General features: G+C 71.4%; 224 protein-coding genes, 1 tRNA gene and 1 pseudogene (2 of these 226 running past the window's edge). 80 read left to right on the plus strand and 146 right to left on the minus strand.

Translation table 11 applies throughout. The annotated features are described in order from the left end of the window. Both PHZ_RS23160 and PHZ_RS13960 read left to right on the plus strand, forming a co-directional pair. A protein-coding gene (locus tag PHZ_RS23160; protein ID WP_012523068.1) for a LysR family transcriptional regulator crosses the window boundary here: on the plus strand, window positions 1-597 show its 3' portion. It extends 396 nt beyond the left edge of the window; 597 of the gene's 993 nt are visible here — the last part of the coding sequence; its start codon lies beyond the left edge, outside the window; the stop codon is at window positions 595-597. After that, window positions 560-925 (plus strand): EthD domain-containing protein, encoded by a 366-nt coding sequence (locus tag PHZ_RS13960; RefSeq protein WP_012523069.1) that lies wholly within the window; start codon window positions 560-562, stop codon window positions 923-925. Before PHZ_RS23160 ends, PHZ_RS13960 begins: the two co-directional genes overlap by 38 nt. A 44-nt stretch (window positions 926-969) precedes the next feature. Here the strand turns inward: PHZ_RS13960 and PHZ_RS13965 are convergent, their stop codons facing one another. The 9 genes from PHZ_RS13965 to PHZ_RS14005 all read right to left on the minus strand — a co-directional run bounded on the left by PHZ_RS13965 (window position 970) and on the right by PHZ_RS14005 (window position 11,295). Beyond that, on the minus strand, window positions 970-1,452 hold the full coding sequence (locus PHZ_RS13965) for a PaaI family thioesterase (RefSeq protein ID WP_012523070.1): 483 nt from the start codon (window positions 1,450-1,452) through the stop codon (window positions 970-972). A 46-nt stretch (window positions 1,453-1,498) separates the two neighbouring features. Then, complete coding sequence (locus tag PHZ_RS13970) at window positions 1,499-2,644, minus strand: acyl-CoA dehydrogenase family protein (protein ID WP_012523071.1); 1,146 nt, start codon at window positions 2,642-2,644, stop codon at window positions 1,499-1,501. Beyond that, entirely contained in the window at window positions 2,644-3,849 is a 1,206-nt protein-coding gene (locus PHZ_RS13975; RefSeq protein WP_012523072.1) for an acetyl-CoA acetyltransferase, read from the minus strand. Before PHZ_RS13975 ends, PHZ_RS13970 begins: the two co-directional genes overlap by 1 nt. An 11-nt stretch (window positions 3,850-3,860) precedes the next feature. Further along, on the minus strand, window positions 3,861-5,333 hold the full coding sequence (locus PHZ_RS13980; RefSeq protein WP_041373555.1) for a hydroxymethylglutaryl-CoA synthase family protein: 1,473 nt from the start codon (window positions 5,331-5,333) through the stop codon (window positions 3,861-3,863). A gap of 2 nt (window positions 5,334-5,335) precedes the next feature. After that, the gene (locus PHZ_RS13985) at window positions 5,336-6,202 is read right to left on the minus strand and encodes a MaoC/PaaZ C-terminal domain-containing protein (protein ID WP_012523074.1); all 867 of its coding nucleotides are present in this window, start codon (window positions 6,200-6,202) and stop codon (window positions 5,336-5,338) included. A gap of 151 nt (window positions 6,203-6,353) precedes the next feature. Then, the gene (locus PHZ_RS13990) at window positions 6,354-7,598 is read right to left on the minus strand and encodes a CaiB/BaiF CoA transferase family protein (protein ID WP_012523075.1); all 1,245 of its coding nucleotides are present in this window, start codon (window positions 7,596-7,598) and stop codon (window positions 6,354-6,356) included. Window positions 7,599-7,649: 51 nt separating this feature from the next. Next, a complete protein-coding gene (locus tag PHZ_RS13995; protein ID WP_012523076.1) occupies window positions 7,650-8,426 on the minus strand; it encodes an enoyl-CoA hydratase/isomerase family protein in 777 nt (258 codons plus the stop codon). A gap of 54 nt (window positions 8,427-8,480) precedes the next feature. Next, entirely contained in the window at window positions 8,481-9,740 is a 1,260-nt protein-coding gene (locus tag PHZ_RS14000; protein ID WP_012523077.1) for an FAS1-like dehydratase domain-containing protein, read from the minus strand. A 43-nt stretch (window positions 9,741-9,783) separates the two neighbouring features. Next, window positions 9,784-11,295, minus strand: coding sequence for a class I adenylate-forming enzyme family protein (locus tag PHZ_RS14005; protein WP_012523078.1), 1,512 nt, complete (start codon window positions 11,293-11,295; stop codon window positions 9,784-9,786). Window positions 11,296-11,401: 106 nt separating this feature from the next. Between PHZ_RS14005 and PHZ_RS14010 the strand changes: the two genes are divergently transcribed. Together PHZ_RS14010 and PHZ_RS14015 are read left to right on the plus strand one after the other, a co-directional pair. Further along, window positions 11,402-12,211, plus strand: coding sequence for a thioesterase family protein (locus tag PHZ_RS14010; RefSeq protein ID WP_148216874.1), 810 nt, complete (start codon window positions 11,402-11,404; stop codon window positions 12,209-12,211). After that, the gene (locus PHZ_RS14015; RefSeq protein WP_012523080.1) at window positions 12,208-12,987 is read left to right on the plus strand and encodes a thioesterase family protein; all 780 of its coding nucleotides are present in this window, start codon (window positions 12,208-12,210) and stop codon (window positions 12,985-12,987) included. The genes PHZ_RS14010 and PHZ_RS14015 overlap by 4 nt, the downstream gene beginning before the upstream one ends. Window positions 12,988-13,001: 14 nt before the next feature. On the opposite strand, the gene PHZ_RS14020 is transcribed toward PHZ_RS14015, so the two are convergent. The 11 genes from PHZ_RS14020 to PHZ_RS14070 form a co-directional block, all read right to left on the minus strand. Continuing rightward, window positions 13,002-14,168, minus strand: coding sequence for a CaiB/BaiF CoA transferase family protein (locus PHZ_RS14020; protein ID WP_049758260.1), 1,167 nt, complete (start codon window positions 14,166-14,168; stop codon window positions 13,002-13,004). A gap of 20 nt (window positions 14,169-14,188) precedes the next feature. Further along, on the minus strand, window positions 14,189-14,968 hold the full coding sequence (locus PHZ_RS14025) for an enoyl-CoA hydratase-related protein (protein ID WP_012523082.1): 780 nt from the start codon (window positions 14,966-14,968) through the stop codon (window positions 14,189-14,191). A 34-nt stretch (window positions 14,969-15,002) separates the two neighbouring features. After that, window positions 15,003-17,327: a 5-amino-6-(D-ribitylamino)uracil--L-tyrosine 4-hydroxyphenyl transferase CofH gene (gene cofH, locus PHZ_RS14030; RefSeq protein WP_012523083.1), complete on the minus strand. Its 2,325-nt coding sequence runs from the start codon at window positions 17,325-17,327 to the stop codon at window positions 15,003-15,005. Continuing rightward, on the minus strand, window positions 17,324-17,980 hold the full coding sequence (cofC, locus tag PHZ_RS14035) for a 2-phospho-L-lactate guanylyltransferase (protein WP_012523084.1): 657 nt from the start codon (window positions 17,978-17,980) through the stop codon (window positions 17,324-17,326). Before cofC ends, cofH begins: the two co-directional genes overlap by 4 nt. Further along, on the minus strand, window positions 17,973-18,923 hold the full coding sequence (gene cofD / locus PHZ_RS14040; protein WP_012523085.1) for a 2-phospho-L-lactate transferase: 951 nt from the start codon (window positions 18,921-18,923) through the stop codon (window positions 17,973-17,975). The genes cofC and cofD overlap by 8 nt, the downstream gene beginning before the upstream one ends. Then, a complete protein-coding gene (gene npdG / locus PHZ_RS14045) occupies window positions 18,920-19,591 on the minus strand; it encodes an NADPH-dependent F420 reductase (protein WP_012523086.1) in 672 nt (223 codons plus the stop codon). Before npdG ends, cofD begins: the two co-directional genes overlap by 4 nt. Further along, window positions 19,588-20,721 (minus strand): acyl-CoA dehydrogenase family protein, encoded by a 1,134-nt coding sequence (locus PHZ_RS14050; protein ID WP_012523087.1) that lies wholly within the window; start codon window positions 20,719-20,721, stop codon window positions 19,588-19,590. Before PHZ_RS14050 ends, npdG begins: the two co-directional genes overlap by 4 nt. A gap of 4 nt (window positions 20,722-20,725) precedes the next feature. After that, window positions 20,726-21,901 (minus strand): acyl-CoA dehydrogenase family protein, encoded by a 1,176-nt coding sequence (locus PHZ_RS14055; RefSeq protein WP_012523088.1) that lies wholly within the window; start codon window positions 21,899-21,901, stop codon window positions 20,726-20,728. Window positions 21,902-21,930: 29 nt separating this feature from the next. After that, entirely contained in the window at window positions 21,931-23,166 is a 1,236-nt protein-coding gene (locus tag PHZ_RS14060) for a CaiB/BaiF CoA transferase family protein (protein WP_012523089.1), read from the minus strand. A 3-nt stretch (window positions 23,167-23,169) separates the two neighbouring features. Next, on the minus strand, window positions 23,170-24,207 hold the full coding sequence (locus PHZ_RS14065; RefSeq protein WP_012523090.1) for an LLM class F420-dependent oxidoreductase: 1,038 nt from the start codon (window positions 24,205-24,207) through the stop codon (window positions 23,170-23,172). A gap of 94 nt (window positions 24,208-24,301) precedes the next feature. Beyond that, entirely contained in the window at window positions 24,302-25,120 is an 819-nt protein-coding gene (locus tag PHZ_RS14070; RefSeq protein WP_012523091.1) for an enoyl-CoA hydratase-related protein, read from the minus strand. 85 nt (window positions 25,121-25,205) lie between these two features. Between PHZ_RS14070 and PHZ_RS14075 the strand changes: the two genes are divergently transcribed. Continuing rightward, a complete protein-coding gene (locus PHZ_RS14075; RefSeq protein WP_012523092.1) occupies window positions 25,206-26,237 on the plus strand; it encodes an LLM class F420-dependent oxidoreductase in 1,032 nt (343 codons plus the stop codon). A gap of 40 nt (window positions 26,238-26,277) precedes the next feature. Here PHZ_RS14075 and PHZ_RS14080 read toward each other — a convergent pair whose 3' ends face one another. From PHZ_RS14080 to PHZ_RS14130, 11 genes are all read right to left on the minus strand, one after another. Continuing rightward, window positions 26,278-28,464 (minus strand): TonB-dependent receptor, encoded by a 2,187-nt coding sequence (locus tag PHZ_RS14080; protein WP_012523093.1) that lies wholly within the window; start codon window positions 28,462-28,464, stop codon window positions 26,278-26,280. A 78-nt stretch (window positions 28,465-28,542) separates the two neighbouring features. Further along, complete coding sequence (gene cofE / locus PHZ_RS14085) at window positions 28,543-29,289, minus strand: coenzyme F420-0:L-glutamate ligase (RefSeq protein ID WP_201765248.1); 747 nt, start codon at window positions 29,287-29,289, stop codon at window positions 28,543-28,545. A 43-nt stretch (window positions 29,290-29,332) separates the two neighbouring features. Further along, window positions 29,333-30,358, minus strand: coding sequence for an aldo/keto reductase (locus PHZ_RS14090; protein ID WP_201765250.1), 1,026 nt, complete (start codon window positions 30,356-30,358; stop codon window positions 29,333-29,335). Window positions 30,359-30,398: 40 nt separating this feature from the next. Beyond that, complete coding sequence (locus PHZ_RS14095) at window positions 30,399-31,169, minus strand: enoyl-CoA hydratase/isomerase family protein (RefSeq protein ID WP_012523096.1); 771 nt, start codon at window positions 31,167-31,169, stop codon at window positions 30,399-30,401. Beyond that, on the minus strand, window positions 31,166-31,972 hold the full coding sequence (locus tag PHZ_RS14100; protein WP_012523097.1) for an enoyl-CoA hydratase/isomerase family protein: 807 nt from the start codon (window positions 31,970-31,972) through the stop codon (window positions 31,166-31,168). The genes PHZ_RS14095 and PHZ_RS14100 overlap by 4 nt, the downstream gene beginning before the upstream one ends. Window positions 31,973-31,990: 18 nt before the next feature. Then, window positions 31,991-35,287 (minus strand): acetyl-CoA carboxylase family protein, encoded by a 3,297-nt coding sequence (locus PHZ_RS14105; protein WP_012523098.1) that lies wholly within the window; start codon window positions 35,285-35,287, stop codon window positions 31,991-31,993. Window positions 35,288-35,397: 110 nt separating this feature from the next. Next, the gene (locus PHZ_RS14110; protein WP_012523099.1) at window positions 35,398-37,644 is read right to left on the minus strand and encodes a TonB-dependent receptor; all 2,247 of its coding nucleotides are present in this window, start codon (window positions 37,642-37,644) and stop codon (window positions 35,398-35,400) included. Between the two features lie 76 nt (window positions 37,645-37,720). Further along, on the minus strand, window positions 37,721-38,152 hold the full coding sequence (locus PHZ_RS14115; RefSeq protein ID WP_012523100.1) for an acyl-CoA thioesterase: 432 nt from the start codon (window positions 38,150-38,152) through the stop codon (window positions 37,721-37,723). Window positions 38,153-38,154: 2 nt separating this feature from the next. After that, window positions 38,155-38,988 (minus strand): enoyl-CoA hydratase-related protein, encoded by an 834-nt coding sequence (locus PHZ_RS14120; RefSeq protein ID WP_012523101.1) that lies wholly within the window; start codon window positions 38,986-38,988, stop codon window positions 38,155-38,157. 13 nt (window positions 38,989-39,001) lie between these two features. Further along, window positions 39,002-39,784 (minus strand): SDR family NAD(P)-dependent oxidoreductase, encoded by a 783-nt coding sequence (locus tag PHZ_RS14125; RefSeq protein WP_012523102.1) that lies wholly within the window; start codon window positions 39,782-39,784, stop codon window positions 39,002-39,004. Then, entirely contained in the window at window positions 39,777-41,048 is a 1,272-nt protein-coding gene (locus PHZ_RS14130) for an MFS transporter (protein WP_049758263.1), read from the minus strand. Before PHZ_RS14130 ends, PHZ_RS14125 begins: the two co-directional genes overlap by 8 nt. Before the next feature lie 275 nt (window positions 41,049-41,323). On the opposite strand from PHZ_RS14130, the gene PHZ_RS14135 reads away from it, so the two are divergent. After that, window positions 41,324-43,207 (plus strand): feruloyl-CoA synthase, encoded by a 1,884-nt coding sequence (locus PHZ_RS14135; protein ID WP_012523104.1) that lies wholly within the window; start codon window positions 41,324-41,326, stop codon window positions 43,205-43,207. A 10-nt stretch (window positions 43,208-43,217) separates the two neighbouring features. Here PHZ_RS14135 and PHZ_RS14140 read toward each other — a convergent pair whose 3' ends face one another. Beyond that, window positions 43,218-44,450: an acyl-CoA dehydrogenase family protein gene (locus PHZ_RS14140; RefSeq protein ID WP_012523105.1), complete on the minus strand. Its 1,233-nt coding sequence runs from the start codon at window positions 44,448-44,450 to the stop codon at window positions 43,218-43,220. 97 nt (window positions 44,451-44,547) lie between these two features. On the opposite strand from PHZ_RS14140, the gene PHZ_RS14145 reads away from it, so the two are divergent. Together PHZ_RS14145 and PHZ_RS14150 are read left to right on the plus strand one after the other, a co-directional pair. Then, window positions 44,548-44,775 carry an acetyl-CoA carboxylase biotin carboxyl carrier protein subunit gene (locus PHZ_RS14145; protein WP_012523106.1) on the plus strand — a complete coding sequence of 76 codons (228 nt, stop codon included), beginning with the start codon at window positions 44,548-44,550 and terminating at the stop codon, window positions 44,773-44,775. Between the two features lie 17 nt (window positions 44,776-44,792). After that, window positions 44,793-46,352 carry an acyl-CoA carboxylase subunit beta gene (locus tag PHZ_RS14150; protein WP_012523107.1) on the plus strand — a complete coding sequence of 520 codons (1,560 nt, stop codon included), beginning with the start codon at window positions 44,793-44,795 and terminating at the stop codon, window positions 46,350-46,352. A gap of 13 nt (window positions 46,353-46,365) precedes the next feature. Here the strand turns inward: PHZ_RS14150 and PHZ_RS14155 are convergent, their stop codons facing one another. Beyond that, on the minus strand, window positions 46,366-47,373 hold the full coding sequence (locus tag PHZ_RS14155; protein WP_041374242.1) for an NAD(P)H-dependent flavin oxidoreductase: 1,008 nt from the start codon (window positions 47,371-47,373) through the stop codon (window positions 46,366-46,368). A gap of 180 nt (window positions 47,374-47,553) precedes the next feature. Between PHZ_RS14155 and PHZ_RS14160 the strand changes: the two genes are divergently transcribed. Next, window positions 47,554-48,270, plus strand: coding sequence for a FadR/GntR family transcriptional regulator (locus PHZ_RS14160; RefSeq protein ID WP_049758264.1), 717 nt, complete (start codon window positions 47,554-47,556; stop codon window positions 48,268-48,270). A 40-nt stretch (window positions 48,271-48,310) separates the two neighbouring features. Here PHZ_RS14160 and PHZ_RS14165 read toward each other — a convergent pair whose 3' ends face one another. Both PHZ_RS14165 and PHZ_RS14170 read right to left on the minus strand, forming a co-directional pair. Then, a complete protein-coding gene (locus PHZ_RS14165) occupies window positions 48,311-49,699 on the minus strand; it encodes an MFS transporter (protein WP_012523110.1) in 1,389 nt (462 codons plus the stop codon). A 58-nt stretch (window positions 49,700-49,757) separates the two neighbouring features. Further along, entirely contained in the window at window positions 49,758-50,537 is a 780-nt protein-coding gene (locus PHZ_RS14170; RefSeq protein WP_012523111.1) for an enoyl-CoA hydratase/isomerase family protein, read from the minus strand. Between the two features lie 99 nt (window positions 50,538-50,636). On the opposite strand from PHZ_RS14170, the gene PHZ_RS14175 reads away from it, so the two are divergent. Continuing rightward, the gene (locus tag PHZ_RS14175; RefSeq protein WP_148216875.1) at window positions 50,637-52,247 is read left to right on the plus strand and encodes a DHA2 family efflux MFS transporter permease subunit; all 1,611 of its coding nucleotides are present in this window, start codon (window positions 50,637-50,639) and stop codon (window positions 52,245-52,247) included. A gap of 42 nt (window positions 52,248-52,289) precedes the next feature. Here the strand turns inward: PHZ_RS14175 and PHZ_RS14180 are convergent, their stop codons facing one another. From PHZ_RS14180 to PHZ_RS14190, 3 genes are all read right to left on the minus strand, one after another. Further along, window positions 52,290-52,979, minus strand: coding sequence for a hypothetical protein (locus PHZ_RS14180; RefSeq protein WP_012523113.1), 690 nt, complete (start codon window positions 52,977-52,979; stop codon window positions 52,290-52,292). 170 nt (window positions 52,980-53,149) lie between these two features. Then, complete coding sequence (locus PHZ_RS14185; RefSeq protein ID WP_041373557.1) at window positions 53,150-54,991, minus strand: acyclic terpene utilization AtuA family protein; 1,842 nt, start codon at window positions 54,989-54,991, stop codon at window positions 53,150-53,152. A gap of 112 nt (window positions 54,992-55,103) precedes the next feature. Continuing rightward, window positions 55,104-55,179: transfer RNA gene (locus tag PHZ_RS14190), tRNA-Ile, on the minus strand. A gap of 99 nt (window positions 55,180-55,278) precedes the next feature. Between PHZ_RS14190 and PHZ_RS14195 the strand changes: the two genes are divergently transcribed. Beyond that, window positions 55,279-56,025 (plus strand): SIMPL domain-containing protein, encoded by a 747-nt coding sequence (locus tag PHZ_RS14195; RefSeq protein ID WP_041373558.1) that lies wholly within the window; start codon window positions 55,279-55,281, stop codon window positions 56,023-56,025. On the opposite strand, the gene PHZ_RS14200 is transcribed toward PHZ_RS14195, so the two are convergent. Both PHZ_RS14200 and panD read right to left on the minus strand, forming a co-directional pair. Further along, on the minus strand, window positions 56,015-56,515 hold the full coding sequence (locus tag PHZ_RS14200) for a hypothetical protein (RefSeq protein WP_049758266.1): 501 nt from the start codon (window positions 56,513-56,515) through the stop codon (window positions 56,015-56,017). The two genes, PHZ_RS14195 and PHZ_RS14200, sit on opposite strands and share 11 nt — an antisense overlap. Then, the gene (gene panD / locus PHZ_RS14205; RefSeq protein WP_012523116.1) at window positions 56,487-56,843 is read right to left on the minus strand and encodes an aspartate 1-decarboxylase; all 357 of its coding nucleotides are present in this window, start codon (window positions 56,841-56,843) and stop codon (window positions 56,487-56,489) included. Before panD ends, PHZ_RS14200 begins: the two co-directional genes overlap by 29 nt. A gap of 311 nt (window positions 56,844-57,154) precedes the next feature. Between panD and PHZ_RS14210 the strand changes: the two genes are divergently transcribed. Next, a complete protein-coding gene (locus tag PHZ_RS14210) occupies window positions 57,155-57,703 on the plus strand; it encodes a YbhB/YbcL family Raf kinase inhibitor-like protein (protein WP_012523117.1) in 549 nt (182 codons plus the stop codon). Window positions 57,704-57,774: 71 nt separating this feature from the next. After that, entirely contained in the window at window positions 57,775-59,022 is a 1,248-nt protein-coding gene (locus tag PHZ_RS14215) for a serine hydrolase domain-containing protein (protein WP_012523118.1), read from the plus strand. A gap of 23 nt (window positions 59,023-59,045) precedes the next feature. On the opposite strand, the gene PHZ_RS14220 is transcribed toward PHZ_RS14215, so the two are convergent. Further along, window positions 59,046-59,396, minus strand: coding sequence for a hypothetical protein (locus tag PHZ_RS14220; protein WP_041373559.1), 351 nt, complete (start codon window positions 59,394-59,396; stop codon window positions 59,046-59,048). Window positions 59,397-59,514: 118 nt separating this feature from the next. On the opposite strand from PHZ_RS14220, the gene PHZ_RS14225 reads away from it, so the two are divergent. Further along, window positions 59,515-59,736, plus strand: a complete 222-nt coding sequence (locus tag PHZ_RS14225; protein WP_041373560.1) for a flagellar basal body rod C-terminal domain-containing protein — start codon at window positions 59,515-59,517, stop codon at window positions 59,734-59,736. 94 nt (window positions 59,737-59,830) lie between these two features. Further along, window positions 59,831-60,295 (plus strand): cytochrome c, encoded by a 465-nt coding sequence (locus PHZ_RS14230; protein ID WP_148216876.1) that lies wholly within the window; start codon window positions 59,831-59,833, stop codon window positions 60,293-60,295. A gap of 57 nt (window positions 60,296-60,352) precedes the next feature. On the opposite strand, the gene PHZ_RS14235 is transcribed toward PHZ_RS14230, so the two are convergent. Together PHZ_RS14235 and PHZ_RS14240 are read right to left on the minus strand one after the other, a co-directional pair. After that, the gene (locus tag PHZ_RS14235) at window positions 60,353-60,802 is read right to left on the minus strand and encodes a DUF6152 family protein (protein WP_049758268.1); all 450 of its coding nucleotides are present in this window, start codon (window positions 60,800-60,802) and stop codon (window positions 60,353-60,355) included. A gap of 59 nt (window positions 60,803-60,861) precedes the next feature. Beyond that, complete coding sequence (locus PHZ_RS14240; protein ID WP_012523119.1) at window positions 60,862-61,734, minus strand: hypothetical protein; 873 nt, start codon at window positions 61,732-61,734, stop codon at window positions 60,862-60,864. A 134-nt stretch (window positions 61,735-61,868) separates the two neighbouring features. On the opposite strand from PHZ_RS14240, the gene PHZ_RS14245 reads away from it, so the two are divergent. Beyond that, window positions 61,869-62,489 carry a TIGR02466 family protein gene (locus PHZ_RS14245; RefSeq protein WP_012523120.1) on the plus strand — a complete coding sequence of 207 codons (621 nt, stop codon included), beginning with the start codon at window positions 61,869-61,871 and terminating at the stop codon, window positions 62,487-62,489. Here the strand turns inward: PHZ_RS14245 and PHZ_RS14250 are convergent. The 7 genes from PHZ_RS14250 to carA form a co-directional block, all read right to left on the minus strand. Next, window positions 62,486-64,138 (minus strand): M28 family metallopeptidase, encoded by a 1,653-nt coding sequence (locus PHZ_RS14250; protein ID WP_012523121.1) that lies wholly within the window; start codon window positions 64,136-64,138, stop codon window positions 62,486-62,488. The two genes, PHZ_RS14245 and PHZ_RS14250, sit on opposite strands and share 4 nt — an antisense overlap. Before the next feature lie 62 nt (window positions 64,139-64,200). Further along, complete coding sequence (gene rpoD / locus PHZ_RS14255) at window positions 64,201-66,117, minus strand: RNA polymerase sigma factor RpoD (protein ID WP_012523122.1); 1,917 nt, start codon at window positions 66,115-66,117, stop codon at window positions 64,201-64,203. Window positions 66,118-66,549: 432 nt separating this feature from the next. Further along, window positions 66,550-68,463 carry a DNA primase gene (gene dnaG / locus PHZ_RS14260; protein WP_012523123.1) on the minus strand — a complete coding sequence of 638 codons (1,914 nt, stop codon included), beginning with the start codon at window positions 68,461-68,463 and terminating at the stop codon, window positions 66,550-66,552. A 93-nt stretch (window positions 68,464-68,556) separates the two neighbouring features. Further along, window positions 68,557-69,420, minus strand: a complete 864-nt coding sequence (gene sigJ / locus PHZ_RS14265) for an RNA polymerase sigma factor SigJ (protein WP_012523124.1) — start codon at window positions 69,418-69,420, stop codon at window positions 68,557-68,559. A gap of 11 nt (window positions 69,421-69,431) precedes the next feature. Beyond that, on the minus strand, window positions 69,432-69,980 hold the full coding sequence (locus PHZ_RS14270; protein ID WP_012523125.1) for a hypothetical protein: 549 nt from the start codon (window positions 69,978-69,980) through the stop codon (window positions 69,432-69,434). Window positions 69,981-70,002: 22 nt separating this feature from the next. After that, window positions 70,003-70,398 carry a hypothetical protein gene (locus tag PHZ_RS14275; protein WP_012523126.1) on the minus strand — a complete coding sequence of 132 codons (396 nt, stop codon included), beginning with the start codon at window positions 70,396-70,398 and terminating at the stop codon, window positions 70,003-70,005. Window positions 70,399-70,506: 108 nt separating this feature from the next. Further along, window positions 70,507-71,676 (minus strand): glutamine-hydrolyzing carbamoyl-phosphate synthase small subunit, encoded by a 1,170-nt coding sequence (gene carA, locus PHZ_RS14280; protein ID WP_012523127.1) that lies wholly within the window; start codon window positions 71,674-71,676, stop codon window positions 70,507-70,509. Window positions 71,677-71,748: 72 nt separating this feature from the next. Here carA and PHZ_RS14285 point away from each other — a divergent pair, with 72 nt between their 5' ends. From PHZ_RS14285 to PHZ_RS14295, 3 genes are all read left to right on the plus strand, one after another. Then, a complete protein-coding gene (locus PHZ_RS14285; RefSeq protein ID WP_012523128.1) occupies window positions 71,749-72,180 on the plus strand; it encodes a DUF1330 domain-containing protein in 432 nt (143 codons plus the stop codon). A 63-nt stretch (window positions 72,181-72,243) separates the two neighbouring features. Beyond that, complete coding sequence (locus PHZ_RS14290) at window positions 72,244-72,486, plus strand: DUF1272 domain-containing protein (protein WP_041374251.1); 243 nt, start codon at window positions 72,244-72,246, stop codon at window positions 72,484-72,486. A 53-nt stretch (window positions 72,487-72,539) separates the two neighbouring features. Beyond that, window positions 72,540-73,235, plus strand: coding sequence for an HAD family hydrolase (locus PHZ_RS14295; RefSeq protein WP_012523130.1), 696 nt, complete (start codon window positions 72,540-72,542; stop codon window positions 73,233-73,235). Between the two features lie 17 nt (window positions 73,236-73,252). On the opposite strand, the gene PHZ_RS14300 is transcribed toward PHZ_RS14295, so the two are convergent. The 5 genes from PHZ_RS14300 to PHZ_RS14320 form a co-directional block, all read right to left on the minus strand. Beyond that, window positions 73,253-73,981, minus strand: coding sequence for an anti-sigma factor (locus PHZ_RS14300; protein ID WP_012523131.1), 729 nt, complete (start codon window positions 73,979-73,981; stop codon window positions 73,253-73,255). Continuing rightward, window positions 73,978-74,529: a sigma-70 family RNA polymerase sigma factor gene (locus PHZ_RS14305; RefSeq protein WP_236611839.1), complete on the minus strand. Its 552-nt coding sequence runs from the start codon at window positions 74,527-74,529 to the stop codon at window positions 73,978-73,980. The genes PHZ_RS14300 and PHZ_RS14305 overlap by 4 nt, the downstream gene beginning before the upstream one ends. Window positions 74,530-74,585: 56 nt before the next feature. Beyond that, complete coding sequence (locus PHZ_RS14310) at window positions 74,586-75,002, minus strand: cupin domain-containing protein (RefSeq protein ID WP_041373562.1); 417 nt, start codon at window positions 75,000-75,002, stop codon at window positions 74,586-74,588. 68 nt (window positions 75,003-75,070) lie between these two features. Beyond that, entirely contained in the window at window positions 75,071-78,118 is a 3,048-nt protein-coding gene (locus tag PHZ_RS14315; protein WP_012523134.1) for a TonB-dependent receptor domain-containing protein, read from the minus strand. Between the two features lie 217 nt (window positions 78,119-78,335). Further along, a complete protein-coding gene (locus PHZ_RS14320; RefSeq protein ID WP_041373563.1) occupies window positions 78,336-78,566 on the minus strand; it encodes a hypothetical protein in 231 nt (76 codons plus the stop codon). A 251-nt stretch (window positions 78,567-78,817) separates the two neighbouring features. On the opposite strand from PHZ_RS14320, the gene carB reads away from it, so the two are divergent. Beyond that, on the plus strand, window positions 78,818-82,108 hold the full coding sequence (gene carB / locus PHZ_RS14325; RefSeq protein ID WP_012523135.1) for a carbamoyl-phosphate synthase large subunit: 3,291 nt from the start codon (window positions 78,818-78,820) through the stop codon (window positions 82,106-82,108). A 202-nt stretch (window positions 82,109-82,310) separates the two neighbouring features. Then, on the plus strand, window positions 82,311-82,484 hold the full coding sequence (locus PHZ_RS23165) for a hypothetical protein (RefSeq protein WP_183281839.1): 174 nt from the start codon (window positions 82,311-82,313) through the stop codon (window positions 82,482-82,484). Between the two features lie 12 nt (window positions 82,485-82,496). On the opposite strand, the gene PHZ_RS14330 is transcribed toward PHZ_RS23165, so the two are convergent. After that, a complete protein-coding gene (locus PHZ_RS14330) occupies window positions 82,497-83,015 on the minus strand; it encodes a GNAT family N-acetyltransferase (RefSeq protein WP_012523136.1) in 519 nt (172 codons plus the stop codon). Between the two features lie 65 nt (window positions 83,016-83,080). Here PHZ_RS14330 and PHZ_RS14335 point away from each other — a divergent pair, with 65 nt between their 5' ends. Next, entirely contained in the window at window positions 83,081-83,854 is a 774-nt protein-coding gene (locus tag PHZ_RS14335; RefSeq protein WP_012523137.1) for a glucose 1-dehydrogenase, read from the plus strand. 9 nt (window positions 83,855-83,863) lie between these two features. Further along, a complete protein-coding gene (locus tag PHZ_RS14340) occupies window positions 83,864-84,364 on the plus strand; it encodes an AAA family ATPase (RefSeq protein ID WP_012523138.1) in 501 nt (166 codons plus the stop codon). Between the two features lie 18 nt (window positions 84,365-84,382). Here PHZ_RS14340 and PHZ_RS14345 read toward each other — a convergent pair whose 3' ends face one another. Further along, window positions 84,383-85,015, minus strand: a complete 633-nt coding sequence (locus PHZ_RS14345; RefSeq protein WP_012523139.1) for a glutathione S-transferase family protein — start codon at window positions 85,013-85,015, stop codon at window positions 84,383-84,385. A gap of 194 nt (window positions 85,016-85,209) precedes the next feature. Here PHZ_RS14345 and greA point away from each other — a divergent pair, with 194 nt between their 5' ends. From greA to pseG, 3 genes are read left to right on the plus strand one after another with little or no spacing between them, the layout of a single operon-like run. After that, the gene (gene greA / locus PHZ_RS14350; protein WP_012523140.1) at window positions 85,210-85,683 is read left to right on the plus strand and encodes a transcription elongation factor GreA; all 474 of its coding nucleotides are present in this window, start codon (window positions 85,210-85,212) and stop codon (window positions 85,681-85,683) included. 11 nt (window positions 85,684-85,694) lie between these two features. Next, window positions 85,695-86,675, plus strand: coding sequence for a mitochondrial fission ELM1 family protein (locus PHZ_RS14355; protein WP_012523141.1), 981 nt, complete (start codon window positions 85,695-85,697; stop codon window positions 86,673-86,675). A gap of 44 nt (window positions 86,676-86,719) precedes the next feature. Continuing rightward, complete coding sequence (pseG, locus tag PHZ_RS14360) at window positions 86,720-87,766, plus strand: UDP-2,4-diacetamido-2,4,6-trideoxy-beta-L-altropyranose hydrolase (RefSeq protein ID WP_012523142.1); 1,047 nt, start codon at window positions 86,720-86,722, stop codon at window positions 87,764-87,766. Here the strand turns inward: pseG and PHZ_RS14365 are convergent. Continuing rightward, window positions 87,763-88,953, minus strand: a complete 1,191-nt coding sequence (locus tag PHZ_RS14365) for a glycosyltransferase family 61 protein (protein WP_041373564.1) — start codon at window positions 88,951-88,953, stop codon at window positions 87,763-87,765. The genes pseG and PHZ_RS14365 overlap by 4 nt on opposite strands. 90 nt (window positions 88,954-89,043) lie before the next feature. On the opposite strand from PHZ_RS14365, the gene PHZ_RS14370 reads away from it, so the two are divergent. Next, on the plus strand, window positions 89,044-90,681 hold the full coding sequence (locus PHZ_RS14370) for a tetratricopeptide repeat protein (protein ID WP_012523144.1): 1,638 nt from the start codon (window positions 89,044-89,046) through the stop codon (window positions 90,679-90,681). A gap of 5 nt (window positions 90,682-90,686) precedes the next feature. Here PHZ_RS14370 and PHZ_RS14375 read toward each other — a convergent pair whose 3' ends face one another. Further along, entirely contained in the window at window positions 90,687-92,357 is a 1,671-nt protein-coding gene (locus PHZ_RS14375) for an O-linked N-acetylglucosamine transferase, SPINDLY family protein (protein ID WP_041373565.1), read from the minus strand. Window positions 92,358-92,359: 2 nt separating this feature from the next. After that, window positions 92,360-93,301 (minus strand): phytanoyl-CoA dioxygenase family protein, encoded by a 942-nt coding sequence (locus tag PHZ_RS14380; protein WP_236611840.1) that lies wholly within the window; start codon window positions 93,299-93,301, stop codon window positions 92,360-92,362. Between the two features lie 135 nt (window positions 93,302-93,436). Here PHZ_RS14380 and PHZ_RS14385 point away from each other — a divergent pair, with 135 nt between their 5' ends. Next, the gene (locus PHZ_RS14385) at window positions 93,437-94,147 is read left to right on the plus strand and encodes a cytidylyltransferase domain-containing protein (protein WP_041374254.1); all 711 of its coding nucleotides are present in this window, start codon (window positions 93,437-93,439) and stop codon (window positions 94,145-94,147) included. Here PHZ_RS14385 and pseH read toward each other — a convergent pair. The 3 genes from pseH to PHZ_RS23170 form a co-directional block, all read right to left on the minus strand. Continuing rightward, window positions 94,144-94,719 (minus strand): UDP-4-amino-4,6-dideoxy-N-acetyl-beta-L-altrosamine N-acetyltransferase, encoded by a 576-nt coding sequence (gene pseH, locus PHZ_RS14390; protein ID WP_012523147.1) that lies wholly within the window; start codon window positions 94,717-94,719, stop codon window positions 94,144-94,146. The genes PHZ_RS14385 and pseH overlap by 4 nt on opposite strands. Then, the gene (gene pseI / locus PHZ_RS14395; RefSeq protein ID WP_012523148.1) at window positions 94,716-95,774 is read right to left on the minus strand and encodes a pseudaminic acid synthase; all 1,059 of its coding nucleotides are present in this window, start codon (window positions 95,772-95,774) and stop codon (window positions 94,716-94,718) included. Before pseI ends, pseH begins: the two co-directional genes overlap by 4 nt. A gap of 68 nt (window positions 95,775-95,842) precedes the next feature. Continuing rightward, window positions 95,843-95,989 (minus strand): hypothetical protein, encoded by a 147-nt coding sequence (locus PHZ_RS23170; RefSeq protein WP_012523149.1) that lies wholly within the window; start codon window positions 95,987-95,989, stop codon window positions 95,843-95,845. A gap of 49 nt (window positions 95,990-96,038) precedes the next feature. On the opposite strand from PHZ_RS23170, the gene trxB reads away from it, so the two are divergent. From trxB to PHZ_RS14410, 3 genes are all read left to right on the plus strand, one after another. Next, window positions 96,039-97,058 carry a thioredoxin-disulfide reductase gene (gene trxB / locus PHZ_RS14400; RefSeq protein WP_012523150.1) on the plus strand — a complete coding sequence of 340 codons (1,020 nt, stop codon included), beginning with the start codon at window positions 96,039-96,041 and terminating at the stop codon, window positions 97,056-97,058. A gap of 66 nt (window positions 97,059-97,124) precedes the next feature. Next, complete coding sequence (locus PHZ_RS14405; protein ID WP_148216877.1) at window positions 97,125-97,343, plus strand: hypothetical protein; 219 nt, start codon at window positions 97,125-97,127, stop codon at window positions 97,341-97,343. Between the two features lie 10 nt (window positions 97,344-97,353). Further along, the gene (locus tag PHZ_RS14410) at window positions 97,354-97,839 is read left to right on the plus strand and encodes a GNAT family N-acetyltransferase (RefSeq protein ID WP_012523151.1); all 486 of its coding nucleotides are present in this window, start codon (window positions 97,354-97,356) and stop codon (window positions 97,837-97,839) included. Here the strand turns inward: PHZ_RS14410 and PHZ_RS22240 are convergent. Next, a complete protein-coding gene (locus PHZ_RS22240) occupies window positions 97,815-98,987 on the minus strand; it encodes a cell wall hydrolase (protein ID WP_012523152.1) in 1,173 nt (390 codons plus the stop codon). The two genes, PHZ_RS14410 and PHZ_RS22240, sit on opposite strands and share 25 nt — an antisense overlap. Before the next feature lie 173 nt (window positions 98,988-99,160). On the opposite strand from PHZ_RS22240, the gene PHZ_RS14420 reads away from it, so the two are divergent. The 10 genes from PHZ_RS14420 (at window position 99,161) to PHZ_RS14465 (ending at window position 107,396) form a co-directional block, all read left to right on the plus strand. Then, window positions 99,161-101,149 carry an ATP-binding protein gene (locus PHZ_RS14420; protein ID WP_012523153.1) on the plus strand — a complete coding sequence of 663 codons (1,989 nt, stop codon included), beginning with the start codon at window positions 99,161-99,163 and terminating at the stop codon, window positions 101,147-101,149. Window positions 101,150-101,357: 208 nt separating this feature from the next. Further along, complete coding sequence (nadA, locus tag PHZ_RS14425) at window positions 101,358-102,443, plus strand: quinolinate synthase NadA (protein ID WP_012523154.1); 1,086 nt, start codon at window positions 101,358-101,360, stop codon at window positions 102,441-102,443. A 72-nt stretch (window positions 102,444-102,515) separates the two neighbouring features. Beyond that, complete coding sequence (locus PHZ_RS14430; RefSeq protein WP_012523155.1) at window positions 102,516-104,036, plus strand: L-aspartate oxidase; 1,521 nt, start codon at window positions 102,516-102,518, stop codon at window positions 104,034-104,036. Beyond that, a complete protein-coding gene (gene nadC / locus PHZ_RS14435) occupies window positions 104,033-104,881 on the plus strand; it encodes a carboxylating nicotinate-nucleotide diphosphorylase (RefSeq protein WP_012523156.1) in 849 nt (282 codons plus the stop codon). The genes PHZ_RS14430 and nadC overlap by 4 nt, the downstream gene beginning before the upstream one ends. 58 nt (window positions 104,882-104,939) lie before the next feature. Further along, window positions 104,940-105,323, plus strand: coding sequence for a DUF1622 domain-containing protein (locus tag PHZ_RS14440; RefSeq protein ID WP_012523157.1), 384 nt, complete (start codon window positions 104,940-104,942; stop codon window positions 105,321-105,323). Between the two features lie 102 nt (window positions 105,324-105,425). Then, complete coding sequence (locus PHZ_RS14445; RefSeq protein ID WP_041373567.1) at window positions 105,426-105,710, plus strand: hypothetical protein; 285 nt, start codon at window positions 105,426-105,428, stop codon at window positions 105,708-105,710. 2 nt (window positions 105,711-105,712) lie between these two features. Further along, window positions 105,713-106,192: a DUF421 domain-containing protein gene (locus PHZ_RS14450; protein ID WP_012523158.1), complete on the plus strand. Its 480-nt coding sequence runs from the start codon at window positions 105,713-105,715 to the stop codon at window positions 106,190-106,192. A gap of 68 nt (window positions 106,193-106,260) precedes the next feature. After that, complete coding sequence (locus PHZ_RS14455; RefSeq protein ID WP_012523159.1) at window positions 106,261-106,473, plus strand: hypothetical protein; 213 nt, start codon at window positions 106,261-106,263, stop codon at window positions 106,471-106,473. Window positions 106,474-106,475: 2 nt separating this feature from the next. Continuing rightward, window positions 106,476-106,706 carry a hypothetical protein gene (locus PHZ_RS14460; RefSeq protein WP_041373568.1) on the plus strand — a complete coding sequence of 77 codons (231 nt, stop codon included), beginning with the start codon at window positions 106,476-106,478 and terminating at the stop codon, window positions 106,704-106,706. 159 nt (window positions 106,707-106,865) lie between these two features. Next, a complete protein-coding gene (locus tag PHZ_RS14465; RefSeq protein WP_049758271.1) occupies window positions 106,866-107,396 on the plus strand; it encodes a Rid family hydrolase in 531 nt (176 codons plus the stop codon). A gap of 17 nt (window positions 107,397-107,413) precedes the next feature. On the opposite strand, the gene PHZ_RS14470 is transcribed toward PHZ_RS14465, so the two are convergent. Then, the gene (locus PHZ_RS14470) at window positions 107,414-108,100 is read right to left on the minus strand and encodes a DJ-1/PfpI family protein (RefSeq protein WP_012523161.1); all 687 of its coding nucleotides are present in this window, start codon (window positions 108,098-108,100) and stop codon (window positions 107,414-107,416) included. An 80-nt stretch (window positions 108,101-108,180) separates the two neighbouring features. On the opposite strand from PHZ_RS14470, the gene PHZ_RS14475 reads away from it, so the two are divergent. Next, entirely contained in the window at window positions 108,181-109,122 is a 942-nt protein-coding gene (locus PHZ_RS14475; protein ID WP_012523162.1) for a GlxA family transcriptional regulator, read from the plus strand. Window positions 109,123-109,161: 39 nt separating this feature from the next. Here PHZ_RS14475 and PHZ_RS23175 read toward each other — a convergent pair whose 3' ends face one another. Beyond that, window positions 109,162-110,076: a cell wall hydrolase gene (locus PHZ_RS23175; protein ID WP_049758272.1), complete on the minus strand. Its 915-nt coding sequence runs from the start codon at window positions 110,074-110,076 to the stop codon at window positions 109,162-109,164. Between the two features lie 540 nt (window positions 110,077-110,616). Here PHZ_RS23175 and PHZ_RS14485 point away from each other — a divergent pair. The 3 genes from PHZ_RS14485 to PHZ_RS14495 all read left to right on the plus strand — a co-directional run bounded on the left by PHZ_RS14485 (window position 110,617) and on the right by PHZ_RS14495 (window position 112,393). Further along, a complete protein-coding gene (locus PHZ_RS14485) occupies window positions 110,617-110,805 on the plus strand; it encodes a hypothetical protein (RefSeq protein WP_041373569.1) in 189 nt (62 codons plus the stop codon). An 81-nt stretch (window positions 110,806-110,886) separates the two neighbouring features. Beyond that, the gene (locus PHZ_RS14490) at window positions 110,887-111,792 is read left to right on the plus strand and encodes an alpha/beta fold hydrolase (protein ID WP_012523164.1); all 906 of its coding nucleotides are present in this window, start codon (window positions 110,887-110,889) and stop codon (window positions 111,790-111,792) included. A 46-nt stretch (window positions 111,793-111,838) separates the two neighbouring features. After that, window positions 111,839-112,393: a cytochrome b gene (locus PHZ_RS14495; RefSeq protein WP_012523165.1), complete on the plus strand. Its 555-nt coding sequence runs from the start codon at window positions 111,839-111,841 to the stop codon at window positions 112,391-112,393. Window positions 112,394-112,423: 30 nt separating this feature from the next. On the opposite strand, the gene PHZ_RS21800 is transcribed toward PHZ_RS14495, so the two are convergent. Beyond that, window positions 112,424-113,059, minus strand: a complete 636-nt coding sequence (locus tag PHZ_RS21800) for a beta/gamma crystallin-related protein (RefSeq protein ID WP_012523166.1) — start codon at window positions 113,057-113,059, stop codon at window positions 112,424-112,426. A 198-nt stretch (window positions 113,060-113,257) separates the two neighbouring features. On the opposite strand from PHZ_RS21800, the gene PHZ_RS14505 reads away from it, so the two are divergent. Continuing rightward, window positions 113,258-113,956 carry a pirin family protein gene (locus PHZ_RS14505; protein ID WP_012523167.1) on the plus strand — a complete coding sequence of 233 codons (699 nt, stop codon included), beginning with the start codon at window positions 113,258-113,260 and terminating at the stop codon, window positions 113,954-113,956. An 87-nt stretch (window positions 113,957-114,043) separates the two neighbouring features. Here PHZ_RS14505 and PHZ_RS23180 read toward each other — a convergent pair whose 3' ends face one another. The 7 genes from PHZ_RS23180 to PHZ_RS14540 form a co-directional block, all read right to left on the minus strand. Beyond that, window positions 114,044-114,364, minus strand: coding sequence for a UrcA family protein (locus tag PHZ_RS23180; RefSeq protein WP_049758275.1), 321 nt, complete (start codon window positions 114,362-114,364; stop codon window positions 114,044-114,046). 163 nt (window positions 114,365-114,527) lie between these two features. Then, window positions 114,528-114,737, minus strand: a complete 210-nt coding sequence (locus PHZ_RS14515; protein WP_041373570.1) for a hypothetical protein — start codon at window positions 114,735-114,737, stop codon at window positions 114,528-114,530. A 144-nt stretch (window positions 114,738-114,881) separates the two neighbouring features. Then, on the minus strand, window positions 114,882-115,130 hold the full coding sequence (locus PHZ_RS14520) for a DUF3297 family protein (RefSeq protein WP_012523168.1): 249 nt from the start codon (window positions 115,128-115,130) through the stop codon (window positions 114,882-114,884). A gap of 53 nt (window positions 115,131-115,183) precedes the next feature. After that, on the minus strand, window positions 115,184-115,585 hold the full coding sequence (locus tag PHZ_RS14525; RefSeq protein WP_012523169.1) for a response regulator: 402 nt from the start codon (window positions 115,583-115,585) through the stop codon (window positions 115,184-115,186). A gap of 120 nt (window positions 115,586-115,705) precedes the next feature. Continuing rightward, window positions 115,706-116,281 carry a hypothetical protein gene (locus PHZ_RS14530; protein WP_012523170.1) on the minus strand — a complete coding sequence of 192 codons (576 nt, stop codon included), beginning with the start codon at window positions 116,279-116,281 and terminating at the stop codon, window positions 115,706-115,708. Window positions 116,282-116,326: 45 nt separating this feature from the next. Next, on the minus strand, window positions 116,327-116,911 hold the full coding sequence (locus PHZ_RS14535; protein ID WP_012523171.1) for a hypothetical protein: 585 nt from the start codon (window positions 116,909-116,911) through the stop codon (window positions 116,327-116,329). After that, the gene (locus tag PHZ_RS14540; RefSeq protein WP_012523172.1) at window positions 116,908-117,597 is read right to left on the minus strand and encodes a HupE/UreJ family protein; all 690 of its coding nucleotides are present in this window, start codon (window positions 117,595-117,597) and stop codon (window positions 116,908-116,910) included. The genes PHZ_RS14535 and PHZ_RS14540 overlap by 4 nt, the downstream gene beginning before the upstream one ends. A 91-nt stretch (window positions 117,598-117,688) precedes the next feature. Here PHZ_RS14540 and PHZ_RS14545 point away from each other — a divergent pair, with 91 nt between their 5' ends. Both PHZ_RS14545 and PHZ_RS14550 read left to right on the plus strand, forming a co-directional pair. Beyond that, window positions 117,689-119,470: a DUF885 domain-containing protein gene (locus PHZ_RS14545; protein ID WP_012523173.1), complete on the plus strand. Its 1,782-nt coding sequence runs from the start codon at window positions 117,689-117,691 to the stop codon at window positions 119,468-119,470. Window positions 119,471-119,529: 59 nt separating this feature from the next. After that, the gene (locus tag PHZ_RS14550) at window positions 119,530-121,749 is read left to right on the plus strand and encodes a S9 family peptidase (RefSeq protein WP_012523174.1); all 2,220 of its coding nucleotides are present in this window, start codon (window positions 119,530-119,532) and stop codon (window positions 121,747-121,749) included. Between the two features lie 10 nt (window positions 121,750-121,759). Here the strand turns inward: PHZ_RS14550 and PHZ_RS14555 are convergent, their stop codons facing one another. Next, window positions 121,760-122,539, minus strand: coding sequence for a class I SAM-dependent methyltransferase (locus tag PHZ_RS14555; protein ID WP_012523175.1), 780 nt, complete (start codon window positions 122,537-122,539; stop codon window positions 121,760-121,762). 154 nt (window positions 122,540-122,693) lie between these two features. Between PHZ_RS14555 and PHZ_RS14560 the strand changes: the two genes are divergently transcribed. Then, on the plus strand, window positions 122,694-123,239 hold the full coding sequence (locus tag PHZ_RS14560) for an RcnB family protein (protein ID WP_012523176.1): 546 nt from the start codon (window positions 122,694-122,696) through the stop codon (window positions 123,237-123,239). Between the two features lie 39 nt (window positions 123,240-123,278). Here PHZ_RS14560 and PHZ_RS14565 read toward each other — a convergent pair whose 3' ends face one another. Genes PHZ_RS14565 through PHZ_RS14575 form a run of 3 tightly spaced genes read right to left on the minus strand, consistent with a single transcriptional unit; the run spans window position 123,279 to window position 124,802 of the window. Beyond that, window positions 123,279-123,938 (minus strand): glutathione S-transferase family protein, encoded by a 660-nt coding sequence (locus PHZ_RS14565; RefSeq protein WP_041373572.1) that lies wholly within the window; start codon window positions 123,936-123,938, stop codon window positions 123,279-123,281. After that, complete coding sequence (locus tag PHZ_RS14570; RefSeq protein WP_201765254.1) at window positions 123,935-124,468, minus strand: SRPBCC family protein; 534 nt, start codon at window positions 124,466-124,468, stop codon at window positions 123,935-123,937. The genes PHZ_RS14565 and PHZ_RS14570 overlap by 4 nt, the downstream gene beginning before the upstream one ends. Further along, the gene (locus PHZ_RS14575) at window positions 124,452-124,802 is read right to left on the minus strand and encodes an ArsR/SmtB family transcription factor (RefSeq protein WP_012523179.1); all 351 of its coding nucleotides are present in this window, start codon (window positions 124,800-124,802) and stop codon (window positions 124,452-124,454) included. The genes PHZ_RS14570 and PHZ_RS14575 overlap by 17 nt, the downstream gene beginning before the upstream one ends. Before the next feature lie 93 nt (window positions 124,803-124,895). On the opposite strand from PHZ_RS14575, the gene PHZ_RS21810 reads away from it, so the two are divergent. Further along, window positions 124,896-125,633: a LytTR family DNA-binding domain-containing protein gene (locus PHZ_RS21810; protein ID WP_148216880.1), complete on the plus strand. Its 738-nt coding sequence runs from the start codon at window positions 124,896-124,898 to the stop codon at window positions 125,631-125,633. 107 nt (window positions 125,634-125,740) lie between these two features. After that, a complete protein-coding gene (locus PHZ_RS14585) occupies window positions 125,741-126,211 on the plus strand; it encodes an SgcJ/EcaC family oxidoreductase (RefSeq protein ID WP_041373573.1) in 471 nt (156 codons plus the stop codon). Window positions 126,212-126,237: 26 nt separating this feature from the next. Here PHZ_RS14585 and PHZ_RS14590 read toward each other — a convergent pair whose 3' ends face one another. The 3 genes from PHZ_RS14590 to PHZ_RS14600 all read right to left on the minus strand — a co-directional run bounded on the left by PHZ_RS14590 (window position 126,238) and on the right by PHZ_RS14600 (window position 126,910). Further along, window positions 126,238-126,450: a hypothetical protein gene (locus tag PHZ_RS14590; RefSeq protein WP_041373574.1), complete on the minus strand. Its 213-nt coding sequence runs from the start codon at window positions 126,448-126,450 to the stop codon at window positions 126,238-126,240. Then, on the minus strand, window positions 126,447-126,632 hold the full coding sequence (locus PHZ_RS14595) for a hypothetical protein (protein WP_041373575.1): 186 nt from the start codon (window positions 126,630-126,632) through the stop codon (window positions 126,447-126,449). Before PHZ_RS14595 ends, PHZ_RS14590 begins: the two co-directional genes overlap by 4 nt. Window positions 126,633-126,700: 68 nt before the next feature. After that, window positions 126,701-126,910, minus strand: a complete 210-nt coding sequence (locus PHZ_RS14600) for a cold-shock protein (RefSeq protein WP_012523181.1) — start codon at window positions 126,908-126,910, stop codon at window positions 126,701-126,703. Between the two features lie 249 nt (window positions 126,911-127,159). Between PHZ_RS14600 and PHZ_RS14605 the strand changes: the two genes are divergently transcribed. Together PHZ_RS14605 and PHZ_RS14610 are read left to right on the plus strand one after the other, a co-directional pair. Beyond that, on the plus strand, window positions 127,160-127,345 hold the full coding sequence (locus PHZ_RS14605; RefSeq protein ID WP_330218137.1) for a hypothetical protein: 186 nt from the start codon (window positions 127,160-127,162) through the stop codon (window positions 127,343-127,345). A gap of 17 nt (window positions 127,346-127,362) precedes the next feature. Next, window positions 127,363-127,605, plus strand: coding sequence for a hypothetical protein (locus PHZ_RS14610; RefSeq protein ID WP_041373576.1), 243 nt, complete (start codon window positions 127,363-127,365; stop codon window positions 127,603-127,605). Between the two features lie 3 nt (window positions 127,606-127,608). Here the strand turns inward: PHZ_RS14610 and PHZ_RS14615 are convergent, their stop codons facing one another. From PHZ_RS14615 to PHZ_RS14645, 7 genes are all read right to left on the minus strand, one after another. Continuing rightward, window positions 127,609-128,817 (minus strand): cation:proton antiporter domain-containing protein, encoded by a 1,209-nt coding sequence (locus tag PHZ_RS14615; RefSeq protein ID WP_012523182.1) that lies wholly within the window; start codon window positions 128,815-128,817, stop codon window positions 127,609-127,611. An 83-nt stretch (window positions 128,818-128,900) separates the two neighbouring features. Further along, window positions 128,901-130,253 carry an MFS transporter gene (locus PHZ_RS14620; protein WP_012523183.1) on the minus strand — a complete coding sequence of 451 codons (1,353 nt, stop codon included), beginning with the start codon at window positions 130,251-130,253 and terminating at the stop codon, window positions 128,901-128,903. A 53-nt stretch (window positions 130,254-130,306) separates the two neighbouring features. Next, window positions 130,307-131,536 carry an MFS transporter gene (locus tag PHZ_RS14625; RefSeq protein WP_012523184.1) on the minus strand — a complete coding sequence of 410 codons (1,230 nt, stop codon included), beginning with the start codon at window positions 131,534-131,536 and terminating at the stop codon, window positions 130,307-130,309. Between the two features lie 54 nt (window positions 131,537-131,590). Then, window positions 131,591-131,986, minus strand: a complete 396-nt coding sequence (locus tag PHZ_RS14630) for a cupin domain-containing protein (protein ID WP_012523185.1) — start codon at window positions 131,984-131,986, stop codon at window positions 131,591-131,593. Between the two features lie 21 nt (window positions 131,987-132,007). Next, a complete protein-coding gene (locus PHZ_RS14635; RefSeq protein WP_148216881.1) occupies window positions 132,008-132,715 on the minus strand; it encodes a LamG-like jellyroll fold domain-containing protein in 708 nt (235 codons plus the stop codon). After that, window positions 132,712-133,206 carry a nuclear transport factor 2 family protein gene (locus PHZ_RS14640; protein WP_012523187.1) on the minus strand — a complete coding sequence of 165 codons (495 nt, stop codon included), beginning with the start codon at window positions 133,204-133,206 and terminating at the stop codon, window positions 132,712-132,714. The genes PHZ_RS14635 and PHZ_RS14640 overlap by 4 nt, the downstream gene beginning before the upstream one ends. Before the next feature lie 52 nt (window positions 133,207-133,258). Next, a complete protein-coding gene (locus tag PHZ_RS14645; RefSeq protein ID WP_012523188.1) occupies window positions 133,259-133,678 on the minus strand; it encodes a DUF983 domain-containing protein in 420 nt (139 codons plus the stop codon). Window positions 133,679-133,924: 246 nt separating this feature from the next. Between PHZ_RS14645 and PHZ_RS21815 the strand changes: the two genes are divergently transcribed. Continuing rightward, window positions 133,925-134,707: a hypothetical protein gene (locus tag PHZ_RS21815; protein WP_012523189.1), complete on the plus strand. Its 783-nt coding sequence runs from the start codon at window positions 133,925-133,927 to the stop codon at window positions 134,705-134,707. Window positions 134,708-134,719: 12 nt separating this feature from the next. Here the strand turns inward: PHZ_RS21815 and PHZ_RS14655 are convergent, their stop codons facing one another. The 5 genes from PHZ_RS14655 to PHZ_RS23185 form a co-directional block, all read right to left on the minus strand. Further along, window positions 134,720-135,097 carry a VOC family protein gene (locus tag PHZ_RS14655; RefSeq protein ID WP_012523190.1) on the minus strand — a complete coding sequence of 126 codons (378 nt, stop codon included), beginning with the start codon at window positions 135,095-135,097 and terminating at the stop codon, window positions 134,720-134,722. 90 nt (window positions 135,098-135,187) lie between these two features. Continuing rightward, window positions 135,188-136,648, minus strand: a complete 1,461-nt coding sequence (locus PHZ_RS14660; protein ID WP_012523191.1) for an amidohydrolase — start codon at window positions 136,646-136,648, stop codon at window positions 135,188-135,190. Between the two features lie 78 nt (window positions 136,649-136,726). After that, window positions 136,727-137,263 (minus strand): peptidoglycan-associated lipoprotein Pal, encoded by a 537-nt coding sequence (pal, locus tag PHZ_RS14665; RefSeq protein ID WP_012523192.1) that lies wholly within the window; start codon window positions 137,261-137,263, stop codon window positions 136,727-136,729. Beyond that, complete coding sequence (locus PHZ_RS14670; protein ID WP_012523193.1) at window positions 137,260-138,357, minus strand: 2OG-Fe(II) oxygenase family protein; 1,098 nt, start codon at window positions 138,355-138,357, stop codon at window positions 137,260-137,262. Before PHZ_RS14670 ends, pal begins: the two co-directional genes overlap by 4 nt. Further along, on the minus strand, window positions 138,354-138,491 hold the full coding sequence (locus PHZ_RS23185; protein ID WP_183281866.1) for a hypothetical protein: 138 nt from the start codon (window positions 138,489-138,491) through the stop codon (window positions 138,354-138,356). The genes PHZ_RS14670 and PHZ_RS23185 overlap by 4 nt, the downstream gene beginning before the upstream one ends. A gap of 232 nt (window positions 138,492-138,723) precedes the next feature. On the opposite strand from PHZ_RS23185, the gene PHZ_RS14675 reads away from it, so the two are divergent. Next, window positions 138,724-140,181, plus strand: a complete 1,458-nt coding sequence (locus PHZ_RS14675) for a DUF4118 domain-containing protein (protein WP_012523194.1) — start codon at window positions 138,724-138,726, stop codon at window positions 140,179-140,181. Further along, on the plus strand, window positions 140,178-140,891 hold the full coding sequence (locus PHZ_RS14680; RefSeq protein WP_012523195.1) for a response regulator transcription factor: 714 nt from the start codon (window positions 140,178-140,180) through the stop codon (window positions 140,889-140,891). Before PHZ_RS14675 ends, PHZ_RS14680 begins: the two co-directional genes overlap by 4 nt. On the opposite strand, the gene metH is transcribed toward PHZ_RS14680, so the two are convergent. The 11 genes from metH to PHZ_RS23190 form a co-directional block, all read right to left on the minus strand. Then, window positions 140,872-143,532 (minus strand): methionine synthase, encoded by a 2,661-nt coding sequence (metH, locus tag PHZ_RS14685; RefSeq protein ID WP_086004016.1) that lies wholly within the window; start codon window positions 143,530-143,532, stop codon window positions 140,872-140,874. The genes PHZ_RS14680 and metH overlap by 20 nt on opposite strands. Window positions 143,533-143,535: 3 nt before the next feature. After that, window positions 143,536-144,597 carry a homocysteine S-methyltransferase family protein gene (locus PHZ_RS14690; RefSeq protein ID WP_012523197.1) on the minus strand — a complete coding sequence of 354 codons (1,062 nt, stop codon included), beginning with the start codon at window positions 144,595-144,597 and terminating at the stop codon, window positions 143,536-143,538. After that, window positions 144,594-145,526 (minus strand): methylenetetrahydrofolate reductase [NAD(P)H], encoded by a 933-nt coding sequence (gene metF, locus PHZ_RS14695; protein ID WP_012523198.1) that lies wholly within the window; start codon window positions 145,524-145,526, stop codon window positions 144,594-144,596. The genes PHZ_RS14690 and metF overlap by 4 nt, the downstream gene beginning before the upstream one ends. After that, window positions 145,523-146,494, minus strand: a complete 972-nt coding sequence (locus tag PHZ_RS14700) for an ArsR/SmtB family transcription factor (RefSeq protein WP_012523199.1) — start codon at window positions 146,492-146,494, stop codon at window positions 145,523-145,525. The genes metF and PHZ_RS14700 overlap by 4 nt, the downstream gene beginning before the upstream one ends. 33 nt (window positions 146,495-146,527) lie before the next feature. Further along, window positions 146,528-147,472: a 2-hydroxyacid dehydrogenase gene (locus PHZ_RS14705; RefSeq protein ID WP_041373578.1), complete on the minus strand. Its 945-nt coding sequence runs from the start codon at window positions 147,470-147,472 to the stop codon at window positions 146,528-146,530. A gap of 55 nt (window positions 147,473-147,527) precedes the next feature. Then, window positions 147,528-148,139, minus strand: a complete 612-nt coding sequence (locus PHZ_RS14710) for a type 1 glutamine amidotransferase domain-containing protein (protein ID WP_012523201.1) — start codon at window positions 148,137-148,139, stop codon at window positions 147,528-147,530. A gap of 72 nt (window positions 148,140-148,211) precedes the next feature. Continuing rightward, window positions 148,212-149,561 (minus strand): calcium-binding protein, encoded by a 1,350-nt coding sequence (locus PHZ_RS21820; protein ID WP_012523202.1) that lies wholly within the window; start codon window positions 149,559-149,561, stop codon window positions 148,212-148,214. Between the two features lie 73 nt (window positions 149,562-149,634). Beyond that, window positions 149,635-151,053, minus strand: a complete 1,419-nt coding sequence (locus PHZ_RS21825) for a calcium-binding protein (RefSeq protein ID WP_012523203.1) — start codon at window positions 151,051-151,053, stop codon at window positions 149,635-149,637. 64 nt (window positions 151,054-151,117) lie between these two features. Continuing rightward, entirely contained in the window at window positions 151,118-152,779 is a 1,662-nt protein-coding gene (gene ettA, locus PHZ_RS14725; RefSeq protein WP_012523204.1) for an energy-dependent translational throttle protein EttA, read from the minus strand. Between the two features lie 87 nt (window positions 152,780-152,866). After that, on the minus strand, window positions 152,867-153,106 hold the full coding sequence (locus PHZ_RS14730; protein ID WP_041373579.1) for a hypothetical protein: 240 nt from the start codon (window positions 153,104-153,106) through the stop codon (window positions 152,867-152,869). A gap of 10 nt (window positions 153,107-153,116) precedes the next feature. Continuing rightward, window positions 153,117-153,260, minus strand: coding sequence for a hypothetical protein (locus tag PHZ_RS23190; protein WP_187149085.1), 144 nt, complete (start codon window positions 153,258-153,260; stop codon window positions 153,117-153,119). 296 nt (window positions 153,261-153,556) lie between these two features. On the opposite strand from PHZ_RS23190, the gene PHZ_RS14740 reads away from it, so the two are divergent. Next, window positions 153,557-155,944, plus strand: coding sequence for a PAS domain S-box protein (locus PHZ_RS14740; RefSeq protein WP_012523206.1), 2,388 nt, complete (start codon window positions 153,557-153,559; stop codon window positions 155,942-155,944). Between the two features lie 24 nt (window positions 155,945-155,968). On the opposite strand, the gene PHZ_RS14745 is transcribed toward PHZ_RS14740, so the two are convergent. Further along, window positions 155,969-156,337, minus strand: a complete 369-nt coding sequence (locus PHZ_RS14745; RefSeq protein ID WP_183281875.1) for a CC_3452 family protein — start codon at window positions 156,335-156,337, stop codon at window positions 155,969-155,971. A gap of 95 nt (window positions 156,338-156,432) precedes the next feature. On the opposite strand from PHZ_RS14745, the gene PHZ_RS14750 reads away from it, so the two are divergent. The 4 genes from PHZ_RS14750 to PHZ_RS14765 all read left to right on the plus strand — a co-directional run bounded on the left by PHZ_RS14750 (window position 156,433) and on the right by PHZ_RS14765 (window position 158,470). Further along, on the plus strand, window positions 156,433-157,026 hold the full coding sequence (locus PHZ_RS14750; RefSeq protein WP_012523207.1) for a TetR/AcrR family transcriptional regulator: 594 nt from the start codon (window positions 156,433-156,435) through the stop codon (window positions 157,024-157,026). A 63-nt stretch (window positions 157,027-157,089) separates the two neighbouring features. Beyond that, window positions 157,090-157,272: a CsbD family protein gene (locus tag PHZ_RS14755; RefSeq protein WP_012523208.1), complete on the plus strand. Its 183-nt coding sequence runs from the start codon at window positions 157,090-157,092 to the stop codon at window positions 157,270-157,272. 55 nt (window positions 157,273-157,327) lie between these two features. Beyond that, window positions 157,328-157,762 carry a group III truncated hemoglobin gene (locus PHZ_RS14760; protein ID WP_012523209.1) on the plus strand — a complete coding sequence of 145 codons (435 nt, stop codon included), beginning with the start codon at window positions 157,328-157,330 and terminating at the stop codon, window positions 157,760-157,762. A gap of 84 nt (window positions 157,763-157,846) precedes the next feature. Then, the gene (locus PHZ_RS14765) at window positions 157,847-158,470 is read left to right on the plus strand and encodes a DJ-1/PfpI family protein (RefSeq protein WP_012523210.1); all 624 of its coding nucleotides are present in this window, start codon (window positions 157,847-157,849) and stop codon (window positions 158,468-158,470) included. Here the strand turns inward: PHZ_RS14765 and PHZ_RS14770 are convergent. Together PHZ_RS14770 and PHZ_RS14775 are read right to left on the minus strand one after the other, a co-directional pair. Beyond that, window positions 158,467-159,486, minus strand: a complete 1,020-nt coding sequence (locus tag PHZ_RS14770; protein WP_201765255.1) for a Gfo/Idh/MocA family protein — start codon at window positions 159,484-159,486, stop codon at window positions 158,467-158,469. The genes PHZ_RS14765 and PHZ_RS14770 overlap by 4 nt on opposite strands. 17 nt (window positions 159,487-159,503) lie before the next feature. Further along, window positions 159,504-160,487, minus strand: coding sequence for an MDR/zinc-dependent alcohol dehydrogenase-like family protein (locus tag PHZ_RS14775; protein ID WP_041373581.1), 984 nt, complete (start codon window positions 160,485-160,487; stop codon window positions 159,504-159,506). A gap of 180 nt (window positions 160,488-160,667) precedes the next feature. On the opposite strand from PHZ_RS14775, the gene PHZ_RS14780 reads away from it, so the two are divergent. After that, window positions 160,668-161,234 (plus strand): DUF882 domain-containing protein, encoded by a 567-nt coding sequence (locus PHZ_RS14780; protein WP_012523213.1) that lies wholly within the window; start codon window positions 160,668-160,670, stop codon window positions 161,232-161,234. Between the two features lie 4 nt (window positions 161,235-161,238). Here PHZ_RS14780 and PHZ_RS23195 read toward each other — a convergent pair whose 3' ends face one another. The 4 genes from PHZ_RS23195 to epmA form a co-directional block, all read right to left on the minus strand. Further along, entirely contained in the window at window positions 161,239-161,544 is a 306-nt protein-coding gene (locus PHZ_RS23195; protein WP_183281879.1) for a hypothetical protein, read from the minus strand. A gap of 2 nt (window positions 161,545-161,546) precedes the next feature. Then, window positions 161,547-163,004: a L,D-transpeptidase family protein gene (locus PHZ_RS14790; protein ID WP_407946671.1), complete on the minus strand. Its 1,458-nt coding sequence runs from the start codon at window positions 163,002-163,004 to the stop codon at window positions 161,547-161,549. 84 nt (window positions 163,005-163,088) lie between these two features. Next, window positions 163,089-164,114, minus strand: coding sequence for a lysine-2,3-aminomutase-like protein (locus PHZ_RS14795; RefSeq protein WP_012523216.1), 1,026 nt, complete (start codon window positions 164,112-164,114; stop codon window positions 163,089-163,091). 68 nt (window positions 164,115-164,182) lie between these two features. Further along, window positions 164,183-165,187 (minus strand): EF-P lysine aminoacylase EpmA, encoded by a 1,005-nt coding sequence (gene epmA / locus PHZ_RS14800; RefSeq protein WP_012523217.1) that lies wholly within the window; start codon window positions 165,185-165,187, stop codon window positions 164,183-164,185. 124 nt (window positions 165,188-165,311) lie between these two features. On the opposite strand from epmA, the gene efp reads away from it, so the two are divergent. The 5 genes from efp to PHZ_RS14825 all read left to right on the plus strand — a co-directional run bounded on the left by efp (window position 165,312) and on the right by PHZ_RS14825 (window position 170,354). Then, window positions 165,312-165,878, plus strand: a complete 567-nt coding sequence (efp, locus tag PHZ_RS14805; RefSeq protein WP_012523218.1) for an elongation factor P — start codon at window positions 165,312-165,314, stop codon at window positions 165,876-165,878. 163 nt (window positions 165,879-166,041) lie between these two features. Then, a complete protein-coding gene (locus tag PHZ_RS14810; RefSeq protein ID WP_012523219.1) occupies window positions 166,042-166,809 on the plus strand; it encodes a sulfite exporter TauE/SafE family protein in 768 nt (255 codons plus the stop codon). A 52-nt stretch (window positions 166,810-166,861) separates the two neighbouring features. Continuing rightward, window positions 166,862-168,460, plus strand: coding sequence for an amidase (locus tag PHZ_RS14815; RefSeq protein WP_049758278.1), 1,599 nt, complete (start codon window positions 166,862-166,864; stop codon window positions 168,458-168,460). A 123-nt stretch (window positions 168,461-168,583) separates the two neighbouring features. Then, on the plus strand, window positions 168,584-169,003 hold the full coding sequence (locus tag PHZ_RS14820; RefSeq protein WP_012523221.1) for a CBS domain-containing protein: 420 nt from the start codon (window positions 168,584-168,586) through the stop codon (window positions 169,001-169,003). 130 nt (window positions 169,004-169,133) lie between these two features. Then, entirely contained in the window at window positions 169,134-170,354 is a 1,221-nt protein-coding gene (locus PHZ_RS14825) for a glycosyltransferase (RefSeq protein ID WP_012523222.1), read from the plus strand. Here PHZ_RS14825 and minE read toward each other — a convergent pair. The 7 genes from minE to PHZ_RS14860 form a co-directional block, all read right to left on the minus strand. Next, window positions 170,351-170,614, minus strand: a complete 264-nt coding sequence (gene minE, locus PHZ_RS14830; protein ID WP_041373582.1) for a cell division topological specificity factor MinE — start codon at window positions 170,612-170,614, stop codon at window positions 170,351-170,353. The two genes, PHZ_RS14825 and minE, sit on opposite strands and share 4 nt — an antisense overlap. Further along, on the minus strand, window positions 170,611-171,435 hold the full coding sequence (gene minD / locus PHZ_RS14835) for a septum site-determining protein MinD (RefSeq protein WP_012523223.1): 825 nt from the start codon (window positions 171,433-171,435) through the stop codon (window positions 170,611-170,613). The genes minE and minD overlap by 4 nt, the downstream gene beginning before the upstream one ends. 48 nt (window positions 171,436-171,483) lie before the next feature. Further along, the gene (gene minC / locus PHZ_RS14840) at window positions 171,484-172,170 is read right to left on the minus strand and encodes a septum site-determining protein MinC (RefSeq protein WP_041373583.1); all 687 of its coding nucleotides are present in this window, start codon (window positions 172,168-172,170) and stop codon (window positions 171,484-171,486) included. Further along, window positions 172,167-172,370 carry a hypothetical protein gene (locus tag PHZ_RS14845; RefSeq protein ID WP_041373584.1) on the minus strand — a complete coding sequence of 68 codons (204 nt, stop codon included), beginning with the start codon at window positions 172,368-172,370 and terminating at the stop codon, window positions 172,167-172,169. The genes minC and PHZ_RS14845 overlap by 4 nt, the downstream gene beginning before the upstream one ends. Window positions 172,371-172,535: 165 nt before the next feature. Next, complete coding sequence (locus PHZ_RS14850) at window positions 172,536-173,762, minus strand: acyl-CoA dehydrogenase family protein (protein WP_012523225.1); 1,227 nt, start codon at window positions 173,760-173,762, stop codon at window positions 172,536-172,538. Between the two features lie 14 nt (window positions 173,763-173,776). After that, complete coding sequence (locus PHZ_RS14855; RefSeq protein WP_012523226.1) at window positions 173,777-174,889, minus strand: acyl-CoA dehydrogenase family protein; 1,113 nt, start codon at window positions 174,887-174,889, stop codon at window positions 173,777-173,779. A 91-nt stretch (window positions 174,890-174,980) separates the two neighbouring features. After that, window positions 174,981-175,181, minus strand: coding sequence for a hypothetical protein (locus PHZ_RS14860; protein WP_041373585.1), 201 nt, complete (start codon window positions 175,179-175,181; stop codon window positions 174,981-174,983). Between the two features lie 229 nt (window positions 175,182-175,410). Here PHZ_RS14860 and pepN point away from each other — a divergent pair, with 229 nt between their 5' ends. Beyond that, window positions 175,411-178,035 carry an aminopeptidase N gene (pepN, locus tag PHZ_RS14865; protein WP_012523227.1) on the plus strand — a complete coding sequence of 875 codons (2,625 nt, stop codon included), beginning with the start codon at window positions 175,411-175,413 and terminating at the stop codon, window positions 178,033-178,035. A 185-nt stretch (window positions 178,036-178,220) separates the two neighbouring features. Further along, window positions 178,221-180,029 carry a sensor histidine kinase gene (locus PHZ_RS14870; protein ID WP_330218138.1) on the plus strand — a complete coding sequence of 603 codons (1,809 nt, stop codon included), beginning with the start codon at window positions 178,221-178,223 and terminating at the stop codon, window positions 180,027-180,029. Here the strand turns inward: PHZ_RS14870 and PHZ_RS14875 are convergent. The 17 genes from PHZ_RS14875 to PHZ_RS14955 form a co-directional block, all read right to left on the minus strand. Further along, window positions 179,964-180,494, minus strand: coding sequence for a periplasmic heavy metal sensor (locus PHZ_RS14875; RefSeq protein ID WP_012523229.1), 531 nt, complete (start codon window positions 180,492-180,494; stop codon window positions 179,964-179,966). The two genes, PHZ_RS14870 and PHZ_RS14875, sit on opposite strands and share 66 nt — an antisense overlap. Continuing rightward, complete coding sequence (locus PHZ_RS14880) at window positions 180,491-180,889, minus strand: hypothetical protein (protein ID WP_012523230.1); 399 nt, start codon at window positions 180,887-180,889, stop codon at window positions 180,491-180,493. Before PHZ_RS14880 ends, PHZ_RS14875 begins: the two co-directional genes overlap by 4 nt. 4 nt (window positions 180,890-180,893) lie before the next feature. After that, window positions 180,894-181,466 carry an RNA polymerase sigma factor gene (locus tag PHZ_RS14885; RefSeq protein ID WP_269079171.1) on the minus strand — a complete coding sequence of 191 codons (573 nt, stop codon included), beginning with the start codon at window positions 181,464-181,466 and terminating at the stop codon, window positions 180,894-180,896. Beyond that, window positions 181,463-181,924 (minus strand): EF-hand domain-containing protein, encoded by a 462-nt coding sequence (locus tag PHZ_RS14890; RefSeq protein ID WP_012523232.1) that lies wholly within the window; start codon window positions 181,922-181,924, stop codon window positions 181,463-181,465. Before PHZ_RS14890 ends, PHZ_RS14885 begins: the two co-directional genes overlap by 4 nt. A 69-nt stretch (window positions 181,925-181,993) precedes the next feature. Continuing rightward, entirely contained in the window at window positions 181,994-184,882 is a 2,889-nt protein-coding gene (locus PHZ_RS14895; RefSeq protein WP_012523233.1) for a bifunctional [glutamine synthetase] adenylyltransferase/[glutamine synthetase]-adenylyl-L-tyrosine phosphorylase, read from the minus strand. 9 nt (window positions 184,883-184,891) lie between these two features. Further along, entirely contained in the window at window positions 184,892-186,292 is a 1,401-nt protein-coding gene (locus tag PHZ_RS14900) for a sensor histidine kinase (protein WP_012523234.1), read from the minus strand. 15 nt (window positions 186,293-186,307) lie between these two features. After that, window positions 186,308-186,979, minus strand: coding sequence for a response regulator transcription factor (locus tag PHZ_RS14905; protein WP_012523235.1), 672 nt, complete (start codon window positions 186,977-186,979; stop codon window positions 186,308-186,310). Window positions 186,980-187,011: 32 nt separating this feature from the next. Continuing rightward, the gene (locus tag PHZ_RS14910) at window positions 187,012-188,571 is read right to left on the minus strand and encodes a Do family serine endopeptidase (RefSeq protein WP_012523236.1); all 1,560 of its coding nucleotides are present in this window, start codon (window positions 188,569-188,571) and stop codon (window positions 187,012-187,014) included. 143 nt (window positions 188,572-188,714) lie between these two features. Further along, the gene (locus PHZ_RS14915) at window positions 188,715-189,167 is read right to left on the minus strand and encodes a cytochrome c-type biogenesis protein (protein WP_012523237.1); all 453 of its coding nucleotides are present in this window, start codon (window positions 189,165-189,167) and stop codon (window positions 188,715-188,717) included. After that, window positions 189,164-191,137 (minus strand): heme lyase CcmF/NrfE family subunit, encoded by a 1,974-nt coding sequence (locus PHZ_RS14920; RefSeq protein ID WP_041374276.1) that lies wholly within the window; start codon window positions 191,135-191,137, stop codon window positions 189,164-189,166. The genes PHZ_RS14915 and PHZ_RS14920 overlap by 4 nt, the downstream gene beginning before the upstream one ends. Further along, window positions 191,137-191,622 carry a cytochrome c maturation protein CcmE gene (ccmE, locus tag PHZ_RS14925; protein WP_012523239.1) on the minus strand — a complete coding sequence of 162 codons (486 nt, stop codon included), beginning with the start codon at window positions 191,620-191,622 and terminating at the stop codon, window positions 191,137-191,139. The genes PHZ_RS14920 and ccmE overlap by 1 nt, the downstream gene beginning before the upstream one ends. Next, window positions 191,619-192,698 carry a c-type cytochrome biogenesis protein CcmI gene (ccmI, locus tag PHZ_RS14930; RefSeq protein WP_041373586.1) on the minus strand — a complete coding sequence of 360 codons (1,080 nt, stop codon included), beginning with the start codon at window positions 192,696-192,698 and terminating at the stop codon, window positions 191,619-191,621. The genes ccmE and ccmI overlap by 4 nt, the downstream gene beginning before the upstream one ends. A gap of 60 nt (window positions 192,699-192,758) precedes the next feature. Next, window positions 192,759-194,132: a hypothetical protein gene (locus PHZ_RS14935; protein WP_012523241.1), complete on the minus strand. Its 1,374-nt coding sequence runs from the start codon at window positions 194,130-194,132 to the stop codon at window positions 192,759-192,761. 113 nt (window positions 194,133-194,245) lie between these two features. Then, window positions 194,246-195,589 (minus strand): ATP-binding protein, encoded by a 1,344-nt coding sequence (locus PHZ_RS14940; RefSeq protein ID WP_012523242.1) that lies wholly within the window; start codon window positions 195,587-195,589, stop codon window positions 194,246-194,248. Window positions 195,590-195,656: 67 nt separating this feature from the next. Next, entirely contained in the window at window positions 195,657-196,349 is a 693-nt protein-coding gene (locus PHZ_RS14945; RefSeq protein ID WP_012523243.1) for a response regulator transcription factor, read from the minus strand. A gap of 36 nt (window positions 196,350-196,385) precedes the next feature. Continuing rightward, window positions 196,386-196,715: a PepSY domain-containing protein gene (locus tag PHZ_RS14950; RefSeq protein ID WP_012523244.1), complete on the minus strand. Its 330-nt coding sequence runs from the start codon at window positions 196,713-196,715 to the stop codon at window positions 196,386-196,388. 63 nt (window positions 196,716-196,778) lie between these two features. Then, entirely contained in the window at window positions 196,779-197,735 is a 957-nt protein-coding gene (locus PHZ_RS14955) for a DnaJ C-terminal domain-containing protein (RefSeq protein WP_012523245.1), read from the minus strand. A gap of 152 nt (window positions 197,736-197,887) precedes the next feature. Here PHZ_RS14955 and PHZ_RS21830 point away from each other — a divergent pair, with 152 nt between their 5' ends. Further along, window positions 197,888-198,316: a DUF805 domain-containing protein gene (locus PHZ_RS21830; RefSeq protein ID WP_012523246.1), complete on the plus strand. Its 429-nt coding sequence runs from the start codon at window positions 197,888-197,890 to the stop codon at window positions 198,314-198,316. Here PHZ_RS21830 and PHZ_RS14965 read toward each other — a convergent pair whose 3' ends face one another. Continuing rightward, entirely contained in the window at window positions 198,317-198,781 is a 465-nt protein-coding gene (locus tag PHZ_RS14965) for a YcgN family cysteine cluster protein (RefSeq protein WP_012523247.1), read from the minus strand. It lies immediately after the preceding gene. An 81-nt stretch (window positions 198,782-198,862) separates the two neighbouring features. On the opposite strand from PHZ_RS14965, the gene PHZ_RS14970 reads away from it, so the two are divergent. The 4 genes from PHZ_RS14970 (at window position 198,863) to PHZ_RS14985 (ending at window position 203,651) form a co-directional block, all read left to right on the plus strand. Beyond that, complete coding sequence (locus PHZ_RS14970) at window positions 198,863-200,677, plus strand: ABC-F family ATP-binding cassette domain-containing protein (protein WP_012523248.1); 1,815 nt, start codon at window positions 198,863-198,865, stop codon at window positions 200,675-200,677. Window positions 200,678-201,160: 483 nt separating this feature from the next. Beyond that, window positions 201,161-202,153 carry an ABC transporter substrate-binding protein gene (locus tag PHZ_RS14975; protein WP_012523249.1) on the plus strand — a complete coding sequence of 331 codons (993 nt, stop codon included), beginning with the start codon at window positions 201,161-201,163 and terminating at the stop codon, window positions 202,151-202,153. Next, window positions 202,150-202,887 carry an ABC transporter ATP-binding protein gene (locus tag PHZ_RS14980; protein WP_012523250.1) on the plus strand — a complete coding sequence of 246 codons (738 nt, stop codon included), beginning with the start codon at window positions 202,150-202,152 and terminating at the stop codon, window positions 202,885-202,887. The genes PHZ_RS14975 and PHZ_RS14980 overlap by 4 nt, the downstream gene beginning before the upstream one ends. Then, window positions 202,884-203,651, plus strand: a complete 768-nt coding sequence (locus PHZ_RS14985; RefSeq protein ID WP_012523251.1) for an ABC transporter permease — start codon at window positions 202,884-202,886, stop codon at window positions 203,649-203,651. The genes PHZ_RS14980 and PHZ_RS14985 overlap by 4 nt, the downstream gene beginning before the upstream one ends. Here PHZ_RS14985 and PHZ_RS14990 read toward each other — a convergent pair whose 3' ends face one another. From PHZ_RS14990 to PHZ_RS15000, 3 genes are all read right to left on the minus strand, one after another. Next, window positions 203,652-204,314, minus strand: a complete 663-nt coding sequence (locus PHZ_RS14990) for an energy transducer TonB (RefSeq protein ID WP_012523252.1) — start codon at window positions 204,312-204,314, stop codon at window positions 203,652-203,654. 61 nt (window positions 204,315-204,375) lie between these two features. Beyond that, window positions 204,376-205,749 (minus strand): hypothetical protein, encoded by a 1,374-nt coding sequence (locus PHZ_RS14995; RefSeq protein ID WP_012523253.1) that lies wholly within the window; start codon window positions 205,747-205,749, stop codon window positions 204,376-204,378. A gap of 188 nt (window positions 205,750-205,937) precedes the next feature. Next, complete coding sequence (locus tag PHZ_RS15000) at window positions 205,938-207,566, minus strand: peptide chain release factor 3 (protein ID WP_012523254.1); 1,629 nt, start codon at window positions 207,564-207,566, stop codon at window positions 205,938-205,940. A 272-nt stretch (window positions 207,567-207,838) separates the two neighbouring features. Between PHZ_RS15000 and PHZ_RS15005 the strand changes: the two genes are divergently transcribed. Together PHZ_RS15005 and PHZ_RS15010 are read left to right on the plus strand one after the other, a co-directional pair. Then, entirely contained in the window at window positions 207,839-208,021 is a 183-nt protein-coding gene (locus PHZ_RS15005; RefSeq protein WP_041373589.1) for a YdcH family protein, read from the plus strand. A 68-nt stretch (window positions 208,022-208,089) separates the two neighbouring features. Beyond that, entirely contained in the window at window positions 208,090-209,073 is a 984-nt protein-coding gene (locus tag PHZ_RS15010) for a TerC family protein (RefSeq protein ID WP_012523255.1), read from the plus strand. On the opposite strand, the gene PHZ_RS15015 is transcribed toward PHZ_RS15010, so the two are convergent. Then, window positions 209,021-210,025, minus strand: a complete 1,005-nt coding sequence (locus PHZ_RS15015) for an ATP-dependent DNA ligase (protein WP_049758279.1) — start codon at window positions 210,023-210,025, stop codon at window positions 209,021-209,023. The genes PHZ_RS15010 and PHZ_RS15015 overlap by 53 nt on opposite strands. A 67-nt stretch (window positions 210,026-210,092) precedes the next feature. After that, window positions 210,093-210,425 carry a DUF1491 family protein gene (locus PHZ_RS15020; RefSeq protein ID WP_012523257.1) on the minus strand — a complete coding sequence of 111 codons (333 nt, stop codon included), beginning with the start codon at window positions 210,423-210,425 and terminating at the stop codon, window positions 210,093-210,095. A gap of 137 nt (window positions 210,426-210,562) precedes the next feature. Between PHZ_RS15020 and PHZ_RS15025 the strand changes: the two genes are divergently transcribed. Continuing rightward, window positions 210,563-211,405, plus strand: a complete 843-nt coding sequence (locus PHZ_RS15025) for a hypothetical protein (protein ID WP_236611842.1) — start codon at window positions 210,563-210,565, stop codon at window positions 211,403-211,405. A gap of 2 nt (window positions 211,406-211,407) precedes the next feature. Here PHZ_RS15025 and PHZ_RS15030 read toward each other — a convergent pair whose 3' ends face one another. Beyond that, window positions 211,408-213,069: a sensor histidine kinase gene (locus tag PHZ_RS15030; RefSeq protein ID WP_012523259.1), complete on the minus strand. Its 1,662-nt coding sequence runs from the start codon at window positions 213,067-213,069 to the stop codon at window positions 211,408-211,410. Window positions 213,070-213,234: 165 nt separating this feature from the next. On the opposite strand from PHZ_RS15030, the gene PHZ_RS15035 reads away from it, so the two are divergent. Together PHZ_RS15035 and PHZ_RS15040 are read left to right on the plus strand one after the other, a co-directional pair. Next, window positions 213,235-214,008 carry a sensor histidine kinase gene (locus PHZ_RS15035; RefSeq protein WP_012523260.1) on the plus strand — a complete coding sequence of 258 codons (774 nt, stop codon included), beginning with the start codon at window positions 213,235-213,237 and terminating at the stop codon, window positions 214,006-214,008. A gap of 66 nt (window positions 214,009-214,074) precedes the next feature. Continuing rightward, window positions 214,075-214,497: a SufE family protein gene (locus tag PHZ_RS15040; protein WP_012523261.1), complete on the plus strand. Its 423-nt coding sequence runs from the start codon at window positions 214,075-214,077 to the stop codon at window positions 214,495-214,497. A gap of 6 nt (window positions 214,498-214,503) precedes the next feature. Here the strand turns inward: PHZ_RS15040 and mopJ are convergent, their stop codons facing one another. The 3 genes and pseudogenes from mopJ to PHZ_RS15055 form a co-directional block, all read right to left on the minus strand. Next, window positions 214,504-214,992, minus strand: a complete 489-nt coding sequence (gene mopJ, locus PHZ_RS15045) for a motility/cell cycle regulatory protein MopJ (protein WP_041373590.1) — start codon at window positions 214,990-214,992, stop codon at window positions 214,504-214,506. A gap of 195 nt (window positions 214,993-215,187) precedes the next feature. Next, on the minus strand, window positions 215,188-215,607 hold the full coding sequence (locus tag PHZ_RS15050; protein ID WP_041373591.1) for a MucR family transcriptional regulator: 420 nt from the start codon (window positions 215,605-215,607) through the stop codon (window positions 215,188-215,190). 286 nt (window positions 215,608-215,893) lie between these two features. Further along, a pseudogene (locus PHZ_RS15055) lies at window positions 215,894-216,779 on the minus strand (crotonase/enoyl-CoA hydratase family protein). A 132-nt stretch (window positions 216,780-216,911) separates the two neighbouring features. Here PHZ_RS15055 and PHZ_RS15060 point away from each other — a divergent pair. After that, window positions 216,912-218,450, plus strand: a complete 1,539-nt coding sequence (locus PHZ_RS15060) for an acyl-CoA synthetase (RefSeq protein WP_012523265.1) — start codon at window positions 216,912-216,914, stop codon at window positions 218,448-218,450. A 5-nt stretch (window positions 218,451-218,455) separates the two neighbouring features. Here PHZ_RS15060 and PHZ_RS15065 read toward each other — a convergent pair whose 3' ends face one another. Next, on the minus strand, window positions 218,456-220,116 hold the 3' portion of the coding sequence (locus tag PHZ_RS15065; RefSeq protein ID WP_012523266.1) for an ATP-binding protein. 106 nt of this gene lie beyond the right edge of the window; only the last 1,661 of its 1,767 coding nucleotides appear in the window; its start codon lies off the right edge, out of view; it ends in the stop codon at window positions 218,456-218,458.

Below are 220,116 nucleotides of genomic sequence, written 5' to 3' on the forward strand. Positions count from 1 at the left end.
GACCTGCTGCGGAGGCTGGCGCAAGCCGAGCTGGACGCGGTCATCGCCTTCGATACATCGGCGGCCGATCACCCCAGGATCCGGCCGGCCGCCCTGATCTGCCAGAGGCTCGCGGGCGTGCTCGCGCCGCAGGAGCACCCCATAGCCTCCGGCGCCTCGGCCCGCCTGAGCGACCTGGCGGGATGCGTCGTGGTCACATCCCCGGGCCGCTCGGATCCCGTCGCGCTCCGCGCCACCTGGGACGCCCTCTCCCGCCACGGGGCGCAGCTGTTCCCCGCGCCCGAGGCGAACCGGGCCACGATCGAGAACCTCGCCCGCGCGCGTCGCTGGTCTTGCCTGCGATGGACGACGAACGAGGAGCCCCGCCAGACCTTCGGCGACATGGTTTTCCTGCCGCTCGAGGGGACGCCGCTGCGCCTGCAGCTGGCGGTCCTGACCGTCGAGGGCAAGCGCGGCAACCCCCTGGTCGGCCAGCTCTGCCGCCTCGCGCAGGAGCTCCGCGGGGCGGCTGACCCTAGCGAACAACAAGCCCGCGGGCCCGCCCCCATCCAGAGGACCCATGATCAAGCTCACCTTCTGCCTCCACCGCCGTCCTGAACTCAGCCGCGAGGCGTTCCAGGACTATTGGCGAAACACCCACGCGCCCCTGGTGCGCAGCGTCGCCGAAACGCTCCGCATTCGCCGATATGTGCAGGTCCACAGTCTCGCCGATGAGGTCGGCATGGGCATGGCCGCCAGCCGGGGCTCCCCGGGACCGTACGACGGCGTCGCCGAACTCTGGTTCGACAGCATCGAGTCGATCCTCGAGAACGGGCGGCGCCCGGAAGCGCGCGAGGCCGCCGCGCTCCTGCTCGAGGACGAGCGCCGGTTCATCGATCTCGCCCGCTCGCCGATCTGGCTCGGCGAGGAGCACGTCGTGATCTGACCGCGCCCGGCCGGCTGACCCGCCCAGGACGCCCGAGCGGCCGCTCAGGCGCCGCTTGTGGTCGCCTCGGCCTGCCCGCCGGCGCCCAGCGTGCCCAGGCGCTGCAGCGGGATGACGAGCTGTTGCGCCACGGCCTTCGCCACCAGGCCGTTGTCGTCCAGGCGTCGAAGCTCGCATTCGGTCGAGATGATGCTACGGTTGGCGTGCGCCACGCGCGCCTCGATCACCAGGGGCTGGCCGCGAGCCTGCCCCAGCATCTGCACCTGCAGGTTCACGGTGGTGAAGGCGCGGCCCTCCGGGATCACCGTGTAGGCGCTGTAGGCGAGCATCTGGTCGGCCAGGGCGGCGATATAGCCGCCGAACATCCGGCCGTCCGCGAACAGGACCTCCGGCGTCGGACGCCAGACCTTGCGGACCCAGTTCTCTCCCCAGGCGTCGACGCCCCCGAGGCGGAGCGTCTCGTGCACCGGCTGGGGCCTCGCCTCGCCGCGCACGATCGAGTCGAGCGTGTCGGTCCCTCGGCTCATCGCACTCCCCTCCTCGGACCCGGATGGACCATGACGTCGCGCAGGCTCATGCGGCCCGCCGCAGCATCTCGCGCGCGATGACCAGCTGCTGGATCTGGGTGGTGCCCTCGTAGATCCGGAACAGGCGAACGTCGCGGTAGAACCGCTCGACGGGCGTGTCGCGCATGTATCCGGCGCCGCCGTGGATCTGCACAGCCCGGTCGGCGATGCGCCCGACCATCTCGGCGGCGAACATCTTGCAGCACGAGGCCTCGAGCGAGATCCGCTGCCCCGCGTCGTATCGGCGGGCGGCGTCGCGCAGCATGCTCTCCGCCGCGTAGAGTTCGGCCTGGCTGTCCGCGAGCATGGCCTGGACGAGCTGGAAGCCGGCGATCGCCTGGCCGAACTGCTGACGTTCACGTGCATAGGCGAGCGCTTCGTGGAGGATGCGCCGGGCCTGACCGACGCACGCGGCCGTCACATTGAGCCGGCCGCGGTCGAGCACCTTCATGGCGGTGGCGAAGCCCCGCCCCTCGACGCCGCCCAGGACGTTGGCGGCGGGCACGCGCACGTCCTGGAGATAGACGTCCGCCGACCACGCGCCCGCCTGCCCCATCTTCCGGTCCTTCGGACCGATCGTCACGCCGGGGGTGTCGGCGGGGACCAGGAAGGCCGTGACGTGCGCGTTCTTCGGCAGACGGTCCGAATGGGTCCGGGCCATGACCGTGATGAGGTCCGCCGTGGGCGCGTTGGTGATGTAGCGCTTGGAGCCGTTGAGGACATAGTGGTCGCCGTCGCGCACCGCCCGGGTCACGAGGCCGGCGCTGTCGGAGCCCGAGCCCGGCTCGGTCAGCGCGAAGCTCGCGACGGCGCCGGCGGCCAGCCTCGGCAGCCATTCGCGCTTCTGCGCTTCGGTCCCGTCCATAACGATGCCTTGCGAGCCCACCCCGAGGTTCATGCTCACCGCGGAGCGGAACGCTGCCGACGCCCAGGCGAGTTCGGCGACGACCTCGACCTCTTCCGCGACCGAGAGGCCGAGGCCGCCGTATTCCTCCGGGATCGTCAGCCCGTAGAGGCCCATCTCCCGGAAGTCGGCGAGCACGCGCTCGGGAACCTCGTCACGCTCGGCGACCTCGGCCTCCAGCGGAACGAGCTTCTCGCGGACGTAGCGCCAAACCGTCTCGCGGAACTGTCCCAGGGTGTCCGCGTCCATCAGGCGCCTTCCAGGCCCACGATGGCCACCGCGCTGACGTTCTGGCTCGGCATGCCGCCGAGGTTGTGGGAAAGCGCCAGCGAGGGCGGGTCCTTGCGCTGGCGTTCGCCGGCGCGGCCAAGCAGCTGCAGATAGTTCTCGTAGATCATCCGAAGACCCGAGGCGCCGATGGGGTGGCCGAAGCACTTCAGGCCGCCGTCGATCTGGCAGGGAATCTGGCCGTCGGCGTCGAACACCCCGTCCAGCACGTCCTTCCAGGCCTCGCCCTCCGCGGAGAGCCCCAGGTCCTCCATCGTCACCAGCTCGGTGACCGAGAAGCAGTCGTGCACCTCCGTCAGGGACAGCTGCTTGCGCGGGTCGGTGACGCCGGCTTCGGCATAGGCCTTCTGGGCCGCGATCCGCGTGGTGTGGAAGTAGCTGCCGTCCCAGCCGCCGCCCTGCAGCTCCCAGCCGTTGGAGGTGGAAATCTGCAGCGCCTTGACGGTCACGAGGTCGGTCTTGCCGAGCGCCCGGGCGATCTCGGGCGTCGTCACGATGGCGCAGGCCGCGCCGTCCGACACGCCGCAGCAGTCGAAGAGGCCCAGCGGCGCGGCGATCATCGGCGCGTTGAGCGCCTGCTCCTCGGTGATCGGCTTGCGCAGGTGCGCCTTGGGGTTCCTGGCGCCGTTCGCGTGGCTCTTCACCGAGACGTGGGCCATGGCCCGCTTCAGGTCGTCGTAGCCGACGCCGTGCTTGGCCCGGTAGGCGCCGGCCAGCTGGGCGAAGAAGCCCGGCGCAGAGCCCGTCACATTGACCATGTCGTAGGTCGTGCCCCGGGTGCGCACGGGCAGGCCGCCGTATCCGGTGTCCTTCAGCTTCTCGACGCCAACAGCCAGCGCGATGTCGCAGGCCCCCGAGGCCACGGCGTAGACCGCGCCACGGAAGCCGTCGGTGCCCGAGGCGCAGTAGTTCTCGACCTTGGTCACCCCGATGTTCGGCAACCTCAGCGCCATCGCCAGCGGGATGCCGCTGGGGCCGATGTTCTGGGCGTCGAAGCCCACGGACAGCCACGCCGCGTCGATCTGGGAAACGTCGATGCCCGCATCGGCGATGGCCTCGTCGAAGGCCTCCACCATCAGGGTCTCGGCGTCGTCGTTCCAGCGCTCACCGAAGCGGGCGCAGCCCATACCCAGGATCGCAACCCGGTCCTTGATGCCGCTCGCCATGACCTTCGCTCCTATTCCGCCGCCAGCTGCGCGGGGTTGCCCGCCAGGTAGTCCGGGACCGCTTTCCAGAAGTACTTCGTGAAGCCCCGCCGATCGTCGACGGCCTTGATCCGGAACATCATGCGCATCGACGCGCCGACCTCCACGTCGTCGGGATCGACGTCGGCGAACTCGACCGTCATCCGGCCGCCCTCCTCGAACTCGATGGCGCCGTACCAGCACGGCGGATCGGGCGAATAGGTCAGGCTGTCGGCCGTGTGGGTGACGATCCGCGCCCGCCGGTCGGCGAAGGGATAGTCCTCCTGCGTGTTCTGGGCCCGGTCGTTCTGCGCCACGCTGATCGGGCTCTTCGGGAATTGGATGGTCCCGGTCTTGGTGCAGCGGCCCCCCACCAGCGCCATGACCGCCTTGCGGCTGCGGTTCAGGGCTGTCAGGGCGGTCTTCTGGTCGAACTCGGCGCGCATGCCACGCTCCACGTTCAGGTGCCCGTTCAGCGTGAGGTACTTCACGTAGTTGGCTTCAGGCTTCTTCCGCGCCAGCCAGCCCGAGACGCCCAGGCCGCGGACCGCCGGCTGGCCGGTCGCCCGGAACACCAGCACGTCGCAGCCCTGGCCGAAGCCGGCCACCACCAGTATCTCGCCGGCCCTGGCGGTCTCGAGCGCATGGGCGAGTAGGATCAGCGGCTGGGCCGTGCCGACCTCGCCCAGCTCGCCGGTCAGCGGATCGACCACGTTCTCCGGGACGATGCCCGAGGCCTTGGCCACCGTGTCGTTCACGCCCTTCATCGGCGCGCCCATGATGAAGTGGTCGACCTCGCCCGCCGTCACCCCGGCCTTGGCCAACGCGCCCTTCACGGCCCTGGGCGCGATCTTGGCGTAGCCTTCGTCGCGGACCCAGCGGGCTTCCCAGTTGTAGTCGAACGCCTTGTCCGCGCCGCGGAAGTGATCGACGAAGTCGATGGAGACGCTGTGGCCGCCCAGGAATTCCGCGGCCACGGCGTCCTCGCCCACCAGCAGCGCCACGGCGGCGTCCCCGGTCGTCAGCTCCAGCTCCGAGGCGGGTTGCGCCCGACGCTTCTCGGACGCGACACACAGCGCTTCGCCCGCCCCGCCCCGCGCGGCGTAGAGCGCGTCCAGCAGCGCCGAGGTGGCGGCCCGCTGGCTGCCCCCGACGTCCATCGCCGCGACCTCGTCGGCGAGGTTCAGGGCCTCCTTGACGATCCCGGCGTTCTGACGGTCGGCGTTCGGATGGCTCGTGGAGGCCAGAACCACGCGGCCGACCCGGCCGCGATCCAGTCCGGCCAGGGCGTCGCGCGCTGCTTCCACGGCCATGGTGATGGCGTCCTCGTCCCAGTTGGCCATCGCGCGCTCGCCCTTGGCCAAGCCCTTGAGGCCGGGCGCGAACCAGGCGTGCGCGGCGGCGATCGCCTGCTTCTGAAGTCGAAGGCGCGGGACATAGGCGCCCGCTGCGATGATCCCGACCATGTCTATGCTCCGAACTCCGCGTATCCGTTCCGCTGCACCACCACGTCGCGGCCGGCGGCGCGCACCTGGAAGGCGGCGCACCCCTCCGGCGCCCGCCAGACGTCGATCTCGAACCGGTCCCCAGGATAGGCCGGGCTGGAGAAGCGTACATCCAGCCTGCGCAGCCGGGCCGGGTCGTCGTCGCAAAGGCTGCGCACGAGGGCGCGGCCCACGATCCCGAAGGCGCCGAGACCATGCAGGATCGGACGGTCGAAGCCGCCCGCCGCGGCTACCTTAGGATCCACGTGCAGGGGGTTGTCGTCGCCCGAGAGCCGATAGATCAGCGCCTGATCCGGCCGCGTGGCGGCGGTGAGGGTCATGTCCGGCGCCCGCTCCGGCGTCGGGTGCGGCCGCGGCGCCCCGTCGGCGCGCCCTCCGAACCCGCCGTCCGCCCGCAGGAAGCTGGACTGGCGCACGGTGGCCAGGAGCTCGCCGGTCAGGTCCCGGTAGACCCGGCGGCTCGAATAGAGGACCGCGCCCTTGTCGCGGCCCTTGTCGTAGATCTCGTCGATGGTGGTGACGCCGCGCAGCCGGCCCTCCACCGGCAAAGGGGCGTGGATCTCGACGGACTGCTCTCCGTGGAGCAGCCGCTCCCAGGTCAGGCCGTACTGGGGATCCTTGGCCCAGAAGCCGGGGTAGGCGAGGACGACGGCCATGGTCGGCAGCGTCTTCAGCCCGTTCTCGTAGACGTACTGCAGTTCACCCGGGTCGGTTGGCCGTTCGGCGCCCACGCCGACGCCGAGCGCATAGAGGATGCAGTCCCGCGGCCGGAGATCCTGGACGGTCTCGATCGGCTCCATCGTCATCAGGCGCTGGTAGTCGAGAGGCATGCTCAGATCGGCCCCCAACAAGAGCGCTTCCGGCGACCGCTCGAGCGGCTGGAAGCTCGGCGCGGCGTCCTCGACACCTTGTCTTTCAGCACCTGCATGCGGCTGGGACTCTCCAATATCGCTGGCCACGGACGCCCGAGGGCGCATGCCTTCAGCCGGTCTCGCCGGCCCCACGGGCCGGCGCCGCCCCGAGGACGCCCTTGCCGCGGAGCGCCTCGACTTCCGACGGTCCCAGCCCGAGCAGCTCGCCCAGCACCTCGTCCGCGTCCTGCCCGAGCAGCGGCGGCGACTGGGGCTCGCACAGCGGCGTGCCCGTCATCCTGATGGGATTGCGCACGACCGGCAGTTCGCCGCCCAGCGCGTGGCGGATCGACAGGACCGAGTCGCGCGCGCGCACCTGGGGGTCCTCAGCCGCTTCGGTGAGCGTCAGCACCGCGCCGGCCATCAGGCCCGCCTCGTTCAGCACCTTCAGCCAGTGCGCCCGCGGGCGCGTGCGGAACATCGCCTCCACGTCGGCCAGCAGGGCTTCCTGGTTATCCGTTCGGAGCCACCGGTCGGCGAAGCGCGGGTCGGCCGCCAGATCCGGCCGCTCGGTCGCGCGGCAGAAACGGGCCCAGTCGGAGTCCGCGCCTATGGTCATCTGAAACCAGCCGTCTGCGGTCTCGAAGGCCCCGCCCGGGATGTAGCCGCGGGTCCGTACGCCGCGCGGCGGCTCTTCGCCCGACAGCAGGGTCGCCACCATCTTGTAGCCGACGAGAGCCAGCCCGGAGTCGAGCAGCGCGAGGTCGATGTGCTGGCCGCCGGCGTTGGCGCTGGAGCGGGCGTAGAGCGCCGCCACCACCGCCAGGGCCCCGTGCATGCCGGCGGAGAAGTCCATGATCGAGACGGGGCTGGCCTGCGGCGGATCCCCCGGTCGGCCCGTCATGCTCATGTAGCCGGTCAGCCCCTGGACGATGTTGTCCATGCCCGGCCGCTCCCGATAGGGGCCGGTCTGCCCGTACCCCGTGACGGACAGGTAGATGACGTCCGGCCGGACGGCGCGGATGGCCTCGTAGTCGAGTCCGCGGCGCGCCAGGTCCCCGACCTTGTAGTTCTCGATGAACACGTCGCAGCTGGCCGCCAGCCGGCGGACGAGCTCGGCGCCGCCCTCTGCGGCCAGGTCGACGGCGATCGACTTCTTGTTGCGGTTCACGGCGACGAACACCGAGCGGTCGGAGGTCTCGCGGCCTTCCGCGTCGCGGACCACGCCAAGCCCCATCTGCCGCATCGGATCGCCGTCCAGCGCCTCGACCTTGATCACCTCGGCGCCGAGGTCGGCCAGCAGCTGGCCCGCCCAGGGCGCGGCGAAGACGCGACCGAGCTCCAGCACACGTACGTTCGACAACGGCGCGGGCATCCTGCCTATCCTCCCTGCCGGGCCACGGGCGGCGCCGACCGATCCACGCCGTCAGGCGCCTTCCGCGGCGGCCTTCTTCTTGGCTTCCTTGGCCGCGCGGAACATGGTCACGAAGGCCTCGGTCTCTCGCGCGAGGACGACGTTAGCGTCATGCTCGCCGGAGTTCTCCCGCAGCAGCTCGCGGGTGAGCTGCATCTGCAGGGCCGGTGCCGCGGCGAGCTTCTCGCCCAGAGCGACGGCCTCCGCCACGACGTCGTCGTCCCCCGCCACTCGGGTGATCAGGCCGATGTCGAGGGCCTCCTGCGCGCTGAGCTTGGCCGAGGAGAGGCAGATGTCCACGGCGTGGCCGTAGCCGACCAGCCGCGGAAGCAGCGCCGTGCAGCCCAGCTCGGGCATCAGCCCCAGCGACAGGAACGGGAACGAGTAGGTCGAGGACGCCCCTCCGATGCGGATGTCGAAGGGCAGGATCTGGGTCACGCCCAGGCCGATCGCGGCGCCGCGGATCGCCCCGATCGTCGGCTTGGACCGGGCCAGGAGATGCAGCCAGCTCGCGTCCTGCGCCATGGACAGCGTCGCCACGTTGGGCCGGCGGCCGGTCTGCGGATCCGGCGGCTCGGGCTCGGCCTTGAAGTCGGTGCCAGCGCAGAACACCGGTCCGTCGTGGGTGATCACGATCGCGCCCACGTCCGCCGAGGCGTTGGCCCGCTCGATGGCGGCGACGGCCTCCCGGTACATCGGCGGGTTCCACGCGTTGCGGCGCTCCTGGCGATCGTAGGTGATCACCGCGACACGGCCGCGCTCCTCGTAGCGCAGAGTCTCGTAGCTCATGGCTGCTCCCGAGCGTAGCGGGCCGGCCCAAGGGCCCGCCCGGCGTTCGTCAGACTAGGACTGCGCGTGGCGCGAGACCTCGTGGGCGAACATGCGGTCGATGTCCTCCTCGGCAGGCCGCGGCAGTTCCACCGCCTTGTCGCGCGTCGGCAGCAGGACGACGGCCTTGCCGGGGGTCACCGTGGTGCCCCACTGGTTCTCCACCCACACCTCGAGGTGCACCTCGTTGCGGCCCTCGACCTGGCGCTTCTCCTGCACCCGGCCTTTGATCCAGTAGGTGTCGCCCGTGTAGACGAAGCGCCGGTGCTGGCACGACAGCTTCCAGAGCCAGCCGTCGTCACCCATCCAGTTGGTGATGATGTTGGTGAGGAAAGTCTCGCGCAGGCCGCCGTAGTCATAGGACACCGGAATGCCGAGCTCGTTGGCCCACTCCTTCTCCCAGTGCAGGCGCTGGACGGTGTCCGGCACGCCCATGGGATTGGGCGTGTACATGCCCGGGACCTTCTTGCGGATCTTGTAGGACAGGCGGAACGCGCCGGGCGGCGTCAACTGCATGCCCCAGCCGATGTGCCAGATGATCAGGTCGCTGGTGCGCATCGGGCCGCGGACGATGGTGGGGAGCTCCTCCCCCTCCTTGACGTCCTCGAAGTAGAGCGTGTTGGCGCCGCGGATGGTCTCGGCCTCGTAGGCGGCGTCGATCTCGGCGAGTTGCTCGGCCGTGTAGGGCTGCGGAAGCTCGTATTCCTTCTTCCGCTCCTTGGAGGCGTGACGCTCGGCGCGCATCCAGGTGCCGCGCTGGATCGCGTGCAGTTCGTCGTCCTGGTTGCGGTAGATGTAGCCCTGGATCTCGGAGACCGTGCGCCCCGAGAAGCTGCTGCGCTCGTTCACCTGCACGCCGATCAGCGCCGACCGCTGCTTCAGCCGGTCGGCCAGCCGCAGCGGACGCCACCACTCGAACTCCATGACGGCTTGGTACGAGCCCAGCCCCACCAGCGGGTCGCCCTTCAGCAGCTGCTTCTGCTCCGCCGTCAGGGGGGCGGAGTCCGGCTCGCCCATAGTGTAGAGGAAGTTGGGCGGCGCGATCAGCCCGCCCCAGCGGGTCTTCTTGCCGTATTCCGGGTCGCACCACAGCGGGTTGTCGTCGCCGTAGCCGAAGGCGAAGTGGCGCGTACCGTCCCAGGTCACCTCGTAGTTATGCGGCGGCGTGGGCTTGTTGTACTGGATGCCGACCCGCTGGCGCAGCTTGGCGATCCCCTCGTCCGTGAGCACGCCGTAGTTGGATGGCGGCTTGTCCTTCAGTGCGGCGTCCGTCATGGCTTTTTCCTCGCTTCCATTGCATCCCGATCTCTGAGGCCGCTCAGGCGGCCAGCGGACCGGTGAAGAGCTTCCTGAGTTCGGGTTGGCTGACCTTGAGCGAAGGCGTGCGCGGCATCTCCTGGAGCGCCTTCAGCTGCGCCGGGACCTGGTACGGCAGCAAGCGCTCGCGCAGGAAGGCGCGCAGCTCCTCCTCGGCGGGCGCGGACGCCCCCGATTTCACGATGTAGGCCGCGACAGGCACCTGGCCGAGACGCGGGTCCGGGACGTCGACGACGGCCGCCTCACGGATCGACGGATGCTGCTCCAGGGCCCGCACGACGTCGTCGGGGAACACCTTGAAGCCGCCCCGGATGATGGCGTTGTCGAAGCGCCCCTTGATCCAGAGGAAGTTGTCCGGGTCTAGCACGGCCAGGTCCGTGGTGCGGAACCAGTCGCCATCGCCCAGGTGGTCCGCCTTGAGCTCCAGCAGGCCTTCCGTGCCGAACGGCAGGATCTCGCCGGTCTCGGGATCGACGATGCGGGCATGGCAGCCCGGATTCATCCGCCCGACCGAACCGCGCTTGTCCTTGTGGTGGGCCTTGAAGTCGGCGAGCGTCCAGCCGGCCACGCCGCCGGCGAACTCGGTGGCGCCGTAGTTCTGCAGCACCGGGATGCCGTAGCGTTCGAAGAAGGCGTCGCCCAGGTCCGGGTCGAGGGGCGCGGTGCCGGCCCGGAAGGCCACAAGACTGCTGAGATCCTCCTTCGGCACGTCGGCGTCCAGGATCATCCGCAAGGCGGACGGCGGAGCGCCGGCGACCTTCGGCCGGTGGCGGCGCACGGCATCGACCCAGCTTTCCACGGTGAAGCGGCCGAGCAGGCAGGACTTGCGGCCCGCGGCCACGCAGTTGAACAGGCCGAATACCCCGCTGATGTGCGCGAACGGCGCATTCAGGATCTGCACCCCGCCGCGCAGCTTCGGCGGATCGTCGGGCCGGCGGTTGTCGTAGACCCCGGCGTCGATCACCGCCTGCTCCAGGGTCCTGGCCTTCAGCGGCACCCGCTTGGGCGCGCCGGTCGTCCCGCTGGTGAGCATCTCGACGGCGATTCCGGGGGCGTCCCGGCGCAGATCCGAGCCAGCGACCGTCTCGAGTCCGGGGACCAGCCGCACGGGATCGGATCGGTCGCCGGTCAGCTCGAGCCCCAGGCATCCGATCTCACGGGCGGCCGCCAGGATGGCGGGCCGGGCCCAGTCCTCGGCGCAGCCCAGGATGGCGGGGGGCCGCAGCGCCAGGATGTCGGCGCTCAGCCGCTCGTCCGGCAGCATCGGGGTGAGCGTGACCACGCAGCGATCGGTGATCACCAGCCCGATGATTCCCGCGGCGATCGAAGAGGTGTTCCGCAGCAGCCCGCCGACCCGCACGCCCGCGCCGAGCCCGGCCTCGTTCAGCATGGCGTCGAGGCGGTCGATCACCTGCTCCAGGTCCGACCATGTCCACCAGCTCCCGCCGTGTTCGATCGCCTCTGCGTCCGGCTGCAACTGCAGCACGCCGCGGACCAGCTGGGCCAGATTCATTACGGGGACTCTCCGGAGAGTTTGCTATGACCTGTTTCACTTATATAACGAATTGAGCCGCAATCAACTGGTCATCGGACCGGACCAGCGGATCGAGGAGACGGGCATGCGTGAGTACTTGTACGGTCGGACCGGAGAGCGGTTCTCGCCCGAGGCCGCGGCGATGAGCCCGTGGGACCGGCGGCTTCAGGGCGGGGTGGCCCTCGGCGCGCTGCTGACGCATCTGGTCGAGGAGACGCCCGCGCCGTCCCCGATGCTGCTCACGCGGCTGACCATCGACATCATCCGCCCGGTGCCGTTCCAACCGCTGGTCGGGCGGGCGGAGATCATTCGCGACGGCCGGAACATGCAGAATATCGAGGCCCGCCTCGAGCACGAGGGCGCGCTGGTCGCCGCCGCCTCGGCCGTCCGCGTTCGGCTGGCCGAGACGCCCGCCAGTCCGATGACCGGTGACTATCCGCCGCCGGAAGACGCGCCCGACCGCCCCCTGGTTCGCAGCGACAGGCGGCGTGGCGGGCTCGAGACCCGCATCCTCTCCGGAGGCCTTCTCGAGAGCGGCCCGGGACAGGCCTGGGGCCGGCCCGCCATGGACCTGTTTCCCGGGACGCCGGTCTCGCTGACCGCGGGGGCCGCCATGGTGGCCGACATCGGTAGCGCCGTCTCGTCGGAGGTGGATTCCCGCCGCTGGAGCTTCGCCAATGTCGATCTGGTGCTCCACTTCACCCGCGCGCCCGAGTCGGAGTGGGTGCTGATCGACGCGCGGACGCTGAGCGCCGGCAACGGCGTGGGCCTGGTGGATTCAATCCTGGCCGACCGGCGCGGGCCTTTCGCGCGCGCTCACCAGACGCTGTTCATCGCGCCCCAGCCTGCGGCCCCCACCCGTCCGGCCGCCGCGGTCACGGAGGTCGTGCGTTGAGCCGGGCGGCCTTCTACGTCCAACGGGAGGGGCGCTTCGAACCGCTTGTGCCGGCGACGGGCTCCTGGAACCGCAGTCATCAGAACGGCGTCGCCGTCGGCGGGCTTCTGGCGCGCGCCATCGAGGCGACTCCCGTCCCCGCGCCGATGGTCACGGCGCGGCTGACCGTCGACATCATGCGGCCCGTGCCGTTCCAGCCGGTGGAGGCGCGCGCCCGTGTGCTTCGGGAGACCGCGCGCATGCAGGTGCTGGAGTCCGAGATCGTCGTCGACGACGTGGTGCTGGCCCGCGCCCGCGCGCTGCGCCTGCGCGAGGAGCCGACGCCCCCGGCGGTCGAGCCGCCCCTGCCGCTGCCGTTCCCCGAGGACCTGCCCCCGGTCCCGGTCACCAGCGTGCTCGGACGCGGCCATCCGATGGAGACGCAGGTGGTCAGCGGCGATCCGCGGCAGCCCGGCCCCGGGGCCTACTGGACCCGGTTCAACGCCGACCTTGTGGCGGGCGAGGCGCTCGGCGGCTGCGCCCGGGCGGTCATGGCGGCGGACATCGCGAGCGCGCCGTCCTCGGTCCTGGACCGCAAGGCCTGGAGCTTCGCGAACGTCGACCTGTCCGTCCACTTCACGCGGGCGCCCGAGGGGGAATGGGTGCTGATCGCCTGTGAGACGGTCACCGACGGCAACGGCGTGGCCCTGGTCAACTCGGTCGTCAGCGACCGGACGGGACCCTTCGGCCGCGCGCACCAGACCCTGTTCATCGCCCCGCTCCCCCCGAAGGGCTGAGCCGGCGCGCGCCTTCAGGCGCCCAGCCATTCCCGGAGGACCTCGTCGGTATGCTCGCCGAGGTCGGGCGGCGCCTTGGCCGGCCCGATGGGGGTCTCGGAGAACCGCATCGGCGTGGCGACGTGGCGTATGCCCTGGCCGTCGGGCCGGATCATGTCGCAGACGACGCCGCGCGCCTTGGCATGGTCGCACTCCAGCGCCTCCCCGACTGAATAGAGCGGGGCGCAGACGATGTTGGCCGCCTGCAGGCGGGCGACCCATGCGGCCGTGGATTCGGCGGCGAACAGCCGGTTCAGTTCGGCGTCGAGCTCGGCCTCGTTCGCGGCGCGCAGGGCGTTCGTCTCGAACCGCGGATCACGGCTGAGGTCGGGGCGGCCCAGGACGTCGCAGAGCTTGCGGAAATCGGCCTCCCGAAAGGCGGACAGCGTCATCCGGCCGTCGCGGGTCTCCACCAGCCGGGCGGGCGCGGCGCCCTTGACCCGGTTGCCCGCGCGGGACGGGGATGCGCCCGTCACCAAGTACTCCTGGGTCCGCACCGTCAGCGCCGAGACGCCGACGTCGAACAGGGCGATGTCGATGTGCTGTCCAGGTCCCCCGTTGACGCGCCGATGCCACAGGGCCGCCAGGATGGCGGCGAGCGCGGCTTGGCCGGTGGCGTGGTCGACCAGCGGCGCGGCGTTGCGCTGCGGCTCGCCGTCCGGCTCGCCGCACAGCGACATCATCCCGGTCATCGCCTGGAACACGCTGTCGTACCCCGGCTGTCGCGCCATCGGGCCGGTCTGGCCGTAGCCGGTGATCGAACAGTAGACGAGGCCGGGGTTGAGCTGGCGCAGGCTCTCGTAGTCGAGCCCGTAGCGGGCCAGGTCGCCCACCTTGTAGTTCTCGACGAACACGTCGCAGCGGGCGGCCAGCCGGCGGACTAGGTCCTGCCCTTCAGCGGTTCGCAGGTCGAGCGTCACCGACCGCTTGCCGCGATTGGCCGAGATGAAGTCGGTGGTCTGCCCCTCCACCGGGACGCCGTCCCGCAGCAGCTTGTTGCGGCCGATCACCCGCATCTCGTCGCCGCCTTCGGGGTTCTCGACCTTCACGACGTCGGCGCCCAACTCCGCCAGCATCTGGGTGCAGAGCGGCCCGGCGATCACCCGCGTCAGGTCCAGGACCCGGACGCCTTCCAGCGGCATGCCCACGGAACGCTCCTCCCTCACTCTCCCCTCCAGACCGGCGCACGCCGTTCCAGGAAGGCGCGCATGCCCTCCTTCGCATCCGCGCCGCTCATGAGGCGCGTCAGCGCCGCGCGGGCCTCCGGCCAGAGGTCCGTCTCCGGCGCCTCGGTCGCCCGCCGCGCCAGGGCCAGGCTCTCCTGCACCGCGAGCGGCGCGCAGGCGGCCACGGCCTGCGCCAGGTCGACGGCCTGCTCGAGGACCTCGGCGTCTGGGGCGACGCGGTTGACGAGGCCGAGTCGTCCCGCCTCGGCGGCGTCCATCGTCCGGCCCGTGAGCACCAGCTCCATGCCGATCGCCCGCGGCAGCGCCCGCACGGCGCGGAATACGCCACCGCCTGCGGCCAGGAGGCCTCGCCGCGCCTCTGGCAAGCCGAACGTCGTGTTCTCGCCCGCCACGATCATTTCGCAGGCCAGGGCCATCTCGAAGCCGCCGCCCAGGGCCGGGCCGGCGACCGCCGCGATCCAGGGCTTCCTGCGCGGCTGCCGCGTGAAGCTCGGGCGCGGGTCTCCGTCCGGGCGCAGGAGGTCCCCCGCCGCCATGGCCGCGAGGTCCGCGCCGGCGCAGAACATCCCGGGCGTGGACGACGCCAGGACGCCGGCGTTCAGCCCGGGGTCCTCGTCGACCTGGCGCACCGCCTCGAGCAGCCGCTCCGAAATCGCCCGGTTGATAGCGTTGCGCTTCGCAGGACGGTTCAGCAACGCCACGAGGACGGGGCCGCGTCGTTCCAGGAGCAACTCGTCGGACTGCTCAGCGGACATCTGCACCTCCCGTCCGGCGCATCGCCGCGCCCCTTCAGGCCGCCGCTGGGGCGCAGACGGCCGCGTCGGCATAGAGCGTCGTCCGCCGGATCGGGCAGCGGCCGGCGGCGAGGATGGCGGCCTCGAGGTCGCCGACGCCCAGTTCCTGGCCGTGGGCGGCGCCGGCGGCCCGGCTGATCGACTCGTTCATCAGGACCCCGCCGAGATCGTTGACGCCGGCCGCCAGCAGCGCAGAAGCGCCGTCCAGCCCGAGCTTCACCCACGACGCCTGCACGTTGCGGATCTGGCCGTGCAGCGCGATCCGGCCGACCGCATGCATCAGGACGCTCTCGCGCCAGGTCGGCCCCCGCCGCGCCTCGCCGCGCAGGTAGACCGGTGCCTCCATGTGCACGAACGGCAGGGGCACGAACTCCGTGATCCCGCCGGTGCGCGCCTGCAGGTCACGCAGGGCGAGGAGATGGCTGGCCCAGTGTTCGGGCGTCTCGACGTGGCCGAACATGATGGTCGAGGTGGTCGGCAGGCCGATCCGGTGGGCGGTCTCCACGACCTCGAGCCACTGGGCGGTCGTCAGCTTGTCCGGACAGATCCTGCGCCGGACGTCGTCGTGCAGGATTTCGGCGGCGGTGCCCGGTAGGGACCCCAGGCCCTCGTCCTTCAGCATCCGCAGGAAGTCGCCGACCGGAATCTCGAGGGTCTCGGCCCCGTGCGCGATCTCCAGGGGCGAGAAGGCGTGGACGTGCATTCCGGGACAGGCCTCCTTCACCGCCCGCACGACGTCGAGGTAGGTCCGGCCCGTGAAGCGCGGATGAATGCCGCCCTGCAGGCACACTTCGGTCGCCCCGCGGTCCCATGCCTCCTGCGCGCGGCGCGCCAGTTCCGGGAGCTCCAGCACATAGGGCCGATCGCGATGCCCGGCCTTCGACGAGGCCTTGGAGAACGCGCAGAACGAGCAGCTGTAGGCGCAGATGTTGGTGTAGTTGATGTTGCGGTTGACCACGTAGCTCACCGCATCGCCGCAGGTCTCCCGGCGCAGGTCGTCGGCCGCCGCCGCGATGTCGGCGGCCTCGGCTCCACGCGCGGCGAACAGGCCGACGAGGTCCGCCTCGGCCGGCGCCCGTCCGCCGCGGACCGCCTGCAGGCAGCGCTCGAGGACGCGGTCCCGCACCAGGGGCGGCGCCGGCACGCCCGTTCCGAGGGGGTCGGCGGGGCCGCCGGGCGCCTTCCCCGTTACGCCCGGGCTCCACGCGCCGTCGCGCGTGAGGCCCACGGAGTCCGACAGCCGCAGGACGGCCCGGCGAACCCCCGGCTCCATCCAGCGCTCCGCCTCGCGCACGAAGCGCGGATAGGCCGTGAGCCGCTCCGTCAGCCGGCGGCCGGCCTCGGCGCAGGTCGCCTCCAGCGCGGCGATCTGGGGCCAGGGCGCCTCGGGGTTCACGTGGTCTATGGTGACGGGAGAGATTCCGCCGAAGTCGTCGAGGCCCGCCTGGATCAGCGCCGCGGCGGCGCCGGGACTGAGGTTCGGAGGGGCCTGAACGCTGACGGTCTCGGGCAGGATCAGCCGGGCGGCGGCGAGCGTCCACAGCAGCTCCTCGGCCGGCGACTCGGGCGCCGAGGCCATGCGGGTGCCGGGCTTGGCCCGGAAGTTCTGCACGATGATTTCCTGCAGATGCCCGTGGCGGTCGTGAAGCGCCTGAAGCTCAAACAGGGCGTCGAGCCGCTCCTCGCGCGTTTCGCCGATCCCGATCAGCAGCCCGCTCGTGAACGGAACCTGCGCCTCGCCTGCGGCCGAGATCGACGCAAGACGCACGGCAGGATGTTTGTCCGGAGAGCCGAAGTGGGGGCCGCCGCGCCGGCACAGGCGCTCGGATGCGCTCTCCAGCATGAGCCCCATGGATGCCGACACCGGGCGCAGGCGGGCGTAGTCCTCCGCCGAGAGGACGCCGGCGTTGATGTGGGGCAGCAGCCCGGTCTCCTCGAGCACCCGCCCCGCCGCGAAGGCGAGGTATTCCACGGTGGAGGCGAAGCCCAGGCGATCGAGCGCCTTGCGGGCGGCCGGATACCTGAGCTCAGGCTTGTCGCCCAGGGTGAAGAGCGCCTCCTTGCAGCCCGCCCGGGCGCCGGCGCGCGCGATCTCCAGCACCTCGTCGAGGTCCAGGTAGGCCGAAGGCGCCGCCCGGGGCGCCTTGGCGAAGGTGCAGTAGTGGCAGACGTCCCGGCAGAGCTGGGTCAGCGGGACGAACACCTTGCGCGAATAGGTCAGCGTCCTGCCGAAGGCGGCGTCCCGCCGGGCCCCGCTCTCCGCTGTCAGCGCCTCGATCGGCGACCGCATCAGCCGCCGCCGCAGGTCCGCTTGCTTCATTGGGCTCTCCAGCGGCTCTTGAGATCGCTCAGGACTTCGGCCGTCCGCCGGCCGCAGGGCCCGCGCGCCACCTCCACCGCGTCCTCGGGCCGATCGAGGTCGAGGGCCAGCGACCCGGCCTCCACCAGCGCGCAGGACAGCCCCCGCGCGCGGGCCTGCCGCCGGTGGCGCGCGCAGCTCTGCGCGCCGAACTGGGGCGTGAAGGGGACCCCTGCGCGGACGGCCAGCAGGCCCGTCCCCCCGTCACGGGAAGCGAGCGCGAGCACCAGGTCGTGCGTTCGCAGCAGCAGCAGCGCGGCGTCGACGTCCTGCGCCCGCAATGTCGGCAGATCGCCCGGAAGAAGCACGATGTCCGCGTAGGGCGCCTCCTCGGCCGCCGCCGCCAGACCGCAGCGGAACGCAGCGTTGAGGCCGGCAGGCCGCGGCTCGCGGATCACCCGCGCGCCGGCGGCCGCCGCCAGCCGCTCCAACCTCTCGGTGGGCGTGACCACCCAGACGCGGCGGACGGCCCCGGCCCCGGCCCCGGCAAGCGCGTCGAGCATGTCGAGCAGCATGGCCTCGACGAGCGCCGCGCGCTCGGCGTCGCTGAAGACCGCCGCCAACCGCGACTTGGCCCCCAGGCCGCCCCGGACCGCGAGGATCGCCTCAGCCACGACGCAGCTCCTCGGCGAAGGCGAGCGTGGCCCGGGCGAGCTCGATACGATCGACGTCGCTCCGCATCACCGAGGGGGCGAGCCGCGCGCGCATCCCCACCGCCTCGACCGCCTTCGTGTCGGCCGCGTCGGAGCGATCCAGGACCAGGCCGTCGATCAGGCCAGCGTAGTGGGCGGCCACGCCGGCGTTCCCGTCCGGCGCGCCGAGCTCGGCCATGAGCTTTGCCGCCGGCCCCTTGATGGCTTGGCCGCCAACGATCGGCGAGACCGCCACCTTCGGGACAGGACATCCGGAGAGCGCCGCCCGAACGCCGTCGACGGCGAGGATGGGGTCGACGCTCAGATAAGGGTTTGAAGGACAGAACACGATGGCGGCCAGGTCGTCCCGCGCGAGCGCGCCGGCCAGGCCGGGGGACATCCGCGCGCCCGGCGTCCCCTCGAACCGGATGGCCGCCACCCGCGGCGCGCAGCGCTCACGGACGAAGTAGTGCTGGAAGCTCAGGTCTCCCCGGTCGGTGGCCAGCCGGGTCCGCACCGGGTCGTCGGACATAGGCGTCACCCGGTGCAGGACGCCGAGCGCGCCGGCCAGGGCGGCTGTCGCTTCCGAGAGGCTCTCGCCCGCGGCGAGCCGGCGGGTCCGTTCGACATGGGTGGCGAGATCATGGTCCCCCATGTTGAACCAGTCCTCCCCACCGAGGCGGCTGAGGGCGGACATGAAGCCCCAGGTCTCTCCCGCCAGGCCCCAGCCCCGCTCGCGGTCCGCCAGGTCCGCGAGCGTGTAGACGACGGTGTCGAGGTCCGGCGCGATGTGCAGGCCCAGGTGCACGAAGTCGTCGGCCGTGTTCACCGCGATCGTCAGTTCGTCCGGCCCGAGCAGCCGGGAGAGGCCGAAGGCCAGCTTCGCCCCTCCCACGCCGCCGCACAGGGCCAGGACGTGGCTCATCCCGCCTCGCCGCCTCCAAGACCGGTGAAGCGGACCCCGGCGTGGCCGCCGTAGTGCTTGTTGAGGAAGATCAGCACCGACGTGAGCGCCTCGGCGGCGGCGGAATTCGCCAACGCCCCGGCATGGAACGCGCGCAGGCCCGCCGCCTCGGCGAGCGCCACCGCTTGGGCCCGGGCGTCCTTCTCGTCGCCGAAGACGAGGACGTCGCAGTCCAGGTTTCCGTCGCCGCGGAGCAGGTCGGCGGGCACATTGTGGAAGGCCGAGACGACGCGGACGCCCTCCCCGGCCAGCCGCGCCGCGATGGCGGCGGCGCAGCCTTCCGGCGGCAGCTGCACGCGGGCCATGCGGGGCGGAACGAGGGGCACCGTCGTGTCGACGAGCACCTTGCCGGCTAGTTCGGGGCCGACCTCCTCGATGACGGCGGCCTGGGCGGCGAAGGGCACGGTCAGGACCACGACCGCGCCGCGGGCCGCGGCGGTCCGGTTGTCTGCGCCCTCGATGACGCCGCCTGCGCCCCGGCGGCGCACCTCCTCGCCGAGCTCGGCCGCCGCCTGGCGGGCCTTCTCCGCGTCGCGCGAGCCGATGAACACGTGGCGGCCGGCGAGCGCCCACCGCCGCGCGAGCGCGTACCCGAGGTTCCCGGCGCCGCCGAGGATGGCCACCGTCATGCGAGGACCTCTTCAGCCCGGGCCTTGTCCTGGGGCGGCCGGTCCGGCTCGGCCCGCGGCGCGGTAAGCGACATCGCCCGCGCCCGGTGGAGCGACGGCGGTCCGCCGAAGGCGAAGTCGAACATCGCCCGCTTCACCCAGATCTGGAGGTCGTACTCCCAGGTGTAGCCGATGCCGCCGTGCAGCTCGACCGCGGTGCGCCCGGCCTCCATGAAGCGGTCGCCCAGGTGGGCCTTGGCCATGGCGGCGGCCTGGGCCCGCTCGTCGGGGGCCTGCTCGAAGGCCACGGCCGCATACCAGTAGAGACCCTGGCAGGGGGCGATCTCGGCGGCGAGGTTGGCGAGTTGGTGCTTCACGCCCTGGAAGCGGGCGATCGCCTGACCGAACTGTTCCCGCGTCTTGGCGTATTCGGCGGTCATGTGGAGCACCCGCATCGCGCCGCCGAAGGCGTCGGCCGCCAGCAGCACACACAGCGCATCCCGCAGCAGAGCGCAGTCGCCCGCCGGCAGGCGCTCGGCCCGCGCGTCGCGGAACGTCACGTTCCAGAGCCGGCGGGTGCGGTCGGCGACGTCGAGCGGCTCGCAGGCGAGGCCGCCTGCCTCGGACGCGACCAGCGCCAGACCGCCGTCGGACAGCCCGACGACGAGGACGTCGGCGACGGCCGCGTAGGGCACGTTCGCCTTGGCGCCGGACAGGCGGCCGTGGCCGTCGAGGCCCAGGCTCCACTCCTTGGGCCGCCAGCGCTCGCCCGCCTCCGCCAGGGCGACCGTGCCGATTTTCTCGCCCGTAGCCAGGCGGGGCAGCCACGCCTGCTTCTGGGGCTCGGTTCCGAACCGCTGGATGGCGAGAGCGGCCACGACGTGACCCAGGAACGGCCCCGGCGCGGCCTCATACCCCAGCGCCTCGGCCACCAGCGCGACGTCGATCCAGTCCAGGCCGAGCCCGCCGAACTCCTCGGCGATCCCGACGCCGCCGACGCCGAGGGCCACCAGCCCGTCCCAGAACGGGCGGTCCAGCCCGTCCTCGCTCTCGAATGCGCGCCGGCGCACGCCGGCCTCGGCCTGCTCGGCGGCGAAGCGCCGGACGGCGTCCTGCAGCGCCGCCTGCTCGTCGGAAAGGTGGAAGTTCATGCCCTCAGCTCCCCGGGTCTCGAGGAAGGCCCAGGCCCCGCTCGGCGATGATGTTGCGTTGGATGTTCGAGGTCCCACCGGCGATGGTCACCGACATCGAGCGCATGATCCAGAACATCGCATCCATGTCGTCCCGGGTTACGCCGGGGCCCGGCATCAGCAGGCCCGCGTCGCCCGCCGCCTCCTGGAAGAGGCGCGCGATCTTGAGGCCGACGTCCGTGCCGACCAGCTTGTTGCAGAGCCCGGCGAGCCCGGGATCCTGCCCCACCGTGTCCATCGACATCTGCCGCAGCACCGAATAGCGGTGGGCCATGGCGTAGCCCTCCACGCGGGCCAGCTCGTCCCGGAACACCGGATCCTCGATCAGCGGGCGGCCGTTCCGGCGGGCGGTTCGGGCCTGGTCCTTCACGCGGCGCAGCAGATCGTCCATCGCCTCCGGCGCGTTGACGCTGGCGCGCTCGAACGAGAGCGTCGTGCGGGCGACCGACCAGCCCTCGCCCCTCTTGCCCACGATCCAGTCGGCGGGCGTCCGCACCTCGTCGAAGAACACCTCGTTGAAGTGCGCCTCGCCGTTCATCTGCTTCAGCGGCCGGATGGTGATCCCCGGCGCCTTCATGTCGAGCAGCAGGTAGGAGATGCCCGCGTGTTTCGGCGCGTCGGGCTCGGTGCGCACCAAGATGAACATGTAGTCCGCGGCCCGGGCGTCGGAGGTCCAGATCTTCTGGCCCGCGATCACCCATGCGTCCCCGTCGAGCACGGCCCGGGTCCTGAGCGAGGCCAGATCGGAGCCGGAGCCCGGCTCGCTGTAGCCTTGGCACCACACGAGATCGCCCGCGAGCGTCGGGGCGATGAAGCGCCGCTTCTGCCACTCCTCCCCGCGGGCGAGCAGCGTCGGCGCGAGCATCTTCTGGCCAATGCCGGCGAGTTCGCCGGGCGCGCCCCGCCTGGCGAACTCCTCGCGGACGATCCGGTCCTTGAGGGGATCGGGCGCCTGGCCCGAGCCGCCGTACTCCCGCGGGAACCGCCGGTAGAGGAGCCCGCGCTCGGTCGCGAGCCGCCGGAACGCCTTCGCATCGGCGGCCTCATCTCCCGAGGGCTGGCGCGGCGGCCAGGCCTCGGCGAGGAACTGCAGGACCTCCTCCCGGAAGGCGTCGTACTCTTCGCCGAGGGTCAAATCCATGCTCTGCTCTCCGTCGATGCGGCGCTCGGTCAGACCGCGCCCTTGCTCCGCAGTTGTTCGATCTCACCCGCATCCATGCCCAGCACCTCGCCGAGGACCTCCTCGGTATGCTGGCCAAGCCGCGGGGGCGTGGCGAAGGGGCGGACCGGCGTCTTCGACAGCCGGATCGGGCTCGCGATCAGCGGGGTTTCGCCGGCCGTGGGATGGGGGGTCTTCACCACGATGCCGCGATGCCGCACCTGCGGGTCCTCGAAGGCGTCCGCGATGGTGTTGATCGGCGCGCACATGACCCCGGCCGCCTGGAACAGCTCGATCCACCGCCGCCGCGGCCGGGTGGCCAGCACTTCCTCCATCTCGCGGGTGAGCGCAGCGACGTTCTGCACGCGCGCCTGCCGGGTCGCGAACCTGGCGTCCGCGGCCATCTCCGGCCGGCCGAGCGCGCGGGCGAGGTTGGCGAACTGGGTCTCGGAACCCGCCGACAAGATGATCTGGCCGTCGGCCACGGCGTAGAGCCCCGCCGGCTGGTTGCCCGGCGTGCTGGCCCCGTTGCGCTGGGGCACCTCTCCCGAGACCAGATAGGTCTGCGCCCGGTGCGACAGCGCGGCCATCTGGCAGTCCAGGAGGGAGATGTCGATGTGCTGGCCGCCGCCGCCATTCATGTCTCGATGCCGGAGGGCGGCGAAGATCGCCACCGTGGCGTACATGCCGGCGGTGAAGTCAGAGATCGCCACGCCCACCTTCTGCGGCGGCACGTCGGGATCGCCCGTTATGCTCATCAGCCCCGACATGGCCTGGAAGAGGCTGTCCAGACCCGGCTGGTGGGCATAGGGGCCCGTCTGCCCGAAACCGGTCACCGAGCAGTAGACGAGGTTGGGATTCAGCGCCGCGAGTGACTCGTAGTCGAGCCCGTGGCGCTTCAGGTCGCCGACCTTGTAGTTCTCGACCAGGACGTCGCTGGCCGCCGCGAGGCCCCGGATCAGCTCGCGTCCTTCCGGGCTGGCCAGATTGACGGTGATCGACTTCTTGTTGCGGTTGACCGCCAAGTGATAGGGCGAGTCATCGTCGCGCCCTTCCCTGTCCTTCAGGAACGGCGGACCGTAGCCGCGCATGTCGTCGCCGACCCCGGGCCGCTCCACCTTGATCACTTCCGCGCCCAGGTCGCCGAGGATCTGGGTCGCCCAGGGCGCAGCGACCATCCGGCTGAGGTCCAGCACCCGAACGCCGCTGAGCGGCAGCTTGTCCTGGGGGGTCTGCGAAGGCTCCACGCGCTACTCCCGTGCGATCTTGGCGATCAGCTCGATCGCTTCGTCGGTCATCTTGCGGAAGGTGATCCCGGTCAGGCCCGAGTCACGCCAGGCCGCCCACCGCTCGCGTATGCGCTCCGGCGGGCCGACCAGCGATTCCTCGTCCAGGTAGTCGTCGGGGACGGCGGCGGCGGCTTCCTCCTTGCGCCCGGCCAGGAACAGCTCCTGGATCCGCTCGGCGGCCTCGCCGTAGCCGCGGTTGACCATCGTCTCCTTGTGGAAGTTCTTCTCCTTGGCCCCCATGCCGCCGACGAACAGGGCGACGTGGGCCTTCAGCGGCTGCAGCGCCGCCTTCACATCGTCGGCGATGACCACGTTGGCGATCGCGCCGCGGATCTCGAACCTGTCGAGGGTCATGCCGTCGGTGCGGCGCGCGAAACCCTCCTCCAGCAGGGGCCGGTATCGCTTCAGGTCGCCCGGCACGAAGTGCATCGCCAGCCAGCCGTCGGCGACCTCGGCGGTCATGCGCACGTTGAGCGGGGTATCGGTGCCGAGGTAGACGGGGATGTCGCCGCTGTGGAGGATGCCCTTCAGCGGCTTGCCCAGACCGATGCCCCCCTCTCCTTGGTAGGGCAGGCTGATCTCCTTGCCCTCGTGGGACACCGGGCCTTCGCGGCGGAAGATCTTCTTCAGGATGGCGGCCGTGTCGCGCAGGCGGGGATTGGGCTTGCCCCAGGGGCGGCCGTACCAGCCCTCGACAATCTGCGGTCCGGACGCGCCGATGCCCACGATCATCCGGCCGCCGCCGGCCAGGGCGTCGATCGTCTGGGCGCACATCGCCAGGTTGGCGGGCGTGCGCGCGTCCAGCTGGGCGATCCCGGTGCCCAGCTTGATCCGCTTGGTGTGGGCCGCCAGGTACGCCAGCGGCGTCATCGCGTCGGCCCCGTAGGTCTCCGCTGTCCAGACCGAGTGGAAGCCCAGCCGCTCGGCCAGCTGAACCCGCTCCACGGGCGGCGTATAGTTGGGCTTGTCCCCATATCCGATCGCTAGGCCGAGCTTCATCCCTGTCCGCGACCACGAGATCAGTCGCGCCTCCAATTCTTTTTATTAGCTAACTACGTATACCCATTCCGCGAGACCGTACAAGGCGCGGCCCTCAGGAAGGCGGGCCACGCGTCGCGGCCTGGGCCGCTTCCAAGAGGCGACGCTCCTCGATCTCGTAGCTGCACAGGGTCATGGTGGTCGCTTCCAGATCCAACACCTCCTCGAGGGCGCCATCCTCGGCCGCGGCCAGGTTGCGCTTCATGAAGCCGTAGGCGTGCGTCGGACCCGTGGCGATGCTCAGGGTCAGGGCCTGCACGTGCGTCAGCAGCTCCTCGTCCGGAACCACACGGTGCACCAGGCCGAACGCCAGCGCCTCCGCCGCGGTGCGCCGCTCCGAGAGCAGGTACAGCTCCCGAACCTTCGCGGCCCCGAGTATCCGCGACCAGAACCAGCTGCCGCCGAAGTCCCCCGACAGGCCGGCCTTGCCGAAGGCGCTCGTGATCACGGCTGACTGAGCGGCGATCCGCAGGTCGCAGGCTCCGGCCAGCGACAGTCCGGCCCCTGCACAGGCGCCGTTGATCATCGCGACGGTGGGCTTTGGCATGTCGTGCAGCAGGCGCGCCGCCTCCGTCAGCCGCCGCAACCTGGCGATCTTGGCCTCGATGGTCTGCGGCCGCTTCCGCTGCTCCGGCGGCAACAGGGCGTCCGCGGCGATCTCCGCGTCCTTGTTCTTCAGGTCGCCTCCGGAGCAGAAGCCGCGGCCGGCGCCCGTCAGCACGACGCAAGCGACCTTGGGGTCGGCGGCGGCCCGCTGCACGGCCTCGAGCAGTTGCTCCATCAGTTCGCCGTTCATGGCGTTCAGCCGCTCGGGACGGTTCAGCGTGATGGTCATCACCCCGTCCTGCACGGCCTCCAGAACGCTTCGGCTCATCGGTCCCTCCCACGCCAATGCGGCGTCTTCAACCGCGCCGCGCCGTATCGTATAACTCATCATACTAATTAAAAGGGGAACAGGGATGAAACTGGCGCTGGGACTGGGGCCGCAGGATGCGCGCTTCAACGTGCCGATCGAGCTGATCCAGAAGGCCGAGGCCCTGGGGTTCGACTCGGTCTGGACGGCGGAGACCTACGGGGCCGACGCGATGACGCCACTGGCGTTCATCGCGGCGCATACGCGCAAGATCCGGCTCGGCACCGGGATCGCCCAGCTGGACGCGCGCACGCCCGCCAACCTGGCGATGTGCGCCCAGACGATCGACGCCCTGGCCGGCGGCGGCCGGATGATCGTGGGCATCGGCGTGTCGGGGCCGCAGATCGTGGAGGGCTGGTACGGCCGCCCCTGGGGCAAGCCCAATCCCCGCCTGCGCGACACGGTCGCCATCCTGAAGAAGATCTTCCGCCGCGAAAGCCCGGTGTCCCACGAGGGCAAGGAGATCAGCCTGCCCTACCAAGGCGAGGGGGCCATCGGTCTGGGCAAGCCGCTGAAGGGCATCCTCCACAGCGGCGACATCCCCGTCTACCTCGGCACTGACACCCCGCTCAACGTGCGCATGACCGGGGAAGTCGCCGACGGCTGGCTGGGCTTTCACCTCGTGCCGTCGATGGTGAAGCCGTATCGTGCGCTCCTCGAGGAGGGGCTCGCCCGACGGAGCGACGGCCGGCGCATCGAGGACTTCGACATCCAGGGCGCCGTAGGGGTCAAGGTGAACCCGGACGTGAAGGCGGCGCTGCAGGAGCCCAAGCCGCACATCGCGCTCTACGCCGGGGGCATGGGCGCCAAGGACAAGAACTTCCACAAGGAAGCCATGGTGAAGCGCGGCTACGGGGAGGCCGCCGAGCGGATCCAGGAGCTGTTCCTGGCCGGCCGCAAGGAGGAAGCCGCCGCCGCGGTTCCCGACGATTACGTGGACGAGGAGTGGCTGGTGGGGCCGCCGGAACGCATCCGGGAGCGCTTCAAGCTGTGGCGGGATTCCGGCATCACCACGCTCACCATCCGCCGCAGCCCGGCCGAGGTGCTGGAGCTGATCGCCGACGCGGCGTTCGCCTGAACGGCCGGGGGGGCGCGGCCCCGCCGCGCCCCCTTCCTGCTCAACGGAACATGTACTCGATGCTGACGCCGTATCGCCGCGGTGGGGCCAGGATGCCGATGTTCCCGCCACCCGACAGCGAATTGGTCCGCAGCCGCTTCGTGTTGGTCAGGTTTTCACCCCAGAGGGTGAAGCGCCAGCGCTCGCCCGGGTCGGTCCAGGCGACCTGCGCGTTGAGGTTCTCGTAGCTCGGCTCTTTGTAGCTGTTGCCGTTGTCGCTGTAGTACTCGTCGCTCCAGTACAGCAGCCCCGAAAGGGCGAGCTCGCCGCCCCAGAGCGGCGTCGTGTAGAGGGTCGAGAGGTTGAAGGTCCAGTCGGGCGCCTTCGGCAGGTGGTTGCCCGAGGCGTCGCCTAGAACCTGCAGGTAGCCCGGCGTCGTCACCGTCACGCCGTTGACCACCGTGGGCGGACGCAGCTGGAATATCTGCGCCCCTGGGAAGTCCTTGAACCGGGCGTGATTGTAGGCGACCGCCGCGTTGACGCTCCAGTTCGGACGCGGCGCCCAGGCGAGCTCCACCTCGCTCCCGTAGATCTCGGCCGTGGCGGCGTTCTGAAGCGTTAGGCCGCCCGAGACGTTGCGCGCCGAGACCTGCAGGTCCTTGTAGTCATAGTAGAACGCGACCGCGTTCAGCCGCACCCCGCGAGCCGGCTCTGTCTTCAGGCCCACCTCGTAGGAATCGAGCACCTCGGGCTTCACCGGGGTGAGCGGAAGCGCCGCCGCAGAGGCGTTGTAGAGGCCGCTCTTGAACCCTTGCGAATAGGTGAAGTAGCCCCGGACCCGGTCGCTGAAGGCGTACTTGACCGACAGCCGGGGGGAGAGCTTGTCGAACTCGGAGCTGACCGGGGGCCCGTTCGGCGGAGGCGGCGGCGGCGTTTGGCCGGGGGCCAGCACCCGGCGGTCGTTCCACTGCCGGAAGTCGCGCGTCTCGGTGCTGTAGCGCAGCCCCGCGGTGAGAGACAGCCGCTCGGTCAGGTCGTAGGAGCCTTCGGCGAACACCGCATAGGACGTCGCGTCGCTGTCGGACTGCAGAATCTGCGTCGCCGCCGTGGGACCGCCGCGCACCAGGAAGTAGGTGTCGCCGAACCCGTAGCGGGCCTGCCCCTGGAAATAGAACAGGCCGGCGATCCACTGGAACGGCCCCTCGCCGTTGGAGGACGCCCGCAGTTCGGCCGTATAGCTGCGGTCGTCGACGCTGAAGGCGGAATAGGAACTGTCCACGACCGTTCCGTCCGAGTCGCCGGAGCTTCCGAGCTCGGTCTTCTGCCACGACCCCAGGAACGTAAGGTCGAATCCGGAGAAGGTCGAGACCGAGTTCGCCCAGGCGCTCGTCTGGTGCATGCCGAAGTAGCTGTCGACCGACAGGGCGGAGTTGTAGCCGGTGGGGATCAGCACATTGGGATCGACCAGCTTGGCGGCCGTGATCCCGTCGATCGGGTGCGTCTTCAGCGCGGTGTCGTCGTGGCTGTTGATGTAGGCGGCGCCGACGATCACCTTGGTGTTCTCGATCGGCCGCCAGAGCAGCTTGCTGCGCACGCCGAACGAGCTGGTGCGCGCCACGGAGTCCCCGCTCACCAGATCCTTTACGTAGCCGTCGTCGGCGTTGGCGTGGATGGCGATGTTGGCGGCGAGGTTCTCGGAGAGGCCTCCGTTCAGGTAGATGTCCCCCTTGCGCTCGTTGAAGCGGCCGTAGCTGGCCGCCAGGCGCATCTCCGGGTTCGGAGAAGGATCATAGGTGACGATGTTGATGGCCCCGCCCACGGCGTTGCGGCCGAACAGCGTCCCTTGCGGCCCCCGGAGCACCTCGACCCGCTGGATGTTGTTGAAGTCGAAGAAGCCGGCGTGCTGCGACGACTGGTACACGCCATCGATGTAGAGCGGCACGGTCGCCTCGTCGCCGGGCCCGACCGCCCGCGTGCCGACGCCGCGTACCTGCGGGCGCGAGACGAAGCTGCCCTGGGTGAACACGAGTCCCGGGGTGATGTACATGAGCTCCCGGCTTTCGGTCACCCCCGCCTTGGCCATCGCCTCGGCGCTGAGGGCGGTCACCGCGACGGGGACCTCCTGCAGACTCTCCTCCCGCTTCTGGGCAGTGACGATGACTTCCTCGATCTCCTGCGCCATGGCGGCGCCGGCCGACAGCGCCAGCGACGTAGCCGACGCGCAGGCGAACAATCTCCACTTCAGCATGCCTTCCTCCCTATCCCTGCTCTTTTCTGGTTGAGGCGGAATCTGGCAGCCAAGCTTTAATTGTCAAACTATTTGTACTTATTTGAACAGGTCGTCAGCAATGGGACGGAGCAGGTCCGGCAGCCCCGCCGCGTCGCTCGCGGTCCACGACGCCCCGCGGACGAGCGCGGCCGGCACTCCCTCGTCGCCCTCGCCCAGGACCAGCGAGGCCGCGGCCGCGATCTCGTCGGCGACGCCGGTCACCGTGGCCTGAAGCACCCGCCCGAAGAGATCGCGTTCGCCGCAGCGGTCGCGCGTCGGCGCCAGCCCCGCGACGCCGATCGCCTGGCCGGTAGTGCCGAGACGCCAGGCGCGCCCGAGGCTGTCGCTCACGATGACGGCGGGGGCGGCGCGGCCGTATCGCGCCTGCAATTCGCCCCGCAGCCGCCGCGCGCTTGCATCGGGGTCGAGGGGCCACAGGAGCACGGTCTCCGGCTCCTCGGTCGGCGCCACGTTCGAGGCGTCGACACCGGCGTTGGCCAGCACGACGCCCGTCCGATGGCGAGTGATGACCAGTCCCGGGCGCGTGCGCACGATCTCGACGGACTCCGATAGGATCACCTCGCACAGAGGCGCGGGCTTACCGGTGGCCGCGGACAGTTCGATCGCGCGCGCGGACGGCGTCACCTCCGCCAGGCGCACGAAGCGCCCCTCGACCTTGGACACGGCCTTCTGCGCCACGACGAGCACGTCGCCGGACTCGGGTCTCAGTCCCTCGCGATCGAGTCCGGCCGCCAGCAGGGCGGCGAGGTCGTCGCCGGGCGCGAGAAGCGGCAGTCCCCGCACCGGACGGATGCAGACACCCCGGTCCGGCGCCTGCCCTTGGCTTTCAGTCCCTGGCATAGGGTTCCGGAACCCGGCCGACGACGTGATAGGCGGGGTCCTCGTACACGCGCGGCAGGAAGGTCTGGGGATAGCGCGACTCCGGGCGGGAGAGGTGCTCCAGTTCGGCCATCTCCGCCTCGGAGAGCGTGAAGTCCGCCGCCCTGAGATTGTCGGCCAACTGTTCCGGGCGCGTTGCGCCCAGGAGGACCGTGGACACTGCGGGGCGCTGGCCCACCCAGGCGAGCGCCACGGTCGCGGGCGGAACGCCTCGGGCCCGGGCGATGCGGTGCTGGGCCTCCAGGATGGGGCTCCACCTGGCGCGCGCTTCGGCCGTAGCGCCGACGGAGAACGAGGTTCGCGTGGCCAACCGACCGCCGCCGCCGGACGGATCCGCATCGGTGTACTTGCCGCTCAGGAACCCCGCCGCCAGTGGGCTCCAGACCATCAGACCGACGTCGCTGGCGAGCGCGCAGGGAACCACCTCCGCCTCCACGTCGCGGCCGACCAGGGAATAGTACATCTGGGCGACGACGAACCTGGACCAGCCCTCGCGCTTCTGGATTTCGATGGCCCTGGCGGCGAGCCACGCCGGCCAGTTCGAGAAGCCGATGTAGCGGGCCTTGCCGGCGCGGATCACCTGGTCCAGCGCGGCCAGGGTCTCCTCCAGCGGGGTCAGAAAGTCGGGCCGGTGGCAGATGTAGACATCCACCCAGTCGGTCCCCAGGCGCCGCAGGCTGCCGTCGATGCTGCGGTGGATGTGATGGGCCGAGAGCCGGCAGTCCAGCAGCCCGTCCCCCACCTTGGCGCCGACCTTTGTGGCGATCAGCGCCTCTTCGCGGCACCCGCGAAGCGCCTCCCCCAGGAGGGTCTCGGACTGCCCTTCGTTGTACACGTCGGCGGTGTCGAACAGGTTGATCCCGGCATCCAGGGCCGCGCCCACCATCGCCTGGGCGCCTTGGGCGTCCACCTTGCCGAGGCCGTAGCGTGAGGGGCCGCCGAAGGTCATCGCCCCGAACGCCAGGCGAGACACGACAAGCCCGCTCCCTCCGAGAAGCGCGTACCGCATGGCCCTAGCTGAACCTCGGCGGGCGCTTCTCCAGGAAGGCCGCGACGCCTTCGCGGGACTCGTGGCCGGTCACGGCGATCGCCATGGCGGCGGCCTCGTACTCGAGCACGCTCTCGAGCGCCGCCGCAGCGACATAGAAGCCCCGCCGCAGGCTGGCCATGGCCGCGGGCGGCCCAGCCGCCAGCTGCTGCGCCAGTTCCAGCGCCCGTTCCTGGACCTGCCCCGCGGTCGCGAGTTCGTCGACGAGGCCCAGGCGCTCGGCATCGGGTCCATCCAGCGTCTGCGCCAGCAGCATGATACGGCGCGCGCGCGCCGGACCGATCCTCTGGCCGAGCGTGTAGTGCAGCCCCAAGTCCGGCACCATGCCGATGCGGGTGAAGGGGAAGACGAACCGCGTATTCGCGTCCGCGACGATCACGTCGCACATGCACGCCATGCCGACGCCGGCCCCCGCCGCGAAACCTTCGACCGCCGCGACCACCGGCTTGTCGCCCTGGAGCACGCGCCGCAGCAGCGCCTGCGCCTGGCGCACGCTGCCGAGGAACTCGATAGGCTCGCGCGTCCCGAAGCCCTTCACGTTACCGCCAGAGGCGAAGTTGCCGCCGGCTCCGGTGAACACAACGGCGCCGACGGTCTCGTCGTCCAGCGCCTGGTCGAAGAGCTGCCGCAGGAGCTTGGTGCGACCTGGACTGGCCGCGTTGCGGGTTTCCGGCGTGTTGAGCGTGATCCGCGCCACGCGCGGCGCCGGGCGGTCGAGGAGGACGTCCGCGCTCATCGCTTCGCCAGGACGGTGCTGGGGAGGAAGCCCATCTCGCGGGTGGTCCGGGCCGAGATTCCCATGGTGATCGCCTCGGACAGCAGCACCCGGTCCAGGCTGCTGTCCTCGGCCGCGTTCAGGTTGCGCTTGGCGTTGCCGTAGGCCCAGCGCGGCCCGCCGGCGATGCGCTTGGCGATCTCGAGCGTCCGCTCGCGCAGCTCGGCGTCCGGATAGACGCGGTTGACCATGCCCCAGGCCAGCGCCGTCTGGGCGTCGATGCGCTCGGAGAGGAAGTAGAGCTCCCTCGCCTTGGCCGTGCCAAGGATCTTGGTCCAGAAATAGGTCCCGCCGAAATCTCCCGACAGACCCGCGCGGGTGAAGGCGCTCGTGAAGAACGCCGTCTCCGCGGCAAGACGCATGTCGCACGCGCCGGCCAGGCTGAAGCCCGCGCCCGCACAGGGGCCGTTGACCATGGCGATGGTCGGCTTGGCCATGTCGTGCAGCAGCCGCGCCGCCTCCTCCCGCGCCTTGAGCACGCTTTCCATGTTCACGGGCATGTTGTGGGCGGCGCGCTCGGCGTCGGACAGGCCGGCCTGGGCGTCCAGCTCGGCCTGCCGGCTCTTCAGGTCGCCGCCGGCGCAGAAACCGCGTCCCGCGCCGGTGAGCACGACGCAGCCCACCTGGGGGTCACGCGCCAGTTCGGCGACCACCTCGGGCAGCCGGTCCATCAGCTCCGAGGTCATGGCGTTGAGGTGTTCCGGCCGGTTGAGGGTGACGATCGCGACCCCCTCTTCGCGGCTGACGAGCACGGTGTCGGACATTCGATGGCCCTCTGCAGATCACCAGGTGTGAATGAAGGGATGGGCGCCTGGCGGCTCGCCTGTGTGCTGGGCGCACTGTAGGGCGTGGACGATCCACTTGCGGGAGTCGGCGGGATCGATCACGTCGTCGAAGTCGTACGAGGACGCCTTCTGGAGCGCCTTGCCCTCCTGATACATCTCCTCGACGCGCTGGTCGTAGACCGCCTTGCGCTCGGCAGGGTCCTCGATCGCCTCGAGCTCCTTGCGGTAGGCCAGCCGCACCGCGCCCTCCAGGCCCATGGCGCCGTACTCCCCGGTGGGCCAGGCGACGGTGAAGATCGGTGCCTTGAAGGCCCCGCCCATCATGGCGATCATCCCAAGCCCGTAGAACTTGCGCACGATGATGGTGCAGCTCGGGACCCTGAGGTTCGCGCCGGCGACCAGCAGGTTGCACGCCCGCCGGATCAGCGCCGTCTTCTCGGCCTCGGGTCCCACCATGATCCCGGGGGTGTCGCAGAGGTGAACGACCGGCAGGCCGAAGTTGTCGCAGAGTTGCAGGAAACGCGCGCCCTTGTCGCCCGCTTCCGCATCGATCGCCCCCGCCAGGTGCATGGGGTTGTTGGCGACGATCCCCACCGCCTTGCCCTCAATGCGGGCGAGCGCCGTCACCACGCCGTGACCCCAGCCGCCGCGCAGCTCGAACATCGAGCCTTCGTCGACGAGGGTCTCGATGACCGGTCGGATGTCGTAGGCCCGTCGCCGGTCCTCCGGCACCAGGTGGCGCAGCCGCCGCTGATCGGCGCAGGGCCCGGGCGCGACGTCGCCCTGGAAATAGCTCAGGTAGCGCTTGGCCGCGGCGGCCGCCTCGACCTCGTCCTCCACGAGTACGTCCACCGCGCCCCGTGCGTAGTGCATCGTGGCCGGGCCGATCTCGTCGGCGCTGAAGACCCCGAGCCCGCCGCCCTCGACCATCGCCGGCCCGCCCATGCCGATGTTGGCGTTTCGGGTGGCGATGATCACGTGGCAGCAGCCGAGGAAGGCGGTGTTGCCGGCGAAGCAGTAGCCGGCGGTCACCCCCACCAGCGGGACCTTCCCGCTGAGACGGGCGAAATAGTGGAACGACAGGCCCTCGCCCGTGCGCTCGGTGTCGCCGGGCCGCCCGCCGCCGCCCTCGGCGAAGAAGATCACCGGCGTGCGGAGCCGCTCGGCCAGCTCGAACAGCCGCTGGTCCTTGCGGTGGCCCTCCCGGCCCTGGGTCCCGGCCAGTACGGTGGCGTCATAGGCCAGCACCAGGCACCGCGCGTTCGCTCCGAAGAGGCTGCCGTTGACGGTCCCGAAGCCCGCCACCAGCCCATCGGCCGGCGTGGTGCGGATCAGCTCGTCCAGCGAGCGCCGCCCGCGCTGGGCCGCCACCACCAGGGGCCCGTATTCGACGAAGGTGTCCGGATCGCACACCGCCGCGACGTTCTCCCGCGCCGTCCTCTGGTTGCGCCGCCGGCGCTTCGCCACGGCGTCCGGCCGGGCCTCGTCGCGGGTGAGCGCGTGCCGCTCCAGCACGGCGGCGAGATCGGCGCGAACGTGGTCCGGGTCCGGTTCCGCCTGCGCCGCCGCCGCCTCGACCTGCACCTCGCCCGCCTCGATCCAGAGCAGCGGGTGACCTTCGAACACCGTCTCGGCCGGAGTGACGTTCAGGCCGCTGATGACGCCGCTGCACGGCGCGCGCACCACGTGCTCCATCTTCATGGCCTCGATCACGGCCACCTGCCCGCCGGCGGGAACCTCGTCGCCGACCTTCACCGAGAGGGCCACGATGGTGCCCTGCAGCGGCGCGCTCACGGGCATTCCGGCGGGCGCGGCGGCCCCGAGGTCGGCTGCGGTCTCGGGCGCGGACTCGCTCTCCGCCGCCTGGGCGAAGAACAGTCCTCCCACATGCGCCTCGGCCGCGGCCGCGAGCTCGCGCACATGGTCGTCGATGAAGGTCGTGTAGATATCGTTCGCCGCGACCTCGGGCCGGCTGATAAGGGCGTGGAGGAACTCCAGGTTGGTGGGCACCCCGCCAATGCGGAACTCGCGCAGCGCCCGCCGGCCGCGCCGCAGGGCGGCGGCGAAGTCTGGCTCGGGCGAGTGGACGATCACCTTCGCCAGCAGCGAGTCGAAGTTTGGGCTGGTGCGGTAGCCCGCATAGCCGAACGTATCGGTCCGCATCCCGGGTCCGGAGGGCGGATCAAACGCGGTGAGCTGTCCGCCCGAGGGCAGAACGGCGCCATCCGGCGTCATGCGCTCCATGTTCACCCGCAGCTGGATGGCGTGACCGCGCGGGGGAGCGATCCGGTCCTGCGTCAGGCCGAGCGAGGCCAGCGATGCGCCCCCGGCGACGCGGAGCTGCGCCTGCACGAGATCGACCCCGGTGACTTCTTCGGTCACGGTGTGCTCGACCTGGATCCGTGGATTGGCCTCGATGAAGGCGAAGTCCAGCCCGCCCTTCGCCGGCGAGTCCCAAACCAGGAACTCGAACGTGCCCAGGCCACGATAGCCGACCGCGGTCGCCAGCCGCACCGACGCGTCCAGCAACGCCTCCCGGAGCGCCTCCGGGAGGTCGGGACTGGGCGCGATCTCCACGATCTTCTGATGGCGGCGCTGCAGGGTGCATTCCCGCTCCCACAGATGGGTCACCCCGCCCTGGCCGTCGCCGATGATCTGCACCTCCAGGTGCCGCGCCCGCGGCAGGAAACGCTCCACGTAGAGGTCGCCCTGCCCGAAGGCCGCCTTGGCCTCGGAACTGCACCGCTCGAAGGCCTTCGGAAGCTCCTTCGGCGTCCGGACCACGCGGATTCCCCGGCCGCCGCCGCCGGCCACCGCTTTCAGGATCACGGCCGCGCCCGGCTCGAGCGAGGCCAGGAACGCCTCCGCCTGTTCCAGCGTGCTTGGCTCGAAGAGCCCTTGCGGAGTGGGAACGCCGCAGTCGCGCGCCAGCGAACGGGCCCGCGCCTTGTCGCCGAACTCCGTCAGCATCTCGGGGGTGGGGCCGACGAAGGTTATGTCCTGCTCGGCGCATCGCGCCGCGAACTGGGCGTTCTCGGCGAGGAAGCCGTAGCCGGGATGGATGGCGTCGCAACCCGCCGTCCGGGCGGCGGCGAGCACTTGCTCGATGTCGAGGTACGCCTTGGCGCCCACCCCCGACAGCACGTGCAGGTCGTCGGCCTTGGCCGTGTGGAGCGAGCCGCGGTCGTCCTCGGAACAGATCGCGACGGTTGCCATGCCCAGTTCATCCGCGGCGCGGGCGATCCGGATCGCGATCTCGCCGCGGTTCGCAATGAGCAGTCGCTGTATGGCCATCGGAGGTTTCCCGGGCGAGTAAGGTCAGTGCGCGCCGCGGCTCGCCGGGCGCGCAGACAGCGTTGCGGGGGCGACGCCGTCGTGGCGCCGCCACCGTGTTCGCGCCTTGCTCAGGGCATCTGGTAGGCGAGCCGCACCCCGATCGTCCGCGGCCGCACGTCGATGGCGTAGGTCGCCGCCGCGCCCTGGTAGCGATTCATGGGGTGATCCGAGTCGAATAGGTTGCGCGCGAAGAGCGTCACCTTGACCCGCTCGTCCATCGTGGCCCAGGAGGCATGGGCGTTGACCGTCGTGTAGTCGCCGTCGTTGTCCAGCTGGCCGATGAAGTCCCAGATGAAGTTGTCGCTCCAGTAGGCCAGGGCGCCGAGTTCGACCTTGCCCCCGAAGGCGTCGAACTCGTAGTTCGCCGCCAGATTCGCCGTCCAGTCAGGCGATCTCGCAAGCGGCTTGCCCGAGGCGTCGCAGGTGGCCGACCGGTTGCCGCCGATCAGGACGCCGGTCCCCGGCTGGCAGGGGTTGGTCAGGCTGGCGTCCGTGCTGGTGGCCGGGAAGTACACCAGGGCGGCCGGGAAATCGTCGTACCGGGCGTGCTGGTAGGCGAGCCCCCCGCGAAGCGTCAGGCCGTCGACCGGGATCCAGTCGAATTGGACTTCCCCGCCGTAGTTGCTCGCCTCGGCCGCGTTGAAGACGTCGGTGGTCGCCGCCCCCGTCGGCGAGCGGGCGCTCACCTGCAGGTTCTTGTAGGTCATGTGGAAGGCGGTGATGTTCAGGCGCAATCGGCTGGTCGGGTCGGTCTTCAGACCCACTTCCCAGTTGTCCACCGTCTCGGGCTTGAGAGCCAGGAAGGGCGGGCCGCTCGAGGCGTTGAAGAAGCCGCTCTTGAACCCTTGCGAGAAGGTGACGAAGCCGCGAATGCGAGGCGCGAAGTCGTACTGCACGGACGCGCGGAACGAGACGTCCTCGTAGTCCTTCTTGGCGTAGGACGGCGTGGTGGGAACCGGGAACACGACGTCGCCGATCGTATAGTTGTAGTCGAGCGCGGTCGTCGGCAGGGAGGCGAACGGCGTCGTGCTGCGCCGGTAGTCCTTGGTGCGCTTCTCGTGGCTGTAGCGGATGCCGCCGGTCACCGAGAGCGCATCGTTCACATGGTAGGTGGCCTCGCCGAACACCGCATACGCGTCGACCCCCAGCTCGCTGATCAGGGCAAGGGTCGCGCCGGTGGGTGAGGCGCGGGAGAGGAAGACGTCCCCGGCGTCGGTCAGCACATAGCCCGGCCGGTTGCGGTAGTAGTTGGCCCCGACCAGCCAATCCACCTTGCGAACCCCCGTGGAGGCCAGGCGCACCTCGGTGGTTTGGGACTCATCCAGGTACGGGATCTTGGCGTACTGGTAGTCGAGGATCGTCGCGTCGCTGTCGGTGCGCTGGATCGACCGCGTCCGCAGCCACGACTGAAGGGCCGTCAGCTGGAAGCCGTCGAAATCCCAGTTGAGGTTCGCGAAGGCGCCCACCTGCTGGTAGTTGAAATAGGTGTCGCCGATGCCGGTCTTGCCAGGCGGCGCGATCGGAACATTGGGATTGACGCGACGCGCGACGGTGTTGCCGCCGAGCGGATAGCCCGAGAACGCCGTGTCGTCGTGCGAGCGCAGGAAATTCACGCCGACGGTGAGGTCCATCCGATCGGTGGGAGTCCACAGCAGCTTGGCGCGGGCGCCGGTGGACCCGGCGTCCCCCTTGTCCTCGCCCGTGACGATGTTCTCGATGTAGCCGTCGCGCTGATCGTGATGGAAGGCGATGTTGCCGGCCAGCTTCTCGCCGAGCGGCCCGGAGACGTAGGCGTTCAGGTGGATCTCGTTGTCCGATCCATAGCTGGCGTCCGCCTTGAACCGCGGCTCGCGGCTGGGCTGCAGGGTGATGATGTTGATCGCCCCGCCCAGCGCGTTCCGGCCGAACAGCGTGCCTTGCGGCCCCTTGAGGACCTCGACGCGCTCGATGTTGTTGAATTCGAAGAACCCGGCGTGGGTCGTCGATTGGTAGACCCCGTCGATGTAGATCGGCACCGAGGGCTCGTCGCCGGGGCCGATGCCGCGCGTACCGACGCCGCGGATGTTCGGCGAGCCGGTCGCCGTCTGGTTGCTGAAGTTGAGGCCCGGGGTGACGAGCGTCAGGTCGCGGGTGCCGGTGGCGCCCGCCTGCTGCAGCATTTCGGCCGTGGCGGCGCTGACCGTGATCGGCACCTCCTGCAGGTTCTGCTCCCGCTTCTGGGCGGTGACGATGACCTCCTCGACCTCCTGGGCGGCCGCGGAAACGGCCGTCGCGGACACCAAGGCGCTGACCAGGCACGCAGTCTTGAACCGCATTTTTCTCCTCCCTTTTAAGTTTGGCCGTTCCGGCTCTGAGGAGGATTGACGCGGGAAAACGTCGCTATTGTCAATATCAGTTAGCTATTTTTACCATCAGCTCCTCAAGGCCGCTCCGGTAGGTTTCCGGCACCGGCGCCGACGCGCCGGAGACGGTGTAGACGACGACTGTGTCGCAAAGAGAGATGCAGCGCCCGCCCTGGAAGAGCGCTTGGCCGAACTCGTAGGAGGAGCGTCCAACCCGGACGACGCCGCTGCAGAGCTGTAGCACCTCGGGGTAACGCGCCTCGGCGAGGTAGTGCAGATTGACCCTCAGGACCACGCCGTGCCCCGCTTCGCGCCGCACGCCCGCGAGGGCCGCGCGGTGCAGGGTCATCACCCCTTCCTCGTAGTACTCCGCCTGGGCCACGTTGTTCAGGTGACGGAGGGGATCGACGTCGCGGTAGCGCGGGCGGACCTCCCCGACGATCGGATAGGCCACCGGGTCGCGGCGGGGGTCGGCGGTCATGCCTAGCGCCCCACGAACACCGGCTTGCGCCGTTCGCGGAAGTGGGCGACGCCCTCCTTGAAGTCCTCGGACTCGAGGCTCGCCACGACTTCCTCGTAAGCCGTCGTCAGGGCCTCGGCGAACGTCTCGCTGCGCGCCTTCCACAGCTGGCGCTTGATGACCCGCGTGGACCGCGGCGAGACGTTCTCGGCGATGTCGCGCGCATAGTCGACCGCATGGGCCAGCAGGTCCGCAGGCTCGAGGACCACGCTCACCAGTCCGATACGCAGCGCCTCGTGCGCGGAAAGGCGTCGGCCGGACAGCAGGATGTCAGCCGCCGCCCCCTGTCCGACGATGGCCGGCAGCGTGAAGGCGAGCCCGGCTTCCGCCGTCAGGCCTCGCCGCGGGAAGCCGGCAGTGAACAGCGCGTCCGTGCTCGCGAACCTGACGTCGCAGGACGCCGCCAGCGAAAGGCCGACGCCGGCGCAGGCGCCGTTCACCGCTGCGATCACAGGCTTCGGCAAGGCGCTCGGAATGATGTACCGCGAGCGGTGCTCCGGCGGCGAATCGGCGAGGGCGTCGAAGACGGGATGGGGCGATCCGGGGGGCAGCCGCTCGAACGAGCCGCCCGCCGTGGCGGCGAGGTCATCCAGGCGCTCCATGTCCGCCCCGGCGCAGAAGCCCCGGCCGCTGCCGGTGAGCACGACGACCTTGACGGCGTCGTCCAGCCCGACCTGCACCATGGTCCGATCGAACAGGTCGCCCATGGCCGGGCCGATCGCATTGAGGCGCTCGGGCCGGTTGAGCGTGACGACGGCCACGCCTTCCGAGATCTCGCACTGAACGAAGTCGTTCACGGGGGCTCCCTTCTCAGTTGGCGGCGGTCAGCGTAGCGCCGCCGTCGACCACCAGGGTCTGGCCGGTGACATGCCGTCCGGCTGCGCTGACCAGGAACAGGATGACCGAGGCGATGTCCTCGGGCTCGGCGATCCGACGGAGCGGGGTCCGCCGCAAGGTCGCCTCAAGCGCCTTGGGATCGGCCATCGCCGCACGGACCATGTCGGTTCGGGTGACGCCGGGCGCGACGCTGTTGACGCGGATTCCGGCCGGCCCCCATTCATGCGCCAGCTGCCGGGCCAGATGGTTCACGCCCGCCTTGGCCACCGCGTAGGCGCCGGAGCGCGGAGACGCCACGATGCTGCCGATCGAGGAGAGCAGCACCATGGCGCCGGACCCCTGCTTGGCGATCTCGGGCGCGAGGAGCTGGCTGAGCCGCCAGGCGGCCTTGAGGTTGACGTCGAAGACCTTGTCCCAGGCCTCCTCCGGAAGGTCCTGGAGCGACGAGAAGCTGGGATTGACGCCGGCGTTCGAGATCAGCACGTCGACCCGGCCGAACGCGGCGGTGGCGGCCTCGGCCAGGCGCTGGCGGTCCGCTTCGAGCGCTGTGTGGCAGGGCGCGGCGATCGCCTCCACTCCCTCGTCGCAAAGCGCGGCCCGAACCTGCTCGCACGCCTCGGCCTTCCGGGACGAGACAACGATGCGTGCGCCGGCGCGGCCCAGCAGGCGGGCAGTCGCCAGGCCGATGCCGCGCGTCGAGCCGGTGACCACCGCCACCTGCCCGTCGAGCCTCAAGAGCGCCATCGGATCAGCCATCGGCCTTGCTCGCCTCCTCGCCCCGCAGCCGCTCGACGGCCAGGCGCATCGGCGCGCGCCCCAGCTGCGCGGAAATCAGCGCCAGCGGCGCCAGCAGGGCCAGGGCGGTGGCGATGGACCAGCCCAATTTCGCGGGGTCGCCGAACACGAAGTCGGTGAAGAAGGCGATCAGCGACGGCCCTCCGGCGTTGCCGATGATCGCGAGGGAGAGAAGGTAGATGGCCGCCATGCGCCCCCGCAGCGCCGACGGCGTCACGGCCTGGACCGCCGCCGCCCCGTAGCCGATGTACGAGAACGCCATCATCTTCAGCAGGAACACGCAGACCAGGAACACGCGCGGATCGTCTACGAGGAAGGCGCCGATCCCGACGGGCGTCGCCAGCAGCACGCTGGCGGAGAAGACCTGCAGGTGAGCATCGCTGTGACCGCGCGCGATGAGCCGGTCGACCAGCCAGCCGGCGCCTATGGTGCCGATGCCGGCGCTGAGGACGTTCACAAGGCCGAGCGCCGGCCCGACCTCGGCGGGTCCCCAGCCGAAGGCGCGCTCCATGTACGCCGGGAGCCATGCCAGGGCGCCATAGATCAGCATCGAAAACAGCGCGAAGCTGCCAGCGTAGCCGAGCAGCACGGCCCGTCGCTCGCGCAGGAACGGCAGCAGGCGCGTCGGGACTTCCTCCCGCTGATGAAGGCGCTGCGGCTCGCGGAACGTGAACACGAGCGTCGCCAGGATGAGGCCTGGCAGGCCGATGGCGACGAACACCATCTGCCAGGGGCGAAGGTCGCCGAAGAACGGGAAACTCAGATCGGGACGCTGGGTGAAATAGGCGACGGCCAGGCCGCCCACCGCCATCGAGGCGCCGGTGCCGAGCACCGCTCCGGCCGTGTAGATCGACAGGGCCGTCGCCATCTGATGCTTCGGGAACTTGTCGGCGATGATCGAATGCGCGCAGGGGCCCAGGGTCGCCTCTCCGACGCCCAAGGCCATGCGGGCCAGCAGGAGCTGGGGGAAGCTCTGAGCCATGCCGCAGGCGATCGTCGCGATCGACCAGAAGGTCACGCCCAGATACAGGATGATCCGCCGGGGGAACCGGTCCACGAGCCAGCCGATAGGCAGGCCGCAGAGAGCGTAGAACAGGGCGAAGGCGAGCCCGAGCAACATGCTCATCTGGAAGTCGCTGATGGCCAGGTCGGCCTTCACCGGATCGACCACCAGGGCAAGGACGCCCCGGTCCAGCGTGTTCAGCAGGTACAGCAGCACCAGCACAGCCAGCGCCAGCCACGCGCCTAGCGGAGCTCCAGTCCGTATCGCCCTAGCCGCTGCCGCCGTCACGACCGCTCCCGTCTCCGCGTGCGACCTGACAGCCGCATCGGGACCTTCACTCCTCAATCTTACTTAGTCAACGTGGTTATATGTTTGACCTGGACGATTGACACGTCTGCGCGAGGGAGTCGAAATAAGAGTTAACTAGGTTAGCGCATGTGCAATACAGTGCGCTGCGCAACGGCGGGAACACGCCGGCGCCGTCGGGAGGAAGCACCATGAGTCCGCATAAGCCCAAGGTGCGCGCGCTGCCGATCAGACCGGCGGCGGTGCAGGTCGAACATCGCATCGACGGGTCCGTGGTGCTCGAGCAGACCACGCCGCCGGCCCCGGCTGCGCGATCGATACCGCATCTCTTCGCCGAGCGTGTCGTCCAGTGCGGAAACAGCACGTTCGTGGCCAAGCGCGAGCGGCTGGCCGGAGGCGGATGGGGCGAGTGGCGCCGACTGTCCTACGGAGAAGCGGCGCGGCAGGTGCGGGCGCTCGCCCAGGCGCTGCTCGACCAAGGCCTGGGGCCCGGCCGCTCGGTCATGATCCTGTCAGGGCCATCGCCCGAGCACGCCGTGCTCGCCCTGGCGTCCCAGTGGGTGAGCGCCCCCGTCACCGCCGTCGCCACCGCCTATTCCCTGCTCGCCGACGACTTCGCCAAGCTCCGTCACGTGTTCAATCTCTGCCGCCCCGCCATGATCCTCGTCGAGGGTCCGGAGTACGCGCGGGCGTTGCAGGCGCTGCCGCTGGCGGGGGTCACCGTCGTGTCCCTACAGCCGATCCCGGGCGTCCCGACGGCAGCGTTCTCCGATCTCGTCGCGACCCAGCCGACGGCCGCGGTCGAGGACGCGCTCGCCAGGGTCACGGCCGAAACGGTCGCGCGATACGTCTTCACCTCCGGGTCGACAGGCGCGCCGAAGGCGGTGATCCACACGCAAGGCACGCTCTGCGCCCAGATCGCCGCGCGCAACGCGCTGCTGGTGGATTCCTCCGCGGAGGCCGGTTCCACCCGGCTCAGCTGGATGCCCTGGAACCACATCGGCGGGATCATCCACCTCAACTACGCGATCGAGGATGGCGGCTCGTACTACATCGACGAGGGACGTCCGCTGCCCGGCCAGTTCGCCGAGACCCTGCGCAACCTCCGCGAGGTGATCCCGGCCGAATTCAACTCGGTGCCGATCCTCTATGGTCAGCTAGCGGACGCCCTCGAGGAGGACGCCGATCTGCGCACGCGGTTCTTCAAGACCGTGCGCTACTTCTGCTACAGCAGCGCGGCTCTGTCCGAGGACATCTTCGAACGGATCCAGGCGATGGCGATGGAGACCCTGGGGGAGAGGGTCGCGTTCTGCACGAAGTACGGCACGACCGAGGTGCAGGCCGTCACCCATTCCGCCCGGCCCATGGAGCGCCCGGGCGAGATCGGCGTCCCCTACCCCGGCGCGAAGATCAAGCTCGTGCCGTACGGCGACAAGCTTGAGATGCGGGTGAAGGGCGACATGGTGAGCCCCGGCTATCTCGGAGGCGAGGAGATCAACCGCGAGGCCTTCGACGAGGAGAGCTACTATCGCACGGGCGACGCCGCGGCGTTCGCCGATACGGCCGATCCGGGCGCCGGGCTCGTCTTCGACGGGCGCGTGACCGAGAACTTCAAGCTCTCGACGGGCACCTGGGTGTCGGTCGGGGCGCTCCGGGTGGCGCTGATCGAGGCGCTCGCGCCACTTGTGCAGGACGCGGTGATCGCCGGCCACGACCGCGACTACATCGCGGTCCTGGCCTGGCCGAAGCTCGATCAGGCGGCGCGGCTGGCGGGCCTGCCGCCCGGCGCGCCGCTGTCCGACACGCTGGCGACCGAGCCGGTGCGGCGGTTCGTGGCCGAGCGCCTGGCGGCGCACAACGCCCGCTCCCACGGCTCGTCGCTGAAGGTCGCGCGCCTCATGCTGCTCGAGGAGCCGCCGGTCGGGGACGAGCAGGCCGAGAAGGGCTACATCAACCAACGGGGCGTGCTGAGCCGCCGCGCAGGACTCGTCGCCGACCTCTACGCGGACCCGCCGGGCCCCAAGGTGATCGTCGTCGGGGCCGAGCAGCCCGCGGCGGCGGCCGCCGTCGGCTGAGCGGCGGTGCTCAGTCCCGGCGTCCCGTGGGGATGTCCCGGAACGGCAGATCCCTGTCGACGCGGATGTCGCCGGGCAGCCCCAGCACGCGTTCGGCGATGATGTTGCGCAGAATCTCGTCCGTCCCGCCGGCGATCCGCCGGGACGGCGACATCATCAGCGCCTGCTGGAAGGCGGCGCCCAGCGGGGCGATCTCCGGGTCGGCGATGATGCCGAACTGATCCAGCGTTTCGACAGCCTCCATCGCGATGTCCTGCGCCTGCGACGCCGCCACGAGCTTGGCGATCGAGGCCTCCGGCCCCGGCTGCTCCCCGCGCGAGATGGCGGTGATCGAACGCAGGCGGGTCAGCCGCAGACCCTCCGACTTGACGTACCAGTCGGCGATCCGCTCCCGCACCGCGCCGTGCGCGATCGCCGGAGCATCCCCGGCCGGCGTCCGCCGCCCGAGGCCGACCAGCTCCTGCCAGTCCGGACCGCGGCTCGAACCGGTCGTGAGCCGCTCGTTCATCAGCGTGACCAGCGAAACGCGCCAGCCGTCGTTCACCTCTCCGATGCGCTGGGCGTCGGGGACCCGCACGTCGGTGAAGAACACCTCGTTGAACTCCGACATGCCGGAAATCTGATGGATCCGCCGCATCTCGAGCCCGGGCGAATTGCGCATGTCGATCCAGAACATCGTCATGCCCTTGTGCTTCGGAACCGCCGGGTCCGTCCTCACGAGGAGAATGCCGTAGTCGGCGATATGCGCATTGGACGTCCAGATCTTTTGGCCGCTCACGACCCAGTCGTCGCCGTCGCGCTCGGCCCGGGTCCTGACCCCCGCGAGGTCGGACCCGCCGCCGGGTTCCGAGAAGAGCTGGCACCAGATCTTCTCGCCGCGAATGGTCGGCCGCACCAGGCGCTCTTTCGTCTCGGCGTCCGAGTACGCGAGGAGGGTCGGCACGCACATGCCGACGCCGATCGTGAAGATGCCGTAGTAGAGGCCAAGAGCGTCCTCCTCCTCGCCGAAGATGACCTCTTCCATCAGGCCGCCGCCGCCGCCGCCCCAGGCCTTCGGCCGCAGGATGCCGGCGTAGCCGGCATCGGCCTTCTTCGCCTGCCAGGCCTTGGCCTCGGCCACCAGGTCCTCGCCGGCGTTGCGGCGCAGCCGGCTCTCCCGCGTGCCGGCCGGGGCGTTCTCCCTCAGCCAGCTCCGGACCTTCGCGCGATAGGCCGCCTCCTCTGGCGTGTCGTCGAAGTCCATCGCACCCTCCCAGGCGTTCCCATGGATATCAAAATAGTTATACTGGTTAGATATAAATGCGCCACAATGGAATGGCGCGCGAGGAGGACCGCTGAACATGCCTACCGTCCGGGACGTACGTTCCCCCACCGCCGGAACCGTGTGGACCCTCGAGGCCGCGCCAGGGGATCAGCTCGAGGCGGACGATCCCATCGCCATTCTCGAAGCCATGAAAATGGAGATTCCCGTCCACGCCCCGGCGGGCGGACGGTTGGTTGAACTGCTGGTCGCGGCCGGCGAGGCGGTGAGCGAGGACCAGGTCATCGCGCGCATGGAACTCGGCTGAAGAACGGGAAGGACGGCATGGATTGGTCCCCTGAAGTCGAGGCCCTGCGTCGTCGCCGCGCCGCCGCGGCCCGGATGGGCGGCGAGGCCGCCGTCGAGAAGCACCACAACGCCGGCCGCCTTACGGTGCGCGAGCGGATCGCCCTGCTGCTGGACGCAGACAGCTTCGAGGAGCTCGGAGGCCTGACGGGATCGGTGATCAGCGAACCGGACGGCGAAGGGGAAGCTTTCACCGCGGCCAACATCGTCCTCGGGCTCGGGCGCGTCGACGGCCGTCGGGTCGTCGTGGTCGGAGACGATTTCACGATCCGCGGCGGATCCAGCGAGGCGAGCAGCCAGCCCAAGCAGCGGCACGCCGAACAGTTGCCGCACGAGTTCCGGCTGCCGCTGATCCGCCTGGTCGACGGATCCGGCGGCGGCGGCTCCGTCCGGGAGCTGGAGCGCCTGCAACGCACCTATGTGCCCCTGGGCCGCTACCGCCTGCCCACCGTCTACCTGATGGCCAAGAATCTGGCGGAGGTGCCGGTGGTCGGCCTCTGCCTCGGCTCCGTTGCGGGCCTGGGCGCCATGCGCGTGGCGGCGAGCCACTACTCGATGATGATCCGGGACACGAGCCACCTCTTCGTGGCCGGTCCGCCGCTCGTCGGCGCCACGGGCGAGAAGCGCACGAAGGAGGAGCTGGGCGGAGCCAGCGTGCACGGAACCAGCGGCGCGGTCGACGACGTGGTGGATAGCGAAGCGGAGGCCTTTTCCCGCACCCGCCGGTTCCTCTCCTACCTGCCGAGCTCGATCTGGGAGCTTCCCGAGCGCGTCGAGCCGACCGACGACCCGGAGCGGCGCGAGGAGAGCCTCCTGTCGATCGTCCCGCGGGAGCGGCGGCGGCCCTATCTGATGCGCAAGATCATCGAGGCGGTGGTGGACCGCGGGTCGTTCTTCGAGATCTCGCGCGCATACGGCAAGTCCATCGTCACCGGTCTGGCCCGCCTGGACGGCTGGCCTGTGGCCGTGATGGCCGGCGATCCGTACACCCTGGCCGGCGCCTGGACCGCTCAGGCGGCGCAGAAGATCACCCGCTTCATCGACATGGCCAACACCTTCCACCTGCCGGTCGTGCACTTGGTCGATTGCCCCGGCTTCGAGATCGGCCTGCGCGGCGAAACGGCCAACACCTTGCGGCACGGGGCGCGGGCCTTCTTCGCCATCAACCAGTTCACAGGCCCCTGGTGCAGCGTGATCGTCCGCAACGCCTTCGGGCTCGGCGGAGCCGCGCACCAGCCCATCAACGCGCCCACGCAGCGGTTCGCCTGGCCCTCCGGCCGGTGGGGCTCGCTTCCCACCGAAGGCGGCATCGAGGCCGCCTATCGGGCGGAGATCGAGGCCGCCGAGGATCCGGAGGCCGCCCGCGCCGAGATCTACCGCCGGCTGGAGTCCCTCCAGTCCCCGATGAGGACGGCCGAGGCCTACGACATCGAGGATGTCGTCGACCCGCGGGAGACGCGCCCGCTCCTTTGCCGCTTCGCCAACATGGCCGCGCCTCTGCGCAAGCCGGGCCCGGTCAGCCTGACGATGCGGCCCTGAAGGCCCCCTCCGCTCAGGCGCGCGGGGCGCTCAGCGCCTCGTCGGCCAGGCGGGCGGCCTCCGCCATGTCGGGGGTCTCGCAGGCCGCGACGTATTCGCGCCGCAGCCGCAGCACCAGTTCGGAGACGGTCGGGATGTCCTCGATGAGGTCGATGCCCTGCCCTGCGCTCCACAGGGTCTTCCACGGCCTGACCCCTTCAGGAAGATGGTCGTGCCTCATGCCGCGCCCCTCCGGGATCGGCAGGTTTTCGGGATCGAGCCCGTTCCGCCGGATGGATTCCACCAGCCAGTTGGCCGGCACCCCGGCGATCGCGCCCGTGTAGATCAGGTCCTGGGAACGCTCGCTGACCAGCATCTGCTTGTAGGCGTCCGGCGCGTCGGATTCGCGCGTGGCGATGAAGCGGGTGCCCATGTAGGCGAGGTCCGCGCCCAGGATTTCGGCGGCGCGGATGGCGGCCCCTGTCGAGACCGCGCCCGCCATCACGATCACGCCGTCGAAGATCGCCCGCACCTGGGGGATCAGGGCCAGATGGCTGATCGTGCCGGAATGGCCGCCGCCGCCCGCTCCGATGCAGGTCAGTCCGTCGGCGCCGGCCGCGATGGCCTTCTCGGCGAACCGCAGGCTCGTGATGTCGTGGAAAACTCGGCCGCCCCAATCGTGCACGTGCTTGACCAGTTCGGTCGGGTCGCCGCTGGCGCTGATGATGATCTCGACCCCGTGGCGACGACACACCGCGAGGCAGGCCTTCAGCTCGTCCACCGGCAGTCGAACCGAGAGGTTGACCGCGATGGGGCCAATCCTGCGCTGAGGTTCAGCGGCGCGATACGCATCCAGGTCGGCTCGGATCTGCGCCAGCCACTGGTCGAACCGCTCCAGGTCCGCTGCGTTCTGCCGCGGCAGCCCCCCGACCACACCCGCCTTGCAGGCTTCGCGCACCAGCGCGGGGCCGGTCACCAGGAACATCGGCGCGCAGATGACCGGCAGCGTGAGGCGTGAACGGATCGATGAATCGAGCGCCACGGAACCCTCCATTTATATAACTGATTTATCCATATCGTCCTCAGGCCGCCTCGACAACACGTCGGATCACTTGTCTGACTCAGCTGCCTCAATCTAAGGTAAGGCCGAACCTGGGGGTCAAGAACGCAAGTGTCTGAAAGTCTTCTCGGCGGTCACGTCCGCATCCCAAAGACCGCGGAGGTGCTCGCCAGCCGGATACGGAAGCGGATCATCAACGGGGAACTCAAGGCCGGGGACAAGCTCCCCCCCGAGGCGAACCTCATCACCGAGTTCGAGGTCTCCCGACCCACCATCCGGGAGGCGATCCGCATCCTTGAGTCGGAGGGGTTGATCAGCGTCTCCCGCGGCGCCCGCGGCGGCGCCCGGGTCAACGCCGCCTCCACCGAGCTGGTCACCCGCGCCGCCGGTCTCGCCCTGCAAGCGCGGAACGCGACCTTGAAGGACATCTACGAGGCGCGCGCGCTCATCGAACCGCCCGCCGCGCGCCTGGCAGCCGAGCGGAGAAGCAAGCAGGCGTCCGCAGCCCTCCGCGCCCACATCGCCGTCGAGTGGGCCGCCGGGGAGGACGACGTGCTCCGGGCGAAGGCCGTCGCCGAGTTCCACCGCATCCTCCTGGAGGAATGCGGCAACGTCGCCTTGGGCATGGTCGGCACCGCCCTGCAAGCCGTAGTTGAGCAACACATGGAACTGGCCTACCGGCGTGACCGCAGCCGGCAGAGGCAGAACACCTTGAAGCTCATCCAAGTGGGTCTGCGTTCACATGAGAAGCTGGCGGACCTGATCGAGCAGGGCGATGGCCCCGGCGCCGAGGCCCACTGGGTCGACCACATGGCCAAGGCGGGCTCGTTCTGGGTCGGCGCCGTCGGAAAGGCCACAGTCCTAGACGTTCTCGAGTAGGACCGGCGGGCGCCGCGGCGCCCCCGCACCCCCTTCTGGGTCAATGCCTCCCGGACGTTGCGGGCGCCGCATCGCTGCTCCAGACGATCTCCGCCTCCTGGCGCGCCTCCACCTTGAGCACCGCCTCCCGCAGGGGGCGGAGCGAATAGCGCAGCAGCGCCAGAGCGAGCGGAATGGCCGAGCAAAGAACGATCGCCATGGAGTAGCCCACCATGGCGTCGTCGCGGAACACGAAGTCGGTCAGGCTCGCCACGAGGACGGGCCCAGTGGATCCGCCCACCACCGTCAGGCAGAAGAGGAACACGGCCGTCATCTGACCGCGCAGATGACCCGGCACGATCAGCTGAACTGCGGCGGAAAGAAAGACGATGGTCGGCAGCGCCACCACTTGGATGACGCCGTAGCAGGCCATGAACAGCAGCGGATCGGGAATGAAGAAGGTCACGACCGCGATGGGCGCCGTGCCCATCAGAAGCCAGGTGTAGAAGCGCACGTAGGCGTCCTTGCCGCCCCGCGTATAGAGCCAGTCGACGATGGCCCCCTTGAAGACGAGCGTAAGCGCGGCGGCGAGGCTGACGGCTCCGAGGATTGGTCCGTACTGGGCGGGCCCCCATTCGAACCGTCGCGCGATGTAGGTTGGCGCCCATGAGGCCAGGGCGAACGAACAGACCGCCATGAGCGAGAAGCCGAGGAGCATCGGCGCCAGCACCCTTTTCTCCGCATTGAGGAAGCTCAGGATGTTGTGCGCCTTCTCGCCGTCGGCGAGCTTTGGGATAGCGGTCCTCGGCGGTTCGCTGAAGGTGAACACCAGCAGACTCAGCAGCATCACCGGCACGCCGACCATCAGGAACACCATGCGCCAGGGCTCCATCGCCCCCAGGCCTGGGACCTGCAGCTCCATTCCGGCCGCCAGCCCCATGGCAAGACCGCCGAGCGTCAGCGCGCTGGCGGTGCCGACCTTGGCGGCGGTGTTGTAGACCGCGCTGGCGGTGCCGAAGAGGTTTCTCGGGAACTTGTCCGCCATGAGCGAGTAGGCGGCGGGCGAGAGGGAAGCCTCGCCGATGCCGATGAACATGCGGGCGAGGAACAGGCCCACGAAGGAGCCCGCCAGGCCCGAGGCCGCGGTGGCGAGACCGAAGACCGCGACACCGATGAAGACGACCCATCGGCGCGGAAACCGGTCGGCGACCCAGCCGAGGGGCAGGCCGCAGATCGAATAGACGATAGCGAACGCCGGGCCGAGGATGATCCCCATCTCGAAGTCGCTAAGGCCGAGGCTCTGCTTGATCTCCGGCACCATGATCGTGATCACGTACCGGTCGATGAACGAGAACGTGTAGAGGCCGAACAGAACCGCCAGCATCCACCAGGCCTCTGGGGACGCCTTTGTCTCGCCGCTCTTCCCCTGCGCCGCCGTACCTGCCGTCATCTGCCGTTTCCTCACCGGCTCGCTGCGATGCGAGCGCTTATGTTCTTGAGCTCTGAATTCAGTTTGCCGGGCCGGAGCCCGAGCCCAGCCTGCGAGTCGTGGCGCCAAGCCTCGCCTCCCGATCGGCGATCGGCAGCTTGACCGTAGCCTCGAAGGTCAGCCCGGCCTCCAGCCCCTCGTTCTGGGCCTTGTCGTAGAGCACCTTGTAGGCGGCGATGGAGCCGGCGCTGTTCTCCGTCACGGCGCTCACCAGGTCGTCGATCCGGCGATCGAGCGCCTCGGCCGGCACGGCGTCCAGGATGAGCCCCAGTTCCACCGCCTGGGCCGCAGACACGCGCCGGGCGGTGAAGGACATCTCCTTCGCGCGCATCAGGCCGATGCGGCGCGGAAGGCGCTGGCTGAGGCCCCATCCGGCCCGGAAGCCCAGCTTCGCGTGGGTGTCGGCGAAGACCGCGTCCTGCGCGGCGACGATGAAATCGCACCCCAGCGCCACTTCCAGCCCGCCGGTGAAGCAGTGTCCCGTCACCCGCGCGATCGTCACCTGCGGCATGGTCTCCAATTGCCGGATCAGGTCCCGCGCCTGTTCCGAGAAGAGGCGGGCGACCTCCGGCGTGTAATCCGGCGACGAGACGGCCTTGAGGTCCACACCGGCCGAGAACGATCGCCCCTCGGCCGCCAGGACGAGCACGCCGGCGTCCGACTGGGCGACGGAGCTGACGCAGCGCTGCGCCTCCGCGATCAACGTCGGCGAGAGCGCATTGAGCTCGGCCGGCCGGAGGAAGGTCAGGGTCGCACGGGCGCCGTCTCGCTGAAGTCTGACTTGGGTCAACTCCGGCATGGGTCGCTCCTCCAGTCGACGGCCAATGGCGCCGTCACCAAGAAATAGTTCGATCAGTTAGATAATGGAAGGCATGATCGCAGCCTGACTGTGAACCGCATGAACGCCACCACCCCGACCCCGCCCGACGTTCCGCATGGGGACGTGACGGTCGCCCGGCCGCCGCGAAAGCCAGACGGCGCGGTCGACTACCTTCGGCTCTACATCGGCTTCGGGGCCATGGTTCTTGGCCAGTTCATGGCGCTGCTGGACGTGCAGATCGTCGCCGCGTCGCTGCCCCACATCCAGACTGGCATTGACGCCTCCGCCGACCAGATCAGCTGGATTCAGACGACCTACCTCGTGGCCGAGGTGATCGGCATTCCGCTGTCGGGTTACCTTTCCCGACTGTACGGCACCCAGAAGCTGTATCTTCTCGCCTGCGCCGCCTTCATCGCCATGAGCGTCCTCGCCGGCTTGTCCACCAGCCTCGAGGTGATGCTCTTCGCACGCGCGCTTCAGGGTTTCGCTGGCGGCCTCCTGATCCCGACCGTCTATGCCATCGCCTTCACGGCGTTCCCGGAGAAGGATCGAGGAACGGCCAACATCCTGATGGGCATGATGCTCAGCCTGTCGCCGACGCTGGGTCCGACGCTGGGCGGCTACGTGACCGAGTGGCTGTCCTGGCGGTGGGTCTTCCTGATCAACGTCTTCCCCGGGGCGCTCGTGCTGGTCTGCGTGGCCCGATACGGTTCGTTCGACAGCGGCGACAGCCGCCTCGCGAAGGGATTCGACTGGTCCGGCCTCGTGCTGATGGCCGCCTTCCTCGTGAGCATCCAGTACGTGGTGGAGGAAGGCCCCAAGGACGGCTGGTTCGAGGACGACCTGATCCTGTGGCTCACGGTCCTCGCCGGCCTCACGGGGGCGGCCTTCCTCTGGCGGCAGCTCAGTTGCGTCCAGCCGATCCTGGAACTGAGGGCCTTCCGCGATCGCAACTTCGCCATCGGCGTCGTCCTCACGGCCGTCTCGGGCGCGGGATTGTTCGGCTCGACGTTCCTGCTGCCGCTCTTCCTGGCGCGCGTTCAGGACTTCTCCCCCGTCCAGATCGGGCTGACGATGGTCGTGTCGGGCGCCACCATGTTCCTGGCGGGTCCCTTGCTGCGCGCGTTCGTCCTCACGCGAGTGGATCCCCGTTTCGCGATCGTCGCCGGCTTCGGCCTGTCCGCCATGGGCCTCTGGCTCGGACGGAATGTGACGGAGGATTGGGGATTCAACGAATTCGCGCTGCTGCAGTTCTGGCGCAGCCTGGGCGTGATCATGGCCATCGTGGGCGTCCAGGGCGTGACGCTCGCCACCCTTTCCCCACGGCTCGTGAAGAGCGGGTCCAGCCTGGTCAACCTCTCCCGGATGATCGGCGGCTCCATCGGCCTGGCGATGCTTTCCTCGACCCTGGCGTACCAGACGGCGCTGCACGCGAGCGACCTCGCGGCGGCCATTCCGGTAGGGTCCGCTCGCGCGGAAACGGCCCTCGCCGTCCTGACCGGGCGCCTTGAAGCGGCCGGCAGCCACGCGCCGGCCGAGGGAGCGCTTGCGCTCCTCGGCGCCGCGCTCGGCCGCGAAGCGACGATCCTGGCCTTCGGTGACGCCTTCGCTCTGCTCGCGCTGGTGACCGCCGCGGCGGCCTGCCTGGGCCTGCTGGTCACCGCCAAGTCGAGGAACACCGGCCTGTAGCCGACGGTGGGGAGCCCATCCCACCCTTCATTCAGGGCCGTCTCAAAGCACTGTGTCGGCCGCGGCGCACATCACCGCGGAGCCGTCGGCGGCGCAGGCCTGCAGCCGGGCGCGGAGGCCCTCAGCAGCGAACGCGAGGGTCAACGGTTCGTCCTCGTAGGCTGGCTGCAGCAAGCGGAACGAGAAGCGCCTGACCTGTGAGGCTGGCTGTTCCCGGTGCAGAAGTTCCAGGAGCAGGAGCGCCACGAGACGTGTGGGCGCCCATCGGCGCACCTCCGGCGCCCCGGCCCAGTCACGGTCGAAGTATCTGGGGTCGACGTCGTAGGTAACGGCCGCAAAGCGCATCACCTCGTCGCTGGTGATCACGCGCGCGCAACTCGCCGCCGCAGACAGGCCTCCGGCGGGCTTGCCCGACCGGGGCGCGCCCCAGCGCTCCGTTTCTGTCGCGACCTGCGCTTCCCCGACGCGCCACACGTGCCGCATCTTCACCTCGCCCGCGGAATCCGAACAGCGCTCGGTCTGCTTGGTGAGGGCCGCAAAGAGCTCGATCGGTCGCTGGAGGCTCACCTCGCCGCCGATCAACACGCTCCCGGCAGGCCTGGAATCCCCGAGGCAGTAGAGCCAGTGCCAAAGCGGCGGCAGTGTCAGCATGGGGACGGTGCGGGGACGCCGAAGTATCTCCGCCAGCCGCTGTACGGGCGCCGGCGCCACGATGTCCGCCTGCTCGATCATCCGGCCCGTGGCTCCGCCTCACCAGCGCTTGCGTCTGGCGCGGACAAGGCCGCCAAGCAAGCGGTGCAATTTATCTATATCTTATATACTTATTTCAACCGGAAAGCCTCAGTGTTGAGGGCGAATGCGACGAGCGCGGGGATGAGCGGCGGAGGCCGCTGATCGGACCGTCAGCGGACGAGCGCCGCTGGCAGGTCGATCTCCATGTCGAGCAGCTGCTGCGCCTTGCCCTTGGCCAGGGCGTCGAGCCGCAGACTGGAGAACTGCCCTCCGCCCAGCGCCTGGATGCAGTGGAAGTTCAGGGCGTGGAGTCCCGGGACTTCGTAGCGGATGACCTGCGGGCTCGGCGCGCCTTCGAACTCGTGGGCGAAATAGGCCTTCACGGCGGACGGGCTCAGCGCGCGCCGGATCCAGGGCAGCAGCTCGGGCCTGCGGGCGATGATCGCCACGTTGAAGGCGTCGCCCTTGTCGCCCGATCGGCCCCAGGCCACGTCGGCGAGCGGCCGTCTGACCAGGTCGCCGGCCGGCGCCGGGTCGGGCGGCGCCACCGGCCGCTCGACGGCCTCCGCCGAGAACGGCGGGTTGGGCGCGCGGACGTCCACCTCGAACGTCGCATCGCCCAGCGAGACCTTGGCCCGGACCTCCTCCCGCGGCAGCAGGAAGGAGAAGACCCGCGCCACCGGGCTGATGGTCGGCGCGCCGCCGAACCAGCCGGTCGAGCCGACGCTCATCGAGGTGGTGGGCGAGGCGAACTCCCGCATCATCAGCCCCAGGGCCTCGGCGCTTTCGTGTTCGACCCCGACGCGGGCCACGACCTCGCGCACGCCGCGGGCCTCGGGGCGGGCGTTGGCGCCGTAGGTCGCTTCCGCGCCCAGCACCTCGATCCGGCGGGCCCGCAGCGGCGGGTGGTTGCGGTCCCGGAGCATCTCGCCGACGCGCTCGATGACGGCCTCGGCCTGGCGCTGCGCCTTGCGGGCGGCGTCCCGGCCGACCACCGGCATGGCGCCGATGAAGCGATAGCCGTCGCCCCAGGTCAGGCAGACCTTGTACTGCCCGCTGGGCGGATATCCGCGCGCGCCGGAGACCTTCACCCGCTGCTCGCCCACAGCCTCCACCTTCACGTGGGCGAAGTCGCACACGGCGTCGGGCAGGGCATAGCCCTGCGGGTCCCCCACCTCGTAGAGGATCTGCTCGGCCACGGCGGCGGGCGAGACCAGGCCGCCGGTGCCGGCCGGCTTCGTGACGACGAAGGTCCCGTCCGCCGTGCATTCGATCACCGGATAGCCGATGTGCGCCCAGTCCTCGACCTCTTCCCAGTCGGTGAACAGGCCCCCGGTCGCCTGGGCGCCGCATTCGATCACGTGGCCGGCCAGGGAGCCCGCCGCCAGCAGGTCGTAGTCGTCCTCGCCCCAGCCGAACTCGTGCATCAGGGCGCCCAGGGTGAGCGCGCTGTCCACCACACGGCCCGTGATGACCATGTCGGCCCCGGCGGCTAGCGCTTCGGCGATCGGCTTGCCCCCGAGGTAGGCGTTGGCGCTGAAAACCGAGGCCGGGTCGGGGAACGGCGCCCCCGTGTACATCTCGGTGTACATCTCGGTGTACATCTCGGTGTGCATCTCGGCCGGGCCGCGAGAGCTCAGCTCGCCGAGCCGATCCATCAGGTCGTCACCCTCGACGATGGCGATCTTGAAGGAGAGGCCGGCCGCCGCCGCCAGCTCCTGCATGCGCTCGCGGCAGGCGCGGGGGTTCAGGCCTCCCGCGTTGGTGATGATCTTCACCCCCGAGGCCTTGAGTTCCTGGAGATTGTCCTTCCAGACCCACTCGGTGAAGTCGCGGGCGAACCCCTGGTCGGGCCTTGCCGCCTTCAGCTGGCCCAAGGCCGACATGGTGGCCTCGGCCAGATAGTCGAGGATCATGTAGTCCAGCGGGCCGCCCCGCAGCAGCTGGGGCGCGGCGACCGACGAATCCCCCAGGAAGCCGCCGGCCCCGCCGATCCTCACCACCTTCGCCATCGCAATCCTCCGCCGTGTTTCCGGCAGGGTAGAGGACCTCCCGCAGAGGCGCCCAAGTCTCGAGAGTCCATATGCGCCGGCCGCGCCGCAGGCCGTCCTCCGGGTAGGTCGCTGGTGGGCCCGGCAGGACTCGAACCTGCAACCAGACCGTTATGAGCGGCCGGCTCTAACCATTGAGCTACAGGCCCCAGCAGCGGTTCCGCGCGTTACCACGGGCTGCACGGGGCTTAAAGCTTGCGTTCAGGTCCAGCTTGCGAGTTTCAAGCCCAGCTTCGAAGGAGACCTCGATGAAGACCCTGATGCGCGCCTCGGCCCTGGCCCTCGTCCTGGCGGCCGGAGCCGCGGCGCCCGCCGCGTTCGCCCAGGCCCCGCCCCCCGCCGCCGACACCATGTTCCGGGCCACCACCCTGAACCTTTCGGCCTACGGCGAGACCAAGGTGGAGCCCGACAAGGCGACGATCACCCTGGGCGTCATGACCCAGGCGCAGACCGCCGCCGAGGCCATGCGGCTGAACGCCCAGAAGATGGACGGCGTGGTCGCCGCCCTGCGCCGGGGCGGCATCGAGGCCAAGGACATCCAGACCAGCGCGCTCAATCTCAACGCGCAGTACCGCTACGAGGAGAACCGCGAGCCGATCCTGGTGGGCTACCAGGCCTCGAACCTCGTCACCGTCACCGTGCGCGACCTGAAGCGGCTGGGGCAGGCGGTGGACGCCACGGTGAACGCCGGCGCCAACCAGGTGCACGGGATCAGCTTCGGCCTCGAGGATCGCACGGCGGCCGAGAATGCGGCCCGCGAGGAGGCGGTCCGCAAGCTGGCGGACAAGGCCGGGCTCTACGCCAAGGCCACGGGGCACCGGATCTCGCGGCTGGTCTCGCTGAGCGAGGGCGCGGCCTCGTACCCGGTCCCGCCGCCGATGCCGATGATAGAATTTGCGGCCGCCCGCGTCTCGAAGGACGCCGGCACCTCGGTTTCGCCCGGCGAGCTGACGGTGCGGGTGGACGTGACCGGCCTCTACGAGCTCACTCGCTAGCCGGGGCAAGCCCCGCGCGGCGGAAGGCGCCTTCCAGCCGGTCGGCCATCATCCGGCCTGGGAAGGCGCGGTCGCCCTCCATGACGGCGGCGTAGACCAGGTCCTTGCCGGGCACGGCCGCCGCCGCCCAGCCGACGCCGCGCGAGCGGTCCGGCAGGGTGTCGCAGCTGAGGTAGCGGGGCTGGCCGTCGCGGGCCACGGCGTCCAAGAGGTCGCCGACGCTCATCGCCCCAGGACCCTCGCAGTCCGGGTATTCCTTCGCGCAGGCCGTGGCGGTGTTGTAGCGGTACAGCGTCCGGCCGCCGCCCTTGGGCCCGATCAGCACGCAGGTGTTGGGATCGCCGATCGAGCGCGAGATCTCGGCGTCGAGACGGTCCTTGGCGACGCCAGGAGGCGCGTCCGGCGCGCAGCCGGCGAGGCCGCCCGCCAGGCCTGCGGCCAGGCCCGCGGCGATGAGGCGCTTAGGCCGCCTTCTTGATCTCGTTCCCATCGTCCAGCAGCACCACCGTCGGAGCATAGTTGCGGGCCTCTTCGGCCGGCAGCATGCCATAGGTGACGACGATCACCTTGTCGCCCTTCTGAACGAGCCGGGCGGCGGCGCCGTTCACGCCGATGACCTTGGAGCCGCGGGGCGCCTCGATGGCGTAGGTGGTGAAGCGGGCGCCGGTGGTGATGTTCAGCACGTCGACCTGCTCGTGCGGCAGGATGCCGGACGCGTCCAGCAGGTCGCGGTCGATGGCGATGGAGCCCTCGTAGTCCAGGTCGGCCTGGGTGACCGTGGCCCGGTGCAGCTTCGCCTTCATCAGAGTGACCAGCATGGCGGAGACGTCCTCGTGATACGCTTCAGGCGCGGGGGGCGACACGCACAAAAGGCCAGGGCCCGCTTGGAGGCGATGCGCATATACGCATGAAGCCTTCGCCATTCAATGCCGCAATGCAGCGAGGCTCACGCACGGTCAGGGGAGCGCGCGAGCCCTTGCGCGGCAAGGAGTCGCAAGTTTCCGCAGGGTCTGGGCCCGGCTCGTGCGGGTGCGATGCAGCACGCCGGATGGCTGGGGGCGAGGCCGCCGCGCGCAACCCATCCCCCGCCGCCCCGGTTCTATTCCTGCCCCCCAGCAGGAGACCGGCCATGAGCGAGCCCGAACGTCATTCCGGCGAGTCCATCACCATCATGCGCGTGGACCCGATCTACGACACCGGGGTCCTGGTGACTTGCCCGGTGCAGGAGGCGGACGGGCGCCTGCCCGACCGCCACTCGGCCTACCACGACAACATCTCCCCGCCCCTGCAGTGGTCGAACGTCCCGGACGTGAAGGCCTGGGCGCTCGTGGTCGAGGATCCGGACGCCCCGCGCGAGGAGCCGTTCGTGCACTGGATGCTGTGGAACGTCCGCGGCGACATCCACTCGATCCCCGAGGGCCTCGGCAACAATCCGCAGCTCGTCTCGCCCCAGGGCGCGATCCAGGGGAAGAACGACATGGGCGGCTACGGCTGGTTCGGGCCGCGCCCGCCGGCGGGCCACGGCGTGCACCGCTACTACTTCCAGGTCTTCGCCCTGAACGACTGGATCGAGATGGGGCCCGACACGCCGCTCAACGAGCTGCTCAACGCGCTGAAGGCGCGCACCCTCGCCAAGGGCGAGATGATGGCCACCTACGAGGCGCCCACCGAGCAGTAGCCCGCCCGCCTTGACGGACCCGGCGTCAGTCGGGCGCTATGGCGCCTGAACGGCGATCAGGGAGGTCCGGCATGGACGGCGCGCAGGTATCGGGCGGTCTCGACCGCGAAGCTCTGGCGCAGGTTCCGGGAGCCCTGCAGGGCTTCGTGGACCAGGGCGCGCTGTCGGGGATCGTCTCCCTGGTGTGGCGCCGCGGCGAGGTCGAGCAGGTCAACGCCCTGGGCTGGCGCGACGTCGCGGCCAAGGCGCCGATGCAGCGGGACACGCTGTTCCGCATCGCCTCGATGACCAAGCCGGTCACCTCGCTGGCGGCCCTCATGCTGATCGAGGAGGGCAAGCTCAAGCTGGACGATCCGGTCACCCGCTGGATCCCCGAGCTGTCCGACATGCAGGTCTTGACGGACCCCACCGGCCCGGTGGACGACACCTCGCCGGCGCCGCGGGACATCACGGTCGAGGACCTGATGACCCACCGCTCGGGCCTGGCCTACGCCTTCACCTCCCAGGGGCCGATCGCCCAGGCGCACGAGGACGTCCTCGGCCCGCCGCTAGGCCACCAGGTCACGCCCGACGAGTGGCTGGAGCGGCTGGGAACCCTGCCCCTCACCTACGCGCCGGGCCGGCGCTTCCACTACAGCCACGCGACCGAGGTGCTGGGTTTCCTCGTGGGCCGGGTCGAGGGCAAGCGGCTGGGCGAGGTGCTGAAGCAGCGCATCTTCGATCCCCTCGGCATGTCCGACACCGACTTCTGGGCCCCGGCCGAGAAGGCGGACCGGATGGCCAGGCTCTACCAGGCGCCGCCCGAGGGCGGTCCGCTGAAGGACGTCTCCTGGCCCGAGCCGCCCCGGCGCCTGCCGTTCGAAGCGGGCGGCGGCGGCCTGATCTCCACCGCCGACGACTACCTGAAGTTCGCCCGCCTGATGCTGGGCCGCGGCGAGGTGGACGGGGTGCGGCTGGTGCGGCCCGAGACCGTCGACCTGATGACCGCCAACCGGCTGACGGAGGAGCAGCGCACGCACGACTTCCTCGGCATGCCGTTCTGGATGAGCCAGGGCTTCGGCCTGGGCGTGTCGATGATCCTCGACGCCGACAAGCACCAGTGGATGGGCGCCGGCGCCGAGGGCGCGTTCGGCTGGCCCGGCGCCTTCGGCACCTGGTGGCAGGCCGATCCGGCCGAGGACATGATCCTGATCTACCTGATCCAGGACTCCATGCCTCTGGGGCCCGAAGCGGTCACGGCGATGCAGGGCCAGCGCCCGAACGGCCGCGTCGCCCTGCCCGTCTTCCAGAAGATGGTCTACGGCGCGCTGCGCAAGTAGCGGCGCGCCACCTCGACGTTCGCCTAGGGCTTCCGGGGGGCGGCGCAGATCGGCCGCCCTTCGAACAGGTCGCCCTTGAGGCTGCCGTCGCGAGAGGCCTTCCGGCGCACGCGCTCGAGCGCACCGCTCTCGGGCGGCGGGGTCTGGCCGGCGGCGCAGATCGGGACCTCCACCCGCATCCCGCCGGCCGGGCACCAGCAGATGTCCTCGCGCCTGTCCAGGCGGCTGGGCGGGGTCTTGCAGACCGTGGGCTCCAGGCTCCCGCTCACCCCGATGCACTGGATGGTCCAGGTGGGCGGGTTCTCGTTAATCGGCTGGGCGGCGGCCGCGCCGGCGCACAGCGCCAGCAGACCGGCAAAGATGGGCGCGCGCATGGGACGTCTCCTTCGGCGGCTCCCATCATACGCCGGTAGAGGCCGTTCGGCTGCAGCGGGCGGCCGTTCACCCTGTTTTTCAGCGCGGCCTTAAGGGTGAGCGGTGTAGCGACAGGCCATGGACGCCTTCGCCATCGCCCGCGGCGGGCTGGCCGCCGCCGAACGCCGCTTCGAGACGGCCGCCTCGCGCGTGGCGCGCTCGACCGCCGACGAGGATGTCGACCTTGGTCGCGAGATGGTCGAGATGATCCAGGCCAAGCACCACTTCTCAGCCAATCTGAAGGTCATCCAGTTCGCCGACGAGATGTACCGGTCGCTTCTCGAAATTCAGGTACGCTGAAGCCGCTCCGGCGGTGGACCCAAGCGCCGCCGTGACGCAGAATGACCCCGAAGGCGCGGCCTCCGATCGCGCCGCCTTCCGGGGGGATTTTCCGATGCGCCGCCTGATGCCGCTCGCCGCCGCGGCCCTTCTGCTGGGCTCGTGCCAGCAGAAGGCCGAACAGCCCGCTTTCACCGGCCTCGACATGCAGGAGCTGATGATCCACGTGGTCGATCCGGCCGCCTTCGCGTTCTGGCGCGGGTCGGGCTGGGAGATCACCGAGGCGGGCGAGCGCGATCTGTCGCCCACCACCGAGGAGGAGTGGAAGGTCGTCGAGGACGGCGCCGCCACCGTCGCCGAGGCGGGCAACCTGCTGATGCTGCCCGGCCGCCCGCGCGAACCAGCCGCCGAGTGGAACCGCTACGCCAAGCTGCTGACAGAGCGGGCGCTGGAGGCGAAGGCGGCGGCCGAGCGCAAGGACAAGCAGGCGGTTTTCGACACCGGCGGGCGCCTCTACGAGGCCTGCGTCGCCTGCCACGACAAGTTCGTCATCGTTCCCGAGGAAGACCAGCTGAAGTAGCCACGAAAAAGGGGAGCCGCGAGGCTCCCCTTCCAGAATACGAACTCGGGTTCCGCCTTAGCGGTCAGTGGGGTCCGAGCCGTCCTTCGGCGCGCCGGTGCCGGACGAGCCCATGAAGACCTTGCGGCCGTCGGCGAAGGTCACGTCCCGGCCGTTGGCCTTGCAGGCCGGCTTGCAGAGCTTGTCCTTCGACTGGTAGCCGCGGACGACGATCTCGGTGCCGGGCTTCAGCGAATTGCGGTCGATGCCGGCCCGCAGCAGGGTGTTGGGCGTGCCGCCTTCCACCATCCACGGAGTGGCCTTCCCGTCGGCGCCGACGGCGTTCATGTGCACCCAGGCGTGCGGGTTGATCCACTCGACGCGGGTCACCTTCCCGCGCAGCAGGACCGGGGCCTTGCCGTCGAACTCGGCGGCGAAGGCGTGGTGGGCCACGGCCGCGCCGCCGGCGATCGCCCCGCCGAGCGCCACGCCCGCCGCTGCGCCAATGATCCAGTGCTTCCTATTCATCATGCGCCTCCAACGCCGGATGTTCTTGTCTGTTCTGCTCTTCCCGTGGGCCGGCGCCGCTACTTCAGCGGCTCCTTGCGCAGGTGGCCGTACATCAGCTCCTCGACGAACTCGACGCACTTGAACTGCTGCAGCTGCGCATCCTCGCCGACCCGCTTGTAGAGGTTCATGCTCATCTTCCACGGGCGGGTGAAGGTGTTCGGATCGGTGATCGTCGCCTCGTAGCGCATGGTCATCGGACCGGTGGGCGTCCAGCGCTCCTCGACCACCATGTCGGCCGAGTGGTGGTTGCCGGCGCGATCGAACCAGGTGCGGTCGTTCTGGCCGGTCACGGTGACCACCAGGGTGTCGCCATCCCACTTGGCCACCGACTGGCCCATCCAGGAGTCCACCGGCGGCGGGCCCGGATCGTCGAACAGCAGGTTCCGCACCGCGCCCGCGTACTCGTAGGCGATCATCATCGACTTGTCGGACTGGAAGATCTGGAACGGCAGGTGCATGTAGTTGGCCCGCGGCACGCCCGGAAGGTAGCACTTCACCTCGGGATCGCGGTCCAGGTAGTTGGCGCGGTTCTCGTCGCGGACCTGCTTGGCCTCGGCCGTGTAGGGGATCTCGCCGCCTTCCACGACGCCCGCGCCGCCCGGCACCGCGCCCACGGCGCCCAGGGCCAGGACTTCCTTGGCCGGCAGCGGCCAGTAGGGGCCGGGCCGCAGCTGCAGCGCCGCGCGCGCGGCGTGGGGCTCGACGTCCCAGCCGGCGGTGTTCATCACCTGCCACACGCCGTTCAGGTCGGGTTGCTTGGTCCCGGCGAGGCGGGGGGCCTTGTAGGCGGCCGTCGCGGAGGCCTTGGCCTTGCCCTTGCCCTGCGCGAGAGCCGGGCCGCCGCCCACCATGAGGCCAGCCACAGCCAGCGCCGCCACAATCCTGATCATGCTCTCGTTTCCCCCAACGTTCCGTCCGTCCAGGCGGCGGAACTTTCTTTGCAGCACAGCCTAATCAACGTTCACCCAAAGCGCCAGCGCACGGCCCGCTTTGACAAACAGCCTCGCGGCGACTAGCGGGCGGCATGGCCCTGCGCACCCTCTTCGTCACCCCGATCTACGAAGCCAGCCTTACAACAGACCGGTTCTTCGAAAATTTCAATGCCGAGATTTTAGAGGCCTGCCGGATGCTGGAGGCCGAGGACTCGGCCGGCCGCGCCTGGTGCCGCGAGCACGGCTACGGCGGCTACACCTCGTACGCCTCGCTCAACGACCTGCCGCAGCGCGCCAGCGTGTTCGGCGACCTGAAGAGCCGGCTGGACCGGCACGCCAAGGCGTTCGCCCAGGCCCTGAGCTTCGACCTCGGCGGCGGGCGGCTGAAGCTGGACAGCCTGTGGGTCAACGTCCTGAAGCCGGGGGCGGCCCACACCGGCCACATCCACCCCCACAGCGTGATCTCGGGCACCTACTATGTGGAGACCCCGCCGGGGGCGAGCGCGTTGAAGATCGAGGATCCGCGCCTGCCGCTGATGATGGCGGCGCCGCCCCGCCGCCCCGACGCCCCGGAGGAGGCCCAGCCGTTCGTCTACCTGCAGCCCAGCCCCGGCACGGTCTACATGTGGGAAAGCTGGCTTCGGCACGAGGTCCCGGCGAACCGGGCCAGGACCCCGCGCGTCTCGGTCAGCTTCAACTACGGCTGGCGCTAGCGGTCGGCGACCGTCCGGTCCGTGGCGAAGCGGCCGGCGAAGAAGTCGCCCCGGTTCCAGGCCGGGCGCCGGTCGGCGTCTGCCAGCTCGCGGGCGATCTCGTAGTTGATCTTCGCGAACTTGGCGCCCGCGGCGTAGTCGATCGGCTGCGAGAGGTCATCGCAGGGCTTGTGGTAGCAGCCGGCCAGGAAGCCGCGGAACTTCTCCTCGCCGCCCTCGGCGAAGCCGGTCATCAGGAACACCGAGGGCACCCCCGCCTCGACGAAGCGGTAGTGGTCCGAACGGGTGAACAGGCCCTCGTCCGGGAGCGGGTCCGGCGACAGGGCCACGCCCACGCGGGCGGCCGCCCGCTGGACCGCCGGTCCGATCGCCGAGCGCTCGGCGCCGAACGCCACCAGGTCGCTGAAGTCGTAGGTCAGGATGGGCATGTCGAGGTTGACGTTGGCCACCATCGTCCCGACCCCGGGAGTCGGATTGCGGGCGAAGTACTCGGCGCCGACTAGCCCCTTCTCCTCGGCGGTCACCAGCAGGAACAGGACCGAACGTTTCGGCTTCTCGCCGCTCTCGACGAAGGCCCGGGCGACCTCGAAGGTCGTGGCGACGCCGCCGGCGTTGTCGAGCGCGCCGTTGTGCAGTCCGTCCTCGCCGTCCTTCGTCTCGCGCACGCCGACGTGGTCGAGGTGGGCGGACAGCACCACCGTCTCGGCCTTCAGGGCGGTGTCCGAACCCTCCAGCAGGGCCGCCACGTTGCGGCTCTGGGTCTCCTTCAGCTCGGTGCGGAACGCCGCCTCGGCCGAGGCCGGCAGGGCGAAGCGGGGCGTCACGCCCTTGGGCGCATCGGCGGCGGCGTAGATCGTCTCCAGCGGGACCTTGGCGCCGGCGAACAGCTTGGCCGCGCCCTTCACGCTCACGCTCGCCAGCAGCGGCGTCTCGGGTGCGACCACGAACGGGCCGCCGCCGGGCGCACGCCAGGTCATGGCCCAGGTCTTCCAGTTGCGCGCCGACTGGTCGAACGGCCGCATCTTCTCGCTGGTGGGCGTGTTGACCTCGATGAAGCCCACCGCGCCCCGCTTGGCCGCCTCGAGGCGCTTGGTGCGGCCGCTGCGGTAGTAGGCGCGCTCCTCCGACTGGAACGCCTTGGGCGCGCCGTCGAGAGCGACGACGATCTTCCCCTTCACGTCCAGGCCCTTGTAGTCGTCGCGGCCCTTCTCGGGGGCCACGACGCCGTAGCCGACGAACACCAGGGGCGCGGCGACCTTCGTCTCGGCGGCGGCGGGGTTGCGGGCGACGAGGTAGTCCTCGCCGTGGACCAGGGCCGTCGTCCCCGTGGGCCCCTTCACGACCAGCCGGCCCTCGTCCACCGCGCGGGCCGAGACCATCGGCACCGTCTGGAAGTACGAGCCGGCGTCGCCGGCCGGCTTCAGGCCCAGCAGCGCGAACTGGGCGGCGGCGTACTCGGCGGCGATGTCGTAGCCGCGGGTCCCCGCCTCGCGCCCCTCCAGGAGATCGCTGGCCAGGAAGCCCATGTGCGCCCGGATGCGCTCGGCCGAAGCCGCGCCGGAGACCGGCTGGGCGCTCACGCCAGAGGCCAGCGCAGAGGCCAGCGCGACGGCCACGGCCGGGACGGCCAACATCTTGAGCGGCTTCATGAAAAACTCCCCGGAACGCCTGTCCCGGGGAGTTCTAATGGATCGCGGCGTGCGCGCCAGTCCTAGCTGTCGAGGAAGCTGCGCAGCTTCCGCGAGCGGCTCGGGTGCTTCAGCTTGCGCAGCGCCTTGGCCTCGATCTGGCGGATTCGTTCGCGGGTGACCGAGAACTGCTGGCCGACTTCTTCCAGCGTGTGGTCGGTGTTCATGCCGATGCCGAAGCGCATCCGCAGCACGCGCTCCTCGCGCGGCGTCAGCGAGGCGAGCACGCGGGTGGTGGTCTCGCGCAGGTTCGACTGGATGGCCGCATCGATCGGCAGGACGGCGTTCTTGTCCTCGATGAAGTCGCCGAGGTGCGAATCCTCCTCGTCACCGATGGGGGTCTCGAGCGAGATCGGCTCCTTGGCGATCTTCAGGACCTTGCGCACCTTCTCCAGCGGCATGGCCAGCTTCTCGGCCAGCTCCTCCGGGGTCGGCTCGCGGCCGATCTCGTGCAGCATCTGGCGGCTGGTGCGGACGATCTTGTTGATCGTCTCGATCATGTGCACCGGGATGCGGATGGTCCGGGCCTGGTCTGCGATCGAGCGGGTGATCGCCTGCCGAATCCACCAGGTGGCGTAGGTCGAGAACTTGTAGCCGCGGCGGTACTCGAACTTGTCCACCGCCTTCATCAGGCCGATGTTGCCCTCCTGGATCAGGTCCAGGAACTGCAGGCCGCGGTTCGTGTATTTCTTGGCGATCGAGATCACGAGGCGCAGGTTGGCCTCGACCATCTCCTTCTTCGCCTGACGGGCCTCGCGCTCGCCCTTCTGCACCGTCTGGACGATGCGGCGGTAGTCGTCGATCGGCACGCCGGTTTCCTGCGCCAGCGCGGCGATCTCGTTGCGAATCTCGCCGATCTGGGAGGCGTCGTTCTCGGCGAACTTCGTCCAGCGCACGCCCAGCGGCTTGACCATGTCGGTCCAGTCCGGGCGCATCTCGTTGCCGAAGTAGGCCTTCAGGAACTCCTGGCGGCTGATGCCGTAGCTGTCGGCCAGGCGCAGCAGGCGGCCTTCCAGCACCATCAGGCGCTTGTTGATCGCATAGAGCTGCTCGACCAGCGCCTCGATGCGGTTGTTGTTCAGCTTCAGGGTCTTGAGGTGCTGGACGATGGCGCCCGTGGCGGCCTGGTAGGCCTTGCGGTCGCCTTCCGAGAGGTCCTCGCCCTTCAGCTTGGCGGCGACCAGCTTCTCCTGCAGCAGGCGGAAGCTCTCGAACTCGGCGGCGATCGCGTCGAGGGTCGCCATGACCCCTTCGCGCAGCTCGGCCTCCATGGCGCTGATGGTCGGGCCGGCGCCGTCGTCGAAGTCGTCGTCGCTCTCGCCTTCGCCCTCGGCGCCTTCGGCCTCGGGCTCCTCGGCTTCCGCCGCCTCGGCGGGCGCCTCGCCCTGGTTCTGGCCGCCGTAGGTCTGTTCGAGGTCGATCACCTCGCGCAGCAGGATGCGGCCGCCCTCCAGCTCCTCGCGCCACACCATGATGGCCTCGAAGGTCAGCGCGCTCTCGCACAGCCCGCGGATCATGGTGTCGCGGCCGGCCTCGATGCGCTTGGCGATCGCGATCTCGCCCTCGCGCGACAGAAGCTCGACCGAGCCCATCTCGCGCAGGTACATCCGCACCGGATCGTCCGTGCGGTCGTAGGCCGGCTCCTTCGTCGTCTCGACGACGGCGCTCTCCTCGCGGACCGCGACCTCGCCGCCTTCGGCGTCCTCTTCGGACTCCACGACGTTGACGCCCATTTCGTTGAGCATCGCCAGGGTGTCTTCGATGGCCTCCGAGGTGACCTCTTCCGAGGGCATCACCTTGTTCAGCTCGTCCATGGTGACGTAGCCGCGGGCCTTGGCCTGCTTGATGAACTTCTTGACCGCGGCGTCGGTCAGGTCGAGCAGCGGGCCGTCGCCTTGGGTGGTTTCGGGCGTTTCGGCTTCGGCTGTGTTCGAGCTCATCGAGTTCTCCGGCATGGGCGTCCCCGTCTCCTGCAAGACGCGGGCCCGAGATAATGTGCGGCGTTCAAATGCTTAGGGGCCGCGACGTTACGACCCGTATTCCGCCAAATTCGTTCCGTTTTGATCGTGCGTGTTCAGGCGCCCGCTCCACTGGCCGCAGCTCCGCCACGACCGAGCGACCGCGAAGGTCGCCCCCCGCAGCGCAAGCCCTGGGATCACCGCGCATCGAGGGAGGCATCCGCTTTAAAGGTGGGCGCGCCCGAAAGGTCGCAGCGGCCCGGTCGATGCCTGTCAACAGCGCGCTAAATCCGCACGCCGCCAGATGGCAAGCCGAGTCCCGCAAGTCAAGGCGCCCCCGCGTCCGGCCGAGGCGAATGAATTCGTTCGAGGATTTGCGGCAGTCCCCGTGCCAGTGCGGATTCGCCGCACCCCTCAATGGGGCAGCACCGGCTTGTCGTGCGCCTCGCCGGCCCAGTCCGAGTTGACCAGCTTGCGCAGGTGGTCCCGCTCGGCCTTCAGGTTGATCAGGGCCGCGGCGGCGCTGGGATCGCGGGCCATGTCGCCCACGGCGCTCGCCACCGCCCGCTCCAGGGCCTCCAGCTTCATCAGGAGCTCGAACGCCTGGCTCCACAGCGCCCGGACCCGGTCGCGGGCGGCCGTGGCGTCGAGGAACGGGGCGCTCACGCCGGCGCGCCGGGCGTCCCGCTCCAGCTTGGCGATCAGCTCCTGCGACACCCCGCGGGAGCGCAGGCGGCGCACCACGCCGTCGAACTCGGCCTCGTCGGTCTCGTAGCGGATCTGCACCAGCGCCTGGGCGATGGCGTCCAGCCGTTCGTCGCCGAAGCCGCGGGCCCCCACCAGCTCGATGGAGTTGTCGATCAGGCTGGGATCGTGCAGCGCCGCGACCGCCAGGGCCGCCGCGAGCGGCCGGGGCGAGGCCTTCAGGTCCTGGGCCGCCTGCTTGGTCTCGGGGCTCGCGCCGGCCAGCGCGCCCTTCTTGGCCCAGCGGTGACGCGACAGCTCCCGGCCGGCCGCGCCCACGGTGTAGACCGGCTGCTGGGTGGGCCACAGCTGCTCGAACCGGCCCAGCAGGTCCTCCTTGTAGGCCTGCGCCAGGTCCGGATCGGCGATCGTGGCGGCGAGCTTGCGCAGGCGCACCTTCAGCGCGGTGCGCCGCTCGGGCGTGTCCAGCGGCTCCAGGTCGCGCTCGCGCACGAACAGCGCCTCGGCGAACGGCGTGGTCTTCTCCAGCTGCGACTTCAAGGCCGCGGGGCCCTGCTCGCGCAGCACGTCGTCGGGGTCCTTGCCCCCCTCGACCAGGGCGAACTTGAAGCTCTTGCCGGGCTTCAGCAGCGGCAGCGCCCGGTCGATGGCCCGCCCGGCGGCCTGCCGGCCCGCCCGGTCGCCGTCGAAGCACAGCGTCGGTTCGGGATGGTGGCGCCACAGCACCTCCATCTGCTCCTCGGTCAGCGCCGTGCCCATGGGCGCGACGGACGGAATGCCCGCCCGTTGGCAGGCGATCACGTCCATGTAGCCTTCCACCACGACCAGCGGCGGCTCGTCGCCGGTCGGCGCCGCGGCCAGGATCTTCCGCGCCTCGGAGAGGCCGTAGAGGTTGTTCCCCTTGTGGAAGACCACCGTCTCGGGGCCGTTCAGGTACTTGGCGCGGGCGTTCGGGTCCATCGCCCGGCCGCCGAACGAGACCACCCGGCCGCGGGCGTCCAGGATCGGGAAGATGATCCGGTCGCGGAAGCGGTCGTAGGGCGCGCCGCCGTCCTCGGGGGCGATCAGCAGGCCCGCCTCGACCAGCTCGGCCGGACGGGCGCCCTTGGTCACCAGATAGTCCTTCAGCGCGGTGCGGCCCGAAGGCGAGAAGCCCAGGCGGAACCTCGCCCATTCCTTCTCGGGCAGGCCGCGCTTCTCGAGGTATGCGCGGGCGTCGCGGCCCACCGGCCGTTTCAGCTCGGCCTCGAACCACTGGGCGGCCAGCTCCAGCCAGTCGGCGAGGCCCTGGCGCTTCTTCTCGACCTCGGCGCCGCGCGGGTCTGCCGCCGGCAGCGCCAGCCCCGCCTCGGCCGCCAGCTTTTCCACCGCCTCGGCGAACGAGAGCCGCTCGGTCTCCTGCAGGAAGGTGATGATGTCGCCGGTCTTGCCCGACGAGAAATCGAAGAACTGGCCCTTCTCGTCGTTCACGAAGAACGAGGGGGTCTTCTCCTTGTTGAACGGCGACAGGCCCACGTACTCGCGGCCCTGCTTGCGCAGCTTCACGGTCTTGCCGATCACGTCGGACGGCCGCAGCCGTCCCTTGATCTCTTCGATGAAGCGCTCGTCGAACCGCCCGACCATGGGAAACCGCTACCACCTTGCGCGGCGAGGGCCTGTGGATGAGTCGCGCGCGCCTGTGGATGATAGCGCCGAAACGGTGCGACGAGTCGGTCGCTAGCGGAGATGCGCCAGCTTCTCCGGATTGCGCATGATGTAGATGGCGGCGATCCGCCCCTCCTCGTCGGGCTGGAAGGCGAACGTCTGGGGCCCGTCCTCCAGCCGCAGCAGCAGCCCCGGATAGCCGTTGATCCGCACCGTCTCGTAGGCGCCGGCGCCGTAGTAGGCCGGATAGCGCCAGCGGACCCCGCGCAGCAGCGACATCACGTCATCCCGGCCGACCAGCACCCGAAGCGCCGCCGTCCGCTTGCCGCCGCCGTCGCTGACGAGGATCGCGTCCTCGGCCAGCAGCGAGGAGAGCGCGCTCGCGTCGGCGGTGAGCGCGGCGTGGGCGAACGCCTCGGCCAGCCGCACGGCCTTCTGGTGGTCCACCGAGAACCGGGGCCTGGCGTCCTGCACGTGGGCCCGCGCGCGGCTGGCGAGCTGGCGCACGGCCGCTTCCGAGCGGCCGAGGGTCTCGGCGACCTGGGCGTAGTCCTGTTCGAACACGTCGTGCAGCAGGAACACCGCCCGCTCCAGCGGCGAGAGCCGCTCCAGCGCCAGCAGGAAGGCCACCGAGACGTCCTCGGCCCGCTCCACGGGGTCCTCGGTCAGGGGCTCGATCAGCGGCTCGGGCAGCCAGGGGCCGCGGTAAGCCTCGCGCTCGGCCTTCGCCGCCCGCAGGCGGTCGATGCACAGGCGGGTGGTCGCGCGCACGAGCCAGGCGGCGGGATCGGCGATCCCCTCCCCGGCCCGCGTCCAGCGCAGCCAGGCGTCCTGCACGGCGTCCTCGGCCTCGGCGACCGAGCCCAGCATGCGGTAGGCCAGCCGATTCAGCCGCGGCCGGCTGGCCTCGAAGGCGTCGGTGAGGACGGCGTCCATGGCCCGCGATCCTACGCCGCCAGCCGGCGCGGGGCGATGGCTTCGCCGCCGACCGTGACGCGGGAACAGGCCTTGCCGTAGCCGAGGGCGTACTTGAGCGTCGGGTACATGCGCGAGGCGGTGATCGCGAGCGAGATGGCGACCAGCGCCGGATCGCCCCAGCGGCGCACGATCTCGTCGCGGAGCGGGTCGCAGGCCTCCATGTCGCGAGCAAGGCTCGCCCTGGCGAAGCGCCAGGCCAGCGCCGCCGTCTCGCCCATCGCCGACTCGTCGCCGTCCAGGAGGGCGCGGAGGACCGCCGGATCGACGCCGTTCTCGACGGCGATGTCGCAGGCGATCTGGGTGCAGGGGCCGCAGTCCTCGGACATCGTGCCGACCAGGCCGGCGGCGACCAGCGCCTCGGCCGGCGCCGCCCTGACATCGGCCGCGCGGGTCCCGAAGCCGAACTTCATCAGGCTGGCCGGGCTCGCCCGCAGCACGTGGCGCATATAGGCGGCATCGTAGCCGTAGCGCCGCTCGAAACCGTCGATCCAGCGCGAGAGGCAGGCTCTCAGGAGCATGTCGTTCTCCTCGGTCATGGGCTCAGCGAGGCGCAGGTCTGCGGACGAGCGCGAGCAGCAGGGGGATGGCGGCCAGCAGGTAGACGCCGACGAAGTCCTGCCGCACGTCGGCGAGCGGGCTCGTCCCGCAGGCGGCGTCATAGACGTGGATGGCGGCGTGGAAGGTCAGGAAAGCCGCGCCGGCGGCCATGGCCGGCCAGCCCTGGCGCGGTCGCCAGGCGAACCAGGCCAGGCCGAGGGCCGCGACCAGGTAGGCCGCGCCGATGTCCCGGACGAAGTGGGGATTGAACGGGCCGGTCGCCGGCACGCCGGGAACCGCGTCATACCAGGCCAGGGGCCCGAAGAGCATGGCCAGGCCATTGGCGCCCAGCACCGCGGCGGTCAGGCCCGCCAGCCATCGATCCCAGTTGCGCGCCACGCTGCGCCTCCCTCGTCCACGCCCCTAGGACGGAGGAGGGTCGGCCGGTGTGACACGGCGGCGGCGGATTTTTTTCTCTCCCCTCCCAGGCGGGAAAGGACGCGCGGCCTACCGCTTGCCGTCCATCAGGCCGGCGAACCGTTCGAACAGGTAGAGGCTGTCGGTGGGGCCGGGCGAGGCCTCCGGGTGGTGCTGCACGGAGAAGACCGGCTTGTCCGTCAGGGCCAGGCCCGCGTTGGTGCCGTCGAACAGGCTGACGTGGGTCTCGACCACGGGGGCCGGCAGGCTGTCGCGGTCGACGGTGAAGCCGTGGTTCATCGAGACGATCTCCACCTTTCCGGTGGTGAGGTCCTTCACGGGATGGTTCGCGCCGTGGTGGCCCTGGTCCATCTTCACGGTCTTGGCCCCGAGCGCGAGCGCCAGCATCTGGTGGCCCAGGCAGATGCCGAAGACCGGCTTGCCGCTGTCCACCAGCTTGCGGATCTCGGGCACGGCGTACTCGCCCGTGGCGGCCGGGTCGCCCGGGCCGTTCGACAGCAGCACACCGTCCGGATTGCGCTTCAGGATGTCCTCGGCGGGCGTGTTGGCCGGCACCACCGTCACCCGCGCCCCGACGGACGTCAGCGCGCGCAGGATGTTGCGCTTCACGCCGAAGTCCATGACCACCACGTCGTACTTCGGCTGCTCGGGGGCCTTGGCGTAGCCCTCCTCCCAGCTCCACAGGCCCTCCTCGTAGACGAACGGCTGCAGGCACGAAGCGTCCTTGGCCAGGTCGAGCCCGACGAGGCCGTTCCATTCGCGCGCCTTGGCCACCAGGGCGTCCAGGTCGAACTTGCCCTCGGGGTCATGGGCGATCACCGCGTGCGGCATGCCGTGCTCGCGGATCCGGCGGGTCAGGGCCCGGGTGTCGACGCCGGCCAGGCCGACGACGCCGCGGCGGGCCATCCACGTCTCCAGATCGGCGTCGGCCCGCCAGTTGGCCGGGCGGGTGGGGACGTCGCGGAAGATCGCGCCGCGGGCGGCCGTCTCGGCCGAGCCCGACATCTGCTCGATGTCCTGCACGTTGGTTCCCACGTTGCCCACGTGCGGGAAGGTGAAGGCCACGATCTGGGCCATGTAGGAGGGGTCGGTGAGGATCTCCTGGTACCCGGTCATGGCGGTGTTGAAGCACACCTCGCCGACGGCCTCGCCGACCGCGCCGACGCCGATCCCCTGGAGGACGGTCCCATCCGCGAGCGCGAGCACGCCAGTTGCGCCGGGCAGCAGTTCGCGGCTCATGGGGTCTCTCCTTGTAGGCAAACGGCCGCGTAGGTAGTGACTCGCGCCTACGTGGTCAATCGGAGGGACGCTATGGCGCACATCGATCCGGAACGCGAGGCCTGGGAGGCGTTCAAGTCGCTGCCGCGCGACCAGCCGATCCACATGCTGAACCTGATCCGGCTGAAGCCCAAGGCCGAGTATCCGGAAGGCCACCCCGACCACGGCAAGGACCTGACCGGGCTCGACGCCTACCGCGCCTACGGCCGGACCACGGCCCCCATCTTCAAGCGCCTGGGCGGGCGGCAGGTCTGGGCAGGCAAGCCGCAGGTGATGGTGACGGGCCCGCAGTCCGAGGCCTGGGACCTGGCGTTCATCGCCGAATACCCCAACGCCGACGCCTTCATCGCCATGGTCCGCGATCCCGAATACCGCGAGCTGGTGCAGCACCGCACCGCCGGCGTGGCGGACTCGCGCCTCCTGCGCCTGTCGCCGCTGGAGCCCGGCGAAGGGTTCGGGGAGTAGTCGGCAGGAATCGAGGGAAACCTGTCCTTTCCGCCGCGCGGCGGTTGGATCATGCTGACCGCCATGCTGGCCCTGCGACCCAACTGCGAATGCTGCGACCGCGACCTGCCGCCCGACAGCCGGGAGGCGCGGATCTGCACCTTCGAATGCACCTTCTGCGCCGACTGCGCCGAGAGCCGCCTCGGCGGCGCCTGCCCCAACTGCGGCGGCGAGCTGGTGCGCCGCCCGATCCGCCCGGCCGCGGCCCTCGCCCGCTTTCCGGCCCAGGTCGAGCGCGTCCTCAAGGCCCACGCCGCCTGCGCCTGACGGCGCACCGCCCGAGATTGCGCACCGCCGGGGACGCGCCGTAAGAGCGCGCCATGCGCATCACCACGGTCGGCCTCGATGCCGACGACACGCTCTGGCACAACGAAGGCATCTTCCGCCTGACCCAGGACCGCTTCGTCGCGCTCATGGCGCACCTGGCCGATCCGCAGGACCTGATGGCCAAGCTGCGCGACGTCGAGAAGCGCAACCTGCGGCTCTACGGCTATGGCGTGAAGGGCTTCACGCTCTCGATGATCGAGACGGCGATGGAGCTGACCGGCAACGAGGCGCCCAGCCGGCTGATCGCCGAGATCCTGGCCGCCGGGCGCGAGATGCTGACCCATCCGGTCGAGCCGCTGCCGGGCGTCGAGCAGGCGCTGGCCGACCTCGCCCAGGATTACCGGCTGGTGCTGATCACCAAGGGCGACCTGCTGCACCAGGAGCAGAAGCTGGCGGCCTCGGGCCTCGGCGAACTGTTCGTCGCCGTCGAGATCGTCTCCGAGAAGGACGCGGGCACCTACGAGCGGGTGTTCGCCCGCCACGGCGCGGGCGCAGCCCGGGCCGCCATGTGCGGCAACTCCATGCGCTCGGACATCCTGCCGGCGCTGGAGGCGGGCGCCTATGCGGCCTACGTCCCTTATGAGCTGGTCTGGGAGCACGAGGTCGCCGACGCCCCGGAGAACCACCCGCGCTTTACGGAGCTGTCCAGCCTCGCCGAGCTGCCGGCCTGGCTGCGGGCGCTGACCTAGGGCCGGATCCGGCCCGGCTAGATGCGGCCGAGCGCGCCGCGGGCCGCGATCGGGCCGCTCGGACCCTGGGGATCCGTGGAGCCGCCCGGCGGCTCGACCGAGACGGCGAGTTCGGCGCCCTCCGAGACCATCCGGTCGAGGGTCTCCGGCATCGGCATGGCCCGGGACGTCCCGGGCTCGACCATGCCGAGCGAACGCGGCTTGCCGTCGCCCGGGATCAGCCAGAGCTGGTGCACGTGCAGCGGATCGGTCCCCGGCGGCACCAGGGAGGTGACGATCAGCGCCTTCCGCTGCGGGTCGTAGGCGGCGACGAACAGCGGCTGCACGCCGCCCGCCTGCGGCATCAGGCTGGCGTTCAGCAGCGGCCCCGGCTGGGCCGGCGGGGCCTGGATCACGGTCGGCGGCCGGTTGGCGACCACCACGACGGCCGCAAGGCTGGCGGCGGCCAGGCCGAAGCCGCCCATGGCGGCGGCGCGCCAGAATCTCAGCCGCCGCACGGCGCGGGGATTGTCATTGGCCGGCAGGCGCCTGGCGATCCGCTCCCACAGGCCGGCGGGCGGGGCGACCGGCGTCACGCCGTCCACCAGCGGCGCGAGGCGGATGCGCCAGGCGTCCACCTGGGCCGCGAAGACGGGATCGCGGGCCATCCGGACCTCGGCCTCGGCGCGCTCGGCGCCGGTCAGCACGCCCAGCGCGTGCTCGGCGGCCAGGGCCTCGAGGCCTTCCAGTTCGGGCGCTTCGCTCATTGCTCCAGGCACCCCCGGAGTTTGGCGAGACCGCGGCGGATCCAGCTCTTCACCGTCCCCAGCGGCGTCTCCATCCGCCGGGCCAGCGCGTCATAGGTGACGCCTTCGAAGAAGGCGGTGCGGATGACCGTCTGCGTCCGCTCGTCCAGTTCGCCCAGGCAGGCGGCCAGGCGCGCCCGGTCGTCGGCGGCCGACAGCAGGGCCTCGGCGCCCACCTGGCTCTCGTCGGCGATCTCGAGCTCTTCCACCGGCTCGGCCCGGGCCATCGGGCCGCGCGCGCGGAGGCGGTCGATCGCGCGGTTGCGGGCGATGGTGGCGATCCACGTCATGACGCTCGCCCGGGCCGCATCGAAGCGGTCGGCGCGTCGCCAGATCGTGACGTAGACCTCCTGCAGCACGTCTTCGGACTCCTCGCGGTCGGCGAGGATACGCAGGCAGACGCCAAATAGCTTCGAGGAGGTGGCCTCGTACAATTGTCGCAGGGCCTCGCGGTCGCCATCGGCGATGCGCGGCATCAGCGCGGCCAGGGAGTCGGTCGATGTCGCCACGGGGGGCAAGCTGCCCGCGCCCGGAGACTTGCGCAAGGAAATGGTGCGGCTTGCCGCTAGGGCCTGGGGACGGTGACGGCCGCGCCGGGCGGCGCCTGGTCGATGGTCAGCAGGCGCACCGGCTCGTCTCCGACGACGACGCCTTCGTGCCACTGGTCCACGGAGTCCACCAGCCAGTCGCCGGGGGCCGGCTCGCTGACCGTCCCCGTATCGAGGTGGGTGACCTTCAGGCGGCCCGACAGCACCTGGACGATCCGCGGGTACGGGTGCTTGTGCGGCGGCAGGCGTTCGCCGGGGGCGATCGTCGTCTCCGAGACGGTCACCCGCACCGGGCCGGACGGCGGCGAGATCGGCTGGCCGGTGAGGGTGGCCTCGATCACGGCGATGGGCCTGACCAGCGGCCCGACGGCCGGCTGGGCCGCGGCGGGCGCGGCCAGCAGCGAGAGGGGGATGAGAACGGCGAAGCTGCGCATCCGCAAAGGATGCGCAGCTCGCGGTCGTCTGCTCAAGCCGCCGGAGCGGCCAAGCCTGGAAGCCGGGCCTAGAAGCTGGCCTTCAGGCCCACGTAGAAGAACCGGCCCAGCGGCCCCACGGGCGTGGCGCCCGAGGTGAAGGCGGCGGCGCCGGTCGAGTTCACGCCGGTCGTGCCGCGGTCGGGCAGCTGGTTGGTGAAGTTGTTCACCCCGCCGTAGAGGGCGTATCGGTCCTGCAGGTTGTACTGCACCTGGATGTCGTGGGTCGCCCGCTCCGAGTAGTACCAGTACTCCTCGGGCACGTAGTTCGGGCTCGAGGCGCGGCGCTCGTCGGTGTAGCGCTTGGTCTCGTCGAACCAGTTGAACCCGTAGTTGACCATCAGGTCGTTCCACATCCAGGTCAGGTCGAAGTTGGCCTGCCACTTGGGCGCGCCCACGTAGCCCAGCTCGCTCGACGGATCGGCGCCCTCCACCTCGGTGAACTCGAGCTTGGTGGTGCGGTTGGCGGCCAGCGCGAGCTGGAATTCGCCGATATCCCGCGACAGGCCGAAGTCCGTCGGACGGAAGCGGTACTGGGCCACGAAGTCGAAGCCCTCGGTCTCGTACTTCGAGACGTTCACCGAGTACTCCTGGAACGAGTCCACGAAGCGGGTGGACGCGTCGCGGGTGAACAGGTTGCAGAAGTCGTTCGGCTGTTCGAGGTCGTAACAGCTCTCGATGATGGTGTTGGCGGTGAACAGGTTCACCGCGTCGGTCAGCCGGATGCGGTACCAGTCCAGCGAGAGCGACAGGCCGGGCGCGAAGCGCGGCGTGAAGACCGCGCCGAGGGTCCAGGTGTCGCCCTTCTCCGGGCCGAGGTCCGGGTTGCCGCCGACCACGCCTTCCACCGACGAGGAGGTGGTGTTGATGAACTGGGTCGCGATCGGGTCGAAGCCCAGGTCGGCGATGCAGTTGGCCAGGCGGTACTGGCTGCCCGCCTCGACGTTCCGGTAATCGCACGGGTCGGTGATCGTGCGGAACGTCTGGGTCTGCGGCAGGAACAGCTCGTTGATGTTCGGCGCGCGGACCGCCCGGGCGCGGCTGCCGCGGATCATCAGGTCGTCGTTGACCCGCCACTGTCCGCCGAGGTTCCAGGTGTTGGTCGTGCTGATCGTCGAATAGTCCGAGAACCGGTAGGCGGCGTTCACGTCCAGCGACTGGACGAACGGCAGGTCGCGCAGGACCGGGACCGCCAGTTCGCCGAACAGCTCGTAGACGTCGAACGCGCCGGTGCTGATCGCGCCCTGGCCGAGCCAGGTGACGTCATAGCCGTACTGCGCGCCCAGCAGCTCCTCGTCCGAAGGCGTGAAGCGGCTCTTCTCCTTGCGGTACTCGGCGCCCAGCACGAAGCCGACCGGGCCGGCCGGCAGGCGGAAGAAGGCCTCGGTGTTGCCCGAGACGTAACCGTTCAGCACGTGCTGCTCGATCTTGGCCGAGGAGCGGGCGACGCCGTTGATCCAGGCGCGCGCCTCGTCCGAGACGCTCTCGCCGAAGATGTTCACCGGCACGCAGCCCGAGGCGTTCGGCGCATAGGCTCCCGCCCAGGCGGCCGCGTCGATGCCGTTGCCGTAGAGATCGCCGTACGGGATGGCCGACGGATCGAGGCTGGAGCGGCAGACGATGTTCCCGCTGGCCGGGTCGCGCACCGCGTCGATGGCGGCGAACCAGCGCAGGTTGTTCCGGTTGTTGAGCTCCCGGTTGTCTTCCTTGGTCTGGCCGTAGGTGTAGGACAGGCTGTAGGCGATGTCGGGGGTGAAGTCCCCTTCCAGGCCGATCACCGACCGGAAGGTCTCGCGCTCGACGTCGCGGCGCACCTGGCCGAGGTCGAAGTTGTCGCGGCCCACCAGCACGCCCGGATCGGGCAGCCAGGAATCGGCCGTCGCCAGCCCGCCGGGCGCCAGCGCGCTCTCGCGGATGCTCTCCGGCATGAACGGATTGTCGATCGGAACGAAGATGCCGTAGTCGAACGTCGGCTGGGACGTGAAGGACGTCCTGGCGTTGTTGTACTTGAACTCGCCGAACAGGCGGTGGTTGTCGGTGAGCTCGAACGTGCCGGCCACGTAGCCGGTCCAGCGCTCCAGCCCCGGCAGCAGCTCGGTCTGGAAGAGGTCGGTGGGCGTGCCCGAGCCGCCGATCATCGAGAAGCCGCCGGCGTACAGGCCGTCGCGCCAGGGCTGGCCGTTGCCCTGGAAGTTGGCCCCCGAGATCGAGTCCGAGTTGTTGTTCGAGAAGACCGCGCCACCGGTCGCGGTGTCGATGTAGCGCACGTCGCGCGCGAAGCTGAGGTCGTAGGTCCCCCACACCGAGGCGTCGAGGCCGTCGTTGTAGCGCATGGGGTTGTTGACCAGCACCTCGCGCGAGCCCGGACGCGAGAACTTGCGGTCGCGCGGATCGATGGCGTCGGTGTTGGAGTACTCCAGGGCCGCGGTCACGTTCGCGCGGCCGTCGAGGAAGTTCTTGCCGCCGACGGCGCTGATGAAGGCGGTCTCGCCGCCGCCGAGGTCGGACCAGCCGTATTGCGTACGGACGTCCAGGCCCTCGAAGTTCTTCTTGGTGATGAAGTTGACCACGCCCGAGACGCCGTCGGCGCCGTAGACGGCCGAGGCGCCGCCGGTCAGCACTTCGACCCGGTCGATCAGGGCCACCGGGATGGCGTTGGTGTCGACCGAGGAGGTGCCGGGATCGCCCGCCACGTGGCGGCGGCCGTCCACCAGGACCAGGGTGCGCTTTTCGCCCAGGTTGCGCAGGTTGAGCAGGTTCAGGCCGACCGAGCCGCGGTTGCCGGCGTTCGCCAGGTCCTGGCTGTCGGTCGAGCCGACCAGCGCCGGGTAGCTCTGCATCAGGTCGGTGACATTGGTGAGGCCGGAGCGTTCGATCGCCTCGCCGGTGACGGTGCTCACCGGGGCGGGGGCGGTGAAGTCCTGCAGGCGGATGCGCGAGCCGGTGACCACCAGCTCCTCGACGGCGACGTCGGCGGCCGCGTCCTGGGCCGCGGCGGGCTGGGCGGCGGCGAGCGCCGCGAGCGCCGCGGCGCTGGAGAGGATGGAGGAGGCAAGAAGGCTCGGCTTGAAGATCATGGCGCTATCCCGGCAAGGTCCAAAGGACGCCCGCCGACAACACCACGCACCGCGCTTCAGTCCCGGACACACGTCCGCCCGACGAGCGATCGCCGGGCGGCGCTAAATTGCAGCAAATCCGTTAAGTTTCTGCAGCTTTTCGGTCACAGTCGGGACATACTGCCGTTCGACATCACTGACATGACGTCGTTATACGGCGATGTTAGCTTGACTATACTTAAGCGGCCGCGGCGACCTTGCGGGGCTTGCGCGAGGCGGCGCGCTTGGCCTTGGCCCGATCCAGCCGCGCCTGACGGCGCTGTTCGGCCTCTTCCTCGAGCTTGGGCAGCAGTTCGGCGGCCGCGGCCTGCTGCTTCTCGTCGCCCTGGTCGCTCAGCCGGCGCGCGTTCGCCAGCAGGTTCACCACCTCGTCGTCGCTCAGGGTGGGGATTCTTTCGAGCAGGGTCATGGCGTCTCCGATCGCAGGGCGCGCCGGCCAGCGCGCTGTCACATGGAGATAGTCCCCCAGCCGGGAGTTAGTTGCGGGATTCAAAAGATAATTTTCCGGGAACCCGGCGTTTGCGCGCGTCATCTTGCGCGCCCGCCCGCGGAGTCGCTTGCGTGGGCGCGTGCGCGTCTCTAAACGGGCGCCTTAACCTGCAGTTCGAACCGGTGTCGGGCGCGCAAGCCGCGCGGCCCGCCCTTGCGCGCGAAAAGAAGATGCCCAAACGCACCGACATCTCCTCGATCCTGATCATCGGCGCGGGGCCGATCGTCATCGGCCAGGCCTGCGAGTTCGACTACTCGGGGGTCCAGGCCTGCAAGGCGCTGCGCGCCGAGGGCTACCGGATCGTGCTGGTGAACTCGAACCCGGCGACGATCATGACCGATCCGGAGATCGCCGACGCCACCTACATCGAGCCGATCACCCCCGAGATGGTCGAGAAGATCATCGCCAAGGAGCGCCCCGACGCCCTCCTGCCGACCATGGGCGGCCAGACGGCGCTGAACACGGCCCTGGCGCTGGAGCGCACCGGCGTTCTGGCCAAGTACGGCGTCGAGATGATCGGCGCCCGCGCCGACGTGATCGACAAGGCCGAGGACCGGCAGAAATTCCGCGACGCCATGGACGCCATCGGCCTGGAGAGCCCCCGCAGCCAGGTGGCGCACACGCTGGAAGAGGCCATGGCGGGCCTGGAGCAGGTGGGCCTGCCGGCCATCATCCGGCCGTCGTTCACCCTGGCCGGGACCGGCGGCGGCATCGCCTACAACGTCGAGGAGTTCAAGGAGATCGTCGAGCGCGGCCTCGACCTGTCGCCGACCACCGAGGTGCTCATCGAGGAGAGCGTCCTGGGCTGGAAGGAGTACGAGATGGAGGTGGTCCGCGACCGGGCGGACAACTGCATCATCGTCTGTTCCATCGAGAACGTGGACCCGATGGGCGTGCACACGGGCGATTCCATCACCGTGGCCCCGGCGCTGACGCTCGCCGACAAGGAATACCAGCGCATGCGCGCTGCCTCGATCGCCGTGCTGCGCGAGATCGGCGTCGAGACCGGCGGCTCGAACGTGCAGTTCGCCGTCAATCCGGCCGACGGTCGGATGGTGGTGATCGAGATGAACCCGCGGGTGTCGCGGTCCTCGGCCCTCGCCTCCAAGGCCACCGGCTTCCCGATCGCCAAGGTCGCCGCCCGCCTGGCCGTCGGCTACACCCTGGACGAGCTGATGAACGACATCACCGGGGCGACCCCGGCCTCGTTCGAGCCCAGCATCGACTACGTCGTCACCAAGATCCCGCGCTTCGCCTTCGAGAAGTTCCCGGGGTCCGAGCCCTACCTGACCACCCAGATGAAGTCGGTCGGCGAGGTCATGGCCATCGGCCGCACCTTCGCCGAGAGCCTGCAGAAGGCCCTGCGCGGCCTCGAGACCGGCCTGACCGGCCTCGACGAGATCGCCATCGAGAACGCCGACGACCCCGAGATGGGCCACGCGGCCGTCGTGCGCGCCCTCGGCACGCCGACGCCCGACCGCCTGCGGGTGATCGCCCAGGCCTTCCGCGCCGGCCTCACCTGCGACGAAATCCAGGCGGCGTGCAGCTACGAGCCGTGGTTCCTGCGCCAGATCGAGACCATCGTGAAGGAGGAGGCCCGCATCGCCGCCGAAGGGCTGCCGACCGACGCGGCCGCCTTCCGCCGCCTGAAGGCCCTAGGCTTCTCGGACGCCCGGCTCGCGAAGCTGACGCACCTGACCGAGAAGGAGGTCCGCGAGCAGCGCCGCGCGCTCGGCGTGCGGCCGGTGTTCAAGCGCATCGACACCTGCGCCGGCGAGTTCCGGGCCGATACACCGTACATGTACTCGACCTACGAGACCGGCGCGCTGGGCCAGATCCCCGACTGCGAGAGCGAGCCGTCGGACCGCAAGAAGGCGATCATCCTCGGCGGCGGGCCGAACCGGATCGGCCAGGGCATCGAGTTCGACTACTGCTGCTGCCATGCGGCCTTCGCGCTGGACGAGATCGGCGTGGAGTCGATCATGGTCAACTGCAACCCCGAGACCGTCTCCACCGACTACGACACCTCGGACCGGCTCTATTTCGAGCCGCTGACCGCCGAGGACGTGCTGGAGCTGATCGACGTCGAGCGTGCGCGCGGCGAGCTGCTGGGCGTCATCGTCCAGTTCGGCGGCCAGACGCCGCTGAAGCTGGCCCAGCCGCTGGAGGACGCCGGCATCCCGATCCTGGGCACCAGCCCCGACGCCATCGACCTGGCCGAGGACCGCGAGCGCTTCCAGCAGCTGCTGCACAAGCTGAAGATCGCCCAGCCGGTGAACGCCATCGCCCGCAGCCGCGAGGAGGCCTTCGCCGCCGTCCACAAGGTGGGCTACCCCGTGGTGATCCGTCCGTCCTACGTGCTCGGCGGCCGGGCCATGGAGATCGTCCGCGACGACGAGCAGCTCGAGCGCTACATCACCACCGCCGTGCAGGTCTCGGGCGACAGCCCGGTGCTGATCGACCAGTACCTGTCGCGGGCCACCGAGGTGGACGTGGACGCCCTCTGCGACGACGCCGGTCAGGTGTTCGTCGCCGGCGTGATGGAGCACATCGAGGAGGCTGGGGTGCATTCGGGCGACTCCGCCTGCTCCCTGCCGCCCTACTCGCTGAAGGCCGAGACCATCGCCGAGCTGAAGCGCCAGACCGAGGCCATGGCGCGGGCGCTGAGCGTGCGCGGCCTGATGAACGTGCAGTTCGCCATCGAGGACGCCCAGGGCCCCGAGCCGCGGATCTACGTCCTGGAGGTGAACCCGCGCGCCAGCCGCACCGTGCCCTTCGTGGCCAAGACCATCGGCCGGCCGCTGGCGGCCATCGCCGCCAAGGTGATGGCCGGCAAGAAGCTGGCCGACTTCGACCTCGCCGTGAAGGACTACGACCACGTGGCGGTGAAGGAGGCGGTGTTCCCGTTCGCCCGCTTCGCCGGCGTCGACACGGTGCTCGGCCCGGAGATGCGCTCGACGGGCGAGGTCATGGGCCTGGACTGGGTGCGCCCGGGCGAGGACGCCGGTCCCGCCTTCGCCCGCGCCTTCGCCAAGAGCCAGCTGGGCGGCGGCACGGTGCTGCCGAAGACCGGCTGCGTCTTCGTCTCGGTGAAGGACTCCGACAAGCCGTGGATCGTCGAGCCGGTGAAGATCATGCTGGCTCAGGGCTTCCGCGTCCTCGCCACCTCCGGCACCTCGTCCTTCCTCGCCGAGCAGGGTCTGGCGGTGGAGCTGGTCAAGAAGGTCCTGGAGGGCCGGCCGCACATCGTGGACGCCATGAAGAACGGCGAGGTGCAGCTCGTCTTCAACACCACCGAGGGCAAGCAGTCGCTGCTGGATTCCTTCGAGATCCGGCGTACGGCGCTGATGGGCAAGATCCCCTACTTCACGACCGCGGCCGGCGCCCTGGCGGCGGCCCGGGCGATCGCGGCCACCGCCGAGGCGCCGCTCGAGGTCCGGCCCCTGCAGAGCTACGCCTGAGCTACACTGAAGCTCACAAACCCGTGTTCGGTGATTCATTGACCGGCAAGAACCCCGCGGGCAGAGTCGTCTCATCGCCTGGTTGAGTCAGGCGTTGAGGGCTCGCCCCGGCGGCCCGTTGCTGAACCCGGGGCGAACCGGCGGCGCCTGCCGCAGCCTGGCGTGGAGTCTCAAGCTCCACAACAGATTGCGAGGAAGCGTCATGCATACCGAGCCGCACCACGGCGAGACCCGCCCCCACAAGAACAAGCACCTGGCGGAGCGTTTCGAGGGCATGCTGGGCACTGTGATGGTGGTCGCCATCGTGTTGCTCGCCATCGGCCTGATCTACGGAATCATGACCACGGGCGACACCACGCCCCGCTGGATGCAGTGATCCGCTGAGGGCCTAGACGGCCCGCGCCAGGACTAGGTCGTCGTAGGCGCTGGAGCCGACCTGGAATGTCCGCACGCCCGCCCTTTCGAAGCCGTGGCGGGCGTAGAAGGCGATTGCGCGCTCGTTCCCGCCGTGCACCCCCAGCAGCAGCCGGCGGGCGCCCATCAACCTGGCCTGCTCGATCGCGGTTCCCATCAACCGGGCGCCCACGCCCGTCCCCTGCAGCCGGTGGAGCAGGTAGATGCGCTTCAGCTCCACGTCGTCCGGCCCCGTGGGGATCGGTAGATCCGGCGGCGAGAGCATGATGTAGCCGACAGGCGCGCCGCCGCCGGCCGCCTCGGCGAGCCAGAACCCATAGCCCGGTTTGCCCAGCCATCCGGCGTAGCGGGCGGCCGCATGCTCGTTCGCGCAGTGGTGCAGCATGTCGGCGCGCGGCATGAAGTGGGCGTAGGTCTCGAGGAAGGTCGCCTGTCCCACCAGCGACAGCGCCGCCGCGTCCTCGGGCTCGCAGGCCCTGATCTCCACTTCCATGCCCCGCCCCTTAGCCGACGCTGGGGAACCCGTGCTAGCCCTGTGCGAAAATGCGGGAGGACGGCATGAGCGGACGGGTGGAAGGCAAGATCGCCCTGGTCACGGGCGGGGCGAGCGGCATCGGCCGCGGCTGCGCCGAGCGGCTGGCGCAGGAGGGGGCGAGCGTCGTCGTCACCGACATCCAGGACCACCTGGGCGAGGAGGTCGTGCGCAGCCTGGGCGGCGCCGCCGTCTACCTGCGCCATGACGTCACGGACGAGGACGCCTGGATTTCCGTGATCGGAGAGGTGAAGTCCCGCTTCGGCCGCCTCGACGTGCTGGTGAACAACGCCGGCATCGGCCTCGGCTGCCCGGTCACGGACATGACGCTGGCCGACTGGCGCAAGCAGACCGCGGTGAACCTCGACGGGGTGTTCCTGGGCGTGAAGCACGCCCTGCCGCTGATGCGGGCCGGCGGCGGGGGCAGCATCGTGAACATCTCCTCCGTGGCGGGTCTGTCGGGCGCGCCGAACCTGGCCGGCTACTGCGCCACCAAGGGCGGGGTGCGGCTGTTCACCAAGGCCGTGGCCCTGGAGTGCGCCGCCCTGAAGGACGGGGTCCGCTGCAACTCGGTGCACCCGGGCGTCATCGAGACCCCGATCTGGACCACCGTGGTCGGCGGCCAGCCGGGGGTGAACGAGCCGCCGGACCTCGACGCCATGACCGCCATGTTCGTGCCCATGGGCGTGAAGGGCTTCCCGAAGGACATCGCCGAGGGCGTCCTGTGGCTGGCCTCGGACGACAGCCGCTACGTCACCGGCTCCGAACTGGTCATCGACGGCGGGATCACGGCGCGCTAATCGGGCCCCATGTCCGCCACGCTGCACGCGATCTTCGGCCCTTCGGGCGCCGGCAAGACCACCTACGCCCACGCCTTCGCCCGCCGGGAGCGGGCGGTGGCGTTCATCCTCGACGAATGGATGGCGCGCCTCTTCGCCCCCGACATGCCGGAACCGCTGGAATACGAGTGGATGATCCAGCGGGTGCAGCGCTGCGAGGCGCAGATCTGGTCCACGGCCGCCGCCGTCCTGGCGACGGGGACCTCGGTGATCCTGGACATGGGCCTGATGCGCAAGACCGACCGCGACCGGGTGCGTGAGATCGCCGAGGGCGCGGGCCTGCCGCTGCAGTTCCACTACGTGACCGCCTCCCCCGAGGTCCGCCGCGCGCGCGTCGCCGAGCGGAACGTCGTGCGCGGCGAGAACTTCGCCATCGAGGTGACGCCGGACATGTTCGAGTTCGTCGAGGGGATCTTCGAGATCCCCGACGCGTCGGAACTGCAGGGCGCGATCGTCAGCGAGAGCGCCTGATCGCCCCCTCGCCCGCTCCTAGGCGAGCTGCGGGAAGAGCTGCGGCGGCCAGGTGGCGTCGGCGGCCCGGTGATAGGCCTCGCGCGCCGTCAGGCGGGCGTTGTAGTCCACGAGCGCGGCGTGCTCGGGCAGCACCTTGCGGTGGAGCAGGAACGAGACCGTCGCCCCCAGGACCACGTCGGCGGCGCTGAACCGCTCGCCCAGCAGGTACTTGCGCTCCATCAGCACCGAGGACAGCACCTCGACCATGTCGTCGAAGGCGCCGAACCCGGCCTGGAAGCCCGAGACCTCGATATCCTGGCCGTGCAGGAGGGCCACGGGGTCCACCACGGCGGTCGAATAGACCATCCACTTCAGGTAGGCGCCGCGGTCGGGGTCCTCGATCTTGGGCGCCAGCTTCCCGTAGCTGTACCGGTCCGCCAGGTAGATGGCGATGGCGGGGTTCTCGCTGACCACCACCTCGCCGTCGGTCAGGGTCGGCACCTTGCCGGCGGGATTGAGCCGCAGGTATTCGCGCGACTTCTGCTCGCCCTTGCGGATGTCGATCGTCTTCACCTCGAAGGGGACGCCGATCTCCTCCAGCAGCCAGTAGGCGGTGAAGGCCCGGCTGGCGGGCGAGTGGTAGAGGGTGACCCCGCGCTTGGCGGCCATGGCGTGCTCCCGGGCTTGGCCTTAGCTAGTCGCGCAGAGGCCCCGCCGCCACCCGCCAGGGACCAGAATAACGCCGCTTGGCGGCCGGGCTTGAATTTCGCAGCGCACAATCCTAACCTTTCCGCCCCCGGACGCCTGCGCCCGCGGCCGGCCTACCGACAACTCACCTAGGGCGAACTCGAGTCATCACCTCTATGGAAAAAGTCCCGATGACCGCCGAGGGCTACAAGGCCCTCGACGAAGAGCTGAAGCGTTTGAAGACGGTGGAGCGGCCGGCTGTGATCGCCGCTATCGCCGAGGCGCGCTCGCACGGCGATCTCTCGGAGAACGCGGAGTATCACGCCGCCAAGGAGCGCCAGGGCTGGATCGAAGGCCAGATCGCCGAGATCGAGGACAAGATGGCCCGCGCCCAGGTGATCGACGTGTCCAAGCTGTCGGGCGAACAGGTCAAGTTCGGCGCCACGGTCTCGCTCATCGACGAGGACACCGAGGAAGAGGCCCGCTACCAGATCGTCGGCGAGCACGAGGCCGACGTGAAGGCCGGCCGCGTCTCGGTCACCTCGCCCATCGCCCGCGCCATCATCGGCAAGGAGACCGGCGACGTCGTGGAGGTGAACACCCCCGGCGGCGTGAAGGCCTACGAGATCACCAAGGTGGAGTGGGTCTGACCCACGCCTGAATGGCGACGGCGAGCCCGCCTCCCCTGACCATCTGGGCCGTCTCGGACGGCCGGGCGGGCATCGAGGCCCAGGCCCTGGGCCTCGCCGAGGCGGTGGCCCGCCGGCGGCCCGCCACGGTGGTGCGCAAGCACGTCCGCTGGAAATGGGGCCTCGGGCGGCTGCCGGCCCGGCTCATTCCGATCGCCGCCCTGGACGGCGACATCCTTCCGCCCTGGCCCGACATCTGGATCGCCACCGGCCGGGCCACCCTGCCCCTCTCGCGCCGGATGCGCGCCTGGAGCGGGGGCCGGACCTTCGTGGTCCAGACCCAGGACCCGCGCGGGGACCTTGCGGCCTTCGACATGGTCGTCCCGCCCGAGCACGACGAACGCCAGGGCCCGAACGTCTTCCCGATCCTCGGCGCGCCCAATCGGCTGACGCCGCAGAAGCTGGCCGACGAGCTCGGGGCCTTCCGCGCGGCCATCGATCCCCTGCCCCATCCGCGCATCGCCGTGATCGTCGGCGGCAAGTCGCGGGCCCATGACCTGCCGCCCGACCGGGCCGGGGCCCTCGCCCGCGACATCGCCGACGCAGTCGAGGCGAGCGGCGGCTCGCTCCTCCTCTCGTTCACGCGCCGGACGCCCGCCGAGGCGCGGAAGATCCTGGCCGAGGCGCTGAAAGGGCTGCCGGGGATCATCTGGGACGACCGGCCGCCCAATCCCTATTTCGCCTTCCTGGCGGCGGCCGACGCCGTCCTCGTCACCGAGGACTCCACCAACCTGGCCACGGACGCGGCGGCCACGGGCAAGCCGGTCCATGTGCTGGCCATGGCGGGCGGCAGCGGCAAGTTCGCCCGCTTCCACGCCGCCCTGCGCGCCCGCGGGATCGCCCGGCCGTTCCAGGGCCGGATCGAGACCTGGAGCTATCCGCCGCTCGCCGAGACCGACCGGGCGGCGGCCGAACTGCTCGCCCGTTACGACGCGCGCCGCATTTCCGCCTGAGGGGCCTTTGCATTTGCGGCGGCGATGGCCTTTCCTCCGCCCCCATGAGTCTTCCGCCCGGTCCCCGCATCCTGTTCGTGGTCGACGCCGGCCAGAAGGTCGGCGGCGGCCATGTCATGCGCTCGCTGACCCTGGCCAAGGCGATGGAGGCGCAAGGCGCCAGCTACGCCTTCCTCGGTCCGCCCGCCGCCGATGAACTGCTGGAGACCTTCGCGCCGGACGCCCCCCGCCTGCCGGCCGCCTCGGCCGAGCCCCGCGACCTCGCCGCCGCCGTGGGCCGTGAGCAGTTCGACGCCATCGTCTTCGACCACTACCAGCTGACCGAGCGCGACCACCGCGCCATGGCCCAGGGCCGGCCCGTGATGGTCATCGATGACCTGGCCGACCGGCCGCTGGGCGCGGACCTCGTCCTGGATTCCGGCCCCGAGCGGAAGGCGGCCGACTACGACGGCCTCGTCCCCGACGGTGCGCGCCTGCTGCTGGGCCCGTCCTTCGCCCCCGTTCGCCCCGAGTTCGCCGCCCTGCGCGAGCCGGCGCTGGCCTGGCGGGGCGAGCCCGTCCAGCGGCTGCTCGTCTCCATGGGACTGACCGACGTGGGCGGGATCACGGCGCGCGTCGTCGAGCGCCTGCGCCCGCGGATCGGCGACTGCGGCCTCGACATCGTGACCGGCGCCGGCGCGCCCAGCCTGCCGGGGCTGACCAAGGTCGCCCGCCGCGACCCGCGGCTGATGCTGCACGTAGACACCCCGCACATGGCCCGGCTCACCGCCGAGGCCGACATCGGCGTGGGCGCGGCCGGGTCCACGACCTGGGAGCGCTGCACCCTGGGCCTGCCGTCGATCATGGTGGTGCTGGCCGACAACCAGCGCCCCGCCGCCCGGTCCCTGGCCGAACGCGAGGCGGCGATCGTCATCGAAGCCGACGCGCCGGACTTCGACGCCGCCTTCGACCGGGCCGTGATGCGCCTGCTGCGCGACGCCGACCTGCGCCGCAGGCTGGCAGGGGCGAGCGCCGAGATGTGCGACGGCCTGGGCGCCGGCCGCGCCGCCGAGGCCTTCCTGAAACTGATCGCCGCCCGGCAGGCCGCCTAGGCCGCCAGCGCCTCGGCCCGCTCGACCGCCTCCAGCACGTCCTTCACCTCGACGCGGTAGTCCTGGTGCAGCGCGAGCGGGTCGAAGGGATCGTCCAGAACCTTCTCCTGCAGTCCCACGGCGTGGACCACCGGCCCCGCGCCCGCGGCCGCCGCGATGCGCCGCCAGTACCAGTAGGCGGTCAGCCTGAAGCGGGGCATCAGGACCACCGTTGGGCAGTCCGGGCGGCAGAACGCCAGGTTGACCACCCCCGCCCCGGTGGCGCCCACGACCATGCCGGCGCCGGAATAGGCGGCGACCTGCTCGTCCGCCGTGAGCCGCTCCGGCTCCAGCACCTGGAAGCCGCGCGCGACCAGGGCGGCCTCGATCTCGGCCTCGTTGACCAGCCGGCGGAGCTTGGTGTTGCGGCGGATGAACAGCCGCGGGCGTGCGCCGCCCGCCTGCACGCCGGCGGCCTGGCGCAGGGTCTCGACCATGCCCGCCAGCGCCCGTCCGCCGAAGGCGCCGTGCGAGAAGTCGCCCTCCAGCCCTGGACGCAGCTTGTAGGGTGCGTAGCCGGCGGGCGAGACGTTGTGCAGCACGCCGACGCGCAGGACCTCGTCGGGCGCGAGCTCCACAAGGGTGACGTCGGCGCCGGCGACCATGCGGACGGTCCGCAGCATGTTGGCGTGCAGGCCGGCGTCGATGACGAACGGGATCTTCCGCCGCGCGGGATCACGGGCGAAGGCGGCGATGCGCGGCAGGACCTCGGTGATCCAGTGGGCGTAGTTCGGAGCCGCCGCGTCCACGAACGAGGCCGCCTCGGGGAGCCAGCCCACGCCGAACGGGTCGCAGGGCGTCCAGCCCGCCTCCCCCCGCTCGCGACGCAGGATGAGGCGCGAGTGGAATTCCTCCGGCATCATCTCGGACCCGAGCTCCATCAGCCCGTGCCGGACCACGCCGTCGGCCGTCGAGATCACGTTCGATGCGCCGCGCACCACCGCGTCGCGATAGGTCGTCACCGTCACGGCCGGGAAGTCGTAGGCCAGCGGCGCGGGATCGTAGAAGCCGGGTTCGAGGGCGCCGACCATGATCGGCGCGCCCCCCTCGATCCGGTCGGCGTCCAAGATCGTCTCGCCGGGGAGGCCCGCACGGCGGGCGTAGTCCGGCTCCCCCATGAACGGCATGAACTGGAGTGAGACCTGCATTGTCCGCCTCCGGGGCCGTGGTGACTTCGCCTGGGGATCAGCCGATCATCGGCTAGGGATTCCCTGATTCCCGCAGGGGGCACACAAGCCATGTCGCGCAGCGGCGCCGAACTCGCGGACACCACGCCGGACGAGGGTCCTGCGGCCCTGGTGGAAGCGGCGGCGCTGTGGCTGGCGGACGGCCGCATCGACGAGGCGGCCGACGCCGCCCGGCAGGCGGCCCTGCTGGGCGCCTCGGACGAGCGGACCTGGTCCGTGCTGGCGGCCGCCCTCGAGGCGCAGGACGATGTGGCCGGCGCCTATTCCGCCTGCGAGGAATGGCTGAAGGTCGCCGCCGACCCGCAGGCTGCAGCTCCGCGCATGGCGCGGCTCGCGCTGCGCCTCGGCCACAACGAAACCGCCGAGTACCTGCTCACCCCGCTGATGGAGGCAGGCGGCGCCGAGCCCGCCGCGGTCGCCGATCTCGCCCTCGCCCAGGCCGGCCTCGGCGCCTTCGACCGGGCCCAGGAGACGCTGAAGGCCGGCCTCACCGCCGCGCCCGGCGAGTCCCTGCTCTGGATCGTCCTCGGCGAGGTGCTCGCCCTGCAGGGACGGCAGGCGGACTGCGTCGTCTTCTTCGAGGAAGCCCTGCGGCTGGACCCCGCATCCGGCCGCGCCAAAGACGGACTGGCCGACGCGCTCCTGTCCATCGGCGAGCGGGACCGGGCGCTGGTCCTCGGCGGCGAGGCGGTGGACGAGGCGCCCGTCCGCGCCATCGCCCAGGCAAGGCGGCTGCTCGCCAGCGGACAGCTGGCCGAGGGCTGGGCGCTTCATGCCCGGGCCTTCGAAACGGGACCACTCGTCGGCAAGGCCGCCGCGCCCCGCTGGTCCCCGCCCGAGCCGCTTCCCGGCCCAATCCTGCTGCTCGGCGAGGAAAGCGTCGCCGACGAGATCCTGCTCGCCCACGCGGTCAGCGACCTGATCGCCGCCGGCCACTCCGCCGTACTCGCGGTGCGGCCGGTCTGGGTGGAGCTGGCCGGGCGTTCGTTTCCCGGCGCCTCCGCGGTGCGCCTGGCGACGCGGCGGCTCGGGCGCGGCGTGGAACACGCCGCCGAGCTGGTCACGCCCTACATGCAAGAGGGGCGGATGATCGGCGCCTGGACGCCGCTGCGGTCGCTGCCCGCCCTCTACCGGGCGACGCCGGCCGCCTTCGCGACGCGCCGACCCTATCTGACGGCCGACCCGGAGCGGGTCGCCGCCTGGCGGAGCTGGTTGGACGGCCTGGGCCCTGGACTGAAGGCCGGCCTCATCTGGCGCAGCGCGCTGCCGGACAGCTTCGGCGCGCCGCCGCCGCCGTTGGGAGGGCTGAGCCTGGCGCTCACGCGCGAGGGCGTGGAGGTGGTCTCGCTGCAGGACCGCGGGATCATGGGCGAGGCCGACTGGCTCCGGGACGCCTTCGGCCTGCGGGTGCATGAGGCGCCGGGGCTCGACCTCAAGACCCTGGACGACCTGGCCGCGCTCGCCTGCGCGCTGGACGTGGTGATCGGGCCGCCGGACGGGGTGACCTACCTCGCCGCGGCCTGCGGCGTGCGGACCTGGTTCCTCGCGCCGGAGCGGCACTGGGCCATGCTCGGTCAGGACGAGTTCCCATGGTTCCCCGAGGCCCGCGCGTTCCGGATCACGCCGAAGGGCGGCTGGGCCGCGGCGATGGCCGAACTGTCGGACGCCCTGGACGATCTCGCCGGCTGAGTTGCTCAGCCGGCTACGGCGCGCGCTGCAGGAACCTGCGACGCCTGGGCCAGCATGGCGCGGAAGGACGCCTCGAGGCGCCGGACGAAGCCGGCCTCGTCGCACAACGGGCCTTCGTCGAATCCGGGGCGGACCCTGGTCCGCAGCCGGTCGAGGCCGTCGATATCGCCGATCAGCTCCAGGGCGCGGGCGACGAACGCCTCGGGCGTGTCGGTCACGAGCTCCGGCAGCCCGGCCGCCTCGAGAAGCCCTCGGGCATAGACGCCGCCGACGCTGTCCTCCGCCATCGCGAGCACCGGCACGCCGTTCGACAGCGCCTCCAGCGTCGTGGTCGAGCCGGGCGAGGGCCAGCTGTCCAGCATCAGGTCCACGACCTGGAACGTGCGGACGTATTCCTCACCCGTGCTGTGGCCGCCGAACAGGAGCTGTTCGACCGCCACGCCGTGCGCCAGGAAGCGCGCCCGGGTCGTCTCCTGCAGCAGCGGGTCCGCGTAGTAGCGGTACTTCAGCAGCAGGCGGCTGTTACGGGCGTTGCGCAGCACGGTGGCCCAGGCCGCAAGGCATCCGTCGCTGAGCTTCGCCGGATGATTGAACGACGCCAGGGTGACCACGCCCGCGGCCTTGGCGGGGGTCTCGACGGGAGCCAAGCGGTCCGCCGACGCCCGGAACGGCGAGAACACCGGCCCGGCCCGCCAGAGCGTCTCCGCAAACTGGTCCGAGAGGTCCGGCGCGCCCGGGACCTCGCCGTGCAGGACGTAGTCGATCTGCGGCAGGCCCGTCGTGTGAAAGAAGTTGATCCAGGCGACCTGCACCGGCGCGGGCTTGCGGGCGAACACGCCCAGGCGACATCCCGCGGTGTGGCCCCAGCAGTCGTTCAGCACGTCGATCCCGTCGGCCCGGATCAGGTCCGCCGCGGCGGCGTCGTCCAGGCCGCCGATCGGCCGCACGCGGATCCACGCCGGCCAGTCCGCCTCGGTGGCCGCCTCGGCGGGATAGAGGGTGACCTCGACCGCGTCGGGATCGTGCCCCTCGAGGATCGGGGCGATGAACTGGCGCAGCTGTGAGCCGGCGAATCTCGGGGCGACGTAGCCGATGCGCAGCTTCCGCCCCGCGGCCGGCTGGACGGCGTTCGGCGCCGGCGGCGGCAGGTTCGCCCACCGCGCAGCCCAGGCCCGCGCCTCGGCGACGTAGAAGTCCTCGCCGCGGAAAAGCTGGGCGTAGACGAGGAAGTTGTGCAGGGCCGCCGACGGGAAGTTCTCCAGCGCCACCTGCAGGTAGAGGACGGCCTCCTCGATGCGGCCCTGGTGCTGCAGCGACAGGGCCAGGTTCAGAAGGCCCGCCGCGTCGATCTGGCCGGTGCTCAGCGCCATCCCCCAGGCCACCGAGGCGCAGGCGACGAGATTCTGGCCGTAGAGCTGCACGGCGACCTGGCCGGCGTAGGCGGGATCGGTCCGCAGGCGCCCCACATCCACGCCGGCGCCCTTCAGCAGCCCCATGGCATGCAGCGTGCGCGCGTCGTTCAGCACGTCGTCCGCCGGCTCGCCCGCCTGCATCATGGCCGCGGCCAGCCAGTAGCGGGGCGCCGGGTCCGAGGGGGCCTGGGCGGCGGCCTCGGCGAAGACGGGCAGGGCCGCGGCGGCGTCGCCGACCAGCAGAGCGTCTCGGGCGGCCTCCACCCTCACGCCTTCAGCACGGTGTTCTGTCGGATCACCGCGGCGCCGGCGGCGTCGAGATCCTTGCGGGTGTCCGAGAGGCTCAGGGGGCCGGAAAGCGTGGCGTTCACCGCGTCCATGCCCGACCGCTTCGCCGCGCTGCGGGCGATGAGGTAGCGCAATGAGATCCGCTCGTGGTCGGCGGCGTCCGGCTGGGTGCCGTGGAGGGTGCAGGCGTGCCACATGGCGGCGAAGCCGGTCCCACCGGTCAGGATGCGCTGGCGCACACCCGCCTCGCCATGGGGGCCGTTGCGGTAGAGCCAGGCATCGTCGGCCGTGCGGGTGAGATCGTGCGGGAACACCGAGCCGCCGAGGCGGTGGCTGCCCTCCAGCAGGTAGAGCGGCGCGTCGGCCCGGGTCACCGGATGCAGGTAGACGTAGAGGGTCAGGAAGTCGGCTTCCCGGTCCTTGTAGTCGATCAGGTCCTGGTGGAAGTCGATGCCGTAGAAATAGGTCACGTCCCGGCAGGCCGGCTTCACATAGGCGCCGAGGTTGTTGACCGGATTGCCGTGGATCCGCCGGCGCAGCCACTCGGGCACGCTCTTGGCCGGCACCCCGCAGACGACTTTCTTGTTGAGGATCTCATAGCCCTCGCCCAGCAGGGCGGTCAGGGCCTCGACGATGTGCGGCGCCTGCTCCACGAAGCCCAGGCGGTCCTCGAAGCGCTCCAGCACGTTGCGGCCGGGCTTGGGATTGACGCCGGTGTACTGCGGGTCTGCGTCGAACTCGGCCTCGCTCAGGAACAGCGTCTCGTCGAAGCGCCGCAGCCCTCGGATCTGCGTCAGGAGGTCGGCCGCCGCGGCCGGGTCCACCTGCTGCTCGAAGACGTGCGCGCCGTCGCGCACGAAGTCCGAGACGACCTGGTCCGCAAGGCTCGGGATGGTCTTGGGCTGAGCCATGGCGCTCATGAGGGGCTCCCTCGCGGATATCCGCGCAGCGGCGACGTCAGCAGAGTCGCGTTAACCCTAGCTTACCCCCCGCGGCGCCAGGATCGGCCGCGACGGAGAGCCGCCCTGCCCCCCACCCGAAACCCCGCCGCGACCCTGGCCATCCTCCAGGCCCGGCTGAGCTCCACCCGGCTGCCGGGCAAGGTGCTGAAGCCGATCCTCGGCGAGCCCATGATCCTGCGCCAGATCGAGCGGACCCGCCGCTCCCGGCGTCTGGACCGGCTGGTGGTGGCGACCAGCGTCGATCCCAGCGACGACCCGCTCGCCGAGGTGCTGGAAGGCGCCGGCGTGGAGGTGTTCCGCGGGCCCCTGGACGACGTCCTGGCCCGCTTCATCGGCGCGCTGGACGCCTGGCCGGCCAAGGCGGTCGTGCGGCTGACCGCCGACTGCCCTCTGATCGACCCGCAGGTGCTGGACGCCACCGTCGACCTGCTGGCGACCACGGGGGCCGACTACGCCCACTGCCGCACCCAGAGCGAGGGATTCCCCAAGGGCCAGGACGTGGAGGCCATGACGGTCGAGACCCTTCGGCGGGCCGCCGCCCTCGCGCAGACGCGCGAGGAGCGCGAGCACGTCACCTGGGGGGTCTGGAGCCGCCCCGACCGCTACCGCATCGCGCGGCTCATGCCGCCGCAGGAATGGGGCCACGTCCGCTGGACGGTGGACCGGCCCGACGACCTGGAGTTCGTGACGCAGGTCTACGAGGCGCTGTATCCGCGCAACCCCGCCTTCACCTCGGACGACGTGCGCGCCTTCGTGAGCAGCCGCCCGGACCTGGCTGGCTGGGGCGGCGAGCCCCGCGTCTAGGGCGCGTCCGGCAGGGCGGCGGGGTCGATCCCCTTCTCGCGCAGCCGCGCCTCGACGGCGGGCCTGGCCCCCGCCCAGTCGGCCTTGAGCATGCCCAGGCCCACCACGTCCTGGAACCGCCCGCCCTTGCAGACGTGCTCGCGGTACTCGGCCTCGCGCCGGAAGCCGAAGCTCTCGTGCAGCTTCCAGACGGCCTCGTTCTCCTTGAGGACCTCGCACCACAGCTTGTTGAAGTTCATCGTCTCGAAGACGTGGCGCAGGACGATGTACTCGACCTGCGCGCCGACGCCCCGCCCGCGGGTGGACGGGTCGGCCAGATAGTAGGCCCAGTCGCAGCGGCGCACGATGGGATCGATCCTGGTCAGGTTCGCCAGGCCCACCGGCCGGCCGTCCATCTCGATGATCCAGTACCGGCGGTCCTCGGCCGTCAGCGCCGCGGCGAACCAGCGGTCGTGCTCGGCCTGCCCGATGCGGTGGTCGGTGTACATGAAGGCCGACACGTCGGGCGAGTTGCGCCACTCCAGCAGGCGGGCGCTGTCCTCGTGCTCGACCTTGCGCAGCCGGACGCTCATCGGCTCACCATATCCCACGCCAGGGGCTCCCCCCGCCTCAGGTCCCGCGTCGCGGGGCGGCCCAGCACCGCCTCCAGCTCAGCCGGAGGCAGACCGTCGCCCGGCCGGATCGAGCGCACATTGAGCCTGGTCAACGGCTCGCCGGCCTTCACGTCGGCCGCCACGTAGAGCGAACGACGGAACTGCACGTTCCCCCGCTCGGCCCCTACCAGATCGTACTGGGCCCGGCCCAGGGCCCGCCAGGCGGCCTTGCAGTCGCGCACCAGGGCCGCGAACTCGGCCGGCTCCAGGCTGAAGGCCGCGTCGGGTCCGCCGTCAGCCCGGGCGAGGGTGAAGTGCTTCTCGATCACCGAGGCGCCCAGGGCCACGGCCGCGACTGCGGCCGCCGTTCCGGGCGTGTGGTCCGAAAGCCCGACCGGACAGGCGAAGCGCTGCGCCATGTCGGCGACCGTGCGGACGTTGGCGTCCTCGAGCGGCGCCGGATAGCTGGAGACGCAGTGCAGCAGCACCACCCCCGGCGCGCCCGCCGACAGCGCCGCATCGCGCGCCGCCTCGATCTCGGCGAGGTTGGCCATGCCGGTCGAGATGATCAGCGGCTTGCCCTTGGACGCGGCGTAGCGGATCAGCGGCAGGTCCACGGCCTCGAAGGAGGCGATCTTGTAGGCGGGAGCGTCCAGCCCGGCGAGCAGGTCCACCGCCGTCTCGTCGAACGGGCTGGAGAACAGGATCACGCCCAGCTCGCGCGCCCGCCGGAACAGCGCCGCGTGCCACTCGTAGGGCGTCTGGGCCTCGCGGTAGAGCTCGTAGAGGCTGCGGCCGTCCCACAGGCCCCCGCGGATCCGGAATTCCGGCCGGTCCACGTCCATGGTGATGGTGTCGGCGGTGTAGGTCTGGATCTTGACCGCGTCGCAGCCAGTCGCCGCCGCCGCGTCGATCATCGCCAGCGCCCGCTCCAGGCTGCCGTTGTGGTTGCCCGACAGCTCGCAGATCACGAACGGCTCGTGACCGGCCCCCACCTTGCGCCCGGCGATCTCGACCTGCGGATGAGTCGACATGGCGCCATTCTACGCCACCTGCGCCCTGAAGGGCGCGTTAAGCACGAGGGCCGCCCTTGAAGGGCGGGTCATGTCTTCGGCGGGCCCTTGCGTCCGCCCGCCGCCCAGAGGGCCACGCCAAGGGCGACGCCCACCGCGATCCCGACGGCGGCGTTGTCCATCACCGCGCCGATCCCCGCGCCGAGGGCGATGCCGATCGCGATCCACAGGGCCATGACATCGCTCCTTGTCGCAACGGGCCAGAATCCAACTTACATAGGGGCGATGTCCGAGAACGCTCCCCGCCCCGAACCCCGTTCCGTCCGCTGCCTGATCGTGGGCTCCGGCCCCGCGGGCTACACCGCCGCCATCTACGCCGCCCGGGCGCTGCTGAAGCCCGTGCTGATCCAGGGCATCCAGCCCGGCGGCCAGCTCACCATCACCACCGACGTGGAGAACTATCCGGGCTTCGCCGACGTCATCCAGGGGCCCTGGCTGATGGAGCAGATGCAGGCCCAGGCCGAGCACGTGGGCACCGAGATCGTCAACGACATCGTCGTGAAGGCCGACCTGTCGCAGCGGCCCTTCCGGCTGGAGACCGACAGCGGCCAGACCTGGCTCGCCGAGACCCTGATCATCGCCACCGGCGCCCAGGCCAAGTGGCTGGGGCTGGAGTCCGAGCAGAAGTTCCAGGGCTTCGGCGTCTCGGCCTGCGCCACCTGCGACGGCTTCTTCTATCGCGGCAAGAACGTCGTGGTGGTCGGCGGCGGCAACACGGCGGTGGAGGAGGCCCTGTTCCTCACCAACTTCGCCGCCAAGGTGACGCTGGTGCATCGCCGCGACGAGCTGCGCGCCGAACGGATCCTGCAGGAGCGCCTGTTCAACCACGAGAAGATCGAGGTGATCTGGGACAGCGCCATCGACGAGGTGGTGGGCCAGACCGATCCGCTCGGCGTCACCGGCGTGCGGCTGAAGAACGTCAAGACGGGCGAGACCCGCGAGATCCCCTGCGACGGCGTGTTCATCGCCATCGGCCATGCGCCCGCCTCCGAGCTGTTCAAGGGCCAGCTCGAGATGGACGCCTCCGGCTATCTGAAGGTGAAGCCGGGCACGGCCTCGACGGCGATCCAGGGCGTCTACGCGGCGGGCGACGTCACCGACGACGTCTACCGCCAGGCGGTCACGGCGGCCGGAATGGGCTGCATGGCGGCGCTGGAGGCGGTCCGCTTCCTCGCCGAGGAGGACCACCGCAAGGCCCACCATCCGATCAGCCACGGCGAGGCTCAGAAGATCGGGGCCTGGTAGCCGCGCAACCGCAAATTGTACGGCCGCGCTGAAACCCGACCCCCTTTTGGCGGGTTGGGCGAGGCCATGCGGAACAGCGAACGCTACGCAGAACAGGCCGAGGCGGTGACCAGGCTGGCGGCCAAGGCCGCGAGTGAGGCCGAGCGCGAGGTCTATCTGAACATCGCCGAGGGCTGGCGGAAGCTGGCCGGCGAGGCGATCCGGAACGAGCGCCACGCCTTTCACGACGCGCGCCGTGCACTGCGCGAGGCCGAGACCCGCGACGAAGGGGGCGGCGGGCGCTAGGCTGGCGCCTATGATCCGCCACGCCCGTCCTTCCGACCACGGGGCCGTCCGCCAGCTCGTCGCCGACGCTTTCCAGGGCGAGACCGAGGCCCGACTGGTCGATCTGCTGCGCGCCGACGGCGACGTCCTCTTCGAGCTGGTTTCGCTGAACGGGGAGACCGTCGAGGGGCACATCCTCTTCAGCCGCATGTGGGCCGACCGTCAGGGCCTGTACGCCGCCCTAGGGCCCCTCGCCGTCCGTCCCGACCGCCAGCGCACGGGGATCGGTTCGGCCCTGGTCCGGGCGGCGCTGGAGACGGCCCGCGAGTTCGGCGTCGAAGGCGTGATCCTCCTGGGCCACCCCGCCTACTATCCGCGCTTCGGATTTTCGACGCAGGCGGCGCGGCAGGTGCGCAGCCCCTATGCGGGAAACCCCGCGTTCATGGCGCTGGCGCTGGAGCCCGGGGCCTTCGATGCGCCGCTGTCCGTCGCCTATCCGGACGCGTTCGCGGGCTGAGCCTCAGCCTCCGCGGGGATCGTCCGGTCGAAGGCCTCCAGCTTCTCGTTGATGGCCTTGATCTCCTCGGGCGTGGCCCTGCGCCGCGCCGGCGTGATCGAGCCGATCACCCGCGTCCGCTCGCCGCCCGAGGCCGTCGGATCGGCGACGGTGTAGGTGCGCACCTCGCCCGCCACGGCCAGGGTCACCTTGCGCTCGGCGGGCAGGCCCTGGGCCTCGGGCGCCAGGAGACCGCCCTGGGTGCGGGCGTCGAAGCCGCCCAGGATCGCGGGGGTCAGGCGCGCCTCGCCGCCGGCGTAGCGCCCGGTGAAGGCCGCCGGCTCGCCCCACGGGCCCGTCCAGCGATAGAAGATGTGCGCCCCGACCTTGGTCATCTTCACCAGGGTCGGCGCCCAGTACGGGGCCACGTAGTCGGCGTGATAGTGCGTCGCCGAGCCCACCTGCCTGGCCACGTGTCCGTTCAGCGCCCGCTCGGCCACCCGGCGCGCCTGGCGCCAGAGGGCCGGCTCCGGCGCCCAGCGCAGCGAGCCGTCGCAGGTGAAGGTGAACTGGCAGCCGGTGGTCCGGGCCGCGCCCTGGTAGACCACGCCGCAGACGGAGTTCGGATAGGCCGGGTGGCGCACCCGGTTCAGCACGACCTGGGCCACCGCCTCCTGGCCGAGGCCGGGCTCGCGGGCCGCCTCGTAGTAGACGGCCTGGCTCAGGCATTCGAGCGCGCGGCGGCGATCCTCGCCCGAGGCCTTCAGCACGAACGGCTTCATGGGGCGGATCGGGAGGTCCGAGAACGGGCGCAGGTCGTTCAGCTCGGCCGCCGTCTGGCCCTCGGCCGTGCCGAAGCCGAGGTCCGGGACCTCGGCCACGTCCAGGCTGGCCCAGCCTTCGGGACGGCTCCACAGGTCGGGGGTCTTCAAGCCGGGATCGTGGCGCAGGGCCAGCGCGCGCATCGCCGGGTCCATGCGCGCGGCGATGCGCCGGAGCGACGTCTCCGAAAGGTCGCCGGCGGTCAGCGCCGCATGGGCCGAGGCCAGCGGGTTCTCGTTTGGCGCGCAGGCGGCCACGGCGAAGCCGGCCAGGACCAGGGCGGCCCCGGACGCCGCCCTCCGGCGGCGCGCCTTGCTGCGCGGCGTCTGTAGGGGAACCCCTCGCATCGAGGCTGGCCATATAGGCCCGGACCGGCGTTCTTTGGACCCCCGGACGGCGAAAAAGTGGTCCTGGGGGATTAAACTTCGGCCATCTCACCGCAGGGTTGCGCCTGCACGCCGGCCCCCGCATGGTGATCGGCGGCCCAAGGGACGGGCTGCGTTCGCCGAGTACCCCGCCGATGAAGCCTTCGGAGTGGCCGCTTCGCCTGATCCCGCGCCGCTCGCCTCCGCTGTGGCGGGCGCTGGCGGTCAGCGTCGTGGCCCTGGGGATCGCGATGTCGCTGCGCGGCGCCCTGCTGGGCTGGCAGCACATGGGCGGCCTCGGCTCGACCAGCCTGCCCGCCCTCACGGTCATCTGCCTCTACGCCGGGCCCACGTTCGGCTGGGGCGCGCTGATCGTGGCCATCATCGTCGGCGCGCTCTCGCCGATCGTGCAGCCCACGGGGGCCCCGAGCGCCGCGGTCGTGGCGATGTTCGCGCTTTCGGGGGCGATCACCGTCCTGTTCTCGAGCGCCATGCGCGAGGCCCTGATCCGGCTGGACGAGGCCAAGGCCGCGCAGGAGGCCGCCCGCCGCGCCTCCGCCGACTCCGAGGCGCGCTTCCGCGTGCTGGCCGACAGCGCCCCGATCCTGATGTGGGTCACCCGTGCGGACGGAAGGCGGGAGTTCGCCAACCGAACCTATGTGGAATGGCTGGGCGCGCCCTATGAGGAGGCGCTCGATTTCGACTGGCGCAAGGTGCTGCACCCCGACGATCTGCCGCGCATCCTGAAGGAGCAGGTCGAGGGTGAAAGCTCGCGCCGGCTGTTCACCCTCGAGGCCCGCTACCGCGTGGCCGACGGGAGCTACCGGTGGATTCGCTCCGTCTCCCAGCCGCGCTTTGACCCGGCGGGCGCGTTCGACGGCTTCGTCGGGGTGGGCTTCGACGTCACCGACTCCAAGCGGGCCGAGGCGGACCTGAAGCGGATCAACGACCTCCTCGCCGAGCGGGTGCAGGCGGCGCTCACCGAACGCGACCAGGCCGAGGCGGCCCTGCGCCGGGCGCAGAAGCTGGAGGCGGTGGGCCAGCTCACCGGCGGCGTCGCCCACGACTTCAACAACCTGCTCACCGTGGTCATCGGCGCCCTGGACCTGATGCAACGCCACCCGGCCGATGCGGCCCGTCGCGAGCGGATGATCGAGGCGGCGCTGGGCGCGGCCCGCCGCGGCGAAAGGCTGACCCAGCAACTCCTGGCCTTCTCGCGCCGCCAGGCCCTCAAGCCCGAGCCGGTGCGCGTGGACGAGATGCTGGCCGAGTGCGAGCCCCTCCTGCGGCGGGCGGTGGGCGAGGCGGTGAGCTTCGTGCTCGCGCCGGGGGCCCAGGGAGCGGTCGTGGACCTCGATCCCAGCCAGTTCGAGGCCGCCCTGATGAACCTGGTGGTCAACGCGCGCGACGCGACGCCCGCAGGCGGCCGGATCTGCGTCGAGACGCGCCGCGTGCGGCTGGACGCCGGCCAGATCGAGGAACTGGACGCCGGCGACTACCTCTGCGTGGCGGTGCACGACACGGGCAGCGGCATGGACGCCGAGACCGCCGCGCGGGTGTTCGAGCCCTTCTTCACCACCAAGGCGCCGGGCCGCGGCACCGGGCTGGGCCTGTCCCAGGTCTACGGCTTCGCCCGCCAGAGCGGCGGCACGGCCACCCTCGACAGCGCCCCCGGCAAGGGCGCCAGCGTGCGGATCTTCCTGCCCCTCTCGACCGCCTCGGCCGCGCCGGCCTCCGAGCCGGGCCGGGCCGAGACGCAGGGCGGGCCCTCGCTGCGGGTGCTGCTGGCCGAGGATGACGCCCAGGTGGCCGAGCTGGTCGAGGCCCTCCTGACCGACCTCGGACACCAGGTGGTCCGCGCCGAGGACGCCGCCCAGGCGCTGGCGGTGCTGAAGAGCGGCCGGCCGGCGGACCTCTTGCTGACGGACCTGATCATGCCGGGCGACATGAACGGGGTGGACCTCGCGCGTGAGGCCGTGCGCCTGCGGCCGGGCCTGCCCGTGATCCTATCGTCGGGCTACACCGGCGAGGCGCTGGAGGCCGCCGCCGGCGCGCCCTGGCCGATGCTCAAGAAGCCCTACGGCGGAGATCAGCTCGCCGCCGTCATCGCCGAGGCCCTTGCGGGCGCGCCGGAAATCGTCTGAGGACGATCCTGCGCGGGCGAGATCGCCTGAAGGCGGCAGATCGTTTGAAAACCCGGGTTAGGTTTTCTCCCTTGCGCGGGTTCACGGGGGCGCTATATCTGTTCCGACGGTTTTGCTCCGATTGAGCAAAAGTGATCGCGCCACGGGCATCCGGGCGCCTTTTTAAAAGCCCCAGTAATGCTCACTATGAGCATAAGGGAGGGACGACATGGCCGCCGACGGTTCGCAGTTCGCCTTCACGCCTGAGGTCGAGGCCGAGACCCTTCCCGCATGGGAGAAGGTGAAGCGCCACGTCACGCCGATGGAATGGCGCGCGCACGCCCCGCTGATCGCCGAGATCAACCGGCTGAAGCGCGAGAAGAACGCCGTCATCCTCGCCCACAACTACATGACGCCCGAGATCTTCCACGGCGTCGGCGACTACGTGGGCGACAGCCTGGGGCTGGCGAAGGAAGCGGCCAAGTCCGACGCTGCGGTGATCGTTCAGGCGGGCGTCCACTTCATGGCCGAGACGTCCAAGATCCTCAGCCCCGAGAAGCGCGTCCTGATCCCCGACCTGCGGGCCGGCTGCTCGCTGGCCAGCTCGATCACCGGCGCGGACGTGCGCCTGATCAAGCAGCGCTATCCCGGCCTGCCGGTGGTCACCTACGTCAACACCACCGCCGACGTGAAGGCGGAGACCGACATCTGCTGCACCAGCGCCAACGCCGTGCAGGTGGTGGAGGAAGCCGCCAGGCTGTGGGGCGTCGACAAGGTGGTCCTGATCCCCGACGAGTTCCTCGCCCGCAACGTCGCCCGCCAGACCGACATCGGCATCATCGCCTGGAAGGGCCGTTGCGAGGTGCACGAGCGCTTCACCGCCGAGGACATCCTCGAGATCAAGGCCGCCTATCCGGGCGCCGAGGTCCTGGCCCACCCCGAGTGCCCGGCCGAGGTGCTGGAGGTCTCGGACTTCGCCGGCTCGACGGCGGCGATGAACGACTACGTGCTGCAGAGGAAGCCCAAGCGCGTGGTTCTGATCACCGAGTGCTCGATGGCCGACAACGTGGCCGCCGACGCGCATGGCACCGAGTTCGTGCGCCCCTGCAATCTGTGCCCCCACATGAAGCGGATCAGCCTGGAGAACATCTACGAGGCCCTGCTCCACGACCGGCACGAAGTGACCGTCGACCCGGCGATCGCCGAGCGCGCCCGCCTGGCGGTCCAGCGGATGATCGACCTGCCGCCGCCGGCCAGGCCCGCCCGCTACGACCTCGTGAAGGCCCGCCACCACGTCGACGTGGAGCTGATCTGATGGCCCTGCTCCGCCAAGGCTGCGCAGGGCATGGCCCCGATCCTTCGAAGCGCCCGAAGGGAGCGAACTAGGATGGCCGACCGCATCCGCCACGACGGGATCCTCGTCGTGGGCGCGGGCCTGGCCGGGCTGACGGCGGCGATGGCCGCCGCGCCCGCGAGGGCGCTGGTGCTCACCGAGGCTCCCCTGAACAGCGGCTGCTCGTCGGCCTGGGCGCAGGGCGGCATGGCCGCGGCGCTCTCGCCGGACGACGCCCCCGAACTGCACGCCGCCGACACCGTGGCCGCCGGCGCCGGCCTCGTGGACGCCGCCATGGCTCGCCTGCTGGCCGAGGAAGGTCCCGCCGCCGTCCACGTCCTGGCGGCGCTGGGCGCGCCGTTCGACCGCGCGGCGGACGGCGCGTTCGTCCAGAGCCTGGAGGCCGCCCACGGCCGCGCCCGCGTCGCGCGGGTGAAGGGCGACCAGGCCGGCAAGGCGATCATGCAGGCGGTCAGCGTCGCCGCCCTCGCCGCCCCCACCGTCCAGGTCCGCACCGGCGCGCGGCTCACCGGCCTCCTGCAGGACGCGGGCGGCCGCATCCGTGGCGTGGTGGCCGAGCTGGACGGACGCCCGACCGAGATCCTCGCCGACGCGGTCGTGCTGGCCACCGGCGGGATCGGCGGCCTCTACGCCGTGACCACCACCCCGGCCGAGCTGAAGGGCGAGGGTCTGGGCCTGGCCGCCATGGCCGGCGCGGCGATCGCGGACCCCGAGTTCGTCCAGTTCCACCCGACGGCCATCGACATCGCCCGCGACCCCGCTCCGCTCGCCACCGAGGCGCTGCGCGGCGAAGGCGCGGTGCTGGTGAACAGCGCGGGCGAGCGCTTCATGACCCGCTACCATCCGGCGGGCGAGCTGGCGCCGCGCGACGTGGTGGCCCGCGCCATCCACGCCGAGCGCGAGGCTGGCCGCGGGGCCTTCCTGGACGCGCGCGAGGCGGTGGGCGCCCACTTCCCCGACGAGTTTCCGACGGTGTTCGCCGCCTGCCTCTCGGGCGGGATCGACCCGCGCAAGCAGCTGATTCCCGTCGCTCCGGCCTGCCACTACCACATGGGCGGGATCGCCACCGACGCCGACGGGCGCACCAGCCTTCCCGGGCTCTTCGCCGCGGGCGAATGCGCCTCGACGGGCGTTCACGGCGCCAACCGCCTGGCGTCCAACTCGCTCCTGGAGGCGGCCGTCTTCGGCGCCCGCGCCGGCCGTGCGGCCGCGGCCGAGCCCAAGGCCGCCGGCGCCTGCCGGGCGATCATGGGCGCCGAGCTTCCGGCGAAGGCCCTCAAGACCTTGCGCGAGGCCATGAGCCGCGAGGCGGGGGTGATCCGCGACGAAGCGGGACTTTCGCGCCTCCTGGCCCGGATCGATGCGCTGGAGGCCGCGCACGGTCGCAGCGCCGCCCTGGTCGCCGCCCGGCTGGTGGCCGCCGGCGCCCTGGCCCGCCGCGAGAGCCGCGGCGGCCACTTCCGCGAGGACTTCCCCCTGTCCGGCGAGGCCCGCCGCACCCTGGCGACCCTGGCCGACGTGGAGGGCGCGGCCTTGAGGTTCGCCGCCGAATGATCGAGCCGCTTCCCGACCTGCTGGTCCAGCCCATCGTCCGCGCCGCGCTCGCCGAAGACCTCGGCCGCGCCGGCGACGTCACCGCCCAGGCGTGCGTGCCCGAGGCCGCCGAGCTTTCGGTGGTCTTCGCCGCCCGCCGCGGCGGCGTCGTCGCGGGCCTGTCCTGCGCGCGGCTGGCCATGGCCGAGCTCGACCCCGCCCTCGCCTTCGAGCCCCATGTGCGGGACGGCGACGTTGTCCCGGCGGGGGCCGTCCTCGCGGCCGTCCAGGGCAAGGCGCGCGCGATCCTGTCGGCCGAGCGCACCGCGCTCAATCTCCTCGGCCGCCTGTGCGGGATCGCCACCCTGACGCAGGACTACGTCGACGCGGTCGCAGGCACGGGCGCCAGGATCACCGACACCCGCAAGACGACGCCGGGCCTGCGGGCTCTGGAGAAGTACGCCGTCCGCTGCGGCGGCGGCGTGAACCACCGCTTCGGCCTCGACGACGCCATCCTCATCAAGGACAACCACGTGGCCGCCTGCGGCTCGGTGGGCGAGGCGGTTCGCCGCGCGAAGGCCTACGCCGGCCACCTGATGAAGGTCGAGGTGGAGGTGGACAACCTCGTGCAGTTCCACGAGGCGCTGGCCGCCGATCCCGACGTTGTCATGCTCGACAACTTCAGCCTAGCGGACATGGCCGAGGCGGTGCGCCTCGGAAAGGGCCGCGTGGTCCTGGAGGCCTCGGGCGGGGTCACCCTCGAGACCGTGCGCGCCATCGCCGAGACGGGGGTGGACGTGATCAGCGTCGGCGCCCTCACCCACTCGGCCAAGGTCCTCGACATCGGCCTGGACGCGGTCGGCTAGGCGCAACCTCCGCCGCCCTGTCCTGTTCCCCCTCCAGCGGAGCTGAGGAGGACCGGGCATGGAGGGGATCGAGGCGCTGCACCCGTTCGTGGCGCGGCTGGCGGGCCTTCTGGAGATCCTCGGGGTCGCGGTCGTGTTCGGCGGCGTGATCGTCGCGACGGCCGTCTACCTCCGGCGCGGACTGCTCAGCCGGGAATGGCGCGTCGCCTACGAGCGCTACCGGGCCAACCTCGGGCGCGGCATCCTGCTTGGCCTCGAGCTGATGGTGGGCGCCGACATCATCGCGACGGTCACCTCGCCCCTCACCCTGGAGAGCGTCGGCCTGCTGGCCGCCATCGTCGCCATCAGGACCTTCCTGAGCTTCTCGCTGGAGACCGAGATCGAGGGGCGCTGGCCGTGGCGGCGCGCCGACGCCGGGCCGTCCCGCGGCGAGCCCCGCTGACCCCGCGAGGGAAATGGGGCCCGGGAACGGGGCGGCCCCCGGACTGTTCCGCTCCCCGGGGACCAACTGGGGACCAACTGGGGACCAACTGGAGGCCAAAGCATGAGATCGTTCCTGTCCGCCGGCGCGGCGCTCGGCGCCGCCGCCCTTCTCGCCGCCTGCAGCGGGGGCGATGCGGCCCCGCCCGAGCCCGGCGAGGGCGCGGTCGGCATGGTCGAGACCGACAACGCCGGCGCGGCGCAGAATCCGCAGACGCCCGCCCTCTCCGGCGGCATGGCCGGCCAGACGCCGGACTACGGCCAGCCGGGGGCAGCGCCCTCGCAGGTGGAGTCCAACAGCCCCGGAACCGGCGCCTCCTCGGGGAGCGACACGCCGCCGCTGAACTGAGCATGGACCCGAGCGCCTTCTTCTCCGGCTGGGAGCCCCTCCTGCGGATCGTGGTGGTCGGGCTCGCCGCCTACGTGGCGCTGGTCGTCATGCTGAGGCTGTCGGGCAAGCGGACGCTGTCGAAGCTCAACGCCTTCGACTTCGTGGTGACGGTGGCCCTCGGCTCGACGCTCGCCACCGTCATCATCTCCCGCGAGACCTCGCTGGCCGAGGGGCTTACCGCCCTGGCCCTGCTCATCGTGGCGCAGTTCGCCGTGACCTGGACGACGGCGCGCTGGGGCCGCTTCAACCGCGCGGTCAAGTCCGAACCGACGGTGCTGCTCCGCTGCGGCGAGCCTATCCGCCGCGCCCTGCGGCGCGAGCGGGTCACCGAGGACGAGCTGCTGTCGGCGGTGCGCGACAAGGGCGGCCGCAGCCTCGACGAGGCCGAGGCCATCTTCCTTGAGGCGGACGGCTCGCTCTCGGCGATCCTGTCGCGCTGAGCGAGCCTGGAAGGCTCGGAACCGGGCCGGTCGCCCGGGGTTCACCCTTCGAACAGGAGGCTCACCCCATGGCATCGAAAGCTCCCCCGATCCCGCCGGAACAGCGCTCGCATCCGGGCGAGAAGCCGAACATCGAAGGCGAGCGTCAGGACCGCCGCGACACCGTCACCGACGCCCAGTCCAGCCAGCCGGGCGACGACGACGTCAACCTCAAGGAACAGGGCCGGCACGGCAACGTGCACCAGAACACCCACCACCAGGGCTACCAGCAGGACCGCTAGCCATGCCTGACAAGCACCCCAACACCGAACGCTGGGGCGGTCCAGGCGCCAGCCACGAGGACCGCACCGAGCCCATGCCGAAGAAGGGCGACCCGCGGCGGCCGGGCGAGCCCACCAACACGCCCTACAGCCACGTCTCGGGCGGCGGCGGCGAGCGGGACCGCCGCCACTCGCACGATCCCGAGCAGAAGGGCGACTTCGAGGAGAACAGCGCCCAGCGCGCCAAGCCCTGACCCGGATGGCGACACCGGATAGCGACGGCGCAGGAGTCCGGAGAGGCTAACCCCGCTGGCGCTGCGGCCAGGGCCGAAGGGTCCTGGCCGCGCTTCCGTGTGACGGCGGATTAAGAAGCCTTCACTCGCCGGGCGGACGCACCGGCGATACGGTCCGGCATGCTCAAGCTCGCCGCCGCCATCGCCGCGCTCCTCCTGCCCGCCCACGCCGCGGCCCAGGTCCCGCTCCAGGCCGACGCCTACCCGAAGATCATCCCCTCGCCCGGCGGGCACGTGGTGATCCCCGTCCCGGGCGCCCAGCGGGCCTACGACGACTACAAGTACGCCCCCGCCCGCCGCGCCGGCGATGTCCTCTACATCTCCGGCGTGATCGCCGGCCCGGCCGGCGCGGACGGCCGCGACGTGGAGGCGTTCAAGGCCCAGGTCCGCAACGCCTTCCGCCATATCCAGCGCACGCTTCAGGCCGAGGGCCTCACCTTCGCCGACGTGGCCATGATCAACACCTTCCACGTCTGGGACGGGCCGGGCTTCCGGGGGTCGCGCGACGATCAGTTCCGGGCCTTCAGCGCGGTGAAGGACGAGTTCATGTCCGCCCCGCATCCGGCCTGGACGGCGGTGGGCGCGACCGGGCTGCTGGCGGGCGATGGCGTGGTCGAGATCCAGATGATCGCCCACGTTCCGAAGCGCTGACGGGCGCCTGAAGGACGTCAGGCCGGCTGCAGCCGCGCGGCGGCCGCGCGGGCGGCCGACTCGCGGCCGGCCCGGGCCTGGGCCATCACCGCCTTCACCTGCGCCAGCACCTCGGGCCGGGCCTGTTCCGGCCGGCCGGACTGGAACGGCGGCGCCGGCGCATACTCCAGCCCGAGTTGGACGCTCTCGGCGTAGGCCTCGCCGGCCAGTTCGGCCAGCAGCACCAGGGCGAAGTCGATCCCCGCGGTCACGCCCCCGCCGGTGATGATGTTCCCGTCCCGCTCGACCCGCGCCTCCGAGACGAGCGCCCCGAACGGCGTCAGCAGGTCGCGCCAGGCCCAGTGGCAGGCCGCGCGCCGGCCCGTCAGGAAGCCGGCCGCGCCCAGGATCAGCGAGCCGGTGCAGACGCTGGTGAGATAGCGGGCGGTCCCGCCCAGCCGCCGGATCTGCGCCATGAACGCCTCGTCCAGGATGGCGTCGGTGGCGCCGAAGCCGCCGGGGACCAGCAGCACGTCGCAGCGCTCCACAGCCGCCAGGTCGGCCAGGCCCGAAAAGGTGAGCCCCTCGGCCTCGATGTCACGACCGCCCAGCGAAGCGACCGTCACCTCCGCGTCCGGCGTGCGGACGAGAAACTGGTGCGGCCCGGTGAAGTCGAGGTGGGTGACGCCGGGATAGAGGGCGATGACGATGCTGAGCTTGGACATGGGCCGCCTCCTGAGTTGACGGCGGCACCGTAGCCGGCGCACGGTCTGGCAGAAACGCCATCGATCCCACGCTTCCTGCCATGAGCCGCCGAATCGCCGTCGTCATCTTCCCGGGCTTCCAGATCCTCGATGCGGCGGGCCCGATCGCCGCCTTCGAGATCGCCGGACGGCTCCGGCCGGGGGCCTACGAGATCGAGGTGCTGGCGCCGGACGGGGGCGCGGTGAAGAGCTCGTCCGGGGCGCCGATCGCCGCCGGGGCCCTGGCGGGCGCCGACTTCGACACTGTCGTGGTTTCGGGCGGCGACGGAACGCGCAGCCTGCCCGAGCTGGCGGCCATCGTGCGCTGGCTGAGGGCGGCGGCGCCGCACCTGCGGCGGATCGCCAGCGTCTGCTCGGGCGCCTACGTCCTGGCCGAGGCGGGACTGCTGGACGGCCGCCGGGCGACGACCCACTGGGGCCGCACCGACGACTTCGCCCGCCGCTATCCGAAAGTGAAACTGGACGCCGACCGCATCTTCATCCGCGACGGCCACGTCTGGACCTCGGCGGGCATCACCGCCGGCATCGACCTGGCGCTGGCGCTGGTGGAGGACGACCTCGGCGCCGACGTGGCCCGGCGCACGGCCCAGCAGCTCGTCGTCCACCAGCGGCGGCCGGGCGGCCAGTCGCAGTTCTCGGCGCTCATCGAGCTCGGCGGCCGCACCGGCCGCTTCGCCGACCTGATGGATTGGATGCGGGAGAACCTGGCCCAGCCGCTCACCGTCGAGCAGCTCGCCGACCGCGCGGCCATGAGCCCGCGCAACTTCGCCCGCGCCTTCGCGGCGGAAACCGGGACCACGCCGGCCAAGGCGGTGGAGCGCCTGCGCCTGGAGGCGGCGCGAACCCGGGTGGAAACGGGCCGCGAGCCTATCGACCGGGTGGCCGAGGCGGCGGGCTTCGGCGACCCCGAGCGGATGCGCCGCGCCTTCCTGCGCGCCTTCGGCCAGCCGCCGCAGGCGCTGCGGCGGGCGGCGCGGGCTTGAGCCCGCCTCCACAGACCCGGCTGCGGAGCAGGGATCGCGTCAGGAGATCGCGGCGTCCGAGGCCTGCGGGGCCTTCAGCGCCGCCGCTTCGGCCGGCTTGAGCGCGGCGGGCGCCGGCTTGGTCGCGGCCGGCTTGGGCTGGGCCGAAGCCTGACCCTGGGCCGCGGCGGACTTGGCGCCTTGGACCGGCTTGTCCGCAGCCGCGGCCGGATTGGCCGCCACGGCGTCCTTGGCCTCGCCGGCCGCAGCCTCCGCAGGGGCCTCCATGACGGCGTTGGTCAGCCGCAGCTCCATCGGCTCGGCGACGGCCGAGGTCAGCACCGCAGGCTGCACCGCCGCCGGCGCGGCCGCCTGCATCATCCCGCGCGGGTTGAACTTGTAGAAGACGTGCATGCCCACCTGGGCCACGCGCCGCATCTGCGGGCCCCAGGCCGGCGAGACCGCGGTCGTGTGGAAGTGCGTGGCCGAGCCGACCTCGGCGACGGCGGCGCCGGCCAGGACGCGGGCCGCGACCTTGCGGGCGCGCTTCCAGGCGCTGGTCTCCTGGCCGCGGCGCATGGAGCCGTCGCAGGTGAAGCTGAACTGGCAGCCGGTCCGGCGGGCCGAGCCCTGGAACACCACCCCGCACACGGTCTTCGGGAAGGCCGGGTGCTTCACACGGTTCATCACCACCTGGGCGACCGCGAGCTGTCCGCGCGGGCTTTCGCCGCGGGCCTCGTAATAGACCGCCTGGGTGAGGCACTCGAGCTCGCGTTGTGCGTTGGACTCCTCGCGGGCGGTGCTGCGCTCCAGCCGCTCGGTGAGCGCGGCGAGTTGGCGGGCCTGCGCCGCGGCGGCGTCGGCCTGCGTCAGGCGCAGCACGCCTTCGTCCTGCAGAAGGGCGTTCGAATAGCCGCCGGCCGTCGCCTGGGCGATGCGCTCCACGCGGCTGTGGTCGGCGGCGTGCTGGGCCATGCCCCCCGCCAGGTATGCAGCGCCCAGGCTCAGGCCAACGCCTGAACCAATCAAAGCGGCGCTCATCAGCATGCGCCAGTCGGCGCGTGCCTGCGTTCCAAATTTCAAGATACTCGGTTCCCTGACCGCGAGGGCGACAGGACGCCCCCCGACAATTGTCGCCACGGTCGCCCCTGCTCGTGCTGGAAGCGCCCGCCGGCAGGCCTGGCCCCGGATCCGTTAATGGGGCAGGCGACGGCAAATGGTGAAGGAGATATGAATGAACTCACCGGCCTTGGCAAGTCTTTTTTGCACTGCAACATAGGACTTCCCGTCGCACCCGTGGCTGTTCCGTTCTGATCCATTCAGGCGAAACCGCGGCAAGAGGTGGGCCATTCACCAAGACTGAGGCCGGAAAGTCTTTCGGCGCGCGGAGACTTGAACTGTCGCCGCCTTGTCTTGGAAAAGATCAGGTCTACTCAAACAGGCTGGAACAAGCTTGAGCGGAACCCTCCTCGGGGCCGCGGTGTTTCCCGCATTGCAACCCCTGGAGACCACAAGATGACCAAGACGCTCCTGCTCGCCGCCGCCGCGGGCGGCATGGCCTTCACCCTCTCGGCCTGCGGGCACAACACCGAGCAGAAGGCCGCTACGGGCGCGGTCGCCGGCGCCGTCGTGGGCGGCCCCGTAGGCGCCGCCGCCGGCGCGGCCGTCGGCACGGCCGCCAGCAAGGTCGACGACAAGAACTAGGCCCCTGCCCGGCCCAGCAACCGGCTTCCCCTTTTCGGCGGCGGGATTAATCTACGCCGTAAACGAAAAGGGGAGGCTTCCATGATCCGCACCGCCGTCTTGGCCCTGGCCGCCGCGTTCGCCCTGTCGAGCGCCGCCTGGGCCGCGCCCCAGGACCGCTACGCCGCGAACGGTGCGGTGAAGATCCACTACGTGGTCGAGGGCGAAGGCCCCCTCGTCGTGCTGCTTCACGGCTTCCCCGACTATTGGGCCACCTGGAAGCCGTTGATGGCCGAGCTCAACAGAGCCGGCTGGCGCACCGCCGCCCTCGACCTGCGCGGCTACAACCTCTCGGACAAGCCGGACGGCGTCGCCGCCTACGCCATGCCGAACCTGATCGGCGACGTGGCCGCGGTGATCGCCGCGGAGGGCGCGAAGGACGCGGTGGTGATCGGGCACGACTGGGGCGCGGCCATCGCCTGGCAGGTGGCCATGAACCGCCCGGACCTGGTGAACCGGCTGGTGATCCTGAGCGTGCCCCACCCGGCCGGCTTCGCCCGCGAGATGGCGACCAACGCCGAGCAGCAGAAGAACAGCCAGTACGCCCGCAACTTCCAGCAGCCCGGGTTCGAGAAGACCCTGACCGCCGAGGGGCTCGCCGGCTGGGTGAAGGACGCGGCCGAGAAGCCGGGCTATGTCGAGGCGTTCAAGCGTTCGGACTTCGCCGCCATGCTGAACTACTACCGCGCCAACTACCCCAGCGGGACCGGCGCGGCGACCGCCGCTCCGCCCTCCATGGCGACGGCGGCGCGGATCAAGGCTCCGACCCTCGTCATCCATGGCATGAAGGACACGGCCCTGAACGCGGCGGGCCACGCCGGGACCTGGGACCACGTGGACGCCGACACCACGATCGTCATGTTCCCCCAGGCCGCCCACTTCGTTCAGCACGACGCGAAGGACCAGGTGAACCGCACGGTCAAGGGCTGGCTCGCCGCCCGCCGCTGACAAAGATCAAACGGGAGAGGCCCGCCGAGGCGTAGCTTCCTTGTCCATGAGCTTTGCAAACACCCGGGCCGGCTACGGCTGGGCCGCCATCGCCCTCCACTGGATCTCCGCGGCGGGCGTGATCGTCCTCTACCTCCTGGGCGAGCGCATGGAGGAGGCGCCGGACCGCGCGGCCAAGCTGGCGGCCATGGCGAGCCACGTCTCGGTCGGCGTCCTGCTGTTCGCCTTCCTTGCGGCCCGCGTCCTTTGGAGCCTGTCCCAGCCCCGCCCCGCCCCGATCGGGGCCGGCGGGCCGCTGCGGCTGCTGGCGGAAACCGTCCAGGTCCTGTTCCTGGCGATGATCGCCGTCCAGCTCGTCACCGGCCCCCTGGTGATCTGGTCCAACGCCCGGCCGGTGGAGGTGTTCGACTGGTTCGCCATCGCAAGCCCGTTCGCCGCTCCCGTGGAGTGGCTGCACGAGGCCGCCGAGGAGGTCCACAAGCTCGCGCCCAGCCTGCTCTGGCCGCTGCTGGGCCTGCACGTTCTGGGCGCGCTCAAGCACACCCTCATCGACCGCGACGGCACGCTGCGGCGGATGCTGTGGTCGGCGCGCGGGGCCTGACCCCGCGCCCCGCCCTGGGACTTCCGACCCTCAGTACTTGCGGCAGAGCAGGTCGCGGAGCACCGGCGAACGCCCGGTGATCTGGCCCTCGGGTCCGATCGCGCGGGACGCCCGCTGGCTGTCGTCGAACCAGACCGCATCGCCCAGCCCCTGCCGGCGGCAGAAGACGTTCGCTCCGTGCCGGCCGGCGGCGACATCCACGCCGCGGACGGTGGGGCGCGGGAAGAAGACCGTCCGCTCGCCGTCGTAGCCGCGCGCGTCGCGCCCGCCGCCCGGCGGACGCGGGCCCCAGCCGTCCTCGGGCCCGGGACGCGGGCGGCCGAAGCCGGCGGGCTCCAGCGACGAGACCTGGCCCGAGAGGCCGTACTGGGTCAGGTCGGGGACGTCCCCCCGGATGTCCTGGCAGCGCCCTTCGAAATCGTCGTGCTCGCAGACGCGCCAGGTCCCCTGGAAGCGCGCGCTCCGGGCCCGGTCGTTGAAGCGCCAGTCTCCCAGGTCGGAGACCGAGTTGGTGATGGTCACCGACCGGCCCTGGTAGTTCGGCAGTTCGTAGAGGGTGGCCGAGCCGCCCCGGACCGACGGCATCGGGCCAGGCTGGGCCTGCGCCGCTCCCGCACACGCCAGAGCCGCGGCCACTCCCGCGGCGAGCCACATCGTCCTCGTCATCTCAGCCTCCTTAGCCAGGCGTCCAATCAAGCTTCGCCGTGATGAACCGCCGCTGAAGGCTCGGCTCAGCCGGCCGTCAGGACAGATCATCTCCGGACTGGAAACAATCTTCTCCCGGCCGGCCGCTTTGTCTCCGCACGAGGCGGACTATCTTCCTTCCGGAGAGCGCGGCGCCGATGCGCCGCCGGGAGACCCGACATGATCGAACGCCGACCCTTCGCCGACCTCGGCGGCGCCGACCACGGCTGGCTGCGCGCCCGCCACCACTTCTCCTTCGCCGGCTATCACGATCCGGCGCGCATGGGCTGGGGCCCGATCCGCGTCTGGAACGACGACGAGATCGCCCCGCGGTCCGGCTTCCCGCCGCACCCCCACGCCGACATGGAGATCGTCACCTACGTCCGCGAAGGCGCGATCACCCACCAGGACAGCCTGGGCAACCAGGGCCGGACGGCGGCGGGCGACGTGCAGGTGATGAGCGCCGGCTCGGGCATCCGGCACGCCGAGTACAACCTGGAGCCCGAGACCACGAAGATCTTCCAGATCTGGATCCTGCCGACATCCCGCGGCGGGGCGCCCAGCTGGGGCGCGCGGCCGTTCCCCAAGGGCGATCGGGCCGGCCGCTTCGTGACCCTGGCCAGCGGCCTGCCGGGCGACGACGAGGCCCTGCCGATCCGCACCGACGCCCGCGTGGCCGGGGCGACCCTGCGCGCCGGCGAGACGGCCGAGTACGTGCTGGGCGCGGGCCGCCACGCCTATCTGGTGCCGGCGGCGGGATCGGTGGAGGTCAACGGCGTCCGCCTGGACGCCCGGGACGGCGCGGCGGTGCGCGACGAGGCCGTCTTGAAGGTCAAGGCGCTCGAGGACGCCGAGGTGGTGCTGGTGGACGCGGCCTGAAGGCCGCCGAAGCGCCCTGAAAAGCAAGGGCCCGCGGCCAGGGGCTGGCCGCGGGCCCTCCCGCACGTCCGCCGTTCAAGGGAGAGCTCAGCGGACGGCGAAGCTCATGGTGAGGGTCGCGAGCTGCTGCTGGCGCACGACCTCGGCCTTCTGGGCGATCTCGGCGCGGACGCCCCGCTGGCAGGCGGCGCGGTCGGTCGCGACCTTGCGGTGGGCGCAGTACTTGTAGACCGCATGGTCGGTGCGCTGCTTCAGGACGGCGGCGCCCTGGGGGCTCAGCAGGTTCAGGTCGCTCACCTTCACCGACGGGGCGGCGTGGGCGGCGGTGGACAGGGCGGCCATCGGCAGGGCGGCCAGCAGGAGCGTGGCGACGCCGGCGATGCGGCTGGTGAAGTTGGTCTTGGTCATCTTCGTTTCCCTCCGGGCGATGCGGGCGGACGCTGCGTCCGTCGACAAGGAAACGAATACTTCCGGTCTTCCGCGGAATCCCGTGAATAGGGGGTAATGACGCCGATTTAAGAAAATTACGTCGGCGTAATACTTGAACCCTCTGTAATGTTCGATCGCAGCTTCAGTGCAAGGGCGGCGGCTCCACCACCGCCTCGTCCCACTCGCCCAGGTCGTCGCAGACCAGCACCACGCGCGGCTCCTCGGTGACGCGGGCATAGTCGCCCGCCGCCGCCAGCGCTTCGGCGCGGCTGTCGAAGCGGCCGAGTTCGCCGCCGTCGTCGTCCTGCAGAATCCAACAGCCCCCGTGGGCCACGACGCTCAGATCGAACATCACAGGTCCTCCCCCGAGCGCCGTTCTCTCAGATCGGCGCGCGCCGCGCACGAGGCTTCCGCGTCCCGGCCGTGCGACACGCAGGCGCACGGGCCAAAGGCGCGGGGCGAAAGCAGGGGGCGCCTGGATGCGCAGGCGCTGCGGTCAGCCTTCGCGGAAGTAGGGCTCGACCGGACCGGTCAGCTTCATGGTCAGGGGATTGCCCTTGCGGTCGCGGGAGTTGCCCACGGTGACGCGGATCCACCCCTCGCTGACGCAGTATTCGTCGACGTTGGTCTTGTCCTCGCCCTTGAAGCGCACGCCCACGTTCCGGGCCAGCACCTCGGCGTCGTAGTAGGGGCTCGCCGGATCCACCGAGAGGCGGTCGGGCGGGGTGTCGGTGTTCTCGCTCATGCGCGCGAGGTCGCACAGAGCGGACGCCGGTTCAAGCGGCCGCAGCGCGCCTCTCACGCCTCGTTGTCGCCGGTGATCAGACGAAGCCGGCGAACCAGCTCGTCGGCCGGGAACGGCTTCTCGACGAAGGCGCTGCCCGGGACGCCGAACGCCCGGAACGAAGCCTCGCTGGAATCGCCGCTGACGTAGAGGACCGGCAGGGTCGGACGCATCTGGCGGGCGAACCGCGCGACGTCGAAGCCGGTGACACCGGGCCCCAGGTTCACGTCCACGACGAGGGCCGCGTACGCCATCACCCCGGACAGGGCCGAGAAGGCGCCGCGGTCGTTATGGATGCAGTGCGCCTCGTAGCCGGCGTCCTCGAGAATGTCCGTCACCAGCTCACAAAGCTGTTCGTCGTCGTCGACGACGAGGATCCGGCGGACGGGATCGACGCGGCGGGCTGCGGCGGCCATGGCGCCCCCTGCTGGCTGTACACCTCTGGTGCGGAATTTGTCTGCTAGCCGACATACAGAGTCGTCCAGCGAAGCCAACCCCAAACAGAACAGCGTTCACAGATTCCGTCCGGCGGAGAGCTAGAGGATTCCCTCGATCAGGCCGCGCTGGAGGGCCTCGTCGGCGTCGAGATACCAGCCCGACTGCGCCCGCTCCAGGAGCTCGGCCAGGGGCACGGGGCTGCCTTCGATCAGCGTGGCGAAGTCCTGCTCCTCGATCCGCAGGCCCAGGTCGATCTCGCCGAGCAGCGCCTCCACCCGCGCCCGCTCCAGCAGCAGCGGCCCGTTCAGCTCCACCGCGCGGTTCAGCTGCCGGCAGTGGACCAGCAGGGCGCAACCGCGGGCGAGCCAGCGGTCACGACGGCCGAACGCCGACAGGACCGTCACCCCCGCCGAATAGACCATCGCCTTGCCGAGGAAGAGCGTCCGCCGTCCGGTGCGCTCCCGGAACAGCCGCACGTCGGCGGCGATCCGGCGGCCCACGTCGGCGTCGCCGCCGTTGGTGGTCAGCTCCAGCGTCAGGGGCTCGCCGCGATCCTCCGCGGCCGAGAGGCCTTCGAGGAAGGCGCGCAGCATCGCGTCGTCGACCGGGCCGTTCAGCCTCACGTTCGGCCGCGCCAGTTCGACCGGCGGCTTGGGGGCGGAAGCATCGTCCATCCGTCCGCAACGCGCGGCGTTCCGATAGGCGCCGCGGACCGGCGCCTAGCGCGGTTTCGGCGTCTCGTAGGGTCGCAGCTCGTAGAATCCCGCCAGCTTCACCCGGATGGTGACAGGACGGGGCTCGAGATTGCGGAAGAACCAGCCGTGGAACCCGGCCATGGGGGCGACGAACCCGCCGTTCGCCACCTTGGCCGCGCCGCCGGCGAGCGGATCCTCCACGCGGTAGGTCATCACCTCCATCCGCGGCTCGGGCAGGGTCTCGCCGTGGAAATCGGAATAGACCTCGCCGTCGGCCTCCCAGGCGTAGACGAAGCTCTGGCCGGGCTCCATCCACACCTTCCGCTCGACCTCGGCCCCGGGGCCGCCGCCCGCCTCGAGCCGGATTTCGAGCACGTCCGAGCGCCAGGGCGCCGGGGCAGGCCGGTGCACGGCCGCCGCCGCGGCGCTCTCCTCGGCGCTGAGGACCGCCGCCTGCTCGCCCGCCAGGCGCGTCAGGCCCGTCAGCCGCCCGAAGCCCGTTGGGTCACGGCCGTACTCCGCCGGCAGCACCACGAGCACCGTGACGGCCGCGGCGGCGACCAGCGCAGCCGCCGTCTGGCCCAGCAGCCTGCGTCGTTCGGGGCTCATGCGGCGCGCTCCAGGACAAAGCCGGCCATCTGCTGGCCGAAGAGGACGAAGCCCGCCGCCATCAGCAGGAGGTTGGCGGCGACAGCCTGCCGCGCGAAGCCGGCCGAGGCGCGCCACCAGGCCATGGCCACGAGAATGAGCGCCAGGGCCAGGATCTGTCCCGCCTCGACGCCGACGTTGAACGCCACCAGGTTCGCCAGGAGCCCGTCGGTCGACAGCCTCAGGTCCTGCAGCTTGGTCGCTAGGCCGAAGCCGTGGACGAGACCGAAACCGAGGACGACCGCCCGGTTGTCCGGCTGGACCCCGAACCAGGTCCTGAAGGCCCCGAGGTTGTCCAGCGCCTTCCAGGCGACCGAGAGGCCGATGACGGCGTCCACGAGAAAGGCGTCGACGTGCAGCCCGCCCAGCACTCCGGCCAGCAGCGTCAGGCTGTGGCCGATGCTGAACATGGTGACGTACAGCGCCACCGAGGACAGCCGATGCAGGAAGAAGATCACCCCGGCCAGGAACAGCAGGTGATCGTAGCCGGTCACCATGTGCTTGGCGCCCAGATAGAGGAACGGGACGATCTGGGGGCCAGGGTTGGCCTGGATGAACGCCGCGTCCTTGTCTGCCACGCCATGCGCCAGCGCCAGCGCCGGCCAGGCCAGCATCACGGCCGTCAGCCCAAGAGTCCGGGTCCGCATGCTTCCCCCTGCCCCGTCGCGCACAGCCTACACGGCCGGTTGACCGGCGCCACGGGGCGCCGTCTGTTCGGGCGCCATCGGGGGGGCTTCCATGATCCGAGTTCTCGCCTGCGTCCTGGCGCTCGTCGCCTTCGCGCCCGCTCACGCCCAGAACGCGTCCGCCCAGACGGCGCCCGTCCGGCCGGCCGCCGACAGCTTCAAGGCGGTGCTGGCCGACCACTGGGCCTGGCATCTGCGGAACAATCCGGTGCAGGCCACGACGCTCGGCGTGCGCGACTACGACACGCAGTTGGGCGATCCCTCGCTGGCCGCCATGGACCGGCAGGCCGCCGAGGCCGCGGCCTTCATCCGGCGGCTCGACGCCATCCCCGCCGATCAGCTCTCCGCCGCCGACCGACTGAACCACGCGCTGCTGCGCCAGGACCTCGCCAACGAGGTGGAGAAGAACCGGCACGTGCAGCGGGCCATCCTGTTCTCGAACCGCCGCGGCTGGCACCTCAACTTCGCCCGCCTGGGCGAGCGCGTGCCGCTGTTCAACCTGGCCGACTTCGAGAGCTATCTCGCCCGGCTGGCCGCCTATCCCGAGTACAACCGCAGGGCCATCGAGACCACGCGCAGCCTGGTGAAGGCCGGCGCCACCCACCCCTGCGCCGCCATGGTCGGCTTCGAGCGCGGCATCGCCGTGCACATCGTGGACGATCCCGCCAGGTCCGACCTCTACGCCCCGTTCCTGAAACCCCGCCCGGCCAGCATCACCGAGGCGCAGTGGGCGGCCCTGTCCGAGCGGGCGCGCGGCCTGATCGCGACCGCGATCGTCCCCGCCTACCGCGAGCTCCACGACTTCTACCGCTCCGAGTACGCGCCGAAGTGCCGCCAGACCTTCGGCGACGCCGGGATGCCCGGCGGGCGCGAATGGTACGCCTACCGGGTCCGGCTGATGACCACGACCGACCGGACGCCCGAGGAGATCCACCAGCTCGGCCTCTCGGAAGTGGCCCGCATCCGCGCCGAGATGGACGCCGTCGTAAAGCGCTCGGGCTTTGCGGGCGACCGCGCCGCCTATGTCGAGCACCTGCGCACCGATCCGCGCTATTACCCGAAGACGCCCGAGGAGCTGATGGCGGTCGCCTCGGTGCTGGCCAAGCGCATCGACGGCGAGATGCCCAAGCTGTTCGGCCGCCTGCCCCGCCTCCCCTACACGGTGAAGGAGGTGCCGGCCGCCACCGCGCCAGGCACCACTACGGCCTACTACACCCGCGGTTCGCTGACGGGCGCCGTCCCGGGCATCTACTGGGTCAACACCTCCAAGCTGGACCAGCGGCCGCTGTTCGAGATGCCGGCGCTCACCGTCCACGAGGCGGTCCCCGGCCACCACCAGCAGCTCTCGATCCAGGGCGAGCTCGACCTGCCCGAGTTCCGCAAGCACGCGGTCAACTTCACCGTCTTCACCGAGGGCTGGGGCCTCTATTCCGAGCGCCTGGGCATCGACATGGGGCTCTACGACACGCCCGAGAAGGACTTCGGCCGCCTCTCGTACGAGATGTGGCGCGCCGCCCGCCTGGTGGTCGACACCGGCCTGCACGCCAAGGGCTGGACCCGCGACCAGGCGGTGCAGTTCATGCTCGAGAACACCGCCCTCTCGCGCGGCAACATCGAGGCCGAGGTGAACCGCTACATGGTCGATAGCGGCCAGGCGCTGGCCTACAAGCACGGCGAGCTCAAGATCCGCGAGCTGCGCGAGCGCGCCGAGCGCGAGCTGGGCGCCGACTTCGACCTGCGGGCCTTCCACGACGCGGTGCTGGAGAACGGCGAAGTCCCCCTCGACGTGCTGGACCGGCACGTCACCGCCTGGATCGCCGCGCGGAAGCGTTAGCCCGGCGCAGAATCGCCCGCCGGATTGCCAAGCCTCGCGCCGCCCTGTTCAAAGGCGGCATGAAGCTCCTGATCGCCGCCCTCGCGGCCGCCGTGCTCGCCGCGCCCGCGGCGCACGCCGAACAGCTCCCGCCCCCCGTTCCGGCCAAGCGGGTCTTCGAAAGCCCCGACCTGAACGGCCCCCGCGCCCGCGGCGTGAAGCTCTCGCCGGACGGGCGGTCGGTGACCTACATCAAGGTCCGCGCCGACGACCTCACGGTCACCGACCTGTGGATCGCCGACGTGGCCGGCGGCGAGCCGCGGATGCTGATCGACGGCAAGCGGCTGGCGCCCGAGGCGCGCGAGCTGTCCGAGGCCGAAAAGGCGCGGCGCGAGCGGGCCGGCGTCGCGACCCGCGGGGTGGTGGACTACGAGTGGGACAGCCAGGGCCGGCTGATCCTGGCCCCCGTCGAGGGCGACCTCTACATCTATGACCTCGGTTCGGGCCAGGTCCGCCGTCTGACCCGCACGCCGGGCGACGAGATCGACGCCAAGGTCTCGCCGAAGGGCTCCTTCGTCTCCTACGTCCGCGACGACGATCTCTATGTCACGCCCGCGGCCGGCGGCGCCGAGCGCGCCCTGACCCAGGGCGGCACGGAGCTGAAGAGCTGGGGGACCGCCGAGTTCATCGCGCAGGAGGAGATGGACCGCCACACCGGCTACTGGTGGAGCCCGGACGAGGCGCGCATCGCCGTCGCCCACGTCGACCAGACGGGCGTCGACATCGTGGAGCGGCCCGAGGTGGGCGCGACGGGCGCCAAGGTCGTGGCCCAACGCTATCCGCGGGTCGGCCGGCCGAACGCGGTCGTCACGCTCTATGTCCAGGACGTCGCCACCGGCGCGCGCACGAAGGTCGACCTGGGCGACGATCCGGACATCTACCTCGCCCGCGTGGACTGGTCGAAGGACGGGCGCACGCTCTACGTCCAGCGCCAGAGCCGCGACCAGCGCCGGTTGGACCTGATCGCCGTCGACCCCGCCACCGGCAAGGGCCGCGTGATCCTTTCCGAGACCAGCCCGCACTGGGTCGACATCACCGACGACTTCAAGCCGCTGTCCGACGGGACCTTCCTGTGGTCATCCGAGAAATCGGGCTTCCGCCATCTCTACCTGCACCGCGCCGACGGCCGGTTGATCCGGCAGGTGACGAAGGGCGCCTGGCCCGTGGCCGAGCTCCGGGGGGTGGACGAGGCCCGCGGCGTGGCGATCTTCACCGCCAACCGGGACCTGCCCATCGAGCGCCGCCTGTATGAGGTCTCGTACCGCGCGCCCGCCGAGCCCCGGGCGCTGACGCCCGCCGGCGGCTGGTGGAGTGCCGAGGTGGCCCGGGCCGGCGGCGCCTTCGTCGGCACGTTCGAAGCCCCGCAGACCCCGCCCCAGACCGCGCTCTACCGCGCCGACGGGACTCGCGTGCGCTGGATCGAGGAGAACCGTCTGGCCGAGGGCCACCCTTTCCACCCCTACGCAGCGCGGCTGCGCACGCCCGAGTACGGGACCATCAAGGCCGCCGACGGCAGCCCCCTGTGGTGGTCGCTGCGCACGCCGCCGGGATTCGACCCGGCGAAGAAGCATCCCGTGATCGTGCAGGTCTACGGCGGCCCCGGCAGCGCGCGGGTCACTCGCGGCTGGCAGAACCCCGAGGACCAGATCCTGCTGGACGCCGGCTACATCCTCTTCAAGCTGGACAACCGCGGCACGCCCAACCGGTCCACGGCCTTCAAGACCGCCATCGACCGCAAGCTCGGCCAGCTCGAGGTCGACGACCAGATCGCGGGGGCGCAGTTCCTGAAGACCCTGCCCTATGTCGATCCCGAGCGGATCGGCGTCACCGGCTGGTCCTACGGCGGCTACATGACCCTGCTGCTGCTCACCGCGCCGGACAGCCCGTTCAAGGCCGGCGTCGCGGGCGCCCCGGTCACCGACTGGACGCTCTACGACACCCACTACACAGAACGGTTCATGGGCACGCCCAAGGACAACCCCGAGGGCTACGAGAGGTCCGAGGTCGTCCGGCGGCTGGACCGCCTGCCGGCCGGCTCGCTGCTGCTGATCCACGGCATGGCCGACGACAACGTGACCTTCGACCACGCCACGCGGGTGATGTTCGACCTGCAGGCCCGGGGCGTCCCCTTCGAGACCATGGTCTATCCCGGCCTGCGCCATCGCGGCGGCTGGACGCCCATGAACCGCCTGCACCGGGCCATGCAGACCCTGGAGTTCTTCGACCGCAAGCTCCGGTAGGCCTTCTCCCCTACTTCGGCTTGCGGAACTTCATCGCGAACTGGTCGGTGCGGCCGCGGATCGAGGGATCGAACACCGAGGCCGTCAGCGGATCCTCGGGGTTGCGCAGGAGCTGGGTCTCGCCCTCGAACTTGAAGCCCGCCGCCTCGACCTCCTGGCGCACGATGGCGGGATCGATCCGGTGGACCTTCATCGCCGGCTCGAGGCCCGAGCCGGCGGTCGCGGCGTGGTCGACAATCACGTAGAGGCCGCCGGGCTTCAGCGACTTATAGATCTCGGCGTTCACCTGGCCGGCCCATTCCTTGGGGAACGGGGTCAGGTGCAGGTCGTGGTAGTTCTGGACAGTGAACACCAGGTCCAGCCCGTCGGGCAGGTCCAGCGCGCCCAGGCTCTCGCGGCTGGCGGTGACGTTCTTGTAGTCGCCCACCACCTTGGTCTGGTTCTCGCCGTAGCTCGCCTGGAACTTGATGAACTCGTCCGGCTGGTAGGCGTAGACGTGGCCCTTCGGCCCAACCGCCGCCGAGAGGATACGGGTGAAGTAGCCGCCGCCCATGATGAAGTCGGCCACCTTCTGTCCGGGCTTCACCTCGGCGAAGGCCAGCAGCTCGGCGGGCTTGCGCACCGCGTCGCGGCTGACGTCGGCCGCCGGGCGGACCGGGTCGGCCAGGGCGGCGGTCAGGTGCGCGGGCGCGGGCCCGGACGCGGGCGCGGACGCGGATTGGGCCAGGGCCGCGCCGGCGGCGCCGACCAGCAGGGCGGACAATGCGGAAAGCAGGATCTTGCGGGCCATGCGGCGCCTCCCTCGGGGATTTGGCGCGACCGTAACACCGGTTTCCGCGGCTCAGGAAGCTGAACCGGACCTGACCGGCGAGGTTCAAGGCGGGTTCAGCCGGAGGGCGCGAGGGTGCGGGCGACCAGGGCCAGAACCCGAAAGGACGCACCCGATGAAGAAGTCTCTCCTAGTCGCCGTGGCGGTGCTGACCGCCGCCGGGCCGATCGCGACCTCCGCGGCCATGGCCCAGCCCCGCGACCGCGAGGTCCGGGAAAGCCGGCGCGAGCTGCGCGAGGAACGCCGCGAGCTGCGCGACGAACGCCACGATGCCCGCCGCGACGGCGTGGTCACGCCTCGCGAGCGCCGCGCCATCGAGCGCGACCGCCAGGACGTGCGCGAGGCCCGCCGCGAGCTGCGCTTCGACCGGCGCCGCGCCGAGACCTGGCGCGATCGGGCCGAATGGCGCGCCTATCGCGGCGACCGCCAGGGGTACTGGTACGCGCCCGGCTACGGCTACCGGCCCTACATGCGCAGCTACGCCTGGCGGCGCGGCGCCTACGTGCCGCGGGCCTACCGCAGCTACTATGTGCAGGACCCCTACTACTACGGCCTGCGCGCCCCGCCCCGCGGCCACCGCTGGGTCTACGCCGACGGCAACTTCGTGCTGATGGCGCTCGCCACCGGGCTGATCGCCGAGGTGGTGTCCAACGGCTGGTGAGGCGTGAGGAGCCCCCGGGAGACCGGGGGCTCCTTCGTTCTAGGCCGCCTCGAACTCGGCGGCGTGTTCGCGGAAGGGCTTCATCTGCGCGTCCAGGGCGCGCTGGAACGCCGGCCGCGCCTCGCAGCGGGCGAGGTAGGGGCCCAGCACCGGATGGGCGGTGACGAGGTCGGTCTCCCGCAGGTTCCTGAGCACGGTCGCCAGCATCAGGTCGCCGGCGGTGAAACGTCCCTCCAGATAATCGCGCCCGCCGAGCCGCCCCGCCAGAGCGTCAAGCCGCCGCTCGATCTGGGCCACCACCTGCGGCCGCCGCTCGACCGCCCAGGCCTCGCCGGCGTGGAAGAGGTCGATATCCGACAGCGGACCGATGTAGCTGTCGAGGCTGTCCAGCGAGGCGACCACCCACTGCAGGGTCTTCGCCCGCCCCTCGGCGTCCCGGGGCATCAGCGCCTCCGAGCGTTCGGCGATGTACAGCACGATGGCGCCGCTCTCGAACATCACCCGCCCGTCCTCCTCGATGGCGGGCACCTGTCCCCAGGGCTGGATGGCCCGGTACTCGGGCTTGTCCTGGTCGCCCAGGCCCAGCAGCTTCTCGCGATAGGGGATCCCCGCTTCTTCAAGGGCCCAGCGCACCCGCAGGTCGCGCACCAGCCCCTGGGCGAACGCCGGGACCCACTTGAAGGCGTAGAGCGTGATCATGAGGCGTCTCCTGCTTGAGTCTGGTCGGCGATCTTGGCTTCGACATAGGCCTGTTGCCGGTCCAGCAGTCCGCTCCAGCCGGCGATGTGGCTGTCGCGCCGCTCGACGTCGGTGAACGGGGTCTGGTGGAAGGTCTGGATCGTGCCGCCGTGCGCCTCGGCGAAGGTCACGGTCACCGTCGTCTCGACGCCCTTGGCCGGCCCCTCGTCCCAGACGAAGGTGAAGACGATGCGCCTGTCGCGGTCGATCTGGCGATAGACGCCCTCGTGCCAGTTCTCGCCGTACTGGTCGGACACGAAGCCCGCCCGCCACCGGCCGCCTTCGCGGAACTCGTGGCTGAAGTGGATGCAGCGGCAGCCCCGCGGCGCCCACCAGTTGGCGCGGTGGACGGCGTCCTCCCACATGCGGAACACCAGCGGCAGCGGCGCATCGAAGTGCCGGACGATCAGCAGCTCGTCGTCCCGCAGCGGCATGCCGGGATCGGGGCCGGGATCGAGGCGCCGCACGCCCAGCTCAGCTCTTGCGTCCATCGGGGTTCCCTTTCGTGAGGGTCGCCAGGTAGGCGTCCATCTTGTCGAAGCTGCCCTCCCAGAACCGGCGGTAGTGGGCGAGCCAGCCGTCCAGGTCCTTCAGCGGTCCGGCCTCCAGCCGCGCCGGGCGCCACTGGGCCTCGCGCCCCCGGCTGATCAGCCCCGCCTGTTCCAGCACCTTCAGGTGGCGCGACACCGCCGGCAGGCTGATGTCGAACGGCTCGGCCAGCTCGTTCACCGTCGCCTCGCCCTGCGCCAGACGCGCCAGGATCGCCCGTCGCGTCGGATCGGCCAGCGCCTGGAGGGTGATGCTCAGGGGGTCCGCGACCTGCATTTAACACCGTCGTTAATTAGCGTAGTCGTTAAATACTGCCGGAGCGGCGGAGTCAACTCTCGTCGCACGCCGTTCTTCTGCTATAGCCGGCGCGTGGGGGCGGATCCGATGATGACCGGGACCGGCTGGTGGGCGCGGGGCGCGGCTGTCGCCCTGGCCGTGGGCGCGGCGCTCGCCTTCCTGGGCCCCTTCGGCACCTTCACCGACCTGGCGCCGGCGGAACGCTGGGCCTATTGGCTCGTGCTCACGGTGCTGATGTGGGCGCAGACCGCCACCGCCTTCCAGGCGCTGCGGCTCTCGCGGGCCGTCCGCCGCTGGCCGCTTCTTCTCCAGGCGGCGACGGCTTCGGCGCTGGGCGCGGTCCCGACCACCTTCGAGGTCGCCTACGCCGAGGGCCTGCTGAGGGTCGGCGGCGTGCTGACGCCCCGTTCCCTGGCCGAGACCTACGGCTATGTCGCCGTGGTGGCGTTGGGGCTGTTCGTTCCGCTCGTCGTCGTCCGCGGCCCGCGCCCATCGCCGCCCGCCGAACCTCCCGTCCTGCCGCCGGAGCTGCGGCGCCCCGTCCTCGCCCTGTCCGCCGAGGACCACTACCTGCGCGTCCACGGGCCCGCCGGCGACACGCTGATCCATCACCGCTTCTCGGACGCGGTCCGCGCACTGGGAGATTCGGGCGTCCAGGTGCACCGCTCGTGGTGGGTCGCAAGGGACGCCGTGCGCCGGGTGGAGCGCATCGGGGAGCGCACGGTGCTGGTGCTCGACCGCGGCCTGCGCGTTCCGGTCAGCCGCACCTACGCCCTCGCCGCCCGGCAGACCGGCCTGCTCGGCGACTGACGCCGGCGAAACGCGGCCGCCGCTCGCGAAATCCGGATTGGCGTCCGACCGCGCCGTCCGGCATCCGCCCGCCGCCGGCGCCTCGTCCGGTCCGGAAGATCCGATCCATGAAACCCCTGCCCGTCCTCGCGGCGCTCGCCGCTGTTGCCCTCACCGCCCAGGCCCACGCCGCGCCCCCCTCCCACGCCGACGCCGTGGCGCTCCGCCTGCTGAGCGTCGACGCCGATCGGGCCTGGAACGCTGCCGACGCAGACGCCATGGCGGCGCACTACGCCCCTGACGCCAGCCTGCTGGTGGGCGCCGCGGGAGGGCGGACCAGCCGTGGACGGGACGAGATCCGCGCCTACTTCGCCCGGGCCTTCGGAACGCGGGCGGGCGTGATGCGCCATGTGAGCGAATTGAAGGGAATGGAGGCCCTTTCGCCGGACCTGGTCCTGAACGACCTCGAGGTGCGCGTCGAGGAGCGGCAGGCCGACGGGACCTGGAAGCTGGTCCGCCGCTTCGACAACCTCTCGCTCGCGGTGCGCGCGGAGGGCGGCTGGAAGCTGAGGGCGGTGCGCGCCTATCCCGCGGACTGAACCACCCAGGCCAAGGAGACCCTGCCTCAGAAGACGGTGGCGGAGACCCCGGCCAGGAGGCCGTTGATGTGCCGGGCCAGCGCCTCGGCCTCCTCGACGGTGGCGCCTTCGCGCAGGTCGAGGGTGAAGAGCGAATTGCTGTACGAGGAGACGGCGCCGGTGGCCGGCTCGAAGGCCAGGAACGGCGCGCCGCCAGGCGTGAGCTGCACGGTGCAGCGGTGCGGCTGGTCGGGCGTCATTGCAGCAGGGTCCGGTCGCCCTTCAGCCGGCGCCGGTTGAGGCGGTAGGCCAGGTCGTCGGCCTCGACCCACGACAGCCCGGCCTGGGCGCTGAAGCCCAGCATCACCGTCTGGCCGGTCCAGCGGTCGAACACCGTCCAGCCGCGGGCGTCGCGGCGGGTGTCGTATTGGATGGGCGCCATGGCGCGCCTGCTTTCGATCTGGAGAGCGGTACGGCCCGCCGGGCGGGCCGTCCGCGGTGGCTGCGGTCCTAGGCGGACTGCAGCTGCTCGGCCGACATCTTGCCGCTGCGCGAGTCCTTCTGGAGCTCGAAGCTCACCTTCTGACCCTCGGACAGGTTCGACATGCCGGCGCGTTCGACGGCCGAGATGTGCACGAACACGTCATTGCCGCCGTCGTCGGGCTGGATGAAACCGAAGCCCTTTTGGCCGTTGAACCACTTCACGGTGCCGATCGTCATGTTTCGTCCCTTTCGGACATGAGTCCTCACGCCCGGAATGGGCTGTGAGATCAAATTTTCGGAGAGGGTCGGAAGACGAATCCGGAGCCGAGAAATTACGACCGGCCGGGATGGCGCGCGAGCCAAAACGAGATTTGATTTAGCAATAATGGTCCTCATCAGGACCGTCTGCAAGTTTTATTTTCCCAGAACTGACACAGGAGCCCCGCTGTGCTAAGGTGCAGCATGCGAATGACATTGGACAGGGCGGTGCTCACAGTCGCCCGACGCGACGGCGTGTGGGCGGTCGAACTGGGGGGCGATCTGTTCGGCCACTCCCCGGACAAGGAAATCGCCAAGGCGGCGGCCAACCGGCGGGCGCGCGAGATCCAGGACGGCGGCGGCGCCTGTCAGGTGCGGGTCAGCGGCGAACACGGTTTCTGGACCGGCCAATGAAAGCTCCCGCAAGACCTATGCCGCGCCGCGGCTCCCCGGCCGCTGACTTCCGCCGGCAGATCGAGGCCGCCGAGGCCGAGGGCGTATCGCGCGGATCCATGACGCTGCGCCTGACGCTCAGCGACGTCAGCCATCTGAAGCGCGACCGCGCGCTGGCCGTCTCGGACATCAGCTTCTCGGACGGCGAGATGCGCTTCCTGGACGTGAAGGTCGAGCAGGGCGGCGTCGCCGAGAGCACCCTCGACCGCGGCGGGTCCTGACGTCTAGGCCGCGGCCGGCGCTTCCGGCGGGGGCGGCGGCGGCGGCGCGAGCTTGTCCGCCAGCCTGAAGACGAACGGGTTCAGCACGATCGAGATCAGCGCCCCGGCCAGCACCAGGTCGTGGGTCTCGCGGCTCAGCACCTGCAGGCCCAGGCCCACGCCGGCCAGGATGAACGAGAACTCGCCGATCTGGGCGAGGCTGGCGGCGATCAGCAGGCTGGCCCGCTTCTCCAGCTTGAAGACGCTGGTGATGACCAGGGCGGCGGCCGACTTGCCGGCCACGATGATCGCCACGACCGCGGCGACGGCGACGGGCTGCTCCAACAGCACCCACGGGTCGAACAGCATCCCCACCGAGACGAAGAACAGCACGGCGAAGGCGTCGCGCAGCGGCAGCGCCCGCTCGGCGGCGTTGTGGCCTAGGGGCGTGCCGTTCAGCACCACGCCGGCGATGAACGCGCCCAGGGCGAACGAGGCGCCGAAGACGGCGTAGGCCAGGTAGGCGATCCCCAGCGAGATCGCGAGCACGCCCAGGGTGAACAGCTCGCGCGAGCGGGTGTGGGCGATCCGCACCAGCACCCAGGGCAGCACCCGTCCGCCGACCAGCAGCATGAACGCCACGAACACCGTGACGCTCAGGATCGTGCCGCCCAGCTTCATGGCGATCTGGCCCCCGTCGAACGTCCCGGCGGCGCTGGCGATCAGCGGGATCAGCACCAGGGCCAGGACCATCACCAGATCCTCGACGATCAGCCAGCCGACCGCGATCTGGCCGGCCTCGCCCTTTACGGCCTTGCGCTCCTCCAGCGCGCGCAGCAGCACCACCGTCGAGGCGACCGACAGCGAGAAGCCCATCAGCGCGGCCTCGGCGTCGCCCAGGCCGATCAACCGGCCCACGCCCCAGCCGAGCGCCGTGGCCGCCGCGATCTGCACCACCGCGCCGGGCAGGGCCACCTTGCGCACGCGCATCAGGTCCTGGAGCGAGAAGTGCAGGCCGACCCCGAACATCAGCAGGATCACGCCCACCTCGGCGAGCTGCGCCGCCAGCGCGGTGTCGGCGGTCCAGCCGGGGGTGAAGGGGCCGACGACCACGCCGGCCAGGAGGTATCCGACGATCGGAGACAGCTTGAACCGCAGCGCCAGCATCCCAAGGACGAATGCGAGCACGAAGCCCGCCACGAGCGTGAGGATCAGGCTGTCGTCGTGCGGCATCGGCTCTCCCTGTTCTGCAGGGACCGAGGTGCAGGGCGCGGGCCTTCAGGTCAACCCGCGAGGGGCCGAAAACCTTGGCCGTGTCAGGCGGCGCCCGCCGGCGCGCGCGCGGCCTGGGCGCGACGGGCGGCCTCGCTGCCGGGGATGTGGGCGCCGCGCAGCGACTGTCCGGCGGTCTCAAGGGTGAACCACAGCGCCACCATGCCCACCACGCACGCGGCCATCATGTAGTAGGCCGGCATGGCCGCATCGCCGGTCCGCTCGATCAGCCAGGAGTTGGCCGCCGGCGCCGTGCCGCCGAACAGCGAGGTGGCCACGTTGTAGGCGATGGCGAAGCCCGCGAAGCGGACCGGGGTCGGGAACATGGCCGGGAAGGTCGCCGAGATGGTCGCCAGCTGCGGCGCGTAGAGCAGCCCCAGCACGGCGAAGCCCACGATGGCCCCGGCGAAGCTCATCGACATCAGGTGGTAGAGCGGGGTCACGAAGACGAACAGGCCGATCAGCGAGAACCACCACAGCGGCTTGCGCCCCACCCGGTCCGAAAGCGCGCCCGCGAAGGGCAGCAGGACCATCATGAACAGCATGCCGACGATGGGGACGAACAGCGCCTCCTGGGTCGAAAGCCCCAGCCGCCGCTCGAGGTAGGTCGGCATGTAGCTGAGCAGGGTGTAGTTCACGACGTTCAGCGCGATCACGAGGCCGCTCATCACCAGCAGCGGACGCCGGTAGGCCCGCAGGAGGGTGCGGAGCGATGTGCTCTCCCGGCTGGCCTCGCCGGCCGCCTCGGCCTCGCGGAACACCGGCGTGTCCTCCATCTTCGAGCGCAGGTACATGCCGATCAGGCCCATGGGCCCGGCGACGAGGAAGGGGAGCCGCCAGCCCCACTCGTGCATGGCCTCGTTCCCCAGCAGCAGCGAGAAGCCCAGCATCAGCAGGGCCCCGAACGAGAAGCCCGCCAGGGTGCCCACTTCCAGGAAGCTGCCGTAGAAGCCGCGCCGGTCGTCGGGCGCGTACTCCGCCATGAACGTCGCGGCACCGCCGTACTCCCCGCCCGTAGAGAAGCCCTGCACCATCCGCAGGCCGATCAGGATCGCCGTCGCCCAGACGCCGATCACGTCGTACGAGGGGATCAGGCCGACGCAGAACGTCGCCCCGGCCATCATCAGGATCGTCAGCGCCAGCACGCTCTTGCGCCCCAGGCGGTCGCCCAGCGGGCCCCAGAAGAAGCCCCCCAGCGGCCGCACCAGGAACGAGATCGCGAACGTCGCCAACGCGAACAGCGTCGCCTGCGCCGCCTCCCCCGGAAACAGCGCCGCCGAGATGTAGGTCACCCCGTAGGCGTAGATCCCGTAATCGAACCACTCGGTGGCGTTGCCCACCGCCGAGGCGGCGATGGCCCGGCGCAGCACGCCGGGGGACGTGGCCTCTCGATCCATCCGTATCCTCCCGTCGCGCCTCTAACGCGCGGCGGGGCCGTTCCGACGCACGCTCAGGTTTCTTCCGGCGACAGCGGGTCGAGGGCGGCGGCCATGGGCGTGGTGTGCGGTCGCGGCTGGTAGGGCTGCTGCGCCTCCTCCGGCGGCGACGGGCGCACCCGCAGGCGCCAGAGGCCGAAGGCGACCGCGGCGGCGGCGAAGACGGCCACTGCGCCGAAGAGCCCGGGCGCGCCGAACGCCGCCAGGGCGGCCCCGCCGGCCAAGGGCCCGATCGCCGCGCCGACCGAGTAGACCAGGACGAGACCGCCGCTGGCCGCCACCCGCTGCTCGGGCGAGAGGTGGTCGTTGGTGTGGGCCACGCACAGGGGGTAGAGCGCGAAGCTGAGGCCGCCGAACAGGCCGCCGCCGAGCAGCAGGAGCACGCCGGGCGCGCCGGCCAGCGCCAGGCCCGCGGCCGTCACCACCGTCCCGGCCAGGCTCCACACGATCACCGCGCGGCGGTCGAAGCGGTCCGACAGCCAGCCCAGCGGCCACTGCAGGGCGACGCCCCCGAGGATCACCGCGCTCATGAAGCCGGCCACCTCGGCCAGGCCCAGCCCGATGCGCCGGGCGTAGACCGCGCCCAGGGCGTAGAACGCCCCCAGCACCAGGCCCGCCGCCGCCGTGCCCACGAGGCCCAGGGGCGAGGCGGCGTAGAGGCGGCGAAGCGACAGCGCGTGGAACTCGCCCAACGTCGGCCCCGGCGACTTCGTCAGCGTCACCGGCAGCACCGCCAGGGAGATCAGGATCGAGGCCAGCAGGAAGGGTCGCGCGGCGCTGACGTCGCTGACGTTCAGCAGGAACTGGCCCACCGCCTGTCCCGCGTAGAGCGAGATCATGTAGCCGCCCAGCACCGCGCCCCGCTCGCGTGGCTCGGCGCGGTCGTTCAGCCAGCTCTCGAGGCAGACGTAGACGCCTGCGATGCAGATCCCGTCCACCAGCCGCAGCGGCAGCCACAGCGCCGGACCCTGGTGCAGGACGTAGGCCAGGGTGCTGGCCGACAGCAGCGAGACGAAGGCGGCGAAGGCGCGGATGTGGCCCACCCGCCGGATCATCGCCGGCGCCCGCAGCGAGCCCAGCGTGAGGCCCGCGAAGTAGGCCGCGCCGACCAGGCCGATCAGCGGCGCGCCCGCCCCCGCCGCTTCCAGCCGCACGCTGGCCAGGGTCGAGATGGATCCCGCCCCGGCCATCAGCACGAAGATGGCCACGAGCAGGCTGCGCACGGGGCGCACGGCGTCAAGCATGGCGAGGCAATGGCCCGGCGCGGCGGGGGTTCCGCCCGGAGCTTACTCGGATGACTATTCCGTCGTCACGCCGTCGAAGTGCGCCTCGGCGGCGTCGGCCTCGGCCTTGGTCTTCCGCACCAGCTTGTCCTTGTGCTCGGGGGGTCCGTAGATCGTGTAGAGCCGCAGCGGCTTGGCCCCGGTGTTGATGACGTTGTGCCGGGCCCCGGCGGGCACGATGATCGCATCGTCCGCCTCCACAGGCGTGCGCTCGCCGTCGATCACGACCGCCCCCACGCCCGCCTCGATGCGGAAGAACTGGTCGCGGTCGTCGTGCACCTCCTCGCCGATCTCCTCGCCCTCCTTCAGGCACATCAGCACGAGCTGCAGGTGCCGGCCGGTATAGAGCACGCGCCGGTAGTCGGTGTTGTCCGCCGTCAGATCCTCGATGTCGGCGACGAAGCCCAGCATGGAAGAGACTCTCCGTATGTGTCACGGCGACCCTGCTCCGACGCCCGAAGGCCCGCCTTGATGGCCGTCAACCGCGCCTGGCCACACCGCCTGCGGCATGAAGCGCAGCTCGCGGATCGCGCCACGGAACCAGTCCACCCGGTTCATCCGCACGCCGATGGAGGTGCGGCCCGGCCCCTGCGGCTTGAAGTCGACCTGCCCCTGCGCCTGCAGCACGCCGTCCACGAAGGCCGCATAGCGCCGCCCGTCGCAGACCTGCGTCACCCGCCGCCACTCGCCCAGCGGATGCAGCTTCTCGGGCGCGACCAGCGTCAGGGCGTAGCCCGGGCCCTTGATGAAGGCGTCCAGGTACCAGCCGGCCCCGGCCACGCGGATTTCGAACAGCATCCGCGTCCCGCCCGAGACGCCGGGGTCCTCCGCATCCTGCGCCAGGTGCAGCCAGCGCTGCTCGATCCGGCCGCCGTCCGGCCGGATCAGGGCCTCGATGGTGAAGGCCCCCGCGCCGGCCAGCGGATGCTCGGGGACCAGCAGGGCGTCGTCCTCGCCGTCGAACGCCGCCGCCGGCCCCCAGGGGCTGTCCGACAGCTTCGGAGCGCCCAGCACCTGGGGCGCGTGTCCTCCAATCCGCTCCAGGCGGTCCAGCGTCCAGAGCGTCTCCCGCAGCCGCGCGGCCGCCGGTCCGCCCAGCGCCGCCGCCCCGGCGCCCGCCAGCACCTCGCGGCGCCTCACGGGACTTCCCTGGACGAGACGTGGTTCAGCGCGATCACCCAGCGCCCCCCGACCTTGCGCATCAGCCGCGTGTTGATCCCGTCCTGCGGGGCCTCCGGCCGGTCCAGGCGGTAGCGGCTGATCAGCTGGGCCGCGTCGGGGGCCAGCATCTGCACCTGGATGTCGAAGAAATGCAGCGTCCCGCGCCGCGCCGGATCGCCGCCGTAGTCGCGGACGTAGTGGTCCAGCGTCCCCTGCCAGCCGTCCTGGAAGCGGCCCTTGGAGACGAACACGACGCCGGGATTGAGGAAGCCGTCCATGTAGCCGCGGAAGTCGCCGCGGTTCCAGGCGGCCTCCATGTCGGCGATCACCTTGCGGATCGCCGCCTCCTCCGCCGCCGGATCGAAGGCCGGATCCGAGGCGGGCGCCTGCGCCAGGGCGGGGCCGGCGAGCCCCGCCGCCAGGATGAGGCCCAGCGCCGCGCGCCGCGCCCAGCCGTTGCTCTCGCCCATCGCGTCCTCCCGCAAGCCTCCCCTGCGGTATAGGCCGGACGCGGGCGCGCCGTCACCGCCGGCCGGACTTGTAGCCTTCAGGCGCCTTGCCGTGGGTTCCGTGGCTCTCGAAGCGGGCCTCTTCGGCCTTGTGGACATACTGCTCGGCCACCATCCAGGCCTTCACGGGCCGCAACGCCGCCAGGCATCCGCCCACCAGGGCCGGAACGACCACCGCGAACTGCAGCCAGATCGGCGGCTGGACCGTCGCCGCCCAGACACCCCAGACCGCGGTCACCACGATGCTGACGCCGCTCATCACGAAGAAGGCCGGCCCGTCGGCGGGATCGGCGAAGCCGTAGTCCAGTCCGCACGCCTCGCAGCGATCGGCCACGGTCAGGAAGCCCGAGAACAGCCGCCCCTCGCCGCAGCGGGGACAGCGGCAGCGCAGGCCGGTCCGCAGGGTGCGCGGGAGAGCGGGACGGGAAGCCATGGCGGATACTCCACAAGCTGGCGGCCGGGCCGCCGGGTCGCCCCTGATATAGGCTTTCGTGGTCGCGTTCGCCCGCCGGGCGACCGTCTGACGCGCCCGCTCATGCCCCGTTCATCGGGGTTCTGGCTCCTTGGCGCCCTGGCGTCGGAGCGGGGGGCTCCGCGACCGCCGGCCGCACCCTCCCCGCGCCGCAGCCGCGCTACGCTCGCGACAGCCCCACGCTCGCGATAGCCCAGGAGCCGCCCGTTGAAGACGCTGATTCCCGTCGCGGCCGTGACCTTGCTGGCCGCAGCCCCCACCCAGGCCTCTGCCCAGCCGGCCGTCCCGGCGGCAGGCCCGCCCTGGATCGTCACCCCGGCCGAGGCCTCGTGCCGCGTCCAGCTCGACCTGGTCGGGCGCTCGGGCGCCGTGACGCCTGTGACCTTGGCCTCGGACGGCGAGATCCTCAGCCTGCGCTTTTCCAAGCCCGGCCTGCCCGAGCGGGCCTTCCTGCCGGTCCGGGTGGACGGCGCACGCTACTCCAACCTGATGCTGCGCGGCCCGGACGGAGACGCCGGCGAGCTCATCCTGTCCGAGGAGACCGAGGCGGCCCTGCGCCGGGGCTCGAGCCTGGACGTGGCCTGGCTGGCCGACGAGCCGCTGGGCGTGTCGCTGGCGGGCTCGGGCCAGGGGCTCACCGACCTGCGGATCTGCGGCGCCCAGATCGCCGCCCAGGCCCGGGCGAGCGCCCAGGCGCAGACCGAGGCGAAGATGCGCGCCGAGCAGGAGGCTCGCGAACAGGCCATCGCCCAGGCCCAGCTCGAAGCGGCCAGGGCCCAGGCCGCCGCGGCCGACGCCCAGCGCCAGCGGATCGCCGAGGAGGCCGAGCGCCAGCGCCGGCTCGAGGCCGACGAGCGCCAGCGCCAGTACGCCGAGGCCCAGCGCCGTCGCTACGAGGAGGACCGCCGCCGGGCCTGGGAGGAGGAGCAGGACGCCTACTACCGCCCCGCGCCGGCCTATCCGCCGCCCTACCGATACCGCGGCTGGTGAGGCCCGCCGGGCTCAGTGCATGGTGACGGCGACGATCTCGAGCTTGTTGCCGTCGGGATCCAGCGGCACGCACCCGTAATAGTCCGGGGCGATGTCCGGGTGCGGGCCCGCCGGCCGGACGGGGGTCGCCCCCGCCGCCACCGCCGCATCGTAGGCGGCGTTCACCTCGGCCCGGTCGCCGGCCGAGAACGCGACGTGGGTTCCAAGGCCGGCCACCTGGGCGCCCGCAACCGGGTAAAGATAGAGATGGCCGCCGATCCCACCCGGGCCGTAGGCCAGCTCCTTCTCGTTCTCCAGGGACGCCGCCACGCCCAGTGGACCCAGAAAGGCGTCGTAGAAGCGGCGCGCGGCGGCGAGGTCGCGCACGCCGAGAGACAGGTGGTCAAACATGGAATGGCCTCCGCCAGCAGAGCTTGAACGCCCAATGTGGGCGCCCGAGCCCGCGGGCGCAGGGGCCAGTCCGGCGGCGCTGGCCCGCCCCTACTCCGCGCCGGGCTTGGCGCGGTAGTCGAGCGGCGGGGCGCGGTCGCCGACCATGGCCTGGTAGGTGAAGTCCGGCCCGCGCTTCTCGTGGAGTTCGGCCTTGGCCTTCTCGATGAGGGCCGGATCGCGGAACAGGGCCGCCCCGGTCAGGGCCAGCGTCTTGGCCGCCACCACGCCGCCCTTGGTGGCCATGGAGGTGCCGCCGGCGGCCACCGCCTGCCAGCTGTGCGCCGGGGTGCCGGGCACCCACACCGCCGCGCGCATGCCCACGGTCGGCGTCACCCAGCTGACGTCGGCCACGTCGGTCGAGCCGCCGCCGTCGCCGCCGATCCGCAGCGGCTGCACCTCGGCGGCGCTCTCCAGCGTCGCCTTCGAGGGCGGCAGCAGGGGCTTCATGGCCTCGGCGAAGGCGCGCTCCTCGGCGTTCCAGACGACCCCGCCCACCTCGCGCAGGTTCTGGTCCATCACCCGGGCCAGGGTCTCGTTGGGCAGCATGTTGTAGACGCCGCCGGTCTGCTCGAAGGCGACCTTGGTCTCGGTGGCGAGCGCCGCGCCTTCGGCGGCCTTCTGCACCCGTGCCATCACGTCGCGCACGACCTGCGGGTCGCGGTGGCGGACGTAGTAGTAGGCCTCGGCCTTCTCCGGGACGACGTTCGGCGCCTGGCCCCCGTCGGTGATCACGTAGTGGATCCGCGTGCCGTCCGGCACGTGCTCGCGCAGCATGTTCACCGCGACGTTCATCACCTCGACGGCGTCCAGGGCCGAGCGCCCGCGCCACGGCGCGCCCGAGGCGTGCGAGGCGGCGCCGCTGAACCGGAACTTGCCGCTGATGTTGGCCAGGCTCACGCCCTGGCTGGCGTCGTTGGCGTCGCCGGCGTGCCAGTGCAGCGTGGCGTCCACGTCTTTGAACAGGCCCTCGCGGACCAGGTAGACCTTGCCCGAGCCGCCCTCCTCGGCAGGCGTCCCGTACACCCGCACCTCGCCCTTGACGCCGTTGGCCTTCATCCATTGGGACAGGGCGATCGCCGCCTGCACCGAGGCGGCGCCGAACACGTGGTGGCCGCAGGCGTGGCCCGCCACGCCCGGCAGGGGCTTGCGCGCGGGCGTGGCCGCCTGGGCCAGGCCCGGCAGGGCGTCGTATTCGGCAAGGATGCCGATCACCGGGCCATCGCCCGTCCGGAAGCTGGCGACGAAGGCGGTGGGCATGCCGGCGACGCCCGCCTCGACCTTGAAGCCGGCCTTCTTGAGCTCGGACTGCAGCAGGGCCGAGCTCTTGTGCTCCTGGTAGCCGACCTCGGCGTAGTCCCAGATCTGCTTGGCGACTTCGCCCAGCCGCGGCCCGCCCTTCTCGACGGTTTGCAGGATCTGGCTCTTGTCCTGCGCCGAAAGCTCGGCCGCCGCCGCCGGCGCCGTCACGATCGCCACCGCCGCCACGGCGCCCAGAAGGATACGCTTCATCGCTCGCCCCCACTCCACTGAACTGAGGCCAACGGTCTAGCAGGCTGTGCGGCGGCGGAAAGCCCCCTGCGGTCCTTCTCAGCGTTCTCCGAGGCCGATGACCACCGTGCGGGCGTTCCGGTTGCGCGCCCAGGCTTCCTCGGTCGAACCGGGATCGATCGGCCGCTCCTTGCCGTACGAGATCGTCTCGAGCCGGGTCGAGTCGACGCCGCTGCGGATCAGGAACTGGCGGGCGGCCTGGGCCCGGCGCGCGCCGAGGGCGAGGTTGTATTCGCGCGTGCCGCGTTCGTCGGCGTTCCCCTCGATCCGCGCCCGGACCGTCGGATTGCGCTGCAGCCAGGCCGCCTGGAGCTGCAGGACCGAGCGCGCCTCGGCGTCGAGGAGGTCGCTGTCGAGGGCGAAGTAGACGCGCTCGCCGGCGTTCGCGGCGAGATCCTCCTGCGAGCCGGGGACGACCGCGCCCATGGCCGGCGCCGGGGCAGGCGCCGCAGTCTCTGCGGGAGCCGACGCCGCGGGCGGAACGGTCGGCGCGGCGGCCTTCGGCCGGCTGGCGCAGGCGCCCAGCGACAGCGCCGCGGCGGCGGTGATCAGGACGGTGGCGAACTTGGCGGTCATGTGACGGCTTCCCCAGCTGGAACAGGTGCGGCGACGGGCGGCGGCGGCGGATCGCTCTGCAGCAGATGGCGGTTCTGCTCGCGGACGCGCGCGCCGGCCTCGTCGTAGAGGAACGGCAGCGAGGCGTAGCGGCGGCCCCGGGTGACCGGCGTCGCCTCGTGAAGCAGGCTGCAGGAGAAGACCACCGCCCCGCCCGTCGGCGCGCGGTAGGTCCGGGACCCGAATTCCGGGAAGCGGAGGTCGCCGCCCTCGTAGTCCTCGGCGTTGAGATTGATCGAGACGGCGAACTTGCGGTGCGCGGTGCCCGCCGTGGTGTTGTCGCGGTGCGGCCGGAAATAGCCGCCCTCGGCGGCGTCGTAGCAGGCCACGATGTAGCGTTCGACGCGCGTGGCGGCGAACTGGAACGCCCGCTGCACCTCGGGCAGGAGGCGGTGGGCGATGGCCGTCCGCATGGCCTGCAGCAGGCGCTCGTCGTCCACCGGCGCGTCCCGGCGCTTCTTGAAGTCGTCGAGGACGCCGACCGTGCGCCCGCCCACGTCGCGCATCACGCCCGAGGGCGAGCCGCCGCGCCGCTCGTAGTGTTCGATCATGGCGCGGCAGAGCGTCGGCTCGAAGATCCTCGGCACGATCAGCACCGGCGCATGCACCGCGACGCGGGCATGATCCTCGGGCGCCGGCAGCGCGCGCAGGCGCGCCATGAACGCCTCGGTGCGGTGCATCGGCGCCAGCGCATAGACCCGCAGCATGGGGTCCAGCAGGACCCAGACGGCGTGCTCGCGGCCGTCCGCCTCCAACGCTCCGTAGAGGCGCCGCACCGCGCCGTCGGGATCCAGGAACCATCGCAGCCCGCCCCCGTCGCGGGCCTCGGGGAGGTCGTCCACGCCCGGCGTGATCAGGAACGCCGTCAGGGCGGCGTCGGTGAACAGCGACCGGTTGGCCGCGAGCTGGCCCAGCACCTCGCCCCGGGCCTGCCGATCGGTCGGCAGGAAGCCGAGCAGGACGAAGCGGCCGGCCGTCGAGCCGAGCGCGAAGGTCGGCGAGGTCAGCGTCGGCGCGGTGAACATCGGCGCGGGCGCGCCGAGCAGGAGCCTCATTCCCGATCCTCCCCCGGCGCGGGGCCCGTCGCGCCCAGGCGGCGTCCCACCGCGCCGATCAGCCGGGCGCAGATCGTCGTCAGCGCCACGGCCAGGATCAGGGCGAAGAGCCAGAGCAGGACGGTCCGATCCATCGGGGTTCTCGCAGACGGGTTCGCCCTCCGACCCGCACCGTGGGGGATGCGCGGGTCTCTCCATGGGCGGGCGAACCACGGCGGGAGTGATCCCCCGCCCCGCGACCGCGGCCAAGCATAAGAAGTTTATAAGGAACGGCCCGGCCGGCGGCCCATAAGGCGGCCATAATTGACCGCGGCCGCGGTTCGGGGGCTTTAGTCCGGGCGCGGCCGGTACGGCCCGGACAGGGAGATGCAGCGAAGCATGGGCCGGGTGCGGCGCGAATGGCGGGACCAGCTCTCGCGCTATGGAGCGGCGCTCGCGCTCGTGGCCGCCTCCACCGCCGTCGCCGAGGCGCTCTACAGGCTCACCGCCACCACCCGCCTGTCGATGGTGTTCCTGGCGGGGGTCCTGCTCGCGGCCTTCCTGCTGGGCTCGGGCCCCGCGTACTTCGCCGCCGCCGTCGCCTTCCTGGTCTACAACTTCTACCTGGTGGAGCCTCGGTTCACGATCGAGCTCACCACGCCGGAGGAGCTGCTGACGCTGCTCGTGTTCCTGGCCGTGGCCATGCTGACCGGCAACCTCACCGGCCGGGTCCGGGACGAGGCCGCCAGGGCCGAGGCCCGCGCCCGGGCCACCACCGCCCTGTTCGACGCCACCCGGGAGTTCTCGGCCTCGTCCGACGAGGGCCTCATCCGCCAGCGCCTGGCCGAGCACCTCGCCGCCACCGCCGGGGGCGAGGGGTTCGTGCGGGACGCCGGGCGCCTGCAGATGGCCCCGGCCGGGCTCCGGCGCGAGGATATCCCAGGCGGCCTTCCCGGCGCCGCGGAGCCGGCCGGCGGCTGGACGCTCCGGCGGCTGGAGGTGGAGGGCCAGGCCCTCGGGACCGCCGGCTGGCGCGCTCCGCCGGACCGACGGCTCAGCCGGGACGAACACGACCTGCTCGAGCTCATGTGCGACGCCGGGGCGGCCGCCATCGCCCGGGCCCGACTCGCGGCCGGCAAGGCCGAGGCCGAGGCGCGCGCGCGCACCGAGGACCTGCGCAACGCCCTGCTCTCGTCCATCTCGCACGACCTGCGCACGCCGCTGGCCGCGATCCTCGCCTCGGCGACCAGCCTGCGGGAGTTCGGCGACAGCTTCGATCCCGGGGTCCGCCGCGACCTCGCGGCCACCATCCAGGAAGAGACCGAGCGGCTCGACGCGGTGGTCGCCAATCTCCTCAGCATGACGCGGCTGCAGGCCGGGGCGCTGGCGATCCAGAAGGCGCCCTTCAACGTGCCCGAGGTGGTCCGCCGCACGGTCGAGCGGCGCGACCGCGCGCACCGCCGGTTCACCCTGACCTCGATTACGCCGCGGCTGCCCGAGGGCCTTGGCGATCCCATCCTGTTCGAGCAGGCGCTCGGCAACGTGGTGGAGAACGCGCTGCGCCACACCCCCGAGGACACGCTGGTCTTGGTGAGCATGCGGCTGGAGGACGACCGGATCGTCGTGGACGTCTGCGACCGCGGGCCGGGCGTGGGCGAAGCCGACCTCGAGCGGATCTTCGACCGGTTCTACCGGGCGGGCGGCGCGCGGCAGACGCCGGGGACCGGCCTTGGCCTTTCCATCGCCCGCGGGCTGATGGAGGCGATGGACGGGGCGATCGAGGCCCGCAACGATCCCGCCGCGGGCGGCCTGGTGGTCAGTCTCAGCCTGGAGTCCGCGGCATGAGTTCCGGACGGCTGCTCCTCGTCGACGACGAGCCCCAGATCGTCCGGGCCCTGCTGCCCGCCCTGCAGGCGGCGGGCTACGCCGTGGAGGTGGCCGGGACCGGCGAGGCGGCCCTGACCTGCCTGGCGGCCGAGCCCTGCGACGCCATCATCCTCGACCTCGGCCTGCCCGACATGGACGGCAAGGAGGTCATCGCGCGCATCCGCGAATGGTCCGAGGCGCCGATCCTCGTGCTGTCGGCCCGCGACCTGGAGAGCGAGAAGATCGCCGCGCTGGACGCGGGCGCGGACGACTTCGTGAACAAGCCGGTGGGCGTGGGCGAGCTGCTGGCGCGCCTGCGGGCCAGCCTGCGCGGCCGCGAGCGGCGCTTCGCGTCCCAGGCCATGTTCCGCAGCGGCGATCTCGCCATCGACTTCGCCCGCCGCCGCGTGACCGTCCAGGGCGAGGAGGTGCGCCTGACGCCGCGCGAATACGACCTGCTGCGGATCCTGGCGCGGCACGCCGGCCGGCCGGTCACCCATCGCCAGGTCATCGCCGCCGTCTGGGGCGCGGGGGCCCAGGTGGACGCCCAGTTCGTCCGCGTCCTCGTGGCGCAGCTTCGCCAGAAGCTCGAGGCCGAACCCTCGGCCCCGCGGCTGCTGATGACGGAACCGGGCCTCGGCTACCGCCTGGCGGCCGAGGACGATCCCGCTACGCCGGCTCGTAGTTGAGGATCGGCGCCAGCCAGCGCTCGGCGGTCCGCACGTCCCAACCTTTGCGGCGGGCGTAGTCCTCGACCTGGTCGCGCTCGATCCGGCCCACCCCGAAGTAGTGCGCCTCGGGATGGCCGAAGTAGAGACCCGAGACGGCGGCCGGCGGCGTCATGGCCAGGCCTTCGGTCAGCTCGATGCCCGCCGCCGCCGTGGCGTCCAGCAGCTTGAACAGCGTCGTCTTCTCGGTGTGGTCCGGCTGGGCCGGATACCCGGGGGCCGGGCGGATGCCGCGGTACTGCTCGGCGATCAGCGCGTCGATGTCGAAGACCTCGTCGGCCGCATAGCCCCACAGCTCGGTGCGGACCTTGCGGTGGAGCGCCTCGGCGAAGGCCTCGGCCAGGCGGTCGGCCAGGGCCGTGGACAGGATCGCCGAATAGTCGTCGCCCTTGGCCCGGAACTCGGCGGCCAGCTCCAGCTCGCCGTGGCCTGCGGTGACCGCGAAGCCGCCCACCCAGTCGGGCTTGGTCCCGACCGGCGCCACGAAGTCGGCCAGGGCCACGTTCGCCCCGTCCCCGGACTTGATCATCTGCTGGCGCAGGCTGTGCAGCCGGGCGAGCTCGGTCTGTCGGCTCTCGTCCGCGTAGAGGACGATGTCGTCGCCGTCGGCGTTGGCCGGCCAGAAGCCCACAACGCCGCGGGCCTCCAGCAGCCCCTCCTGGATGATCCTGTCCAGCATCCGCTGGGCGTCCTCGAACAGGTCCGTGGCGGCCTTGCCGACAACGTCGTCGGTGAGGATGTCGGGGAAGCGGCCGACCAGCTCCCAGCTCGCGAAGAACGGCGTCCAGTCGATGTGCCGGCGCAGCTCGTTCAGGTCGTAGCGCGCGAAGGTCCGGGTCCCGAGGAACGACGGCGCCGGCGGGTCGTAGGCGGTCCAGTCGGGGGTGAAGGCGTTGTCGCGCGCCTCCTTCAGCGTCGCCCGGGCGCGGTTGGTCTGTCCCCGCGCGAACTGCGCGCGCACCTTCTCGTAGTCGGCGGCGGTGGCGGCCAGGAACCGCTCCTTCTCGGTGGGCGAGAGCAGGTTCGAGACCACGCCCACCGCCCGGCTGGCGTCCAGCACATAGGTGGTCGAGCCGGCCGGATAGCGCGGCGCGATCTTGACCGCGGTGTGGGTCTTGGACGTCGTGGCGCCGCCGATCAGCAGCGGGATCTTGAAGCCGCGCCGCTCCATCTCGCTGGCGACGAAGGCCATCTCGTCCAGGCTGGGCGTGATCAGGCCCGAGAGGCCGACGATGTCGGCCCCGCACGCCTCGGCCTCGTCCAGGATCCGGTCGGCCGGAACCATGACGCCCAGGTCCACGACCTCGTAGTTGTTGCACTGCAGGACCACGCCCACGATGTTCTTGCCGATGTCGTGTACGTCGCCCTTGACGGTCGCCATCAGGATCTTGCCGGCGCTCTCGCGCGGCTTGCCTTCCTTCTCGGCCTCCATGAACGGCAGCAGGTAGTTCACCGCCTGCTTCATCACCCGGGCCGACTTCACGACCTGGGGCAGGAACATCTTCCCGGCCCCGAACAGGTCGCCGACCACGTTCATCCCGTCCATCAGCGGGCCTTCGATGACGTGCAGCGGCCGTTCGGCCTTGAGCCGCGCCTCCTCGGTGTCCTGCTCGATGAACTCGCTGTTCCCGTGGACCAGGGCGTAGGTCAGGCGCGCCTCGACCGGCTGCTCGCGCCAGCTCAGGTCGGGCCCCTTGGCCTCGCCCTTGCCGCCCTTGTGCTTGGGCGCCAGCTCGACCAGCACCTCCGTCGGATTGCGCCCGTCGGCGCGCTTGCGGTTGAGGATCACGTCCTCGACGGCCTCGCGCAGCTCGGGCTCGATGTCGTCGTAGACCGGCAGGTCGCCGGCGTTGACGATGCCCATGTCCATGCCCGCCGCGATGGCGTGGTACAGGAACACCGAGTGGATCGCCCGCCGCACCGGCTCGTTGCCGCGGAACGAGAAACTGACGTTCGAGACCCCGCCCGAGACCCGCGCGTGCGGGCACTCGGCCTTGATCCGGCGCGTCGCCTCGATGAAGTCCACCGCGTAGTTGTCGTGCTCCTCGATCCCGGTCGCGACGGCGAAGATGTTGGGGTCGAAGATGATGTCCTCGGGCGGAAAGCCCACCTGCTCGGTCAGGATGCGGTAGGCCCGCTTGCAGATCTCGACCTTGCGGTCGGCGGTGTCGGCCTGGCCGACCTCGTCGAACGCCATCACCACCACGGCGGCGCCATAGCGCAGGCAGGCCTTGGCCTGCTCGATGAACTTGGCCTCGCCTTCCTTCAGGCTGATCGAATTGACGATCGCCTTGCCCTGCACGCACTGCAGCCCGGCCTCGATCACCTCCCACTTGGAGGAATCGACCATCACCGGCACCCGGGCGATGTCGGGCTCGGCCGCCACCAGGTTGAGGAAGGTCCGCATGGCCGCGACGCTGTCGAGCAGCCCCTCGTCCATGTTGACGTCGATGACCTGGGCGCCGGCCTCCACCTGCTGGCGCGCCACCGAGAGCGCCTCGGGGTAGTTCCCCTCAGCGATCAGCTTGCGGAATTTGGCGGAGCCGGTGACGTTGGTCCGCTCACCGACGTTGACGAAGATCGGTCTCATTGAAACTCGGATGACTCAGGCGAGCTCGAAGGGCTCTAGGCCGGCCAGGCGCATGGCCGTGGGACGCTCGGGGACCGGCCGCGGCTTCACGCCCCGGACCTCGTCGGCGACATGCTTGATGTGCTCGGGCGTCGTCCCGCAGCAGCCGCCCAGGATGTTGACCAGGCCGTCCTTGGCCCAGTCGTGCAGCATGTGGCCGGTCTCGTGCGGCTGCTCGTCGTACTCGCCCATGGCGTTGGGCAGGCCCGCGTTCGGATAGGCGCTGACCAGGGTGTCGGCGATCCGCGCCAGCTCGGCGATATGCGGGCGCATCAGCTCGGCGCCGAGGGCGCAGTTCAGGCCGACCGCGAACGGCTTGGCGTGGCGCACCGAGTTCCAGAACGCCTCCACCGTCTGGCCCGACAGCGTCCGGCCGGAGCGGTCGGTGATGGTGCCCGAAATCCAGATCGGCAGGGGCTCGTAGCCCTCGTCCTCAAGATCGAGGATCGCCTTGATCGCCGCCTTGCAGTTGAGGGTGTCGGTGATCGTCTCGATCAGGAACATGTCGACACCGCCGTCGTGCAGCGCCCGCACCTGTTCCGCATAGGCCTCGTAGACCTGCTCGAAGGTGACCTTCCGCGCGCCGGGATCGTTCACGTCCGAGCTCATCGACAGCATCACCGGCAGCGGCCCGATCGAGCCCGCCACGAACCGGGGCTTGCCCGGCTCCTTCTCGGTCCAGCGGTCGGCGCAGGCCCGGGCGATCCGCGCGCCCTCCAGGTTGATGTCCCGCACCGCGGCCTGCAGCCCGTATTCGGCCTGGGCGATGGACGTCGCCGAGAAGGTGTTGGTCTCGGAGATGTCGGCGCCCGCCGCATAGTAGGCGTCATGCAGCTCGGCGATGATGTCGGGGCGGGTCAGGCACAGCAGGTCGTTGTTCCCGCGCAGCTCGCCCGGCGCGTCCTTGAAGCGCTCGCCCCGGTAGTCGGCCTCGGCCAGGCCGCGCTTCTGGATCATCACGCCCCACGAGCCGTCGAGGATCAGGATGCGGGCCCTGGCGGCGGCCTTCAGCGCCGCGATGCGTTCGGCCCTCGTCATGCCGCGGCCTCCTTCGAGCGTTGATCGGTCTCGCGCACGCCCAGGATCCGGCAGATCGCATAGGTCAGGTCGGCGCGGTTCAGGGTGTAGAAGTGGAAGTCGCCGAAGCCCTCCTCGGCGAGCCTGGCGCACATCTCGGACGCCACCGAGGCGGCGATCAGGCGGCGCGTCTCGGGGTCCTTGTCCAGGCCCTCGAACAGGTTGCCCAGCCAGGCCGGCAGCTCGATGCCGATGGGCCCGGCCATCTTCTTCAGGCCCGCGTAGTTGGTCACCGGCATGATCCCCGGCGAGATCGGGATCGTGACCCCCGCCTTCCGCACCCGGTCCATGAACCGCAGGAAGCCGTCCACGTCGAAGAAGAACTGGGTGATCGCTCGGGTCGCCCCGGCGTCGATCTTGGCCTTCAGCACGTCGATGTCGTGGTCGATCGACGGGCTTTCCGGATGGACATGCGGATAGAGGCCGACGCTCACCTCGAACGGGGCGATCGCGCGGATGCCGGCGGTCAGTTCGGTGGCGTTGCGGTAGCCGTCCTCGCGCGGCGTATAGACCCCGCCCATCTGGCCGGGCGGGTCGCCGCGCAGGGCGACGATGTGTCGTATGCCCGAGGCCCAGTAGTCGCGGATGACCTCGTCCACCTCCTCGCGTGAGGCTTCGACGCAGGTCAGGTGCGCGGCCGGCTTCAGGCGCGTCTCGGCCAGCATGCGCAGCACGGTCCGGTGCGTGCGGTCGCGGGTCGAGCCGCCGGCGCCGTAGGTCACCGACACGAACGAGGGGTTCAGGGGCTCCAGCCGCCGGATCGCGGCCCACAGGTTCTCTTCGGCCTCGGGGGTCTTCGGCGGCGAGAATTCGAACGAGACCTGCGGGCGCGGCGCGCCGCCGACGCCGGCGCGGGCCACGGGTCCAAGCGCGGTTTCGGTCGGGCTCATGCGGCGCTCCTCTGCCGGGCGCTGGCGCGCTCGGCCGTCCAGATCTTCACGGTCAGTCCCTGCTCGCGCGACGGCGGCAGCGCCTGGGCTTCCACCTGTCCAAGCCCGGCGTCCGCCAGCCAGCGGCCGATCTCGGCGTCCGAGAAGCCCAGGCGGCGATGCTGGTGCTGCTCGCGCAGGAACTCGAGGGTGTGCGGGGCGAAGTCGACGATCAGCAGCCGGCCGCCCTCGCCGGTGATCCGCGCCGCCTCCTTCACCGCCGCGGCCGGGTCGCCCAGGTAGTGCAGCACCTGATGGACGACGACGAGGTCGGCGCTGCCGTCGGGCAGGCGGGTGCCGAAGATGTCGCCGTGGCGCAGCTCGCAGCGCTCCAGCCCCGCCTCGGCGACATGGCTGCGGGCGATGTTCAGCATGTGCTGCGACAGGTCCAGACCCAACGCCTGCTCGGCGCGCGGCCCCAGCAGGGTCAGCATCCGGCCGGTGCCCGAGCCCAGGTCCACCAGGCGCTTGAACGGTCCCGGCCCGGCCGCCTTCAGGATCGCCGCCTCGACGGCCGCCTCGGCCACGTACAGCGAGCGGATCTCGTCCCAGCGGGCGGCGTTGCGGGCGAAGTAGGCGTCGGCCTCGGCGGCGCGTTCGGCCTGCACGGCCAGCAGCCGCTCGGCGTCACGCTGCAGGACGGCGTCGGCGGGGTCGATCCGGCGCAGCACCTCCGCCGCCAGCTCGCCGGCGTGCCCCGCCTCCACCAGCCGGTAGAAGACCCAGGCCCCGTCGGGGAACCGCTCGACGAGGCCGGCCTCGGCCAGCAGCTTCAGATGGCGCGAGACCCGCGGCTGGCTCTGGTCGAGGACGCGGCACAGCTCCAGCACCGCCAGCTCCTCGTGCGCCAGCAGGGCCAGGATGCGCAGGCGCGTCGGCTCGCCTGCCGCGCGGAGCACATCCACAACCTGGGCCGCCGAGAGCTTCATGGCGGCACATAAAGATATCTTTATGTCTTTAAGTCAAGCGGCGACAGGGCTCGCGACCGGCTCTCCGGCCAGGAACAGCCGCACGTTCTCCAGCGCCTGGGCGACCATGCGCGGGATGGAATCGACGGTGCCGCCGGCGGTGTGCGGAGTCAGCACGGTGTTGGGCACGTCGGCCCAGCGCGAGGCGGGCGTCGGTTCCTCGGCGAACACGTCCAGGGCGGCGCGGCCCAGCCGGCCGTCCTTCAGCGCCGCGATCAGCGCGTCCTCGTCGATGATCGAGCCGCGGGCCACGTTGACGATCAGGCCCCTGGGCCCGACGGCCTCGATGATCGTCCCCGACACCGCGCCGCGGTTCGAGGCGTCGGCGCGGCAGGCCACCACCAGGATGTCGCTCTCGCGCGCCAGGGCCAGCAGGCTGTCGGCGCGGGGCCAGGCGGCGGGCTTCGGGTTCGGGCCCCACCAGGCGACCTCCATCCCGAACGCCTCGGCCCGGCGGGCGACCGCCTCGCCGATGGCGCCCAGACCCATGATCCCCAGCTTGCGGCCCTTCAGGCCCGGCCGCGGGCGAAGGCGGTCGTCGCCCCGCCAGCCGCCCGCCCGCACCACCTGGTCGCCCGCGACGATGTTGCGCCAGGACGCCAGGATCAGGCCGATGGCGTGGTCGGCCACGTCGTCGGCGTTCAGCCCCTTGGCGTGGGTGACCTCGATCCCGCGCTTGCGGCACCAGCCCACGTCGATCCCGTCGTAGCCGACGCTGACGCAGGCGATCAGCCCCAGGTTCGGCAGGCGCTCCAGCAGCTCCGGGGTCAGCGGGACCTCCCCGGCGTGGACGATCACCCGGATCGCCTCGCGGGTCTCGTCCGAGGGCGCGTGGCCGGGCGCCACCTGGAAGCCGGCGGCCTCCAGCGGCCGCCGCACCGGCTCCAGCATCTCGTGCGAGATCATCACGAGGCGCGCGGGCATCGGGGGCTCGGACATCGGGGGCTCCGGACACGTCGGGAGCCCCCTAATAGCCGCGAGCCCGAGGGCGGCGCTAGACCGTGGGCCGGGTCTCGTCCCGCCCGCCGGCCTCGGCGCCGCGGCCCGTGCGGCCGGCGTGCCGGCCCTCGGCGAACTCCTCGACCATCTTGGCGCAGAACGCCGGCAGGTCGTCGGGATTGCGCGAGGTGACGAGGCCGGCATCGGTCACCACCTCCTGGTCGACCCACTCGGCGCCGGCGTTGCGCAGGTCGGTCTTCAGCGACGGCCACGACGTCATCTTCCGCCCGTCGACGGCGCCCGCGTCGATCAGCGTCCACGGCCCATGGCAGATCGCCGCGATCGGCTTCTCCTCGCGCACGAAGTGGCGGATGAAGTCGATGGCCTTCTCCTCCAGCCGCAGCTGGTCGGGGTTGATCACCCCGCCGGGCAGCACGAGGCCGTCGTAGTCCTGGGCGCTGGCCTGCGACAGCTCGCGGTCGACCCGGACCTTGTCGCCCTTGTCGTGGTGGTTGAAGCCCTGGATCTCGCCGCCCTTGGGCGCGACGATATGCACTTCCGCGCCGGCTTCCTTCAGCGCCTCGACCGGCTTGGTCAGCTCGACCTGTTCGAAGCCGTCGGTGGCGAGCACCGCCACCTTGCGTCCTTGCAGACGTCCGTCAGCCATGGTGAGGCCTCCTTCTCTGGATTGTCGGGTGTCGCCCCAACAACCCGCCAGGAGGACCCGCGTTCCGAGGGCCTAGCTCACGAAGATCCAGCCGGGCGGGAGGGCGGAGAGTTCGACGCCGGTGACGATCACCTGGTCGCCGTCGCCCATCTCGACGATGACGTCGGCGTCCTGCTGGCGCAGGGTGTAGGTCGTGCCCGCCAGGACGTTCAGCCGGTCGCCCTCGGCGGCGTTGAAGTCCCGGATCCGGTCGATTCCCGCACCGGCGAAGGTGTGGAACAGGTCCGCCCCCGCGCCGCCGTAGAGGGTGTCGTTTCCCCGGTCCCCCGCCAGGTAGTCGTCGCCGTCGCCGCCGCGCACGACGTCGTCCCCCTGGCCGCCGCGGACGACGTCGTTCCCGGCCCCGCCGTCCAGGTCGTCATGCCCGAGGTTGCCCAGCACGGCGTCCGCGCCATCGCCGCCCTTGAGTTCGTCGTTCCCCTGGCCGCCCACCACCCAGTCGCCGCCGCGCCCGCCGAGGACGGTGTCGTTCCCCCAGTTGCCGTGGAGATCGTTGAAGTCGCTTCCGAAATTGCTTGCGTCGATGCGGTCGTGACCATCGCCGCCGCGGATGAAGTTGGACCCCCGGTTGTCTTGCAGGAAGTCGTCGCCGTCGCCGCCGAACAACTGATCGTCGCCCCCGCCGCCGGTGACGATGTCCGAACCGCCTTCGCCCGTCAGGGTGTCGTGGCCTTCATAGCCGATCAGGGTGTCCGATCCGCCGCCGCCCGCGACCTGGTCGGGGCCCACCGAGCCGACGAGTTCCTCGTTCCCCGCCCCGCCCGAGACCGACACGCCGGGAGGGGGCGAGCCGTCCGGCGGCCAGCCGGACATGTTCGCCGCGGTGAACTGGCCCACCTGGAGGTTCTGGAACCGCGCGACGTCGATGACGCCGAAGGCCGCGCCGCCCGTCCCGTCGTACCGCAGCAGCACGTCGGCCCCGTCCTGAATCAGCTGCAGGCGGCCCCGGGCGAAGGGATTGGTCACGCCGTCCCAGGTCGGATCCGATGGAAGCGCGACATGGACGCGGTCGCCCCCGTCCCCGGTCTGGAAGTCGCTGACCGTCACCCCTCGCCACTCGGGGTCGATGTTGAGCGACAGGGTATCCGCGCCGGGCCCCAGGGTCACGGCGGCCGCAGGCCAGAGGCCCAGCTCGACGATGTCGTTTCCGGGGCCGGCGTCGATGATGTAGTCGCCGCGCTGTCCCTGGATCGTGTCGCGGCCGTCGCCGCCGAGCAGAGTCGCCTGACCAGACCCCGCGTCCAGACGGTCGTCGCCGCCGCCGCCGACGAGCCTGTCGGCGCCGCCCATGCCGAATAGCGTGTCGTTGCCGTCGCCGCCGACCAGCGTGTCGGCGCCCACCCCGCCGTTGAGAACCGGCATCCCGACCTCTCCCCCGAAAGCTGTGGTCGAGAGACCTACAAGCTTCACCGTTAAGTGACCACCCTTGGGCCCGTCAGCTGAAGATCCATCCTGGCGGCAGGCTCGAAAGCTGCACGCCCACCAGCACCACCCGGTCGTCGCCGCCCATGTCGACGATCGTGTCGGCGCCCTCCTGGCGAAGGGTGTAGCTGGTCCCCGCCAGGACGTTCACCCGGTCGCCCTCGGCGGCGTTGAAGTCCAGCACCCGGTCCAGGCCCGCCCCCGAGAACGTGTGGAAGAGGTCCGCCCCAAGCCCGCCCGAGATCGTGTCGTTCCCGCGGTCCCCGGCCATGTAGTCGTCGCCGTACCAGCCTTCGAGGCTGTCGTTCCCCTGGCCGCCCCGGACCCAGTCGATCCCGTCGTCGCCGTAGCAGGTGTCGTTCCCGAGGTTCCCGTAGACGGCGTCGCCCTGTGATCCGCCCCAGAGCATGTCGTCGCCCTGGCCGCCCACGACCCAGTCGCCGCCCCGTCCGCCGATGATGGTGTCCTGACCCCAGTTGCCGTGCAGGTCGTTGAACGGCGAACCCAGGTTCCCATTGCCGCTGACGTCGATGTAGTCGTCGCCCTCGCCGCCCCGGATGAAGTTCGAGCCGAAGGGGTCGTAGATGACGTCGTCGCCGGCCTCGCCGTAGAGGTGATCGTCGCCGTACTGGCCGTGCAGGCTGTCCCCGCCGCCGCCGCCGTACAGGGTGTCGTGACCGTCGTTGCCCGCGAGGGTGTCGGCGCCGCCCCAGCCGGCGATCAGATCCGACCCCTTGCCGCCGGTGTAGCGATCCGCCCCCTCGCTGCCCGCGTACTGCCCGCCGGCGGGCGGGGCCCCGTCAGCGGGCCAGCCGTTCAGGTTGGCGGCCGTGAGCTGGCTCGCCTGGACGTTCTGGAGCACCAGGACATCACGCCAGTTCGCCTGCCCGCCTGCGGCTCCGTCCGCGTCCCACTGCAAGACCGCGTCCGCCCCGCGCTGGACCACGCGGAAGAAGCCCAGCGCGAAGGGGTTGGAGGCTCCGTCCCAGGGGCGGGCCTGGGTCCCGCGGACGAGAATGCTGTCGCCCTGGTCTCCGACCTGGAAGTCGGTCACGACCGACGGGACGCGTTCACCGTACGACGGCAGGACAACGTCCTTCCCGCTCCCCAGCGTCACCAGGGCCTGCGACGGCCCCATGATGTAGATCGAATCGTCGCCGGCGCCGCCGTCGACGGTGAACTGGCCCTGATCGATCTCGATGGAGTCATCGCCGGCGCCGCCGTTGAGCGTTCCGGTCCCGGTGGCGACGATGTTGTCGTCGCCGTCTTCGCCATCGACGAACGCACCGTTCGCAGGTGACTCGAAGAGATCGATGTTGTCATTCCCTGCGCCGCCGCGCAGCAGGTCGGCGCCGCCATGGCCGACGATCAGATCGTCCTCTGCGCCGCCCGATATCGTGTCGGCGCCCGCCGTTCCGAAAAGCCAAGCCACAGCGCCCGCCCCAACAACATCTTAAGTTGCAGAGGCTACAAGCTCAGCCGTTCGGCGACCAGCTCTACCGGGCGAACTTCTGGAACTTGATCCGGTGGGGGATCAGGCTGTCGGCGCCCAGGCGGCGCTTCTTGTCCTCTTCGTAGGACTCGAAGTTGCCCTCGAACCACTCGACGTGGCTGTCGCCCTCAAAGGCCAGGATGTGGGTCGCCAGGCGGTCCAGGAAGAAGCGGTCGTGGCTGATGACCACGGCGCAGCCCGGGAAGTCCTCCAGGGCGCTTTCGAGGGCGGCCAGGGTCTCGACGTCGAGGTCGTTGGTCGGCTCGTCGAGCAGGATGACGTTGCCGCCCGAGGCCAGGGTCTTGGCCAGGTGCACGCGGTTGCGCTCGCCGCCCGAGAGCAGGCCGACCTTCTTCTGCTGGTCGCCGCCCTTGAAGTTGAACGTGCCGACGTAGGCGCGGCTGGGGACCTCGGTGTTGGCCACCTTCATCACGTCGAGGCCGCCGGAGATCTCCTCCCAGACGGTCTTGTTGGGATCGAGCGCGTCGCGGCTCTGGTCGACGTAGGACAGCTTCACCGTCTCGCCGATGCGGATCGAACCGGCGTCCGGCGTCTCCTGGCCCGTGATGATCTTGAACAGCGTCGACTTGCCGGCGCCGTTCGGGCCGATCACGCCCACGATGCCGCCGGGCGGCAGCTTGAACGACAGGTCCTTGAACAGCAGCTTGTCGCCGTAGGCCTTCTCCAGCCCGTCGGCCTCGATCACCACGCTGCCCAGGCGCGGGCCCGGCGGGATCTGGATCTGGGCGAAGGTCTGCTTCTGGCGCTCGGCCTGGTTGACCAGTTCGTCGAAGGCCGCCAGGCGCGCCTTGGACTTGCTGCGGCGGGCCGAGGGCGAGGAGCGCACCCATTCCAGCTCGCGCTCGATGGTGCGCTTGCGGCCGGCCTCCTCGCGCTCCTCCTGGGCGACGCGCTTGGCCTTCTGCTCCAGCCAGGACGAGTAGTTGCCCTCGTAGGGGATGCCCTTGCCCCGGTCCAGCTCGAGCGTCCACTTCGTCACCTGGTCCAGGAAGTAGCGGTCGTGGGTGACCAGGATCACGCAGCCCGGGAAGTTCTCCAGGTGGTGCTGCAGCCAGGCGACGCTCTCGGCGTCGAGGTGGTTGGTGGGCTCGTCCAGCAGCAGCATGTCGGGCTTCGACAGCAGCAGGCGCGCCAGGGCGACGCGGCGCTTCTCGCCGCCCGACAGCTTGTCCACCGGCCAGTCGTTGGGCGGGCAGCGCAGGGCGTCCATCGCCATCTCGATGCGGGAATCGATGTCCCACAGGTCGCCGGCGTCGAGCTGCTCCTGGAGGGCGGTCATCTCCTCCATCAGCTCGTCGGAGTAGTCCTCGCCCAGCCTGGCCGCGACCTCGTTGTACTTGTCGAAGACGCGCTTTTCCTCGCACCAGGCGATGACGTTGCCCCAGACGTCCAGCTTCTCGTCCAGCTGCGGCTCCTGCTCGAGGTAGCCGCGCTTGACGCCGTCGGCCGCGAAGGCCTCGCCCGAGAACTCCTTGTCGAGCCCGGCCATGATCTTCAGCAGGGTGGACTTGCCCGAGCCGTTCACGCCCACGACGCCGATCTTGGCGTCGGGGTAGAAGGACAGCCAGATGTTCTCGAAGACCTTCTTGCCGCCGGGATAGGCCTTGGTCAGGCCCTGCATCTGGAAAATGTACTGCTGCGCCATGGGGCGTGCCGCTCGCTCTCTGGAATGTCCGGAAGTCGGCGTGCAGATAGCCCCCGGGGGCCGCAGAAGCAACGGCGCCCGGGTCCTTCAGCCCGTCTCGGCCAGGATCTCGCGCGCCCTGCGCAGCACCACCCGCCGGCCCGGATGCTCGCTCGCCGCCGCCTGGAAGATGGCCCTGGCGAGCACCATGCCCGCCGCCCGGCCCAGTTCGCGCTCGGGCGCCGTCCGGGGCAGGTTCCACAGCTCCACCACGTAGGGCAGCCCTTCGGCCGGCCCCGCGGCCGGCGCCATCGGGACCACCCTGCCGGCCTCGTGCCTGCCGTTCATCGGCGGCCGGTCAGTGGGCGCGGCCGTTCCAGCGGCTCAGCACGCTGGACTTGTGGCGCAGGGTGACCTGGCGGCCGGGATACTCCCGGGTCGCGGCGTAGTAGGCCGCGTAGCCGATGGAGGGGCTGGAGCTGACGGCCAGGACCCGCTCCACGTAATGGCCGTCCTCGTCCCAGACCTCGACCTTGTAGGGCAGATCCTCGCCTTCGGCCGGGAACCCTCCGTATGGTGAAGGCGTTCCACCGCTTTCGTCGGTGGGATCGTCGGGGGGACGAAGCTGGTGCGTACTCAAGAACATCGCTCGCCCCCTCCACAAGCGGGCCCACCGCAAGCGGGGGCATCCTTCAGACGCCGCGCTCCGGTTGTCAATTCGGCCCACCGTGAATTGCATTCGGCGCCCCCGTGGGGTAGCCGTCGCCGCCGGCGGGGCGGCGCCGAGAGCACGAGTTCATGAAGGCCGCGACCCAACCTCCCGCCCAGGACCGCGGCCTAGAGCAGTTGATCGAGTCGATCTCCGATCACGCGATCTACATGCTCGATCCCGATGGCCGGGTGGTCACCTGGAACAGCGGCGCCCAGCGGCTGAAGGGCTACGCGCGCGAGGAGATCGAGGGCCAGCCCTTCGCCCGCTTCTTCTCGGTCGAGGACCGCCGCGCGGGCGTGCCCGAGCAGCTGCTGGCCGAGGCCGCCGAGAAGGGCAAGGTCGAGACCGAGGGCTGGCGCGTCCGCAAGGACGGCGGCCGCTTCTGGGCCCAGGGCGCCCTGCACGCCGTCCGGGCCGAGAACGGGGCGCTGGTCGGCTTCGCCAAGATCACCCGCGACATGACCGCGGACCGGGCCGCGCGCGACGCCCTGATCGAGAGCGAGCGCCGCTTCCGGCTGATGGTCGAGAACGTCATCGACTACGCCATCTTCATGCTGGACGTGAACGGCACGGTGGCGAACTGGAACGCCGGCGCCCAGCGCATCAAGGGCTACACCGCCGACGAGGTGGTGGGCTCCCACTTCAGCCGCTTCTACACGCCCGAGGACCGTCGGGCCGGCCTGCCCGCCCGCGCCCTCGAGACCGCCCGCACCGAGGGCCGGTTCGAGGCCGAGGGCTGGCGCTTGCGCAAGGACGGCGGCCGCTTCTGGGCCCTCGTCGTCATCGACCCGATCTGGGACGAGGAGCGGCGGCTCATCGGCTTCGCCAAGATCACCCGCGACATCAGCCAGCGGAAGGCGGCCGAGGACGCCCTGGCCGAGAGCGAGCGCCAGTTCCGCATGCTGGTGGCCGGGGTCGTGGACTACGCGCTCTACATGCTGGATCCGAACGGCGTGATCTCCAGCTGGAACGCCGGCGCCGAGCACATCAAGGGCTACCAGGCCGACGACATCGTCGGGCAGCACTTCAGCCGCTTCTACACCGAGGCCGACCGCGCCGCCGGGGTGCCCGCCCGGGCCCTGCAGACGGCCGGCGAACAGGGCCGCTACGAGGCCGAGGGCTGGCGCGTGCGCAAGGACGGCAGCCTGTTCTGGGCCAGCGTGGTGATCGACGCGATCCGCGACGAGGACGGCCGGCTGGTCGGCTTCGCCAAGATCACCCGCGACGTCACCGAGAAGCGCAACGCCCAGCTCGAGCTGCAGCGGGCGCACGACCAGCTCGCCCAGGCCCAGAAGATGGAGGCGCTGGGCAAGCTCACCGGTGGGGTCGCCCACGACTTCAACAACCTGCTGATGGTGGTCAGCGGCCAGGCCCAGATGCTGCGCAACCGGGTGGGCGACGACCCCCGCGCCCTGCGCGCGCTGGACGCCATCGAGACGTCGGCCAAGCGGGGCGAGGACCTGACCCGGCACCTGCTGGCCTTCTCGCGGCGCCAGCGGCTGCAGCCGGTGCCCGTGGCCCTGGCCGACCGGGTCGAGGACCTGAAGGACCTGATCGCCGCCAGCCTGCCGCCCACGGTGCGGCTGGTGATCGACCTGTCCTCCGAGCTCTGGCCGGTGAAGGTGGACCCCAGCGAGCTGGAGCTGTCGCTGCTGAACCTGGCCGTGAACGCCCGCGACGCCATGCCGGGCGGCGGCGTGCTGGCGATCACCGCAGAGAACGTGAAGCTGACGCGCTCGGCCGGGCAGACCCTGGCGGGCGACTTCGTGGCGGTGACCGTCAGCGACACGGGCGTCGGCATCCCCGACGACATCCTGCCCCGGATCTTCGACCCGTTCTTCACCACCAAGGAAGTCAGCAAGGGCACCGGCCTTGGTCTCTCGCAGGTGTACGGCTTCGCCCAGCAGTCGGGCGGCGAGGTGCAGGTCAGGAGCGAGCTGGGCCGGGGCACGAGCTTCACGTTCTACCTGCCGCGCACCTCGGCGAAGGTCGCCCGGCCCGTCGAGGAGGCCGCGGAGCCGGTCGCCCGCAGCGCCCGGATCCTGGTGGTCGAGGACAACCCGGAGGTGGCCGAGGTGGCCGCCGCGATGCTGGAGCAACTGGGCCACACCGTGCGGGTCGTGGGCGGCGCGGCGGCGGCGATGAGCGCCCTGCACGAGCACGAGACCCCCGACCTCGTCTTCTCCGACATCGTCATGGCCGGCGAGATCGACGGCCTGGGCCTGGCCCGGCGCGTCCGGGAGGAGGCGCCCTCGGTTCCGGTGCTGCTGGCCACCGGCTACAGCCAGGCCGCCGAACAGCTCGGCGACGAGTTCCCGATCCTGCGCAAGCCCTACAAGCTGGGCGAGCTCAGCCGGGCCGTCGGCGTCCTGCTGGCGCGCAGCCAGGCCGCCGACGACAAGCTGATCAGCCTGCAGAGCGCGCGCCGCGCCCGGCAGGCCCGGCGCGACGGCGACCCGCCGCCGCGCAGCTAGACCGGGTTGCGGCCTAGTTCCGGCCTAGTTCCGAGCCGTCTGCAGGGTCACCGCGCCGCGGTTGCAGGCGCGGATCTGGCCGGCCGTCAGCTCGCGGCCGCGGCTCTTGTAGCTGCTGACCGGCCCCACGACGGCGGCCACCCGCTTGCACTCCTTCACCAGGCCGTCGACGCCCTGCCGGCGCGAGGCGTGGCCCGCGCACTGGTCGCCCTCGCAGCGCCAGGCGACGCCCGCGATGGTGGCCTCCCTCGGCGCCGTCGCCGGCGCCTTGAGCGTCGCCTCGCCGTTGAACTCGCCCGTGGAGAGCGTCTGGGCGAAAGCCGGCCCGGAGACGCACGCCCCCGACACGAGCGCCGCAGCGGCGATCGCGCCCAACATCCTGAAACTTTGCATTCTCGTGATCCTTTCGGTAGAAAAGAGCACGACCGGTCGCTAAGCCCGGAAAGAGCACGATCGGTCACTTTCTGTCAAGCAGGGAGGCTTGGCCTTTGCGCAAGGGTGAGGCGACGCGCCTCCGGATCATCGACGAAGCGGCCCGCCAGGCGGCGTCCCGCGGCCTGGGCCCGGTCAGCCTCGCCGACGTGGCCGAGGCGGTGGGCCTGTCGAAGAGCGGCCTCTTCAAGCACTTCGATTCGAAAGAGGCGATGGAGCTGGCGGTCATCGACCATGTCAGCCGGCTCTTCACCGAATTCGTCTGGCGGCCGGCCGAGGGGCTGCCCACCGCCCGCGCGCGGCTGTCGCGGATCTTCGAGCTGTGGCTCGACTGGGAGGAGAAGGAGTGGGCCAAGGGCGGCTGCCCGCTCATGGCCTTCAGCGTCGAGCTGGACGACCAGCCGGGGCCCGCCCGCGACCTCCTGCAGAAGCGGCTGCAGCAGTGGAAGCGTACGCTGGTGCGCCAGTTCCAGGAGATGCGTGAGCCGCCGCTCTCCGAGCCCGAGGCGCAGGCGGCCTATTTCCAGATGAAGAGCTTCGCGCTCGGCCACTTGGACGCCCGCCGGATCATGGGCGACGCCGACGCGCGCCGATCGGCCCAGGCGGCCTTCGCGGCCCTGCTGGACCGCACGGAACGTCAGGCGGCCTGACGGCTGCTGCGGAACCTCGCCCGCCCGCCCCGCGTACTCCTTGCTGACCCAAGGAGACATCACATGCACAAGGACGAGATGAAGGGCGCCGGCAAGGACCTGAAGGGCTCCGTCAAGGAAACCGCCGGCCGCGCCACCGGCGATGAGCGCCTCGAAGCCGAAGGGACCGCCGACCGCGTGGAAGGCAAGGTCCAGAAGGGCGTCGGCAACCTCAAGGAAGCCGCCCGCGACGCGCTGAAGCACTAGAGCTAGGTAATACCCCGGAGGTTGGCGCGGGCGCGTTCCGCGCTATCTCCGGGGCATGAACTCCATCGAGCATCCCCGCCGGCCGCGGATCGGGCCCGGCGTGGCCGTCGGCGTCACCGAGGACGTCATCCGCCGCCAGGTGCACGCGTTCTACGGCAAGGTCCGGCAGGACGAGGTCCTGGGGCCGATCTTCAACGGCGTCATCGAGGACTGGGACGAGCATCTGGCCAAGCTCACCGACTTCTGGTCGTCGGTGCTGCTGATGACCGGCCGGTTCAAGGGCTCGCCCATGGCCGCACACGCGCGCGCGCCGGGCATCGAAGCCGAGCACTTCCCCCGCTGGCTGCGGATCTGGGGCGAGACGGCGCGCGAGCAGTGCCGCCCCGAGGCCGCCGACCTCTTCATCGCCAAGGCCGAGATGATCGGGGAGTCCCTGAAGCTGGGCCTCGCCGTTAGCCGCGGCGAGATCCCGCCGCTGTCGCTGCGCTAGGCCGCCGGGCCACTTCCCGTCCGACGGCCCTTTCCCCGCTTCCGAAGCGGGCTACAGCATGGCCCCAGCAGACAGGAAGCCGCCATGCAGATCGCAATCCTCACCTTCGACGGGTTCAACGAGCTGGACTCGTTCATCGCCGCGGGGATCCTCAACCGTCTGAAGGGGAAGGGGTGGGCCGCGCACGTCACCTCTCCCACCGAACAGGTGATCTCGATGAACGGGGTGACGGTCCAGCGCCAGCGGCCGCTGGAGTTCGCCCGCGAGGCTGACGCCGTCCTGATCGGCAGCGGGGTGCGCACCCGCGAGATCGCCGCCGACGCCGACCTTCTCGCCCGGATCGCGCTCGACCCGTCGCGCCAGTTGATCGGCGCCCAGTGCTCCGGCACGCTGCTGCTCGCCCGGCTGGGCCTGGTCGGCGACCTGCCGGCGTGCACCGACCTGACGACCAGGCCGTGGGTGGTCGAAGCCGGCGTCGAGGTGATCGACGCGCCGCTCATGGCCCACGGCAACGTGGCGACGGCGGGCGGCTGCCTGGCCTCGCAGTACCTCGCCGCCTGGATGATCGCCCGCGGCGCCGGCCTGCGGGAGGCCGAGGAGGCCATCCACTACGTCGCGCCGGTGGGCGAAAAGGCCGCCTATGTCGAGCGTGCGCTGGACGTCGTCAGGCCGTTCGTCGAGCCGGCCGCCGGCGCTCCGGCGGCCTAGCCGCGGCCGTAGATGCGGTCCAGCACCCGGGCGACCTCGACCAGCCGTTCGGCCTGCGGGTCGTAGCGCTCGCCCGCCGCCAGCCGCCGCGCCCAGTCGGCGGCGGCGCGGACGCCCCACTCGTCCGGCGGCCCGGCGAGGGTCTCGCGCGCCGTGCCGCGGTAGCGCTCGGCCGTGAAGTCGTAGAACGAGCCGCCCACGTTCTTCAGCGCCGCCCCGCCTTCGCTCCCGTAGAAGCTCGCCTCGATGATGGCGTCGCAGCCGGCGGGCAGCCGCCAGGAACAGGCCAGGCGCACGACCGCGCCGCCGGGCAGCGTCAGCTGCGCCTCGGCGTAGTCCTCGCAGGCCGGCCGGCCCGCCAGGGGTTCGGCGCCGGCGAACAGCCGGGCCGAGACGTCCTCAACATTCGGGAAGCCCAGTGTCCAGAGCGCAAGGTCCACGAGGTGGACGCCCAGGTCCATGACGCAGCCGCCGCCCGAGAGCTCCGGGTCGTAGAACCACGGCTTGTCCGGGCCGTAGGCGTTGTGGAACACGAGGTCGACGGCGAAGACGCGGCCGAGCTCGCCGGCGTCCACGATCTCGCGGATGCGCCGCATGCCCTCGGTGAAGCGGTACGAGAAGTCCACCGACAGCAGCCGGTCGGCGCTCCGGGCCGCGTCCACCACCGCCTGGGCCTCGGTGGCGGTTCGGCCCAGCGGCTTCTGGCAGAACACCGCGCAGCCGGCCGACAGCGCGCGGATCGACTGCTCGGCGTGCAGGGCGCTGGGCGTGGCGATGACCAGGCCGTCGAGGTCCTGCTCCAGCAGCTCGTCGAGCGTCGCGGCGATCCGGGCGCCCGGCGCCAGCTCCGCGGCCTCGGCGGCCGTCTCGGGAGAGGCGTCGGCGACGGCGGCGACGTCGATGGCGCCGGTGTCGACCATGCCCTGCATCCGGTGGCGGCCGATCCAGCCGACGCCCAGGAAGCCGACGCGGGGGCGCCGCGTCCCGGCCGCCGCGTTCGGCGCGGTCTCGATCACGTCGCTCCCCAAGGGGCTCACAGCGTCACCAGGGCCTTGAGGAAGCCGTCGGGGCGGTCGCGCGTGGCGTCCAGCGCCTCCCCCAGCCGCTCCAGCGGGTAGGCGTGGGTGTAGAGCGGCGCCGGGTCCAGCCGGCCCGAGGCCACCGCCTCCACCGCCTCGCGCAGGCCCTGGGCGTAGACCGCGGGATCGCGCTCGTGGGCGTTGATCACGTCGAGGCCGCGCCAGTTCCAGAGCTGCATGTTCACCTGGCGCGGGCCGTCCTGGTGGTAGCCGGCGATCACCAGCTTGCCGCGCTCGGCGCAGAGCTCGGCCGACAGGTCCAGCGGCCACTGCTTGCCCACCGCCTCGATCACCCGCTCGCAGAACCGGCCGCCGGTGAGCTCGCGGACCTTCTCGATGATGGCCCAGTGGTCGTCCATCGGCACGACCTCGGCCGCGCCGAACTGCTTCGCCACATCCAGGGAGAAGGGCCGGCGCGAGATGGCGATGACCCGGGCCCCAGCGTCGGTGGCCAGGCGCGTGAGGATCGCCCCCAGAAAGCCGATCCCGACGATCGCCACCGTCTGGCCGGCCTGCACGTCGGCGCGGCGGAAGATGTTCATGGCGCAGCCCAGGGGCTCACCCGGGAAGGGCTTGCCGTCCAGCTCGGGCGGCAGCTTCACGCAGGCCGAGGCGTCGGCCACGTCGTATTCGGCATAGGACCTGTACGAGAGCGCCGCGACGCGGTCGCCGACCGCGAGGTCCGAGACGCCCTCGCCCACCGCGGCCACCACGCCCCAGCCCTCATGGCCGAGGCCGCCGGGCTCGGTGGGGAAGGTCATCCATTCCGGGCCCTCCCAGGGCGTCAGGTTCGAGGCGCAGACCCCGCAGCCTTCCAGCCGCACCCGCACCTGGCCGGGGCCCGGCTCGGGCAGGGCCGCCCGCTCCAGGCGCATCTGTCCGGGGCCGGCCAGCACGGCCGCCCGCATGGTCGTCGTCGCGGTCTGGGACCCGTCCATCACCCCTCGCGGAAACAAGCATTCACCCGCGGGGCAAACAGCTTCAGCGTTGGGTTTGTTCCTTTGTCACACCCTCCCGCCGACGGGCGGCAGGTCGTCGCAGCGAAGGTTGTTAGGTTGACGGCAAGCTTGTCCCTGACATCTTGGCCGCCCCGTCAGCCGGCCTGGAGGCGTTTTCGTATGCCCACCCTCGTCCGTCCGTCCTTGCGACGTCGCGATGCGCTGGCCATCGGCGGCGCGTTCGGCCTCTCGTCGTTCCTCGTCCCGGCCTTCGCCCACGCCCTCCCGACCGATGCGCCCCGGCGCGCGGTGCTGAAGAACCTGCACACGGGCGACGCCTTCAACGACGTCTACTTCGAGAACGGCCGCTACCTGCCCGACGCCCTGGCCGAGGCCCAGAAGGTGCTGCGCGACTGGCGGACCGGCGAAGAGACGTTCATGGACCCGGGCCTCTACGACGCCCTGCACGCCATCTCGAACAAGCTGGAGACGCGGGCGCCGTTCCAGATCATCTCGGGCTACCGCTCGCCCAAGACCAACGCCATGCTGCACGCCAAGAGCAAGGGCGTGGCGTCCAAGAGCCAGCACACCCTCGGCAAGGCGGTGGACGTGCGGATGAACGGCGTCGAGCTCGCCCACCTGCACAAGGCCGCGCTGGCGGTCGGCGCCGGCGGCGTCGGCTACTATCCCGTCTCGGGCTTCGTGCACGTCGACACCGGCCGCGTGCGCCAGTGGCGGGGCTCCTGAGCTTCTAGAACTGCGGCTCGGGCGCGGGCGGCTGGATCACCGGCGGCTCGGCGGTCTGCGGCTCCACCGTCGTCAGGCCCACGGCCGCGGCGTCCTCCTGCACCTGCAGATCCTCGGGCGTCGGCTGCGGCGCGGCCTCGACCGGCGCCGGCTCGGGCGCCTGGGCCGCGGCCGGGGCGGCGGCCTCCTCGGCGGCGGGCGCCGTCTCGGCGGGCTTGGCAGGCTCGGAGGTGAACCGGACCCCGCGGCTGAGCGCCAGGGCGGCCAGGATCACCGCGCACGCCACCGCCAGCCACAGCACGATCCTCATCATCACGCGTCCTTCTTCGCCTGCGCCTGGCCCACGAGACCGATCTTCGTCAGGAGCAGGCGGTCCCAGTTATAGGGATCGGCGCGGAAATGCATCTGCCCGTCCGCCCCCGCGAAGGCCGTCCAGTAGAGGATGTAGACCGGAACCTGTTCCGACAGCGAAACGCGCAGGGTCTTGCCCGTGGCGAGCTGGGCCTCGATGCCCTCCCTGCCCCACTTCGGGTCCGACGCCAGCAGGGCCTCGGCCAGCAGCTGGGCCTTCTCCAGCCGCACGCAGCCGTGGCTGGCCTGGCGGGCGTAGAGGTCGAACGTCCCCTTCGACGGCGTGTCGTGCAGGTAGACGGTGAAGGGGTTGTCGAAGTCGAACTTGAAGCGGCCCAGCGCCGCCTTGGGCCCCGGCTTCTGCTGCACCCGCGAGCCGCCGCCCTCGGTGGGCAGGACCACGTAGTCGTTGCGGGCGAAGTAGCCGGGATCGCGCCGCTGCTTGGGCCACAGCTCCTCGTTGGCGATGCGGGTCGGCACGTTCCAGGGCGGATTGATCACCACCGAGTGGATGGCCGAGACCAGCATCGGCGTCTCGTCGCCCGGCTTGCCCGAGACCGCCTTCATGGACAGCACCGGCTTGTCGTCCCGGAACAGGGTCACGATCGCCGCGCCCGAGTTCACCTGCACCCGCGTGGCCGGCATGGTCGCCGGCAGCCAGCGCCAGCGCTCGAGGTTGGCGATGATCTGCAGGATGCGCTGGCCCACGGGCTGGTTGAGGAAGGCCAGGGTGCCGTTCCCCACCACCCCGTCGGGCTTGAGCCCGAACCGCTTCTGGGCCCGCACCACGGCCTCCTGCAGGGCCGGATCGAAGGTGGGCGAGGTCAGGTCGGTGAGCTGCGGGTCCTCGGCCGCCAGGCGGGCGCGCAGGGCCGGCACCCGCGGATCGGTCGAGCCGATCGCCATGGACGAGCCGGCGGGGATCGTCTTCCACCCGCCAGCCGCGGCGATCTCGCGATAGCGCGCCAGGCCCCGCGTCAGGGCGACGTAGCCGGCGTAGCGGGGCGCAAGGCCGTCCAGCCACGCCTTCAGCCGGTCCTCGGCGAGCGCCCGGGCCAGTTCGGGCGCGGGATCGTAGGGCTGGGGCCGCACGGCCCAGTTGGCGGGGAAGTCGCCCAGCGCCAGGCGGCCCACCTTCAGGTCGTGGGCGTAGCGGGCCAGGCCCTCAATCAGGGCCGTGCCGTCGGAAGGGTCGGCGGGCAGGTAGTCCTGGGGCCGCAGGCCGTGCAGGTTGGCCTCGCGCAGCACCGCCAGCGCGACCTCGGCCTGGGCCGGGCTGAGCGTCGGCGGCGCGACCGGCGCAGCCGCCGCCGGCGGCGCGATCACCGCAGGCTGCTGCGCCCAGGCCGGCGCGCCCGCCGCCAGGCCGGCCGCCAGGGATGGGACGGCCCAGATCCATGCCCAACGCTTCAACTGCATATCTCCTCGGAATCCATCGCCTTTCCAGGCAACGCTCCAGGACGGGATTTGCGCCACGAACCCTGAACCCCGCATTGACGGGGCTCAGTCCGCCTCCGGCGGATAGGCGTGCCGGCGCCCCTGCGGGTCCTCGACCTCGCCCCCATGGACGTAGGCCGGCCCCACCGGCGCCTTGCCATGGCCGCCGGGGATGTCCAGCACATAGGTGGGCTGGGCCAGGCCCGAGAGGCGGCCCCGAAGCGCCCGCATCAGATCCTGCCCCTCGGCCAGCGTCGCGCGGAAGTGGCCGGTGCCGGGCGCCAGGTCGCCGTGGTGCAGGTAGTAGGGCTTGATCCGCGTCTCCACGAACCGGCGCATCAGGGCGTCCAGCACGTCGGGATCGTCGTTGATCCCCTTCAGCAGCACGGTCTGGCTGACCATCGGGATTCCGGCGTCGACGATCCGCGCGCAGGCGGCGAGCGCCGCCGGGGTCAGCTCGTCGGGGTGGTTGGCGTGCAGGGCGACCCAGACCGTCTTGCCCGAGGCTTTCAGCGCCTCGACCACCCCGGCCGTCACCTTGCCGGGGTCGACGGCCGGCACGCGGGTGTGGAAGCGCACGACCTTCACGTGGGGGATGCCCGCCAGCCGGGCGCCGATGTCCGCCAGCCGCCGCGGCGACAGGATCAGGGGATCGCCGCCGGTGACGATCACCTCCCAGATCTCCGGCCGGGCGGCGACATAGGCCATGGCGGCGTCCAGCGCGGCCGGCGACAGCGGCCGCACGCCCTCGGGCCCCACCATCTCGCGCCGGAAGCAGAACCGGCAATAGACGGCGCAGGCGTGGTTGGCCTTCAGCAGCACCCGGTCGGGATAGCGGTGGACGATCCCCTCCACGGGCGAGTGGGCCTCGTCGCCGATCGGGTCGGCGCGTTCCTCCGGGGTCTGGACCAGCTCGGCCGCCGTCGGGACGAACTGGCGGGCCACGCCCTCGCAGGTCTCCGACAGCCCAGCCATGTCGGGCGTGATCGCCACCGCATAGCGTTCGGCCACCCGCGCGAGCCCCTCCAGCGCCGCGGCCGGGGCCAGTCCGGCGGCGATCAGGTCCTCGGGCGTGCGCAGGGGACGGGTCATGCGGGGGCGGCCATACACCATTCGCCGCGACGTTCGAAGCCTCGCCCCCGCTGCGCGGGGGAGGCGAGTCAGGGGACCGGCGCCCAGAGCACGTCCTCGATGTGGCGCGCGCCGGTGGCCAGCATCGCCAGCCGGTCGAAGCCCAGGGCGCCGCCGCTCGCCGCGGGCATGATCGCGAGCGCGTCCAGCAGCTCCTCGTCGATCGGATAGGTCTCGCCGTAGACCCTCTGCTTCTCGGCCATCTCGGCCTCGAACCGCCGCCGCTGCTCGGCCGGGTCGGTCAGCTCGCCGAAGCAGTTGGCCAGCTCCACCCCGCAGGCGTAGAGCTCGAACCGCTCGGCCACCCGCGGATCGGCCGCCTTTGGCCGGGCCAGGGCCGCCTCGCTGACCGGGTATTCGCAGAGGATCGTCGGCCGCCCGAAGCCGAGGTTCGGCTCCACCTTCTCGACGATGATCCGGCTGAACACGTCGGCCCAGACGTCGTCCCGCGCCACCCGCATTCCCGCCGCGCGCGCCTGGGCCGCCAGGTCGCCGAAGAGGTCGATCCCCGCGTGGCGCTCGAACGCCTGCGCCACCGTCAGCCGCTCGGGCTCGGCGAAGGGATCGCACCGTCCGCCCCGCCAGTCGAACGCCGTCGTCCCCGTCGCTTCGGCGGCCAGCCGCAGCAGGGCCGCGCAGTCGTCCATCAGGACCTCGTAGGTCGCGCCGGTCCGGTACCACTCCAGCATGGTGAACTCGGGGTGGTGGAGCGGGCCCCGCTCGCGGTTGCGCCACACCTTGCCCAGGCTGAAGATCTGCGTCTCGCCCGCGGCCAGCAGCTTCTTGCAGGCGAACTCGGGCGAGGTGTGCAGGTACAGCGTCCGCGCCTCGCCCGCCGTCGTCAGCGCCTGCGTGGCGAAGGCGTGCAGGTGGGCCTCGTTCCCCGGCGAGACCTGCAGGCCGGCGGTCTCCACCTCGGAAAAGCCCTGGCCTTCGAACCAGGCGCGCACGGCCCGCGTGATCGCGCCCCGCCCGGTCAGGAAGGGCCGGCGGTCGGCGTGGCGTTCGGGGCTCCACCAGAGAGAAGGCGTCATGGCTGCGTCAGGCTGGGGACTGGCGATTTCGGCGACAGCCGCTATAGGGGCGCGGAAACCAATTGATTAGCGGAATCGTGCAGGTGTTCGCCCGCCGCCTCCGCAGCATCCTCGAGGACAGAACTTGAAGGTCTCCGCCAGCTCCCTCCGCAAGGGCAACGTCGTCGACCTCGACGGCAAGCTCTACGTCGTGCTCAGCGCCCAGAACATCCACCCCGGCAAGGGCACGCCGGTCACCCAGCTCGACATGCGCCGCATCTCCGACGGCGTGAAGGTGTCGGAACGCTACCGCACCACCGAGACCGTCGAGCGGGCCACCGTGGACGACCGCGACTACACCTTCCTCTACGAGGACGGCGAAGGGTTCCACTTCATGAATCCCGAGTCGTACGAGCAGGTCACCGCCTCGGCCGAGATGATCGGCGACGCCAAGTACTACCTGACGGACGGCTGCACGGTGAAGCTCTCCACCCACGAGGGCGTGCCGATCGCCATCGAGCTGCCGCGCCTGGCGACCTTCGAGGTCGTGGACACCGAGCCGACCGTGAAGGGCCAGACGGCCTCCTCGTCGTACAAGCCGGCGGTCCTCTCGAACGGCCTGCGCACCATGATCCCGCCGTACATCACCGTCGGCACCAAGATCGTCGTCCTGACCGAGGACGGCTCGTACCAGGAACGCGCCAAGGACTGATCGGCCTTCGGCGGCCCTCTCCTTCATCCTCTCCCTCTCGCTTCGCGGGGGAGAGGATCGAGGCGAGGGCGAGCGCCGCGAGGCGCGCCCCCCACCTCTTCTGAGCCCGCGATCAGAGGAATTGGTTGGCTCGGGGCCGAGCTAGGCCTTAGCTGGCGCCTCGATGGATCCGGATTTCTGGCTCTTCGCCGCCGTCGGCTTCGCCGCCCAGCTCGTGGACGGCGCGCTCGGCATGGCCTACGGGGTGATCTCGACCTCGGTGTTGCTGAGCTTCGGCGTCACCCCCGCCAACGCCTCGGCCAGCGTGCATGCGGCCAAGGTCTTCACCGGCTCGGCGTCGGGCGTCTCTCACATCGTCTATGGCAACGTGGACTGGAAGCTGCTGGCCCTGCTGGCGGGCGGCGGCGTCGTGGGCGGGGTGCTGGGGGCCTATGTCCTGACGTCCATCCCGGGCGAGGTGGTCAAGCCGTTCGTGGTCGTGTGGCTGGGGCTGATGGGCCTCGTCATCCTCTACCGCGCCTGGCGGCAGACCCGGCCCAAGGTGTTCTCCTGGAAGTCGCCCCTGCCCCTGGGCCTCGTCGGCGGCTTCTTCGACGCCATCGGCGGCGGCGGCTGGGGCCCGGTGGTGACGAGCTCGCTGATGGGCGCCGGCGCCGACACCCGCAAGGCCATCGGCACCACCAACACGGCCGAGGTGTTCGTCGCCGCGGCCACGTCGGCGGCCTTCCTGGCCAGCCTGGTGAGCGGCCACTGGGAGACCGAGGGCCTCGGCGCCCTGCTCTGGTCGCTGGCCGGGCTGATCGCCGGCGGCGTCGTGGCCGCCCCGCTCGCCGGCTGGATGACCAAGGTCCTGCCCCTGCGCATGCTGACCTGGCTGGTGGGCGGCCTCGTGGTGGCCCTGGCCATCTGGCAGGCGATCACGCTCTTCTGAGGCGTCGCGCCGGGCGCTAATAAGGACGCCTCACCTCGGGGACTATTCGCCCATGCTTCGCGCCGTCATCGCCGCGGGCCTCGCGCTCGCCGCCACCGCCGCCGTCAAGGCCCAGGCCCAGCCGCTCAGCCCCTACGCCTCGGCCGGCCAGCAGCAGGCGGCCATGCGCGACGGCCGGGCCACCGCCCACGCCCTCGTCCGCGCCTACTTCGACCGGATCGCCGCGGTGGACGATGCGGGCCCGAAACTCAACAGCGTCATCGCCCTCAACCCGCAGGCCCTGGCCGACGCCGAGCGCCTGGACGCCGAGCGCCGCGCCGGCCGCACGCGCGGGCCGCTGCACGGGATCACCGTGCTGCTGAAGGACAACATCGAGGCCGACATCGGCCTGCCGACCACCGCCGGCTCCCTGGCTCTGGCCGACAACGTGACGGGCCGCGACGCCCCGATCGTGAAACGCCTGCGCGACGCCGGCGCGATCGTGCTGGGCAAGGCGAACCTCTCCGAATGGGCCAACTTCCGCTCCACCCGCTCGATCAGCGGCTGGAGCGCCGTGGGCGGGCTCACGCGCAACCCCTACGGCCTCGACCGCACGGCCTGCGGTTCAAGCTCGGGCTCGGGCGCGGCGGTGGCTGCGGGGCTCGCCGCGGCGGCCATCGGCACCGAGACCGACGGCTCCATCACCTGCCCGGCGGCGATGACCGGGATCGTCGGCCTGAAGCCCACCGTGGGCCTCGTCTCGCGCGCGCTGATCGTGCCGATCAGCCCCGCCCAGGACACCGCCGGCCCGATGACCCGCACGGTCGCCGACGCCGCGGCGGTGCTGCAGGTGATCGCCGGCTCCGACCCCGCCGATCCGGCGACGGCCGAGGCCGACGCGAAGAAGGTCGACTACCTGGGGGCCCTCGACCGCGACGCCCTGAAGGGCGCCCGCATCGGCGTCTGGCACGGCTTCAAGGGCCGGCATGCGGCGCTGGATGAGGCGTTCGAGGCCGCGCTCGCCGATCTCAAGGCCGCCGGCGCCGAGCTGGTGGAGATCAAGGGGCCCGCCGAGGCCGAGCTCGCCCGCATCGGCGAGCTGGAAGGCGAGCTCCTGCGCTGGGAGTTCAAGGCGGCCCTCGACGACTACCTGGCCCGCACGCCGCCTGCGGTGAAGAGCCGGACCCTGGCCGACCTCATCGCCTTCAACCGCGCCGAGATCCGCGAGACGCCGCTGTTCGGCCAGGAGATCTTCGAACAGGCGGTGAAGGCGCCCCCCGCCTCGGACCCGGCGATGCAGACCAAGCGGGCCGAGGCCCGCCGGCTGGCCGCCCAGGCCCTCGACCGGATGCTGGCCGAGCAGAAGGTCCTGGCGATCGTCGCGCCCAGCGGCGGGCCCGCCTCGATCGTCGATCCTGTGAACGGCGGGCGGTTCTTCGGCTCGCCCTCGACCCTGCCGGCGGTCTCCGGCTATCCGCACCTGACCGTGCCGATGGGCCATGTGACGGGCCTGCCGGTGGGGATCTCCTTCCTGGGGCCGGCCTGGTCCGAGGCGCGGCTGCTGTCGCTGGGCTTCGCCTACGAACAGGCCGCGCGGGCGCGGCGCGAACCCGGGTTCCCGCCGGACGTGGCCGCCCGGCCCGAGATCGCCCGCGCCTACGATCCGCGCTGAACGGCCAAGCGGAACGGCCAAGCGGAACGGCCAGGCGGAACGGGCGGGCGCAACCCTCGCGCGGCCCGGCGGGTTACAGCCGGGCGCCGGCGCCGCCGGCCTGCCCATCGGAGGGAGCTTCCCATGAGGATCAACGAGATCATGTCGCGCGACGTCGAGGTCGCGCGGCCGCAGGACACCATCCAGGACGTCGCCCGCAAGATGCGCGACATCGACACCGGCGCGATCCCCGTCTGCGACGGCGACAAGGTGCGCGGCGTGGTCACCGACCGGGACATCGTGATCCGCGCGGTCTGCGAGGCCCGCAGCTTCGAGACGCCTGTGACCGATGTCATGACGGCCGACGTCGAGTACTGCTACGAGGACGATGACATCACGGCGGCCGCCGATAAGATGGCCGAGCTCCAGGTCCGTCGTCTGATCGTCCTGGATCACGACCAGCGCCTGGTCGGCATCGTGTCCCTGGGCGACATCGCCCAACAGGGGAAGGACAAGACCACTGGCCAAGCTCTGGAAGAGATCAGCGAGCCGAACCGCCACTAGGCGCCTGAAGGCGGGCTCGTTGAAGACGGGCTCGTTGAAGATGGGCGGCCGGGAGCGTTCGGCCGCTCTGTTCCTCGCCGCGTCCAACAGCATCCAGGCCAAGAGCAGCAGAGACGGAAGGGCCGCGCGGGTGTCCGAGGCGACCGAGCTGAGGCTGGCCGAGAAGATCCGCCCCGCCGTGGCCGCGCAAGCGCCGCGCGCCGACGGGAGCGGCGGCTTCCACCTCGTCGACACCACCATGATGTACGCGCCGAAGTCCGGCGGGGTGAAACGCTACCTGCTGGCCAAGCGCGCCTGGCTCGAGCGGCGCCGGCCCGACGTGCGCCACACGCTGGTGGTGCCGGGCGCGCGCACGGCGGCCGACGCCTCGGGCCTCGTGACCATCGCCGCCGCCCGCCTGCCGTTCGGCAACGGCTACCGGATGCCGGCCAGCCTGGCGAAGTGGGAGACGGTGCTCACCCTCCTGCGGCCCGACATCATCGAGGCCGGCGACGTGTTCGTGCCGGGCCACGCGGCGCTGGAGGCCGGCGAGGCGCTGGGCGTGCCGGTGGTCGGCTTCTGCCACACCGACGCCGCGGCCCTGGCCGCCCTGCACTTCGGCGAATGGGCCGAGGCGCCGACCTTCAACTTCTGGGCCCAGGCCTTCCAGCGGTTCGACCACGTGGTGGCCCCCTCGCGGCACATGGCGGCGCGGCTGGCCGAGGCCGGGGTCCAGCGCGTGACCATCCAGCAGCTCGGCGTCGACACCGACCTCTTCCACCCCTCGCGCGGCGACCGGGCCAGGCTGCTGAAGCGGCTGGGCCTGCCCTGGGAAACCCGCCTGCTGGTCTTCGCCGGCCGCCCGGCGCGCGAGAAGAACATCGAGTCCATGGTCGAGGCCGTCGAGCGGCTGGGCGATCCCTACCGCCTGCTGCTGGTGGGCGCGGGCGACGACGTCCCCTATTCGCGGCACGTGATCTGCCTGGACTACGAGCGCGACCCGGTGAAGCTCGCCGGGATCATCGCCTCGTGCGACGCCTGCCTGCACGCCAACGAGAACGAGATCTTCGGCCTGGTGGTGCTGGAGGCCATGGCCGCGGGCCTGCCGGTCGTCGGGTCGCGCCGCGGCGGGGTCGGCGAGCTGATCGACGAGGCCGTGGGCCAGCCGGCCGACAGCGTCGAGCCCCGCGGCCTCGCCGCCGCCATCGAGGCGCTCTTCGCGCGCGACCTGGCCGAAATCTCCCGCGCCGCCCGCCACCGGGCCGAGACGCGGCACGGCTGGGACGCCACCTTCGAGAACCTGACGCGGCTCTACGCCGAGCTGATCGCTGGCCGCGCCGCCGCCCCGCCCCCGCTGGCGCTGACGGCCTAGTCCGCCGCCAGGGCCGTCTCGGGCATCTCGATGTCGATCTCCAGCGTCGAGACCTGTTCGCCGCGGTCGAGGCGCACGATCACCTTGTCCTTGTCGATCGGGATGTGACGGGCGATCACCTCGAGGATCTCGCGCTGCAGGACGGCCGCCAGGTCTGCGCGGCTGCTGGAGAGGCTCCGTTCGTGCGCCAGCAGCAGCTGCAGCCGGTCCCGCGCGACGGGGGCCGAGCGGCTGCGGCTGAAGAACTTCAGGATGCTCATGCGGCGGCCGCCTTCCGCCCGAGCAGGCGGTCCAGCAGGCTGCGTCGCGGCTCGACGGGCGTGCGCACCGCCACGTCCTCGCCCATCAGCCGCCGGGCGGCGTCGGCGTAGGCCTTTGCCACCGGCGAGGCGGGGTTGTGCAGGGTCACCGGCGCGCCGACGTTCGAGGCCGTCAGCACGTCCTGGCTCTCGGGCGTGACGCCCAGCAGCGGGATGGCCAGGATCTCCAGCACGTCCTCGACCCGCATCATCTCGCCGCGCGCCGCCCGGGCCGGATCGTAGCGGGTGAGCAGCAGGTGCTTCTCCATCGGCTCGCCGTCCTCGGCCCGCCGGGTCTTGGCGTCGAGCAGGCCGATGATCCGGTCGGAATCGCGCACGGACGAGACCTCCGGATTGGTCACCACCACCGCCAGGTCGGCGAAGCGCATGGCGAGCGTCGCGCCTTTCTCGATGCCGGCCGGGCTGTCGCAGACGATCCAGTCGAACCGCTCGCGCAGCTCGGCGATCACCTTGCCGACGCCCTCCTCGGTCAGGGCCTCCTTGTCGCGGGTCTGGGAGGCCGGCAGCAGCCACAGGGTCTCCAGCCGCTTGTCGCGGATCAGCGCCTGGGGAAGCTTGGCGTCGCCCTGGACCACGTTGACCAGGTCGAAGATCACCCGCCGCTCGGCCCCCATCACGAGATCGAGGTTGCGAAGGCCGACGTCGAAGTCGACGACCACCACGTTCTGGCCCGCCTGGGCGAGGGCCGCGCCCAGGGCCGCGGACGAGGTCGTCTTGCCGACCCCGCCCTTTCCGGATGTGACCACCAGCACCTTGGACATGGGACGCATACTCCTTTCCCCGCCGCGGCGGCGGGATGGTTCCTGTGATCAGTCGAGGGCGCTGAGGCGCAGCGCGCCGCGGTCGCAGCGCACCTGGGCGGGCCGGCCGTGCAGCGAGGCGCCCCAGTGCTCGGCCACGCGGTAGAGCCGGTCGACGCCGACCAGCTCGGCCTCCAGGCGGCTGCAGAAGATCCGCGCCTCGGGCCCGGCCCGGAGGCCCGCGATCGCCCGGCCCCGCAGCGGGCCGTAGACGTGGATCGAGCCGCCGGCGATCACCTCGGCGCCCGAGGCCACGGCGCCGACGATGGTCACGTCCCCGCCCTCGAACACGACGGACTGCCCCGACCGCACCGGCCGGTCGATCAGCAGGGTGCTGGGGCCCGCGGGCTCCGCGTCGACGTCACGACCGGGCAGGCCGCCCGCCAGCCGCGCCCACGGCGTGCCGGCGAGCAGGGACGGCTCGGCCCCCTCCACGCCGGCCAGGCGCAGGCCGCGGGCCTCCAGGCCGTCCAGCACGACGCTGGCGGCGACGGGCCCGCCCTCGGCCAGGGCCGTCGCAAGGTCCACCACCACCGGACGTCCCTGGAAGAAGCCCGGCGCCCGGGCGAGCTCGCGGTCGAGCGCGGCGAACCAGTCGCCCATCGGGGCGTCCGGGGCCATCACCAGCGCCATGAAGGTGCGGTTGCGGAAGCGGATCTGAGGCAGGGGCCGCGCGCCCTCGGCGGCGGCGATCATCGATCCTGCGCCAGCCACTCGGTGATGTAGGCGTGGGTCTTCCGCACCAGGCGCGAGGGGCCCGAGAAGTAGAACTCGCTGCCGAACATCCGGCGCTTCTCGACCCAGCAAAGCTCGCCGGTGTCCTCGTCGGCCAGCACGCTGCGCAGCCTGGCGCACTTGGACCGGGGCACGAAGGAGACATAGGTGACCTGGGGCACGGCGTCCTCCCGACGGAATGGCGAGAGGCGATCAGCCGTGGATTCTGAGGCGGCGGCGGGGACGAATTGGGTCCGTTCCGTGGCGCAGCTTGGCCGTAGGCCGCGCACGAAAACGGGCCGGGGCTCTCGCCGCCGGCCCGCCTGTCGATCGTTCGCTCGCCGAGGCTAGCGCCCGGTGGGCATGTCCTTGAAGGCGACGTCCTTGTCCACCCGGATGTCGCCGGGCAGGCCGAGCACGCGCTCGGCGATGATGTTCTTCAGGATCTCGTCCGTGCCGCCGGCGATGCGCAGGCCCGGCGCATACATCAGCGAGCCGTGGAAGGCGCCGCTCAGGGGCGCGAGCTCCGGATCGTTGATGATCCCGTACTGGTCCAGCATCTCGACGGCGGTGTTGGCCAGGTCCTGCATCTGCAGCGCCGAGACCACCTTGCCGATCGAGCTTTCCGGACCGGGCGTCTGGCCGCGCGAGAGCGCGGTGATCGTCCGGTTGCGGGTGTGCTTCAGCCCTTCGGTCTGGACGTACCAGTCGGCCAGCTTCTCGCGCAGGGCCTGGTCCTTGATCGCCGGGGCGCCGTCGATCCCGGCGATGCCGCGGGCCGCCTCCAGGAACTGGGCCCAGCCGGCGCCCGAGGGGCCGCCCACCGCCAGGCGCTCGTTCATCAGCGTGACGAGCGAGACCCGCCAGCCGTCGTTGACCGCGCCCAGCCGCTGGCTGTCCTTCACCCGCACGCCGGTGAAGAACACCTCGTTGAAGCCCGAGCCGCCCGACATCTGGTGGATCGGCCGAACCTCGACGCCCGGGTCCTTCATGTCGACCCAGAACATCGTCAGGCCCTTGTGCTTGGGCGCGTCGGGATCGGTCCGCGTGACGACGATCCCGAAATCCGAGAACTGGGCGCCGGTCGTCCACACCTTCTGGCCGTCGATGATCCAGTCGCCCGAGCCGTCCGGCGCCTGCACCGCGCGGGTGCGCGCCGCGGCCACGTCCGAGCCGCCGGAGGGTTCGGAGAACAGCTGGCACCAGATCTCCTCGCCGCGCAGGGCGGGGCCGACGAAGCGCTTCTTCGTCTCCTCGTCGGCGAAGGTCATCACCGTGGGGACGCACATGCCGAGGCCGATCTGGAACGGGTTCGGCGGGATCGGATACTTCGACTCTTCCTGGTTGAAGATCACCTGCTGGATCGGCGTGCCGCCGGGCCCGCCCCATTCCTTGGGCCAGGTGATCTGGGCGTAGCCGGCCGCGGCCTTCTTGGCCTGCCAGGCCTTGGAGGCGGCCATCGAGCCGCCGCCCTCGCCGTCGTCGTGGGAGGCCTTCTTGGGCGCGTTCGCCTCGAGCCACTCGCGCACCTGGGCGCGATAGGCGGCTTCTTCGGGGGTGTCGTTGAAGTCCATCTGCGTCTCTTCCCTTAGGCCGCGTTGCGCCGTTCGAGGTGGCTGACCAGCCGTTCCTTCCAGACCCGCGGCGCGCCGGCCACGAGGCTGAGCTGGCGCGAGCGCCGGTAGTAGAGGTGGGCGTCCACCTCCCAGGTGAAGCCGATGCCGCCGTGCGTCTGGATGTTCTCCTTGGAGGCGAACCAGAAGGCCTCGGACGCGGCGATGCGGGCGGCGCTGGCCGCCACCGGCAGCTCGGGCGCCGAGGTGTTGAGCGCCCAGGCCCCGTAGTAGGCGTTCGAGCGGGCCAGCTCGTTCTTGACGTACATGTCGGCCAGCTTGTGCTTGATGGCCTGGTACGAGGCGATCACCCGGCCGAAGGCGTAGCGCTCGAGCGCATAGGCCTTGGCCATCTCCAGGCACCGGTCGGCCCCGCCGCACTGCTCGAAGGCCAGCAGGACCGCGGCCCGATCCATCACCTGCTCCAGCAGGGCGAAGCCCTCGCCCGCCCCGCCCAGCCGCTCGGCCGGCGCGCCGTCGAACGTCAGCTTCGCCGCATCGCGGGTCGGGTCCAGCGTCTTCAGCGGCTCGCGCGTCACGCCCGAGGACAGGTCCACCAGGTAGAGGCCGGCCTTGCCGCCCTCCTTGGCCAGGACGAGGGCGTGGGTGGCGATGTCGCCGTCGGTCACCGGCAGCTTGGTGCCCGAGAGCTTGCCGCCCGAGACGCCGGCCTGGAGCGTGGAGGCGCTCACCGGGCCGGGGCCCTCGGAGGCGGCCACGCAGCCGATCACCTCGCCCGCCGCGATCTTCGGCAGCAGCGCCGCCTTCTGGGCGTCGGAGCCGGCCAGCATCACGGCCTCGGCCAGGAAGTAGACGGTGGAGGCGAACGGGATGGGCGCGACGGCCCGGCCCAGCTCCTCGGCGATGGCGCACAGCTCGATGTGGCCCAGGCCCAGCCCGCCGTGCTCCTCGGGGATCGCGGCGCCGAGCCAGCCCTGCTCGGCCACCTGCTTCCACAGCTCGGCGTCGTAGGGCTTGGCGTCGTCGTCCAGCACCTTGCGGACGCGGGTCGTCGGGCAGTTGGCGTCGAGGAACTTTCGCGCCTCGGACTTCAGGAACTTCTGGTCGTCGGAAAAATCGAAATTCATATGGGCCCCATCGCGCCGGTTATGTCCGGCTCCGGCTTCCTCTGGCCGGGAGCATACGCGCGGGTTTGGCCGTGAAAAGTATGACCTCGCGTCAGCCGGGGCCGGCGGTGAACAGCCCCAGTTTGGAGAGGCGGCCCACCAGCCGGCCGCCCGCCCACAGTTCGAGGGGCGCCTTGCCGTCGTGGAGCCGCTTCGCCCGCTCCAGCGCCTCGCCGTCGTCTTTCGCATCGAAGGCCTCGCCCACGACGAGTCGGCCGCCATCGGCGATCCGATAGATCCGGTAGGAATCCAAGCCACAATCCCCCGAGGCGCCCTCCGCGCCCCCACAGTCCTTTGAACCCCGCCGGCCGATCCGTCTGTCGCCTTCCTGACGGGCCGCGGCCGGAAACTCCGCAACCTGCTCCTGCCCCGCGCCGTTCGCCCTGTCAGATGATGGGGCGCGCGCCCGATCGCGTCCCCGTTCCCCGTCCAATGCAGCGCCCGCCTTGGCGCCGCCCCGATCGAACGCCTAGATGCCGTCCATGCGCACAGAGACCCCGCAAGCCATCCGCCTTTCCGACTACCGCCCGCCCGCCTTCCTGGTGGACGAGGTCTTCCTGACATTCGACCTCCAGCCGAACACGACCCGCGTGAAGGCGAAGCTCTCCGTCCGCCGCAACGGCGACCATGCCGAGCCCCTGCGGTTCAACGGCGAGCGACTGAAACCCGTCTCGGTTGCCGTGGACGGGCGCGCGCTGGCCGAGGGCGAGCGGACCATCGACGCCGAATGGCTGACCATCCCGGACGTCCCCGACGCCTTCACCCTGGAAACCGAGGTCGAGATCGACCCCGAGAACAACAAGGCCCTCGAGGGCCTCTACATGTCGGGCGGCCGCTTCTGCACCCAGTGCGAGGCCGAGGGCTTCCGCAAGATCACCTTCTGGCCCGACCGGCCCGACGTGCTGTCCCGCTTCACGGTGCGGATCGAGGCCGACAAGGCGTTCGGCCGGCTTCTGTCGAACGGCAACCTCATGGAGTCCGGCGATCTGCCGGGCGGGCGCCACTACGCCGTCTGGAACGACCCCTTCCCCAAGCCGAGCTACCTCTTCGCCCTGGTGGCGGGCGAGCTGGACGTGCTGGAGGACAGCCTCGTCACCATGAGCGGCCGGACAGTCGAGCTGAAGATCTACGTCGATCCCGGCATGGCGCCGCGGGCCGCCTACGCCATGGACGCGCTGAAGCGCTCGATGACGTGGGACGAGCAGGCCTTCGGCCGCGAGTACGACCTCGACCTCTTCATGATCGTGGCGGTCCGCGACTTCAACTTCGGGGCCATGGAGAACAAGGGGCTGAACATCTTCAACAGCTCCCTGCTGCTGGCCGATCCGGCCACCGCCACCGACCTCGACTACGAGCGCATCGAGAGCGTGGTGGCCCACGAGTATTTCCACAACTGGACCGGCGACCGGATCACCTGCCGCGACTGGTTCCAGCTGTGCCTGAAGGAGGGGCTGACCGTCTTCCGCGACCAGAGCTTCTCGGCCGACATGCGCGGCGAGGCGGTCCAGCGGATCAAGGACGTGAAGGCCCTGCGCGCCCGCCAGTTCGCCGAGGACCAGGGTCCCCTCGCCCACCCGGTGCGGCCGTCCAGCTACCTGAAGATCGACAACTTCTACACGGCGACCATCTACGAGAAAGGCGCCGAGATCATCCGCATGCTGAAGACCCTGATCGGGCCCGAAGCGTTCCGCGCGGGGATGGACCGCTATTTCGAGCGCTGGGACGGCCAGGCCACCACCGTGGAGGCCTTCATCAACTGCTTCGAGGACGCCTCCGGGCGCGACCTGTCGGACTTCTTCGCCTGGTACGAGCAGGCGGGCACGCCGCGGGTCTCGCTGGCCAGCCGCTACGACGAGGCCGCCCGGACCCTGACGCTGGACCTGCGCCAGGAGACCCCGCCCACGCCGGGCCAGCCCCAGAAGAAGCCCCTGCCGATCCCGGTGATCGTGGGCCTGCTGGACCACGAAGGCCGCACCCAGGCCTTCGAACGCGACGGCCAGGCGGTCGACGAGACCGTCGTCGTGCTGGACGCGGCGCAGGCCACCGTCACGCTGACGGGCGTGGACCGCCCGCCGGTCGTCTCGGCCCTGCGGGGCTTCTCCGCTCCGGTGGTGCTGAAGACCGACGCCCCGGCCAAGGACCGCTACGTCCTGCTGGCCTCGGACCCGGACCTGTTCAACCGCTGGGAAGCCGGCCAGGGGCTCGCCGCCGAGCTGATCCTGGCCCGCGCCGCGGGCCGCGCCGACGAGGTGAACGAGGAGCGCTACGCCGAGGCGGTCGCCCGCGCGCTGAGCGACCAGGCGGCCGATCCGGCCTTCAAGGCCCTGCTGCTGGCCCTGCCGTCCGAGCCCGACCTGGCCCTGCAGATGAGCCCGGCCGACCCCGCCGCCATCCACGAGGCGCGGGAAGCGCTGCGGGCCCGCCTGTCGGTGCACCTGGAGCCCGAGCTGCGCCGGCTGCACACCGGCCTGCAGGACCTCGGCGAGTTCTCGCCCGACGCGGCGGGGGCCGGCCGCCGGGCGCTGCGCAACGCGGCGCTGGAGCTGCTGGCCGCCAACCCGCGCCACGACATCGCCGACCTCGCGCAGGGCCACTTCCAGGCCGCCGGCAACATGACCGACGCCATGGGCGGGCTGTCGGCCCTGATGCAGATCGGCGGCGCGCCCTTCGAGCAGGCGCTGGCCGACTTCTACGCCCGCTGGAAGTCCGAACCGCTGGTGGTCGACAAGTGGTTCGCGATCCAGGCGCGCGATCCTTCGGAGGGCGCGCTGGGCCGGGTGCTGGGCCTGACCGCCCACCCCGCCTTCGAGGGCAAGAACCCCAACCGGCTGCGGGCGCTGGTCTCGACCTTCGCGAACTTCAATCCGGCGCGGTTCCACGACCCGAGCGGCGCGGGCTACCGCTTCCTGGCCGACCAGATCCTGGCCATCGACGGCTTCAACCCGATGACGGCGGCCAGGCTCGTCGATCCTCTGGGCGGCTGGCGGCGCTACCGGCCCGAGCTGGGCGCGCTGATGAAGGCCGAGCTCCAGCGGATCGCCGCCAAGGACGGGCTGTCGAAGAACGTCTACGAGCTGGCGACCCGCGCCCTGGGCGAAGAGACCTGAGCAACCCGCAGTCGTCGGCGACGATAAGTCCGCCCGAGCCACGGTTACGCCCCGGATACTCTTGGCGTAGTCTGCTGATTTGCTGATTTGCGCCGGCAGACCGGCGCAGGCGTAAGGAGCAGCGGGCCTTGGCCAAGGGCGGGGGGCGAAAGGCGGCAGGCGGAGCGCGTCCGGCGCTGGCCCCCGTGCGCGCGCCCAGCCACCGCTTCGCTCGCATCGGCGTGCTCTGCGCCCTGCTCCTGCTGGCGGTCTACGCCGTGGCGGCCCTGGCCCGCTTCGGCGGCGGGGCGCAGAGCGCGGCCGAACAGCTCGCCTGGATCGCCGCCCCGCTGCTGGTCGCCATCGGCCTTGGCGTCCTGCTGCTGGTGGAATCCCTGCGGGTCGAGCGGGCGCACGCCGCCTTCAGCGATTCCGAGCAGCGGTTCCGGATGGCCGTCGAGGCGGCCCGCTGCGGCATCTGGGAATGGGACCTGGCGGCCGACAAGATCTTCATGTCCGAGGTGACGGCCGCCCTGTTCGGCTGGCGCGGCGGGGTGGTGGACGGCCAGCAGGTGCTGGACCGCGTCTCGCCCGGCCATCGCGACGGTCTGCGCGAGGCGCTCGCCAACGCCGCGATCTACGGCGACTTCGACGTCTCGTTCCGGGTGCCCAGCCTGGCGGGCGGACGGCCGATCTGGATCGACGCCCGCGGCCGCGGCTTCGGCGAGGCGCCCGAGGGGGGCTATGCGCGGATCATCGGCGTGGCGCTGGACGTCACCGAGGAGCGGCTGGCCCAGGCCCGCGCCCAGCAGGCCGAGAGCCGCCTGCGGGACGCGATCGAGAGCGTCTCGGAGGCCTTCGTGCTGTGGGACCGCCACGGGCGGCTCCTGATGTGCAACCGCAACTACCGCGACTACTTCAAGCTGGAGTCCGGCCTGCTCCTCGCCGGGGTCGGCCGCGAACAGGTCGAGCGCGCCGCGCGCATGGCCGTGCGCCAGGAGTATCCCGCCCCTGGCGACCGCCGCGGCGTGCGCGAGGCCGAGCTCGCCGACGGCCGCTGGGTGCAGATCTCGGAGCGGCCCACCGCCGAGGGCGGCCTTGTGGTCACCGCCGCCGACATCACCGTGCTGAAGGCCCAGGAGGAGGCGCGCCGGCTGAAGGAGGAGGAACTGCGCCGGGCGGTGTTCAACCTCGAACGCAGCCAGGAGCAGCTCTCGGAGCTGGCCCGCAAGTACGAGGCCGAGAAGATCCGCGCCGAGGGCGCCAGCCAGGCCAAGAGCGAGTTCCTGGCCAACATGAGCCACGAGCTGCGCACGCCGCTGAACGCCATCAACGGCTTTTCCGAGATCATGGTGGCCGAGATGTACGGCCCGCTGGGCGACGCCCGCTACCGCGACTACGCCCGCGACATCCTGAACTCGGGCCAGCACCTGCTCGCCCTGATCAACGACATCCTCGACATGTCCAAGATCGAGGCCGGCAAGATGAGCCTGCGCTTCGATCCCTGCTCGCTGGAGGAGATCGCCGAGGACGCCCTGCGGCTGGTGCGCAACCGCGCCGAGAGCGCCGGCCTGACGCTGGTTCTGGATTTCGTCGAGCTGCCCGAGGTGGAGGCCGACTACCGGGCGGTGAAGCAGGTGCTGCTGAACCTGCTTTCCAACGCCATCAAGTTCACGCCCCGCGGCGGCCGCATCACCCTGCGCGCCGAGCGCCGGGACGATCCGCTGGGCCAGCGGGTGCGGGTCAGCGTCCAGGACACCGGCATCGGCATCGCGCCCGAGGACCTGGAGCGCCTGGCCCGGCCGTTCGAACAGGTCGAGAGCCAGCATGCCAAGACCCAGCAGGGGACGGGCCTGGGCCTTGCCCTCACCAAGGCCTTCGTCGAGCTGCACGGCGGCCTGCTGGACTTGAAGAGCGCCCCCGGCCAGGGGACGACGGCGAGCTTCTCGCTACCGGTCCGGCAGAGCCGGGGGGCCGCCATGACGGCCGCCAGGATCGGGGCCGCGGCGGCCTGAGGCACGCGGCGCGGCCAGCGCCTTGCCGAAACGGATCCGGTCGGCCGCCGGCAGGGTTGCGGCGAACTCCACGAGCTGGCGGTCGGCCAGCGCGCGGCCCTCCAGCTCCAGGCGGCGGGCGCGGTCGAGATCGGTCAGGGCGGCGCTGGCGTCGAACGGCTCGCGCACGAAGCGCTGATAGGCCTCGCGGCGCACCTGGCGGGCCTCGCGCAGCCGGGGCCTCGCCTCGCGGGCCTGGGCGCGCCAGCTCTCCCGGAAGGCGTCGCGCTGCTCGGGGCTCAGCGCCGCGGCGGCCGACAGCATCGCGCCGGGCCCCGGTCCGGGCCCCAGGCCCAGCACGCGGGCGGCGTGCGGCGGCGTCCCGCGCGGTCCCGCCAGGTAGCCGCCCACCAGCAGGCCGACCGCGAACAGGTTCGCCGCCAGCGAGACGAAGAGCGCGATCATCAGGGTCCGGCGGCTGGTCATGCGTCGTCCTCGAGATAGGGGCTGTAGTCCTGGCTCACGGCGATCAGCAGGGCCTCGGCCTCGGACGCCCGCTCGGCCATGTGCACGCCGGCGAGCAGGCCGGCCGCGCATGCGGCCGCGAGCCCCGCGCCCAGACCCGCAGGCCAGGCCCAGGAGAGACGCGGCCGACGCGGCGCCGGCGCACTGGCCGCGATCCGCTCGGCGAGCGCGGCGGAAGCGCTCGGCGCCGGAACCGCCGCCAGCAGGTCGTCCAGCGCCGAGGCTTCGGCGAGCACGGCCGCGAGGGCGGGCTCCGCCGCCAGCAGGCGCTCGGCCGCCGGCCGCTCGTCCACGGGCCAGCGGGAAAGCTCGCCGCCATAGACCTCGGCCAGATTGCGGAAATGATCGGGGGTCATGGGGTCACGCCTCCGCCAGGTCCGACAGCGCCGCGCGCAGCGCCCGGCGGCCGCGCGCCAGCAGGCTCTCCAGCGCCTCGACGCTGACGCCCATCACCTGGGCGGCCTCGATATTGCCGAGCTCCTGATAGTGGCAGAGCACGATCGCCTCCCGCTGTCGTTCGGGCAGGGCCTGCAGCGCGCGCGCCACCCGCCGGCCGACGTCGGCGGCCAGCAGACCGCGGTCCGGCCCCGGCCCCTCGTCCACCCGCTCGGGCGGATCGGCCATCGGCGTCTCGCGCCGGCGGCGCAGGCGGTCGTAGCAGAGGTTCATGGCCACCCGGTGCAGCCAGGTGTCGAACTTCGCCTCGCCCGCCCGCCACCTGGGCGCCTGCTTCCAGACGCGGACGAAGGCGTCCTGGGCGACGTCCTCGGCCTCCCGAGGATCGCCCAGCATGCGGCCGGCCAGCGAGAGCAGCCTGGGGAGCTTGCGCGCCACCAGGGCGCGCGCCGCCGCCGGGTCGCCGTCGGCCACCCGCGACAGGAGTTCCGCGTCCGGGTCGGACGTCCCCAAGCCTCGCCTCGCCGGGGCGTCTATCGCGGTCCGCGACCGTCACGCCCCTTGGGCCGCATCTTGAGCTGCTCGTCCGCGGAGAGCCAGCCGTCCTTGTTGGCGTCGGCCGCCTCGAAGCGCCGCTGGGCGGCCGCGTCGAGCTCGGCCCGGGTCACCGCGCCGTCGCCGTTCGCGTCGGCGCGCATCAGCATGGCGCCGCCGCCGTGGCCGCGCCGCTTGGCCATCCGGCCCCCGCGGCCTTCGGGCTTGGCCGCCTCGGCTTCGGCCGCGGTGACCTTGCCGTCGCGGTCGGCGTCGAGCTTCTCGAACATCCGGCCGCTGCGCTCGGCGTGGCCGGCCTTGAACTCCGACAGGGTGACCTTGCCGTCGCCGTCCCGATCGAGGTTCGGCGGGCCGTGCGGCCGGGGCTGGGCCAGGGCGGCGCCGCCCAGGGCGACGGTGGCGAGGGCGGCCAGGGCGGCCGCGGTGGTGAACAGGCGCATGTGCTTTTCGAACCTTCGTGTCTCGTGCCCCTCGACACCTTCCACGCAGCTCGCCGCCGTTTCCGTCGCTCAGGTCTTGAGAAGCGCCTCGTAGGCGCGCCGGGCCTGCGCCTGGGCCTTCTCCAGCTTGGTGCGCAGGCTCCGGAAGGTCCGCGCCTGCCCGGCCCGCGCCAGCAGCGCCTGGAAGGCCTTGGGCTCGGCCGAGGGATCGGCCCCGTCCTCCAGCGCCACCTTGAGCAGCTGGGTCAGGTCCTGCTGCAGGCGCCACGCCTCGGTCAGCGCCCCCAGCGGCCCCTCGGGGGCGAGGCCCGAGACGCGGAACGCTTCCAGGGCGTCGGCCGTGTTGGAGCTGAGCGGCCCGCCGTCGGCCGCATGGGCGATCTGCAGGAACTGGGCGGCGAATTCGATGTCCACCAGCCCGCCCGGCGAGAGCTTCAGGTCCCAGTCGCCCTTGGGCGGCCGCTCGCGCTCCATGAGCTGGCGCATCTCGCGCACGTCCTTGGCCGTGCGTCGGCGCTCTCGGGGCCGGCGCAGGGCGGCCTCGACCGCCGCCTGCGCCTGGGCGGCGAAGCCGTCCGAACTGGCCCACACCACGCGCGCCCGCGTCAGGGCCAGCAGCTCCCAGGTCTCGGCCTCGCCCTGGTAGTAGGGCTCGAAGGCGGCCATGCTCACCGCCACCGGCCCCTTGGTGCCCGAGGGGCGCAGCTGCATGTCCACCTCGTACAGCGTCCCCTCGGCGGTGGGCGAGGAGAGCGCCGCGATCAGCCGCTGGGTGAAGCGGCCGTAGAAGGTGGAAGCGTCCCAGCCCTTCACCCCCGACATTCCGGCCGGATCGGCGGCCCGGTAGAGGGTCATCAGGTCGAGGTCGGAGCCCGCGCTCATCTCGCGCGAGCCGCACTTGCCCAGCGCCACGACGGCCACCTCGCCCTCGAAGGCGCCGCCCAGCCGCTCGGCCTCGGCCAGGGCGGCCGGCGCCAGCACCTGGATGCACAGGTCCGCGAGATCGGCGAAGGCCTTGCCGGCGACCTCCGCGCCCGCCGCCCCGCTCATCACCTGCACGCCGACCCGGAAGGCCTGTTCGCGGTGCATCCGGCGCACCACGTCCATGGCCGCCTCGAAGCCGCCGGCGCGGGCCACGGCGCTCGCCATGAGCTCGGCGTCCTCGGCCACGTCGATGGGGGCGAAGAACGCCGGGTCCAGCATGGCGTCGATCGCCGCCGGCCGCCGGGCCAGGGTCGAGGCCAGGCGTGGCGCGAAGGCCATCACCTGCACGACGAGCTCGAACAGCTTGGGTTGGGCCAGGAACAGCGACTGCAGCTGCACGCCGGTGGAGAGGTTGCCGAAGAAGTCGGCGAAGCGGTTGAAGGCGGGATCGGGGGCTCCCGTCGCCTGGGCGGCTTCCAGCAGGCGCGGCGCCAGGCGGGTGAACAGCTCCCGTCCCCGCTCGGTGCGCGTCGCCGGGATGCGTCCGTGGTGCCAGTTGCGGATCGTCTGGGCGACGCGGGCCGGGTTCGAGAAGCCCATCCGCTGCAGGGTGGCCAGGGTCTCGGGATCGTCGTCCACGCCGGTGAACACCAGGCTGCCGAACCGGGACGAGAGCTGCTCCTCCTCGGCGAACAGCTCGCCGTAGCGGGCGTTCACCCCCTTCAGCAGGCGCGTGATGGCCGCATCGAAGCTCTGCAGCCGGTCATAGCCGGACAGCGCCGCCACCCGCCGCCGTTCCGGATCGGATTCGGGCAGGCGGTGGGTCTGCTCGTCGGCCAGCATCTGGATGCGGTGCTCGACGGCGCGGAGGGTCCGGTAGGACTCCGTCAGCTCGGCGGCCGTCTCGGGCGCCACATGGCCGGCGGCGGCCAGGGCGGCGAGCGCGTCCAGGGTGCGCGAGCCGCGCAGCTCGGGGTGGCGGCCGCCCAGGATCAGCTGCTGGGTCTGGACGTAGAACTCGATCTCGCGGATGCCGCCGCGGCCCAGCTTGAGGTCGACGCCCTTGGCCGAGACGCGCTCGTCGACCTTGTGCGCGTGGATCTGCCGCTTGATCGAGTGGATGTCGGCGATGGCGGCGAAGTCGAGGTTCTTGCGCCAGACGTAGGGGATGAGCTCGCCCAGGAAGGCGCGGGCCGCCGTCATGTCGCCGGCGCAGGGGCGGGCCTTGATGAAGGCCGCCCGCTCCCAGTTCTGGCCGACGCTCTCGTAGTATTCCAGGGCCGCCGGCGTCGGCACCGCGGGCGGGGTCGAGGACGGGTCGGGCCGCAGCCGCAGGTCCATGCGGAAGACGTAGCCGTCGGCCGTCCGGGCCTGCATCAGGTCGGAGACGCGGTGGGTGAGGCGGACGGCGAAGGCCTGGGGCTCCACGTCCTGCGCCAGCACCGCCGAGAGCCGGTCGGGGTCGAAGAAGACCGAGACGTCGATGTCGCTGGAGTAGTTCAGCTCGAAGGCGCCCTGCTTGCCCATCGCGATGCAGAACCAGCCGGGGACCGGGCCCTGCTCCCCCTCGCCCAGGCGGGTCAGCCGGCCGGACTCCACCTCGCCGCGGGCGGCGGCGGTCAGCGAGGCGGTCACGGCCGCGTCGGCGAAGCGGGTCAGCGCGCCAGTCACCTGATCGAGGTCCCAGGCCCCGCCCAGGTCGGCCAGGGCGGTCAGCAGGTGCAGCTCCTGCTTCAGCAGGCGCAGGGGCTCGACCGCGGCCTCGGGCAGGCCGTCGGCGAGCGCCGCGGTCCGCGCGAGGATCTCGGTCAGGCGCGCGTCCGGGTCGGCCTCCAGCAGGGCGGCGAGCCGCCTGGGATCGCGCCGCGCCAGGCCGGCGAGATAGGGGGACGCCCCGAACACCGGCGCCAGCGCCGGCCAGGCCCCTTCCAGGGCCGGGGTCCAGGCGGTGTCGGCGATGATCTCCCGCGCCCGATCGGCCGCCTTGGCGTCGAGGACGGGACCGCAGGGACGGAGTCGGGCGCCGAGGCTCATGCCTCTCTTCTAGGCCCTCGGCAGGATCAGGGCGACCCTCAGGCCCGGGCCCTTGTCGTCCACCTTGCCCGGTCCCTCGCTCAGCTCCAGGCGCCCGCCGTGCGCCTCGGCCACGGCGGCGACCAGCGACAGGCCGAGGCCCGCGCCGGGCTCGTTGCGGCTGTTCTCGAGGCGGACGAAGCGCTGGATCACCCGTTCGCGGTCGTGCTCGGGCACGCCCGGGCCGGTGTCGGTCACCGAGAACTCCACCTCGCCCGACGAACGGCGGCGCACGCGCAGCATGATCGCCCCGCCGGCCGGCGTGTACTTCACCGCGTTGTCCAGGATGTTGGCCAGGGCCTGGGCGAGGAACTCGCGGTTGCCGCGGATCGTCAGGCCCTGGGCGAACTCGGCGGCGAAGTCGATGTCCTTGTCCTCGCAGAGCGGCTCGTACAGCTCGGCGATGTCGGCGCCCAACTCGGCGGGGTCGAATACCTGGGGGTCCGGCGCCTGGCCCGCGGCCTGCAGCCGGGCGATCGACAGCACGGCGCCGAAGGTCTTCAGCACCCCGTCGGTGTCCTCCAGCGCCTGGGCCAGCGCCTGGCGCGGGTCGCCCTTGCCCGCCTCCACGTCGAGATAGGCCGCTTCCAGCCGCGCCCGCAGCCGCGTGAGGGGCGAGCGCAGGTCGTGGGCGATGGCGTCGCCGGCGTGCTTGTGGCCCGCCATCGACCGCTCGAGGCGGTCCAGCATCTCGTTCACGCCCTGGGCCAGCTCGTCGAACTCGTCGCGGGTGCCGCGGACGTGGGCCCGGGCGCCCAGTTCGCCGCCGCGCACCCGGTCCACCACGTCGGTGAGGCTGGCCATGGCGCGCGAGACGTTGCGGCTGACGAGGATGCCGCCGGCCAGGCCCAGCACGACCACCAGCACCACCGCGCCCCACAGCGCGTTGACGATCTTCGCGACGTAGGCTTCGTCCGCCCCCACGTCGGCGCCGACGAACAGGATCTGCCCGCCCGAGAGCCGCTGCTGCAGGCCGCGGGCGGGATGCTTCACCTCGCGCCCCTGCACGTCGAGGTCGGTGACCTGGAAGGTCGCCCAGGCGGGTTCGCCGGTGAACTCCTCGACCGGCGACTCCTCGATGGAGCCCGAGATCCGCTCGCCGTTGCGGGTCATCAGGAGGTAGAGGAAGGGCCGCTCGCTGGCCGCCCGCTCGATCAGCGACTGGTTCACCGCATCGACGCCCGCGCGGTCGTAGACGTCGGTGAGCGAGCGCATCTCGCGCCGGATCTCCTGGTCGGTCCGACGCGTCGCCTCCCCGGCGGTCGCCACATAGATGTAGGCCAGGAAGGCCGAGGCCGCGCTGGCGAACAGCGCCAGGAACAGCAGCGTCAGCCGGAACGGCGTCGTCCGGAAGATGCGCGGCAGGCGCATGACGCCGCGCCGGACCTAGGCGTCCAGCCGGTAGCCCGCGCCGCGCACGGTCTGCAGCATCGGCCGGTCGAACCCCTTGTCGATCTTCGAGCGCAGCCGCGAGATGTGCACGTCGATGACGTTGGTCTGCGGGTCGAAGTGGTAGTGCCAGACCTTCTCCAGCAGCATGGTGCGGGTCACCGACTGGCCGGCGTGGCGCATCATGAACTCGAGCAGCTGGAACTCGCGCGGCTGCAGGTCGATCTCCTTGCCGGCGCGGTGCACCGTCCGGGCGATCAGGTCCATCTCGAGTTCGCCCACCCGCAGCAGGGTGTTGACCGAGCCGGTGTCGCGGCGCCGGGCCAGGGCCTCGATCCGGGCGATCAGCTCGGGAAAGGCGTAGGGCTTGACCAGGTAGTCGTCGGCGCCGGCCTGCAGGCCGTCGACGCGGTCCGCCACCTCGCCCAGGGCCGAGAGGAACAGCACCGGCGTGCGGTCGCCCTCGCGGCGCAGGGTCTCCACGAGAGTGACCCCGTCCATCTTGGGCATCATCCGGTCGACGATCATCACGTCGAACTCGCCGTCGCGGGCGGCCTTCAGACCCTCCTCGCCGTCGGCGGCGCTGACGCAGTCGTGGCCGGCCTCGGTGAGGCCGCGGACCATCACGCCCGCCGCCTCGAGGTCGTCTTCGACGATCAGGATCCGCATGTGATTCCGCCCCCCGGCTGCATGGTCCGAGCCTAGCCCGAAACCTTCAGCGGCAGGAAGGACGTCCGGCCGTTCCGGAAGACGCCCACCAGCACGCTGGTGCGGCCGGCCTTCTTGGCCTCCTCGACGACGGCGACCAGCTCGGCCGGGCTGTTGATGGCCCGGTTGTTGGCCCGGGTGATCACGTCGCCGCGGCGCAGGCCCTTGCTGGCCGCGTCGGAGTTCTGGTCGACGCTCTCGACCACCGCCCCGCGCACGTCGGCGGGCAGGTTCAGCCGGCTGCGCATGGCGTCGGTGACCACGCCGAGGGTCAGGCCGAGGGCCGAGGGGCTGGCCTGGGGCTGGCCCTCGCCGCCGGGCGCGCCCTGGCCGCCGAGGTTGTCGTTGGCGGCCGCCAGCTCACGCTCGGACGGACGCGTGCCGGCCCGCACCTCCACCGTGCGGCGGCGGCCTTCGCGGATCACGTCGAGGCGCAGGCTGTCGCCCGGCTTGGCCCGGGCCACCTGGCGGGTGAGCTCGGAGGACGAGCGCACGGCCGTCCCGTTGATCGCGGTCACGACGTCGCCCACCTGCAGGCCCGCGCGCTGCGACGGTCCGCCCGGCGTCAGGTCGGCCACGATGGCGCCCTTCTGCTCGCCCAGGCCGGCCGCCTCGGCCATCTCGGTGGTGAAGTTCTGGATGGTGGCGCCGATGTAGCCGCGCTCGATCTTGCCGCCGCGGATCAGCTGCTTGGTCACCGAATCGGCGAGATCGGCGGGGATGGCGAAGCCGATGCCGACCGACCCGCCCGAGGGCGAGAAGATCGCGGTGTTCACCCCGATCACCCGGCCGTAGACGTCGAACGTCGGCCCGCCCGAGTTGCCCCGGTTGATGGGGGCGTCGATCTGGATGTAGTCGACGAAGGTCTCGCCGATGTCGCGCCCGTAGGCCGAGATGATCCCGGCCGTGGCGGTGCCGCCCAGGCCGAACGGGTTGCCGACGGTGATCACCCAGTCGCCCACCCGCGGGCGCGCCGAGTTCTCGAAGTTCACGAACGGGAACGGGCCCTTGCCGTTCTTCACCTTGATGACCGCGATGTCGGTCGCCTCGTCGCGGCCGACGACGGTGGCCTCGAGCTCGGTCTCGTCCTTCAGGACGACGGTGATCTTCTCGGCGTTCTCGACCACGTGGTTGTTGGTGACGATGTAGCCGTCGGCCGAGATGAAGAAGCCCGAGCCCGCCGACTGCTGGGTCGGCAGGCGCGGCTGGCCGCGCTCGGTTTGGCCGCCCTCCTCGTCCTCGCCCCCGTCGGGCTGGCGCGGGATCAGGTTGAACGGGAAGCCCGGGATCTGCCGCAGGTCGCTCGGATTGACCCGGCTGGTCACGTTGATCGAGACCACCGCCGGCGAGACGCGATCGAAGATGTCGGCGAACGACATGGGCGCGCCGGGCGGCGGCGCGAAGATCGGCGTGGTCGACGCCTTGATGAGCCCGGCCTGCGGCTGGTCGGCCCGCGCCTCCGGCATCCGCATGCCCGCGCCCGCCACCGCGGCGGCCATCACGCCGGCGCCGGCCACGGCGCCCAGGAGGTAACCCGTCTTCTTCGAGGTCATAAGCCTTCAGTTTCCCTGTGCGCCCCGCACGTCCGCGGCGCGCCCGAACAACCTAGGTCCGATGCACGGAAGTGCAACGCTCCTCAAGTTACGTTTCGGATAGCCTGCGCGCAGCTTCGCGTCCGATCTTGGGCGCAAACGTGTCAGGTCTGTTCCGGGTCCGAAAGACGCTTCAGTCGATCGGCTTCTTCTTTTGACAGGTCCGGCTCGGGACTTTTCGCGCCCAGCCTGCGCATGAGGAGCGCCACGCCCGCCGCGAGCACGAGGAAGGGGCCGATCCAGAGGGCCAGGTTCCAGGCGTTGAACGACGGCGTCAGCAGCACGAACTCGCCGTAGCGGTCGGTCAGGAAGCGCTTGATCTCGTCCTCGCTGCGCCCGGCGCTGACCTGCTCGCGCACGATGCGGCGAAGGTCCTTGGCGAGCTCGGCCTCGGAATCGTCGATCGACTCGTTCTGGCAGACGAGGCAGCGGACATCCTTGAAGATCTCGCGCGCCTGCGCCTCCTGCGCCGGGTCGGCCAGCCGCTCGGCCGGGTCGGACGCCGCCGCGATCGAGAGCACGCCCGCCAGGGCGGCGAGGATCAGCTTCAGCCTCATGCGCGCGCCTCCCGCCGGCCGCCGACGCCCAGGCGCAGGCGGCGGTCGGAGAGCGACACGAACCCGCCCAGGGCCATGATCGCGGGCCCGATGAAGATCAGGCTCGCCCAGGGATTCCAGTAGGCGCGCACCAGCCACACCGGCTCGGGGCCGCCGTCGCGCCGCTCGCCCAGCACCACGTAGACGTGGCTCATGCCGCGGTAGCAGAGGCCGACTTCCGAGGTCGTCTGCCCGCCGGCGGTGTAGAGCCGCCGCTCGGGCGCGGCCCGGCAGATCACCTCGCCGTCGCGGGTCACGGTGACCGCGCCGCGCTCGGCCTCGTAGTTGGGACCTTCGACCGCCTCGATGGCGTCCAGGGTCACATGGTAGGCGCCGGCGTCCAGCGCCCCGCCGATCGGCAGGGTCTCGGCGGCCTCCACCTTCCACGTGGTCTCGAACACCGCGCCCAGGACGAAGACGCCCAGGCCCAGGTGCGCCAGGGTCATGCCCCAGGCGCCGCGCGGCAGGCCCCAGAGCCGGCGCCAGCTCTCGGACGCCGGCGCGCGGAAGGCCCGCACCCGCTCCAGGATCTCGGCCAGGGCGCCGGCGATCAGCCAGGCCCCCAGCGCCACGCCCGCCGCGCCCAGCGCCTTGCGCGGACTGACGAGGGCGATGGTCAGGAGCCCGGCGCCGAGCGCGATAAGGGCGGCGAGCCACAGCCGCTGCATCACCCCGCGCGCGTCGCCGCGTTTCCAGGCCAGCAGCGGACCGGCCGGCAGCAGGATCAGCAGCGCGGCCATCAGCGGCGTGAAGGTCAGGTTGAAGTAGGGCGGCCCCACTGAGATCGCATCGCCGGTCGCGGCCTCGCGGATCAGCGGGAACAGGGTCCCCAGCAGCACGGTGGCGGTCGCCGCCGTCAGCAGGATGTTGTTGAGCACCAGCGCGCTCTCGCGGCTCACCGGCGCGAACACCCCGCCCTGGGGCAGGCTGGGGGCGCGCCAGGCGAAAAGGGCGAAGCCCGCCCCCGCGGTGACGCCCAGGATCATGAGCAGCAGCACGCCGCGGGTCGGGTCCACGGCGAAGGCGTGCACCGAGGTCAGCACGCCCGAGCGCACCAGGAACGCTCCCAGCATCGAGAAGGTGAAGGCGGCCAGGGCCAGGAACACGGTCCAGCCCGGCAGGGCGCCGCGCTTTTCGGTCACCACCGCCGAGTGCAGCAGGGCCGCGGCGACCAGCCACGGCATGAAGCTGGCGTTCTCCACCGGGTCCCAGAACCACCAGCCGCCCCAGCCCAGCTCGTAATAGGCCCAGAACGAGCCCAGCATGATGCCGAGGGTCAGGAAGCTCCACGCGGCGAGGGTCCACGGCCGGACCCACCGCGCCCAGGCGGCGTCGACGCGGCCCTCCACCAGGGCGGCCACGGCGAACGAGAAGACCACCGACATGCCGACGTAGCCCGCGTAGAGGAACGGCGGGTGCAGGGCGAGCGCCGGGTCCTGCAGCAGCGGGTTGAGCGAGCGGCCTTCGACGGGCGGCTCGGCCAGCCGCATCAGCGGGTTCGAGGCGAAGACCGTGTAGGCCAGGAAGACGACGCCCAGCATCCCCTGGGTCGCCACCGTCACCGACCGCAGGCCGCGCGGCAGGCTGCGTCCGAGGCCCGCGGCGGCGGCGCCGAAGCCGGTCAGCGCCAGGCACCACAGCAGCATCGAGCCCTCGTGGCTGCCCCAGGCGCCGGCGATCCGGTAGAGCAGCGGCTTCTGCGAGTGCGAATTGGCCGCCACGTTGGCGACCGAGAAGTCCGAGGTGACGAAGGCCGTCACCAGGGCGGCGAAGGCGACCGCCACGCCGAGGAACGCGCCCAGCGCCGCCCCCTCGCCCGCGCCCGCGAGCACCGTCGAGCGGCGCAGGCGCGCGGCGATCGAGAGCCCCGTCTGGGCGATCGACAGCGCCAGCGCCAGCATCAGGGCGAAGGCGCCGGCCTCGGCGATCATCATAGGGCGTCGCCCTGGTGTTCCGGCCGCTGGCCGTCGCCGTACCACTCGCCCTGTTCCTTCAGGGCCTTGGACACCTCGCGCGGCATGTAGCGCTCATCGTGCTTGGCGAGCACGCGCTTGGCCTCGAAGACGCCGTCCTCGCGGAAGGCGCCGATGGCCACCACCCCCTGGCCCTCTCGGAACAGGTCGGGCAGGTCGCCCTGGAAGAGCACGCGGTCCTCGGCGTCCTGGTCGGCCACCGTGAACTCCACCCGCCCGTCGGGATGCTTCACCACCGAGCCGGCGGCGACGAGGCCTCCCAGCTGGATCGAGCGGCCCGGCGCGGGCCTGGCCGCCTCGGCCTGGGACGGGGTGTAGAAGAACGAGATCGAGTCCGAGAGGCCCCACAGGGTCAGGCCCGCGGCCACGGCCAGCACGGGGGCGATGGCCGCGACCAGCATCAGCCGCCGGCGGGCCTTGGGGGACTTGGGCAACCAGCTCATTCCATCGGCGCCGCGCGCGCGGCCTCCTCCAGTTGTTGCAGCACCTGCGGACGGTCGGCGTAGCGGGCTCGCGCCGTCGCCAGAGCGGCGTCGCGCCGCGCGTCCTCGCCCAGCACCGAATACGAGCGGACCAGCCGCACCCAGCCTTCGGGATCGTCGGGGTTTTCTTCCAGACGCGCGGCTAGGCCCTCGACCATGCCGCGGATCGCCTCGGCCTGCGGACCCACCGCCGCGGCGGCCGCGCCCCGGCCCTCGGCCTTGGCGATGGCGGCCTCGACGATCTCCCTCCGCGGCTCATCGGCCGGCACGTCGGCCAGCAGGGCGCGCAGCTCGGCGGCGCCCTCGGCGCGCTGGCCCGCCTCCACCTTGGCCTGGGCCAGGTAGAAGCGCGCCGCCGGATCGCCCGGCTCGCGGCGCAGCAGGTCCTCGAACACCGCCCGGGCGTCGGCCTCCACCTTGCCGCCGGCCTGGTAGACCAGGGCCTCGCCCAGGCTGCGCCGCAGGTCGGTGCGGTCCGGGGCCAGCTCGACGGCGCGGCGCAGCGCCCGCACGGCGGCCGGGACGTTGCCCGACTGACCCTCGGCGAGCGCCAGGAACCGGTAGCCCTCGGGATCCGCCGGCCGGGTCCTGATCACGTCGCGCAGCACGGCGGCGATCTCGGCGGCGCCGAGGGTCGAAAGGTCGGCGGCCTTCCACTCGGCCAGGCGCTGGGCGTAGGGGCGGTCGGGATAGCCCGGCGCCCCCAGCGCCAGATAGAGCCCGAGCGTCAGGGCGGGGACCGCCACGACCGCGGCCAGCACGCCGCCGCGCCCGCGCCCCTCGCCGGCCCAGGCGTCCTTCGGCGCATCGGCCGCGGCCAGCAGCCGACGGGCGGCCTCGGCGTGGGCGCTCTTGCGCTCGGCCTCGCCCATCAGGCCCCGGTCGGCCAGTTCGTCGATCTCGGAGAGCTGCCGGCGGTAGAGGACGGCGGCGGGATCGCCCGCGGCGTCCTCGGCCGCGGCGCCTCTGGCGCGCATCAGGATCAGGGCGGCGGCCGCCGCGGTCAGCACGCCCGCGACCACCCAGAACAGGATCATGGCGGCGGCTTTAGCCGAAACCCCGCGCGGGCGCGAGTGCGTCTCTTCTACGCGTCTGTCCTACCCGTCGGCGGCGAAGGGCAGGTCCGGGTGGGTCGCGGCGGCCGTGCGGCGGCGGACGAGGTCGGCGGCCTTCTCGCCGCGCACCAGCAGCGAAAGGTCGGCGGCGACCTCCAGGAACGCCTCGGCGACGTGCTCGTCCTCGGCGTCGCCGGTCTTCAGAAGGTCGACGGCCTCGTCGACATAGGAATCCAGATGCTCGCCGACCGCCTCCAACATCTTCAGGCGGGCGGCCGAGAAGCCGCCGTAGTTGGCGCTGGAGCGGATCTCCTGGGTGAAGTGCAGGAGCGCCACGGCGCGGGCGGTGGTGCGCGGGTCGGGCGGCAGGGTCAGGCGCGGGATCGCCCGGCGGATGCGGCGCAGCCGGGCCGGCTCGGTCGGCAGGGCCAGCTTCACGTGCTTCTCGGCGTCGCGCAGGCGTCCTTCCACGACGCTGGCCAGCGAGGCCTTCTGCTTGGAGATCCGGTGCCCCCAGCCGTGGTCGCGCGACAGGTCGATGTAGGTCTCGAGCTCGGCGATCTGCAGGGTGATCACCTCGACCAGCTTGCCGGCCCGGCGCGCCGCCTCGGGCCCGCCGTCCAGGTCGAACTTGGCGATCGACTTCAGGGCGTTGTCGATGTCCTCCAGCAGCCGCTCGCCGAAGCCGGCCATCTCGGAATCGGCGAGATAGCGCTCGTTGGGCTTGTCCATCACCTCCGAGATGATGCGCAGCACCATCCACGGATGAGCCATCTGGGCGGCCAGCATTTCGAAGAACCGCGGCCCGGCGTCCTCGGCGATGGCGACGGCGTCCTTGTAGGCGAGCCTGGCGGCGGCCGCGGAGCCTTCGCTGAACGAAGCCAGCCATTCAGGGATGCGGCGGCTGGCCCGGCGCACCACGGGCGCGAGATCCAGACAGGAGGCCAGCAGCTCGGCGCCGTTGGGCCGGGCCGCGTCGGCCAGTTCGGCGGCCTCGCGGAAGCCGGCGTGCTCGCGCGAGCGGACCGCGTAGGCGGCGATCCGGACGAGCTGGTCGAAGGACTCTTCCGAGCTCTCCTCGGGGTCGTAGGTCTCGAAGGTCTCGCGCGCCTCCTCCACCTCCTCGGGCGCGGTGGCGCGAAGGCCCCGCCACAGCAGGGCGAGGACGCGGGCGGGGAAGGTCAGGGCGCGTTCGTCGCGGCCGTCGCCCACGCACATGGGCGCGATCGGCTGCAGGACGGTGTTGCGCAGGCGCCGCTCGTCCACCTCGGACTCGACGAGACGCCGGACGCTGCCCAGGGCGGAGTCCTCGCTGGTCTCGGCGAGCGCCATCTGGAGATTGCCCACGACCTTGTCCGGCGCGGCTTCCACCAGCGTCCTGACGATCTCGATCTTGCGCTCCGACAGCGCGGCCATGGGTCCCCGGTCTCCGGCGGGGACACGGCCCCGCAGACTGGAATGTCGCCGCCGGGGGTTAAGGTTTTCCCAAACTTAAGGTTGACGGGCTTCGCCTCCCGCGGGCGGGCGCGTCAGGCCGCGGCGCGGGGCAGCCGGACAGAGAGCAGAAGGCCGCCGAGCGCGCTGTCGCCCAGCTCCAGCGAGCCGCCGTAGGCCCGCGCCAGCTCGTCGACGATCGACAGGCCGAGGCCCGAGCCGGGGGCGTTCTCGTCCAGGCGCGCGCCGCGACGGATCACCTCCTCGCGCCGGTCGGGAGGCAGGCCGGGGCCGTCGTCCTCGATGGTGAGCATCAGGCGCATCTCGTCCTCGGCGGCGGCGCGGACGCGGACCTTGCCGCGGCACCACTTGCCGGCGTTCTCCATGCCGTTGCCGGCGATCTCCAGCAGGTCCTGCCGCTCGCCAAGGAAGAACAGGTCCTCGGGCGCGTCCCAGTCGATGGTCACGCCCTTGTCGCGGAAGATCCGTTCCAGCGTGCGGGCGAGCTCGTCCAGCACCTCGGCGACGCTGGTGCGCTCGCCCTGGCCCTGGGTGCGGGCCGCGGCGCGGGCCCGGCGCAGGTGGTGGTCGACCTGCTGGCGCATCACCTCGGCCTGGCGGGCGACGACCTCGGCGAGTTGCCCCGGCTGCTGGCCGGCCTCGGTCATCATGACGCTGATCGGGGTCTTCAGGGCGTGCGCCAGGTTGCCGACGTGGGTGCGCTGGCGCTCCACGGTCTCCTGGTTGTGCTTCAGGAGCGCGTTCAGCTCCTCGGCCAGGGGCGCGAGCTCGGTGGGATAGCCGCCCTGCACCCGCTCGGCCTTGCCGCGGCGCACGTCGCCCACCTCGCGCTGCAGGCGGAAAACGGGGCGCAGGCCCACCTGCACCTGGATGACCACCGCCCCCACCAGCCCGGCGCTCAGCAGGCCGAAGGCCAGGGCCGTGGCGGCGATGAAGTTGCGCACGTCGCGGTCGATCGGCTCGCGGTCCTCGGCGGCCACGAAGATCACCGGCGCCTCGCGCCCGTACAGCAGCGTCCAGCGGGCGAGGCCCCGTACGCGCTCGCCGGGTTGGGGGCCCATGACGTCGAAGGCCACGGGACGGGAGGGGTCGGCCCGCAGGCGCTCCACCAGGTCCGGCGGGGTGCGCAGCTCGGAATCCCAGATGGAGCGGGAGGGCTGGATCAGCCGCACGCCGCCGGCGTCGGTGGGCTCCAGGATCGCCCAGTAGCGGCCAGAGAACGGCCGCAGCGCCCGCTGGTCGGTCAGCGCGGGGGCCACCACCTCGCCGTTCTCGACGGTGGAGCCCGAGATCATGTTGTCGACGAGGTCGGAGAGGTTCTGGTCGAACCGGCGCAGGGCGGCCTGCTGGAACAGCAGCGCCAGCACCACGGCCACGATCACCAGGGCCGCGAAGCTCCAGCCGACCGCCAGCAGCACCAGCCGCCGCGCCAGCGAGGGCCGGCGCAGGGCCTCGGGGGCCAGGGTCCGGAAGGCGCGCTGGAGGCTAGGTCCCCGCAGTCTCCGCCCCCATTTCGTCCTCCGGACAGATCAGCCGGTAGCCCAGACCGCGGACGGTCTCGATCCGGTCGGCGCCGATCTTCTTCCGCACCCGGCCGATGAAGACCTCGATGGTGTTGGAATCGCGGTCGAAATCCTGGTCGTACAGGTGCTCCACCAGCTCGGTGCGGCTGATCACCCGGCCCTGGTGCATCATCAGGTAGTGCAGCAGGCGGTATTCCAGCGACGTCAGGCGGAGCGGCTCGCCGTTGACGCTGGCGCGCGCCGCCCGCGGGTCCAGCCGCAGGCCGCCGCACGACAGGTTGGGCGTCGCGTGGCCGGCCGAGCGGCGCAGCAGGGCGCGCAGGCGGGCCAGCAGCTCCTCGGTGTGGAACGGCTTGGTCAGGTAGTCGTCGGCCCCGGCGTCGAAGCCAGCCACCTTCTCGCTCCAGGCGCCGCGCGCCGTCAGGATCAGCACCGGCGTGGCCATGTTCTCGCGCCGCCAGCGCTCCAGCACCGACACGCCGTCCACCTTGGGCAGGCCGAGGTCGAGGATGATGGCGTCGTAGGGCTCGGTCTCGCCCAGGAACTGGGCCTCCTCGCCGTCCGGGGCGTGGTCGACCGCATAGCCGGCGTCGGTCAGCGCCAGCTTCAGCTGCCGCGACAGGTCCGGATCGTCTTCAACAAGCAGGATGCGCACGTCCCGCGTCCTTCCGTTCTAGAGTTCCCGTCCGCCTCAGCCGCCCTGCCGGCGCATGACCTGCCCCGACTCGGCGTCGACCACGAACACCACGACCCGCCCGTTATCGAGCTGCCACTGGACGTAGTAGGCGGGCCGGCCGCCCGCCTCGCCCATGGTGGTGTTCAGGTGGCGGCCCGGCGTGCGGGCGCCGATCGAGGCGAGAACGCGCGACAGCGGCACCTGGCGTCCCGAGCGCACGCCCTCGCGCGCCTGGTCCTGGTCGCCCCGCCCGGCGCCGAGCGCAGGTCGGCCTTCCTGGGCGACCGCTGCGGCCGGGGCCGCGGCGCCCGCCAGCAGGACGGCTATGGCGAAGAGGCGTTTCATGGGGTCCCGTTTATCCGTCGGGGACTGAACCCCGCCTGAACGCTGATCTTAGACTAGGTTGGTTTAGCCGCGTCGTCGCGGCGTATAGGGCCGCGACTTGCGCATGTCTTCGGCCAGCATCTCCAGCGCGGGATCGGGGGCGTCCGGCAGGGCGACCACCAGCCGGGCGAACAGGTCGCCCCGGCGGCCCTGCGCGTCCGTCAGGCCCTTGCCCTTCAGCCGCAGCTTCGCCCCGGTGTTCGAGCCCTTGGGGATGGTCAGCGTGACGGGACCGTCCGGCGTCGGCGCCTCGACCTTGCCGCCCAGCACCGCGTCGTAGAGCGTCACCGGCAGGTCCATGACCAGCACCTCGCCCTCGCGGCGGAAGACCGGATGCGGCTGGATCGTGAGCTCGATGAAGGCGTCGCCCGGTCCCGAGCGGCCCGGAGCGCCCTGGCCGCGCAGGCGCAGGGTCTGGCCCTCCTGGGCGCCCTTGGGGATGGTGACGTCGACGGTGCGCCCGTCCGAGAACGCGATCCGGCGCTTGCCGCCCCGGATGGCGTCGATCAGGTCGATCTCCAGCTTGGCGCGCACGTCGGCGCCGCGCTGGGAGAAGCCGCCGAAGCCGCCGCCGGCCCCGCCGCCGCGGCCGCCCCGGCCGCCGCCGCCGAACATCTCGCCCAGGATGTCGCCCAGGTCGACGCCCTCGAAGGTCTCGGACCGGTAGCCGCCGCCGCGCCCGCCGAAGCCGCCGCCCGGCGGTGGACCCCATGGCCCGCCCGCGCCGCCGGCCCCGCCGAATCCGCGGAAGGTCTCACGGCCCTCGGCGTCGATCTCGCCGGCGTCGAACTTCTTGCGCTTCTCGGGATCGCCGATGATGTCGAAGGCCGCGCTGACGCGCTTGAAGCGCTCCTCGGCCTCCTTGTTCCCGGGATTGGTGTCGGGATGGTTCGCCTTGGCGAGCTTCCGGAACGCCTTCCGGATCTCGTCCGCCGTGGCCGCCCGTGAGACGCCCAGCTCCTGATAGGGGTCGCGCGCCAAACTCTAAGAACCTCTGCGAATGACCATCTGCCGAGTGCGACTTCTAGATTGGACGCACGGCTCCGTCACGCAAGCCTGCATGTGATAAAAATGCAACAGCCTTGCCGGATGGCCCGCAGCACTCGATGTTCCGCCCGAGCCGGAGGGATTGGATGGCGTCGCCGCAGGGCCTGAAGTCTTTATTCTCATTCCGCGGACGGGCGAGCCGCCGCGAGTTCTGGAAGGTGCTGGCCGCCACCATCGTGCTGGGATGGGGCCTGTCGCTGGTGGCGGCGGCGCCCGGCGCCCAGGTCGTCGCCATCCCGTTCAGCTTCGCCGTCAACCTCGCCCAGTGGGCGGTCATCGCCCGGCGGCTGCATGATCTCGGCCGATCCGGCTGGTGGCAGATCCCGGCGACCGCGCTGGGCGTCGCCGGCGCCGTGCGGATGATGACCATGGGACCTTCGGGCATCGAGGCCGATCCGGGCCTCGCCACCGCCATGATGGGCGCCATGGCGCTCTACTTCGCCTTCATCGTGGTGGTGGGCGCGACGCGCGGTTCGGACCAGCCCAACCGCTGGGGCCCGCCGCCGGCCGCCTGATCAGTCGTCGCCGCGCTCGATGACGAGGTCCCAGGCGGCGAAGTCGAGGGCGTCCTCGAGATCGGCCAGCGCCGCCTCGCTGATCGTCTGGCCGCGGACCGAGATCCCGGCGCGGTGGACGCTCTCGGGATCGCCGCTGATCAGCGGATGCCAGTCGGCCAGGTCCCGCCCCTCGTGCAGGCGGCGGTAGGCGCAGCTCTTCGGCATCCACTCCAGCGCCTCGATGTTGTGCGGCGTCAGCTTGATGCAGTCGGGCACATGGGCCTTGCGGTTGGCGTAGTCGCTGCAGCGGCAGACGTCCGGGTCGAACAGCTTGCAGTGGACCCGCGTCGGGATCACCTCGCCGGTCTCCTCGTCCTCGAAGCGCACCAGGCAGCAGAGCCCGCAGCCGTCGCACAGGCTCTCCCACTCGGCGACGGTCATCTGCTCGAGGGTCTTTCGGCGCCAGAACGGGTCACGCGGCATCGCGCCCATGTAGGCCGCCTCGGCCGCGGACAGAAGAGCGACCTTTCGCCTGCGGCGGGGAACCTCTATCTCCGGCGGCCCATGAGAGCCCCCGCGAGAGCCCCCGCGCCCATCCTCGCCCTGAAGGACGTCCGCCTGGCCGACGGGCCGCGGATGCTGTTCGACGGGGTCGACCTCGGCCTCGAGCCGCGCGTGCGGGCCTGCCTCGTCGGCCGCAACGGCGCGGGCAAGTCCACGCTGCTGCGGATCATCGCCGGCCAGATCGAGGCCGACGACGGCGAGCGGGTGATCAGCCCCGGCGTGCGGGTGTCGCTCGTGCCCCAGGAGCCCGAGATCGCCGGCGGAACCCTGCTGGACTATGCGACGGGCGGCGGCGCGCCGGCCCACCGCGCCGAGGCCGAGCTGATGGCCTTCGGCCTCGATCCCGCGAAGGCGGCGCAGGGCCTCTCGGGCGGCGAGACCCGGCGCGCGGCCCTGGCCCGCGCCTTCGCCGAGAATCCCGACGTCCTGCTGCTGGACGAGCCCACCAACCACCTCGACATCCTGGCCATCGAGACGCTGGAGCAGGCGATCGCCGCCAGCCGCGCCGCGGCCCTGATCGTCAGCCACGACCGCGCCTTCCTGGAGCGGGTGACCCAGCGCTGCTTCTGGCTGGAGCACCGCCAGGTCCGCCGCCTGGACCGCGGCTTCGCCGAGTTCGACGCCTGGGTCGAGAAGATCGAGGCGCAGGAGGCCGAGGAGGCCCGCCGGCTCGACAAGGCGATCGAGCGCGAGCAGCACTGGCTGGCCCGCGGCGTCACCGCCCGCCGGGCGCGGAACGAGGGCCGCCGCCGCCGCCTGATCGCCATGCGGCAGGCCAAGTCCGAGCGGCTGAAGGAGGCGCGCGGGTCCCTGAACATGGGCCTCGCCAGCTCGGGGACCTCGGGCCAGCGGGTCGTCGAGGCCAAGGGCCTTTCAAAGGCGTTCGGCGAGCGGGTGATCCTGAAGACGTTCTCCACCCGCATCCTGCGCGGCGACCGGGTGGCGATCGTCGGGCCCAACGGCGCGGGCAAGACCACGCTGGTGAAGCTGCTGCTGGGCGAGCTCGCGCCCGACGCCGGCGAGGTGAAGCTCGGGACGAACCTGGCGGTCAGCTACATCGACCAGGCGCGCGGGGCGCTGAAGGAGGACATGACCGTCCGCGACGTGCTCACCGAGGGCGGCGGCGACCAGGTGATGGTGCGCGGGGCCCCCAAGCACGTGAACGCCTACGCCAAGGACTTCCTATTCACCGACGCCCAGCTGCGCCAGCCGGTGAAGAGCCTCTCCGGCGGCGAGCGCAACCGCCTCCTGCTGGCGCGGGCCCTGGCGAGCCCGGCGAACGTGATGGTGCTGGACGAGCCGACCAACGACCTCGACATGGACACCCTCGACCTGCTCGAGGACCTGCTGGCCGACTACGACGGCACCCTGATCCTGGTCAGCCACGACCGCGACTTCATCGACCGGCTGGCCACCTCCACCATCGGCCTGGACGGGACCGGGCGGGCGGTCGAGACGCCGGGCGGCTGGCAGGACTTCCTTTCCCAGAACCCGGGCTTCTTCGGCCGGGTGGAGCCGAAGCCCGAGCCGGCGAAGGCCGCGCCCGCGCCGCCGCGCGCGGCGGCCGCACCCGCCAAGCTGTCCTACAAGGAGCAGCGCCGGCTGGCCGAGCTGGACGCGCTGATCCACGACCTGCCGGGCAAGATCGCGACGCTGGAGACGGCGCTCGCAGATCCCGAGCTCTATGCCCGCGATCCGGCCGGTTTCGAGCGGTTCAGCCGCGCGCTGGAGGCGGCCCAGGCCCAGCTCGCCGCGGCCGAGGAGGAGTGGCTGGCCCTGGAGGAGCGTCGCGAGGCGCTGGAGGCGGGCCGGTAGCGCTTTCCTGTGGATAAGCCCAGGCGCTTGAATCCACGCGCGAAACGGTCGCCCGTCCCGCGGTTGTTAACAGTTTCTTCACGGATTCTTGACGCCCGGCGCACATGGAGGCGCTTTCGGGCGCTTGCCTCATAGCGGGTTCGGGCGCACCGTCAAGTCGCCGAAAGGAACTGCGGCGCAGGCGGACGGAGAAGCTGGCGACAGCGGACCCCGAAACCAAGCGAGCGGAGTGTCCAGCGGACGCAACGAACCGGGGCGACCCGGAACCTGCGACCCCGCGAAGACATCGGCGGTGAGGGAAAACACCCGGGGCGACCCGGAACCGAACTCGCCGCTGGCCTTGCCGGCGCAGATCCCCCAACGGATCTGGATGAGAGGGCGACGCCCCGGGAAACCGGAGCGCCGCCCTCTTGCTATGGGGCCCCTTCCAACCTCGGCTGCAGCGCCCTACGCTCCGGCCGTCCGCGTCGGGGGTGCGCCACCATGAAAGCCTTGCGTTCGATCGTCTTCGCCGCAGCCGCGCTGCTCGCGGCCTGCTCGGGCCAGAAGGAGGACGCCGCGCCGGCCGCGGGCCAGCCCACGTCCATCCGCTTCGCCACCGACTGGCGGGCCCAGGCCGAGCACGGCGGCTTCTACCAGGCGCTGGCCTCGGGCGAGTACGCCCGCCGCGGCCTCGACGTGAAGATCGTGCAGGGCGGGCCGGGCGTGAACGTGCCCCAGCTCATCGCCGCGGGCGCGGTCGAGATGGGCATGGGCTCCAACAGCTTCATCGTCATGAACCTGGCCCAGGAAGGGGCGCCGGTGAAGGCGGTCGCCGCCTTCATGCAGAAGGACCCGCAGGTGCTGATCGCCCACCCCGACCAGGGGATCGAGCGGCTGGCCGACCTGAAGGGCCATCCCATCCTGCTGTCCGACGCCTCGGTCAGCGCGTTCTGGGTGTGGCTGAAGGCCAAGTACGGCTTCACGGACGACCAGGTGCGCAAGTACGGCTTCAACCCCGCGCCCTTCCTGGCCGACAAGCGGGCCGCCCAGCAGGGCTACATCACCTCCGAGCCCTACACGATCCAGAAGGTCGCCGGCTTCCAGCCCAAGGTCTTCCTCCTCGCCGACGAGGGCTTCCCCGGCTACGCCACCATGGTCCTGGCGCGCGACAGCCTGATCTCGCAGAATCCCGCCGCCGTGCAGGCCTTCGTCGAGGCCTCGGCCAAGGGCTGGCGCGACTACCTCTATGGCGATCCCACCGCCGCCAACGAGCTGATCCGCAAGGACAATCCCGAGATGACCCAGGACGTCCTCGACCAGGCCCGGGAGAAGCTGAAGAGCTACCGCATCGTGGAGGGCGACGAGGGCCTGCCGGTCGGCGCCATGACCGACGCCCGCTGGGCCGCCTTCGCCGAGGTCGCCAAGGCGCAGGGCGTCTACCCCGAGAGCCTGGACCCCAAGCGCGCCTACACGCTCCAGTTCGTCGCCAAGTGAGCGTCGCGAGCCTCATCGGCGCCGAGGTCGAGTATCCCCGGGGCCGCGCCCTGGGGCCGGTCGACCTGGCCGTCGGCGAGGGCGAGATCCTGGCGCTGGTGGGCCCGTCCGGCTGCGGCAAGTCCACGGCGCTGCGCCTGCTGGCCGGCCTCGAGGCGCCGACGGGCGGGCAGGTGACCCGCGCAACCGGCCGGGGCGAGACCGCCGTCGTCTTCCAGGCGCCGACCCTGGCGCCCTGGCTCTCGGCCCGGGCCAACGCCGCCCTGCCGCTGGAGCTGGCCGGCGTTCCGGCCGCGGAAGCCCGCCGCCGGGCCGACGCGGCCCTCGCCCGGGTGGGCCTGGCCGGCGCCGAGACCGCCCGCCCGGCCCAGCTTTCGGGCGGCATGGCCATGCGGGTCTCCCTGGCCCGCGCGATGGTCACCGAGCCGCGGCTGCTGCTGCTGGACGAGCCCTTCGCCGCCCTGGACGAGATCACCCGCCGGGCCTTGGCCGACGACGTCCTGGCGCTGTGGGACGCTTCGCGCCCCGCCATCGTCTTCGTCACCCACAACGTCGAGGAGGCCGTCTACATGGCCTCGCGGGTCGTGGTGATGAGCCGCAGCCCCGGGCGCATCGTCGGCGACTTCCCGGTCGCGGGGCCCCTTCCCCGCCCGGCGCATTTCCGCGCCGAGCCCGGCTTCCGCGCCACGGCCGAGCAGGTCTCGGCCGCCCTCGCCGAGGGGATCGCCGCATGAGGGGGATCGCCTACGCCCTCGCGCCCTTCGCCCTGGCCGCCCTGCTGCTGGCCGGATGGGAGGTCGCCTGCCGCGCCCTCGAGGTTCCGGCCTACTTCCTGCCGCCGCCGTCCGCGGTGGCTGTCTCGCTCGTCGAGAACTTCCCCGTCCTTTTCCGCGCCGCCTGGCAGACCCTGTGGGTGGCCCTCGTCGCCCTGGCGGGCGCCAGCCTGATCGCCCAGGCGCTGGCGCTGCTGACCGCGCTCAGCCCCTTGCTCGACCGCGCCATCCGACCGCTGGCCTCGGTGGTGCAGGTGACCCCCGTCGTCGCCCTGGCGCCGCTGGTGCTGATCTGGGCGGGCCTCGATCATCCGGGGCGAGCGCTCGTGGCCCTCGCCGTAGTGGTGGCCTTCTTCCCGATCTTCTCGGGCGCCGCCGCCGGCCTGCGCTCGGCCGACCCGGACCTGGAGCGCCTGTTCGACCTCTATGGCGCGAGCCGCTGGCAGCGGGTGACCCGCCTGCGCCTGCCCGCCGCCGTGCCGTTCCTGCTGGAGGGCCACAAGGTCGGCGCCGGCCTTTCCCTCATCGGTGCGGTGGTGGCCGAGTTCGGCGCCGGTTCGGGCGGCGGCGGCGGCCTGGCCTGGCAGATCCTCGACGCCGGCAACAAGCTGCAGACCGACCGGATGATCGCCGCCCTTGTCCTCCTGGGCCTGATGGGCGTGGTCCTGCACGCCCTGCTGGAGCGCCTGGAACGCGCCGGCCTGCGCTGGTGGCGCGGGCGCTAGCTACCGCGCCGCCTGGTTCACCGGCTTGAGGTCGTAGCGGACCGGCACCCGCACCTTGGCGCCCACGACCGGCTGGCCCTCGGCGCTCCAGGGCTCGACCTTGAACTTGGGGGCCAGCGCCAGCACCGCCTCGCCAAATCCCTGGCCGGCCGGCATCTCGCGGTCGACGACGCAGCCCGACAGCGTCCCGCCCGCCTGGACGTCGCACACCAGGGTCACCCGGATGTCGTTCGGGCCGTTCTCATGCTTCGGGATGGTCGCCTGGAAGTCGGCGGCGGTGGGCGTGGCCGTCCACTTCGGCGTGACCGCCGTGAAGCCGGGCTTCAGCACCTCGGTCGAGAAGTTCACCGGCACCAGCACCTGGGCGTCGCGGCCGTCGGCCACCTTGATGCTCCGGGCCACCCGAAGGGCCGCGGCGGCGAAACCGTAGCCGCGCGGCTCCTCACCCACGGCGACGCAGCCGGAGAGCCCGGCGTGACGGGTGACGGTGCAGTTCAGGGCCACGGCGCCTGAGACGCCCGCCGCCTTCGCGCGCTCAGGGAAGGCGGCGGCGACCTCGGCCGCGGTCGGCGCATCGGTGACGGTCGCGGCGACCTGGGCGAGCGCCGGGAGCGCGAACAGGGCGCCCGCGGCGCCGACGATGGTGAAACGGCTTCTGCGCATGCTGCAATCCTCCCGGAAGCGGGAGCATGGCGCCGCGGCCGGCGGCTGAGAAGCGGGAAAACTAGTCGGCTGCGCGGCTGGGGACGTCGCTCCGGAGCCGGTCCAGGGCGTCGAGGGCCAGCACGCTCAGCGAGCGCAGGCCGTGCTCTGCGAACACGTCGAGGGCGGCCTCCAGCGACAGCAGCGCCGAGGCGCGCTCGCCCGCATCGCGCCCGGTCATGCCCATGCGGGTCTCGTAGAGGCGGGCCAGGTGCAGCTGGGAAAGGGCCCAGCCGACCGGGTCGCGGCGGGCGGACTTGGCGGCCAGCTCCATCTTCATCGCCGCCTCGGCGGCGTCGAGCACCGCAAGGTCGCCGGTCAGCTCGGCCGACCGGGCCAGGCACATCGCCCGGGCGCTGGCGGCGGCTCCGCGCAGCGGCAGCGCCGGAACCTCCCGGAGCACGAGCCCGGCGCGGTCGTAGCAGCTCACCGCCTGTTCGAAGGCGCGCGGGTCGCCGGCGGCCTCGCCGAGCGCCTGCAGCGCGTGGGCCAGGGCCGACTGAGCCCGGGCCCAGTCCAGCGGGCTGTGATCGCGGGTCAGGTGATCGATCGTCTCGGAAAGCCGGCTCGCGCCCGCGGCGATGGAACCGACGTCGCCCGTGAGTTCGCCCAGCAGGGCGAGCGCCTGTCCCCGGGCCGCCTCGGCGCGGGCCCAGGTGAGCGGCTCGTAGGCCACGTCCAGCCGATCAGCGGCGCGGGCCGCTTCGTCCACGGCCTGGCGCAGGAGCGCCTCGTCCTTCAGCCGCACGCCCCAGCCGCAGAGCAGATCGGCGCGGATCAGGCGCGCTTCGCCCGCAAGCGGCCGGACGCAGGTCGACCGCCGGGCCTGGGCCTCCAGGGCGGCGATGGGAGCGGCGAAGGCGTGAGCGGCCGCGCGGGCCTCCTCGAGGCCGCACGTCTCGAGCGTGCGCCGGCCGGCGATGGCGGCCAGGCCGACATCGGCCAGGGCCAGAGCCACGCCGCCGCGCACCGCGCCGCGGACTTCGCGGAAGGCCATCTCGGCCGCCGCGTCCAGTCCCGGATCGCCGAACAGCTCGGCCCCCAGCAGGGCGCAGAACGCCTGCTCGCAGCGGGCGCGGGCCCAGCCGTCGGCGCGCCGCTCGCCCTCGAAGCCAGCGGCGGCGGTCTCGGCGATGGCGGCGGCCTTGCGCAGCGCCGCGGCGTCGCCGGTGCGGCGGGCGACCTCGCGCCACACTACGGCGGCCTCCAGACGGCGGCGGGGCTTGTCCTTGGCGCTGATCCGCCCGGCCGCCACGTCGGCGGCGCGGGCCTCCTCGGCCAGCAGCCGGGCGTCCAGCAGTTCCAGCAGAGCGGCGTCGCCGCGGCTGAGGCCCTCGCCCGCCGGCTTCCGCTCGACGGCGAACAGTCGCTTCAGCTCGCGTCCCAGCTCGAACATGGTCCCGCTCCGGCGGCCGCCCCGTCCCACGATGGAACGGTCGGCGGCGGCCCTGAACGGACGCAGCAAAGCGGGAGCCGGGCGCTTTAACAATCCCTTAACTTCTGCGGTATGGTTAACGAAACGTAGCCATCCACAGTAAAGCCCGACCTGGGGACGAGTTCCTCAGGCCGATCGGGGTGCGGGCGTCAGGCCCGTTCCTTGGAGCGGTCGAACCGCACCTTCGGGAAGCGCTCGGCGACGTAGCCGATCTCCCAAGCCGACTTGCCGAGGAAGACGGGCTGCTCGTCGATGTCCACCGCCATCGCGGTGCGGTGCTTGCCGGCGAAGTCCTCGAGGTCGGCCCGCTCGCCGATGATCCAGCGCGCCTCGGCGTAGGGGCTGGGCTCGAAGATCACCTCGAGCTGGTATTCGTTGGCCAGCCGGTCGGCCATCACCTCGAACTGCAGCTGGCCCACCGCGCCGACGATGAAGTCGGCCCCCAGTGTGGGGCGGAACAGCTGGGTCACGCCCTCCTCGGCCAGGCTCTCCAGCGCCTTCTTCAGGTGCTTGGCCTTCAGCGGATCCTTGACGCGGACGCGCTGCAGGATCTCGGGCGCGAAGTTCGGCAGGCCCTGGAAGCGCAGGGTCCCGCTCTCGGACAGGCTGTCGCCGACGCGCAGCACGCCGTGGTTCGGGATGCCGATCACGTCGCCGGCGAAGGCGTCCTCGGCCAGCTCGCGGTCCGAGGCGAAGAACATGGTGGGCGCGTTCACGCTCAGCTGCTTGCCGGTGTTCTGCACCTTCAGCTTCATGCCGCGCTGGAAGCGGCCCGAGCACAGCTTCAGGAAGGCGATCCGGTCCCGGTGGTTGGGATCCATGTTCGCCTGCACCTTGAAGACGAAGCCGGTGACCTCCTTGTCGCCGGGCTCGACCTTTGTCTCGGCGCCGTTCTTCGTGGCCGCCACGGCCTTGGGCGGCGGGGCGTAGGCGCCGATGACCGCCAGCAGCTCGTCGACCCCGAAGTGCCGCAGGGCCGAGCCGAAGATCACCGGGGTCATGTGACCCTCCAGGAAGGCCTGCGGGTCGAAGGGCTTGGAGGCCTCCTGCACCAGCATGGCCCCCTCCTCCATCTCGGCGCGCTCGGCCTCGTCCAGGAAGGCGGCCAGCGAATTGCCGCCCATGGGCACCGGGTCGGGGTGGCCGTCCTGCTGCTCGCTGGGCTTGGAGAAGGGGATGAACCGCTGGCCGCGCAGGTCCACCATGCCCTTGAAGCGGCCGCCCGAGCCGGCGGGCCAGTAGAGCGGCGCGGGATCGAGGGCGAGCTTCGAGGCGATCTCGTCCAGGAGTTCGAAGGGATCCTGGGCCTCGCGATCCATTTTGTTGATGAAGGTGACGATCGGGATGTCGCGCAGGCGGCAGACCTCGAACAGCTTCAGGGTCTGCGGCTCGATGCCCTTGGCCGCGTCCAGCACCATGACCGCGGCGTCGGCGGCGGTCAGGGTCCGGTAGGTGTCCTCCGAGAAGTCCTCGTGGCCCGGCGTGTCCAGCAGGTTGAACATCTTGCCGTCGTGGTCGAACGTCATGACCGAGGCCGAGACCGAAATCCCCCGCTCGCGCTCGATCTTCATCCAGTCGGAACGGGTGCGGCGGTTCTCGCCGCGGGCGCGCACGGCGCCGGCCGCCCGGATGGCCCCGCCGGCCAGCAGCAGGTGCTCGGTCAGCGTGGTCTTGCCGGCGTCCGGATGCGAGATGATCGCGAACGTGCGCCGCCTCGCCGCTTCGGCGGCGACACCTGACAACGACTTGGCGGCCTCGGCGGCGGGGGACGTGCTCATGGGCGGCGGGGTCTAACGGTTCCCAACCCCAGGCGCAACGCGACCCTGAGGCTCGCCCAAAGCCCTCCGGCGCACGGCCGCCGGATTTTTTCGCGCGAGGGGCCTTGAAAGCGCGGCCGAACCGCCCAATTCCATGGGTGCGGGCCGGGCCCCTCTGGCGATCGGAATCGATCGTGATGTCGGACCGCATCGGGTGTGCTCGATGCCAGGGTCCGGTAGCTCCCCCCACTCCGTGCCCAGGCGTCGAGCCGCCCCTCTCAAGAGGAGGCTGCATGCGACACGTACATATCTACCGCCTGCGCAACGCCCAGCGCGAGGTCGATCGGCAGATCCGCGACGAACTCCGTCGCCCCGAGCCCGACGGCCTTCGGATCAGCGCGCTGAAGCGTCGGAAGCTCGCCCTGAAGGACGAGCTCTTCCACCTCGAGAGCGGCCTCGTCCCCGTCCGCATCTGATCCGACCCCAAGCCCGACTTCGGGGCGGCGGCTAGCCACGCCGCCCCGCCTTTTTTCCGGAGGTCCGAATGGACTGGCTGACGCAGATGGCGCTCGGCAAGCCCGTATGGATGTGGGCCGCCTTCCTGGCGGTGGTGCTCGCACTCCTCGTTCTCGACCTGGGCGTGCTGCACCGGAAGCAGAAGGAGATCGGCGTCCGCGAGAGCCTGCTGCTCTCGGCCGGCTACATCACCGCCGGCCTTGGCTTCGGGGTCTGGGTGTGGAGCGAGCTCGGCCGGCAGGCGGGGCTCGAATACGTGACCGGCTTCCTGGTCGAGAAGAGCCTGGCGATGGACAATGTCTTCGTCATCGCCACCATCTTCGCCGCCTTCGCCGTGCCGCGCGCCTACCAGCACCGCGTGCTGTTCTGGGGCATCCTCGGCGTCATCGTGCTGCGGGCGATCATGATCGGGGTGGGCGCGGCCCTGGTCGCCAACTTCGAATGGATCCTGCTCGTCTTCGCCGCCTTCCTCGTGGTGGTGGGCGCCCGGATGCTGTTCTCCAGCCACGAGCCCGCCGACCCGCGGGACAACGCGGTCTACCGCTGGCTGGCGGGCCACCTGCGCCTGACCCCTGACTTCGAGGGCTCGCGCTTCTTCGTCAGGCGCACGCCGCCGGGCGGCTCGAAGGCCGTGCTCTACGCCACCCCGCTGTTCCTGGCGCTGGTGATGATCGAGCTGGCCGACGTCGTCTTCGCGGTCGACTCGGTGCCGGCGATCTTCGCGATCACCACCGATCCCTACATCGTCTACACGTCGAACATCTTCGCCATCCTGGGCCTGCGCGCCCTCTATTTCGCCCTGGCGGCGGTGACGGCGCGGTTCGCCTATCTGAAGCACGCCCTCGCGCTGCTGCTGATCTTCATCGGCGGCAAGGTGTTCGTGGCCGAGGCGGCGGGCTGGGAGAAGTTCCCCGCACCGGCGTCCCTGGGGATCACCGCGGCGATCCTGGCGGGCGGGATCATCTACTCGCTGTGGCGGACGGAACGCCGCCCGCCCGAGCCGGCGGCCTGATCTGCTCGAAGGTGCATTGCCGGGGCGCCTTGTCGGGCCGCCAGCGCACCAGCTTCGTCCCGTGCCGGAAGCGCTCGCCGGTCACCTGGTCGTAGCGGACCTCCACCACCAGCTCGGGACGCAGCGGCGTCCACTCGCCGGTCCGCTCGGTGCTCCATCGGCTGGGCCCGCCGGGGGCGTTCCCCGTGAAGCCGGAGCCGCCGGCCAGGGCCTCCAGGCGGCGGGTCAGCTCGGGCCGCTCGGCGTTGGAGATGGTCGAGGTGAAGCCCACGTGGTGCAGCAGGCCGTCGTCGCCGTAGAGGCCCAGCAGCAGGGATCCCACCGCCTCGGTCCCCTTGGCGTGGCGGAAGCCGCCCACCACGCAGTCGGCGGTGCGGATCTTCTTGATCTTCAGCATGGCCCGCTCGCCGGGGACGTAGGGTCCGTCCGCGCGCTTGGCCACCACGCCGTCCAGGACGAACCCGGCCTCGTCCAGCCAGCGGCAGGCCCGGGCCCGGTCCTCGGTGAAAGGCGAGAGCCGCACCGCCGGCGCGCCGCCGAGCCGGGCGACGAAGGCCTCCAGCGCCTCGCGCCGCTTGGACAGCGGCGCCTCCACCAGCGAGCGGCCTTTCGCGTCCATCAGGCAGTCGAACAGGGTCAGCGCCGCCGGCTGCGCGGCCGCCAGCTTGCGCACGCGGCTCTCGGCCGGGTGCAGGCGCAGCTGCAGGGCCTCGAACGAAAGCCGCCCCTCCACCTCGATGGTCAGCTCGCCGTCCACCACGAACCGCTCGACGGGAAGCGCCCGCAGCGCCGCGACCACGTCGGGGAAGAAGCGGTCCAGCGGCTTGCCCGACTTGGCCCGCAGCGCCACCTCGTCGCCCGCCCGGAACGCCAGGCACCGGAAGCCGTCCCACTTGGGCTCGAACCGCCAGCCGGACTCGCGCGGGACCTCGTCCACCAGCTTCGCCTCCATGGGCGGCAGGTCGAGGGGGACAGGAAGATCCGAAAGGCCGGGCACGAGCCCTGAAGCGTCCGGCGCCTCAGCCCCGTTCCACCGGCTCGACCAGGAAGTGGCGGCCCTGGCGATCCTCGATCTCGACGACCCAGATGTCCGGATCGATCCGGGCGGCGCGCTCGATGTAGCGGTCGAGGTCCGGCTCCTGGTCGGAGGCGGCCGGCTGCATCCAGACACGTTCGCCGTCGCCGCGGGTGGCCTCGGAATAGAGCCTCGCCGTGCCGTCCGAGCGGTTCAGCACCTTGACCAGCACGGCCCCGGCCCGCGGGTCGCCCTTGCGGGCCACCACGGCGAAGCCGCCGCCCAGTTCGGCGCGGCGGATCAGGGCGCCCACCCAGATGTCCGTGGAAAGCAGCATCGCCGCGACCTTTCCCCGCCCGCTAACCGAACTTCAACCACCCTCCCCTAAAGCTCTCCGCAAGGCCCGAGAAGGCCAGAAGAAGAAAGTCGGTGATGACGGACACGCGCGGAAAAGCGCGGCCGGCGTTTCGGTGGTTGGGGTTTCTGGGCGCGGCGGCGGCCGCTGCGCCGGCGGTCGCCCAGGGCGGCGCGCCAAGCCTCTTCTTCGAGCGTACCGTGCTGCAGGCGGCGGACGAACGCTGCGGGCTGCTGACGCCCGACGTGGGCGCCGCCCTGGCCGCCGGCGCGGCCCAGGCGCGCGGCGCGGCGCTGCGCCAGGGCGCCAGCGAGCGCACCATCAAGTCCCTGGAGGCCCGCGCCCGCACCCGCGCGGCCCGGATGGGCTGCGCCTCGCCCGAACTGGCCCGGGCCGCACTCGACGTGGAGGAGGCCTACAAGGGCTTCGTCCGCGTCCGCCGCATGACCTACCCCGGCGAGCGGGCCGAGTGGCGCGCCGACCGGACGCTCGCCCGCGACGCCCGCTGGCGCCTCTCGCAGGAGAGCCGCTTCGGCGCCGACCGCATGACGTTCGGCCTAGCCGGCCGCGCCGCGCCCGGCGTGCTGCTGGCGGTGGCCCAGTTCGCCGACGAGGCCCAGCCCTACGGGGCCCGGCTGGTGATGCGCGACACGGACCGGACCCTCGGCCCCTACCTGCCCGCCGGCGCCTCGCTGGCCCGCCGCCTGCCGCCCTCCAGCGGCCAGCGCAGCTTCCTGGCCGAGGCGCGCAGCCCGGCCGGCGCCGACCTGCTGCCCAGGGACGCCCGCTCGGGCTGGGCCCTGCGGTTCCCGGAGGAGGCCGTTCAGGCGCTCGCCGGGCTCGACCCGCGCGAGGCCGTGGCGGTGCAGTTCCTGTTCCCCGGCGGCGGCGTGCGGACGGCCTATGTGGAGGTGGGCGACTTCGCCGCCGGCCGCGCCTTCGTGCAGATGGCGGCGCGCTAGCCTCAGGCTTCCGCGGCCGGCGCGGGCGCCGGCATCTCGGCCTGCGGCGGAACCAGCACCGGCATCCGCACGGTCACGGTCGTCCCCTCGCCCACGCCGCTTTCGATGGCCATCTCGCCGCCGTGCAGGGCGGCGAAGGCGCGCACCAGCGACAGGCCAAGGCCCGAGCCCGCCGCCCGCTGCTGGGCGTCGCCGGCCTGCTCGAAGGGCCGGCCCAGGCGCTCCAGGTCGGCGGGCGCGATGCCCACCCCGGAATCGGCCACGATCAGCTCCAGCGTCTCGCCGGCGCCCTGGGCGGTGACCGTCACCGTGCCGCCGCGCGGGGTGAACTTCAGGGCGTTGGAGATCAGGTTCAGGGTGATCTGCTTGACCGCCCGCCGGTCGGCCTCGGCCTCCAGCGGCTCGGGCGGCATGACCGCGCGCAGGGTCACGCCCGCCCGCTCGGCCTGGCCGCGCATCAGCCGCAGGACCGCGCCGACCGCGTCGCGCGCATCGAAGTCCTCGCGCGCCAGCTCGAACCGCTCGGCCTCGATCTTCGACATGTCGAGGACGTCGTTGATCAGCTCCAGCAGGTGGCTGCCGCTCTCGTGGATCAGTTCGGCGTACTCGCCGTAGCGGTCGCCCATCGGGCCGAACAGCCGCTGCCGCATGATGTCGGAGAAGCCCATGATGGCGTTCAGCGGGGTGCGCAGCTCGTGGCTCATGTTCGCGAGGAAGCGCGACTTGCCGGCGTTCTGCTGCTCGGCCGAGATCCGCGCCTTCTCGAGCTCGTGCTCGCGGGCGCGCTGGGCCCGGGCGTCGCGGACGGCGGCGAAGATGCGGTTGGCCCCCAGCCGGCGGAAGGAGACCTCCAGCCAGCCGTTAGGGTCGTGGGCCGGGACGAAGGCGGCCTCGGCCGAACCCTCGTGGGCGGCCACGTGCAACGCCTCCTCCACCGCCAGGCGGTCCTCAAAGCCGACGAGGTCGGGCAGGCGCTCGTCCTTCAGGCCGCGGACGCCGCGGCCGAGCAGGTCCGCGCCGAAGGCGTTCAGGATGCGGCCGCCCGGATAGAGCGTCAGCAGGAGCTGCGGCTGGTGATCCAGCGCCTCGCGCAGCTCGGTCTCGGCCTCGTCGCGGGCACGGTCCGCCCTGGCGTGGGCGCCCTGCAGGCCGATGAGCCCCGCCGCCAGGCCGACCGCGATCACCCCCATGGCCATGAGGGCCAGCCACTCGGCGCTGGCCGCCGGCGGCGGCGGCAGCGGCAGCAGCACGCCCGCGAGGGCCGCGATGGCCGCTGCGCCCAGCGACAGGGCGCCCCCCAGCGCGAGCAGGCCGCTGCGGCGGAAGGCCGAGGCCGCGGCCATGGGCGCCAGGCACCAGGCCGCCAGCGGACCGGCCGCCCCGCCCGTCAGCAGCGCCGCGGCCGCGGCGGCGACGGCCCAGATCAGCAGGGTGATCGCCGCGGCCCCCTCGAACAGCGACAGGAGGGCGCCGAAGATCGCCGCGGCGGCGAGCACCGCCAGCGCCGGCAGTTCCACGCCGAAGGGCGCGGCTCCGCCCCAGGCGACGGCGGCCGCCCCGGCGCCCGCGACCACGGCCGCCACCGCCGCGTGCCAGGCGGCCGCGAACGGCGCGGCGGGCCGGCGGCGCTTCTTCCTGGCGGACGTGAGGCGGACGTACGGCACGGTCAGCGTTCGAACCTCTCCAAGCGGGCGCGGCCGAAGCCTAGCCGCACGCAGGTTGTGCGGGTAGGCCGCTCGCGCAGCGGGCGAATACGCCCCCGGATAAGGAAATCGTAAGCGCGATCGCGGACGCTCGCCCTATCAGACGCGCAGGCCGAAGGCCTTTCCATGCCCCCAGCGGCCCCTCTCCGACACACGTCCGCAGACTCGAAGGCCGCCCAGACGGCGCCCGACCGCCGCGCAGCCGCGACCGACGCCCAGAAGCGCTCGTTCCTGCGGATGGTCAGCCACGAACTGCGCACGCCGCTCAATTCGATCCTCGGCTTCTCTGAGATTCTCACTTCAGAACTCTACGGCCCCTTGGGGGCTCCGCAGTACAAGGAATATGCCGGGATCATCCGCGAGAGCGGGCAGAAACTCCTGAAACTTGTGAATCAGGTGTTGGAAATCGCACGGCTCGAGAACCAGAGCGTCGATTTCGATCCTCGTCCCGAGCCGCTGGAGGCGGCGCTCGACGACGTCCTGGCCGGCCTCGCCGACGAGATCGAGGCCCGTCACGTGGCCGTCGAGGTGACCGGAAGGGGCGATCTCCCCGTCGTCACCGCCGACCCGCGGGGCCTGCGGACCGTGCTCCATCACCTACTGCACAACGCCGTGGCCTTCTCGCCCGAGGGCGGGACGGTCTGGGTGGGGGCCCAGGCGCTGGCGGGGGGCGTCGAGATCGTGATCCGCGACGAGGGCGAGGGGATCGACCCGGCCGAGCTGCCGCGGCTGATGACCCCCTTCGAGCAGGGGGAGAACGCCCTGACCCGCCATACCGAGGGCGCGGGGCTGGGGCTGCCGATCGCCGACCTGACCTGCAAGGCCATGGGCGGGCGGCTCACGCTGGCCTCCAAGCCCGGCAAGGGGCTGACGGCCGGCCTGCGCCTGCCGGCCGCCTGAGAGACGTCGCGAGCAAGGTTGCGGCGCGAGGTTGCAGCGGGGGGCCCCGCCCCTTAAGTGGCCGCCATGTCCGCCATCGACGACGCGCTGACCGAGCTCAAGGACGAGTTCGAACTCCTGGGCGACTGGGAGGAGCGCTACCGCTATGTGATCGAGCTCGGCCGCGAACTCGCCCCCTTGAGCGACGCCGAGCGGTCCGAGGCGAACAAGGTGCGCGGCTGCGCGAGCCAGGTGTGGCTGGTGACCGAGCCGCAGGCGGACGGGGCCCTGAGGTTCCGCGGCGATTCCGACGCCCACATCGTGCGCGGGCTGATCGCGGTCCTGCTGCGGCTCTATTCCGGCCGCCCGCCCGAGCAGATCCTGGCGTTCGACGCCAAGGCGGCTTTCGACGAGCTGGGCCTGTCGGGCGCGCTCTCCTCGCAGCGGTCGAACGGCCTGGCCTCGATGGTGACGCGGATCCGCCGGGACGCCGAGCTGGCGGCGGCCTGACCGGCCTCAGGCCGCGCGAATGCCGCTCTGGATCTGTCCCAGGCCGACCACGGCGTCGTAGCCCAGGATCATGTCCACGTCGCGCCCGTTGGACGCCAGCGGCAGGCGCAGCCAGACGACCGACAGGTGCGAGGCGCCGCGCCAGGCGAGGTTGTGGATTCCCACGGCCGGCTTGCCGTCGGCCACCAGCCGGCCCAGCTCGCTGCGCCAGTAGTCGGCCGCGGCGCTGTTGTAGACCTCGGCCAGCCGCCGGCCAGTGATCTCGCGGCCATAGACCGAGTAGAGGCCCGTGCCGGCCAGGCGGATCCGGTAGTCCACGGGCTCGCCCGGGATGACCTCGGTCAGGCTGATGGTGGGCAGGAGGCGCTTGAAGCCGGCGGGATGGATGTCGGCGCGCGCCGGCAGCCCCGCGCCACGGCGCAGCGAAACCCAGTAAGCGAAGAGCTCCTCATGCGCGCGGATCGCCGCAGCAGGGGCTCCGATCTGCGCCGCCATCAACAGATTCCTGAACAAGGACTTGGAATCACAGCGAATCACTTATCGCCTGATGCGCGAATCGGCGGCAAGGCCAAAAGATGGCGCAGGCGCAAGAAAAGCGATGCGGCTAGACTGCAAACGCAAACGCCCGCCGTCACCGGCGGGCGTCCGAACACTGTCATTCGGGCGCCGGACCTGGCCGGCGCCGGGATCTCAGCGCTTCTTGCGGGGCGCCTGACGGCCGCCCTGGCCCAGGCCCATCTGCTTGGCCAGATCCGAGCGCGCCTTGGCGTAGTTCGGCGCCACCATCGGATAGTCCTTCGGCAGCCCCCACTTCGCCCGGTACTCCTCGGGGCTCATGTTGTACTTGGTGCGCAGGTGCCGCTTCAGCGACTTGAACTTGCGGCCGTCTTCCAGGCAGACGAGGTAGTCCGGCGTGATCGACCGGCGGATCGGCACGGCCGGCTCCTTCGGCTGGGCCTCGACGGCCTCGGCGCCGGAAGAGACGCCGGCCAGGGCGCGGTGGACGCTCTGGATCAGCCCCGGCAGGTCGGCCGCGGCCACCGTATTGTTGCCCACATAGGCGGAGACAATGTCCGCCGTCATCTCGATGACTTCCGTCTTCTCGTCCATTCTTCCGTTCCGCGCGGTCCGCGCCAAAGAGGCTGCGGAATTGAATCGCAATAAGAGCAGGCGCTCATTATCTGGAACGCTGACGCTGCACAACACAGAAATAGGTAATCCTCCGCATCATTATGCGGAAGTTCAGTTTCCAGAACGGAAAACAATGGTCCGACGCCTCCGCGCCAGTAAGCCTGACCTTTGTACCTTGGGTCCGGGCCGCCCGGCATGTTGCGGCGCCGCAGACTAGAGGCCGGCGGCGCCGCGGAGTAACGCGTTACGCGAACGCGCGGAATGCTCAGGAGAACTTCGGCGCCTGCCAGTGCGGCCAGATGTCGGGCATGTCGACGGACACCCGGTCGGGATAATTGGGCTGGCGCTTCTCGAGGAACGAGGTGACCCCCTCGCGCGCATCGCCCGACTTGCCCCGGGCCTGGATGGCCCGGCTGTCGGCCTTGTGCGCCTCCATGGGATGGCTCGCCCCCGCCATGCGCCAGATGAGCTGGCGGGTCACGGCCACGGAGACCGGCGCGGTGTTGTCGGCGATCTCGCGGGCCAGGGCCTTGGCGGCCGGCAGCAGCTCATCGGGGGCGTGCACCGAGCGCACCAAACCCCGGTCCAGCGCCTCCTGCGCCGGGAAGATGCGGCCCGTGTAGCACCACTCCAGCGCCGTCTGGACGCCCACGAGCCGGGGCAGGAACCAGGACGAGGCCGCCTCGGGGTTGATCCCGCGCCGGGCGAAGACGAAGCCGTACCGCGCATCGGTCGAGGCCAGGCGGATGTCCATGGCCAGCTGCATGGTGACGCCCACCCCGACGGCCGCGCCGTTGCAGGCCGAGATCACCGGCTTGAGGCTGTCGTAGATGCGCAGGGTCACCAGGCCCCCCCCCGTCCCGCTGGACGCCCTCGGGCGCCCGGGCGGCGCGGTCCTCGCCCCCGCGGGCGTCGTAGTCGAAGGTCTGGGCGCCGGCCGACAGGTCGGCCCCGGCGCAGAACGCCCGGCCGGCCCCGGTGACGATCACGGCCCGCACCGCGTCGTCCCCGTCGGTCTCGTCGAAGACGGCGATCAGCTCCTTCATCATCTGGGTGTTGAAGGCGTTCAGCTTGTCGGGCCGGTTCAGGGTGACGACGGCCACGCCGTCCTCCACCGCGTAGTCCAGGGTCTCGAACTTGGGCTGGGCCATGGGCGTCTTTCCTCTCTGCCGTCTTCTGCGGCGGCCATACCGGCCCGCTTGACGGACCGTAGGTCAAGGCCCGCATTTCCCGGAAAGAGAAGCACATGTCGGCGGGACCAACCCGCCCGCGGGAGTGAAAGCATGCATCCGGCGATCCACGCCAAGACCCAGCCCGACCGGGCCGCCTACGTCATGGGCTCCTCGGGCGAGACGGTGACCTACCGCGAGCTGGACGAGCGCTCGAACCAGGGGGCGCACCTGTTCCGCAGCCTGGGCCTGAAGACCGGCGACGTGATCGCGATCTTCATGGACAACAATCCGCGCTACTTCGAGATCGCCTGGGCCGCCCAGCGCTCGGGCCTCTACTACACCTGCATCTCGTCCAAGCTGACCGCGGCCGAGGTCGAGTACATCGTGGGCGACTGCAGCGCCAAGGTGCTGATCGCCTCGCCGGGCGTGGGGCCGGTCGTGGACGAACTGCCCGCCGTGCTGAAGGGCGTGAAGCTGTTCATGACCGGCGAGGCCCGCCCGCCCTACGAGAGCTTCGAGGCCGCGCGGGCGGAGTTCCCGACGAGCCCGATCGCTGACGAAACCGCCGGCTCGGACATGCTCTATTCGTCGGGCACCACCGGCCGACCCAAGGGGATCAAGCCGCCGCTGACCGGCCTGCCGATCGACGCGCCGAACGCCCTGCAGATGATGGCGCAAGGCCTGTTCGGCTTCCAAGAGGGCTGCACCTACATCTCGCCGGCGCCGCTGTACCACGCCGCCCCGCTGCGCTGGTGCATGACCGTCCACAAGCTGGGCGGGACGGTGATCGTGATGGAGAAATTCGATCCCGAGCACGCCCTGGCGCTGATCGAGAAGCACAAGGCCGACTGCGGCCAGTTCGTGCCGACCCACTTCGTGCGCATGCTGAAGCTGCCGGAGGAGGTGCGGGCGAAGTACGACGTCAGCTCGATGAAGTCGGCGGTGCACGCCGCCGCCCCCTGCCCCATCCCCGTGAAGGAACAGATGATCGCCTGGTGGGGCCCGGTGATCTACGAGTACTACGCCGGCACCGAGGGCAACGGCTTCTGCTTCATCAACTCGCACGACTGGCTGACCCACAAGGGCTCGGTCGGCAAGGCGGTGCTGGGCGAGCTGAAGATCTGCGGCGAGGACGGCGACGAGTTGCCGCCGCGTAGCGAGGGCGTGGTCCACTTCGCCAACGGCCCGCCGCTCAGCTACCACAACGCCCCCGAGAAGGTCGCCGAGGGCACCAACAAGCACGGCTGGACGACGCTGGGCGACGTGGGCTGGATGGACGAAGAGGGCTACCTCTACCTCACCGACCGCAAGAGCTTCATGATCATCTCGGGCGGCGTGAACATCTATCCGCAGGAGATCGAGAACCTGCTGGTCACCCATCCCAAGGTCGCGGACGCCGCCGTCGTCGGCGCGCCCGACGAGGAGATGGGCGAGCGGGTCGTGGCCGTCATCCAGCCGATGGACTGGACCGCCGATCACGAAGCCCTGCGGGCCGAACTGCTGGCCTACACGCGCCAGAACCTCAGCCACGTGAAGTCGCCGCGGGTCATCGACTTCATGCAGGAGCTGCCCCGGCACCCCACCGGCAAGCTCTACAAGCGCCTGATCCGCGACGCCTACTGGGGCAAGGAAGGCTCGCGCATCGTCTGAGGCGCCTATGCCCGGCGGCGCTCGTCCGCCGGAGCCACGACCGCCGGGGCGGCCGCCGCCGGCGCGGCCGACAGCAGGGCGTCCAGCCGCTCGACCAGCAGCGGCAGCTCGATGGGCTTGGGGACCACGTCGTCGAAGCCGGCGACCCGGTAGCCTTCCGCCTCATGCGCCATGACGCTGGCCGTGACGGCGACGAGCGGCGTACGCGGGCGCCCCTCGGCCAGCTCGCGGGCGCGGATCTCGCGGGCGGCGTCCAGCCCGTCCATCCCGGGCATGTGGATGTCCATCAGCACCGCGTCCCAGCCCTCGCCCGCCCAGGCGGCGACGCCCTCCGCGCCGTCGCCGGCGAACCCGCACTCGCAGCCGAGCTGCTCCAGCAGAATCTTCAGGACCAGCTGGTTGGCGGGCTTGTCATCCACCACCAGGATGCGCGGCGCGCGCTCGGCCAGGGCCGACGGCTCCGGCGCGGCGGGCGCCGCGGCCTCGCCGGCCTCCGCCGTGCGCGCCAGCGGAACGCGGAAGGTGAACGTGGAGCCCTCGCCCGGCGTGGAAGCGACGAGGATCTCCCCGCCCATCAGCTCCACCAGGTCGCGGCAGATCGCCAGGCCAAGCCCGGTGCCTTCGAAGCTGCGGGCCGCGCCGTCGTCCACCTGGGTGAACTTGTCGAAGATCACCGCCTGCTGCGCCGCCGGGATGCCGATGCCGGTGTCGCGCACGGCGCAGGTCAGGCTGCGATCGTCGGCGGCGAAGCTGACCACGACCTCGCCTTCCGGCGTGAACTTGACGGCGTTGGAGAGCAGGTTGGAGACGATCTGGCGCAGCCGCGCCTCGTCGCCGATCAGCCGGCCATGGCCGGCGTCCTCGACGCTCAGGCGGAACGACAGGCCCCGCTCCTCGGCCAGCACCGCGTAGAGCCGGCCGATGCCCTCGGCGAAGGCGCCGAGCTCGAACGGCTGGGCGTGCAGCTCCAGCTTGCCGACCTCGATCTTCGAGATGTCGAGGACGTCGTTGAGCACCTTCATGAGCGCCCCGGCCGACTCGCGGATCACCGCCAGGTGCTGGCGCTGGCGAACGCCGAGGCGGCCGCGCTCCATCACCTGCACCATGCCGAGCACGCCGTTCAGCGGCGTGCGGATCTCGTGGCTCATGGTGGCCAGGAAGGCCGACTTCGCCCGGCTGGCGGCCACCGCCTCCACCGACAGGCGCTCGGAGGCCAGGCGCGCCTCGATCGCCCGCGAGACGACCCCGCGCATGAGCGAGGAGATGCCGAGCGCCGAGAAACCCGCCGCCAGGCCCATGAAGGCGTAGAGGTCGATGAACGCTGGCCCGAGCCGCCAGCCGGTGACGGTCATCCCCGCCAGGGCGCCGCCGACGGCGAACAGGGCCGTCCGGCGCGTCGGCGCGGCGGTCGCGGAGATCAGGGCCACGAAGGTGAAGTAGACGAGCCGACCTTCGTCGAAGGTCAGGAACTGGTGGATCACCACATTGGCGTTGACGAGGCCGAAGGCGCCGAGGGTGATGAGTTCGAGCCGGACCATCCTCGGCGGCGTGCGACGCAGGTAGAGGCAGCCCAGCAGCAGCGCCGCCGAGGTGACGCCCGCCAGCGCCGGCAGGATGGCGAGGCTCAGGCCCTGTTCGATGAAGACGTGGGCGACCGCGATGAGCG

It is taken from the genome of Phenylobacterium zucineum HLK1 (genome assembly GCF_000017265.1).
Classification (GTDB): domain Bacteria; phylum Pseudomonadota; class Alphaproteobacteria; order Caulobacterales; family Caulobacteraceae; genus Phenylobacterium; species Phenylobacterium zucineum.

Coding starts and splice junctions, on each gene's coding strand:
- PHZ_RS13960 (WP_012523069.1), top strand. CDS start 560: ATGATCAAGCTCACCTTCTGCCTCCACCGCCGTCCTGAACTCAGCCGC.
- PHZ_RS13965 (WP_012523070.1), bottom strand. CDS start 1,452: ATGAGCCGAGGGACCGACACGCTCGACTCGATCGTGCGCGGCGAGGCG.
- PHZ_RS13970 (WP_012523071.1), bottom strand. CDS start 2,644: ATGGACGCGGACACCCTGGGACAGTTCCGCGAGACGGTTTGGCGCTAC.
- PHZ_RS13975 (WP_012523072.1), bottom strand. CDS start 3,849: ATGGCGAGCGGCATCAAGGACCGGGTTGCGATCCTGGGTATGGGCTGC.
- PHZ_RS13980 (WP_041373555.1), bottom strand. CDS start 5,333: ATGGTCGGGATCATCGCAGCGGGCGCCTATGTCCCGCGCCTTCGACTT.
- PHZ_RS13985 (WP_012523074.1), bottom strand. CDS start 6,202: ATGCCTCTCGACTACCAGCGCCTGATGACGATGGAGCCGATCGAGACC.
- PHZ_RS13990 (WP_012523075.1), bottom strand. CDS start 7,598: ATGCCCGCGCCGTTGTCGAACGTACGTGTGCTGGAGCTCGGTCGCGTC.
- PHZ_RS13995 (WP_012523076.1), bottom strand. CDS start 8,426: ATGAGCTACGAGACTCTGCGCTACGAGGAGCGCGGCCGTGTCGCGGTG.
- PHZ_RS14000 (WP_012523077.1), bottom strand. CDS start 9,740: ATGACGGACGCCGCACTGAAGGACAAGCCGCCATCCAACTACGGCGTG.
- PHZ_RS14005 (WP_012523078.1), bottom strand. CDS start 11,295: ATGAATCTGGCCCAGCTGGTCCGCGGCGTGCTGCAGTTGCAGCCGGAC.
- PHZ_RS14010 (WP_148216874.1), top strand. CDS start 11,402: ATGCGTGAGTACTTGTACGGTCGGACCGGAGAGCGGTTCTCGCCCGAG.
- PHZ_RS14020 (WP_049758260.1), bottom strand. CDS start 14,168: ATGCCGCTGGAAGGCGTCCGGGTCCTGGACCTGACGCGGGTGATCGCC.
- PHZ_RS14025 (WP_012523082.1), bottom strand. CDS start 14,968: ATGTCCGCTGAGCAGTCCGACGAGTTGCTCCTGGAACGACGCGGCCCC.
- cofH (WP_012523083.1), bottom strand. CDS start 17,327: ATGAAGCAAGCGGACCTGCGGCGGCGGCTGATGCGGTCGCCGATCGAG.
- cofD (WP_012523085.1), bottom strand. CDS start 18,923: ATGAGCCACGTCCTGGCCCTGTGCGGCGGCGTGGGAGGGGCGAAGCTG.
- npdG (WP_012523086.1), bottom strand. CDS start 19,591: ATGACGGTGGCCATCCTCGGCGGCGCCGGGAACCTCGGGTACGCGCTC.
- PHZ_RS14050 (WP_012523087.1), bottom strand. CDS start 20,721: ATGAACTTCCACCTTTCCGACGAGCAGGCGGCGCTGCAGGACGCCGTC.
- PHZ_RS14055 (WP_012523088.1), bottom strand. CDS start 21,901: ATGGATTTGACCCTCGGCGAAGAGTACGACGCCTTCCGGGAGGAGGTC.
- PHZ_RS14065 (WP_012523090.1), bottom strand. CDS start 24,207: ATGAAGCTCGGCCTAGCGATCGGATATGGGGACAAGCCCAACTATACG.
- PHZ_RS14070 (WP_012523091.1), bottom strand. CDS start 25,120: ATGAGCCGAAGCGTTCTGGAGGCCGTGCAGGACGGGGTGATGACCATC.
- PHZ_RS14075 (WP_012523092.1), top strand. CDS start 25,206: ATGAAACTGGCGCTGGGACTGGGGCCGCAGGATGCGCGCTTCAACGTG.
- PHZ_RS14080 (WP_012523093.1), bottom strand. CDS start 28,464: ATGCTGAAGTGGAGATTGTTCGCCTGCGCGTCGGCTACGTCGCTGGCG.
- PHZ_RS14095 (WP_012523096.1), bottom strand. CDS start 31,169: ATGAGCGCGGACGTCCTCCTCGACCGCCCGGCGCCGCGCGTGGCGCGG.
- PHZ_RS14100 (WP_012523097.1), bottom strand. CDS start 31,972: ATGTCCGACACCGTGCTCGTCAGCCGCGAAGAGGGGGTCGCGATCGTC.
- PHZ_RS14105 (WP_012523098.1), bottom strand. CDS start 35,287: ATGGCCATACAGCGACTGCTCATTGCGAACCGCGGCGAGATCGCGATC.
- PHZ_RS14110 (WP_012523099.1), bottom strand. CDS start 37,644: ATGCGGTTCAAGACTGCGTGCCTGGTCAGCGCCTTGGTGTCCGCGACG.
- PHZ_RS14115 (WP_012523100.1), bottom strand. CDS start 38,152: ATGACCGCCGACCCCCGCCGCGACCCGGTGGCCTATCCGATCGTCGGG.
- PHZ_RS14125 (WP_012523102.1), bottom strand. CDS start 39,784: ATGGCTGATCCGATGGCGCTCTTGAGGCTCGACGGGCAGGTGGCGGTG.
- PHZ_RS14135 (WP_012523104.1), top strand. CDS start 41,324: ATGAGTCCGCATAAGCCCAAGGTGCGCGCGCTGCCGATCAGACCGGCG.
- PHZ_RS14140 (WP_012523105.1), bottom strand. CDS start 44,450: ATGGACTTCGACGACACGCCAGAGGAGGCGGCCTATCGCGCGAAGGTC.
- PHZ_RS14145 (WP_012523106.1), top strand. CDS start 44,548: ATGCCTACCGTCCGGGACGTACGTTCCCCCACCGCCGGAACCGTGTGG.
- PHZ_RS14150 (WP_012523107.1), top strand. CDS start 44,793: ATGGATTGGTCCCCTGAAGTCGAGGCCCTGCGTCGTCGCCGCGCCGCC.
- PHZ_RS14165 (WP_012523110.1), bottom strand. CDS start 49,699: ATGACGGCAGGTACGGCGGCGCAGGGGAAGAGCGGCGAGACAAAGGCG.
- PHZ_RS14170 (WP_012523111.1), bottom strand. CDS start 50,537: ATGCCGGAGTTGACCCAAGTCAGACTTCAGCGAGACGGCGCCCGTGCG.
- PHZ_RS14175 (WP_148216875.1), top strand. CDS start 50,637: ATGAACGCCACCACCCCGACCCCGCCCGACGTTCCGCATGGGGACGTG.
- PHZ_RS14180 (WP_012523113.1), bottom strand. CDS start 52,979: ATGATCGAGCAGGCGGACATCGTGGCGCCGGCGCCCGTACAGCGGCTG.
- PHZ_RS14185 (WP_041373557.1), bottom strand. CDS start 54,991: ATGGCGAAGGTGGTGAGGATCGGCGGGGCCGGCGGCTTCCTGGGGGAT.
- PHZ_RS14195 (WP_041373558.1), top strand. CDS start 55,279: ATGAAGACCCTGATGCGCGCCTCGGCCCTGGCCCTCGTCCTGGCGGCC.
- PHZ_RS14200 (WP_049758266.1), bottom strand. CDS start 56,515: ATGGGAACGAGATCAAGAAGGCGGCCTAAGCGCCTCATCGCCGCGGGC.
- panD (WP_012523116.1), bottom strand. CDS start 56,843: ATGCTGGTCACTCTGATGAAGGCGAAGCTGCACCGGGCCACGGTCACC.
- PHZ_RS14210 (WP_012523117.1), top strand. CDS start 57,155: ATGAGCGAGCCCGAACGTCATTCCGGCGAGTCCATCACCATCATGCGC.
- PHZ_RS14215 (WP_012523118.1), top strand. CDS start 57,775: ATGGACGGCGCGCAGGTATCGGGCGGTCTCGACCGCGAAGCTCTGGCG.
- PHZ_RS14220 (WP_041373559.1), bottom strand. CDS start 59,396: ATGCGCGCGCCCATCTTTGCCGGTCTGCTGGCGCTGTGCGCCGGCGCG.
- PHZ_RS14225 (WP_041373560.1), top strand. CDS start 59,515: ATGGACGCCTTCGCCATCGCCCGCGGCGGGCTGGCCGCCGCCGAACGC.
- PHZ_RS14230 (WP_148216876.1), top strand. CDS start 59,831: ATGCGCCGCCTGATGCCGCTCGCCGCCGCGGCCCTTCTGCTGGGCTCG.
- PHZ_RS14235 (WP_049758268.1), bottom strand. CDS start 60,802: ATGAATAGGAAGCACTGGATCATTGGCGCAGCGGCGGGCGTGGCGCTC.
- PHZ_RS14240 (WP_012523119.1), bottom strand. CDS start 61,734: ATGATCAGGATTGTGGCGGCGCTGGCTGTGGCTGGCCTCATGGTGGGC.
- PHZ_RS14245 (WP_012523120.1), top strand. CDS start 61,869: ATGGCCCTGCGCACCCTCTTCGTCACCCCGATCTACGAAGCCAGCCTT.
- PHZ_RS14250 (WP_012523121.1), bottom strand. CDS start 64,138: ATGAAGCCGCTCAAGATGTTGGCCGTCCCGGCCGTGGCCGTCGCGCTG.
- rpoD (WP_012523122.1), bottom strand. CDS start 66,117: ATGAGCTCGAACACAGCCGAAGCCGAAACGCCCGAAACCACCCAAGGC.
- dnaG (WP_012523123.1), bottom strand. CDS start 68,463: ATGGTCGGGCGGTTCGACGAGCGCTTCATCGAAGAGATCAAGGGACGG.
- sigJ (WP_012523124.1), bottom strand. CDS start 69,420: ATGGACGCCGTCCTCACCGACGCCTTCGAGGCCAGCCGGCCGCGGCTG.
- PHZ_RS14270 (WP_012523125.1), bottom strand. CDS start 69,980: ATGCTCCTGAGAGCCTGCCTCTCGCGCTGGATCGACGGTTTCGAGCGG.
- carA (WP_012523127.1), bottom strand. CDS start 71,676: ATGAGCCGCGAACTGCTGCCCGGCGCAACTGGCGTGCTCGCGCTCGCG.
- PHZ_RS14285 (WP_012523128.1), top strand. CDS start 71,749: ATGGCGCACATCGATCCGGAACGCGAGGCCTGGGAGGCGTTCAAGTCG.
- PHZ_RS14290 (WP_041374251.1), top strand. CDS start 72,244: ATGCTGGCCCTGCGACCCAACTGCGAATGCTGCGACCGCGACCTGCCG.
- PHZ_RS14295 (WP_012523130.1), top strand. CDS start 72,540: ATGCGCATCACCACGGTCGGCCTCGATGCCGACGACACGCTCTGGCAC.
- PHZ_RS14300 (WP_012523131.1), bottom strand. CDS start 73,981: ATGAGCGAAGCGCCCGAACTGGAAGGCCTCGAGGCCCTGGCCGCCGAG.
- PHZ_RS14310 (WP_041373562.1), bottom strand. CDS start 75,002: ATGCGCAGCTTCGCCGTTCTCATCCCCCTCTCGCTGCTGGCCGCGCCC.
- PHZ_RS14315 (WP_012523134.1), bottom strand. CDS start 78,118: ATGATCTTCAAGCCGAGCCTTCTTGCCTCCTCCATCCTCTCCAGCGCC.
- PHZ_RS14320 (WP_041373563.1), bottom strand. CDS start 78,566: ATGACCCTGCTCGAAAGAATCCCCACCCTGAGCGACGACGAGGTGGTG.
- carB (WP_012523135.1), top strand. CDS start 78,818: ATGCCCAAACGCACCGACATCTCCTCGATCCTGATCATCGGCGCGGGG.
- PHZ_RS23165 (WP_183281839.1), top strand. CDS start 82,311: ATGCATACCGAGCCGCACCACGGCGAGACCCGCCCCCACAAGAACAAG.
- PHZ_RS14330 (WP_012523136.1), bottom strand. CDS start 83,015: ATGGAAGTGGAGATCAGGGCCTGCGAGCCCGAGGACGCGGCGGCGCTG.
- PHZ_RS14335 (WP_012523137.1), top strand. CDS start 83,081: ATGAGCGGACGGGTGGAAGGCAAGATCGCCCTGGTCACGGGCGGGGCG.
- PHZ_RS14340 (WP_012523138.1), top strand. CDS start 83,864: ATGTCCGCCACGCTGCACGCGATCTTCGGCCCTTCGGGCGCCGGCAAG.
- PHZ_RS14345 (WP_012523139.1), bottom strand. CDS start 85,015: ATGGCCGCCAAGCGCGGGGTCACCCTCTACCACTCGCCCGCCAGCCGG.
- greA (WP_012523140.1), top strand. CDS start 85,210: ATGGAAAAAGTCCCGATGACCGCCGAGGGCTACAAGGCCCTCGACGAA.
- PHZ_RS14355 (WP_012523141.1), top strand. CDS start 85,695: ATGGCGACGGCGAGCCCGCCTCCCCTGACCATCTGGGCCGTCTCGGAC.
- pseG (WP_012523142.1), top strand. CDS start 86,720: ATGAGTCTTCCGCCCGGTCCCCGCATCCTGTTCGTGGTCGACGCCGGC.
- PHZ_RS14365 (WP_041373564.1), bottom strand. CDS start 88,953: ATGCAGGTCTCACTCCAGTTCATGCCGTTCATGGGGGAGCCGGACTAC.
- PHZ_RS14370 (WP_012523144.1), top strand. CDS start 89,044: ATGTCGCGCAGCGGCGCCGAACTCGCGGACACCACGCCGGACGAGGGT.
- PHZ_RS14380 (WP_236611840.1), bottom strand. CDS start 93,301: ATGAGCGCCATGGCTCAGCCCAAGACCATCCCGAGCCTTGCGGACCAG.
- pseH (WP_012523147.1), bottom strand. CDS start 94,719: ATGAGCGTCCGGCTGCGCAAGGTCGAGCACGAGGACAGCGCCCGCCTG.
- pseI (WP_012523148.1), bottom strand. CDS start 95,774: ATGTCGACTCATCCGCAGGTCGAGATCGCCGGGCGCAAGGTGGGGGCC.
- PHZ_RS23170 (WP_012523149.1), bottom strand. CDS start 95,989: ATGGCCCTGTGGATCGCGATCGGCATCGCCCTCGGCGCGGGGATCGGC.
- trxB (WP_012523150.1), top strand. CDS start 96,039: ATGTCCGAGAACGCTCCCCGCCCCGAACCCCGTTCCGTCCGCTGCCTG.
- PHZ_RS14405 (WP_148216877.1), top strand. CDS start 97,125: ATGCGGAACAGCGAACGCTACGCAGAACAGGCCGAGGCGGTGACCAGG.
- PHZ_RS14410 (WP_012523151.1), top strand. CDS start 97,354: ATGATCCGCCACGCCCGTCCTTCCGACCACGGGGCCGTCCGCCAGCTC.
- PHZ_RS22240 (WP_012523152.1), bottom strand. CDS start 98,987: ATGCGAGGGGTTCCCCTACAGACGCCGCGCAGCAAGGCGCGCCGCCGG.
- PHZ_RS14420 (WP_012523153.1), top strand. CDS start 99,161: ATGAAGCCTTCGGAGTGGCCGCTTCGCCTGATCCCGCGCCGCTCGCCT.
- nadA (WP_012523154.1), top strand. CDS start 101,358: ATGGCCGCCGACGGTTCGCAGTTCGCCTTCACGCCTGAGGTCGAGGCC.
- PHZ_RS14430 (WP_012523155.1), top strand. CDS start 102,516: ATGGCCGACCGCATCCGCCACGACGGGATCCTCGTCGTGGGCGCGGGC.
- nadC (WP_012523156.1), top strand. CDS start 104,033: ATGATCGAGCCGCTTCCCGACCTGCTGGTCCAGCCCATCGTCCGCGCC.
- PHZ_RS14440 (WP_012523157.1), top strand. CDS start 104,940: ATGGAGGGGATCGAGGCGCTGCACCCGTTCGTGGCGCGGCTGGCGGGC.
- PHZ_RS14445 (WP_041373567.1), top strand. CDS start 105,426: ATGAGATCGTTCCTGTCCGCCGGCGCGGCGCTCGGCGCCGCCGCCCTT.
- PHZ_RS14450 (WP_012523158.1), top strand. CDS start 105,713: ATGGACCCGAGCGCCTTCTTCTCCGGCTGGGAGCCCCTCCTGCGGATC.
- PHZ_RS14455 (WP_012523159.1), top strand. CDS start 106,261: ATGGCATCGAAAGCTCCCCCGATCCCGCCGGAACAGCGCTCGCATCCG.
- PHZ_RS14460 (WP_041373568.1), top strand. CDS start 106,476: ATGCCTGACAAGCACCCCAACACCGAACGCTGGGGCGGTCCAGGCGCC.
- PHZ_RS14465 (WP_049758271.1), top strand. CDS start 106,866: ATGCTCAAGCTCGCCGCCGCCATCGCCGCGCTCCTCCTGCCCGCCCAC.
- PHZ_RS14470 (WP_012523161.1), bottom strand. CDS start 108,100: ATGTCCAAGCTCAGCATCGTCATCGCCCTCTATCCCGGCGTCACCCAC.
- PHZ_RS14475 (WP_012523162.1), top strand. CDS start 108,181: ATGAGCCGCCGAATCGCCGTCGTCATCTTCCCGGGCTTCCAGATCCTC.
- PHZ_RS23175 (WP_049758272.1), bottom strand. CDS start 110,076: ATGGCCCAGCACGCCGCCGACCACAGCCGCGTGGAGCGCATCGCCCAG.
- PHZ_RS14485 (WP_041373569.1), top strand. CDS start 110,617: ATGACCAAGACGCTCCTGCTCGCCGCCGCCGCGGGCGGCATGGCCTTC.
- PHZ_RS14490 (WP_012523164.1), top strand. CDS start 110,887: ATGATCCGCACCGCCGTCTTGGCCCTGGCCGCCGCGTTCGCCCTGTCG.
- PHZ_RS14495 (WP_012523165.1), top strand. CDS start 111,839: ATGAGCTTTGCAAACACCCGGGCCGGCTACGGCTGGGCCGCCATCGCC.
- PHZ_RS21800 (WP_012523166.1), bottom strand. CDS start 113,059: ATGACGAGGACGATGTGGCTCGCCGCGGGAGTGGCCGCGGCTCTGGCG.
- PHZ_RS14505 (WP_012523167.1), top strand. CDS start 113,258: ATGATCGAACGCCGACCCTTCGCCGACCTCGGCGGCGCCGACCACGGC.
- PHZ_RS23180 (WP_049758275.1), bottom strand. CDS start 114,364: ATGACCAAGACCAACTTCACCAGCCGCATCGCCGGCGTCGCCACGCTC.
- PHZ_RS14515 (WP_041373570.1), bottom strand. CDS start 114,737: ATGTTCGATCTGAGCGTCGTGGCCCACGGGGGCTGTTGGATTCTGCAG.
- PHZ_RS14520 (WP_012523168.1), bottom strand. CDS start 115,130: ATGAGCGAGAACACCGACACCCCGCCCGACCGCCTCTCGGTGGATCCG.
- PHZ_RS14525 (WP_012523169.1), bottom strand. CDS start 115,585: ATGGCCGCCGCAGCCCGCCGCGTCGATCCCGTCCGCCGGATCCTCGTC.
- PHZ_RS14530 (WP_012523170.1), bottom strand. CDS start 116,281: ATGGACGATGCTTCCGCCCCCAAGCCGCCGGTCGAACTGGCGCGGCCG.
- PHZ_RS14535 (WP_012523171.1), bottom strand. CDS start 116,911: ATGAGCCCCGAACGACGCAGGCTGCTGGGCCAGACGGCGGCTGCGCTG.
- PHZ_RS14540 (WP_012523172.1), bottom strand. CDS start 117,597: ATGCGGACCCGGACTCTTGGGCTGACGGCCGTGATGCTGGCCTGGCCG.
- PHZ_RS14545 (WP_012523173.1), top strand. CDS start 117,689: ATGATCCGAGTTCTCGCCTGCGTCCTGGCGCTCGTCGCCTTCGCGCCC.
- PHZ_RS14550 (WP_012523174.1), top strand. CDS start 119,530: ATGAAGCTCCTGATCGCCGCCCTCGCGGCCGCCGTGCTCGCCGCGCCC.
- PHZ_RS14555 (WP_012523175.1), bottom strand. CDS start 122,539: ATGGCCCGCAAGATCCTGCTTTCCGCATTGTCCGCCCTGCTGGTCGGC.
- PHZ_RS14560 (WP_012523176.1), top strand. CDS start 122,694: ATGAAGAAGTCTCTCCTAGTCGCCGTGGCGGTGCTGACCGCCGCCGGG.
- PHZ_RS14565 (WP_041373572.1), bottom strand. CDS start 123,938: ATGATCACGCTCTACGCCTTCAAGTGGGTCCCGGCGTTCGCCCAGGGG.
- PHZ_RS14570 (WP_201765254.1), bottom strand. CDS start 124,468: ATGGACGCAAGAGCTGAGCTGGGCGTGCGGCGCCTCGATCCCGGCCCC.
- PHZ_RS14575 (WP_012523179.1), bottom strand. CDS start 124,802: ATGCAGGTCGCGGACCCCCTGAGCATCACCCTCCAGGCGCTGGCCGAT.
- PHZ_RS14585 (WP_041373573.1), top strand. CDS start 125,741: ATGAAACCCCTGCCCGTCCTCGCGGCGCTCGCCGCTGTTGCCCTCACC.
- PHZ_RS14590 (WP_041373574.1), bottom strand. CDS start 126,450: ATGACGCCCGACCAGCCGCACCGCTGCACCGTGCAGCTCACGCCTGGC.
- PHZ_RS14595 (WP_041373575.1), bottom strand. CDS start 126,632: ATGGCGCCCATCCAATACGACACCCGCCGCGACGCCCGCGGCTGGACG.
- PHZ_RS14600 (WP_012523181.1), bottom strand. CDS start 126,910: ATGACGATCGGCACCGTGAAGTGGTTCAACGGCCAAAAGGGCTTCGGT.
- PHZ_RS14610 (WP_041373576.1), top strand. CDS start 127,363: ATGCCGCGCCGCGGCTCCCCGGCCGCTGACTTCCGCCGGCAGATCGAG.
- PHZ_RS14615 (WP_012523182.1), bottom strand. CDS start 128,817: ATGCCGCACGACGACAGCCTGATCCTCACGCTCGTGGCGGGCTTCGTG.
- PHZ_RS14620 (WP_012523183.1), bottom strand. CDS start 130,253: ATGGATCGAGAGGCCACGTCCCCCGGCGTGCTGCGCCGGGCCATCGCC.
- PHZ_RS14625 (WP_012523184.1), bottom strand. CDS start 131,536: ATGCTTGACGCCGTGCGCCCCGTGCGCAGCCTGCTCGTGGCCATCTTC.
- PHZ_RS14630 (WP_012523185.1), bottom strand. CDS start 131,986: ATGCTGGGCTTCGTCGCCGACATCGAGGATCTGACGGCGGACAACACC.
- PHZ_RS14640 (WP_012523187.1), bottom strand. CDS start 133,206: ATGGGCGAGAGCAACGGCTGGGCGCGGCGCGCGGCGCTGGGCCTCATC.
- PHZ_RS14645 (WP_012523188.1), bottom strand. CDS start 133,678: ATGGCTTCCCGTCCCGCTCTCCCGCGCACCCTGCGGACCGGCCTGCGC.
- PHZ_RS14655 (WP_012523190.1), bottom strand. CDS start 135,097: ATGTTTGACCACCTGTCTCTCGGCGTGCGCGACCTCGCCGCCGCGCGC.
- PHZ_RS14660 (WP_012523191.1), bottom strand. CDS start 136,648: ATGAAGCGTATCCTTCTGGGCGCCGTGGCGGCGGTGGCGATCGTGACG.
- pal (WP_012523192.1), bottom strand. CDS start 137,263: ATGACCGCCAAGTTCGCCACCGTCCTGATCACCGCCGCCGCGGCGCTG.
- PHZ_RS14670 (WP_012523193.1), bottom strand. CDS start 138,357: ATGAGGCTCCTGCTCGGCGCGCCCGCGCCGATGTTCACCGCGCCGACG.
- PHZ_RS23185 (WP_183281866.1), bottom strand. CDS start 138,491: ATGGATCGGACCGTCCTGCTCTGGCTCTTCGCCCTGATCCTGGCCGTG.
- PHZ_RS14675 (WP_012523194.1), top strand. CDS start 138,724: ATGCAGCGAAGCATGGGCCGGGTGCGGCGCGAATGGCGGGACCAGCTC.
- PHZ_RS14680 (WP_012523195.1), top strand. CDS start 140,178: ATGAGTTCCGGACGGCTGCTCCTCGTCGACGACGAGCCCCAGATCGTC.
- PHZ_RS14690 (WP_012523197.1), bottom strand. CDS start 144,597: ATGACGAGGGCCGAACGCATCGCGGCGCTGAAGGCCGCCGCCAGGGCC.
- metF (WP_012523198.1), bottom strand. CDS start 145,526: ATGAGCCCGACCGAAACCGCGCTTGGACCCGTGGCCCGCGCCGGCGTC.
- PHZ_RS14700 (WP_012523199.1), bottom strand. CDS start 146,494: ATGAAGCTCTCGGCGGCCCAGGTTGTGGATGTGCTCCGCGCGGCAGGC.
- PHZ_RS14705 (WP_041373578.1), bottom strand. CDS start 147,472: ATGTCCGAGCCCCCGATGCCCGCGCGCCTCGTGATGATCTCGCACGAG.
- PHZ_RS14710 (WP_012523201.1), bottom strand. CDS start 148,139: ATGGCTGACGGACGTCTGCAAGGACGCAAGGTGGCGGTGCTCGCCACC.
- PHZ_RS21820 (WP_012523202.1), bottom strand. CDS start 149,561: ATGCCGGTTCTCAACGGCGGGGTGGGCGCCGACACGCTGGTCGGCGGC.
- ettA (WP_012523204.1), bottom strand. CDS start 152,779: ATGGCGCAGCAGTACATTTTCCAGATGCAGGGCCTGACCAAGGCCTAT.
- PHZ_RS14730 (WP_041373579.1), bottom strand. CDS start 153,106: ATGAACGGCAGGCACGAGGCCGGCAGGGTGGTCCCGATGGCGCCGGCC.
- PHZ_RS14740 (WP_012523206.1), top strand. CDS start 153,557: ATGAAGGCCGCGACCCAACCTCCCGCCCAGGACCGCGGCCTAGAGCAG.
- PHZ_RS14745 (WP_183281875.1), bottom strand. CDS start 156,337: ATGCAAAGTTTCAGGATGTTGGGCGCGATCGCCGCTGCGGCGCTCGTG.
- PHZ_RS14755 (WP_012523208.1), top strand. CDS start 157,090: ATGCACAAGGACGAGATGAAGGGCGCCGGCAAGGACCTGAAGGGCTCC.
- PHZ_RS14760 (WP_012523209.1), top strand. CDS start 157,328: ATGAACTCCATCGAGCATCCCCGCCGGCCGCGGATCGGGCCCGGCGTG.
- PHZ_RS14765 (WP_012523210.1), top strand. CDS start 157,847: ATGCAGATCGCAATCCTCACCTTCGACGGGTTCAACGAGCTGGACTCG.
- PHZ_RS14775 (WP_041373581.1), bottom strand. CDS start 160,487: ATGGACGGGTCCCAGACCGCGACGACGACCATGCGGGCGGCCGTGCTG.
- PHZ_RS14780 (WP_012523213.1), top strand. CDS start 160,668: ATGCCCACCCTCGTCCGTCCGTCCTTGCGACGTCGCGATGCGCTGGCC.
- PHZ_RS23195 (WP_183281879.1), bottom strand. CDS start 161,544: ATGAGGATCGTGCTGTGGCTGGCGGTGGCGTGCGCGGTGATCCTGGCC.
- PHZ_RS14790 (WP_407946671.1), bottom strand. CDS start 163,004: ATGCAGTTGAAGCGTTGGGCATGGATCTGGGCCGTCCCATCCCTGGCG.
- PHZ_RS14795 (WP_012523216.1), bottom strand. CDS start 164,114: ATGACCCGTCCCCTGCGCACGCCCGAGGACCTGATCGCCGCCGGACTG.
- epmA (WP_012523217.1), bottom strand. CDS start 165,187: ATGACGCCTTCTCTCTGGTGGAGCCCCGAACGCCACGCCGACCGCCGG.
- PHZ_RS14810 (WP_012523219.1), top strand. CDS start 166,042: ATGGATCCGGATTTCTGGCTCTTCGCCGCCGTCGGCTTCGCCGCCCAG.
- PHZ_RS14815 (WP_049758278.1), top strand. CDS start 166,862: ATGCTTCGCGCCGTCATCGCCGCGGGCCTCGCGCTCGCCGCCACCGCC.
- PHZ_RS14820 (WP_012523221.1), top strand. CDS start 168,584: ATGAGGATCAACGAGATCATGTCGCGCGACGTCGAGGTCGCGCGGCCG.
- minE (WP_041373582.1), bottom strand. CDS start 170,614: ATGAGCATCCTGAAGTTCTTCAGCCGCAGCCGCTCGGCCCCCGTCGCG.
- minD (WP_012523223.1), bottom strand. CDS start 171,435: ATGTCCAAGGTGCTGGTGGTCACATCCGGAAAGGGCGGGGTCGGCAAG.
- minC (WP_041373583.1), bottom strand. CDS start 172,170: ATGATCGCCGCCGCCGAGGGCGCGCGGCCCCTGCCTCAGATCCGCTTC.
- PHZ_RS14850 (WP_012523225.1), bottom strand. CDS start 173,762: ATGGACTTCAACGACACCCCCGAAGAAGCCGCCTATCGCGCCCAGGTG.
- PHZ_RS14855 (WP_012523226.1), bottom strand. CDS start 174,889: ATGAATTTCGATTTTTCCGACGACCAGAAGTTCCTGAAGTCCGAGGCG.
- pepN (WP_012523227.1), top strand. CDS start 175,411: ATGCGCACAGAGACCCCGCAAGCCATCCGCCTTTCCGACTACCGCCCG.
- PHZ_RS14875 (WP_012523229.1), bottom strand. CDS start 180,494: ATGACCAGCCGCCGGACCCTGATGATCGCGCTCTTCGTCTCGCTGGCG.
- PHZ_RS14880 (WP_012523230.1), bottom strand. CDS start 180,889: ATGACCCCCGATCATTTCCGCAATCTGGCCGAGGTCTATGGCGGCGAG.
- PHZ_RS14890 (WP_012523232.1), bottom strand. CDS start 181,924: ATGCGCCTGTTCACCACCGCGGCCGCCCTGGCCGCCCTCGCCACCGTC.
- PHZ_RS14895 (WP_012523233.1), bottom strand. CDS start 184,882: ATGAGCCTCGGCGCCCGACTCCGTCCCTGCGGTCCCGTCCTCGACGCC.
- PHZ_RS14900 (WP_012523234.1), bottom strand. CDS start 186,292: ATGCGCCTGCCGCGCATCTTCCGGACGACGCCGTTCCGGCTGACGCTG.
- PHZ_RS14905 (WP_012523235.1), bottom strand. CDS start 186,979: ATGCGGATCCTGATCGTCGAAGACGACCTCGAGGCGGCGGGCGTGATG.
- PHZ_RS14910 (WP_012523236.1), bottom strand. CDS start 188,571: ATGACCTCGAAGAAGACGGGTTACCTCCTGGGCGCCGTGGCCGGCGCC.
- PHZ_RS14915 (WP_012523237.1), bottom strand. CDS start 189,167: ATGAGGCTGAAGCTGATCCTCGCCGCCCTGGCGGGCGTGCTCTCGATC.
- PHZ_RS14920 (WP_041374276.1), bottom strand. CDS start 191,137: ATGATCGCCGAGGCCGGCGCCTTCGCCCTGATGCTGGCGCTGGCGCTG.
- ccmE (WP_012523239.1), bottom strand. CDS start 191,622: ATGAGCTGGTTGCCCAAGTCCCCCAAGGCCCGCCGGCGGCTGATGCTG.
- ccmI (WP_041373586.1), bottom strand. CDS start 192,698: ATGATCCTGTTCTGGGTGGTCGCGGGCGTGCTGACCGCGGCGGCCGCC.
- PHZ_RS14935 (WP_012523241.1), bottom strand. CDS start 194,132: ATGGCCGCGCTGTCGGAGCGCAAGATCGAGATCGTCAGGACGCTGGTG.
- PHZ_RS14950 (WP_012523244.1), bottom strand. CDS start 196,715: ATGAAACGCCTCTTCGCCATAGCCGTCCTGCTGGCGGGCGCCGCGGCC.
- PHZ_RS21830 (WP_012523246.1), top strand. CDS start 197,888: ATGGCGTCGCCGCAGGGCCTGAAGTCTTTATTCTCATTCCGCGGACGG.
- PHZ_RS14965 (WP_012523247.1), bottom strand. CDS start 198,781: ATGCCGCGTGACCCGTTCTGGCGCCGAAAGACCCTCGAGCAGATGACC.
- PHZ_RS14970 (WP_012523248.1), top strand. CDS start 198,863: ATGAGAGCCCCCGCGAGAGCCCCCGCGCCCATCCTCGCCCTGAAGGAC.
- PHZ_RS14975 (WP_012523249.1), top strand. CDS start 201,161: ATGAAAGCCTTGCGTTCGATCGTCTTCGCCGCAGCCGCGCTGCTCGCG.
- PHZ_RS14985 (WP_012523251.1), top strand. CDS start 202,884: ATGAGGGGGATCGCCTACGCCCTCGCGCCCTTCGCCCTGGCCGCCCTG.
- PHZ_RS14990 (WP_012523252.1), bottom strand. CDS start 204,314: ATGCGCAGAAGCCGTTTCACCATCGTCGGCGCCGCGGGCGCCCTGTTC.
- PHZ_RS14995 (WP_012523253.1), bottom strand. CDS start 205,749: ATGTTCGAGCTGGGACGCGAGCTGAAGCGACTGTTCGCCGTCGAGCGG.
- PHZ_RS15000 (WP_012523254.1), bottom strand. CDS start 207,566: ATGAGCACGTCCCCCGCCGCCGAGGCCGCCAAGTCGTTGTCAGGTGTC.
- PHZ_RS15005 (WP_041373589.1), top strand. CDS start 207,839: ATGCGACACGTACATATCTACCGCCTGCGCAACGCCCAGCGCGAGGTC.
- PHZ_RS15010 (WP_012523255.1), top strand. CDS start 208,090: ATGGACTGGCTGACGCAGATGGCGCTCGGCAAGCCCGTATGGATGTGG.
- PHZ_RS15015 (WP_049758279.1), bottom strand. CDS start 210,025: ATGGAGGCGAAGCTGGTGGACGAGGTCCCGCGCGAGTCCGGCTGGCGG.
- PHZ_RS15020 (WP_012523257.1), bottom strand. CDS start 210,425: ATGCTGCTTTCCACGGACATCTGGGTGGGCGCCCTGATCCGCCGCGCC.
- PHZ_RS15035 (WP_012523260.1), top strand. CDS start 213,235: ATGCCCCCAGCGGCCCCTCTCCGACACACGTCCGCAGACTCGAAGGCC.
- PHZ_RS15040 (WP_012523261.1), top strand. CDS start 214,075: ATGTCCGCCATCGACGACGCGCTGACCGAGCTCAAGGACGAGTTCGAA.
- mopJ (WP_041373590.1), bottom strand. CDS start 214,992: ATGGCGGCGCAGATCGGAGCCCCTGCTGCGGCGATCCGCGCGCATGAG.
- PHZ_RS15050 (WP_041373591.1), bottom strand. CDS start 215,607: ATGGACGAGAAGACGGAAGTCATCGAGATGACGGCGGACATTGTCTCC.
- PHZ_RS15060 (WP_012523265.1), top strand. CDS start 216,912: ATGCATCCGGCGATCCACGCCAAGACCCAGCCCGACCGGGCCGCCTAC.